Source organism: Actinoalloteichus sp. AHMU CJ021 (genome assembly GCF_002895405.1).
Lineage (GTDB): Bacteria > Actinomycetota > Actinomycetes > Mycobacteriales > Pseudonocardiaceae > Actinoalloteichus_B > Actinoalloteichus_B caeruleus.
Window position 1 is genome coordinate 980,077 of record NZ_CP025990.1, and the last position, 230,686, is coordinate 1,210,762.

Here is a 230,686-nt window from a genome sequence, read left to right on the forward strand (position 1 = left end):
CGGCAGAAGGCCATCGTGTCGGCCCTGCTCACCGTGTTCGCTCTCCTGCTGCTCCCGGCGGTGTCCCTGCTCGTCGGGGTCCTCGCCTACGGCAACGGGCCCCTGATCAGCCCCACCGGCGAATCGGTGTCGATGGGCCGGGGCGTCGTCGTGCTGCTGATGATCATCGCCTACCTGGTGCTCTTCTACACCTGGGTGGCCGGCCTCGCCCTGCTGCTCACCGTCGCCACGAACACCCCGTTGGGCGCGGTGGGCGGAGCGTTGATGGCCAGCATCCTGTCCCAGATCCTCAACCAGATCACCGCCCTGGGTGACCTGCGCCAGTTCCTCCCCACCTACTACAGCTACGACTGGTTCGACCTGCTGAGCACCGACATCAGCTGGGACGAGATGGCCAGGGGCGTCCTGACCTCGTTCGTCTACGGCACCGTGTTCGTCCTGCTGGCCATCCAGGTGTTCGACCGCAAGGACATCACCAGCTGAGGCCGCCCGCCCGCGCCGCGGAGGGCGGGCGGGCCGCACCCACCCGGTCCCCGCCACGGCTGGCATCCTGATCACGACTGGTTCCGGTCGAGGACGGGAGCGCGTGTGCGGCGGGAGATCACCACGACCTCGGGGCGGGTCCGGGGCCGTCAGGCCGCACCCGGCGTGCGGGCCCACCTCGGCATCCCCTACGCGGATCCGCCGTTCGGACCGCTCCGGTTCCGCCCGCCCCGGCCCCGACGGCCCTGGGCGGGCGTCCGGGACTGCGTCACCTTCGGCCCGGTCGCGCCCCAGTCCGCGCGACTGACCGGGCTGCCGGTCTGGGCGGCGGACGAGGAGGACATCCTCACCCTGAACGTGTGGGCACCCGCCGGATCGGGAGGTCCCTGGCCGGTGCTCACCTGGTTCCACGGCGGGGCCTACACCTTCGGTTCCAGCGCCCAGCCGGACTTCGACGGCGCACGGCTCGCCGCCACCGGCATGGTCGTGGTCACCGTCAACTACCGGCTGGGTTTCGAGGGGTTCGGTCACCTGCCCGGGACGCCGGACAACCGGGGCCTGCTGGACCAGCTCGCCGCGTTGGACTGGGTGGCCGCCAACATCGCCGAGTTCGGTGGTGACCCGGACAGGGTGACCGCCGCCGGGCAGTCGGCGGGCGCCGGTTCGGTCCTGGCGCTGGCCGCCTCGGACCGGGCCACACCGTTCCACCGCGCCATCCTGCACAGCCCGCCACAGGGCTTCCGCTCCCCCGCCGAGGCCGCCACCGTCGCCGACCGCATCGCCACGGCGGCGGGGGTGCGACCGGCGGACCTCGGCTCGGCGCCACCCGAGGCACTGGTCAGGGCCGCCGACCTCGTCGCAGGTGACCACTCGGCGGGCCGCTGGCCGGGGCGGTGGCGGCACGACCCGGTGCTGTACGGGCCGGTGGTCGACGGCGAACTCCTCCGGGCCGACCCGGCGCCGTCACTGGCCCAGGGGGCGGCCGCCGGGACACCCCTGCTGGTCACCCACACCACGGAGGAGTACTGGCTGTTCCACGCGGTGGGCGGGTTGAACCCGGTGCGCACCGAAGGCGAACTCGCGCGGTTCGCCGACGATCTGGGACTGCCGGCGGCCCTGCCCGCCGGCTACCGGCGACTGCTGCCCGACGCGACCGTCGAGGAACTCTGGTTGGCGATCTTCGGGGACCTCCGGTACGGCGAGTACGCGGCGCGGCTGGTGGAGAGCCAGGTGGCGGCCGGGGGTGCCGCCTGGCTGGCCCTGTTCGACCGCCGGCGGGACGCCAGCGGGCAACGGGTCCGGGCCTGGCACCACGCCGACGTGCCCTTCGTCTTCGGCACCCTGGACGCCCCCGGCGCGGACTTCCTGATCGGCGCGGTGGGCACCGACGAGCACCGGTTGGCGCGGCACGTCGGCGCCGCGGTCCTCCGCTTCGCCGCGCACGGGGACCCGGGCTGGACCCCGTTCCACGGCGGCACGGGCCCGGTGGAGGTCTGGGGTGGCGAGCCACGGTCCGTCCCGGCCACGGATCCGGCCCGCCGCGCACTGTGGGAGGACGTCCCGCTGGGGCCGGCCCCGGCCTGACCGGCCCACCCGCTCCCCCGGGTCGCACGGCGCGGTCAGTTCACTGGAGACCGGCCGCGTCCATGCCCCGGAGCTCCTTCTTCAGGTCGGAGATCTCGTCCCGCAGCCGGGCCGCCACCTCGAACTGGAGGTCCCGCGCGGCCTGCATCATCTGGTCGGTGAGCTGGGCGACGAGGTCGGCGAGCTCCGCCCTCGGCATCGACCGCACATCGCGGTCCTCCAGCACGCCGGCGCTGGAGGACCCGGGGCCGCCACCCCCGGGCTTCTTGCCCCGGGACGCGTTCCGACCCGAGCCACCGACCGGGACGACATCCTCGGAGTCCTCCGCCTCCGAGTGGACGCGGTCGAGGATGTCGGCGATCTTCTTGCGCAACGGCTGCGGGTCGATGCCGTGCTCCTCGTTGTAGGCGACCTGCTTCGCCCGACGCCGGTTCGTCTCGTCGATGGCCCGCCGCATCGAGTCGGTGACCGTGTCGGCGTACATGTGCACCTGTCCGGAGACGTTCCGGGCGGCCCGGCCGATCGTCTGGATCAGGCTGGTGCCCGAGCGCAGGAAGCCCTCCTTGTCCGCGTCCAGGATGGCCACCAGCGACACCTCGGGCAGGTCGAGGCCCTCCCGGAGCAGGTTGATGCCGACCAGCACGTCGAACTCACCGATCCGGAGCTGCCGCAGCAGCTCGACCCGGCGGAGCGTGTCCACCTCCGAGTGGAGGTACCGGACCCTGATCCCCAGCTCCAACAGGTAGTCGGTGAGGTCCTCCGCCATCTTCTTCGTCAGCGTCGTCACCAGCACCCGCTCGTCGGCCTCGGTGCGCAACCGGATCTCGTGCACCAGGTCGTCGATCTGGCCCTCGGTGGGCTTGACGTGCACCTCCGGATCGACCAGCCCCGTCGGGCGGATGACCTGTTCGACGAACTCGCCGCCGGTCTGCCCCATCTCGAACGGCCCCGGAGTCGCCGAGAGGTAGACGGTCTGCCCGATCCGGTCGGCGAACTCCTCCCAGTTCAACGGCCGGTTGTCCAGGGCGCTGGGCAGCCGGAACCCGTGCTCGACCAGGGTGCGTTTCCGGGAGGCGTCCCCCTCGAACATCCCCCCGATCTGGGGGACGGTGACGTGCGACTCGTCGATGATGAGCAGGAAGTCGTCCGGGAAGTAGTCGATCAGGGTGGCCGGGGCGGAGCCGGCAGGCCTGTCGTCGATGAACCGCGAGTAGTTCTCGATGCCGGAGCAGAACCCGACCTGCCGCATCATCTCGATGTCGTAGGAGGTCCGCATCCGCAGCCGCTGGGCCTCCAGCAGCTTCCCGCGCCGCTCCATCGACTCCAGCTGGGTGGCCAGCTCGGCCTCGATCTCACCGATCGCCCGTTCCATGCGGTCCGGCCCGGCCACGTAGTGGGTCGCGGGGAAGATGCGGAGTTCGTCGACCTCGCGGACCACCTCTCCGGTGAGCGGGTGCAGGTAGTGGAGCCGGTCGATCTCGTCGCCGAAGAACTCGATGCGGATGGCGAGCTCCTCGTAGGCGGGGATCACCTCCACGGTGTCCCCGCGTACCCGGAAGGTGCCCCGGTTGAAGGCCAGGTCGTTGCGGGTGTACTGCACGTCGACCAACGCCCGCAGCAGCACGTCCCGGTCGACCTCCTCGTTGAGCCGCAACGGGATCGACCTGTCGAGGTACGACTGCGGGGTCCCGAGGCCGTAGATGCACGACACCGAGGCCACCACGACGACATCCCGCCGGGTGAGCAGGCTCATCGTCGCCGAGTGGCGGAGCCGTTCGACGTCGTCGTTGATCGACGAGTCCTTCTCGATGTAGGTGTCGGTCTGCGGGACGTAGGCCTCGGGCTGGTAGTAGTCGTAGTAGCTGACGAAGTACTCGACGGCGTTCTCCGGGAAGAACCCGCGCAGCTCGTTCGCCAGCTGAGCCGCCAGGGTCTTGTTGGGCGCGAGCAGCAGCGTCGGGCGCTGGACCTTCTCGATCAGCCACGCCGCCGTGGCGGACTTGCCGGTTCCCGTGGCCCCCAGCAGGACCACGTCCTTCTCGCCCGCCCGGATGCGCCGTTCCAACTCGGCGATGGCCTGCGGCTGGTCACCCGCGGGCTCGTAGTCGCTCACGACGCGGAAGCGCCCGTCCGCGCGAGGGATGTCGCTGACCGGACGGAACGCGGAGGAGGCGGTAATCGGTGCGTGTCCCACGTCCACGAGGGTAGGCCGGAACACCGACGGGGGTGGCCCGCCGGGGGCTGGGCCGGGCGCGGCCTCCGCCACCAGGTGGGCCAACTCACCCCGTCGGCGGGTCCGGACGCGGTGGCCGCCGCCACGAGGAGGGTGGGTCTCCCCACCCCGGCCTCAGTCGGAGCAGCAGGAGCAGCTCCCGCAGCAGGAGCAGCCGTTGCCGCAGCAGGAGCAGGCCTCGCAGCAGGAGCAGCCGTTGCCGCAGCAGGAGCAGGCCTCGCAGCAGGGACCGCAGCTCTCGCACAGACCGGTCCGGGGCTGGCCGCTCCACGGGCCCGGGAACGAGTCACGGCAGCAGACCTGGCAGGTGCAGGTCATCCACAGCGCCAACCCGCATCCGGCGAGCACACCCCGGGGCACGGGAGGATTCCGCACCGGGGGGCAGCCGCACCGGCTCCCACCCCCACCACCCGACCGCTCCCCCGGCCCGCCGGGGCCACCGGTGTCGGGCGGATCGGTGGGCCCCGGTCCCTGCCCCGGGTACTCCTGGTACGGCCGGTCATGACCGTGGTCGGGAGGAAGGTGCCGGAGCCCCGGCAGGGTGGTGCGTCCCTGGTGGCCGTGGCCCTGCCCCTCGCGTCCCGCCGGGGGCCCGTCGACGTGCCCCCGGAAGGCGTGGCGCACCGAGCGGGGCAGCTGGTGGGCGAGCAGTGCGTGCGCGAGGCGGGAGTCGGTGAGGGTCACCCGGCGCAGCGCGGCGAGCAGGTCGTCGAGCGCCTCCGCGCAGAGCTCACGGGCCCGGTCCAGGCTCGTCGCGGTGGCGGTCAGCGGGTTCCACGCCCCGCTGGCGGTGTCCGACGGCAGGTCCTGGACCGCGTCCAGGAGGTGCCCCAGCCGGCCGAACATCCGGCCCGCCTCGCGCAGCGGGTCGGCGTTCCCCGGCATCCCGGCCAGCACCGCGGTGTGGGCGAAGGCCTGGGCGGTCGCCGACTCGGTCGGTGCCGTCACCACGCGGACGTCGGAGCCCGGTCGAGCGTCCCGTTCCACCTCGTCCTGGTGCGCGACGACCGCCAGCAGGGAGTCGGTGTCCAGCCGCAGGCCCCGGCCGGCGGCGGAGACCTGACGTGCCCAGCGGTCGGCCACCCGACCGGCGACCGAGCGCACCGGCCGGCGCGCGTAGTGGCCGTCGCCGTCGAGCACGTGGTCCCGGATTCGGGCGGAGGCCAGCGCGAGGGACACCGTGGCCGCCAGTCTGGCCCCCGCGCCCACCGCCACCGAGGCACCCCGGAAGCCGCGCAACGCGCAGGGCCCGGCGGCCCGTTGGGCCGCGCGCGTCCCCTCCGGTGGCAGCTGGGCGGTGAACAGGACCGACAGCAGCAGCCCGTCGTAGCTCGTCGCGACCCTCGCCAGGTGCCCGTGCGCGTCACGGAGCGCGAGGCACAGACCGCACAGGTGCCCCATCCAGGCGGTGCGCAGCGCCGGGGGCAGGGTGTGCTGGCAGGGCCGAAGAATCCCGAACACGTGTCCCTCCACGACCGTCGCGGGTCCCTCCCGCGCCGGGGAGCACAGTCCAGCGCATTTTCACCCATGCGGGGGACGCTGTAATCAAAATGCCGCCTACCCCAGCACGCCGGGGACGCCCTGTTCGCACTGACGGAGGAGGAAGGGGCCCCCACGGCCCGGGCAGGCCGGCCGGCCAGTTCATCCTGGGTGAGCACCCGACCACGCGGACGGCGAGGGCGCCTCCGCCCCCTTCCCCGGATGTGCACTATTGGTGCATGAGCGTCGAGACCACCACCGCCGCCCCGCACATCCACGCGCCCAAGATCGAGCTCTTCGACACCAGAACCATGACCAACACCGATCCGAAGGGATTCCGCCGCACCGTCGACGAGTACCGGCGCGAGGAGTTCGGTCTGTACCTCGCCAGGGAGGTGGTGGACCACCACCGCTTCCGCTACCTGGAATCGTGGCTGTTGCCGGAACACCGCATTCGGTTGAGTCGGTGGACGTGGTGGCCCGGCGAGGAGGCCGACTACGACTTCTACCTCGACGTCGCCGAGATCACCCGTTCCCCGGAGGACCCCGCGCGGTGGCGGACCCGCGACTGCTACCTCGACATCCTCGTCCGCACCGGACGCGGCGTGGAGGTGGTGGACTCCGACGAGCTCATCGCGGCCGTCCGGGCCGACCTGCTCTCCGCTGACAGCGCGGAACGCGCCATGACCGCGGCGCACCACGCCGTCGGCGGCATCGCGGCGCACGGCTACGACGTCACCGCCTGGCTCGCGTCCACCGGCGTCACGATCACCTGGCGAGAGCCAACCGACTCCGCCGACAGCTGACGAGGAATTCGTCAACCGCTGTCCGGGTCGTTCTTCCCCGCGATTCGGGAACGGAACGGAGTCACTGATCGACAATGCCGGATTCGTAACAGAAAGACGATGTTCCCCTCATCACAAAGTGGGGCGAAATGGCTACCCTCTGAGCTTGTGGGCGCCGTTGTCACACCGCAGTTGATCGATGTGGTCGACACGATCACCTCGGTCCGGAACTACCCGTCCGGAACACGTCACCATCTCACCACCTGTCGGGTCGAGCACTGGGGCTTACGCACCGAGAGCGCGACACCCGACGATCCGTTCACCAGCTCCGAGGTCAGCTGGGTCCTGCCCGCCCAGGGCATCAGGATCCAGCGCCGCCGACCCCGGTCGCGGCACGCCAGAAGCGGACCGACCCTGCTGACGGCCATCAGGGTCACCCACGACCACCGCTCCTGGCGGACCACCGACCTCCTCCTGGGGCTCGCCCTCCAGGGTCGGCGGACTCCCCGCATCGTGAACTCGGCCGAGTTCGCGGCGGCGGTGACCGGCCGCGTCCTCCGCGCGGCCGACGCCGAACTGGCGCTGCGGACCGTGCACCGCACGCTGGAGGAGATCAGCGAGTACCACCACGACCTGGGCAGCTGGCTGTTGGGACTCGGCATCACCCGGTCCCTGCCCGGGGGCTGAGCGCGTCGGGGTCGGCGGTGGGTGCGCCGTTACCGACCCCGACGACCAGCCCGGCCCGCCGGGACCAGCCGGTCCCGGGGGTCGCACACGCCCCGGTTCGAGCAACCGCCCCCGCCTGGTCCCCCGACTAGGTCCGGCCGGTCTCGTCCCCGGCCCGCCACCCCACCCGCGCGGCCCACCGGTCGGCCGCTGGCAACCGTTCCGTGAACCAGGGCTCCTTGCCGGCCGTGTACGCCGCCGCGTCGCGGTCTCGGCCGAACCTCTCGGCCGTCGCGCGCTTGAGGCTGGCGTAGTCCGCCCGCGCCGCCTCATCCGCCCGCAACCATGCCGGGAACAGCAGCGCGTACCGCCACCCCTCGGTCCCGACGACCCGCACGTGCAGGTTCACCGCGCGTCCCGGGTCCGCCGAGGTGTGCACGCGCTTGCGCCACTGGTCCGGGTCCGGGTCCCACGGCTGCGGGGCGTCGGAGTCGATGCCCTCGAAACGCGGGAACCCGGCAGCGGCGAGCGGGGCGGCCAGGGCGTCCGCCGTCGCGAGGTCCGCCACCGTCAGCTGGAGGTCGAGGACGTCCTTCGCCGGCAGGTGGGGAACGGAGGTGGAACCGACGTGGTCGACGCGCAGCGCGTCGGGCCCGGCCACGCGGCGCACCCGCTCGACGATCCGCGCGGCCTGCGCCGCCCAGTCCGGGTCGTGGTCGACCAGCACCGGGGCGGTGGCGTCCCGACCCGAGCGGACCAGTCGCACGTTGCGCTCGAAGGGGACCAGGCGGTCACGCCACAGGGCGTCCACCTCGGCCAGCAACACCCGCCGGGACGCCGTGTTGTCCAGCAGGACGTCCGCCGCCGCCCGACGGTCCTCGTCCGTCGCCTGGCTGCCGATGCGACCCCGGGCCTCGGACTCGGTCATCCCCCGGGTCCGACGCAACCGATCCACCCGGACCCGCTCGGGGGCCATCACCACCACCGCCAGGTGGTACTGGGAACTCATCCCCTTCTCGACCAGGAGCGGGATGTCGTGGACGACGACCGCGTCCGGGGGAGCGGCCTCGAACGCCGCGGCGGCCAACTCCGCCACCCGGGGGTGCAGGATCGAGTTCAAGCGGGCCCGCTCCGCCTCGTCCGAGAAGACACGCCGCGCCACCTCCGGGCGGTCCAGGGCCCCCTCCGGGGTCAGCACCCCGACGCCGAACGCGGCGACGACCTCCCGCAGCCCCTCGCTACCGGGCGCCACCACCCGCCTGGCCAGTTCGTCCGCGTCGACCACGACGGCCCCGTGCTCGGCCAGCCGCCGCGCGACGGTGGACTTCCCCGCACCGATGCCCCCGGTCAGTCCGATACGCAGCACAGCGACCCCTCCCGAAACGCGTCAGAGCCCGCACCTCGGGAGGTGCGGGCTCTGACGACCGTACTGGCTCACTCAGCGCGGATCAAAGATCCGGGCTGATCGCGCTCACGCGCCGCCGGACAGCTTCTCCCGCAGGGCGGCGAGCTGCTCGTCGCTGGCGAGCGAACCGCTGGAGTCGGTACGCGGGGTGTCGGACGAGTAGCTCTGGTCGCCGACCGGCTCCACGTCCACGCCCTCCTCGGCAGCCTTGGTGACCTGCTTCTTGTGCTGCTCGTAGCGGCGCTGGGCCTCGGCGTACTGGCCCTCCCACTCCTCGCGCTGCGAGTCGTAGCCCTCCATCCACTCCTGGGTCTCCGGGTCGAAGCCCTCGGGGTAGATGTAGTTGCCCTCGTTGTCGTACTCGGCGGCCATGCCGTACTGGGTCGGGTCGAACTCCATCTCGGGAGTGAAGCCCTCGTTGGCCTGCTTCAGCGACAGCGAGATGCGGCGACGCTCGAGGTCGATGTCGATGACCTTGACCATGACCTCGTTGCCGACCTGCACGACCTGCTCCGGCACCTCGACGTGGCGCTCGGCCAGCTCCGAGATGTGGACCAGACCCTCGATGCCCTCGTCCACCCGGACGAACGCGCCGAAGGGGACCAGCTTGGTGACCTTGCCGGGCACGATCTGGCCGATGGCGTGCGTCCTGGCGAACTGGCGCCACGGGTCTTCCTGGGTGGCCTTGAGCGACAGCGACACGCGCTCGCGCTCCATGTCCACGTCGAGCACCTCGACGGTGACCTCCTGGCCCACCTCGACGACCTCGCTCGGGTGGTCGATGTGCTTCCAGGAGAGCTCGGAGACGTGCACCAGACCGTCCACCCCGCCGAGGTCGACGAAGGCACCGAAGTTGACGATCGAGGAGACGACGCCCTTGCGGACCTGCCCCTTCTGGAGCTGGTTGAGGAACTCGCTCCGCACCTCGGACTGGGTCTGCTCCAGCCAGGCGCGCCGGGACAGGACCACGTTGTTGCGGTTCTTGTCCAGCTCGATGATCTTCGCCTCGAGCTCGCGGCTGACGTAGGGCTGGAGGTCCCGGACGCGGCGCATCTCGACGAGGGAGGCGGGGAGGAAGCCCCGGAGGCCGATGTCGAGGATCAGGCCGCCCTTGACGACCTCGATGACGGTGCCCTTGACCGGCTCGTCCTTCTCCTTGAGCGCCTCGATGGTGCCCCAGGCGCGCTCGTACTGGGCGCGCTTCTTGGACAGGATCAGCCGACCTTCTTTGTCCTCCTTCTGGAGGACAAGGGCCTCGACGTGGTCACCGACGGTGACCACCTCGGCCGGATCGACGTCGTGCTTGATCGACAGCTCGCGCGAAGGAATGACGCCTTCGGTCTTGTAGCCGATGTCGAGCAGCACCTCGTCACGATCGACCTTGACGATGGTGCCTTCAACGATGTCGCCATCGTTGAAGTACTTGATGGTTTCGTCGATGGCCGCGAGGAAGTCCTCCTCCGTCCCGATATCGTTGACGGCAACCTGCTGCTTCGACGAGTTGGCAGCCGGGACAGTGGTGGTGTCGGTGGACATTAGGTAGGTGGCTCCGGTATGGATTCGAGGTAGCGGGCGACTTGCTTCACTTGTCTGCTCTGGACGCCATCGTAGGCCTCCGCGCGACGGGCCGGTAGCTCGCCACCGATCGGTGGCACGACCCCCGCGGGCCCGGATCCACTCCGGCGTCCACGCGACTCGCGGCCCTGACGGGTGCGGAACAGTCTGACAACGCGGAGGTATCGTACGCGCCCAGGTGATCCCTGGGCAAACCCGGATGCGATCCGAAGAAGTTGATCAACGCAGGTAGACGGGTCGGTGGACGAGTGACGAACAGTCCCCAGCCGGGTGCGGGGTCGCCAGCACCCGGGACGACCGGCGACCCGAGGTTCCGGCAGGCGGAGGGCACCCTCGGCACCAGCGGGGTGTCCCGCACCACACCCGGGCCGGCCGCCGCCCGCGCCGCCAGCCGCGCGTGGTGGGACGCCGACGCCGACGACTACCAGCGCGAACACGGCGACTTCCTCGGGCTGACCGAGTTCCGGTGGGCCCCGGAGGGCGTCACCGAAGGCGACCTCGGACTCCTCGGCGAGGTGCGAGGAGCCAGCGTCCTGGAGGTCGGCTGCGGGTCCGCGAGCTGCTCCCGCTGGCTTCGGACGCGGGGCGCCCACCCGGTCGCCATGGACCTCTCCGCCGGCATGTTGCGACACGCCGCGCTGGGCGCCGCCGAGTCCGGCGTCGACGTCCCCCTGGTGCTGGCGAGCGCGGACGCGCTCCCGTTCGCCTCGGAGAGCTTCGACCTCGCGTGCTCGGCGTTCGGCGCGGTCCCGTTCGTCTCCGACCTCGACCGGTTGACCTCCGAGGTTGCCCGGGTCCTCCGGCCCGGCGGACGGTGGGTCTTCGCCGTGACTCACCCGATGCGGTGGATCTTCCCGGACGATCCCGGCCCCGCGGGCCTGACGGTCCGCCAGTCGTACTTCGACCGGACGCCCTACGTCGAGGTCGACGAGGACGGGGTGCCGACCTACGTGGAGTACCACCGGACGATCGGCGACCACGTCCGCGCCCTGGTCGGTGCGGGGCTTCGGCTCGTCGACCTGGTGGAGCCGGAGTGGCCGGCGGGGCACGACCGGGTGTGGGGGCAGTGGAGCCCGCTGCGCGGTCGGCTGTTCCCGGGCACCGCCATCTTCCGCGCGGAGAAGGCGGACGGCTGACGGTCGGCGCCGTCGGGACGGGCTGCCACGCTGGGCCGGTGCCACCCCCGAGCCGCGACAGGAACGAGCGATGACCACCACCCGCAACCTCCTCGCCGAGCAGTCGGCGCGCTTCGCCCGACTGGACCCCGTGATCCCGGCCCAGCGGGTCGCGCCCGTGGGAGAACCGGTGGTCGCCGCCCTGCCCGACGGCAGGGTGGTCGGGGGCGTGGTCGCCTTCCACCACCACCCTCCCGGCACCGTGTCCAGCCTGTGGTCGGCCCGGTACTGCCGCGAGCTGACGCCCCTGCTCGGCTCGGTGGGGGCGGAGGGACTGGCCGAACTCCTCGCCGCGGCCCGCCCGGTACTGGTGGACGGGCTGGCGGCCGAACCGGACTCGGCGGTCGAGGTGATCTGGCCCAGCCGGGACGCCGAGGCGACGCGGGTGCTGCTCGACCACGGCTTCGTGCCGCTGAGCGTGCTCGCGATCAGGACCACCGCCGCCCCGTCCCGGCCGGCACCGGTCGACGACCGGGTCCGGGTGCGCCGGGGCGGGCCCTCGGACCTGACGGAGGTCCTGGACCTGGCGATGGCGGAGTTGGAGTACTCCGCGCTGGTCGGCGGGACCGTCCTGCGCCCGGACGCCCGTGACCTGAAGGCGGAGACCCTGCGGACGAGACTGGCGGGGGACCACCCCGTCTGGCTGGCGGAGGTGGACGGACTGGTGATCGGCCTCGCCGAGGGCGCGTGGAGCCCCGTGGCGGAGGGCAGCCCGGGGTCGACCCGCCTCCCCACCGGCCTCCTCGGGTACGTCAACTGCGTGTCGGTGGCCTCCGGAGCCCGAGGGCTGGGCGTGGGTCAGCTGTTGATGGCCCGGGCGCACGAGGAGTTCGACACGGCGGGGGCGCGGGCCACCTACCTGTACTACAACCCGCCCAACCCGCTCAGCTCGGTGTTCTGGCCACGACAGGGCTACCGGCCGCTCTGGACCATCTGGGAATCCCGTCCCGCCACCGGACTGCGTCACGGCCCGTGATGACACAGCGTCACTCCGAAATCGGACAATAATAGTTACCACATGGTTATCTCACGAGAGTGACGTTTCCCCCGGATCGAGTTGACCAGCGGTGGAGACCACGGAACAGCGGCCCCCCAGTCGTCTACCCCGCCAGCCCGCGCATCCCGCGCCCGGCACGACCCCCGACGGCGCACACCCAGCGTGACCTGCGACGCGACCCCCCACCTCGCGTCCACTGGCGCCCACCGCCACCGCCGGCGGAACCGCCGAGGCGGCTGGCCGAGGGCGCGGCGCGACCGGGCCGGGGGCCGTCACCCGGGGCCGCTCCCCGCCCCTGACCCGGCCAGCCCAGTCACCGTTGCGTCGTCGGTCGCATTCCCGATGTGACATTCGGCCGCCGAACACCCCGCCGATCGGGGTAGCCAGCCATTGACTGCTCACTTCGCGCCCCTGTTCACTCCACAGTTGATTGCGCAAGCAACCTGCGGGGGCGAACCTCCCCCCGCGGGTCGGGTGGTGGTACCTCGGTCGAGGAGGAGACGAGATGGTGGACAGACGTTCGATGCTCAAGCTCGTGGCGGCGGGCGGAGTGGCCGGCGGCCTGGGGCTGGCCGGCGCGGGGAGCGCGCTCGCCGGGGGCCACCGCCCCCGACCGGGCAGTGGACGCACCGGCGACATCCTCGCCCTGGTCGAGAAGGGCAGCCACCAGCTGAGCTTCTTCGACACCGCGAGCGGCGAGCGCCAGACGACGATCGGGCTGCCCGACTACCCGCACGAGATGGTCTCCGACCGGCGCAAGCGTTACGCCTTCATCGGCCACTACGGGGTGCGGATGTCCGGCGACGAGGGCCAGGGCGGGAACTCCGTCCTCGTCGTCGACCTCCAACGGCGCCGCCTCGTGCGCACCATCAGCACGGGATCCCACAACCGCATCCACGGACTGGCCGTCGACCGCCAGGACCGGCTCTTCGTGTTGAGCGAGGGCACGAACACCCTGCTGGTCTTCGACGACCCGCTCACCGACACCCGCCCGGCCGCCGTCCTGCCGACCGGGGGCCGCAAGACCCACATGGTCGCGGTGACCCGCGACGGCGAGCGCGCCTTCGCCACCGGCCTGGAATCGAACTCGGTCTCCGTGGTCCGCCCGTGGGTCGCCTCCGTCGGGCCCCGGGTGGTGGGTGCCGGGGCGCTGCCGGAGGGCTGCTCGCTCAGCGAGGACGAGCGCACCCTCTACGTGGGTGCCCGGCAGACCCCGGCGGTGCTGGAGTTCGACACCGCCTCGATGCGGCTGCGCCGGTCCTTCCCCATCGACGGGGACCCGCTGCGGGTGTACGCGATCAGGAAGAACCGGCTGCTGATCACGGACATCCAGAACAACCAGGTCCACCTGTACACCCGGGACTACCGGCACATCGCGTCGATCACGATGCGGGGCATCCCCGCGTCGGCGATCCTCCACCCCGACGAGGACATCGCCCTGATCCCGCAGTTCGAGACGAGCACGGTGAGCACCATCGACCTGACCACGAACACCGTGATCGGCGAGTTCGACTGCGGCACGGAGCCGGACGGCTCCGTCCTGCTCGTCGGCGGAAGCCGCCGCTGAGAGAGCCGCCCAGGGGCTCGGCCCAACCCGCCGGGCCGGTCGTCACGGGCCGGCCCGGTCCGCCGCCCGCGCCGAAGGGAGTCGGCCACCGACGGCCATCGACGGCCGCCGGCACCGACCACCCGGCGGCGGGCGCGTGGCGGTCCTCCCGCCGCCCGGCGCGGTTCGGGCGCGCTGGCGCGTGCCAGGCCAGCCGCGAGCGCCCCGGAGCCGTGTCCGGCGACCGGGGCGGCGCGTGGCGGGGACGCCCGACCCCGCCACCGCGGTGAACCCGGGGTGGGAACACCGGACCGACGACACCCCCGGTCGCTCCACGCCGGTGGCTGGGGGCGGGTCAGCGCCCGGGCACCCGGCCCCGACCCGGTCACGGGGGTGGCTCGTCCCGCCGGCACGGCGGATCCTCGTCCGGCCTGGCTCCCCCGCCACCGGCCTCCACGGAGGGCCGGTACGGCGGAGGCGTTGGCGAACCACGTCCCACCGGCGGAGCCGCGCCCCGCTCGAGGACAGCGGCGGCACCGCCGTCGCGCCCGGGTGAGGGGGCCACGCCTGCGCGAACGCCCCCGGCCACGCCGCCCAGGGACGCCCCAGGGGGCGGTCGACGCCACCGACCGGGTCGGCGGTAGGGCCTGGCCCGTCGGGCACGGGGCGTCGCCCCCGGCGGCAGCGCACGGGAGCGCCCGAGGGTGGTCGGGGCACCTCCGTGATGGCGCCAGCCCACGGCCATCGCGGGGTCCCGACGCCGGACGCGCTCGCCAGCCCGGCCCCGTCCCCCGCGACCGGGCGGTTCCCGCCACCCGCTCGCTCCTCCGGCACCGCCTCGCGCCGCACCGGGTGGGGATCGACCGCACCCGGCCGGTCCCCACCCCGGCTCAGAGCTCCTCGTACCTCGCGACCTCGACGAGGTTGCCGTCCGGATCGCGGAAGTACAGCGAGATCATCGGGCCGAGCGCGCCCTGCCGCGAGACCGGCCCCTCCTCGATCCGCACGTCACAGGCCCACAGGTGGTCCTTCACCTCGGCGATGGGGGTGGTGGTGATGAGGCAGAGGTCCACCGAACCGGGCAACGGGTAGGTCGCGGACGGCCCGATCTCCTGCGAGGCGGGGTGCAGGTTGATCCGCTGCACCCCGAACGCCAGGCCCTGGCGCCCCTCCGCGTAGGTGACCGGTTGCATGCCGAGCACGTCGCGGTAGAACGCGACCGTCCGGTCCATGTCGTTGACGGTCATCACTATGTGATCGAACCGCTCCACCTTGAACAACGTGACCTCCCGGTCAGTGTGCCGCGGCGTCCCAGGAGGCGCCCACGCCGACCGAGACCTCCAGCGGCACGTCCAGTTGGTACGCACTGCCCATCTCGGCCCGGACCAGTTCCTCCACCGCTTCCCGCTCGCCCTCGGCGATCTCGAGCACGAGTTCGTCGTGCACCTGTAGCAGCATCCTCGACCGGAGTCCGGCGGCGACGAGCGCGCGGTGGACGCCGAGCATCGCGACCTTGATGATGTCGGCCGCGCTGCCCTGGATGGGAGCGTTGAGCGCCATCCGCTCCGCCATCTCCCGGCGCTGGCGGTTGTCGCTCGTCAGATCCGGCAGGTAGCGGCGGCGACCCAGCACGGTCTCGGTGTAGCCGTCCTTCCTCGCCCGCTCGACGACGGCCTGGAGGTAGTCCCTGACCGCGCCGAACCGCGCGAAGTACGCCTCCATCTGAGCCTTGGCCTCGTCGGCCGAGATGCGCAGTTGCTGAGCCAGACCGTACACCGAGAGCCCGTAGGCGAGTCCGTAGGACATCGCCTTGACCCGCCGGCGCAACTCGGCGCTCACCTCGGTCGGAGCGACGTCGAAGGCTCGGGAGGCGACGTAGGTGTGCAGGTCCTCACCCTCGCGGAACGCCGTGAGGAGACCCTCGTCACCGGAGAGGTGCGCCATGATGCGCATCTCGATCTGGCTGTAGTCGGCGGTCATCAACTCCTGGAAGCCGGAGCCGACGACGAACGCCTCCCGGATGCGCCGCCCCTCCTCGCTGCGGATGGGGATGTTCTGGAGGTTGGGCTCGGTGGACGAGAGGCGGCCGGTCGCGGCGATCGTCTGGTTGAAGGTGGTGTGGATCCGCCCGTCGTCCGCGATCGCCTTGATCAGGCCCTCGACCGTGGTGCGCAGACGGGTGGCGTCGCGGTGGGCCAGCAGGTGCGCCAGGAACGGGTGGCCGGTGGTGGCGTGCAGGTTCTGGAGCGCCTCGGCGTCGGTCGTGTAGCCCGTCTTCGTGCGCTTGGTCTTGGGCATCCCCAGTTCGTCGAACAGGACGACCTGGAGCTGCTTGGGCGAGCCGAGGTTGATCTCCTTGCCGATCTCACCGTAGGCGTCCCGCGCCGCCTGCCGCACCTTCGCGGCGAAGTCGGCCTCCAGGCCGGCGAGCCGGTCGGCGTCGACGGCGATGCCGGCGGACTCCAGCTCGGCGAGCACCGCGAGCAGCGGGAGTTCGAGCTCACCGAGCAGGGACACCCCGTCCCGGACGGGACCTCCCCCGGCCGGACCCGTCCCCTCCGCGGCTGATCCCCACCGCAGCACCGCGTCAAGGGCGTCGGCGAGCTCACCGGTGGCCCTGGCGATGACGATGGTGTCCCGAGCCACGGCTCCCTCCTCCTCGTCCGGGTCGCCGAGGAGGGAGAGCTGGGCTCCCGTCTCGGGTTCCTCCCTGCGGAGTTCGCGGCCGAGGTGCCGGAGGACGAGATCGCTGAGCTCGAAGGACCGTTGCCCGGGGCGGACCAGGTAGGCGGCGAGGGCCGTGTCGCTGGTCAGGCCCTCGAGGGTCCAGCCACGTCCCCGGAGGCCGTGCAGCGCTCCCTTGGCGTCGTGCATCGCCTTGGGGCGCGACGCGTCCGCGAGCCAGTCCGCGAGCGCCCGTTCGTCGTCCTCGGTGAGGTCCTCGGTGACCAGGTAGGCGCCCTCGCCGGTGCCGGTGGCCACGGCGAGGCCCTCCACGTCTCCGGCCCCCCTCGCCCAGGAGCCGCGTACGGCGAGGCCCACCCGGTCCCCAGGGGAGGTGTGCTCCGCGAGCCAGTCGCGGACCGCTCCCGGCTGGAGCCGGCCGCCCCGGACCTCGAACCCCTCGTCGGCCTCTGGCTCGGCGCTGGACAGGGTGTTGAACAGGCGGTCGCGGAGGACGCGGAACTCGAGGTCGTCGAAGAGGCGGTGCACAGCGTCCCTGTCCCAGGGGCGCATCGCGAGGTCGTCAGGTTCGACACCGAGGTCGACGTCCCTGGCGAGCTCGGTGAGCTGCCGGTTGAGCAGCACGGTGGCCACCCGCTCCCGCAGGTTGTCGCCAGCCTTGCCCTTCACCTCGTCGACCCGGTCGACGAGGGCGGCGAGGGAGCCGAACTCCCTGATCCACTTCGTCGCCGTCTTCTCCCCCACCCCGGGGATGCCGGGGAGGTTGTCGGAGGGATCGCCCCGGAGAGCCGCGAAGTCCGGGTACTGGGCGGGCCGCAGGCCGTACTTCTCCTCCACCGCCTCGGGGGTGAAGCGGGTCAGTTCCGACACCCCGCGCTTGGGGTAGAGCACCGTGACCTCGTCGTTGACCAGTTGCAGGGCGTCCCGGTCGCCGGTGCAGATCAGCACCCGGACCCCTTCGGCCGTCGCCTGGGTGGTCAGGGTGGCGATGATGTCGTCCGCCTCGTACCCCTCGACGGCGAGGGTGACGATGCCCAGGGCCTCGAGCACCTGCTTGATCAGGTCGACCTGGCCCTTGAAGTCGTCGGGCGTCGCGGACCGGTTCGCCTTGTACTCGGGGAAGCTCTCGGTTCGGAAGGTCTTCCTGGAGACGTCGAAGGCCACCGCGAGGTGGGTCGGCTGCTCGTCCCGCAGCAGGTTGATCAACATCGACGTGAAGCCGTAGACCGCGTTGGTGGTCTGCCCGGCACCCGTCCGGAAGTTCTCCGCGGGCAGGGCGTAGAACGCGCGGTAGGCCAGGGAGTGGCCGTCGAGCAGGAGCAGTTGGTTCGGGTGCTGGCTGGCACCGTCAGTCACAGGCACGGCCGCCGAGTCTAGGGTGCCAAGACGACACCTTTGTGCGACGTCTCGCCCAGGAGGCCCCGGTGGAGCGCAGTACGCAGTCCCGTCCGCACCAGGAAAGCTCGTCGTTGGCGCGGGACGGAGCCGCCGCGGGCCTGCCTCCGCTGGCGTTCCCCGACGAGCAGCTGATCGACCGAATGGGGATCCACATCACCCGGTGGGAGGAGGAGTCGGTGGAGGCCACCATGCCGGTGGCCGGCAACCGGCAGCCGTTCGGCCTGCTGCACGGCGGGGCCAACGCGGTGCTCGCGGAGACCCTCGGCTCCGTCGCGGCGTCCCTGTACGCCGGTCCGACCCGGCTCGCCGTGGGCCTGGAGCTCTCCTGCACCCACCACCGCGCGGTGACCGAGGGAACGGTCACCGGGGTGGCGACCCCGGTGCACCGGGGCCGGACGACCGCCACCTACGAGATCATCGTCCGGGACGAGGCCGGCCGGCGCAGCTGCACCGCCCGACTGACCTGCGTGCTCCGGGACCGGCCGGCCTGACCGGCCCGGCTGGGGCGTCCCGGCCCGCACCGACGAGCACCCGCGAACGACCAGACCGACAGGGGAGGACCTGTGGCGGAACAACGGATCTCGCTGACCAGGACGATCTCGGCGAAGCCGGAACGGATCTTCAACCTGCTCGCCGACCCCGGGCGGCACGCCCTGGTCGACGGCTCGGGCACCGTGCTCTCGGCCCGCTCCGGCGGGCCGGAGCGGCTCTCCCTGGGCAGCACCTTCGGGATGTCCATGCGCCTGGGGCTCTCGTACCGCATCACCAACACGGTGGTGGAGTTCCGGGAGAACGAACTGATCGCCTGGCGGCACGCCGGGGGCCACCGGTGGCGTTGGGAGCTACGGGACAACGGTGACGGCACGACGGACGTGACCGAGACGTTCGACTGGTCCACCTCCCGCGCCCCGAAGGCGTTGGAGTTCGCCCGCATCCCCCAGCGGAACCTGCGGGCGATCAAGGCGAGCCTGCGTCGACTGGAGGCCGTGATGACCGCCTGACGAGGTCGCCGTCCCAGCGCGGTGCCGGTGGACGCGCCGGTCAGGCGCCCGCCGGCACCGTGCACAGCAGCCGCAGGCGGTGCTCGCGCAGCACCTGCTCACCGCCGAGCCCGTCGAGACCCACGATCACGCCCATGCCCGCGACCGTCCCGCCCGCCTCGGTGACGAGCCGGGCCGCTGCGGCGAGGGTGCCCCCGGTGGCGAGGACATCGTCGACGACCAGTACGCGGTGCCCACCGACGACGGCGTCCCGCTGGATCTCCAGCACGTTCTCGCCGTACTCGAGCGAGTACCCGGCGCGGTGGACGTCGCCGGGCAACCTGCCGGGCTTGCGGGCCAGCACCAGGGGTATGCCCAAGCTGTTGGCCAGCGCCGCTCCGAGGACGAAGCCCCGTGCCTCCAGCCCGAGGACGAGGTCGACGTCCCCGCCGAAGGTCGTCCCGAACTCGTCGACGACGTCCCGGAAGAGGCCCGGGTCCGCGTAGAGCCCCCCGAGGTCCCGGAACAGGACGCCGGGCTGGGGGAAGTCGGGGTACTCGCGCAGGCTCCGCTCGACGCGGGCCGCGAGGTCGGACCCGGTCGGCGGCGGAGTGGGTTCGGCGGGCAGCATGGACACAGCGCGAAGGTACCCGACGGGTCACCCGGCCGGCGCACGAGCTGATCCGCCCGGCGCACGGGTGGGACCGCCCGGCGCGGAAAACGGGTGAGCGAGCCACCTCGCATTGTGACCCGGACAACCAGAATTGTCACGCTGCGCGCCGGAACGAATACCCCGGGTGTGGAATTTCGCGTGATTCGGGCCGCATCCGGGAACAGTGGGCGGGCGGCTCGGGTTGTGCGGTCTCGTACGCGCCGAGGATTCGCCCAGCGGATAACGCTTTGCGGATAGGGGCATAACGAAGCGGTAATGCCGTGGGTGTTTTTCCGGCTACCACGCGTAGATAGCATTCGGATCACTTCACGACGATGTGACCTCGTGCGGCACTCGACGACTGCACTATGTTGTTTCTCCGCGTGTTCGGGAAGGCCCTGGACACTGAGCAGCCAACCATTGGGAGGCGCCCACTCGTGGCCACCTCAGCAGATTCGCCACCAACGGACCAGAAGATCGAGCCCGGCGGGAAGACAGGCAAGGGGCACATCGCCCCGCGCGTCTTCTACCCCTCGGCCGCCATCATCCTGGCCTTCGTGGCCCTGACGGTGATCTTCCCGTCCCAGGCGGAGGAGATCATCGGCACGGTCCAGGGCAGCATCGTGGACGGCTTCGGCTGGTACTACGTCGCGCTCGTCTCCGGCTTCGTGGTCTTCTCCCTCTGGGTCGGTATCGGCCACTTCGGGGACATCAAGCTGGGCAAGGACGACGAGGAGCCCGAGTTCAGCCTCGCCTCCTGGCTCGCGATGCTCTTCGCGGCCGGCATGGGCATCGGGCTGGTGTTCTGGGGCGTCGCCGAACCGCTGAACCACTTCGCGTCGCCCAAACCCGGTGTGGAGGGCACGCCCGAGCAGGTCGGCCAGCAGTCGCTGGTGCAGACGTTCCTGCACTGGGGTCTGCACCCCTGGGCGATCTACGTCGTGGTGGGTCTGGCCATCGCCTACGCGGTGCACCGCAAGGGCCGCCCGGTGTCGATCCGCTGGGCGCTGGAGCCGCTGCTTGGCGACAGGGTCAAGGGGCGCTGGGGCGACGTGATCGACGTCGTCGCCGTGGTCGGCACCCTGTTCGGCGTCGCGACCTCGCTCGGCTTCGGTGTGCTCCAGGTCGCCGCCGGACTGGACTTCGTCGGCATCGACGGGGTGGCGGACAGCACGCCAGCGCTGATCCTGCTGATCGGCGGGATCACCGCGATGGCCATCTTCTCGGTGGTCAGCGGTGTCAAGAAGGGCGTCAAGTGGCTGTCGAACATCAACATGAGCATGGCCGCCATCCTCATGCTGTTCGTGCTGATCGCCGGCCCGACGCTGTTCCTGCTGCGGGAGTTCGTCCAGTCCATCGGCCTGTACCTGCAGAACCTGCTCCAGATGAGCTTCGACGTCAGCGCCATGCAGGGTGAGGAGGGCGCGGCCTGGCAGGCGGCCTGGGCCACCTTCTACTGGGGCTGGTGGATCTCCTGGGCACCCTTCGTCGGCATCTTCATCGCCCGCATCTCCCGGGGCCGCACCGTCCGCGAGTTCGTCGCCGGCGTCCTGCTGGTGCCCACGGTCATCACCTTCCTGTGGTTCACCATCTTCGGCGGCACCGGCCTCTACCGCGAACTGTTCGGTGAGGGGGGCCTGGTCGTCGACGGGGCCGTGAACACCGAGGGCGCGCTGTTCGGGGTTCTCGGTGACCTGCCCGGCGGCATGATCGTGTCCGTCTTCGCGATCGTGCTGATCGTGCTGTTCTTCGTGACTTCCTCCGACTCCGGCTCCCTCGTGGTCGACATGCTGACCTCGGGTGGCAACCCGGAGCCGCCGACCTGGAGCCGGGTGTTCTGGTCGGTGGTGGAGGGCCTGGTCGCCATCGCGCTGCTGGTGGTGGGCGGAGACAGCGGGCTCGCCGCGTTGCAGACCACGGCGATCGTCATCGCGTTCCCCTTCAGCATCATCATGATCGGGATGTGCGTGGCGACCTGGCGCCAGTTCCACGAGGAACGCGAGTCCTGGCTGCGGGCCCGGCGCAAGCGGCAGCGCGAGGAGCTCACCGAGCACATCTCGCAGACGCTGATCGAGGACGGCTACATCGAGGAGCCGGACCGCTCCGACGAGGGCGCCTCCGCCTCCTCGACCGAGCCCAAGCCGGCCAGCGGCAAGGCGTAGTCCCACCGCTCCGGTCGACGAACGGGTCGGTCCCCACCCGGGGGCCGGCCCGTTCCGGGGTTGAGGTAGGCCCGTACCCGGGTGGAGCCCGGCTGGTGGGCCGGGGAGGAACGGGATCCGCCGTCTCCACGACGATTCCGGGCCCCTTCCCCATCACTTCCGGTCGAAGTTCCCGCCACGGGCCAGGAATTGCCGGCGCCGCGGAATCCTTCGTGGACCGCGGACGGGCACCGGAGGACCAGGAGTCGGCACCGCCTCGCATTCCGGCTGATCGTCGACCGCCGGACCGGCGACGATTCCGGAAGGGCGTGCTCCCGACGGGTACCAGCGCTCGGCGGGCCCACCCGTGGTTCCCCACGGGTGACGACAACCAACGACCACCGCGAGATCAGTCGCCGCCTCGCTCCCCTGGACGGGTCATCTCCCCTCGGTTGCGGGAACCGATCAGCGCGTTCCCGACTCTCAGTAGCATGTTCCCGCGTCGTCCGGCGATTCCCCGGGACGCGGTTCGATCCACTCACGAGACGACGTCGTTCGGTGCCCTCCCCGGTGCGCGGACGGCCGGAGGTAGTCGGTGACCCACCAGGAGGACGCGGTCCGGAACCGGATCGTGGCGGGCCGGTACCAGCTGCTGGACGAACTGGGCCGAGGCGGGATGGGGATCGTCTGGCGCGCCGAGGACCGGGTGATCGGCCGCCAGGTGGCGATCAAGGAACTGCGGCTTCCCGAGGGCATCCCCCCGGAGGAGCGCGGGGTGTTCGAGGAGCGGGTGCTGCGGGAGGCCCGCACCGCTGGCCGGTTGAACGACCCGGCCGTGGTGACCGTCTACGACGTGGTCTCCGACGAGGGCATGACGATGATCGTCATGGAGCTGATCGCGGCCCCGACGCTGTCCCAGGTGGTGCAGGGGCAGGGTCCGCTCCCGCCCCACCAGGTCGTCTCGATGGGCAGGCAACTGCTCGCCGCGCTGAACACGGCCCACCAGGCCGGGGTCGTGCACCGCGACGTCAAACCCAGCAACATCATGCTGTTGCCGGACGGTCGGGTGAAGCTGACGGACTTCGGCATCGCCCAGGCGGCCGAGGACCCGAGGCTGACGACGAGCGGCACCCTGATCGGTTCGATGGCGTACATGGCGCCCGAGCGCATCCGGGACAGCGCCGCCACCCCTGGGTCCGACCTGTGGGCACTGGGCGCCACGCTCTTCTTCGCCGTCGAGGGACGTGCGCCCTTCGAACGCCCCACGACGGCGTCCACCCTGCACGCGATCATGACGGAGGTCCCCTTCCTCACCCGGTGCCAGGGCCCACTGGCCTCGGCGATCTCCGGGCTGCTCGTGGGGAACCCGGAGGGACGGCTGGGACCCCGGCAGGTGGGTGGGCTGCTCGACACGGCCGCCGGCGGGACCGGGCCGCAGGGCGGCCCCGGGCCGACACCGCACCTCCCGGCAGGACAGCCTGGGCCCTCCACCCATCCGTTCGGCCAGCACTCCGGCCCGCTGGCCCCGGCACGCCCGGGCTGGTCCTGGAAGCGGACCGGCATCTCGCTGCTGGCCGCCGGGATGGTGTTCGCCGCTGGCCTGTTCACCGACCGCTGGTTGCTGACCGAGCGGGAACCAACCCCACCGCACCCGGCGATGGACGCCCCGATGAGTTACGGCCGCGACGGCGAGATCCCGGTCTTCGACCTGACCGCGGACGAGGGGTCGTCCTGTTCGACGGGAGAACTGCGGGCCGGCCAGCAGTACGGTGAGGCCGTGGAGTGCGACACCCCGCACGATGTCGAGGTCTTCACCAGCTGGAACCTCTTCTCCTCCTACGAACGGGAGCCGGCGTTCCCCGCCTACCCTGGCGAGGACACCCTGGTCCGCATGGCCGTCGGGGCCTGCGGGCTGTACTTCGACTCCGAGCTGGTGAACCTCGGGGAGCGGCAGGACATCCGGTTCCGAGCGCTCGTTCCCACCCGGGAGTCCTGGGAGGAGAAAGTGCGGTCGGTCGCCAACGAGGATCTCACCCCCGCCGGGACCTCCCGGGTGTACTGCGTCCTCTACTCCGAGTCCGGAGAACGGCTCACCGAGCCGGCGCGGGTCCGGGAGGACTGACCCAGCACCGCGCGCGGACTCCCCCAGCCGTCCCGGTCGCACCGGGTCCCGGTGTCCGACCCAGTGCCCGCCGCCGCACACCTCCTCCCGGACGCGGGCCGGTCGCGGGCTCGGCTGTCCCTGATCATCCCCCTCCGTGCTCGGCGACCGGCGTAGGCGGTTCGTCCGGAAGGCGGCCCCGGCTCGGCCCGGATCCATCGCCCACAGGTGTGGTTCCGGCGGGAGTGGGTAACCGGCGGGAGTGAGCAACCCGGTTCGTTGAGGAGTGATGTGCCATGACGTCCTTCACCGAGACGGTCGACGTCGAGGTTCCGGTGCAGGCCGCGTACAACCAGTGGACCCAGTTCGAGAGCTTCCCGCAGTTCATGGAGGGTGTCGATCGGGTCGTGCAGGTGAACGACACCCTGACGCACTGGGAGACGTCCATCGCCGGCGCCCACCGCGAGTTCGACGCCGAGATCACCGAGCAGCACCCCGACGAGAGGGTGGCCTGGCGGGCGACCGACGGGCCGGACCAGTCCGGCGTGGTCACGTTCCACCGGATCGACGACCAGACCACGCGCGTCACCCTCCAGATGGACTACCAGCCCTCGGGGCTGGCGGAGAAGGCCGGCTCGGCGCTCGGGATGGTCGGTTCCCGGGTTCGGGGTGACCTGAACCGTTTCAAGGACTTCATCGAGCAGCGCGGCTCGGAGACCGGGGGTTGGCGTGGTGACGTGCCACGGGGGCCGCAGCGTGGTGAGGGCGGGGGTCTCGGGTGACACCCGTGGCCCACGGTGACACGATGATCAGCGGGTCCGCCGGCAGGACGGACGGCGGTCGGGCGTGCGCCCGCGGCGGGACGCCCCACCGGTCACAACCCGAACGCGACGATGAGGTAGGTACGTGAGCGCTCAGTCGCCAACACAACAGAACGGAAGCGCGGCCCTCGCCCCCCACTCGGTGGAGGTGCGGGTGGCCGCGCTGCCGCACCAGCTACCGGTGCTGCGCGGCATCGCGGGGGACATCGCGATGCGGGAGGACTTCGACCTCGACTCGATCGAGGACCTGCGGTTGGCGGTGGACGAGGTGTGCTCGACGCTGATCCGCCTCGCCGTGCCGGACGCCACGCTGGTGTGCCGGTACGACGTGGCGGAATCCGCGCTTCGGGTCGTCGCCTCGGTGGTGTCGGCCAGCTCGACGGGACCGCGTACCGACACCTTCGGGTGGCGGGTGCTGACGACGCTGACCAGTTCGATCGACAGCACCGTCGAGACGCGCGACGACGGGCTCAGTGTGGTACAGGTTGAGCTGGTGAAACAGCGAGGAACGGCGGTAGCCGAGTGACCGAGGCCCCCAACCAGCACCCGGGCTCCGACGGCAACGGCGAGCGTTACGAGCACCTGACCCCGCTGTTCCACGAGCTGGCCGCGCTCAGCCCGGACGACCCGGAGCACGCGAAACTGCGCGAGACGCTGGTGACCAGGCACCTCCCGGTGGCGAAGCACATCGCCAGGAGGTTCGGCAACCGAGGGGAGTCCCAGGAGGACCTCACCCAGGTGGCGACCCTGGGCCTGATCAAGGCCGTGGACCGGTTCGACCCCACCCACGGCGCGGACTTCCTGTCCTTCGCGGTCCCGACCATCATGGGCGAGGTCCGCCGCCACTTCCGCGACACCGGGTGGGCGGTGCGGGTGCCCCGCCGGCTCCAGGAGATGCACCTGGCGATCAGTTCGGCGACCAGCGAGCTCTCGCAGAGCCTCGGCCGGGCCCCCACCCCCCGGGAGCTCGCCGAACGGCTCGAGGTCCCGTTGGAGCAGGTCTTCGAGGGCCTGGCAGCGAGCAACGCCTACCGGAGCGCGTCGCTGGACGAGATGTTGCTCGACGACGAGACGGTCTCGCTCGGCGACTCCATCGGGCGAGAGGAACCCGAGCTGGAGATCGTGGAGTACCGCGAGACCCTGCAGCCGTTGCTCGCCCAGCTCCCGGAGCGGGACCGCCAGATCCTGCTGCTGAGGTTCTTCGGGAACCTGACGCAGACCCAGATCGCCAAGCGCATCGGTGTCTCGCAGATGCACGTCTCGCGGCTGCTCAGCCGCACCCTCGCCCGTCTGCGCGAGGCCGCGGAGTAGGTGGACGATCCCCGGGCGCGTGCCGCGCACCCGGGGTTCGCGGGTCGTCACCGCCTGGCCGGGTGGACGGGCGGGACGGGACCGGGGTGGTCAGAGCCGGTCGAGCAGCTCGGCCTTCTTCTGGCTGAACTCCTCGTCGGTCAGCAGCCCGGCCTCGTGGAGGCCGCCGAGCTTCCTGATGGCCTCCACCACGTCGTCCGCGCGGTCCGCGATCGTGGCCGTCTCCGAGACGGGGACCGCCGGCTCCGCCGGCAGGAGCTCCGCCCGTTGCCGGGCCGCGACGATCCGGGTGTGCAGCTCGGCGGCGAACAGGAGGTCCGCCACGCTGCCGTCACCGAGTCCGTAGGCGAGGGCGTAGGGGTCCTTGTCCGGCATGCCCCGCATGGCCGGGTTGTCCGGCTTGCGCGCCGAGAGCCCGGTTCCGTCGCTCAACGTGATCCGGAAGAAACCTCCCAGGGCGGTCGGCGGGGACCACTCGACCACGCTGATGTTCTCCAGCGGGACGCGCTGCGGGCCGAGCTGCTCCTTCACCGTCTCCGCCATCCACCCCCAGGTGAAGGTCAGCGTCTCACCGTCGAAGGCCACCTCCCCGTCCAAGCCCTTGATGGACCGGGGAGCGGGTGGCAGCACCACCAGGAAACCGTCGGTGGGTTCGAGGGCGCGGGGGTTGAGCGAGATGCGGTCGCGCAGCTGCGTCGCGTGGTACTGCGCCAGGTCGGGTTGCTTGCCGGGGAGGGAGAGCCGGTAGGGGTCCGCCGCCTCGGGCAACCGGCCGGCGAGGACGGGGCCGAACGCGTCAGCTCCGGGGCGCAGCCGCAGCACGAGGTCGGTGCGCCGCTTGCCCGGCTCGACGATCACACCCGACAGCGCCTCGTTCGGGACGACCAGCTCCCCCAGCGCCCTGTGCAGCGGATTGGCCCGCCGGCCACCGACGAACCGGATGCGGATGCCCTCCGCCTCGAAGACCCAGGTCGCGTTCGTTCCCGCTAACTCCAGTTCGTAGGACACCCCAACAACCCTATCCAACCGGGATGGGCCGCCGGTGGGGAACCGCCAGAGCCGGCGGGCGGAGGCACCGGTCCCGGTTCCCCCGGTGCCTCCGGCGGCCTCAGGACGCGGTCTCGGAGCGGTCGCCCGACCACAGGGTGTGGAAGTAGCCGTCGCGATCGACCCGCTGGTAGGTGTGCGCTCCGAAGTAGTCCCGCAGGCCCTGGACCAGGGCCGCCGGCAGCCGGCTGGCCCGCAGCGTGTCGTAGTAGGCCAGTCCTGAGGACAGCCCGGGAGCGGGGACACCGGCGGCGACGGCCGTCCCCACGACCCGTCGCCACGCCTGCTGGGAACGGCTGACCTGCTCGGCGAAGTAGTCGTCCGCGAGCAGGTTCAGCAGCTCGGGCCGCGTCCGGTACGCCTCGGCGATCCTGTCGAGGAAACGGGCCCGGATGATGCAGCCGCCCCGCCAGATGCGCGCGGTGCCGGCGAGGTCGACGTTCCACCCGTACTGCTCGCTCGCCGCGGAGATCATGCTGAAGCCCTGGGCGTACGCGGCGAGCTTGGCCCCGTAGAGCGCCTCCCGCAGGTCGTCGACGAACCCCGACCGGACCTCACCCGGCGGCTCGGTGGGCCCGGGGAGGGACGCGCACACCTCGCGCTGGCGCACCGCGCCGGACAGCGCACGGGCGAAGACGGCCTCGGCGATACCGGGAACCGGGTCTCCGAGTTCGAGGGCCTCCCGCACCGTCCACCGGCCGGTGCCCTTCTGCTCGGCCCGGTCGGCGACCACGTCGACGAAGGGCGCGCCGGTCTCCGGGTCGGTGTGCCCGAGCACCTCGGCGGTGATCTCGATCAGGTAGGACTCCAGGTCGCCCTGGTTCCAGGTCCGGAACACCTCGGCGATCTCGGCCGGAGCGAGCCCCGCGACGGCGCGGAGCAGGTCGTAGGACTCGGCGATCAGCTGCATGTCGGCGTACTCGATGCCGTTGTGCACCATCTTGACGAAGTGCCCGGCGCCGTCCGGCCCCACGTGCACGCAGCAGGGGGCACCGTCGACCTCGGCCGCGATGTTCTCCAGGACCGGCCCGACCTGCCGGTAGGCCTCGACGGAGCCGCCGGGCATGATGCTGGGGCCGAGCAGGGCGCCCTCCTCCCCGCCGGAGATGCCCGTGCCGACGAAGTGGAGGCCCCGTTCCCGCAGGGCCGCCTCCCGGCGCCGGGTGTCCGCGAAGTGCGCGTTCCCCCCGTCGAGGATGATGTCACCGGGTTCGAGGAGCCCGGCGAGTTCGTCGATCACCGCGTCGGTGGCGCCTCCCGCCTTCACCATGATGATCACCTGGCGCGGTCGCTGGAGGCTGTCCACCAGTTCCGCCAGGGTGCCGGCGGGCACGAACACCCCCTCGTCGCCGTGTTCGGAGACCAGCGCCTCCGTCCGGGCCGAGGTCCGGTTGTGCACGGCGACCGGGTACCCGTTGCGCGCCAGGTTGCGCGCGAGGTTGCCGCCCATCGTCGCCAGCCCGGTCACTCCGATGGCCGCGGTCCCGCGAGTGTCGTCTGCCATGCCCACCAGCCTGCACCCTCGTCCGCCCGCACGCAGCCGTGCGACCACGCCAACGGCACGTTGCGGCCGTCCCGCCCGCTGGGAGCGCGCGGGTGGGCGAAGCTCACACCCCCGAACGCACCACACCGCCAGCGGGGAAGGTTAGCCTCACCTCATGACGGAACAGACCTCGGACCACGGCGGGCGCGAGTCGCGGGCGTTCGTGCCCACCCACCGCGCCGCCCGGTACGCCAAACAACTCACCAACCACTTCGGCCACCGGGTCGACGCGGAGTGGAACGAACCGGTGGGGACGGTGCGTTTCGGCGAGGGCGGCGTCGCGGTCCTCACCGCGGAGGAGGGTGGGCTGCGCATGGTGGCCACCGCCCCCGGCGCCGACGGGCTCGCGACCGTCGAACGCGTCGTCGGCGATCATCTCGTCCGGTTCGCCACCCAGGACGAACTGCGGGTGGAGTGGGTGCGCACACCCTGACACCCGGGCCCACCCCACGACCAGGACGCCCACGACCGCGCGGGGTGACCCCGTCGAGAACACGCGGAGCGCAGGGCCCGAGCCCAGGCCCGGCGGGGACCGGTGCGGCCCGCCGCGTGCGGCGCTCCGGGAACGCGTTGGCGCGGACGGGCAGCTCCACTCGATGACTGCGACGGTGAGGGGGCCGGGCACGGTCAGGGCCTCGGCGGGGACGGTGATTGTGGTGGTGCGCCCGCCGGCAGCGCCGGGCCGACCACGTGGGGACGCCGTGGTCGGCCGCTGGCATCGGCATCGCCCAGGTGACCGTGCTGGTGTGCTGTGGCGGTGCCCCACCACGAGGAGACCTCGACGCCTGATGCTCCGACGCTGAGGACGGTCGTGAACTGGTCCAGGACGGCTTCGTAGGACCGCGTGGAGGCGGTCGGGCAGTGGGGCACGGTGGAGGGCTCGGGGAGGAGGCCATTCGATGGGCGGATCGGCCCGGCCGCCGAGAGCGACCGGCCCCTGGTCAGAGGGTGGCGAGCGCGGTGCCGGTGACGATGAGGGCCAGCTGCACGGCGACGGCGACCGTCGCCGCGCGGAGCAGGCGGTACCTGGCGACGCCGATGCGGGCGCGGACGGCGGCCTTCTCGGCGATATGCCGCACCGGATCGCTCACCGTGGCCTGCCAGCGAGCGATCGTCTCCTCCGGCGTCTCCCGCACCAGCCGTAACCAACCAACGGGCGCGGTGGTGCGCAGGCGGGGCGCGGTGATCCACAGGAGCCCCGCGTAGACGAGGACGCCGACGGCGGACGCGGCGACGAGGGTGAGGGTGGCGAGCGGCGCGGTGGGCGCGTGGTCGAGGGACAGCCAGGATGCGCCGGCGGCCGCAGCGGACAGGGCGAGGTGGGTCCTCCGCAGCTTCGCGGCACGGGTGGCGGCGTCGTACGGCGCCCGGTTGGCGTCGGCGAGTTCTTCGCGGGCCAGCCTCATCACAGCGTCGTCGGGCGTGGTGGTCATGGGGTCTCCAGTCGGGTGAGGTGGTTGATCGCCCCGGTGGGCTCGCGTCGTCAGCGGGCCCCCGTCACGTCACGAATCCGGTGAGCCGAGAGCCGCCGTGGATGGCGCGGGCGTGGTGCGCGCGTCGCACGTGGAGCGGACGAGCCTGTCGGGGCCGGGCTTCGACGTCGCTCGGGAGCTCGGGGCACGCCTCGGCGTCACGGGATCCACGGCCAGGCGGACGGAGGTGCGTGGCCCGACCCAGGGCGTCGCGGCGTGGGGTCGCTCGGTGCGGACGGCGGCGACGAGCGTCCCGCGCCAGAGGACGACCCTCCGGGACGACTCCAGCACCTGACCCCGCATCGCCGTCCCGCTGCCCCCGAGGGCCCGGGACACCAGCGACGACGATCACCCGGGTCAGGCGGGCGTCGGGTCCGGGGGCGGGTCGGATGGGGGGTGGTCGCTCCGACCCGCATGGCGGCGGAGCGACGGTCGACCGGCGGGCCACTGGACCACCTCCGGGGTCGGGGCGAGCGGTCCGAGCCGGCCGCCGAGCGCGTTACCGTACCGACTCCACCCGGCCCTTCGCGTGATCCGCCGAGTCACATCACGTCGAGGGGCCTCGACGAGGTGTTCGGGGTGGGCGCCGCGGCGCGCCATCGTCACGCGCGCCACCGGAGGGGGCGCTACCTGATCCGCGTGGCGATCGGTGGGGAGCTGACCGAGCACGCCCACATCGACACCAGGTGGGCCGAGCCGATCGCCGCCGCGGAGGCGGAGTCGGGGGCGGAGTCGGGGGCGGAGGCGGCGCCGACCTGACGGACCGCCGTGGCCAGGGTCAGCGGATGCGGATGGTGTCGTCGGTGACCCGGTTCATCACCACGGTCTCGGCGTCCTCGGGGTTCCCGCCGTCGGGGCCGCCGTCGGGCGTCGAGCCCTCCCGCTCCTGACGCTTCTTCGTGAAGTGCCGGTCGACCAGGATCAGCGCGACGACCATCCCGGCACCGAGGAGGGTGACCGGTACCACCCCCAACCAGTCGGCGTCGGGTGCCAGCATGGCGCGGTCCTCGTCCTGCCACGGCCACAGCGCCCGCAGCGCCCCGATCATCACGCCGGTCATCACGGCGAGGGTGGCCTGGTGGCGGTGCTTCAACAGGTACTGGAGCGTCTTCACGAAGACCCCGAGGCCCAGGATCGCGCCCAGCATGAAGGTCCCGACGTAGGGCAGGTCCCGGGCGTTCAACGCCTCGAGCGTCGGCTCGTAGAGCCCGAAGATCATCAGCAGGAAGGCACCGGAGAGGCCGGGCATCACCAGGCCGCAGATCGCGATCGCCGCGGCCAGTCCGACCAGCCACAGCGGGGGGGACGTCTGGGTGCCGGCGGGCAGCCCCGTGACGATCCACCCGACGGCGATCCCCAGCGGCAGCAGCGCCCAGTCCAGCGGGCGGCGGATACCGCCCATCGCGAGGATCGGGATCGCCACCGAGGCCCCGACCATCCCGATGAACAGCGCCCTGGCCCCCACCGGGTAGTCCTCGATCAGCCCGGGCACGACCCGAGCCGCGGTGAGCAGCGCGAGGACCATGCCGGCGAGGATGCCGACGACCAGCGGCACGTCGATGCGCGCCGCCTCCTCCTTGGCCCGTTGCCCGCCCCGCCCCCGGGGAAGATCGCTGGCCGCGAGCTTGACCGCGCTCATGAGGTGGCCGGCGGCGTCGATGAGGCGTTCGTAGACACCGACGACCAGCGCCACCGTCCCGCCGCTGACCCCTGGGACCACCTCCACCGTTCCGATGGCGGCACCGCGGGCGAGGTTGAGCGGGGTCTGCTTCCAGCTGTGTGCGGACACATCTGAAACGGTAACGGTTCCCTGGACACTCCAGACACCCGGTAGGACGATCATCGCGACGTCGAGCCGGTGCGGAACACCCCGAACCGGCTCGTTCGCGGGACTTTCGTCACTCCGCGTGCCGGATCACCGCGCGGAACCCGCCCACCTCCACGTCCGGGTTACTCGGCGACCCGCAGCAGCCCCTCCTGCACGACCGTGCACACGAGGTTGCCCGACCGGTCGAAGAACCGCCCGGTGGCCAGGCCCCGAGCGCCGGAGGCGCTCGGGGAGGCGCAGTCGTACAGCAGCCAGTCGTCCGCCCGGAAGGGGCGGTGGAACCACATGGCGTGATCCAGGCTGGCCCCCGCGACCTCGTCCAGGCTCCAGTACACGCCGTGGCGGGCCAGTACCGAGTCCAACAGGGTGAGGTCGGACACGTAGGCCAGCAGGCAGACGTGCAGCACCTGGTCGTCGGGCAGCTGACCGTGCGCCCGCATCCACACCCGGTTGTCGGCGGTGCGCGGTCCGGTCTCCCGCGACACCCAGGGCGGGTCGGTGACGTAGCGGATGTCGAAGGGCCGGGGAGCCTGGCCGTGGATGCCGATGCGGCCCCGGTAGGGCGCCACCCGCTCGGCGAGGGTCGGCAGCGACTCCGGCTCCGGGACGCCAGCCGGCATCTCGTCGGCGTGCTCGATCCCGTCCTCCCGGACCTGGAAGGAGGCCGACAGCGAGAAGATCGCCTTGCCGTGCTGGATGGCGACCACCCGGCGGGTGGTGAACGAGCGGCCGTCCCGGATGCGGTCCACCTCGTAGACGATCGGAACGCGGGGATCGCCGCCCCGGATGAAGTAGGCGTGCAGCGAGTGCACCCCGCGATCGGCGGGCACGGTCCTGCTGGCCGCGACGAGGGCCTGCCCGGCGACCTGGCCCCCGAAGACCCGGACGGGTGACTCGGCCGGGCTCACGCCCCGGAACAGGTTCTCCTCGATGCGCTCCAGGTCCAGCAACGCCACCACCCGGTCGAGGACGGGCTGCCCGTAGGGCACCCCGTCCGGATCGAGGGGCACCGCCCCCGCGGTGGTACCGGCGGGGTCCTCCGCCGCTGCGCGCGCCATCTCGGTCATCCACCAACCCTACGATGACGCGGGCAGCGACAAGGATTCTGAGCACACTCAGCTACCAGTGAGCCTACTCACGCATGGTCTTCCTCGCCCAGTCGGTGGACTCGAATCAGGTTCGTCGAACCGACCGTGCCGGGAGGGGAGCCGGCGACGATCACGACCAGGTCGCCCCGCTGATACCGACCGAGCGACAGCATCGCCTGGTCGACCTGCTTCACCATCCGGTCGGTCGAGTCCACCTTCGGCACCAGGAAGGTCTCGGTGCCCCAGGTCATGCTCAGCTGCCGACGCACGGCCTCCTCCGGGGTGAAGGCGAGCAGCGGGAGGTGGGTGTGCAACCGGGCCAGCCGGCGCACCGTGTCACCGGACTGGGTGAAGGCGACGAGCGCCTTGGCGTTGAGCCGCTCACCGATGTCCCGAGCCGCGTAGGAGATGACGCCCCGCTTGGTCCTGGGCACGTGCGACAGCGGCGGCACGGCGGTCGACTCGTGTTCCACCGCGCGGACGATCCTGGCCATCGTCTCGACCGTCTGGACCGGGTAGCGCCCCACGCTGGTCTCGCCCGAGAGCATCACCGCATCGGTGCCGTCGAGCACGGCGTTGGCGACGTCCGAGGTCTCCGCCCGGGTGGGCCGGGAGTTGCTGATCATCGAGTCCAGCATCTGGGTCGCCACGATGACCGGCTTGGCGTTCTCCCTGGCGATCTGGATGGCCCGCTTCTGCACGAGGGGGACCTGCTCCAACGGCAGTTCGACGCCGAGGTCCCCCCGGGCGACCATCACGCCGTCGAAGGCGAGGACGATCGCCTCCAGGTTGTCGACCGCCTCCGGCTTCTCCAGCTTGGCCACCACCGGCAGCCGGCCGGAACCGACCCGGTCCATGACCTGGTGCGCCTGGTCGATGTCGGCGGGAGACCGGACGAAGGACATCGCGATGAAGTCCACACCGAGGCTGAGGGCGAACTCCAGGTCGCGGATGTCCTTCTCGGACAGGGCCGGGACGCTCACGTTCATCCCCGGCAGCGACAGCCCCTTGTTGTCACTGACCGGGCCTCCCTCGGTGACCTCGCACACCACGTCCGAGCCCTCGATGGCCGTGACCACCAGGCCGACCTTGCCGTCGTCGACGAGGACGCGGTCACCGACCTTGGCGTCCTCGGCCAGCCCCCGGTAGGTGGTCGAGACCCGGTCGTGGGTGCCGGGCACGTCCTCGACGGTCACCCGGACCGTCTCCCCGGTGTCCCACTGCACCGGGCCGCTGGCGAACCGCCCCAGCCTGATCTTGGGTCCCTGGAGGTCGGCGAGGATGCCGACCGCGCGACCGCTCGCCTCCGCCTCCTGGCGGACCAGCTCGTAGATGCGCTTGTGGTCGGCGTGGTCGCCGTGGCTGAAGTTCATCCGCGCCACGTCCATGCCGGCGCCCACCAGCTGCCTGATCCTGTCGGGACTCGCCGTCGCCGGTCCCATCGTGCATACGATCTTCGCTCGTCTGCTCACGTCTGCGCAGCCTATCCCGCTGGTGGGCACGATTCCGCACGGCGGAAGCAGATTTGCGGGGCGTGTCGCTCGATCGGGGCGATTCGCCCGGTTGTCGCGCCGCTGTGCCTACTCCCCGCTAGGTGGATTTCCGGTGGAGCCGGGATCACCCCCCGTCCGGGGACTACGCGAGGTGTGCTGCGAACAGCGGGTCGAGGCCCCTCGGAGACCGCACCCCGGCGACCGCCGGTCGTGGCACGGGCCCGTGCCACCGACGCTGTCCGGTTCCGGCCGTCGGCGGTGGGGATGGCCGGCACGGGACGATGGACGTCCGTCCCACCCCCTTCCGGAGGTTCCACGCCGTGCGCCCGTCCGCGATCCCCTTCCCGCTGGCCGTCCTGGTCAGCCTCGTGGTGTTCCTCACGCCGGCCTCCGGCGTCCCCTCAGCGCCCCCGGGAACCGACAAGGTGGTCCACGTGGGGGTGTTCGTGCTGCTCACCGTCACGGGGCTCCTGATGGTGGCCGGGGCGCGGAGTCCTCGGCCCGCGCCGGACCGGCGGGACGCGTCCCCCACCCACCGGGGGCGCGGCCCGCGCCGCCTGCTCCTGTTCGGTCTCCTCTGCTACGCCTTCGTCGCGGAGGTCCTCCAGGGGCTGTTGCCCCTGGGGCGGAGCGCGGACTGGGCGGACGCGCTGGCCAACCTCGCCGGTATCGCGCTCGGGGCGGGGGTGTTCCTCCTGTTCGGCCCGAGGAGGCCGGCGGGTGGGGACCTGGCGGCCGCGCACCCGGCGGAGGACGGTGCCGGCGCCGACCGCGCCTGAACGACACGGATCCCGGGCGGCCCCCTCCTCGGGGGCCGCCCGGGTCGGTGTGTCAGCGCCGGTAGCGGGCCACCTCGTAGGTGGCGGCGCCGACCAGCTCCAGGGACACCCGCAACCGCTCCAGCGAGATGTTGCGGTCGATGGTGTCCTCGGGCGTGTGGTAGATGGGCTCCAGCAGCGCCGGCCCCGCCTCGCCTCGCCAGCTGAAGTTCGCCGCCGCGATGCCCCGCTCGTGGAACGGCACGTGGTCGCTCGATCCGCGCGCGGTGGGCCCGGACACGTGGGGGACGTAGCCGAGGCGGGCGGCCGCCTCGGCGACCCCCTGGGTCGTCAGGTTGTCCTCACCGTCGACTGACAGCAACCAGTAGCGGTTGGCCGGGTCGTGGCTGGTGGCCACCATGTCGTTCTGGAAGCACCCGCTGATCCTGGCCGCCTCGGCGTCGCTGAGCTGGTTGACGTAGTAGCGGGAACCGATGAGCCCCTGCTCCTCGGAGCCCCAGAGCGCGAACCGGACGGTGTGCTGAGTGGGCAGGCTGCGGAAGACCCTGGCGAGTTCCAGGCAGAGCGCGGTACCGCTGCCGTCGTCGTTGGCGCCCGGCGATCCGGGCACGCTGTCGTAGTGGGCGGTGACCATCACCACCGGCGCGGTGGCGGGAGAACCGATCGTCGCCGGCCGCTCGGCGAGGACGTTGTACGAGGTGAGGTCGGAGTGCCGGGTCAACACCGCGCGCAGCCGCACCGGGCCCGCCGCCAGCCGCTGCCGCAACCACTCGCCGTGGGCCTGGGCGAGTCCCAGCACCGGGATGGGCACCTGGTTGGCGAGGCTGGGCACGAAGCAGCCGGCCTTGCGGTCGGGCGTGGCCGAGGCCGCCACCAGCAGCACACCGGTCGCGCCCCGCTCCACGGCGGTCCGGACCTGGGCCTCCCGGTTGGCCGTGGTGTGGTCCACGAGGACCAGGCCGCCGGTGAACCCGGCGGGGTAGTCGGCCTCGGTGCCCGCACCGACGTCGACGACGCCCCCCTCGACCTCGACGTCCAGCGGTCCCTGCGCCGAGGCGCTGGTCTGCCAGCGCTCCCCGTCGGGCAGGACCACGTCGGCCAGGTACTTGTCCGCCACCGCGAAGGGCTGTTGGGTGACCTGGTAGCCGAGGTCCTCGAACAGCCGCGCGGCGTAGTTCGCGGCCCTGTGCTCGGACTCGGTGCCGCCGATCCTGGGACCGATGTCCTCGCTGAGGTGGCGGATGTGCTCGAGCGCGCGTCGGGCGTCCACCCGCGCGGCGATGGCCTTGTCCCCCGGGGTCAGGTTGGGCGCGCCCGGGGCGCCGGTCCGGTGCCGGTTGGTGGCGGCCATCGCCTGCGATGACAGCCCGACCGAGGCGAAGGCGGCGAGCGCGAGGGCTCCACCCAACAGATCACGGCGCTTGAACGCGGACATCCAGCCACTCCTTTGTCCAGGGCAGCAACGGAACACGGCGATTTCGTTCCGTAACTGATTCACCACAACGTGTGAAGCGCGCTTCGCTGATTCCGGAGATTACGTGTGGTTTCTGTGATGAACAAGTGGCAGAGATCTCGAAATGATTCCCGATCGGTGTCCTTCGCGTCCCCTGTCGGGTGATCCAGTTTGGCAGCGATCCACCTACGGGGTCCCACGGTGAACCCAGCCGGAAGACACGGCCGGAGGGCGGCCGCTTCCACCGAGGACGGGGGCGGGAACCGGATGCGCGGTCGACCACCCCGCCGCGTTCGCCCCCCGAGCCGCCGCCCGACATCGGATGACGGTTCCCGCCGGTCAGGAAGCCGGACAGGGCCAGGGACCGGGACGAAAGGCGGAACAGGGAACCCGGGCGCCGGCTCCCCCGGGCACGGTGGCCCGTCCCGGGCGCGCGGCCACCCGGACCGCACCGGCAACCCCGACCCGGCCGACCTCGGGCACGGCTCGCCTCATCCGCCCCTCCGCACGAGCCGGCACCCCAGGTGTGGCGGGAGCCGTCGGCGCGGGAACTCGCGTCGCGACCGGGTGCGCTGGCCGGAAGAGGCCGCTCGCCCCGTCCGATGCGAACGGCCGACCGCCACCCGTCCTCGGGTCACGGGGGACCTCGAACCAGCCTTGGTCACCGCGAGCGGTGCTCCCTGGTACCTCGGCGCGTCAGGGAGCCGCCGGTCGGCGTTCGGGACCGGGTGCACCCGGAGTTCGGGCCCACCAGTCCGGGAGCGACGCGTTCCGGCGCCGAAGGACCAGCACCGTCGGCACCGTTCAGCCGGACCGTCCCCGCCGTGAGCCTCCCCGCACCCGCTGCCCCGCGACCGGCCCGGACCGATCCGGTTCCGCGGTCCGCCCGGCAGGTGCCGGGGACCGCCGACCAGCGAGCGGCAAGCGCCCCCGGGTCGTCGGCCCCCACGGCGTTCGGCCGCCCACCTCGGCGGTATCTGCCCGACGGCGGCGGACCGCGACCTCGATGTCAGGAACGGGGCAACGGACCGGGACAAGTAAGGGGGACGGCTCCCGTGGGAGCCGTCCCCCTGTCGCCCCGGCCGGCGGCACGCCGTTGTGCCCCGGCCAGAAGTCGAGTGGTCCGGCGACGGACCACCGCGCCCGGTGCGGGCCGGTCAGACCACCGCGAGCGGCAGGGCCGTCGGGTGGACCGGGGCGGGCAGCTGCGAGCCGCCCGTGAGGTGGGCGTCGACGGCAGCGGCCACCGAGCGCCCCTCCGCGATCGCCCACACCACCAGCGAGGCACCCCGGTGGGCGTCACCGCAGACGAACACGCCCGGCTGGCTGGTCTGCCAGTCCGCACCACAGCCGATGCTCCCGCGCGGGGACAGGGTCAGGCCGAGACCGTCGAGCAGGGGCATCCGCTCGACCCCCTCGAAACCGATGGCGAACAGCGCGAGGTCGCAGGGGAACTCCTCGACCTCGTCACCGACCGGGACCACCTGGCGCCGGCCGTCCGCGTCGCGTCCGACCTGGACCCGGCGCAGGCGGACCGCCCGCACGTGCCCGTCCTCGTCCCCGACGAACTCCTCGACCGCGACCTCGTAACGGCGCTCGCCGCCCTCGTCGTGCGCCGGGTAGGTGCGCAGGATCAACGGCCAGGTCGGCCAGGGAGACCTGGCCTCGTCCCGCTCGCCCGGCGGCTCCGGGTACTGGTCGAGCTGGAGGACGCTCGCGGCGCCCTGCCGGTGCGCGGTCCCGAGGCAGTCGGCACCGGTGTCGCCACCGCCGATGATGACCACGTGCTTCCCGGCGGCGGTGATCACGGCCGGCCCGTCGCCCTCGCACTCGCGGTTGGCCTGCACCAGGTGCTCCATCGCCAGGTGCACCCCGGTCAGCTCCCGCCCGGGGACCTCGGCGTCACGGCCGCGCAGGGCGCCGACCGCCAGCACCACCGCGTCGTGCCGGGACCGCAGCTCATCGACGGTGAGGTCCACGCCGACCTCGCAGCCGGTCACGAACCGGGTCCCCTCGGCACGCATCTGCACGAGCCGCCGGTCGAGGACCTTCTTCTCCATCTTGAACTCGGGGATCCCGTACCGGAGCAGGCCGCCGAGCCGGTCGTCCCGTTCGTAGACGGTGACCTCGTGCCCCGCCCGGGTGAGCTGTTGGGCCGCCGCGAGCCCCGCCGGACCGGACCCGACCACGGCCACCGAGCGACCGGTGGGGGCGGTGGCCGTCACCGGCACCACGCTGCCCCGTTCCCAGCCGATGTCGGCGATGGTCTGCTCCACCCGCTTGATCGCGACGGCGCCACCCGCCCTCGGGGAGAGCGCGACGACGCAACCGGCCTCGCACGGGGCCGGGCAGAGCCGGCCGGTGAACTCCGGGAAGTTGTTCGTGGCGTGCAGGCGTTCACCCGCCTCGTCCCAGCGCCCCCGCCGCACGAGGTCGTTCCACTCCGGGATCAGGTTGCCCAGCGGGCAGCCGGCGCTGCTGGAGTGGCAGAAGGGCACGCCGCAGTCCATGCAGCGCGCCGCCTGCGTCCGCACCTGCTGCTCGCGTTCCCCGCCGTCGAGCGCCGCGTAGACCTCGTCCCAGTCGCCGAGGCGCTCGTCCACCGGTCGCTTCGCCGGCTCCTGCCTGGCGTGCTTGAGGAAACCATGCGGGTCAGCCACGGGATGCCTCCATGATCGCCTCGTCCTCGTCACGGCCCTCCGACCGCGCTATCCGCACCGCCTCCATCACCCGCTGGTAGTCGGCGGGCATCACCTTGGTGAACCCGGTGGAGCGCCGTGGCCAGTCGCCCAGCAGCGAGGAGGCCAGGCGGGACCCGGTCAGCTCGTGGTGGCGTTCCACGGTGCGGCGCAACCACCGCAGGTCCTCGGCGTCCGGGCGTTGGAGCCGCACCATGTCCTGGTTGACCCGCACCGGGTCGAGGTCGAGGACGTAGGCGATGCCCCCGGACATGCCGGCGGCCAGGTTCCGCCCTGTCGGGCCGAGCACGACGGCCCGCCCCCCGGTCATGTATTCGAAGGCGTGGTCGCCCACCCCCTCGGCCACCGCGACCGCACCGGAGTTGCGGACGCAGAACCGCTCACCGACCTGGCCGCGCAGGAAGATCTCGCCGCCGGTGGCGCCGTAGCCGATCACGTTCCCGGCGATCACCTGGTCCTCGGCGACGAACGGCGCGTCGGGGTGCGGCCGGACGACGATCCGCCCGCCCGAGAGCCCCTTGCCCACGTAGTCGTTGGCGTCGCCGACCATCTCCAGCGCGACCCCGCGCGGGAGGAACGCGCCAAGCGACTGCCCGGCGGACCCGGTGAGGGTCACCGAGATCGTGCCGTCCGGAAGCCCGTCGCTGCCGTAGCGGCGGGTCACCTCCGAGCCCAGCAGCGTGCCCACCGTCCGGTTGACGTTGCGCACCGGCAGTTCGAGGCGCACCGTGTGGGCGTCCTCCAGCGCCGCCTCGGCGAGCTGGATGAGGGTGCGGTCCAGCGCGTGCTCCAGCCCGTGGTCCTGCGCGCGGACCCGGCGGCGCACGACGCCGTAGGGGGCCGTGCCGTCCCGCACCCCGGCGGGCACGGTGAGCACCGGCGAGAGGTCCAGGCCCCGGCTCTTCCAGTGCTCGACGGCCTCGTCGGTGTCGAGCACCTCCGCGTGGCCGATCGCCTCGTCGAGGGTCCGGAAGCCGAGGGCGGCCAGGTGCTCACGCACCTCCTCGGCGACGAAGTGGAAGAAGTTCTCCACGAACTCGGGCTTGCCGGTGTACCTGCGGCGCAGCTCCGGGTTCTGGGTCGCGATGCCGACCGGGCAGGTGTCGAGGTGGCACACCCGCATCATGACGCAGCCGGCGACCACCAGCGGAGCGGTGGCGAACCCGTACTCCTCGGCCCCCAGCAACGCGGCGACGACCACGTCACGTCCGGTCTTCATCGCGCCGTCGACCTGCACGGTGATCCGGTCGCGCAGCCCGTTGAGCAGCAGCGTCTGCTGTGCCTCCGCCAGGCCGATCTCCCAGGGCGTGCCCGCGTGCTTGAGGGAGGTCAGGGCGGCGGCGCCCGTTCCCCCGTCGTGGCCGGAGATCAGCACCACGTCGGCGTGGGCCTTGGCGACCCCGGCGGCGACGGTACCCACGCCGACCTCGCTGACGAGCTTGACGTGGATCCTGGCCCGTTCGTTGGCGTTCTTCAGGTCGTGGATCAGCTGGGCGAGATCCTCGATCGAGTAGATGTCGTGGTGCGGCGGTGGGGAGATCAGGCCGACCCCCGGCGTGGAGTGCCGGGTGCGGGCGATCCACGGGTACACCTTGTACCCGGGGAGCTGCCCACCCTCCCCCGGCTTCGCGCCCTGCGCCATCTTGATCTGGATGTCGCTGGCGTTGACCAGGTACTCGCTCGTGACGCCGAACCGGCCCGAGGCGACCTGCTTGATCGCCGACCGGCGCTCCGGGTCGTACAACCGCTCGGGGTCCTCCCCGCCCTCACCGCTGTTGGACCGGCCACCCAGGCGGTTCATCGCGATCGCGAGGGTCTCGTGGGACTCCTTGGAGATGGAGCCGTAGGACATCGCGCCGGTGTTGAACCGCTTCACGATCTCCGAGGCGGGCTCGACCTCGTCGAGCGGCACCGGCGGGCGCTCCTCGGAGCGGAACCGGAACAGGCCGCGCAGCGTGCCGCCGGCCCGGCTGAGCCGGTCCACCTCCTCGGTGTACCTGCGGTACACCTCGGCCTGCCGGGTGCGGGTGGCGTGTTGGAGCAGGAACACCGTCTCCGGGGAGAACAGGTGCAGTTCGCCCTCCCGCCGGTACGCGTACTCGCCGCCCACCTCGAGCCGCCGGTGGGCCCGGTCGGTCGGGTTGTCCGGGTAGGCACGGCGGTGGCGGACGGCGACCTCCTCGGCCAGCACGTCCAGGTCGACCCCGCCGAGCCGGGACTCGGTGCCGCTGAAGTACTCCGAGACGACCTCCCGGTCCAGGCCGACCGCCTCGAAGACCTGCGCCGCCGTGTAAGCGCCGACGGTGGAGATGCCCATCTTCGACATCACCTTCAGCACGCCCTTGACCAGCGCCCTGACGTAGTTGGTGACCGCCCGGTGCGCCTCGATGCCGGTGATCTCCCCGGTGCCCACCATGTCCTCGATCGTCTCGAAGGCCAGGTAGGGGTTCACCGCGGCGGCACCGAAGCCGAGCAGCAGGGCGATGTGGTGGACCTCGCGGGCGTCGCCGGTCTCCACGACCAGGGCGACCTTGAGCCGCTCCTTGGTCCGCACCAGGTGGTGGTGGACGGCGGAGACGAGCAGCAGCGCGGGGATCGGCGCGTGGTCGTGGTCGGAGTCCCGGTCGGAGAGGACCAGGACGCGGGCCCCGGCGGCGATCGCCTCGGACGCCTCCTTCCGCACCCGCTCGACGGCGGCGGCGAGGGCCTGCCCGCCGCCGGTGACCTCGTACAGCCCGGAGAGGACGGTGCAGGAGAAGCCGGGCAGGTCGCCGTCGTCGTTGATGTGGATGAGCTTGGCGAGCTCGTCGTTGTCGATGACCGGGTGCGGCAGCACCACGTGGCGGCAGGAGGCCGGCGAGGGGTCGAGCAGGTTGTGCTCGGGTCCCATCACCCGGGCGACGGAGGTGACGACCTCCTCGCGGATGGCGTCCAACGGCGGGTTGGTCACCTGCGCGAAGTGCTGCACGAAGTAGTCGTAGAGCATCCGGGAGCGCTGCGAGAGGCCGGCGACGGGCGTGTCGGACCCCATCGAGCCGAGGGGCTCCGCGCCGGACACCGCCATCGGGGTCAGCAGCACCCGCAGCTCCTCCTCCGTGTAGCCGAAGGTGAGCTGCCGGCGGACCACCGAGTCGTGGCTCTGCACGACGTGGTCGCGGTCGGGCAGGTCGGCCAACGCCAACAACCCGGCGTGCAGCCACTCGTCGTAGGGCCGTTCCGCGGCCAGTTGGTCCTTGATCTCCCCGTCGTCGACGATCCGCCCCTCGGCGGTGTCGACGAGGAACATCCGGCCTGGCCGCAGCCTGCCCTTGGCGACCACCTGGTCGGGCGGCACGTCGAGGACACCGGTCTCGCTGGCGAGCACGACGCGGTTGTCGGTGGTGCGCCACCAGCGGGCGGGCCGGAGCCCGTTGCGGTCGAGGACCGCGCCGACGAGCGTGCCGTCGGTGAAGGTGACGCAGGCCGGCCCGTCCCACGGCTCCATCAGGCTGGCGTGGAACTGGTAGAAGGCCCGGCGCCGGGGGTCCATGGTGGCGTGGTTCTCCCACGCCTCGGGCACCATCATCATCACCGCGTGCGGCAGGCTGCGGCCGCCCAGGTGCAGCAGTTCGAGCACCTCGTCGAAGGAGGCGGAGTCGGAACCGTCCTCGGTGCAGATCGGGTAGAGACGTTCGAAGTCGCCCTCGATGATCTCCGAGGCCAGCAGGGCCTCCCGCGCGCGCATGCGGTTGCGGTTGCCGCGGATGGTGTTGATCTCGCCGTTGTGGGCGACGTAGCGGAAGGGGTGGGCCAGCGGCCAGGACGGGAAGGTGTTGGTCGAGAAGCGGCTGTGCACCAGGGCGATGGCGCTGGTCAGCCGGGCGTCCCTGAGGTCGGGGAAGAAGGCCGGCAGCTGTTCGGTGGTCAGCATTCCCTTGTAGACCAGGGTGCGCGCGGACAGGGAGGGGAAGTAGACCCCGTGCCCCTCGTCGCGGCTGATCCGCTCCACGCGTCGTCGCAGGCAGAAGGTCCGCCGGTCCAGTTCGATCCCGGCCGGGGGGTGCGCCACCTCCGTTCCCGCGACCAGCAGCATCGCGAAGTGCGGCATGCAGGAACGGGCGCTCGGTCCGACGTCGGCGCCGTCCGGGTCGACGGGGACGTCCCGCCAGCCCAGCACGCGCAGCCGTTCCTCGTCGGCGATCCGCTCCACCAGGCTGACGGCGCGTTCCCGCTCCTCCTCGTCGCTGGGGAGGAAGGCGACGCCGGCGGCGTAGGTGTGCCGGCCCCGCTCGTCGGGTGCCGGCAGTTCGAGACCGGTCACCGCGCGCAGGAACGCGTCGGGGAGCTGCACCAGGATCCCGGCGCCGTCGCCGCTGGAGGGTTCGGCGCCGGCCGCGCCCCGGTGCTCCAGGTTGGCCAGGGCGGTGAGCGCGTCGGCGACGATGCCGTGCGACGACCGTCCCTCCACGTCGGCGACCATCGCGACACCGCAGCTGTCGCGTTCGTCCTCCGGACGATAGAGCCCCGTAGCGCCGGGGGTGGTGGAGAAGATCACGGGCAGACCTCCCTCATCGTCCTACGAACTTGAATCCTCAAGTTTCAGGGGTTGGGTTCGACGGGACGACGATGGCCCGCTCCGTACACCCGGAAGATGACACGGGCGTTTCATTCATGTGGCCCTAACAGTAACCTCATCATCCCTACCGACCGCAAGAGTGAAGTTCGCCGTGTCGGGTAACGATTTCACCGGCAACAGCGATAGACGAGGTTGATACCCGCAGCGGCGCGGAGGGCTCTCGCACCCGAGAATACCTGGCCAGCCGGCTCATGCGGCGATCCCGACAACGACTCCCGCGATCCGGGCACCACCCCCGGAGCCGAGGTGAACGGATTCACCCTGCGTTCACCACCGGCCACCCACCGGTGGTAGGCGCTCTGCTCCGTTCGGCCGCCGCCGATTCACCGGATCCGTTCGAATGGTTCTGATACGGTGCCGCTGCCGGCCGACCAGGGGCCGGCGGCGTGTGTGGCAGCGAAGTCCGGTGGGAGTCCGGCGCTGTGCCACAACTGTCATGGCCCACCAGGTCGAGCCAGGCCGCCTGCCACTCCACGCGACGTCACCACTCCCGGCACAGGGGTGGAGTGTCGTCCGCACCTCCCGGTCCGGCGGGTCGGCCGCCTCCCCGCGTGTCGGCCGAACCCAAGGATCAGGTGTGAACCTCCGATCTCGTCTGGCGGCGCTGCCCGCACTGTCCCTGATCGGCGTCGCCGCCCTCGCCGGTTGCGCCAACCGGGAGGAGGCCGCCGACCCGTCGGCCGCCACCGCCACCCAGCAGCCCCCCTCCGCCCAGGACACCACCGAGGCGGGATTCCCGGTGGAGGTGACCCTGGGAGGCACCGAGCCGGTCACCATCGACGCACGTCCGAGCAGCATCGTGTCGCTGACCCCCACCGCCACCGAGATGCTGTTCGCGATCGGCGCCGGGGACGCGGTCGTCGCCGCCGACACCTACTCCGACTACCCCCCGGAGGCCCCGACCACCGACCTCGACGGGATCAGCCCCAACATCGAGGCCGTCACCGAGTACCAGCCTGACCTGGTCATCTCCTCCGGTGACTCACAGGAACTGCTGGACGCCATGGCCGCCATCGACGTCCCGGTCCTCGTCGTGGCCACCGCCGGTGACCTGGAGGACAGCTACCAGCAGCTCGTCGCCCTCGGCGAGGCCACCGGGAACCAGGAGGCCGCCGAGGTGCTCGTGGAGGACATGCGCACCGAGATCGATCGGATCGTCGCCTCGACCGAGACCCCCGAGGAACCGCTGACCTACTACCACGAGCTCGACCAGACCTTCTTCTCCATCACCTCCGGCACCTTCGCCGGCCAGGTCTACGACCTGTTCGGTCTGGAGAACATCGCCGACGCCGCGGACGGCGGCGACTACCCGCAGCTCAGCCCCGAGTTCATCCTGGAGGCCGACCCCGACCTCATCTTCCTCGCCGACACCGTGTGCTGCGGCCAGAGCGCGCAGACCGTCGCCGAGCGGCCGGGCTGGGACACCCTCTCCTCGGTGCAGGAGGACCGGATCATCGAGCTCGACGACGACCTCGCCTCCCGCTGGGGCCCCAGGGTCGTCGACTTCGCGGAGGCCGTGGGCGCCGCCGTCAGCGACGTCAGCTCGCGGACGAACTGACCGGGCGCCCCGTGCCCCTCACCGTGCGGTCCGGCCGGGACTCCCCGGCCGGACCCGCCCCCGCCGGTGCTCCCCGAGCGACCCGGCTCCGGGTTCGTCACCTCGCCCTCGCCCTCGCGCTGCTGCTCGCCGTGACGCTGCTCTCCGTCCTCCTCGGCGCCGCCGACCTCGGATGGCAGCGGGTCGTGGGGGAACTGGTGGCCCAGGTGACCGGGGGGACCTCGCCGCTCTCGGAACGGGAGGCGGCCATCCTCTGGCAGCTGCGTGTCCCCCGGGTGGTGCTCGCCTGCCTGGTGGGAGCCGCCCTCGCGGTCTCCGGCGCCGCCTTCCAGGGCGTGTTCCGCAACCCGCTGGCCGACCCGTACCTGCTGGGAGCCGCCGCCGGCGCCGGCCTGGCCGCGACCATCGTCGTCGCGGCCGCCCCGGGCACCCTGGACTGGGTGATCGGCCCGCTCCAGCTCGCGGCCTTCTGCGGTGCCCTGTCCGGAGTCGTCCTGAGCTGGGTGCTCGGACGCACCGCCGGCCACGGCACCGGCACCCTCATCCTCGCCGGCGTGGCCGTCTCGGCCTTCCTCACCGCCGGCCAGACCTTCGTGCAGCAGCTGAACACGGACTCGCTGCGGCAGATCTACTCGTGGGTGCTCGGTGGGCTGACGACCACCGGCTGGCGCGAGGTGCTGCTGGTCCTGCCCTACGTGGTGGCCGCCTCCTCGGTGCTGTGCCTGTGCGCCCGGCTCCTCGACGTCCTCGGAGTGGGCGACGAGGAGGCGACAGCCCTCGGCGTGCGCCCCGGCCGGGTGCGCCTGGCCGTGCTCCTCGCCGCGTCGCTGGCCACCGCCGCCGCCGTCTCCGCGGCCGGGCTGATCGGCTTCGTCGGCATCGTCGTCCCCCACCTGGTACGGCTCCTCGTCGCCGGCAGCTACCGGGTGGTGGTACCGCTCTCCCTGGTCGGAGGCGCGATCTTCCTCGCCGCCGCCGACATGATCGCCCGCACGGTGATGTCCCCGGCCCAGCTCCCGATCGGCGTCGTCACCGCCTTCGCCGGTGCCCCCTTCTTCGTCCTCGTCCTCCGCACCAGGGGGCGGGCGTGAGCGGGCTGCGGGCCGTCGACATCAGCGCCGGCTACCGGGGGCGACCCGTGCTGCGGGCCGTCGACGCCGAGGTGCCCGCCGGCGGATGGCTCGGGGTCGTCGGCCCCAACGGCGCGGGCAAGTCCACCCTGCTCAAGACCCTGGCCGGTCTGCTCCCCCACGAGGGCACGGTCACCGTGGACGGCACGTCCATCGACGGACTGCGCCCCCGGCAGCGGGCCCGCGTCCTCGGGTACGCGCCGCAGACACCCGAACCCCCGACCGGCCTCACCGTCACCGACTACGTGCTCCTGGGCCGGTCGCCGTACCTGCCGCCCCTGGGCCGCGAGGGACGCTCCGACCTCCGCGTCGTCGCCGAGGTCCTGGCCAGGCTCGACCTCGCCGGGATGGCGACCCGGCCACTGGCCACCCTCTCCGGCGGGGAGCGACAACGCGCCGTGCTGGCGAGGGTCCTCGCCCAACAGCCCCGGGTGCTGCTGCTCGACGAACCCACCACCGGCTTGGACGTCGGCCACGCGCAGGCACTGCTGGAACTGGTGGACCGGCTCCGCCGGGAGGACGGTGTCACGGTGGTGACCACACTGCACGACCTGACCCTGGCCGCGCAGTACGCCGACCGGCTGGTCTTCCTCGTCGACGGCGCCGTCACCGCGTCCGGCGCACCCGGCGAGGTGCTCACCCAGGCGCGGGTCGCCGAGCACTACCAGGCCTCGGTCGCCGTGCTCACCTCGGACGGCAGCCGGATCGTGGCACCGGTCCGCCATGCCGGTCCGCGCCCCGCCCCCGGCTGACCGGCGCCGGGGACCGCGCACCCGATCGCGAGCCCACCCGCGCCGCCACCACCGACGTCGTCGCGCGGGGTGGGGCGCGCCAGCCCCGGCGACCACCACACCACCCCGCACGGGCCAGGCGACCGGTGGACGAGGTGTGTGGCCGGCCACCTCCTGGGTACGTCTCCCTACATGGCACACGGCGCGAAGAACGGCGGCTCCCGCCCGAGGATCGTGATCGTCGGCGGCGGTTACGTCGGCCTGAACACCGCCCTCCGGCTGGAGTCGCGGCTGCGGCACTCCGAGGCGTCGGTGGTCGTGATCGACCAACAGCCCCACATGACCTACCAACCCTTCCTCCCCGAGGTCGCCGCGGCCTCGGTCGAACCGAGGCACGTCATCGCCCCCCTGCGTTCGATGCTGCGGCGCTGCGAGGTGATCACCGGCCGGGTCGGCGGCATCGACCACCACCGCCGCACGGTGACCGTCACCGACGGCGACGGGGCCACCGAGGAGGTCGACTACGACATCCTGGCCGTGGCGCCGGGCTCCATCAGCCGCATCCTGCCCATCCCCGGCCTCGCCGAACAGGGCATCGGCTTCAAGACCGTCAGCGAGGCCATCTACCTGCGCAACCACGTGCTGTCCCGGCTCGACGCCGCCGCGAGCGCCACCGACACCGCCCGCCGCCGGCGGCTCCTCACCTTCCTCACCGTGGGAGGCGGGTACGCGGGGATCGAGGCCCTCGCCGAGATGGAGGACATGTCCCGGCTCGCCACCCGCGACTACCCGGCGATCGACCCCGCCGAGCTGCGGTGGGTCCTCGTCGAGGCGACCGACCGCATCATGCCGGAGGTCAGCCGGCCGATGGGCGAGTACACCGTCGACCTGCTGCGGGAACGCGGCATCGAGGTGCACCTGGAGACCACCGTCAGCAGCATGGAGGACGGCCACGTCGTGTTGGGCGACGGGACCGAGTTCGACACCGACACCGTCATCTGGACCGCCGGCGTCCGCCCCGACCCGATGCTGGGGGACACCACCCTGCCGCTCGACCAGCGGGGACGCGTCCGGTGCACGGCGACCCTCCAGGTCGCGGGCGTGCCCGGCGTCTTCGCCGCCGGGGACTGCGCGGCCGTGCCCGACCTCACCAGGATCGACGAGGACCCCGACGCCACCTGTGGTCCCTCCGCCCAGCACGCCGCCCGGCAGGCCCACCGGCTGGGGGACAACATCGTCGCCACCATCCGGGGGCACCGGCCGGCCGAGTACCGGCACGCCTACATCGGTTCCGTCGCGGGGCTGGGCCTCTACCAGGGCGTCGCCGAGATCTACGGGGTGCGGCTGAAGGGCCTGCCCGCCTGGTTGGTGCACCGCGCCTACCACCTGGCCAAGATGCCCAGCATCAACCGGAAGGTGCGCATCGCCTTCGACTGGCTGCTGGCCGCCCTGTTCCGGCGCGAGGCGGTGGCCATCGGCAGCCTGCAGGACCCCCACTCGGAGTTCCGGCGGGCGGCGGACGCCGCCGGCCGCTGGCAGCGGTCCCACGTCTGAGCGACCGCGAATTCCGGCGCCTGGACGGGGCGGGGTGGACGGGTTCCGGCCGCCCCAGCCCACGTCCCCCGGAGGGGGCTCGCTCCGGGACGACCGACCGGCGGCCGCCGGGCACCCTGCCGCCGTCGGCGGCTCCCACCCAGCCGCGACGCGCGCCGGCCGAGGAGCCCGACACAGCGGCTCCTCCCGGTGGCCCGCACCGGATCCCCCGGCGACGCCCTCGGTTCCGCCGGCCCGCACCTGCCGCGCACGGTGAGCGGAGCGACAAGCCCCGACGGCCTCCAGGTCAGGCGGCCGCCGGGACCGGCGCGCTCAGAGTTCCACGGCCTTGTACAGCTCCCCGACCTCCCGGCGGGACACCCGACGGAGGGTGCCGGGCCGCTGGTCACCGAGGCGGAGTTCCCCGATCGCCGTGCGCACCAGGCGGCGCACCGGGTGGCCCACCTCCGCGAGCAGCCGGCGCACGATGTGCTTGCGGCCCTCGTGGAGCACGACCTCCACCATCACCCGGTCCGCGTAGGCGTCGACGACCCGGAAGGAGTCCGCCTTCGCCAGGCCGTCCTCCAGTTCCACCCCGGCGCGGAGTCGGCGCCCGACGTCCCGCGCCACCGGCCCCTGCACCTCCGCCCGGTAGGTCTTGAGGACCTCGAAGGACGGGTGCATCAGGCGGTGCGCCAGTTCCCCGTCGTTGGTCAGCAGCAGCAGGCCCTCCGTGTCGGCGTCGAGGCGACCGACGTGGAACAGCCGCTCCGGCCGGTCGACCACCAGGTCACCCACGCACGACCGGCCCCGGTCATCGGACATCGTGGAATGCATGCCACGGGGCTTGTTCAGCGCGAGGTGCACGAGGTCGTCCCGGACGATGACCCGCATGCCATCGACGTGGATCGACACCGTGTCGGGGTCCACCCGCCGCCCCATCTCGGTGACGACCGCCCCGTCGACGGTCACCCTGCCCTGGGCGATCAGGTCCTCGGCCGCGCGCCGGGAGGCGATACCGGCCTTGGACAGCACCTTCTGGAGCCGGATGCCCTCGGGCAGGCCGGTGGGGTCCGGTTCCCCCCGGCCGACGCGTCGGCCTCGGTCGTCCCCGACCGCGTCGGAACGGCGTGGTGCCTGGTCAGAGCTCATCGATGGAGTCCACCTCGGGTAGCAACGGAGCGATCGGCGGGAGCTGGGACAACGAGGACAGCCCGAGACGCTCCAGGAACAGCTCGGTGGTCCGGTAGAGCAGACCGCCGGTCTCCGGGTCCGTCCCGGTCTCCTCGACCAACCCCCGAGCCAACAGGGTACGGATGACGCCATCCACGTTCACCCCGCGTACCGCGGCCACCCGCGACCTGGTCACCGGCTGCCGGTAGGCGATCACGGCCAGCGTCTCCAGGGCGGCCCGGGTCAACCGGGACCGCTGCCCGTCCAGCAGGTAGCGCTCCACGTAGGGGGCGAAGACGTCCCGCGTGTAGAAGCGCCACCCCTCCCCCACCCTGCGCAGGTCGATCCCGCTGCCCTGTTCGCGGTACCGCTTGGCCAACCGGTACAGGGCGGCCCGCACCCGACCGATGGGCTGGTCGAGCGTGCTGGCGAGCAGCTGTTCACCGGCCGGGACGTCCACGACCAGCAGGAGTGCCTCCAGGGCCGCCTCCAGGTCCGCCTCCCGCCCCAGGTCGGGCCGGTCCTCGGGGTCCTCCGCCGGCCCGCCGCCCCCCGGCGGCACGTCGACCACCGCGGCGGGGGCGCCGGCCGGCCGTGCCTCGCCGGAACCCGGCCCGGCCGTCTCCTCCGATGGCATCACCCGTACTCCTCCTCCTCGCGGTTGGCCCGGTCGGCCTCGGCGGCCGCCCGCGCGTCGTCGACGTCGCCGCCGTCCCACCGCACCACCAGCTCCCCCAACGGCTCCGGCTGCTCGAAGAGGACGACGGCCTCCCGGAACAACTCCAGCAACGCCAGGAAACGCGCCACCACCTCGATCGTCGCCTCGCAGTCCTCGACCAGCTCGGAGAAGCTGGCACTGCCCCGTTCGGCGAGTCGCAGCCGCAGCAGCGCGGCGTGCTCGCGCACCGAGACCTTCGCGACGTGCAGGTGGTCCAGTGACACCGTCGGTGGCGGCTTGGGCCGGAACACGGCGGCCGCCAGCTCGGCGAACCGGTTCGCGTCCACCCCGAGCATCACCTCCGGCAGCAGCGCGGCGAACCGGTCCTCCAAGGCCACCGACCGCGGGTACCGGCGCAGGGCCCCCGCCTCCAGCTCGGCGAACAGCGCCGCCACCTGCTTGTACGCCCGGTACTGGAGCAGGCGGGCGAAGAGCAGGTCACGGGCCTCCAGCAGGGCGAGGTCGTCCTCGTCCTCGACCTCGGCCGAGGGCAGCAGACGTGCCGCCTTGAGGTCCAACAACGTGGCGGCGATGACCAGGAACTCGGTGGTCTCGTCGAGGTCCCACCCGTCACCGAGGGCGCGGATGTGCGCGATGAACTCGTCGGTCACCTCGTGCAACGCCACCTCGGTGACGTCCATCCTGTGCTGCGAGATCAACTGCAACAACAGGTCGAACGGTCCCTCGAAGTTGGTCAGCCGGACCGTGAACCGGTGCGCGGGCCTGGGGTCGCCGTCGCCGACGGCACCGGTTCCGCTCACCACCGCCACCGGCACCGCCTCGTCCCCGGCCGCGTCGCCGCCCGGCGGCGTCTCCTCCCGAACCCCCGTCGAAACCGCACCGGGAGACGGCGCCACGGCTCCGGGGTCCCCAGTCACCGGGCACCCTCCCCGCTCGGCTTGGCCGGGCCCAGGACCGCCGAGGCGACCCCCCGCGCCGGGCCGTCCCGTCGCCTCCCGGTTCGGCCGCCCCCGCCGAACGGCGGCTCCCGCCAAGCACCCACGCTGTCACCCCTCGCGGCCGACCCCGACTTCGCCCCAGTCTCCCAGCAGTACCGATGCGGACCGTGAGCCGGCCGGCCCGGTCACCGACCGGCGGGGCCGTGCGGTGGGGAGGGACGCCGGGGTCAGCGGGCGATCACCTCGCGGGCCAACGCCCGGTACGCCTTGGCGCCCGCCGAACGGGGTGCCCAGCGGGTGATCGGCTCACCGGCCACCGTCGTCTCCGGGAACCGCACGGTGCGGTTGATGACCGTGTCGAAGACGATGTCCCCGAAGGCCTCCACCACCCGGGCCATCACCTCACGGGAGTGCAGCGTCCTCGGGTCGAACATGGTGGCGAGGATCCCGGTGATCTCCAACTTCGGGTTGAGCCGTTCCCGGACCTTCTCGATGGTGTCGATGAGCAGCGCGACGCCCCGCAGGCTGAAGAACTCGCACTCGAGGGGGATCAACACCCCGTCGGCCGCCGCGAGCGCGTTCACGGTGAGCAGCCCCAACGAGGGCTGGCAGTCGACGAGGATGTAGTCGTACTCGGAGAGCACCGGCCGCAGCACTCGCGCCAGGGTCTGTTCCCGACCGACCTCGGCCACCAACTGCACCTCGGCCGCGGACAGGTCGATGTTGCTCGGCAACAGGTGCATCCCCTCGGCGGGGGTCTTCATGACCACGTCGCGAACACCGACCGCGCGCTCCATGATCACGTTGTAGATCGTCGTGTCCAGCTGGTGGGGCTGCACGCCGAGCCCCACCGACAACGCACCCTGCGGGTCGAAGTCCACGAGCAGCACCCGGCGGCCGCACTCGGCGAGCGCGGCGCCGAGGTTGATCGTCGACGTCGTCTTGCCCACCCCGCCCTTCTGGTTGCAGATCGCCAGGACGGTGGCGGGCCCGTGGCTGTCGACCAGGGGCGGTTCCGGGACGTGCCGGCGGGGACGACCGGTCGGGCCGATCTCACCCTCCAGGGTCTCCGCGGCCTCGTCCTCACCGGGGTCGACCGTGCCGGGCGCCATGCTCAGGTCGACCCTGCCGCCCCGTGGCCGTCCCACCGGCGAAGGCGACGGTGTCGACATCGTGACCTAGCTCCTCGTGTCCACGGTCGTGACCAGGCGCAGCCTATGGGCAGCCCGAAGCAGCGGCAACGCGCCTCGCCGTACCACCGGTCCTGGCCGGACCGGACGCCCCAGGCCGAGTCGGGCACCGACATCAACATACTCGGGTGGCGACAACGACAGACAGTAGCCAGACCGGGTGGAAAACGCGGTACCGATCACACCTGGCGATCACTCGGCTGGTCCCGGACACGACCGCCCGTGCCTCGCCGTCCCCGGTCAGCGGGACCGCCGGGGCCAGGCGCGCGGGGCGGGCCACCCGGACCGCCGAACCGCTCAGCCCAACGCCCGGGGGTGGGCCAGCGCGTACACCTCGCGCAGCGAGTTCACGGTGACCCGCGTGTAGATCTGCGTCGTGGTCACCGAGGCGTGCCCCAACAGCTCCTGCACCACCCGCACGTCGGCCCCGGCCAGCATGAGGTGGGTGGCGAAGGAATGCCGCAGCGTGTGCGGCGACAGGTCCGCACCGACGCCGGCGCGGTCCGCCGTGTCCCGCAGCACCTGCCACCCGCTCTGCCGGGACAACCGACCGCCCCGCGCGTTGAGGAACACGGCCGGCCCTCCCCCGCCTCGGGAGGCCAGGTCAGGGCGGCCCCGCACCCGGTAGGCCTCCACCGCGGCCAGGGCGGGACGGCCCACCGGCACGACACGCTCCCGCCCCCCCTTGCCCCGCAGCACGACGACCCGCTCCGCCACGTCCACGTCGTCGAGGTCGAGTCCCACCGCCTCCGAGATCCGCGCGCCCGTCGAGTACAGCAGCTCCACCAGCGCCCGGTCCCGCAGGCCGCGCGGGCTGTGCTCGTCACCCGCCGCCGCCACCAGGCTCAGCACGGTGTCCACCGGAAGCGCCTTCGGCAACCGCCGGGGCGTGTTCGGCGGGGACACCCCACGGGCGGGATCGAGCGGGGCGAGGCCCTCCTCGTGGCAGAAGCGGTGGAACCCGCGCACCGCCACCAGCGTCCTCGCGGCCGAGGTCACCGCGAGCCCGGGCTCGCCGCCGCTGGGCTCACGCAGCTTGGCGAGGAAACCGCTGACCTCCCCCTCCCCGACCTCGTCGAGGACCCGCACCCCCGCCGAGGCGAGCCACGAGAGGTAGCGACGCAGGTCCCGCCGGTAGGAGACGATCGTGTTCTCGGCGAAGCCGCGCTCGACCACCAGGTGGTCGAGGTAGGTGCGCGCCGCCGCCAGGAGGACATCGGCGACCTCGGGCGCCTCCTCCGCCGTCCGCGAGGGCCACCCCCGCCCCTGGCTCGGCGCCGCCGCGTCCTCGTCGGATCCGGTCACCCCGCCGCCCGGGGGCAGGGTGGTCCCGCCTCCCGACCCGCCCGTCCGTTCGGGGCTCATCCCAGCACCTCCTCGCCGGAACCGTGCGGGATCCCGTGGGCCCGCCCGACCTCCGGGCGCAGCAGCGTCCCCGCCAGCACCTGCAGACCCGCCGCCAGGGCGGGGGTCGAACGCGCCGCCTCCGCCGCGCCCCGGTCGGCCAGGGCCGCCACGTACGGCAGGGTCGCGTTCGTCAACGCCCAGGTCGAGGTGTGCGGCACCGCGCTGGGGATGTTGGGGACGCAGTAGAAGACCGAGTCCGCTGCGCGGAAGGTCGGCTGGGCGTGCGTGGTGGGACGGGACTGCTCGAAGCAGCCGCCCTGGTCGATCGAGACGTCGACGAGCACCGACCCCGGTCGCATCCGCTCCACGAGGTCCGCGCCCACCAGTCGCGGGGTGGGCGCGCCGGGGACCAACGCGGAACCGATGACGAGGTCCGCCCACAGGCAGGCCCGTTCCACCTCGTAGGCGTTGCTGGCGACGGTCCGCAACCGCCCACGGTGCACCAGGTCGAGGTAGCGCAACCGGGCCGGGTCGGAGTCCAGCACCATCACCTCCGCCTGGAGGCCGAGCGCGATGAGCGCGGCGTTCGTGCCCACCACCCCGCCACCCAGGATCGCGACCTTCCCGGCCGGGACGCCGCGGACCCCGCCCAGCAGGACCCCCCGACCGCCCTGCGCCCGTTCCAGGCAGTGGGCGCCGACCTGCGCGGCCATCCGACCGGCGACCTCGCTCATCGGTGAGAGCAGCGGCAGGGAACCATCCGCCGCCCGCACGGTCTCGTAGCCGACGGCGGTCGTACCGGCCTCCACGAGGGCGGAGGTCAGGTCGGGCTCGGCGGCCAGGTGGAGGAACGCGAACAGCGTCTGCCCCCGGCGCAGCCACGGGTACTCCGCCGGTCCGGGCGCCTTCACCTTCAACACGAGGTCCGCGCGCTCCCACACCTCCTCGGCCCCGGCGAGGACCTGGGCGCCGGCGGCGAGGTAGTCGGTGTCGGGGAATGCCGACCCCGCACCCGCGCCGGACTCGACCAGGACCTGGTGGCCCCGCCGGGTCAACTCGACGACCCCGGACGGCGCCAGCGCCACCCGGTGTTCCCCCTCCCGCAGTTCGCGAGGCACCCCGACCCGCACGCGACACCTCCCCACGTCCCGGCCGGACCCACGGGTGGTGACGGGGCCCGGCGCGACGAGGATATCGGCGGGGCGTCGATGACGGTCGGGAGACAAGCGGTCACCCCGTGCCCCACCAGCACGCCAGACGGGGGATTATGAGGTGGTGGCGACCAAGAAACCAGACAGCCTGCGTATCGGCACCCTGGAGCGTGAGGCCGCGGTGGCCGCGCTGGGCGATCACCTCGGCGCCGGTCGACTCGACCTGGAGGAGTACGAGGAGCGGATGCGTTCGGCATCCGCCGCGAAGACCCGGGGCGAACTGATCAGGCTCTTCGAGGACCTGCCCGGCCCCCTGCCGGAACCGCTGCGCGACGCGCCCCCTCCCCCGCCACCTCCGCCCCCGACCCCGGTCGTCCTCAACCCGGCACCGCCGCCCGCCAGGTTCGAGGAGGAGTTCTCCCCGAAGTCGAAGGTCGTCGCGGGGGTGCTCCAGATCGTCCCGGGGTTCGGCATCGGCCGTATCTACACCGGTCAGGTCGCGCTGGGACTCGCGCAGCTCGTGACCGTGCCGCTGTTCGGCCTGGGTGTGCTGTGGTGCTGGATCGACGGCATCATCCTGCTCGCCTACGGGGGCAGGGACCGGGAGGGCAGGCGACTGCGGGAGTGACACCGGGACGGCCGCGGGCGGGACCGGCCGGGCCAACGGCGGAACGGCCGGGCCGTCCCGTCAGCCCCGGTTCGCGACCCGCGCGGCCCACCGGGTGGGTCGGTCGCGCCACGGCGCTCCGACCGGGCGGGCAGCGGCCGCCCCGGTGCGCGCCACGTGCGCGGCCAGCACTCCCGCCACCGCCGCCGCGTTCACGACCTCCCCGGTGAACACCCGTTCGACGGCCTCGGCCAGCGGGACCCGGTGCGGGACGAGGTCAGCTTCCTCGTCCCCCGTCCCGCTCAGCCGCTCCACCTCGGACAGGCCCGTCGCGAGGTACACCCGCACCACCTCGTCGGTGAACCCGGGCGAGGCCGCGACGTCGACCAGCACCGACCACTCGCTCGCGGCCAGCCCGACCTCCTCCGCGAGTTCCCGGGCGGCGGTCAGGGCGGGCTCCTCACCGGAGACGTCGAGCAGACCGGCCGGCAGCTCCCACAGCCGCCGGCCGATCGGGTGCCGGTACTGGTGGATCATGACCACCCGGTCGTCCTCGTCGAGGGCGACGACCGCCACCGCACCCGGGTGTTCCAGGACCTCACGGCGGGCGGTGCCACCGCCGGGCATCACCACGTCGTCACGTCGCAGCGCGAGCACCGCCCCCTCGTAGAGGTCGACGCTGTCCCGCGTCTCGAACTCGTGCGTGCCGTGGGTCCTGGTCACCTGGTCATCCGCCACGATCACACCGTAGCGGTGGTCGCCTCGTCCGAGAACTCGACCGGCAGGCGCTCGGCGGCACGGTAGTCCAACGCCGCCTTCACGAACGCCGCGAAGAGCGGGTGGGGCCGCGTCGGCCGGCTCTTCAGCTCCGGATGGGCCTGCGTGCCGACGTAGAAGGGGTGCTTCTTGGCGGCCAGCTCGATGAACTCCACCAACCTGCCGTCCGGGGACGTGCCGGAGAAGACGAGACCGGCCTTGGCCAGCTTGTCCCGGTAGGCGTTGTTCACCTCGTAGCGGTGCCGGTGCCGCTCGGACGCCTCCGTCGACCCGTAGGCGGCGGCCACCAGGGACCCCTCGGTCAACGCGGCCGGGTAGGCGCCCAAGCGCATCGTCCCGCCCATGTCCCGCTCACCGGCCACCACCGCGGTCTGGTCGGCCATCGTTGAGATCACCGGGTGGGTACCGGACTCGTCGAACTCCGCGGAGTTCGCGCCGGGCAGGCCGGCGAGGTTCCTCGCCACGTCGATGACCATGCACTGGAGGCCGAGGCACAGCCCGAGCACGGGGATGCCGTGCGTCCGGGCGTGGGCGATCGCCCCCACCTTGCCCTCGATCCCCCGCACGCCGAACCCGCCGGGCACCAGCACGGCGTCCACCCCGGCCAACGCCGTCGCCGAGGCCTGCTCGTCCTGGCACTCGTCGGAGGGAACCCAGCGGATCTCGACCTTCGCGCGGTGCGCGAACCCCCCGGCCCGCAGCGCCTCGGTCACCGAGAGGTAGGCGTCCGGCAGGTCGACGTACTTGCCGACGAGGGCGACCCGCACCGTGTCCACGGGGTTGTGGACCCGGTCGAGGAGGTCACCCCACACCCGCCAGTCCACGTCCCGGAACGGCAGGCCCAACCGGCGCACCACGTAGGCGTCCAGCCCCTCGGAATGCAGCACCTTCGGGATGTCGTAGATCGACGGCGCGTCGGGCGTGGCGATGACACCGTCGGTGTCGACGTCGCACATCAGCGCGATCTTGCGCTTGAGGGACTCGGGCACCTCCCGGTCGGCCCGGCACACCAGCGCGTCCGGCTGGATGCCGATGTTGCGCAGGGCGGCCACCGAGTGCTGGGTGGGCTTGGTCTTCAGCTCACCCGACGGCGCGAGGTAGGGGATCAGCGAGACGTGCAGGAAGAAGCAGTTGTCCCGACCGACGTCGTGCCTGACCTGCCGGCAGGCCTCCAGGAACGGCTGCGACTCGATGTCCCCGACCGTGCCACCGACCTCCGTGATCACCACGTCCGGCGTCACACCGTGCTCGTCCGGCTCGGCCATGGCGGTGATCCTGGCCTTGATCTCGTCCGTGATGTGGGGGATGACCTGGACGGTGTCCCCCAGGTACTCGCCACGCCGTTCCTTGGCGATGACCCTCGAGTACACCTGACCGGTCGTGACGTTGGCGCGGCCGCTGAGGTCCCGGTCGAGGAACCGCTCGTAGTGGCCGATGTCGAGGTCGGTCTCCGCCCCGTCCTCGGTGACGAACACCTCACCGTGTTGGAACGGGTTCATCGTTCCGGGATCGACGTTGAGGTAGGGGTCCAGCTTCTGCATCGTCACCCGCAACCCGCGCGACGTGAGCAGCTGTCCAAGGCTGGAGGCGGTCAGTCCCTTCCCCAGGGAGGATGCCACGCCTCCCGTGACGAACACGTGTTTGATCGTGCGTGCTTGCAGCACCAAGGAGGCTCCCGTGATTCCCGTGCGTCTGGCCTCAGCGGCCGGATTGTCCTGACTGATGGGGGACGAACCACCGTCGACCCACGGGACCTCACCGTAACACCTCACGGAACGGGTCCTCGACACGCACGTCCGCGTTCCCCACCCGCCCCCACGCCTGGTGACGGCTCAGGTACCCGGCGCCAGCGGGGAACGACGGCCGGCGTTCCCCGCTCCCCCGAAGTGGCCCACCTCGCCCTCCCACGCGGCCCGCAGCGCCAGCACGGCCACCGCCGAGCCCTCGCCACCTCCGAGGGTGTCGACGGTGCTCACCCGGGTCCTGGTGCCCGCGTCCGTCCGCACGACCCCCACCAACCCGTCGGCGTCCGCGGAGGCGGGCGGCCCCGCCACGACCACTCCCCGCCCGACGCGGGCCAGCTCGGAGACCACCGCCCTCAGCAGTTGGGAACGCTCCCGGACCGTGCCTCCCGTCGCGTCCCCGGCCGCCGTGCCCACCCCGGCTCCGGTGAGGACCAACACCAGCTCAGCGGGAGGCACCGGCTCCGACGCCCGCAGGAAGCCCGCCTCCGCGAGCGCGGTCAGCGCGACCTCCCGTTCCACCTCCTCCGAGCGGGGTTCGCCGGTCACCGGGTCGACCACCAGCAGGGAAGCCAGCAGCGCCCCGACGAGGGAACCCGGGTCACCCCCGGCCGGCAGGCTGGCGCCGGCGGGGAGCAGCCGCCGGGCCAGCTCACGCAGCTGGTCGGCCCGCCGCCCGTCCACGAGGTCCTCGGTCATCCCGACCCCGCCGGCGACGCGACCGCCAGCCGCCTCCACGAGCGCCGCGACGGACGAGGCCTCGGCGTCCTCGACGTCCCCGGTGGTCACCAGGAGCACCGAGCGCCCGGCCAGCACGTCCCGGACCACCAGCGGCCCCACCGAGGCGCCGAACTCCTCGGCACCCCCCAACCGCTCCCGGAGCTCGGCCCGCTCCGCCTCCAACTCCGCCACGCGTTCGGCGAGCTCGGCACCCGACGACGGCGCGCCGGACGCCCTCATCCCCGAGGCACCGGCTCCCACCACGACGCCAGCGGCGAGGGCGAGCAGGACCGAGGTGGCCGTCAGCATCCGGTACCGGGACGGGCTCACGCGACGACGCCTCCCAACCACGAGAGGACCTCCCCTCCGACGGCACCGAGCTCGGCGAGGTACACCCCGGCGACCCCGCTGAGCAGCAGAGCCGCGAGCAGCACCACCACCGCCACCCCCAGCAGCGCCACCAGGGCCCAGGCGGGAACGCCCCGCCGGTGCACCGCCGCCACCGTGCGGGCGTCCACGTACTTCGCGCCCAGTTTGAGCCGGGTGACCACCATGGACGGCCGTGACTCCGTCCGCCCCCGGTCGAGGAACTCCTCCAGGCTGCCGCCGAACCCGACGGTGGTCACCACCGCGGCGCCCTGGTGGTCCACCAGCAGCAGGGCCAGGTCCTCCGGGTTGGCTCCCGAGGCGACGCCGCTGGCCTCGACCCCGAGGTCGTGGAGGCGGTCCAACGCCGGCGCGTACCCGTCGTGGTGGGCGGGGACCACCACCGGAGCGCCGCACCGCAGCGTGTCCTGGCTGATCGTGGCGGGATCACCGACGATGAGGTCGGGCGGGTACCCGGCCCGGGCGAGGAGGTCCGCCCCGCCCTCCACCCCGACCAGGCGAGGCCGGTGCTCGCGCAGGTAACCCCGCAGCGACCGCAGGTGCCCGTCCGCGTCCCCGTTCGCGGCGACCACCAGCACGTGCGCGCCGTGGAGGTCCAGGTCGAGTTCGGGGAAACCCACCCCCTCCAGGAACAGGGCACGTTCCTGGCGGAGGAACTCGACGACGTCGGCGGAGAACGCCTCCAGCTGGGCGACCATCCCGGTCCTGGCCTCCACCAGCTGGTCAGCCACCGTGTCGGCCGTCTGGCACGTCCCTCGGGCGAGTTCCCGCTCACCCTCGTAGACCGCCCCCTCGTGGACCCGGACGCGCGCACCGTCGCGGACCGCGCGCAGGACCTCGGGGCCGGCGCCGTCGACCAGGACCACCCCCGCCCGCAGCAGCCGCTCCGGTCCCAGCACCGGGAAACGACCCGAGATGGAGGGGGCCGCGTTGACCACGGCGGCCGCGTCCGCCGCCACGATGCGGTCCACCGTCCGGCGGTCGAGGTCGACGTGGTCGAGAACCACCACGTCCCCAGGGCTCAGCCGACGCAGGAGTTCCGGCTCGGGCCCGCCAACCCGCGCCGTTCCGATCACTCCCGGCAGCTCCTGTTTCCGCCGTTTCAGCAGGCCAGTGATTCTCATGGACAGATCGTGACAAAACGATCACCGTCCGACGTGAAGCCACGCCGCGTGCCCCTCGGGTGGTTGGCCAGCCTCACCCCGTGGTGTGGGCCAACCGGAACGTCTCCCGATCCCGCTCCGCGACCTCCAACAACTCCTCGGCGTGCGCGCGCCCCGTCTCGGTCGACTCCATGCCCGCCAGCATCCTGGCCAGCTCGACGACGCGTTCCCCCGGTTCCAGCCGCCTGATGCTGCTGTGCGTGATGCCGGAGCCGCTGCCCTTGTCCACGACCACGTGGCGGTCCGCGTAGGCCGCCACCTGGGCGAGGTGCGTCACCACCACCACCTGGTGGGTGACCGCGAGCCGCGCGAGCCGACGACCGATCTCCACCGCGGCCCGCCCACCGACCCCGGCGTCGACCTCGTCGAAGACGAGCGTGGGCACCGGATCCGCGTGGGCGAGCACGACCTCCAACGCCAGCATGACCCGGGAGAGCTCGCCGCCCGAAGCTCCCTTGTGGACGGGGAGTTCCGGTGCGCCGTCATGGGCCACCAACCGCAACTCCACGTCGTCCGTCCCGTCCGGCCCGGCGTGCCTCCACCGACCGTCCACGTTCAGCGCGGCCGGGTCCTCCTCGTCGCACTCCCGAGCCGCCACCGACACCACCAGCCGGGCGTGGGGCATGGCCAGCCCTCCCAGCTCGGCGGTCACGGATTCCGCCAACCGACCGGCGGCCTCGGCCCTCGCCGCGCTGAGCTCACCGGCGTGACCGGCGAGCAGCGCGGCCAGTTCCTCCCGCCTGGCCCGCAGCGCGGCCACCGCGTCGTCGGAGGTGTCGACCTCCGCCAGCCGGCGCTCCGCCTCCTCGGCCCAGTCCAGCACGCCATCCACATCGGCCGCGTACTTGCGGGTGAGCGCCTTCAACTCCGCCTGGCGAGCCAACACCGACTGGAGCCGGTCCGGGTCCGCCTCCAGGTCCTCGAGGTAGCCACCGAGCTCGGCTCCCACGTCGACCAGCAACGCGAGGGCCTCCGAGACCCTCGGCTCGAAGTCCCGCAGCCGGGGGTCGTCAACGCCTCCCAGCCGCCGCCGAGCCTCACCGAGCAGCCCCAACGCGCCCGGTTGGTCCGGGTCGCCGTCCGGGGCCCCGGACACCGCCGCCTGCGCGGCGGCCGCCGCCTCGCGGAGCTGGTCGACGTCGGCGAGGCGCTTGGCCTCCTGCTGGAGCTCCACGTCCTCGGCACGCCGGGGAGCGACCGCGTTGATCTCGGTCAGGCCGTGCCGCAGCAGTTCGGCCTCCCTGGCCAACTCCCGTGCCCGTTCCCGCCGCTCGGTCAGCTCCTCGATGACGCCCAGCCACTGGGAACGCACCTCCCGGTACCGGTCCCGGAGTTCGGTGATCCCCTCCCCGCCGAACCGGTCGAGCACGGCCCGCTGCTCGGTCGGGCGCAACAGCCGCAGCTGGTCGTTCTGCCCGTGCACCGCGAGCGTCTGCTCGGCGAGCTGCGCCAACACCCCGACCGGGACCGACCGGCCCCCCAGGTGCGCCCGCGAACGGCCGTCGGCCCCGACGGTGCGCAGCGCGATCAGGCCACCGTCCTCGTCCGGCTCGGCGCCCGCGTTCGAGGCCACGGCGGCGGCCCCGGTCCCCGCCGGCGCCAGGAACCTGCCCTCCAGCACCGCCCGGTCGGCGCCGACCCGCACCCGCGAGGCCTCCGCCCGCCCACCGCTGAGCAGGTGCAGCCCCGTCACCACCATCGTCTTCCCGGCTCCTGTCTCTCCGGTGACGACGGTCAGGCCGGGGTGCAGCTCCAGCGTGGCATCGTCGATGACCCCGAGTTTCTGGATACGCATCTCAGCCAGCACACACCGCACCCTAGCGCCGTCGGGTGATGATTGGCGTTCGTCCCGGGCCCCGCACGCCCCGCCGGCGGACGCGTCCTCCGACTTCCCGTGCCCGGCGGAACCGTTCCCAGCCCGGTGACCGGAACTCCCCGGAACGGCCAGGCCCGCCGCGTCGGGCGTGGCCGGCCCTGGCCCTGGCGGGCCGGTGGTCTCCTCCGCGTCGGCATCGCCGCGGTCGGAACGTCCCTCAGCCGCCCCTGCCCGCCGACCTCGCCCCCCGGCCAGGTCGGTCCCGGCCTCGACGGGTGGCTCAGGCTGCGGGGAGACGGGCCTGCTCGCCCGTCCGGACAGCCCCAACAGCGCCGTCCTGCCCAGGAAGACGCCAGGAGACGTGCTGCCACCGGCGGGACGGGGGTCCCCGGTCATGCCGGGGGCGGCCCGCGCCAGCCCTGCACGGGCAGGTCGAACTTGCGGATCAGCCGTTCGGAGAACCTGCCCGGTCGGAGCCGGACGAGGCCGATGGGGCACTCGCCCTCGACGACCTCCACCCGCGACCCCGGAGGCAGCTCGACGGTGCGACGACCATCACAGCACAGCACGGCGGGATGGCTGTCCGGGGTGACCTCCACCGCCACCACCGAATCCCTCGCGACGACCATCGTCTTCGCGAACAGGGCGTGCGCGTTGCTCGGCACGACCAGCATCGCCGGAACCTGGGGCCAGACCACCGGTCCACCGGCGGAGAACGCGTAGGCGGTGGAACCGGTCGGAGTCGCGCACAGCACCCCGTCACACCCGAACGCCAGCACCGGCCGCCCGTCGACCTCGATCACGGCGTCGATCACCCGCTCCGGGCTGTTCTTCTCCACGCTGGCCTCGTTGAGCGCCCACGTCTCGGTCAGGACGGCGCCGTTCCACGTCGCCCTGACGTCGATCGTCATCCGCTCCTCGACCTGGTAGTCACCGTCGATCACCGCCTGGACGGCCTCCGCGAGGTGCTCGGAGTCCGCCTCGGCGAGGAAACCCACCCGACCGAAGTTGACGCCGAGGACCGGAACCCTCGCCGGGCGGGCCAGCTCGGCCGCCCGCAACAGCGTCCCGTCCCCGCCCAGCACGAAGACGAGTTCCGTCCCCACCGCCGCGTAGGGCCCCGCCTCCACCGTGTTCGGGTACCAGGCGTGGTCGAGGTCAGGGGCCTCCTCTGCCAGCACCCGCAACCTGAAGCCCGCCTCGGTGAACCTCCTGGCCACCTCGAAGGCGGTGCGCTGGTTGTCCTCACGGCCGGTGTGCACCACCAGCAGGACCTCACGCGCGCTCACGCGGGCCCCGACCTGACCGCGTCCCAGACGAGCTCCCGCACGCGGTCCGCCTCCTCCCGGTCGTCCCGAACACCGGCCCGCCCCGCACCGCCCCCGGACTCCGGCACGTCACCACCCGGCGACGCCGCCCCCTCCCCGGTCGGGGACGCGGTGAACCACACGAAGTACTCGACGTTGCCGGAGGGACCCGGCAACGGGCTGGCGGTCACCGCCCGCGCCCGCAGGCCGAGCGGCCGGGCCGCGTCGATCACCGATCGGACCGCCTCGGCCCGCAACTCCGGGTCGCGGACGACACCACCGCTCCCCAACCGTTCGCGACCCACCTCGAACTGCGGTTTGACCATCGGCACCAGGTCGGCGCCCGGCGCGGCGCACGCCGCCAGGGCGGGCAGCACGAGCCGCAGCGAGATGAAGGACAGGTCCGCGACGACGAGACCGACGGGACCACCGATGGTCTCCGCGTCGATCCCGCGCACGTTCGTCCGGTCCAGCACGGTCACCCGTTCGTCGGTCCGCAGCCGCCACGCGAGCTGGCCGTAGCCGACGTCCACCGCGACCACCTCCCCGGCCCCCGCGCGGAGGAGGACGTCGGTGAACCCGCCCGTGGAGGCACCGGCGTCCAGGCACCGGCGGCCCGCGACCGCCAGCCCGCCGCCCTCGAATGCCTCGAGCGCGCCGAGCAACTTGTGGGCCCCCCGGGATGCCCACCCCGGGTCATCCGCCGCCTCGGACACCACCAGCGGCGCGTCAGCCGTCACCGCGGTCGCCGGTTTGGTCGCCACCGCGCCGCGCACCGTCACCCGGCCGGCGGCGACCAGCTCGGAGGCGTGGTCACGTGACCGGGCGAGACCCCGGCGGACCAGCTCGGCGTCCAACCTCGCACGTCGTGGCACTGGTTCACCTCAGAGTCGGTCGACGTCCGCGAGCGCGGCGGCCAGCGCCGCGTGCACCGCGTCGAAACGGGCGACGTGCTCCTCCGGGGGCAGCGCGTCGAGGTCGGCGAGCCCCGCCATCGCCTCATCGATCCCGCCGACGACATCGGCGGGGCGAGCGACGGCGAACAGCATCGGGCTGGGCGTGCTGTCAGAGTTCATCCCCAGCGCACTCCTGCTCCACTCTGGTGCGGACCGTTCCACCGCACCGGCGGCGGCCCCGACAACGCTACCGAATCTCCTCCGACGCGGAGGAACCGCTGGTTCCCGGCGCACACCCGTCCGCCCGGTCCAGCGGCGAACCAGCTCGGGCCGGCTCAGTCCCCGACCACGGGGACGCGGAGCGCCCGCAGCGCGGCCGCCGAGGAGTCGTCGACGGCCACCACCGCGCCCGGGTCCCCCCCGACCGGCCACCAGGCCGCGCACAGCGCCAGCAACAACCCGAGCGACGACGGCGCGTGGGCCCCGCCGGCGTGCCGGACGACCAACCGGCCTTCCGCACCCGGCTCCGCGGACCTCTCCACCACCCAGGCCCCGGCCGGGCCGTCCGCGTCGACCGGGCTCTCCCCACGCGGCAGGGCCCCGTGGGCGTGCGGCGCGTGCAGGGCCGCGAGGTCCCAGGCGACGTGGTCCGGTCGTTCCTCCTCCACGCAGGCGAGCAGATCCCGGCCGGTGCAGACCCCGCTGAGCACCAGCAGGGAGGCCAGCCCGGCGTTGCGAGCACCGGCGATGTCGGTGTCCAGGCGGTCGCCGACCACGAGGGGACGCCGGAAGCCCGCGCCGCGAACGGCCTGGTCGAACAGCGGCCGCCTCGGTTTGCCGGCCACGAGCGGCTCCGCACCGGTGGCCGTGCGCAACGCGGCGACCATCGAACCGTTCCCGGGCAGCTGACCGACGTCGGTGGGAACCGTCGGATCCAGGTTGCACGCCACCCACAGGCCGCCGCCCCGGATGACCCGGCAGGCGGCGGCGAGGTCCCGCCACCCCGTCTCCGGGGAGTGCCCCTGCACGACGGCCACGGCCGAGCCCGGATCGTCGAGCTCACCGGCGCGCACCGGCCGGAGCCCGACGGCGGACACCTCGGCGCGCAACGCCTCGGTACCCACCACCGCCACCGTGCTGCCGGGAGCGAGTCGCTCGGCGAGCACCGAGGCACCCGCCTGGGCACTGGTGCTCACCTCAGCGGGGGCCGCCGCGAAGCCCAGCTCCACGAGGTGCTCGGCCACCGCCTCCGGCGGGCGTGCCGCGTTGTTGGTGACGTACCGGAAGCGGGTGCCCCGGGCCGAGGCGGCGCGCAGCGCGTCGACCGCGCCCGGCACCGCCTCCCTGCCCTGGTAGACGGTGCCGTCCAGGTCGAGCAACAACGCGTCGTACCGGTCGAGGTAGTCGGGACCGGGGTCGCCCGCTTCCGTCATCAGTCCTCCTGGTTCGGCCGGTGCTCGGTCTCAGCCTCTCCCGCGTGGTCCCGTCCGTCCAGGTTCCCCTCGGAGGGGACCTCCGGCGACGGGGAGGCGGACCCGCCGGGAGGAACACCGCCGTCGGCTCCCGTTCCGGTGGCCTCCTCGCGGCCGGTGTCGGCGGCGCCGGCGTCCTCGGCACTCGGCGTGCCCGGCTCGTCCGCCGCCGTCCCCGCCGCACGGTCTCCGGAGGGAGAACCGCTCGCGGGGCCGGACCGCTCGGGTGCCCGGGCGGTGGTCCCTCCGGCCGGGCGCTCGGCGCGGGAGGTGGACTTCGGCAGGGGAGTCCCCTCGATCGTCCGGCCGAGTTCGGAGGCCAGTTCCACCGCACGGTCGTCGGCGTCGGTCTCGTCCTCGGAGTCGGCCTGGGCGGCGTTGATGAACCACCGCAGCGCCTCCTCCCCTCGGTCGGCCGCCAGCAGGTTGTCCGCGTAGGCGTAGAAGAGCCGAGCGCTCCACGGCTGGGGCCGCGCCGGGTCGAGGTCCGCACCCTGCAACTCCACGACCGCCGCGTCGAGCTGGCCCATGTCACGGCGGGCACCGGCCACGACGATCCGGAGTTCCACCGCCTGGTCCGCCGGCAGCTGCCGGGCCTCCGGGGTCCGCGCCAGGTCCAGGGCCCGTTCCGGCCTTCCCAGGGCGCGTTCGCAGTCGGCCATCACGGCGACGTGCCCGGGACCTCCGGCCAGCCGGCGGGCCGCGCGCAACTCCACCAACGCCTCGTTCCACTCCCCGGCGTGGTAGGCGGCCAGCCCGGCCGCCTCGCGCACCACACCCACCCGGGCCGCCTTCCGGCGGGCGAACCTGGCGTGCAGCAGTGCCCGCTCCGGATCGGAGTCGAGCAGCGCGCCGGTGGCGACGAGGTGCCTGGCGACGAGATCCGCCATCACCTTGGGCATCCCCAACAGCGAGCGCCGCACCTCGGTGTCCAGGTCACCGGCCTCCACCTCGTCCGGCAGTTCCGGCATCGGGTCCTGGGTCACCACGTCCTCGGCGGTCTCCGCCCCGTCCTCGGCACGGGGACGTCGCGGGGCGTCCCGCCGGTCGTCCCGCCCGCGATGGGGGCGGTCACCGCCCGGTCGCCCGCTCCTGCCGTCCCTCCCCTCGGCCCGGTACCCGGACTGGCGGTCGGAGGACGAGCGCTCGCCCGGGCCACGCCGGTCGTCCCGACGGGGACGCTCGTCCCGGCCCCGATCGCCGCGCGGGGCGCCCGATCCGGAACCCCGGTAGTCGTCCCGACCCCTGCGGTCGTCGTCCCGGTGACGCTCGCGGTCGCGGTAGCGCGATTCCGACGGGCGGGCCGAGGCGGCGCCACCGCGGTCCCAGCGTTCGCCTCCGCTCTGGCGTTCCCGCCTTGGCGCACCGCCCCGGTCATCCCGACGGTCACGGAAGTCCCGGCCGCCACGGCCGCCACGGTCGTCGCGGCGGTCGCGGAAGTCCCGACCGCCACGGTCATCCCGACGGTCACGGAAGTCCCGGCCGCCCTGGCGGTCACGATCGTCGCGGCGGTCACCTCGGTCGAAGGTCCGTTGCGGACGCGCGGAGCTCCGGCCGTTCCGATCCCTGGGGCGGTCATCCCGCCGGAAGTCCCGCCGGTCGCCCCGGTCCGAACCCCCCCGCTCACGGGTGCCCTCGCCGCGCGGCCCAGCCCGGAAACCCCGGTTGTCGTCGCGCCGCCACTCCCGCCGGTCATCGCCCCGCCCACCAGGCGGGCCCTGCCGCCGGGGACGGTCGTCCGACGAACGCGCGTCCCGGTCGCGGTCCCTGAAACCACCGCGACGGTCCGCGCCGCCCCGGAACCCGCCGTCGCGGTCATCACGGCGGTTCCCACCCGGCCTGTCGCCGAAGGACCGACGCGGCCGATCGCCGCCGTACCCGCCGGAGGGCCGGCGGTCGTCCCTGGAGTCGTCACGGCGGAAACCGCCGCCCTGGTTCCGGTCACCCGACCTGGGCCCACCACGCGGTCGGTCGCGGGACTCCCCGCGCTCCCAGCCACGCGATCCCCGGTCGTCGCCCCGGTCCTGTCGCCGGTCGCCACCGCCGCCGGCGAAGCGACGGTCACCGCGAGGAGGCCCGTCGTTCCGGAAGGGCCGCCCATCCGGGCCGCCCCGGCGCGGCCGGTCACCCTCGCCGGCGGGACGTCGGTCGAACCGCCCGCGACCCTCGTCCCGAGGCCGCTGGCCGCCGGAACCTCCCTGCTCCCCGGGCCGACGACGGTCACCGCGCGGGGGCTGCCCCCGGTCGCCACGACGTTCGCCGTCCCGGGAGCTCCGCTCGTTCCAGTCGCGTGAACGATCAGCGGCCCCGCCGTTCCCACCGGAACGCCGGTCGCGGGAGCGGTCCGCGCGGAACCCCCGGTCGCCTCCCTCGCCACGCTCACGGCGTGGCCGGCCCTGGCCGCCACCCCCGTTGCCGTGGCGGGGACCGGACGAACGATCGCGGTCGACGGGGCCTTCCCCTGACGTGGACACCTGTCCTCCTAGACGAACACCGATGGCTTGGTCCACCGTAACTACCCGCGCCGGGCGACCCCACCCACCTCAGCGCGCACAAAAAAGTGGGTGGAGGAGAACCGGGAGCACCCACCAGGTGCTCAACCACATTCCCCTCCACCCACCGGTGAAAGAAAGTTCGGCGGCGTCCTACTCTCCCACACCCCCACAGGTGCAGTACCATCGGCGCTGAAAGGCTTAGCTTCCGGGTTCGGAATGGGACCGGGCGTTTCCCTCTCGCTATCACCACCGAAACACTCTAACCAACACCCCACCCCAACCAACCCCAGGGCAGGGAGCCAGTTGCACTCCCAGAATCACACAGTGGATGCGTAACACCTTCGTAGACAAGCCCTCGGCCTATTAGTACCGGTCAACTCCACACGTTACCGTGCTTCCATCTCCAGCCTATCAACCCAGTCGTCTACTGGGGGCCTTACCCCAACAAAGTGGGTGGGAGACCTCATCTTGGAACAGGCTTCCCGCTTAGATGCTTTCAGCGGTTATCCCTTCCGAACGTAGCCAACCAGCCATGCACCTGGCGGTACAACTGGCACACCAGAGGTTCGTCCGTCCCGGTCCTCTCGTACTAGGGACAGCCTTCCACAAGTCTCCAACGCGCGCGGCGGATAGGGACCGAACTGTCTCACGACGTTCTAAACCCAGCTCGCGTGCCGCTTTAATGGGCGAACAGCCCAACCCTTGGGACCTACTCCAGCCCCAGGATGCGACGAGCCGACATCGAGGTGCCAAACCATGCCGTCGATATGGACTCTTGGGCAAGATCAGCCTGTTATCCCCGGGGTACCTTTTATCCGTTGAGCGACACCGCTTCCACCAGCCAGTGCCGGATCACTAGTCCCGACTTTCGTCCCTGCTCGACCCGTCAGTCTCACAGTCAAGCTCCCTTGTGCACTTACACTCAACACCTGATTGCCAACCAGGCTGAGGGAACCTTTGGGCGCCTCCGTTACCCTTTGGGAGGCAACCGCCCCAGTTAAACTACCCACCAGGCACTGTCCCTGAACCAGATCATGGTCCGAGGTTAGACACCCAGTACGACCAGAGTGGTATTTCAAGATTGACTCCACGACCACTAGCGTGACCGCTTCCCAGTCTCCCACCTATCCTACACAAGCCGAACCGAGCACCAATACCAAGCTATAGTAAAGGTCCCGGGGTCTTTCCGTCCTGCCGCGCGTAACGAGCATCTTTACTCGTAGTGCAATTTCGCCGGGCCTGTGGTTGAGACAGCGGAGAAGTCGTTACGCCATTCGTGCAGGTCGGAACTTACCCGACAAGGAATTTCGCTACCTTAGGATGGTTATAGTTACCACCGCCGTTTACTGGCGCTTAAGTTCTCAGCTTCGCCCCGAAGGACTAACCGGTCCCCTTAACGTTCCAGCACCGGGCAGGCGTCAGTCCGTATACATCGTCTTACGACTTCGCACGGACCTGTGTTTTTAATAAACAGTCGCTTCTCCCTGGTCTCTGCGGCCACACAACGCTAGCCCGCGAAGGGCTTCACGCCACACGGCCCCCCTTCTCCCGAAGTTACGGGGGCATTTTGCCGAGTTCCTTAACCACAGTTCACCCGATCGCCTTGGTATTCTCTACCTGACCACCTGTGTCGGTTTGGGGTACGGGCCGCGTAGACACTCGCTAGAGGCTTTTCTCGGCAGCATGGGATCACCCTACTTCGCCTCATTCGGCTATGCATCACGTCTCACCATTAACAGAGAAGCGGATTTGCCTACCTCTCCTGGCTACACGCTTACACCAGTACTACCACTCACTGGCGGGGCTACCCTCCTGCGTCACCCCATCACTTGGCTACTACCAGCTCAGATCCCGCGCATGGCCACCACCCCACCCGAAAGCAGGACAGCACCACGGGCGGTTAGTATCACCAGCCTCGCCAGGGACGCATCCACACGGGTACGGGAATATCAACCCGTTGTCCATCGACTACGCCTGTCGGCCTCGCCTTAGGTCCCGACTTACCCTGGGCGGAATAACCTGGCCCAGGAACCCTTGGTCATCCGGCGGCAGAGTTTCTCACTCTGCTTTCGCTACTCATGCCTGCATTCTCACTCCCACACCGTCCACACCCGCTCACGCGACTGCTTCACCCAGTGCAGGACGCTCCCCTACCCATCCACACACCTACACCCACCCCCCAAAAGGAGACAGATGGAGCTCAACATGTGAATGACACGGCTTCGGCGGTGCGCTTAAGCCCCGCTACATTATCGGCGCAGGACCACTTGACCAGTGAGCTATTACGCACTCTTTCAAGGATGGCTGCTTCTAAGCCAACCTCCTGGTTGTCTGGGCGACCCCACATCCTTTTCCACTTAGCGCACACTTAGGGGCCTTAGCCGGCGTTCTGGGCTGTTTCCCTCTCGACTACGAAGCTTATCCCCCGCAGTCTCACTGCCGCGCTCTCACACACCCGCATTCGGAGTTTGGCTGACGTCAGTAACCTTGTCGGGCCCATCGGCCATCCAGTGCTCTACCTCGGATGAGAAACACACGACGCTGCACCTAAATGCATTTCGGGGAGAACCAGCTATCACGGAGTTTGATTGGCCTTTCACCCCTACCCACAGCTCATCCCCCAGGTTTTCAACCCTGGTGGGTTCGGGCCTCCACGCGGTCTTACCCGCGCTTCACCCTGGCCATGGGTAGATCACTCCGCTTCGGGTCTAGGACACGCGACTCTGACGCCCTGTTCAGACTCGCTTTCGCTACGGCTACCCCACCCGGGTTAACCTCGCCACGTATCACTAACTCGCAGGCTCATTCTTCAAAAGGCACGCCATCACCCCACAACGGAGGCTCTGACGGATTGTAGGCACATGGTTTCAGGTACTATTTCACTCCCCTCCCGGGGTACTTTTCACCTTTCCCTCACGGTACTAGTCCGCTATCGGTCATCAGGGAGTATTTAGGCTTAGCGGGTGGTCCCGCCAGATTCACAGCAAATTCCACGAGCTCGCTGCTACTTGGGATCCCCTCCAGGAGACACAGTGCTTTCACGTACGGGAGTATCACCCTCTACGCTGACGCTTTCCAGACGTCTTCCGCTAACACCATGTTTTCTGACTCCTCGCCGAGATGGCAGCCTCGACCGGTGGGTCCCACAACCCCGCATACGCAACCCCTGCCAGGTATCACACGTACACGGTTTAGCCTCATCCGCTTTCGCTCGCCACTACTCACGGAATCACGGTTGTTTTCTCTTCCTACGGGTACTGAGATGTTTCACTTCCCCGCGTTCCCTCCACACACCCTATATATTCAGGTGTAGGTGACCAGACATGACTCTGGCCGGGTTTCCCCATTCGGAAATCCTCGGATCACAGCTTGGTTGACAGCTCCCCGAGGCCTATCGCGGCCTCCCACGTCCTTCATCGGCTCCTGATGCCCAGGCATCCACCATGTGCCCTTACTTACTTGACCACAAAGATGCTCGCATCCACTGTGTAATTCTCAAAGAACAACCGGCCACCACCCCCACACCAGCACCACCAACCCCGCACACCCACCAGGGGCACGCCAGACGGTATGGCACTCGGGGACAGCACCACCAGAAGACCCACGCACCACGCGTGTTCCCTCAGGACCCAACAGTGCACCGACCACACCACCACCCCACCACACAGCAGCTTTCCCCACCCCCACCCGAAAGCAGGAGCCGTACTCACCACCACACAGCAGAACAGCCATGCGGGTAACCAGCAGTCCACAATTCCACTGAGCAGTCACCCCCAGAACACACGCCTGAGACAGTGACCACCCCACCACCGAAGCAGTGGGATACATGCTCCTTAGAAAGGAGGTGATCCAGCCGCACCTTCCGGTACGGCTACCTTGTTACGACTTCGTCCCAATCGCCAGTCCCACCTTCGACCGCTCCCCCCACAAGGGTTGGGCCACGGGCTTCGGGTGTTACCGACTTTCATGACGTGACGGGCGGTGTGTACAAGGCCCGGGAACGTATTCACCGCAGCGTTGCTGATCTGCGATTACTAGCGACTCCGACTTCACGGGGTCGAGTTGCAGACCCCGATCCGAACTGAGACCGGCTTTAAGAGATTCGCTCCACCTTGCGATTTCGCAGCCCTCTGTACCGGCCATTGTAGCATGTGTGAAGCCCTGGACATAAGGGGCATGATGACTTGACCTCATCCCCACCTTCCTCCGAGTTGACCCCGGCAGTCTCCCATGAGTCCCCACCATTACGTGCTGGCAACATGGAACAAGGGTTGCGCTCGTTGCGGGACTTAACCCAACATCTCACGACACGAGCTGACGACAGCCATGCACCACCTGCACACTGACCTTACGGAAACCCCATCTCTGAGGCGATCCAGTGCATGTCAAACCCAGGTAAGGTTCTTCGCGTTGCATCGAATTAATCCACATGCTCCGCCGCTTGTGCGGGCCCCCGTCAATTCCTTTGAGTTTTAGCCTTGCGGCCGTACTCCCCAGGCGGGGCGCTTAATGCGTTAGCTACGGCACGGAGGACGTGGAAATCCCCCACACCTAGCGCCCACCGTTTACGGCGTGGACTACCAGGGTATCTAATCCTGTTCGCTCCCCACGCTTTCGCTCCTCAGCGTCAGTATCGGCCCAGAGACCCGCCTTCGCCACCGGTGTTCCTCCTGATATCTGCGCATTCCACCGCTACACCAGGAATTCCAGTCTCCCCTACCGAACTCAAGTCTGCCCGTATCGACTGCACGCCCACAGTTAAGCTGTAGGTTTTCACAGTCGACGCGACAAACCGCCTACGAGCTCTTTACGCCCAATAATTCCGGACAACGCTCGCACCCTACGTATTACCGCGGCTGCTGGCACGTAGTTAGCCGGTGCTTCTTCTGCGCCTACCGTCACTTTCGCTTCTTCGGCGCTGAAAGAGGTTTACAACCCGAAGGCCGTCATCCCTCACGCGGCGTCGCTGCGTCAGGCTTTCGCCCATTGCGCAATATTCCCCACTGCTGCCTCCCGTAGGAGTCTGGGCCGTATCTCAGTCCCAGTGTGGCCGGTCGCCCTCTCAGGCCGGCTACCCGTCGTCGCCTTGGTAGGCCATTACCCCACCAACAAGCTGATAGGCCGCGGGCCCATCCTGCACCGCCGGAACTTTCCACCCACCCCCATGCGGGGGAAGGTCGTATCCGGTATTAGCCCCGGTTTCCCGAGGTTATCCCAGAGTGCAGGGCAGGTTGCCCACGTGTTACTCACCCGTTCGCCGCTCGTGTACCCCGAAGGGCCTTACCGCTCGACTTGCATGTGTTAAGCACGCCGCCAGCGTTCGTCCTGAGCCAGGATCAAACTCTCCATAAAGGTTTGATTCTGTTACATTCGACGCATGACACTCACACCCACCCCGGAGGGCAGGGAATGCCACCGTCACTCAAAGGAACTCCTCTAACGAGGGTTCATATTTAGCTCTACTGGCTATTATATCGGTACACTGTTGAGTTCTCAAAGAACACACGCCACACCAGAACCCCACACCCACATCGTGGGCCCGTCGTCCTGGGACGCACTCTTCTCGTATCTGAAGCTTGTGTCCGGTAACCCCCACCACCACGTTCCCGTGATGTCCCATCCGGTGTTTCAGGGAGTTCCCGTTTTTCGCTGGAACCAGCTTAGCATTTCCGTTTCCACCGGGTCAAATCCGGGGTTTCCGTGGAAACCGCCGTTTTCTCAGCGGAACCGGAATCACCGTTGACCACCCTTCCGGGAAGGCCGTCGCTGTTTCCGTCGTGTTGTGTTGTCAACGCTACCAGACCGTGTTTCCGGTGTTTCCCGGGGGGGGTGTCGGTGTCACCGTGGTGAACCGTGCACCGTTTCCGGTGGACCGGTGTTTCTTTCCGGTCTGGCCGTTCCACCGTATCGGTCGGTGTTTCCTGGTGTCAAATCCGGTGTTCACCGGGTTTGGCCTGGTCACGACCGTTTCCGAATATCGTGGAACTGTGTTGTCAATGTGTGGTTCCGGGCAGCACCGTGTGTGCGGTGTTTTCCGGTTCCGAGTCAACGTAACCGATCTTCGTTCGTTCCGTCAACTCGGCGCTTTCGACCGGTTGGCGGTGAACTCCTGGCTTTGTTGTTGTCAATGTGGAGCCTAGTGGAGCGTACTGGGCTGCTTTTCCCTGTCGCGTTCGGGGGCCGCGTCTTGGCCTCGCCAGATCCGTGTCAGGTCCGAGCTGCTCAGTGGTGTCGCTGTTTTGCGCCTCGGAACAGTAGCACCACCACGAATCAGCCTCCGCGAGGGGGCGTCACGTGGTCCTATCTGCTGTTCGTCGGAAGTTGCCCACTCTACCACCCGAGGTGGGAGCCTGGTTCACAACTCCTACGCTCCGTCCCCCGTGGCCGCCGCTCAGCGTCCGCCACCGGAGTCCGTTCCGCGCTGACATCACTAACGTACGCCTGCCCGGCCGGGCAAGTCAAATTGCCCCACCAGCGCCAACCGGCCCGGCGAATCCGCTGGTCAACGGTTCGCCGGGGACCTGGCTCCAGGTTAGATGAGCACTTCCGCTCCCGCAGTGTGACGCTTGCCACGTCGGAGTACCAGCCAGCGCCCGTGCAACAGGTCGTCCTGGGTGGGCACCCACTCCGGGTCGGTGATCTTGGTGTTGTTCACGTAGGCCCCGCCCTCGGCGACGGCGCGCCGGGCCGCCCCCTTGCTCGGGGTGAGCTCGGCCCCGACGAGGAGGTCGACGATGCTGGGCTGGTCGGCCAGCCGGACCGATGCCGTCGGCACCTCGGCCAGGACCGAGCGCAGCGTGCTCGCCGACAGCTCGCGGAACTCACCCCGGCCAAACAGGGCCTGACTGGCCGCCACCACCTGCTCGGTGTGCTCCGCTCCGTGCACGAGAGTGGTCAGCTCCTGGGCCAACCGCCGCTGGGCGGCGCGCAGCTGGGGCTTGTCCTCGGTGAGCTGTTCGAGCTCCTCGATCTCCTCCCGACCCAGTTCGGTGAACAACCGCAGGTACCGGCCCACGTCGGCGTCCCCGGTGTTCACGAAGTACTGGTACCAGGCGTAGGGACTGGTGAGCTCGGCATCGAGCCACACGCTCCCGCCGCCGGTGGACTTGCCGAACTTCCGCCCCTCCGAGTCGGTGATGAGCGGGACCGTCAGGGCGTGGGTCGAGGCGCCCTCGACCCGGCGGATCAGGTCGACGCCGCCCACGATGTTGCCCCACTGGTCGGAGCCGCCGATCTGCAGCCGGCACCCGTGGCGCCGGTGCAGGTGGAGGTAGTCGTTCGCCTGGAGCAGCAGGTAGCTGAACTCCGTGTACGACATCCCCTCGCCGGCCAGCCGACGCTTCACCGTCTCCCTCGCCAACATCCCGTTGACCGGGAAGTGCTTGCCCAGGTCACGGAGGAACTCCAGGACGGTGAGGTCACGCGTCCACGTCAGGTTGTTCTCCACGACCGCTCCGGTGGCGCCGTCGTCGAACTCGACGAAGCGCTCCAGCTGCCCTCGGATCCGGTTCGCCCACTCGGCGACGGTGTCCGCGGCGTGCAGGGACCGTTCCCCGGCGTCCCTGGGATCGCCGATCATCCCCGTCGCGCCCCCCGCCAGCACGATCGGCCGGTGCCCGGCCCGTTGGAAGCGGCGGAGCGTCAGCAGTGGGATCAGGTGACCCGCGTGCAGGCTCGGCGCGGTGGGGTCGAAGCCGGCATAGAGGGTGAGCGGGCCCTGGGAGAGGTCCTCGCGCATGCTCGCGAGGTCGGTGGACTGCGCGATCAGGCCGCGCCAGGTCAGCTCGTCAAGGATGTGCTCGCTCACCGGACCATTGTCCCCCATCCGCCGGGCCACCCGTCCCTGGTGTTCCCGTGTCCGGGGCACACCCCGCGCGGGACGCACCCGTCGTCCGGGGCGGCGCCGCTCCCCGGAGCGCGTGACCGGCGCCGCGGCTCCGGGACCGGGCGGAACGCGCCGCGGGGGGTGACCGGTCAGTCGCGCGTCGGCGGCGGCGCGGCGATCACCCGCCGCCGCCCACCCCGGCGGTAGGGGCTGACGGCCGGGGAGCCGGCCTCCCAGAACCGCCAGGGCACCTCCATCGCGGTGGCGACGCCAACCCGGGGCCCTCGGCGCACCTGGTCCGGGGCGACGGTGTCCCCCCGCAGCAGCCGCACCGGGCTGCCCGGATCGGTCAGGTCGGTGCCGTCGTGCGACGCGGTCAGCCCCAGCGCGGTCGTCAGCCTGGCCGGCCCGCTGGCCAGGTCGGTGTCCCGACGCGACGCCGGACGTCGTGACCTGGCCAGCTCGACGCCCTCGACGACCTCGCCGCCCCGCACCAGCAGTGCGCCGGGGACCCCGTCGGTCAGGCACACGATGTTCGCGCAGAAGTGCATGCCGTACACGAAGTAGACGTACAGGTGGCCCGCGGGACCGAACATCACCTGGTTCCGACGGGTCCGGCCCCGGTAGCAGTGCGACGCCGGGTCGTCGGCCCCCCGGTAGGCCTCGACCTCCACGACGCGGACCGACACCGGCCCCTGCGGGGTCTCCGAGCGCAGCACCGAACCGAGCACCAGGGGGACCGCGTCGACCGGGTCGACGGCGAGTTCCTCCCGGGTGAACTGTTCGGGCCGTGGCCGGGCGGGGGGCGGTGTCACGAAGTCCGCACCGGTTCCGAGGACCACACGCGCTGGGTCTCCACCAGCGACGCCAGGCGGTGGCGCTGCTCACCGACCCGCGCCGGAGCGGTCCCTCCGTAGGCGTCCCGGGAGGCGATGGAGCCGGCGACGGTGAGGACCTCGCGGACCGAGGGCGTCAGTTCGGGCAGCACGGCGGCGAGTTCGGCGTCGGTGAGCTGGTCAAGACCGGCGCCCCGGGCCTCGGCCAGTCGAACGCACTCCCCGGCGGCCTCGTGCGCGACGCGGAACGGGACGCCCTGCCGGACGAGCCACTCGGCGATGTCGGTGGCGAGGGTGAACCCCGCCGGGGCCCACGCCGCCATCCGCTCGGTGTCGAAACGCATGGTGCCCAGCATCCCGGCGAGTGCCGGCAGCAGCAGGTCCAACTGCCGCACGGAGTCGAACAGGGGTTCCTTGTCCTCCTGGAGGTCCCGGTTGTAGGCCAGCGGCTGCGCCTTGAGGGTGGCGAGCAGGCCGGTCAGGTTGCCGATGAGCCGGCCGGACTTGCCCCTGGTGAGTTCGGCGACGTCCGGGTTCTTCTTCTGCGGCATGATCGAGCTGCCGGTGGCCCAGGCGTCGTCGAGCACGGCGTACCCGAACTCGGCGGTCGTCCAGACGATGACCTCCTCGGCGACGCGGGACAGGTTCACCCCGAGCATCGCCAGGACGAAGGCGGCCTCCGCCGCGAAGTCACGGGAGGCCGTGCCGTCGATCGAGTTCTCGACCGGCCCGTCGAAACCGAGTTCCAGCGCGACGGCCTCCGGGTCGAGGCCGAGCGAGGAGCCGGCGAGCGCCCCGGAGCCGTACGGGGAGAAGGCGGTCCTGGCGTCCCAGTCCCGCAGGCGGTCGACGTCGCGGACGAGGGCCTGGGCGTGGGCGAGCAGGTGGTGGGCGAGGAGCACCGGCTGGGCGTGCTGGAGGTGGGTCCGTCCCGGCAACACCGCCTCCGGGTGCGTGGCGGCCTGCGCCAGCAGGGCGTCGACGACGTCGAGGACGCCGGTGGCGATCCGTCGGGCGGCGTCCCGCAGCCACATCCGGAAGAGGGTCGCCACCTGGTCGTTGCGGGAACGCCCGGCTCGCAGCTTGCCGCCCAGCTCACGGCCCAGCCTGTCGAGCAGGCCGCGTTCGAGGGCGGTGTGGACGTCCTCGTCGTCCCTGGTGGGGGTGAACTCGCCCGAGGCGACGTCAGCGGCCAGCGTGTCCAGCCCCCGGAGCATCCGCTCCAGCTCCTCCTCGGTGAGCAGCCCGGCGCGGTGCAGCACCCTGGCGTGGGCACGGGAACCCGCGATGTCGTAGGGCGCGAGCGCCCAGTCGAAGTGGGTGGAGTCGCTCAGCGCCGCCATCGCCTCGGCTGGTCCCGAGCTGAACCGTCCACCCCACAGGCGGGCGGGCGCTGCCTTGTCGTTCGTCACCGTCGTTCTCTCACCTTGGTCGGAGGTCTGGTGGCGGGGCCGCCGCCACGTCGACGGCCCGCCCGGGAGGGGTGGACCGCCCGCTGGTCAGCAGTCTGGCAGGTCCGGTGGTGCCAGGGCGCCGCGCGGGTGCCCGGTTCGGACCAGGGACGACGGCGGGCGACGCCGGCTCCTCCCGTGGGGCCGGCGTCGCCCGCGTGTTCGCGTCAGTCCCGGCTCTGGGGCGGGGTGTCGCCCTGGAGGTCGCGCTTGGCCGCGATCTTGCTGGGCAGGCCCCACAGCTGGACGAAGCCCTTGGCCAGCGACTGGTCGAAGGCGTCGCCCTCGTCGTAGGTGGCCAGGTTGAAGTCGTACAGCGACTGCGAGCTGCGGCGACCGGTGACGGTGGCCCGGCCACCGTGCAACACCATCCGGACGTCGCCGGTGACGTGCTCCTGCGAGCTGAGCACGAAGCTGTCGAGGGCGTTCTTCAGCGGGGAGAACCAGAGGCCGTCGTAGACGAGTTCGCTCCACCGCTGGGCCACCTGGCGCTTGAAGCGGGCGAGGTCCCGTTCGAGGGTGACGTTCTCCAACTCCTCGTGGGCGGTCATCAACGCGATGGCGCCCGGCGCCTCGTAGATCTCCCGGCTCTTGATGCCCACCAGCCGGTCCTCGACCATGTCCAGCCGGCCGACGCCCTGGGCGCCGGCGCGCTGGTTCATCTCCTGGATGGCCTGGAGCATGGTGACCTTGGTGCCGTCGATGGCGATCGGGACGCCCCGCTCGAAGGTGATGACGACCTCGTCGGCCTCACGCGGCTGGGCGGGGTCGGCGGTGTACTCGTAGACGTCCTCGATGGGCGCGTTCCAGATGTCCTCGAGGAACCCGGTCTCGACGGCGCGGCCCCAGACGTTCTGGTCGATCGAGTAGGGGGACCGCTTGTTGACGTCGATGGGGAGGTCGCGCTCCTCCGCCCAGGCGATGGCCTTCTCCCGGGTCCAGGCGTAGTCCCGGACCGGGGCGATGACCTGGAGGTCGGGGGCGAGCGCGCCGATGCCGACCTCGAAGCGGACCTGGTCATTGCCCTTGCCCGTGCAGCCGTGGGCGACCGTGGTCGCCCCGTGGTACTTGGCGGCCTCGGCGAGGTGCCGGACGATCAGTGGGCGGGACAGGGCCGACACCAGGGGGTAGCGGTCCATGTAGAGCGCGCCGGCCTGTAGGGCGGGCAGGCAGTACTCGTCCGCGTACTCGTCCCGGGCGTCCGCGACGACGGCCTCGACCGCGCCGCAGGCCAGCGCCCGCTTGCGGATGCTCTCCAGGTCCTCGCCGCCCTGGCCGACGTCCACGGCCACCGCCACGACCTCCGCGCCGGTCTCCTCGGCGATCCAGCCGATGGCGACGGAGGTGTCCAGCCCACCGGAGTAGGCCAGCACAACCCGCTCAGTCATTGTTGCTCTCCAGTCACTACTGCGATCGAGGTGATCAAGTCTTGTCAGTGTCGGTTGCGCCCTGGTCGGGGCTTGAGGTCCCGATGGGGTTCGAAGCGGGTGCGGTGCCGCCTCCGCCGCGCTGGCCGCCGGCTCCCACCGCCAGCGCGTTCACCCGCCTCGCGAGGTCCGCCCCGGTGAGGGGTTCCCTGGCGACGAGAAGCACGGTGTCGTCGCCGGCGATGGTGCCGACGATGTCGTGCAGTGCGGCCCGGTCGAGCGCGCTGGCCAGGAAGTGAGCCGCCCCGGGTGGGGTGCGGATCACGGCCAGGTTGCCCGAGGAGTCCACCGAGACCAGTAGCTCACCCAGCAGGCGGGCGAGCCTGGTCGTCCCGCCCTCCACACCCCGGACCGGGCTGCCGTCCTCCGGGATGACGTACACGGCGGCCCCGCCGTCGGCGCCGCGCAGTTTCACGGCGCCGAGCTCGTCGAGATCCCGGGACAGGGTGGCCTGGGTGGTCTCGATTCCCTCGGCGGCGAGCAGCGCGGCCAGTTCGGTCTGGCTGCGCACCGCCCGTTGGGCCACCAGTTGGGCGATCCTGGCCTGCCTGGCGACCCGGGTGGCCGCGGTGGAGGAGCGGGTCATCGTGAGGTCCCCTCGGACCCACCGTCGACGGCGACGTCGCCGTCCGCCAGCAACCACCAGAGTAGTGCCTTCTGGGCGTGCAGCCTGTTCTCCGCCTCGTCCCAGACCAGGCTGTGCGGCCCGTCGAGCACCTCGTCGGTGATCTCCCAGCCCCGGTGGGCGGGCAGGCAGTGCAGGACGGCGACCCGCTCGGCCGCGCCGGCCAGCAGCGAGCCGTTGATCTGGAAGGGTCGGAAGGGGCCGACGCGGTCCTTGCCGTCGTTCTCCTGGCCCATCGACGTCCAGGTGTCGGTCACCACGACGTCGGCTCCCTCGACCGCCCGCGCCGGGTCGTGGTCCAGGCGCACCGAGCCCCCGGTGTCGGCCGCCCGCCGGTTGGCCGCCTCCAGCACCGAGGCGAGCGGGCGGAAGCCCTCGGGAGCGCCGACCCGGACGTGCATGCCGGCCGTCACGCCCGCGAGCATGAGCGAGTGCGCCATGTTGTTGGCGCCGTCCCCGAGGAAGGTGAGGGTCAGGCCGGCCAGCCGCCCGTGGTGCTCGCGGATGGTCTGGAGGTCGGCCAGGGCCTGGCAGGGGTGGAACTCGTCGGTGAGCGCGTTGACCACCGGCACGGCGGAGACCGAGGCCATCGCGTCCATCCTCGCCTGGGCGAAGGTCCGCCACACCACGGCGTCGACGTACCGGGACAGCACCCGTGAGGTGTCCTCGATCGTCTCCTCGCGGCCGAGCTGCATGGTCCGGCTGTCGACGGTGATCGGGTGGCCGCCGAGCTGCGCGATGCCGACCTCGAACGACAGCCTGGTCCTGGTGGAGTTCTTCTCGAAGATCACCGCCACCGACCGGGGGCCGGCCAGCGGCCGGGAGCCGAGGGGGTCGGCCTTGAGCCGGTCGGCGAGGTCGAGCACGGCGGTCTGCTCGTCCGGGGTCAGGTCGTCGTCGCGCAGGAAGTGCCGCGGCATCAGGGGGTCCTCTTCGCAGTGGTGTGGTCGGGGTCGGTGGGGATCCGGTGCGCGACCGCGTCCAACACGCCGGGCAGCGCGTCGAGGAAGCGGTGGGCGTCCTCGTGCGTGAGCACCAGCGGTGGGGCGAGGCGCACGCAATCCGGTTGGACCGGGTTGACCAGGTAGCCGGCCTCGGCCGCCTGGTCGGCGACCTCGGGGGCCACCGGGCGGGTGAGCCGCAACCCGAGCAGCAGGCCCACTCCCCTGGCGCCGGCGACCAGCGGGTGGTGGAGACCGTCGATCCGGCGCGCGATGTCCTTGCCGAGTTCGGCCACGTGGTCGAGCAGGCCCTCGTCGGCGATGGTGCGCAGGACCGCCAGGCCAGCGGCGCAGCACACGGGGTTGCCTCCGAAGGTGGTGCCGTGCTGGCCGGGTTCGAGCAGGTGGGCCGCCTCCCCGCTGGCGACGCAGGCGCCGAGGGGGAGACCGCCGCCGAGGCCCTTCGCGAGGGTGACGACGTCGGGGACGACGTTCTCGGCCTGGAAGGCGAACCAGCGGCCGGTGCGGCCGACCCCGGTCTGGACCTCGTCGACGACGAGCAGCGCTCCGACGGAGCGGGTGATCTCCCGGGCCGCGGTGAGGTATCCCTCCGGGGGGACCACCACGCCGCCCTCGCCCTGCACGGGTTCGAGGACGACGGCAGCGGTCCGCTCGGTGACGGCGGCGCGCAGCGCGGCCACGTCGCCGTAGGGGACGTGCCGGACCCCCGGCGGCATCGGTTCGAAGGGAGCCCGCTTGGCGGGTTGCCCGGTGAGGGCGAGCGCGCCCATCGTGCGGCCGTGGAACCCGCCCTCGGTGGCGATGATCTCGGGCCGGCCGGTGCGCCTGGCGATCTTGAACGCGGTCTCGTTGGCCTCCGCGCCCGAGTTGGTGAACAGTACCCGTCCCTCGGAGCCGAAGCCGGTGTGGTGGAGGAGGAGTTCGGCGAGGTCCAGCGCTGGTTCGGTGGCGAAGAAGTTCGAGACGTGGCCCAGGCGGGCGACCTGCTCGCTGACGGCACCGACCACGGCCGGGTGGGCGTGGCCCAGCGCGTTGACGGCGATCCCCGAGTAGAGGTCCAGGTAGCGGCGGCCCTCGGCGTCGGTGACGTGCGCGCCCCGCCCGCTGACCAGCGTGCGGCCGGGAGTGCCGTAGTTGTTCATCAGCGCGGCCCGCCACCGCTGCCGCCCCTCGCTGTTCGAGCCGTTCATGCCTGGTCTTCCTCGTCCTGTCCTCCCGAGGCACCCTCGGGTTCACCGGGCAACACCATCGTGCCGACCCCCTGCTGGGTGAAGACTTCCAGCAGCACGGAGTGGGCCAACCGGCCGTCGATCACGTGCGCGGCGGGGACGCCGCCGCGCACGGCGCGCAGGCAGGCCTCCATCTTGGGGACCATCCCGCTGGCCAGCCCCGGCAGCAGCCGCTCCAGCTCGGGCGCTGTCACCCTCGTCCGCAGCGAGGAGCGGTCGGGCCAGTCGGCGTACAGCCCCTCCACGTCGGTGAGCACGACGAGCTTGGCCGCGCGCAACGCCACGGCCAGCGCCGCCGCCGCCGTGTCGGCGTTGACGTTGTGGACGACGCCGTCGGCGTCGGGGGCGATGGTGGACACGACCGGGATGCGTCCGGCGTGCATGATGTCGAGGACGGCCTCGGGGTTGACCTCGACGACGTCGCCGACCAGGCCGATGTCCACCGGTGCCCCGTCGACCACCGCGGGGCGGCGGGCGGCGGTGAAGAGGCCGGCGTCCTCGCCGGAGATGCCGACCGCGTAGGGCCCGTGGGCGTTGACCAGTCCGACGAGTTCGCGGCCGACCTGGCCGAAGAGCACCATCCGCACCACGTCCATGGTTTCCGGCGTGGTGACGCGGAGCCCGCCCCGGAACTCCCCCGGGATGCCGAGTCGACCGAGCATCGCGCTGATCTGGGGTCCGCCGCCGTGCACGACGACCGGCCGCAGGCCCGCCAGGCGGAGGAACACCATGTCCTGGGCGAAGGCCCGTTTGAGCTCCTCGTCGACCATGGCGTTCCCGCCGTACTTCACCACGACGGTGGCGCCGTGGAACCGTTCGAGCCAGGGCAGGGCCTCGACGAGCACCGCGGCCTTGGCGGCGGCCTCCCCGAGGCGGTCACTGTCGTTCCCCGGCGTCGCGTCGGCCGGGTGCCCGGTGGCCGGTGTTCCCCCGGGGTCGGTGACGTGGCCGCTCATGAGGAGTACGCGCTGTTCTCTTCGACGTACCCGTGGGAGAGGTCGGTGGCGAGGACGAAGGTGGCGTCGTCCCCGACGTGCAGGTCGACCTCGACCAGGATTTCCGGTCCGCTCAGGTCCGCCTCGTGGCGTTCGGCGGCCTTGACCCCGCCGGCGCAGAGCAGGACACCGTTGAGCCGGATGTCCAGGCGGTTGGGGTCGACCTCGGCGTCCGCGCGACCGACCGCCATCGCGATGCGGCCCCAGTTCGGGTCGGACCCGAACAGGGCCGTTCCGACGAGGTGGTCCTCGGCGATGGTGCGGGCCACGCGTACCGCGTCGCCCTCGGTGGCGGCGCCGACGACCTCGATGCGCACCCGTTTGGTCATCCCCTCGGCGTCCGCCTGCAGCTGTGCCACCAGGTCGGCGCAGACCTCGGTGAGCGCTCCCGTGAAGGCCCCGGCGTCCGGGCTGACCCGCGAGGCCCCGGAGGCGAGCACCAACACGGTGTCGTTGGTGGAGGTGGAGCCGTCGACGTCGAGCCGGTGGAAGGTCCGGGCGACGGCCGCCCGGAGCGCGAAGTCGAGCAGCGAGGAGTCGACCACGGCGTCGGTGGTGATCACCGAGAGCATCGTGGCCATGTTGGGCGCGCACATGCCGGCGCCCTTGGCCAGGCCGCCGACCGACCAGCCGGCCGGGTGGGTGGTCGAGACCTGCTTGGGCCGGGAGTCGGTGGTCATCACGGCGGTCGCGGTGTCCAGGGCCGCCTGGTCGGAGGTGGCCAGCGCGTCGGCGGCGGCCCCCACCCCGGGGAGCACCCGGTCCATCGGCAGGCGTTCCCCAATGAGCCCGGTGGAGCAGACCGCGACCTCGCCCGCGCCGACACCCAGCGCCTCGGCGACCCGCTCGGCGGTGGCGTGGGTGTCCTGGAAGCCCTCCGGGCCGGTGCAGGCGTTGGCGCAGCCCGAGTTGAGGACGACGGCCCGGACGCGGCGTTCCTGGAGGACCTGCTGGGACCAGAGGACGGGGGCGGCCTTGACCTGGTTGGTGGTGAACACGGCGGCGGCCACGTCGGCCGGTCCGTCGTTGACCACGAGCGCCAGGTCCCGGTCGCCCGACTCCTTGATGCCGGCGGCGATCCCGGCGGCGCGGAACCCGGCGGCGGTGGTGACGCCACGCGAACGGTCCAGGGTGAGTCCGCCCGGGTTCGTTGGGGGTGGTGTGCTCATGGTGCGACTCCCACGGTCGACAGTCCGGTCGTCTCGGGAAGCCCGAGCGCGAGGTTCATGCTCTGCACGGCGCCACCGGCCGTGCCCTTGGTGAGGTTGTCGACGGCGGCGACGACGACGAGGCGGCCGGCGTCGGGGTCCACGGCGACCTGGAGCTGGACGTTGTTCGCCCCCAGGGTCCCGGCGGTGGTGGGCCAGGTGCCCTCGGGGAGCAGTTGGACGAAGGGCTCGTCCCGGTAGGCGTCCTCGAAGACCTCCCGGACGCGTCGCGGCCCCGAGGGCGCCGCCGTCAGCGGCGCGCTGCAGGTGGCGAGGATCCCCCGGGGCATCGGCGCGAGCACCGGCGTGAAGGACACCCGGACGTCGCCGTCGACGAGGCCGGTGAGGTTCTGCGCGATCTCCGGGGTGTGCCGGTGGGCCCCGCCGACGCCGTACGCGCTGGCGGACCCCATGACCTCGGCCGACAGGAGGTGGGGTTTGAGCGCGCGGCCCGCCCCCGAGGTACCGGTGACGGCGACCACGACCACGTCGGGTTCGACGAGCCCGGCGCGCAGGGCTGGGGCCAGCGCGAGGGAGACCGCGGTCGGGAAGCAGCCGGGGACGGCGACTCGTCGGGCACCTCGGAGCCGATCGCGGGCGCCGGGCAACTCGGGCAGTCCGTAGGGCCAGCTGCCCGCGTGGTCACCCCCGTACCACCGCCGCCAGGCGTCGGCGTCGGTGAGCCGGAAGTCGGCGCCGCAGTCCACGACGAGCGTCCCCTCGCCGAGCCGATCGGCGATCGCGGCCGAGTGGCCGTGGGGCAGGGCGAGGAACACCACGTCGTGATCGGCGAGCCGCTCCGGGGAGGTCTCCGCCAGGACGCGGTCCGCCAACGGCGCGAGCTGCGGGTGGTGCTCCCCCAGCCGCGATCCCGCCGAGCTGGCCGCCGTCAGCGCGCCGATCTCCACTTCGGGGTGCGCGAGCAGCAGCCGAAGCAGCTCACCACCCGCGTACCCGCTGGCTCCGGTCACGGCCACCCGAAACGTCATGTGGATGATTATGCACATTCATGCAATATCAATCAACGTCGTGGTGACCCAGCCAACTCCCCGCCCCGGGACGGCCGGGGGCGGAACGCGCTCGCCGCACCACCACGACCCGGGGCAGTCCCGACGTTCCCGCCGGCCACCACGGCGGCAGGCGAACGCCACCCATGATGCCCGCCATCCGGGGGCCGCCGCTGGCCGCCGACCGGGTGGTCGTCGCCACCAACCCGCTCCGCCGCGCCGCGCCCCCGGCGGCCGCACGTCGCCGCGCGCAGCCCGCCCGCCCGGTCAGCCGGCCGCGCCGGACGGCCCGCGCTCGCCCCACACCCCTCCCGACCGCAGCCGAACTCGGGACGTGGCCGCCCACGAAGCGCGGACGACACGTCAGGGGCCCCCGCCGACCAGGACGACACCGGGTACGCCCCCTTGTCGGCCGCACCCGCCTCTCGCACCAACCGCTGAGGGCGTCCCGGCCGGACAACCACCCTGGCGACGCCCCGGCGGCGGCAGGACCGCGCCCACCGTCGCGCCGCGACCAGGCGCGGCGCGCACCTCCCGAGCGCCCCCTGCCACTCGACTCCCAGCTGGGATCCGCCCCCGGGGCGCACGACACCGGTCCGGTGCGGGCGACCCGTCGCCTCCCGAAGGGCGGGCCAGCGAACCGGCGGCCAGAGACGCGGCGGCTGGTGCCGCGGCGGGGCACGGCCAGCGCCCGGCAGGACCTGGTGCTCGTCGATCAGCCGCCAGCGGGAGTGATCCGCACCCCCACGGTTCCGGTACGCCCTCGCCGCAGGGTGCTCAGGGTGACGACGAGCCACCCCAGCGGACCGTAGCGACGCGAGACCAGGCGACGGGCGCGGTCGCTGTCCTCGGGGCCGAGGACGACCGCCCGTCCGCCGGTTTCCGGGCCGGTCACGCGACCCCGCACGTCGCACGGGGCGAGGCGCACCGTGGGCGTGTGCCGGATGCGCTTCACCTTCCCGGAGTCGGCGACCGTCCACACGACGAGCGCGTCCCCGTCCCTGGCGAGCCACACCGGCGTGACCACCGGTTGACCGGACCGCCGGAAGGTGGTGACCGCCAGGTACCTCGCCGCGCCCAACCGGTCGAGCGCCGGGTTCCCTGGCCCGGTGCCAGCCTGACGCGGCTCCTCCACCCCACCACCGGGGTCGGGCCGGGCGCCGTCGGGGTGGTGCGACCGGCCGCTCCTCGGCACCGGGGGCCGCCCGCGACCCGTCGGCCCACCCTCCGCTCCGGTTCCACTCACCAGCCCCATCCCTTCGGTCGTCGCTCACCCGTCACCGTGGACGCGGGCCCTCGCCTCGGTCGTCGGCGACCGGCCCCGGCTCCCGGCGCGGCTCGTCACGGAGCACCCGCCACGCCACCCGCTCGCCGCGCTCGACGGCGGCGACCTGCTCGGGGGCCAGCACCCGGTCGAGTTCCGCTCGTGCCGCCCTGACGAGCACGATGAGCTTCTTCGCCACACCTCGCACCTGGCTGCCGCGTGGAGCGGGATCGACGAACACCGGGCGCGCGTCGGCGATCAGGCGCCGGTACCGGTCGTTCAGGGTGGCGTGCCGGTCCAACAGCTCCATCGCCGTCTCCAGCGGGGAGAGGTCCGGCGTCTCCTCGGTGCGCACCGCCCCAGCCTAGGCGCCCGGCACCGGGGGCGGCGTTCCCGACTCCACGGCGCGGTGGACGGGCCGACCGCGTCCGGTCCACACCGGACGCCGCCCCTCGGCCAGCCGGTGGCGGCGGAGCGGACCCGGCACGGGGCGATCGCCTCCCGGGGACGCCCGGCGGGACCGGGGCCACGGGAGGACGTCGAACGGACCACCGCCCGGAGGGCGGCCGGCCTCGAACGGAGGTACCCGCGGCGCGCTCGCCGGGGAGCCCGTTCCCCCAACAGGAGGACCGGTCGCCGGCCGGAGACGCGCGGGTCCGGCACGGCGTGTCGGACGCCGCCGGCGTGTTTGATCACAACGCGGACACAGGCTGGCTCCCGGCATGTCAGCGGCTCTAGAGTCCCCCGGTGCGCTTGTTCAGCAGACGGAGAAGGCAAGCCGGTCCCGAGGAGATGGTCCTCGGCCATCCGTACGACGACACGGTCCTGGACGCCGCCGTCGAGACCGGTTCCCTGGTCGCGGCGCGCACCGTTCTCGAGGAGTGCAGGGACGACCACGAGACCCGCGCCCTGCGCACCGACGTGCTCGGCCGGGCGTTCATCGGCCGGGCGGACGAGATCGCCGAGGCCGCCTCGGCGACCGGTGATCCGGAGCTCTGGTTACTCGCCGGCAGCGTCTACCGGCACGAGGCCTGGACCGTGCGCGGCGACGGCGTCGCCGAGGACGTGGGGCACGACAGGTACCAGATCTTCTTCGCCACCCTCCGCAAGGCCGTGGCCCCGCTGCACGAGGCCGCCGCGCAGCTCCCCGAGGACCCCTGCCCCTGGATGGTGCTGGTGTGCGTGGGCCAGGGCCTCCAGGTCGACCGCGAGCAGCAGGACGAGGTGTGGTCGGAGACGGTGCTCCGCTCGCCCACCCTCTACCCCGCGCACTGGTACCGGGTGCAGGCGCTCGCCGCGAAGTGGGGCGGCTCCCACGAGGCGAGTCTGCGCTTCGCCCGGGAGACCGTCGCCCGCGCTCCCGCCGGGCACCCCCTCACCGCCGTGCTGCCGCTCGCCCACTTCGAGGTGTACCTGCACAACCTCGAGGAGACGTTCCGCGCCAGGAGGCGCGTGGAGTACTTCCGGATCCACACCCGGTACTTCGAGGACAACGCCGGCGAACTCGTCGACGCGTCCGACAAGTGGTCCAGGGACCCGGTGCCGCACCCGCGCGCGAGGGAGGCCCACAACCTGTTCGCGGCGGCGCTCTCCCAGGCCGGGGACCTGCCCAGGACCCGCCGCCACCTGCTCGGGATGGAGGACCGGCTGCACCCAGTCCCGTGGGCCTACCTGGGCGACCCCGAGCAGGAGTACCGGCGCACCGCCTCCCGCTACCTGCTCACCTGAACACCCGCCCACCGGTCCGCTCCTGGCCGTCGGGTGGCGGGCCCGCCCGGCGAGTTCCCGTGGTCGGTGCGCGGTCGCGCCGTCTCGGGTCCTCCGCCGTCAGGGCTCACCCGCACCAGGTGCCCGCGCACTCGGCCGCCGGTGGAACGCCGAACCCGGGTGAGAGGTGGCGGCGCGGGTTCCGCTGACGCCACCCCGGGGCCCGGTACTCGCCGCCGCCCCCACGGGCCACGCCGGGCCGGTATCCGGCGGCGAGCGGACCACCCGTCCCGCCCTGGTGCGCCGTCGCTCGTCAACCGCCCACCGCGCCCGGTTCGGCGCGGGGCCACTCCCGAGCACCGCCACACCACACCACCGGCCGGTGACCCTCGCGCCGCGTCCGCGACCCGGTCTCCGCACCCCGACGACCGGCCCCCACTCCGGCTGAACCGGGAAGCACACTCCCCTCCGCCAGGGCCGGGTTCCGCCGGGCTCCGTTCCGGTCCGTTGCCGACACCGGTCGTCGCGCCGGGGCGGCACCGGGACCCGGCGCCGCTCAGGTGTCGGCCGCTACGCCGGTGTCCGACAGCGGCTGCCCCGGCCCCGCACCGTCCCCGGAAGTCCCGATGCCCGGAGCGGGTGGCGGAGCCGTGTCCGAGGCGGGAGGGCCGTCCACGGCCGGCTCACCGGAGCCGCCCGTGGCCACGACGGCTCGCGACGGAGCGGGGGGCGCCGCCTCTGCCGGCGAGGCCGGTTGATCGGTCTCGACCCCCAGCGCCGCCCCGAGTTCGCCCAGGGCGGCGACCCACCGGCCGGGGAGGTCACCATCCACGTCGGCCGCGCTGGTGTCGACCACGGTGAGGGTCCCGACGCCGCCGGTGCTGGCGAACGCGACCGAGAGGCCCAGCGCCCGGTAGGTCATCGGCAGGAGGGCGACCCGCCGGACCCCGCTCGCCCCGACACGCAGCGGTTCGACCGGGCCCCGAAGGTTCGTCACCACGCAGTGGAACGTTCGCGACCGGCAGTAGAGGTGGTGCGGGAGGCCCAGGACGAGGTTCGGCAGGAAGTCGGTGAGGCGGAGCAGGGCGGCGACGTGCCAGGCCCGGCGGGTGCTCTTGATGCGGGCGGTCAGGGCGTGGACCGTGGTGAGCAGCCGGGCCGGATCGGCCGCGTCCGCGCCACCGTCGCCCAACGGGATCCGCACCCGCACGGGCGCGAGGTGGTTGCCGAGCGGAGGGCGGTCGCCGTCGCCGGTGTCCACCGGCATCAGCAGGCTCAGTTCCGCCGGCGGACGTTCCCCCCGGACCAGCAGGTGCCGGGTCACCGCGATCGCCCAGGCGGTGAGGAACACGTCGTTCACGGTGACCCCGGCGGCCCGGGCGAGGTCGGTCAGCCACGACAGCGGGACATCCGCGAAACGCCACCGCCGGGGCGCACCGGCAGGTTCCAGCGGGGGCGCGGGATCGGTGGGGCTGAGCAGGTCCCGGCAGACGATCCCCATCCCTCGCCACGGGTTGCCGGCCCGCCGAGGGGCGGCGCGACCCGCGCTCGGGGGCGACGCCCCCTCGCCGAACACGTCCCGCAGCAGCCGGACGACGTTCACACCGTCGTGGGTGGCGTGCCGAACCCGCACGACGACGGCGAACTCGTCGTCGGCGTACCCGGTGACGAGGGAGATCCGCCACGGGTCCCGCTCGGGGACGGGCTGGGGCAGCAGATCCGCGAGCACCTCCCGGAGGCCGTCCTCTCCGGAGCCGTCCGACGGGACGAGGTGCTCGACGAGGCGTTCCACGTCGGGCGTCCGCTGCGGACGCCAGCGCGGATGCCGCACCAGACCCGACCGGCCGAGCCCCCACCGCAGGCCTGGCGTCGCACCCACCCGACCGGCGATCTCGGCGCGCAACTCGGCGACGCTCGGCGGGGTGCCCCGCACTTCCAGCACCGCGCCGACGTCGGCGTGCGCCCCGCTCCGCGGCCGGGCGTAGGCGAGGAAGGAACCGTCGAGGCCTGTGAGGCGCCCAGTCCTGGGACCGCCCAGCACCGGCGGCACGCGGTCGGTTCCTCTCGAGGGCGCCACGTCGGTTGGGTCGGGCACGGGCCACTCCACGGTCGTCGGGGCCGGAACGGGCGGACGGCGGACCGGCGACCCCGGGTGGGGTGACCGGTGCCGCCACGAGCCCCGAAATCCTACCGTGCGTGATCAACGGAGGACTATCGGGCACTCACCGTGAACACCTCGCCTGCGGCGTGAGCCCGCCGGCGAGCGCGGCACCGCGCCTCTCGCACGGGCCGACACCGCCGCGAGTGCCCTCCCCCGGACCTGAGGGGAGCCGGTGTCGGGCCCCGGGGCCGTCGCCCGGCTCCGGCCGGCGTCCCGCCCCGAGGCCCACACCTCCGTCGACCCGCGGAAGCGGGGCCGGACACCGCAGTCGGACGGCCGACCCCACCTCGGACGTCCTCAGCCCCGGAGGGTCGCGCCGAACCGGTCGGCGGCGGCGGCCACCGCGGCGTCCCGGGCCTCGGTGGCCTCCTCGACCGTCAGCGTGCGGTCGGACGCCCGCAGCCTCAACGCGAAGGCCAGGGATCGCTTGCCCGCGCCGAGCTGCTCGCCCTCGTAGACGTCGAACAGCCGGGCCTCCTCCAACAACGGCCCCGCGCCGGCGCGCACCGCCTCGGTGACCTCGGCCGCCGGGACCGAGGCGTCCACGACCAGCGCCAGGTCGAGCAGGACCGGCGGGTAGGCCGACACCCGGGGCGCCGGCCGGCGTTCGACGAGGGGAAGCGCGTCCAGGTTCAGCTCCATCGCGCAGGTCCTCGCCGGAAGGCCCAGCGCCGACACCACCTTCGGGTGCAACTCGCCCGCATGACCGACGACCTCGTCGCCCACCAACAGCTCGGCGCACCGACCCGGGTGCCACGGCGCGTACTCGGCCGACCGCACCCGCAGGGGGACCTCGGCGTGCCGTGCCACCAACCGGGCGGCCTCGACAGCGTCAGCCCACCCGGCGGCACGCCCCGAGCCCCACCACCCCGGGAGTTCCCGCTGCCCGGCGAGGACGACGGCGACGTGCACCGGCTGCTCGGGCAGCGCCGCGTGCAGCGCCCCGATCTCCTCGTCCGACGGCCGCCCGGTCGCCGCCACGGGGGGCACCGGGGGCTGCTCGTCCTTCGCGCGGAAGACCTGACCGACGTGGAACAGCGCCAGGTCCCGGCGGCCACGGGACACGTTGCGGGTGACCGCGTCCAGCAGGCCCGGCAGTACCGTCGTCGTCAGCTCGGCGCGGTCCGCCTCCAACGGGTTGAGCAGCGACATCGTCCGACGCCGCTGGTCGTCCTCGTCGAGGCCGAAGTCGTCCCACACCGAGGAGGACACGAACGGGAACGGCAGGGTCTCCACGTAGCCCGCGTGCGCGAGCGCCTTCGACACGGCGCGCTGACGCCGCTGCCCCGGTGTGAGGCCCCGACCGGCCGGCGCCGTCGGCAGCACGGAGGGAATGGTGTCGTAGCCCTCCAGCCGCAGGACCTCCTCGACCAGGTCCGCGGGTTGGACGAGGTCCGGCCGCCAGGTCGGCGGCAGCGCCGTGACCACCGCGGCGCCCTCGACGGTGCTGACCTCGATGTGGCAGCCGATCTGGCTCAGGCGCCGGGCGGTGACACCCCGTTCGTAGCGGACACCGGCGACCCGGTCCGGCAGGTCCAGGGCCATCGTGACCGCCGCCGGCCGGCGGATGGCGCCGAGATCGGTCCGCCCCCGGTGCACCGTGGCCTCCCCGTAGCGGACCAGCAGCGTCATGGCGCGCTCGAGGGCCTTGGCCGGCAGGGCGGGGTCCACGCTGCGCTCGAAACGCTTCGCGGCCTCGCTCGGCAGCTTGTGCCGCCGCACCGTCCTGGCGATGCTCGCCGGCTCCCAGCTCGCGGCCTCCAACAGCACGTCCGTGGTGTTCGGACCGATCTCCGTCGTCTCACCGCCCATGACGCCGGCCAACGAGATCGGCCCCGAGTCGTCGCAGATCACCGTGTCGTCGGGATCCAGATCCCTGGTCGTCCCGTCCAGGGTGCGCAGCTTCTCGCCCGGCTCCGCGCGCCGGACGACCAGGTCACCGCGCAGGGCGGTGGTGTCGAAGGCGTGCAGCGGCTGCCCGAGTTCGAGCATGACGTAGTTGGTGACGTCCACGGCCAGGGAGATCGACCGGATACCGGCCAACATCAGGCGCCGCCGCATCCACCACGGGGTGGGCGCGGTGGGGTCGAGACTGGTCAACCGGGTCAGCACGAAGCGCGGGGCGCGGTCCTCGTCCCGGATCGAGGTCGGCCAGGCCTCCCCGGCAGCCTCCCGGACGTCGACCTTGGCCGGATCGGCGAAGGGGGTGTCGAAGGCGCAGGACAGTTCCCTGGCCAGTCCGCGAACCGAGAAGCAGTAACCCCGGTCCGGGGTGATCGCGAGTTCGATCACCGTGTCGTCGAGGCCCAGCAGCCCGGCGGCGGGGGTACCCGGTTCGGCGGTTCCCGAGGGGAGCACGAGGATGCCGGTGTGGTCGTCGCCGAGGCCCAGCTCCTTGGCGGAGCAGATCATGCCGTCGCTGGTCCGACCGTAGGTGCGGCGCGCGGAGATCTCGAAGCCGCCGGGCAGCACGGTGCCGGGCAGCGCGACGACGACGAGGTCGCCCTCCCGGAAGTTGGTGGCGCCGCAGACGATCTCCCGCAGGTCTGGCCGCCCGACGGCGTCCTCGCCCGAGTTCCCGTCCGGCTCGTCGGCCTCCTGGCCCTGGTCGGGGGACGCCGGCACGGTTCCGACCTCGACCCGGCAGTGCCGGATCGGCTTCTTGAACCCGGTCAGCTCCTCGATCTCGGCGACCCGTCCGATCACGAGGGGACCGGTGACCGGCTCCAGGGACGTGACGTCCTCCACTTCGAGGCCGACCCGGACGAAGGCGTCGGCCAGCTGCTCCGGAGTGGTGTCCTCCGGCAACTCCAGGTGCTGGGCAAGCCAGGAAACCGGGATACGCACGCGCTAGTGCCTTTCTGCGAAGAGGCGGTTGGTGACTCGCGGCCGAGCGCTCAGCCCTGGACGCCGAAGGGGAGGGTGAACCGGACGTCACCCTCGACCATGTCCCGCATGTCGGGCAGGCCGTTCCGGAACTGGAGGGTGCGCTCCAGGCCCATGCCGAACGCGAAACCGGAGTAGACGTCCGGGTCGACACCGCAGGCACGCAGCACGTTCGGGTTCACCATGCCGCAGCCGCCCCACTCGACCCAGCCGGCCCCGCCCTTCTTCTCCGGGAACCACACGTCGACCTCGGCGGAGGGCTCGGTGAAGGGGAAGAACGACGGTCGCAGCCGCGTCCGGGAGTCGGGACCGAACACGCCGCGCGCGAAGGCGTCCAGCGTCCCCTTGAGGTGGGCCATCGTGATGCCCCTGTCGACGGCCAGGCCCTCGACCTGGTGGAAGACCGGGGTGTGCGTGGCGTCCAGCTCGTCGGTCCGGTAGGTCCGGCCGGGGCAGACGACGTAGACGGGAAGCTCGCGGTCCAGCAGCGAGCGCACCTGCACCGGTGAGGTGTGCGTGCGCAGCACGAGGTCGGAGCCTTCCGGGGCGACGTGGAAGGTGTCCTGCATGGTGCGGGCCGGGTGGTCCTTGCCGAAGTTCAACGCGTCGAAGTTGAACCACTCGGTCTCCAGCTCGGGCCCCTCGGCGACCTCGTAGCCCATGCCGACGAAGACGTCGGCGACCGTCTCGGACAGGGCCGTGATCGGGTGCCGCGCTCCCGGGGCCACCTGGTCCCAGGGCAGCGAGACGTCGACGGTCTCCTCCCGCAGGACGCGCTCGTCCCGCTCGGCCTCCACGACGGTCAGCCGCTCCTGGAACAGCGCCTCGATCCTCGTCCGCGCCTCGTTGACCCGCTTGCCCGCCTCCGACCGGGCGGCGGGGGGCAGGGCGCCGATCTCCCGACGCGCCGTCAGCAGCGGGGAGCGATCACCCAGGTGCGCCGGCTTGATCGCCCGGAGTTCGTCGAGGTCACCGGCAGCAGCGAACTCGGACGCCGCGTCCTCCACCGCGCGTGCCAGGGTCTCCGGCGCGAGTGCGGCGACCTCCTTGGGGTCGTAGCTGTCGTTGGCTCCGGACATGGCCGCGGTTGACTCCCGGGTCGCAGGGGTGCTGAACAGTCCGATCCTAAGCCGTCGGTTCACCCCCTCGTCGACCGCATTACGGACCGCGCTCACCGGTGCCCGAACCCGCACCCCGAGTGACATCTGGTTCCGGGAGCCGCGATCAGGAGCGCGGACGCGCGTGCACCCCTGATGTCCGCCGGGCATCCCAGGCCGACACGCGACCGCGGTCGGCGGTCAGCGTTGAGCCACGAGTCGGCGGGCAGGCCGTCTCCGAATTCTCGCCCAGCCACGCGACGGGGAGCGACCGCGTTTTTCGCGAAAGGACTACCCGGAAGGGGGATAGCGGGGAGTAACGAGCTGAACCATCATTCCTGGGATATTTCCCCGCGAATCCCCCAGGTGTTGAGATGACCGATTCGCTCCAGACACGACCGACGGCGACCACCTTCGACCTGGAGAAACTCCTGGGCGAAGCCTGGGCGGGCCGCCTGCGGATACCGCACTTCCAGCGGGAGTTCCGCTGGGACCGGCAGGACGTCATCCGCCTCTTCGACAGCATCGTTCGCGGGTACCCGGTGGGCAGCCTGCTCCTGTGGTCCCGGCCCGCGGCTTCGCAGCTGCTCAAACTCGGCCAACTGGAGATCGAAGCACCGGCCACCAACGAGGCCCTGTGGGTCGTCGACGGCCAACAACGCCTGACAAGCCTGGCCAACGTGCTGCATCCGGACGGTGCCAACGACCCACGATTCCGAATCGCCTACGACCTCCGGGCCAGAGAATTCTCGCTGCGCCCTCACAGCCAGGACCCCTGGGTCGTCCCGCTTCCGGTCATCTTCGACCTCCAGAGACTCCTCCGCTGGTTCGCGGAGCATCCGGAACTCACCGAGCACCTCGACGAGGCCACCTCCCTCGCCAGGAAAATCCGGCAATTCAGCGTGCCGGCCTACCTGGTGAAACACGACGAGGTAGCCGTCCTCCAGGACATTTTCGATCGGATGAACAACTACGGGAAGCGACTGCGACGAGCCGAGGTGTTCTCCGCGCTGTACGCGGGCGACGAGAACTCCCACGAAAGCAACCTGACCATCGATGGAATCGCCAACGCCATCAGTGGAGGGCTCGGTTTCGGGCTCCTGGACAGCAACACGGTCCTGCAGGGAGTACTCGCCAGAAGAGGCCCTGATGTCGCACGTGATCTCCGGGTCGAGTTCAGCAACCACGAGCGCCGGGGCGTGTTCGACTTCCGGGGAGAGGATCGCGACACCGCCTTCGCCGCCGGGGCCCGGGCGCTGGAGCGAGCCGTCGTCTTCCTCCGGGAAGAGGTCGGGGTCCCGCACGTGAGCCTGCTCGCCTACCGCTACCTCCTCGTAGTCATGACCCGTTTCTTCGCGCACCATCCGGAACCATCACGACGGTCGCGCGTCCTGCTGGCCCGGTGGTATTGGCGGGAGGCCGTTCGTGGTCCGCTCACTGGGCGGGGCAGCGTGATGAGCACGGTCCGCGCGTTGTGCGCGAAGGTCCGGTCCGACGACGAGGCCGCGTCGGTGTCGGCGCTGGTCGACGCCGCGGATACTCCCCCCGGCGGCTTGCGGGCGCCGACGCTGACCAGGTTCAGGACGAACTCGGCGGAGACGAAGATCCTGCTGAGCGCTTGGTGGTCTATCGGACCCCGTTCTCCGATCACCGGCCAACGGTATGGGCACTCCCAGCTGTCCTCGTTCCTCGGGGACAGCCCCACCGCGGCGTCGGCCTCACCCCAAGTGGTCCCGCGGCGGAGCCTGAAAGAGGAGCACCAGGACTGGGCCGCCAACAGGGTTCTCCTGCCGGACGAGGCGGTACCCGTCAACGAACTCGACAGTTGCCTGGCCGTGCGGCCACGGGAGGTCACGCCGGACACCTGGCGCCTCGTCCTCAGGTCCCACGGCCTGACGAACGAGACCGAACGACTTCTCCTCGAGGAGAGGTGGGACGACTTCATCGAGTCCCGGACCGAGGTGCTCCAGGACGATGCCGCGAGGTTCGTGGCCGAGAGGTGCGCGTGGGACTCGGAGGCGCCCGAGGACTGACGCCCGGCGACGTCAGGACGGATCGACGACCTGGCCGGCCCGGAGGAGGGCGACGGCCCGGGTACCGACGCGGAGCGACCCGGCGGGGCGGGGACCGGCCAGCGGGACCTTCCGACCTCGGGTGGCCACGACGAGCACCGTCTCCGCCGGGACGACCGAGGCGACCGCGCCCAGCATGCCCGCCGTGCCACCCGAGGCGGCCGGGCCGAGCCAGTCGGTGCGCTCCCCGTAGGGGACGTCGGTGACCACGATGTCGGGCGGACCATCCCGGAAGCGGTCGGCCACGGCGGGCGCCGGATCGAAGGCATCAGCCGCCAGGACCGTCACCGGTACGTCCCCGCCCTCGGCGAGACGGGCCCGCAGCCGCAGCGCGGTGTCGGCCGTCTCCCGGTAACCGGGTTTGCCGTGCCGCTCGGCGAGGGCCCGCAGCTCGGCCGCGCGGGCGGTCAGGCCCCGGTCGCTCAGCAGAGCGAGGTTCGCCCGGGCCAGGGACAGCGCGCGCTCGTCCAAGTCGGAGGCCACCACGGCGGAGAGGTCAGCTCGGTGCAGGAGGCCGAGCACGGTCAACAGGTAACCACTGCCGCAGCACGGGTCCCACACCGTCACCGGTCCGGACCGACCCCGCAGGGCCACCGCCCGTTGGAACACCTCGGAGGCCAGGCGCACCGGGAACGCCGGTAGCCCCGGTGCCGACCGGAGCACGGCCCCGCTGGCGAGGTCCTGGTAGTTCTCGCGGGTCACCGCGTGCTGGTAGCCCACGGCCGGTCTCCTCCCACCTCGAGGTTCGGCGTGCGGTCGTCCTGGTGGGAGCCGTCACCTCGGAACGCGGCGGGTGGCACGCCCCGGCCGCCCGAGGCGCGGGCCTGGGCGGGCACCGCCCAACTCCCGCCGCCGGCCCGGCCGGCCGACGCCCCCGGGGCGTCCGAGGGCCGGGGTGGGCGTCCGCGGCCCCTCACCGTGCTCACCGTGCTCGCGGTGCCCGTGCCCGCTGCCGCGCGGCCTCGTAGAGCGCGACGCTGCCCGCGTTGGCGGCGTTCAACGAGCTGGCCGCACCGGTGATCGGGATGCGGACCAGCACGTCGCAGGCCTCCCGCCACGCCGCGCTGAGGCCGGTGGTCTCGTTGCCCACGAGCAGCAACGTCGGACCGGTGAGGTCGTACTCGTCGATGTCCACCGTGCCGTGCTCGTCGGTGCCGACGACGGCGAGCGGCAGCCCGGTGTCCCGCGACGATCCGACCCACCTGGCTACCTCGCGGTGGCTGGGCGATCGGACGACGGGCAGGGAGAACAGCGATCCGGTGCTGCCGCGCACCGACCGGGGGTCGTAGGCGTCGGCGGAGTGCCCGGTGGTGATGAGACCGGAGGCGCCGAAGGCATCGGCCGACCGCACCAGGGCACCGATGTTGCCCGGGGTGGAGGGGCGGTCGAAGACCACACCGAGGAAGTCCGGCCCGGTGACCAGGCGGTCGAGGTCGTCGGGGCGCTGTTCGACGACCGCCACCAGCTCGGGGGTCTCCTCGGCTTTCTCACCGAGTTCGCGGAGCAGGTCCGGGGCCATCGCGACACGCTCCGCGTCGACGCTCCCCAGCAGCTCGCTGGCCCAGCGGGAGAGCCGTCGCTCGTGGTCGAACAGCAGGCTGCGCACCCGCCAGCCGTGCTCGACCGCGAGGGAGATCGGGCGAACGCCCTGCACGACGAACTCGCCGGCCCGTTGCCGCTTGGTGCGGTTGGTGAGCAGGGCCTGCCACTGCTGGAAGCGTGCGTTGCGGGTGGTGATCCGCAGCGGTTTCGCCATCTCGCCTCTCCGTGCGACGCCCCCTGCCGGGGCGGAAGGGATGTCGGTGGCCCCAGGGGGCTGGTGCTCCGGGGGCCGGGCGGCCGGGACGACGGGTCAGGGACGCGGCGCCCGTTGCTCCCTGGCCGTGGCGTAGAGGCAGACCGCGGCGGCCGTGCCCAGGTTCAGGCTCTCCGCCGCCCCGTACAGGGGGACGCGGACGGTGGTGTCCACCGAGGCGAGGACCTCGGCTGGCACCCCGTGGGCCTCGCTGCCGAAGACCCACGCCGTCGGTCGCCGGAGGGTGGTGGCGACCTCCTCGTCGTGGAGGTCGGCGTCGCCCTTCCCGTCGGCGGCGACCAGTCGCAGGCCCGCCGCCCGGCAGGCGCTCGTCACGGCGTCGAGATCGCGGGACCGAGCGACCGGCAGGTGGAACAGGCTTCCGGTGGACGCCCGGACGCACTTGCCGTTGTGCGGGTCGACGGTGTCGCCCGCGAAGACGACCGCGTCGGCACCGGCGGCGTCGGCCACCCGGAGGACCGTGCCGGCGTTGCCCGGGTCCGCGATACCGGCGAGCACGGCGACCAGCCTCGGCTGACCGTTCAGCGCGGCTCGGAGCGGAACCTCCACCAGGTCGCAGACCGCCACGATCCCCTGGGGGGTGACCGTCTCGGACAGACCGTCGGCCGCGCGCTCGGTCAGCGGGCTCACCGGGACCCCGGCGACGTGGGCCGAGGCCACCAGCTCGGGATTGCGCCCAGAGGCCGGGTCGGTGACGAAGAGCTCGTGCACCCGGCCCCCGCCGTCGGCGGCCCACCGGAGCGCCTCGCGGACCGCCTGCGCGCCCTCGGCCAGGAAACGGCCGGCCCGCTCCCGGCCGGTCCTCCTGGTCAGCCGCCTCGCGGCGACGACCCGGGGCGTTCGTTCCGTGTACCGGATCGAAGCGTCCCCGGGTCGTGGTCCGATGTCACCCGTCTGGCGGGCGCCGGTGTCCCTGCCGGTCAGGCGGCTTCCTCGGCTGCCGGGGTGGCGGGCAGGTTGGCCTTGGCGACCTCGACCAGCGCGGTGAAGGCGGCCGGGTCGCTCACGGCGAGCTCGGCCAGGATCTTCCGGTCTACCTGGACATCGGCGAGCTTCAGGCCCTGGATCAGCCGGTTGTAGGTCAGGCCGTTCTGACGAGCGGCCGCGTTGATCCGGGTGATCCACAGCTTGCGGAAGTCGCCCTTGCGCGCCCGCCGGTCCCGGTAGGCGTAGTTGAGCGAGTGGAGCACCTGCTCCTTGGCCTTGCGGTACAGCCGGGACCGCTGGCCGCGGTAACCGCTGGCCAGTTCGAGAGTCGTGCGGCGCTTCTTTTGGGCGTTGACCGCCCGCTTGACGCGTGCCACGGTTCCGTCCTGTCGATCTCTCGGAGCGGCATGACGCCACTCCTGGGGGTCTGGGTCAGTGCTGGTTGCGGTGCCGCGCCGTCCCGTCCGCCGCCCGAGGCGGGGTCAGGTGGCGCGGAGCACGCCGGTCCGTCTCAGAGACCGAGGAGCTTCTTCACCTTGGGCACGTCGTTCTTGGCGACGACGGCGGTGCCCTCCAACCGGCGGGTGAGCCGGGTCTCCTTGCGCTCCAGGAGGTGGCGGCGGCCAGCGCGCTCGCGGCGCAGCTTGCCGGTACCGGTCACCCGGAAACGCTTCGATGCACCGCTGTGCGTCTTCTGCTTCGGCATGTCCGTCCTCAATCGTTCGTCCCACCCGGGTGACCGAGCGGGTCAGCGGCGATCCGGCAGCCCGGGGGCTGCCGGACCACGCTGGGCGTGCCGGCGCGCTCGGTTACTCCGAGTCGCCCTTCGCACGCGTCGGCTTGGCGTTCTTGTGCGGGGCCAGCACCATGATCATGTTGCGGCCGTCCTGCTTCGGAGTCGCCTCCACGAAGCCCAGCTCGGCCACGTCGTCCGCCAACCTCTGCAACAGTCGGAAACCCAACTCGGGCCGGGACTGCTCACGACCGCGGAACATGATGGTCACCTTGACCTTGTTCCCCTGTCCGAGGAACCGGGCCACGTGACCCTTCTTGGTCGCGTAGTCGTGCGGGTCGATCTTCGGCCGGAGCTTCTGCTCCTTGATCACGGTGAGCTGCTGGTTGCGACGCGACTCGCGTGCCTTCTGCGCGCTCTCGTACTTGAACTTGCCGTAGTCCATGAGCTTGCAGACCGGCGGGCGTGCCTGCGGTGCGACCTCGACGAGGTCGAGATCCGACTCACCAGCCAGGCGGAGGGCGTCCTCGATGCGGACGATCCCGACCTGCTCGCCGTTGGGTCCGACCAACCGGACCTCCGGCACGCGGATGCGGTCGTTGATGCGCGGGTCGGCGCTGATGGGGCCTCCTCGGTTCGTGCTCTTCGTACGTCTGCGGCCGGGGCCGATGGCCGCACCGTGAACGCCAGAAAGCCCCGGTGCTCACACACTCGGGGCCCGCGTTCCGACCGGTCCGCGCACGCACGGCGCACGCTCCCGCGTCCGACGCGGGAAGCCGGATCCCGTGCGGACGTGACGTCCGACGGCGATCCGGGGACCGGACCCGTCCACCTCGCGGCGATCCGGGTGGGAGCGGTGCTCCACTTGCCGCCCCCGCTGACGCGGAGGCTGGTCGCACGTGTCAGGGTACCAGCCGTGAACGAGCACCAGCCAGCAGACTCGGACGCCGAGCAGGACGTCCGCGAACTCTCCACGATCCCCAGCGTCGAGGTCATCAGCCGCGCCGCCGTCATGCTGATGTCCGCCGCCGCCGAACGGCTCGGGCTGGCCGACGAGGACCCGGAGCGGAGCGAGCTGCGGGACCTCGACGAGGCCCGCCGCCTCATCACCGCGCTGGCCGGGCTCGTCACCTCCTCGGTCGAGTACCTGGGCCCGCACGCCGCGTCCATGCGCGACGGGCTCCAGGCCCTGCAGAAGGCGTTCCGCGAGACGTCCCCTCACCCGGACGCGCCCGGAGCGGGCCCCGGGGAGAAGTACACCGGGCCGGTGCGCTGACCGGCTCCTCGTCGAGGGGGCGCTCGGCGCGCCCCCGCCTCGGGTGCCGCGTCACCCGGGTGGCGAGACGACGGGGGGTCGGAGTGGCCGGCCGCCACCACGGCCGGCCACCCGCGCCTCAGACGCCGGCCGGTTCGCGGACGTCGAGGACCTGCCGCAGGAACGTCGCCGTGTGGCTGTCGGGGTTCACGGCCACCTCCTCCGGGGTGCCCTGCGCCACCACCGTGCCACCACCGGAACCCCCTTCGGGCCCCATGTCGACGATCCAGTCCGAGGTCTTGATGACGTCGAGGTTGTGCTCGATGACGATCACCGTGTTCCCCTTGTCGACCAGTCCGTTGACCACCCCGAGGAGCTTGCGGATGTCCTCGAAGTGCAGACCGGTCGTCGGTTCGTCGAGCACGTAGACGGTTCGCCCGGTCGACCGCTTCTGGAGCTCGCTCGCCAGCTTGACGCGCTGCGCCTCGCCGCCGGAGAGGGTGGGGGCCGGCTGGCCCAGCCGCACGTAGCCGAGCCCCACGTCGACAAGGGTGCTCAGGTGCCGGTGGATCGCCTTGATGGGTTCGAAGAAGTCGGCGGCCTCCTCGATGGGCATGTCGAGGACCTCGGCGATGGTCCTGCCCTTGTAGTGCACCTCCAGCGTCTCCCGGTTGTACCGGGCGCCCCGGCAGACCTCGCAGGGCACGTAGACGTCGGGCAGGAAGTTCATCTCGATCTTGATCGTGCCGTCACCGGCGCACGCCTCGCAGCGGCCGCCCTTCACGTTGAACGAGAAGCGGCCCGGCTGGTAGCCCCGGACCTTCGCCTCGGTGGTGGCGGCGAACAGCTTCCGGATGTGGTCGAAGACGCCGGTGTAGGTGGCCGGGTTGGACCTCGGCGTCCGCCCGATCGGGGACTGGTCGACCTGGACCAGCTTGTCGACCTGGTCGAGCCCGTTGACGCGGGTGTGCCGCCCCGGAACCATCCGGGCGCCGTTGAGGCGGTTGGCCAGCACCCTCGCGAGGATGTCGTTCACCAGGGTGGACTTGCCCGATCCGGACACCCCGGTGACCGACACCAGCGCCCCGAGGGGGAACGAGACGTCGATCCCCCGCAGGTTGTGCTCCCTGGCGCCGACCACGGTCAACTTCCGCCGCCGGTCGATCCGGCGCCGCTCGGTCGGCACCGCGATGGTGTGCCGACCGGCCAGGTAGTCACCCGTGAGGGAGGCGGTGTTCTCCAGCAGCTCCTCGTACCTGCCGGAGTGCACCACCCGGCCGCCGCGCTCCCCGGCCCCGGGCCCGACGTCCACGACCCAGTCGGCGTTGCGGATGGTGTCCTCGTCGTGCTCCACCACGATCAGCGTGTTGCCGAGGTCCCGCAGCCGGGTCAGCGTGTCGATCAGGCGGTGGTTGTCCCGCTGGTGCAGGCCGATGGAGGGCTCGTCCAGGACGTAGAGCACCCCGACCAACCCCGAACCGATCTGGGTGGCCAGCCGGATGCGCTGCGCCTCCCCGCCGGAGAGGGTGCCGGCGGCCCGGTCGAGTGAGAGGTAGTCCAAGCCGACGTCGAGCAGGAAGCCGAGGCGGGCCGCGATCTCCTTGAGCACCCGACCCGCGATCATCTCCTCCCGGGGCCCGAGGGTGAGCCCGGCGAGGAAACGGGTGGACTCGGCCACGCTCAGGGCGCACACCTCGGCGATCGACTTCTCGCCGAACTCCGCGTTGTCGAGGGTCACGGCGAGGATCTCGGGCTTGAGCCTCGACCCCTTGCACGCGGGGCAGGGCACCTCCCGCATGTAGCCCTCGTACTTCTCCCTGGCCGCGTCCGACTCGGTCTGCTCCAGTCGACGCTCCAGGAACGGGATCACGCCCTCGAAGGCCGCGTAGTAGGACCGTTGCCTGCCGTACCGGTTGCGGTAGCGCACGTGGACCTGCTCGTCCACGCCGTGCAGCACCGCCTTCTGGACCTTGGCCGGCAACCGCCGCCACGGGACGTCCATCCGGAAGCCGACGGTCTCCGAGAGCGACTCGAGCAGGCGGGTGAAGTACTCGGCGCTCTGCCCGGTGGACCAGGGGGCGATCGCGCCGTCGACCAGCGACCGCTCCTCGTCGGGGACCACCAGTTCCGGGTCGACCTCCTTGCGGACGCCGATGCCGGTGCACGTCGGGCAGGCCCCGTAGGGCGCGTTGAAGGAGAAGGAACGGGGTTCGAGGTCATCCACGGCAAGGGCGTGCCCGTTGGGGCAGGCCATCCGCTCCGAGAACCGGCGCTCCCGGTCCGGGTCGTGCGCCGGGCGGTCGACGAAGTCCAGCACCACGAGCCCGTCGGCCAGGCGCAGGGCGGTCTCCACCGAGTCGGTGAGCCGCTGCTTCGCGGTGGGCTTCACCGACAGCCGGTCGATGACGACCTCGATGTCGTGCTTCTCCTGCTTCTTCAACGTCGGCGGGTCGGTCAGCGAGTGCACGACCCCGTCGACGCGGACCCGGGAGTAACCCTGGGTGGGCAGCTCCGCGAACAGGTCGACGTACTCGCCCTTGCGGCCCCGGACGACGGGCGCGAGCACCTGGAACCGGGTGCCCTCCTCCAGGTCGAGCACCTGGTCCACGATCTGCTGCGGCGTCTGCCGGCTGATCGTCGCACCGCAGGTCGGGCAGTGCGGCTTGCCGGCGCGCGCGTAGAGCAGCCGGAGGTAGTCGTAGACCTCGGTGATGGTGCCGACCGTGGAACGGGGGTTCCGGCTCGTGGACTTCTGGTCGATGGACACCGCGGGGGAGAGGCCCTCGATGAAGTCCACGTCCGGCTTGTCCATCTGCCCCAGGAACTGGCGGGCGTAGGCGGACAGTGACTCCACGTAGCGCCGCTGGCCCTCGGCGAAGATCGTGTCGAAGGCCAGGCTGGACTTGCCCGAGCCGGACAACCCGGTGAACACGATGAGGCTGTCCCTCGGCAGGTCGAGGTCGACGCCCTTCAGATTGTGCTCGCGAGCGCCGCGGACGACGAGGCGATCGGCCACGCTGTGGTCCCTTCACCTGATGATGGATGTGAGAACCGCCGGCCGTCCTCGAGAACGGGTACGGCGATGTCCTGAGTTCGTGTCGTCTGCCCGTGTCCCTCGGCATCGTCGAGCACGATCGGCCCGGCGGCCCCGACCGCGTCGCTGGGCGACCGGTCCGGCCTGGCTGGACCCAGGCAGGGGGCAGACCCGCCCATGCTAGGCGCGGCCACCGACAGAACCCGCCGGAGCGAGCCCGACCCCCGCGGCCCACCTCGGGAAGCGGTCACACATGGTGATCACGTCGGACCCCAACGAGGCGTCGCCCGCCGGCGTCGACCCCGGCCAGCCGGGCCCCCTCGTCGGACGATACTCCTGCTGGCGTCCACCACGCCGCGAGACGACGGTCACGGTCCGTCACCCAATTGGGCGATCTACCCCCTGTTCGTGTGAGGCCACGCCCCCCGCAGCGGGTCTAGGCTGGTCCCCACAAGCGGGCACCAACCCCGGTAGGGGGCGAGATGAACGCATCCTCCTCGGCTCCGGCCGCCGGCTACTGGACGGTGACGGCGGCGCAGACGGGCGACGACCAGGCCAGCGCCGCCCGCCGCGCGGCGGCGGGTCGGGCGTTGTTGGCCGAAGCGGACCGCGCCCTGCTGCGCACCGTCATGGACCTCGACGACGCGGCGGTGGCCGGTCCCAGTCGGGTTCCGGGGTGGACGAGGGCACACGTGCTCACGCACCTGTCCCGGCAGGCGGACGCCGCCTCCAACCTCCTGCTCTGGGCCAGGACCGGCGTCGAGCACACCCCCTACCCGAGCCTGGACGACCGCGACGCCGACATCGTCGAGGGGGCCGACCGCTCCTGGCGGCTCCTGGTCGAGGATGTCCTGGCCTCCAGCCAGCGGTTCGCCCACGCGGTGGCGAACCTGCCCCCGGAGGCGTGGGCGGTGCGGCTCACCGATGACGACGACCAGCCGCTCCCCGCCGAGGAGGTGCCCTGGCTGCGGTTGTGCGAGGTGTGGATCCACCTCGTCGACCTCGACTCGGGCCTGGACTTCCCGGACGTCCCCGAGGCGACGTCGGTCGCGCTGGTGGAACACGTGATGCGCCGCCTCACCCACCACCGGGACACGGAACCGCTGGTCGTCGTGGCCGGGCTGCCGGACGGCTCCCGGCACCGCTGGCACGTCCCGGGCCGGGAGGACCTGCCCGCGCAGGAGGTCTGGGGGCCCCTGCCCGAGATGCTCGCCTGGCTGGCGGGCCGGTCGGAGGGCCGAGGCCTCACCGGGCGGCTGCCGGCGCTGCCCTCCTGGTTCTGAGCGCTCACGCCCACCTGCCCGGCCCCCGCTCGCGCTGGCACGAGGAGCGGTGGTCCGCGCTGCGCGGCCATCGGCGACGTCGCGCCCTCGTCCCGGTGCGCTCCCCCCTCGGAACCCCGACGCTCGGGACCCGCTCCGCCTGGCGCCCTGCCCGAGAACGATCACGGCGGGTCAGGGCCGGCGGGCACCCGCGGTGCGTCGGGGAGGCCCGTGCGGCCGAGGGATCACACCGGGTCCAGGCGGGCCCTGAGCAGGCAGAACTCGTTGCCCTCCGGATCGGCCAGGACATGCCACGGCTCCTCGCCGGTCTGGCCGACATCAGCCGGACGGGCACCGAGCCCCAGCAGCCGTTCGAGCTCGGCGTCCTGGTCGCGGTCGGTGGCGTTGACGTCGATGTGCAGCCGGGCCTTCCCCGGCTCCGGCTCGTCCCGGCGGCTGAGGATGATCGTCGGCTGCGGACCGCCGAAACCCTCGCGCGGCCCGATCTCCACCATGTCGCCGTCCTCGCGGTCGAGCACGACGAAGTCCAGGACCTCGCACCAGAACCGCGCCAGCAGCTCGGGATCGCGGCAACCGAGGACGATCTCGCTGATACGACACGCCATGGCGGGACCTGCTCTCGAGACGGGGGTCGGAGGGGCCGCGTTGGGTGCGTGGCTCCCCGAGGCGGGATGATCTCGCGCCGACCGTAACAACCCGACCCGGCGCCGGCGAGAGGATTTCGAGCCCCTTCCCGGTCACAGCGCCGGCCGGGCCTCGACGTCCCAGGGCACGACCCGAGCCGGCCCCGGCCGGTGTGAGCCGTCCTCGACCACGCCCGGGCCCTGGTCGACGCGGCGCTCCTCGCGGCCGCGGTCGGCGGGTCGGCCGGGATCAGCCCCGGTCCGACCCAGGGCCAGCCAGTCGCTGCCCCACCGACTCCGCCCGCCCCGCGCCCTCGTCGGCCCGTCGCGACCCAGCTCCGTCCCGCTGGGTGACGGCGGATTCCACCAGGTCGTCAACCGACCGGGTGGGCTCACCCCGCCCCGGTCGCTCGTGCTCGCCACCGAGCCCGTTGCCCGGGTGGTCCGTTCGGGAGCCCTCGGCCTCGGCGCGCCCGCCGGACGCGGGGGCCTCGGCCGCCGGCACCGGGGCGGGACCGGAGGAACCCCGCCAGGAGCGCAGCAGTTCGGGCAACCGGCGGGTCAGCCAGCGGTGCGCGGGACGTTCCACGAGCTTGGTCAGGAGCCAACCCAGCAGGATGGCCTGGGCCACCACCGCGGCCAGCCGCACCCAGGAGCTGGTGACACCGCTGGTCAGCAGCACGCTGGACAGCAGGTAGCCGACCTCCTGGTTGAGCAGGTAGACGCCGAAGGAGATGCCGCCGATCCAGCGGATGGGCCTGGCGAAGGTCATCAGGACGGGGTTGTCCCAGTCCGGGCCGCCGGCCGCCAGGGAGATCAACACCAGCAGCACACCGAAGGCGACGGTGGACGCCAGGTCCGCCGAGTGCGCCTCGTGGGCGACCAACAGCACGCCCAGCAGCGCCGTCAGGTGCCAGCCACCCAACCGGCGACGGCTCCAGAACCAGATCGCGGCGCCAGCCGCGAACAGGTGCGCCCGGTGGAGGCCGAGACCGTCGAAGAGCAACCGGAACCACTGCGGGCTGTCCGGCGTGTAGAGGAGGCGCAACCCGAGGGGGACGAGCACGACGGCCCAGATGAGGGCCGGCGCGTGCCAGGTGTTCCACCGCCCCCGGGGCCAGAGGAGCGCCGCGGCGGTGAAGGCCATCAGCTGCACGGGCAGCGTCCAGTAGGCGCCGTCGACGTAGTGCACCGACGGCAGCCACGACTGGAGGAGCAGCAGGTTGCCGGCCACGTCCCACGGCGTGGGGACGTACCAGTCGGCCGGCGCGAGCGCGGCGAAGGCCGCCCAGGTGAACAGCACCGCGACCACGTAGGCCGGCAACAGCCGGGCGACCCGGTTCCACCACCACCGCGGGGTGTTGCCCCTGCGCACCGTCTCGCAGACGAAGAACGCCGAGATCGTCAGCAGCGTGGCCGCGCCGATCTGCAACGAGAACCGGAAGGGCGGGTCGCCCAACTCCGGGTGGTTGATGGTGACCTGGTGGGTCGCGTGTTGGAACACCACCGCGAGCACGGCGATGACCCGCAGCACATCCCAACTGATGCGGCGCGGCGACCTGGTCGTCTTCACTCCGGTGTACTGCACGGGCCCCCTGGGGTCGGGGCGGCCGACGGGCACGGGTGGCGCCCCGGCTGCCGTGGAACGGAACGGATGCGGCGACGGGCTGTGACGGTCACCGCTCACACCGAGTTAACGGTACGGACCGAGGATGATCCTTTCCAGGAAGACAGCCGGGCATGTGCGGCGTCTCTCGGTGCGCCGGCCACGCGCTGTGACCGATCCCGCGACGTGGCCGCGCCGCCAGCCGGGAATACGCCGGTGGTTAGGCTTGGCTTCGTGGAGCGCTCAGAGGACTACACGGGTCACGTCGAACCGGGGGGCGCCGAGTCCGTGCGCACCCTCGCCGCCCTGGTCATCACCAAGGTGTCGGTGGGCCCGATGGACAACAACGCCTACCTGCTCCGGTGCCGGGAGAGCGGTGACGCCGTCCTGATCGACGCGGCCGACGACCCGGAGCGGCTCTCCGACCTCATCGGCCACGACGACGACCGGGCACGGCTGCGCACCATCGTCACCACCCACCGGCACCGCGACCACTGGCGGGCGCTGGGAGCGGTGGCCGGGGCCTACGGCGTCGACACCGCCGTGCACCCGGAGGACGCCGCTGACCTGCCGGTGCCGCCCGACGTCCTGTTGGAGCACGGGGACACCCTGCCCGTCGGCCGGTGTGAGCTGGAGGTCATCCACCTCCGAGGCCACACGCCCGGATCGATCGCCCTGCTCTACCGCGACCCCGAGGGGCACCCGCACCTGTTCACCGGCGACTCCCTCTTCCCGGGCGGGGTCGGCAAGACGCAGTCGCCCGCCGACTTCCGGTCCCTGATCACCGACGTCGAACAGCGGATCTTCGACGTACTGCCGGACGACACCTGGGTGTACCCGGGGCACGGGGACGACACCACCCTCGGCGCGGAACGCCCCAAACTCGGGGAGTGGAGGGAACGGGGCTGGTGAGTCCGGCCCGCCTCCTGCCAGCCCGGTAGCGGGCCGCGTGGCCCGCGACCGAATTCGGGACGTGCGAACCGGATCACGAGGTGCGTCGTCGGGGTCACCGGCCGACCGAGCTCCACGAGCGCGGTCCTCGGCGCGGGTTCCGCCGCTCCGCGCGACGGGGATGACGGCCGCGAGACCGGGTACTCCCTGGCCATGACGTCTGATGCGCCGAGGAGGCCACGACCCGCCGCGACGGTGACGCCGTGCGTGGACGGGCCGTTGCTGCTCAGGGGTGACTACGAGTTGCTCACCCCCGAGGGGGAACGGATCGAACCCGGCAGGCGGACGGTGGCGTTGTGCCGGTGTGGGCGGTCGGCGATCAAGCCGTTCTGCGACGGCACCCACGACTCGACCCGGTTCCGCGCCTCGGGGGACCGCGAACGGCCGCCGGGTCGGTGACCGGCGGCCGAGCCCGCCGCGTGCTCGACCCCAACTCCCCCTGACGGGCCAGCGGCCCGCCGTCTGACGGGTTCGTGCCCGGGGCGGGCGCGGCGCGCTGGTCACGGTTCTGGCCACCGGCTGGGTGGGGCCGCGAACGGCGCGGCCGGGAGTCTGGCGCGCTCCACGGGCCGGGCGCCTCGTGCGCCCCGTCAGCCGGGAAGGGGCGCGTCCCGGCCGTGGCCTCCCGGTCCGCCGCTGGGCGAGCGGCTCACGACGGGATCTGCTGGTCAGCCAGCGGTCGCTCCGCCGGGCGCCCCGGTGCGGGCCCGGGGTCAGGGGTGGACGGCGACCGGTGCGTACGGACCCACACCCGAGGCCGAGCGCAGCGTCGGGACGCCCTGCCGCCACCGGCTGAGGGCGAACTCGCCGAACTCCGCCTCCAGCCGCAGGTAGCAGGCGGCGCCGAAGAGGATGTCCCCAGCGGCGTCCGGCCGGGCGAGGGCGTGGCTCCCGCACAGGTCGTTCGCCGCGACCTGCTCGTGCACGGCGTCCGCCTCCACGTGCTCGTCGAAGTACTCGACCGCCTCCGGCGAGCCGCCCAGCCTGCGCAGGCCGCCCCCGATCCGGCGGTTCGGCAGGGTCGAGGTCATCTCGAACGCGGCGAGGTGGCCGAGGGTGGCGCCGAGCCAGCGCCGGTGGAGGCCGAACAGGTGCATCAGGTTGCTCGCCGCGAGCATCACGGCGGGCGCCTCGTCGACGTAAGCGCCGTAGGCGTCGGACAGGCCCAGTTCACGCATCGTGACCCTGAACAGCTCGGCGTGGATCCGCTCGGGGTGCCCCCCGCCGTACTCGTCCGCCTGGATCTCCACCAGGGCACCCTTGGTGCGGCCGTCCAGGCGCGGCAGGGCCCAACTGTGCGGGTCCGCCTCCTTCAGGTGGTAGACCGACCGGTGGATGAGGAACTCGCGGAACTGCTCGAGGGTGGCCTCCCGCTGGAGGAAGCTGGCCAGCGGTGGGCCGTCGGAGTCGGCGATCAGCTGGCGGAGGGCGGCGGGGACGTCCCTGGGGGCGGGGGGCTCCGAGAAGGGGGCGAAGGGGAGCAGGGCGGTTTCCCAGTCCCGTTCGACTCCCGCGCGCCACCCCAGCAGTGCGGGGTTCCACTCCCATCCGTCGTCCACGTCCTCGAAGCCCCGGTAGTGGAGCTCGTAGCAGACCCACAACGCGAGCTGGAGGTCGTCGTCGTGCCACGGTTCGTCGGTGGCGGCGCCCCGTGGGGGGAGGGAGACCCGCTCGGCGGGGGACTGGCGCAGAACCTCGATGACCGCGGCGCTCAGTGGTCCCCTGGCTGGGGGAAGGCGCATGTCTCCTCCTGGCGTTCCCGGGCGTCCCCTCGCTCGCTCCCACGCGCGGCGGGAACGGGGAGGGGCGCGTCGTCGTCGAACGGGCCCTTCCGCCGCTCGGGGTACCCGGGCGGCGGCGCCCCAACCCGACCCGGGACGGGATGACCCGGGCTGGTGCGGGTCTGCCCTTCCTGGCTGGCGCGGTTGAGGCGGGAGGGCTCGGGTATCCCACACCCGGCCAGCAGCGCAAGGGCGGTCGAGCGGCGTGGTCGCCCCCGAGGAGGTCGTCGCGATGAGAGCGGTTCAGTACACGGAGATCGGTGCTCCCCCGGTGGTGGTCGACGTCCCGACGCCCGAGCCCGGGCCCGGGGAGGTGCTGCTGCGGGTCACCGCCGCCGGCGTGTGCCATTCGGACATCACCGTCATGGACTGGTCGGCCAGCGAGTACCCCTACCCGCTCCCGTTGACCCTGGGCCATGAGGGCGCCGGGGTGGTGGCGGCGGTCGGACCGGGCGTGGAGTGGGTGACCGAAGGCGAGTCCTGCGTGGTGTACGGCCCGTGGGGGTGCGGCACCTGCCGGAAGTGCACGGTCGGGAAGGAGAACTACTGCCTGCGCGCGGACCGGTTGGGCATCCGACCTCCTGGTCTCGGCGCGCCCGGCGCGCTGGCCGAGTACCTGTTGGTGGACGATCCCCGGCACCTGGTCCCGATCGGGGACCTCGATCCGGTGCGCGCGGTGCCGCTGACCGATGCCGGCCTCACCCCGTACCACGCCATCGCGCGGTCGGCGTCGAAGCTGGTGCCCGGGAGCACGGCGGTGGTGATCGGGGCCGGTGGTCTGGGGCACCTGGGCATCCAGATCCTGCGCGCCACGACGTCCGCGCGGGTGGTGGCGCTCGACGTCAGTGAGGAGAAGATGGCACTCGCCCGCGAGGTGGGGGCGCACGTGGTCTTCCCTTCCGACCAGCGGGCGCCGGAGGCGGTGCGCGAACTGACCGGGGGCGGCGCCGACGTGGTGCTCGACTTCGTCGGTCTGCCCGCGACCGCCGCGATCGCCGCCGCCTGCGCCGGCGTGGAGAGCGACGTGGTGCTCGTCGGTGTGGAGGGCGGGTCCGTGGAGGTGGGGTTCGGGACCCTGCCGTTCGAGACGACGGTCACCGCGCCGTACTGGGGCAGTCGGGGGGAGCTGCTGGAGGTGCTGGACCTCGCGCGGTCGGGTCAGGTTGAGGCCGAGGTCGAACGGTACGGGTTGGAGGAGGCGCCGGCCGTGTACGAGCGGCTGCGGGCTCGGCGCATCCGGGGTCGAGGGGTGATCGTGCCGGGTGGGTGACGTGGCCGGGCCGGCGTCGGGGTCCGTTGGTGGGTTACCGCTGGTCGAGTGCGTGGTGCACCCAGACGTTCGGCTCGACGTAAACGGCGAGGTCCCAGTCGAGGTTGACGTCGACTGGGACGAGGGCTCCCGGCACCTCGACACTCCCGGTGCTGTCGAACGGCAACGCGGTCCACTCACGCCACTGCTGGAGGTTGCCCGCGATCGTCATGGAGGCGGGGCAGGTTCGGAGCAGTCGTCCTCCCGCTCGTGCGTGCACGCGTAGCCACGGGTCGGTGGGCAGGCCATCGTCCCTCGTCTCCCTGGCGTACTCGTCCATCGCCATGTGCGGCCGAAGGTGCTTGTGGGTGGGCCGAACGGGCGCTACCAGGTCGTGGAAACCGAGCCGCCGGCAGTTGTCCGCGAGCATCGCCAGCAGGCGGGGGGCCAGCCCCCTGCCCTGCGCGTCCGTGCGGATCGAGATCTCGAGGGCGCTGACGGAGTTCGGGGTGATGCCCTCCCGGTCCTGGAGGAACGCGGTGCTGAGGACCCAGTCCCACCCGCCGGGGAGCAGTTCCTCCGGGTCCTTCCCCTTCCAGTGGAAGGGAACGCTGAGCACCTTGGCGACCGGGTCGTCCCCGTCGAACACGATGAAGAGGAACTCCGGGAACCGGTCGACAGCCAGGTCCACGAAGGTGGTGACCGGGTCGTAGTCGATGAACGTCGGCCACCCGCTGTCCAGTTTCCACAACACCGACTCGAGCTCGGGCCGTTCGGCCAGGGTCACCGCACGCAGGTTCATCCCGCGAGGATGCGGACAGCGACCCGGCCCTGTCCACCGAATTGTTGGTGACGCCGCACGGCACGCCGTCCGATGGTCCCCTGGGCGCGCGGTGGGCGAGACCGGGTGGGTGGGAGGCTCCGAGCTGGAGCGAGCGGAACCATCCCGGTCGGCGGCCGCTCACCGACTCGTGCCGGTCCGCCACGCCTCGGGGTGGCCGCCGGTCGGGGACGCGCGGTGGCGGCGCTGCCGGAGTTCGGTCACCGCGAGGACCAGTGCGGCCAGGACGAAGGCGACCGCGCACAGCATCGCCACGGACAGCGCGACCGGCCATCCGCCCCGCGCCGTGCCCACGGCGCCGTGCAGGGCGGCCGAGAGCACCGCCGTCCCGATGGCGGTGCCGATGCGCTGCCCGGTCTGGAGCACTCCCCCGGCAACCCCGGCGAGGGTGCCGGGGACGCATTCGAGGGTGAGCGTGGTGTTGGGTGAGATCACCGCACCTCCCCCGATGCCGGCCACCAGCAGGGGACCCGCCATCGCCAGTGCCAGGTGGTCGGTGGGGGCGAGCGGGGCGATCAGGGCGACGGCGCCGAGGCCGAGCGCGACCAGGACCAGGCCCGTCACGGTGAGGCGGCGCCCCCAGGTGGGCACGAGTCGGCCCGCCACCACGGCGGTCACGGCCGAGCCGAGGGCGAAGGGGGTGACGGCGAGCCCCGACTCCAGCGCCGAGTAGCCGAGGCCGGTCTGGAAGAAGACCGCCAGCACCAGCCAGATGCCGCTGAAGCCGCAGAAGTACACGGTGGCCAGGGCGACGCCGGTGGCGTAGCCGGGGGTTCCGGTGAACAGCCGGAGGTCCAGCAGCGGGAGCCGGCCGGCGGCGGCGACCCGCCGCTCCCACCGGAGGAAGAGCAGGAGGGCGAGAGCCGAGACGGCGAAGAGCCACCAGAGGCGGGCCAGGCCGCCGTCCTCGGCCTGGACCAGCGGCAGGAGGAACGTGAACACCGCGACGCCGAGCAGCGCGGCGCCGACGAGGTCGAGCCGCCGTCCCACCGCGCCGCGGCCGGTGTGCCTCGGCAGCAGGCGCAGCGCGGCCACCAGCGTGAGCAGGGCGATGGGCACGTTGACGTAGAACACCCAGCGCCATCCGGTGTCGGCGCCGAAGAGACCGATGATGACCCCGCCGAGGACAGGTCCCACCGCGGTGGAGATCCCCACGGTCGCCCCGAACATCCCGAAGGCCCGACCGCGTTCCGGTCCCCGGAAGAGGTCCTGGATGAGGCCCGTGTTCTGCGGGGTCAGCAGTCCGGCGGCGGCTCCCTGGAGGAGTCGGGCCGCGACGAGCACGGCGATGTGGTGCGCCGCGCCCGCGAGGGCGCTCGTGACCGCGAAGGCGCTGATGGCGATGAGGAACATCCGCCGGCGTCCGACGGCGTCGCCGAGCCGGCCGCCCGCGACGAGGGTGAGGCCGAAGGTGAGGGCGTACCCGGAGACGACCCACTGGACGTCGGCCGGGGAGGCCGCCAACCCCCGTTGGATGGAGGGCAGGGCGACGTTGACGATGCTGACGTCGAGCAGCCCCATGAAGCCCGCGCCGAGGGTGATGCCCAGTGCTCGCCAGCGTCGGGGGTCGGGCTCGTCGGTGCCGCCGGTGCGGCTCGGCTCTGGTCGCACCCTTCGGAACTACCCCGGCCGGGGACGCACCTACCCCGGGGCCGGTCGGCCCCGCCCTGCCGTGGTGCGCTCCGATCCCGGAGCAGCGGGCGCGGGGAGGCCGGTGGCCGGTGGGCGGGGCGAGACGGGGCGCCGTCCGGCCCCGGCCCCGCCGTGCGGCTCGGTCGGCCCCGCCAGCCCCCCAGTCGCACCGCGGGCGGGCGTCCACTGGACCGTTCGGACGATCGGGTGAGCAGAACGCACGACGGCGGACGGCCCAGCGCCGAGCGGTGTCGTCGACGACCGACGAACCCGAGATCTTGTAGGTTTCTCACAAACATGCTGACATCGCCAGTCGAGCATTGATCGCCCCAGAAGGCCGGGGTACGCTTTCGTTGCTTCCGGGAGCATTTCGAGGAATAACGGCGGAAAAGAACGCGGAATAGTGCGCGAACGCCGTTCCACACGTCAGTCACATTACTCGCAACCCAGATCCAAGTTGTTTCACTGAGGAGGATCAGTGGTGTCCGAGAATACGACGAACCGTCGAAGATTCCTGGGGGCGGCCGGTCTCGCGGCCGTCGCCACGGCCGGACTGGCGCTCGTCCCCGCCACCGCGATCGCCGTGGACCGGGGTGCCGCCGCCACGGCGGACCCGTCCACCGGCGAACCCCTCGACGCCGGGGTCGACTGCGACAGGGAGTACCAGCCGTGACGACTTTCGTGAGCCGCTCGGGCTGGGGTGCCCGGGCCTGGACGAACAGATCCACCAACATCACCCCGCAGAACGGCGGCGTGGCCGTGCACTACGTCGGTGCCGGCTCGGTGGCCAGGCAGGACCACGCCGACTGCGCCGCCCAGGTGCGCGGTATCCAGAACCAGCACATGGACGGGAACGGGTGGGCCGACATCGCCTACACGTACCTGGTGTGCGTGCACGACCACGTTTTCACGGGTCGGGGGACGAACACCCGCACCGCCGCCAACGGATCGAATTCGGGAAACCAGGACTGGTACGCGGTCTGCGCGTTGATCGGTTCCTCGGACTCGGTTCCCACGGCACTCGTGAATGGGATCAGGTCGGCGATCGAGACGCTGCGGGCGACCGGGAACGCGGCGAACGGCATCACCGGCCACCGGGACCACGTCGCGACGTCGTGCCCGGGCGAGATCCTCTACGGAATGGTCGGCGACGGTTCGCTCGACCCGGGCGGAGGCGGCGGTGGGCCGGGCAACCCGCCGGGCTGGCCCGGGGTGTACTTCAGGTATCCGCCGATCACCCGACACGCCAGCGTGTCCACCTGGCAGGGGCGGATGAGCGAACGCGGGTGGTCGATCACGGTGGACGGGGCCTACGGCCAGGCGTCCAAGGACGTCTGCCTCGCCTTCCAGCGGGAGAAGGGGTTGACCGCCGACGGCGTCGTCGGTCCCGCGACCTGGAACGCGGCGTGGACCGCGCCGCTCTGATCGCCAGCGGCCCCCCGAGGGGGTGAGCCGACGGTCCCGGCCCGGGCACCACCAGCCACTCAGCCTTTCGGGTGACATCAGCCGGTCGCTCTCGCCGGGCACGGGCGGAACGGGGTATCGATCACGTGGCGCGTCCCGCGCGGGGCGCGTCACGACCACGTTCCGTCAACAGGGACTCCCCGCCGTCGCCACGCGGGAGCACCGGAAGGGCGTTCGATGCCGAAACCGCCACTGCCCCAGCACCTCGTCGACTTCCTCGAGAAACCGCAACCGGCCGTGATGGCCACCGTGCGCCCGGAGGGTGGCCCCGTCTCGGTGGCCACCTGGTACCTGTGGGAGAAGGGCCGGGTGTTGCTCAACATGGACGCCGGCCGCAGTAGGCTGCGCCACCTCCGCGCCGATCCGGCGGTCTCGCTCACCGTGCTCGACAGCGAGAGCTGGTACCGGCACGTCAGCCTGCGTGGCCGCGTCGTCGAGCTGGTGGACGACCCGACCCTGGCCGACATCGACCGGCTCTCCCGGCACTACGGCGGGGACGCCTATCCGGTTCGGGACCGGGCGCGGGTCAGCGCGTGGATGGAGATCGACCACTGGCACGCGTGGAACGTCGAGTGAGGGACGATGTCCCGGGCCTCCTCCCGCTGTCACACGCCGTGAACGAACTCGGCAGGTAATTTCCGGTCGGGTGTTCGCGATCGGGGGATTTCACCGATAGGTTCCCTGAGGTGACTTCCGACAACGGCGCATGGCAGTTACCGGGGCACCTCGCCACGGGAGTGGAGGCGCCGACCCCGGCGGCCCCGGTCGACATGGACGAGGCGGAGGAGTTCCTGCGCCTCTTCCACGGGGAGAACCCCGACGCCGGTCCCGTCGAACCCCGGATCCGGTGGGTGCGGACGGAGATCGAACTCACCGGCTCCTACCACCACACCTCGGCGGAACTGGCGTTCGGCGCCCGCGTCGCCTGGCGCAACAGCGCCCGCTGCATCGGGCGGCTGTACTGGCGCAGCCTCCGCGTTCGGGACATGCGTTCGGTCCACCGGGCGGCGGACATCGCCGAGCAGTGCGTACGCCACCTCCACACCGCCTACAACGGCGGGCGGCTCCGGCCCGTCATGACGGTCTTCGCGCCCGACCGCCCGGACTCGCCCGCGCCGCTCATCTGGAACGAGCAGCTCGTGCGGTACGCGGGGTACCGGCTCTCCGACGGCTCCGTGCTGGGAGATCCCCGGTACGTGGACTTCACCACCTCGTTGATCGAACGCGGGTGGCGCCCACCGGAGCCGAAGGGCCCGTTCGACGTGCTCCCACTGCTGGTGGAGACCCCCGGGGAGGGGCCGGTGCTCGCGCCCGTCCCCCGGGACGCGGTGGCGGAGGTACCGCTGAGCCACCCCGAGCTGCCCTGGTTCGCCGAACTCGGACTGCGGTGGCACGCCGTCCCCGCGATCAGCAACATGCGGATGTCGATCGGAGGCGTCTCCTACCCCACCGCACCGTTCAACGGCTGGTACATGGGCACCGAGATCGGGGCCCGCAACCTCGCCGACCACGACCGCTACGACGTGCTCCCCGAGGTGGCCGAGCGGTTGGGCCTGGACACCGGCGGTGAGCGGACGCTGTGGCGCGACCGCGCGCTGGTCGAGGTCAACCGGGCCGTCCTCCACTCGTTCGAGCGGCACGGCGTCACGATCACCGACCACCACACCGAGTCCCGCCGCTTCCTCAAGCACGTGGAGAAGGAGGAGAAGGCGGGACGCCGATGCCCCGCCGACTGGAGCTGGATCGTGCCCCCCATGTCGGGCGCGCTCACCCCGGTCTTCCACCGCTACTACGACACCGACCACCTGCGACCGGAGTTCGTGGTCGACGACGCGGCCTCGGAGCGTGGGCTGCGGGGCACCGGACCCGGGTGCCCGGTGACCGGCCAGCGGTCCGCCGAGGACGGGGTGGCCCCGCCCCTGCTGTGGCAGTACCTGGGCTCCCGCCCACCCAGCGTGGCCGAGGCGCCCTGAGCAGCCCTGAGGCGCCCAGGCGGGGCGGTCGGACGGCGTTCCGGCCGGCCGCCCTCGTTCCGCTGTCAGGCACGTCCGACGAGCAGGTCCCGCACGATCTCCCGCACCGTCGCCGGCGGTCGCGGCAGCAGGCCAGCGAGGTGCGGGGAGACGACGCCGAGCGCCTGGGAGGGCAGCAGGGCCAGCAGCCGCGCCAGCGCCTGCGCCGGGCCCGGCGGCAGCTCCTCCTCGGCCAGCAGCGCGAGGACGTCCGCCACCTCGCCGTGGCGGTGCGCCACGCTCCGCCCGGCGACGGCACCGATCTCGGTGGCGACGTCGTCCATGGTGAACGCGGACGCGCCGGTGAGTTCCCCGACGACCCGGTGCTCCGGGCACTGGGCGGCCACCACGACGGCCGCCTCCGCGTAGTCCCGGCGGCTTCCTGCCGCCAGTCGCCCGGCCGCCGCCGGCGTGACCAGTTCGCCCGTCACCGAGGCCCGCCGGATGAGCGGTGCCAGCACGTCGGCCGCGATCCCGAGCCGAAGGACCGTGTGGGCCAGTGGGCTGGCGTCGAGGCGTTCCTCCACGGCCGCGTGGAAACGCAGCGGCGACAGCGGCGCACCGGCCACGCTCAGGTAGACCACGTGGCGGACCCCGGCCGCGAGGGCCGCGTCCACCACGGCCGTCAGGACGCCGGCGCCGCCGTCGTCGTCCGACGTCTCCCCGGCCGGGGGCACCAGGAGCACGGTGTCGGCTCCCTCCAGCTCCCGGGCGGAAGCCCGTTCCGGGGCCAGCGCGGCGGAGGCCGCGTCGTACCGGTCGCGGTCGAGAGCCAGGTCCACGGCGGTGGCGAGCCGCCCTGGCGCGGCGACGAGTTGGATCACGGGTCCTCCCCAGGGGTTCGCCGGTGCGCCCGGCGCGGGTGCCGTCCTGGCGTCCGGGCGAGGTCGCGGGCGGGCGAGCCGGCCCGCTGGCGGGCTCGGTGTCAGCCGGTGGGTCCCTCGCCGTCGGCGGTGCCCTCGCGCCCGCCACCGCGCCGCCCGAGCCAGCGTTCGAGCAGGGTCATCAGCAGCGGCAGAGCGCTGAGCACCACCATCAGCCGGACCAGGTGCATGCCGGCGACCACCGAACTGTCGCCGCCGAGGCTGGTCACCGTGGCCACCAGCTCGCCGACGCCGCCCGGCACCATACCGAACATCGAGACGAGGATGTCCACCCCGAACACCACGTTGAGCAGCAGACCGAGCCCGACCCCGACCCCGATGATGACCAGGACGGCAACGAGACCGGGCACGAGGACGGTGCGGAACACCGAGAACACGTCCTTGCCCAGCTGTGAACCGACCGTGGTACCGATGACGACCTGGGCGGCGATCTCGATGCCCCGGGGGATCTGCGCGGGTTCCCCGGTGAGGGTGTGGAAGGCCGCCGCTCCGATGATGGCGCCGATGAGCGGCCACAGCGGGATGCGCAGCAGCTTGGCCAGGCCGGCGCCGGCCGCGCCGCAGACCACGAGCGCGAGCACGGTCATGAGGGCACTCCCAGGACGAGGATGAGCAGCGGCAGCACGCCGAGCACGACGATCAACACCCGGACGAGGTGGATGGCGACGACGACCCCCACCTTCGCCCCGACCTCCTGCGCGGCGGCCACCATCTCGCCGAACCCGCCGGGGGCGCAGGCGAACAGGGCTGTCCGGACGTCGAGGCCGAAGCCCCGCGACAGCAGCAGGGCGAGCCCGACGTCCACGAGGAGGAGGACGAGGACCCCGATGGCCGCCGGTAGCAGGACACCCAGCAGCGCGCTCAGGCTCTCCGCGTCGACCCGCGCGCCGACCACGCAGCCGAGCAGCACCAGCCCGACCACCCGGACCGACCGCGTGACCTGCCTGCCCGGCCATCGCGCGTTCACCATGGCGCTGCCGAGCACCGCGCCGAACAGCGCGCCCGCCGGGACGTTCAACAACACGAGCAGGGCCGCGCCGGCGGCTCCACCCACCAGGAACCGCGCGGACTCCGCGAGCCTGCGTGCCCTTCCCCGACCGCCGGTGCCGTCGGCACCCGTGTCCTCGTCCGCCCCGGCCACCCCGGCACCACCCCTTCGAGTTGGAGGCCGGCCCCAGCGCCGACCGATGGTTAGTCAGCCGAAAGAGTGTCACGGCAATCACCTGGCATCCGGGGTGAGGGCGGTGAGATGGAACACCCCGAAACGCAGGGTCACCGGTCGCGCGCCCACCGCTGACCAGCGCATCCGGAGTGTCCGAATTGCTACCCTCGAGGAGGCGGTCGCTCCGGCGGGCCGCCGGGCGGCGACAGCCATGAAGGAGTTCACGTGACCGACCCGGATCTGGCATCCGTGGCCAGCGCGGTGGCTCACCGGGCCACGGGTGGGCTGACGGACGGCGGCCAGAGTGCCGTGACCGCCCTGGCCCGGCTGGTCAGGGCTCGCTTCGGCGACGACGACCGGGCGACCGGGTCGTTGGACGCGGCGGCCGCCGATCCCGAGGACGAGGGGCGGATCGCGGACCTCGCTTCCGCGCTCGCCAGGACGGTCGCCGCCGATCCCGGGTTCGACGCGATGCTGCGGGAACTGTGGTCCCAGGCCCAGGAGGAAGGAACCGCCTCGCCCGGCGGCGGGGCCGCCAGGCCGCCCACCGGCTGAGGAGCCCGGAGGCCGGCGCGCGGCGCGGGGGCCAGTGGCCCGGCGGACGGACACCGAGCGTGCTCGTCCCCGGGCTGGCGGTGAGCGGGCCGGCGCTCGAGCGTAGGCTGCTGCCCTCTCGGGGCGACCGGCGGACCGCCCGGCAGCCGTCGCGCGAACGACCGCCCGTTCGGGGGATGCCGGGGTACCGGGTCCTTCCCCCACAGGCGGGAATGTCGGTGACGAGCTGGTATCGAGCCGGCGACGCGCGGGGTGGAGCCGCTACGGTTCGTCCTGATCACATCCGCGTCCGCCGCCCGCCGGGAGCGTGCCCGAGCACCGGGCGCGGTGCTCGACGGGAGCGTGGCCGGCGCCGTCCACGACATCCCAGTGGGACGACCCCGTGGTGGGGTCGTGGAGGAAGTCGGAGGAGGACAGCATGGTCACCGCGCGTTGGGATCTCACCGACGGTGATCCACCAGAGGTGTGGATCTGGGTCGAGGACGAACACGGCGTGCCCGACGAGGCGCCCAGCAGGGTGCAGTGGATCACGCAGTCGGCGCAGTGGGGCTCCCAGGAGGGCTCCACGCGCTGAACGCGGGCCACGGGGGAGGCGAACGCGGGAGGCCGCCGGGGTTCACGCCTCCCGGCGACAGGGCTCGTCTCGGGCGAGTCCCACCACCGCACCGCGAGGGGCGGTGGCAGCCGGTTCCGGCACCCCGCCCGGTCAGCTCGCGGAGATGACGACGTCGGGTGCCTCGCCGCGCTGGATCTCGGAGGTGACGTCGGCCAACTGGGCGGGGCCGATCTCCGCACCGGCGACGCGGCGCCACACCTCCCGGACCGCCTGCTCGACCTCCAGGGCGTCCCGTCCCCGGTACCTGGCCGAGAGCCCGGCCAACTCGGTGCGCAACCGGAGGCGCACCACCAGAGCGCTGTCGGTGGCGACCCTCGGCGCGGCGTGTGGATCCAGCGTGACTCTCATCTGAACCTCACACCCCTTGTCTCATGGGCACATCTGGTGTCGAACAAACAGTACATCACTACATCTAGTGCACGACGGTCTGGTTCGCCAGCCGTGCGCCGCTCCGACCACCCGATGGGCGGACCGCCTCGCACGGTGGCCACCGCGCCGCCCACCGTGGAACTCCTCCCATCATGGCCCGACCCCTGGGCGCGCACCAGCACGCGAACATGACCAACAGGTGACACCTCGGGTACCGCACGTGACGAGGCGGGTCACCGATCCGCCTGACGAGAACCCCCACCGGCACCGTGCCGCCCGCACCGCCCGGCCCAGTGCGCGCTCAACCGGACGAGCGAATTAAGGTAGCCTCACCTAAGACCGACGCTCCGCGTCACAGCGTGAGGACGATCATGCCGACCGACCTGGCTGGACCCGTGCGAGGGCTGCTCGACGCCTGCGCACCGCTCACCTTCGCCCCGCTGCCCGCGTTCGGGAGCGCGCCGACTCCCGGCCCGGACGATGCCCCGGAGCCCGCGCGCCGCTGGTTCAGCGCGGAGGAGTTCGCGGCGGGCGAGGTCCGCGCGGTCTTCGACGCGCTGCGCGCGGACGGGAACCTCCCCCCGCAGGTGCAGCCGGCGGCGATGCGGTACATGCGGTCCCTGTTCCGCGAACTCGTGTTCGTGGTCTCGGCGGGGGTGTACCTGACCGGGCGGGCCGTCGAACTCCGGCCGGACGGGGTGTGGTTCCCGGTCCTCGCCGACGGGGCGACGGGGACCCCCCTGGTGGCCGCGCCACGGGTGGCGGTGCTGCCCGGCGGTGCGCCGGCCGGCCACCCGGACGTCGCGGCCGTCGTGCCCGACGAGGACGCGCTCGACCGGTTCGCCGCCGCCGGGCTCGTCGCCACCTGCGGCCCGGTGATCGAGGACCTGGCCAGGCACACCCGGGTCGGCGTCCGCACCCTGTGGGGTTACGTGATCGACTGCCTGCACTTCTACATGCTCAACCCGGCCCGCCGGCTGGGCAGGGACATGACGGGGGCGTGGGCACGGGCCAGCCGGCTCGCCGCCGCCGTGATCGAGGCGGGAGCGCCCCGCCGCGCCATGCCCAGGATGATCGACTTCCCCCCGACCGTGTGCGAGGGGCTCTGGGCGGTCCGTGGCACCTGCTGCTTCGACTACAAGGCCGACGCCGACCACGGCTACTGCGTGACCTGCCCCCTCGAACGTGACGAGCTCCGCCGACCGAGGCTGGCCGTCGCCTTCGGCTCCTGATCGGGCGAATCGCCGGCAGGGGCTCCCGCGCCCGTGCGCCGTCACGACATCCCACCGCGCTTCCCGCTCCACCTCAGCCCCTCGGCCCGTCCGCACCCGCCGACGGCGCGGGGCCGTTCACCACACCGACCACCGGAGGTCCTCCCGTGCCCACGACACGCACCGCTCCCCCGTTCGCGCCCCACCGGATCCGGCCGAGAACGGCGTGGGGGCAGCTGTCCCGCCGGGGCTTCCTCGGCGGTGTCGGGGCCGCCGGCCTGGTGTGGGGGGTGAGCGCCTGCGGGGCCTCCTCGTCCCCGGCCGAGGGCGACGACGGCGCCGGGGGCACCCGTCGGGTCGACCACCCGCTCGGGAGCACCGACATACCGCTCTCGCCCCAACGGGTGATCACCCTGGACACGGTGACGGCCCTGCAGGTCGCGCTCGAGCACGACGCGCCCCTCGTGGCCTCCGCCACCCTCGACGGGGACGTCGCCGTCCCCGAGTACCTGCCCGGCGGCGACCGGGACTTCGAGCACCTGGGCTTCAACCAGGTGAACCTGGAGGTCATCTCCCAGCTCCGGCCCGACCTCGTGATCGGCAACATCGCGTCCCTTGAGGAGCACTACGCGACCCTCTCCGAGCTGACGGCCGTCGTCGCCTACGAGAACTCGCGGGACGGCGTGGAGTGGCGGCGGAGCTGCCGCGCGGTCGCGGACCTGCTCGGGCACGCCGAGGCCCAGGAGGAGAGGGTGCGCGAGTACGAGGACCGCGCCGCCCGGGTCGCCCTCGACCACGCCGACGTGCTCGGGACGACGAGGATCGCGCTGCTGCGCTTCACCACGGACGAACTGCGCATCGTCACCGACTCGGTGATCTTCTCGTCCCAGGTGTTGACCGACTGCGGCGTCCGCAGGACCGAGTCGAGCACCGGGGCGGAGGGGGAGACCTACACGTCGGTCTCCCTGGAACAGGTCTCCCGGCTGGACGACGCGGACGCCATCATCTACTTCGGTGGCGGCGGGGCGTTCGAGGGCGGCCAGGTCAGCACGACCTTCACCACCTACACGGAGAGCACCCTGTGGGAACGGCTGCCGGCGGTGCGCGCCGGCAACGTCTTCGAGGTGCCGCGGACGACCTGGTGGGACGGCGCCAGCACCTCGGCCGCCCACCGGGTCATCGACGACCTGGTGGACGTGCTCGAGCGCCTCGCCTGAGGCGCGGCCGGTGCCCCGGCCGGCCGAGCTGGACCGGCTCGCCGCCGGGTGGGGCGGCCCGGTCAGCGCCGGCCGCCCCGCCGCCCCTCCCGCCGCCACCGCCAGGCCAGCAGCCAGGTCAGGTAGACGCCGCCGAGCGCGCCGGTCGCCAGTCCGACCGGGAGTTCGACGGGCGCGAAGACCCAGCGGACCGCCAGGTCGCCGCCCGTCAGCAGCAACGCCCCGACCAGCCCCGCCGTCAGCACCGAGGGCCCGGAGGACCGCGTGACCAGCCGGGCCAGGTGCGGAGCGGCGAGCGCGACGAAGGCCACCGGCCCGGCGACCGCCACGGCGGTCGCGGCGAGCACCACGGCCACCGCCAAGAGCGCGCGCCGGGTCGCCTCCACCGGGACCCCCAGCCCCTTGCTCGTGTCGTCGCCCATCTCGACCAGGCTCATCCGCCGCGACAGCGCGGCCGCCACCGGGACGAGCAGCACGGCCGCGACCGCGACGATGGCCACCTGGTCCCAGGTGCGGCCGTTGAGGCTCCCGGTGAGCCACACGGCGGCGCGGTGGGCGTCGTCGAGCTCGGCCCGGATGAGCAGGTAGGAGTTGACGGAGGCCAGGATCGCGGCCACCCCGATACCCACGAGGACGATCCGGGCGCCGCTCGCCCCACCCCGGTGGGCGAGCAGGTACACCGTGAGGGCCGTCGTCACGCCACCGAGCACCGCGCCACCGGCGACGGCGAGCGCGGTGCCGCCGACGAGCGTGATGTGCAGGATCCCCCCGGTCGCCGCTCCCGTGGTGAAGCCCAGCACGTCCGGGCTGCCCAGCGGGTTGCGGGTGAGGGACTGCACCACGGCCCCGCTGACCCCGAGCGCGAGGCCCACCAGCACGGCCGCCAGCACCCGGGGCAGCCGCAAGGTCAGGATGACGAACTCCGCGCCCGCCGGTCCCGGCGCGCCTCCCAGCACACGCACCACCTCGGCCAGGCCGTAGCCGGCCTCGCCGTAGCCGAGCGAGGCGAGCGCCGCGAGGACCACCGCACCGGCCAGCACGGCACCGACCAGCACGTTCCGTGCGACCACCCGCACGGCGAACCGCCCGCTCGGACTGGCCAGCACCGTTCCGGTCAGGTCGGGTCGGTCGGCACGGCGGGGGGCCGAGGTGGCCGGGGTCCTGGTGCTCACAGGCGGGGCATCCTCCGGTGTCGGACCAGCGCGATGAAGAAGGGCGCGCCCACGACGGTCACCACGAGGCCGACCTGGAGCTCGCCGTGCGGCAGCACCACCCGTCCCAGCACGTCGGCGACGAGCACCAGGGCGGCGCCCAGCAGGCCGGCTCCCGGCAGTGACCACCGGTGGTCACTGCCGAGGAGCGATCGGGCGATGTGCGGCACGACCAACCCCACGAAGGCGATCGGTCCGGCGGCGGCCGTCGCGGCCCCGCTGAGCAGCAGCACGGCCAGGGCGACGACGGCCCGGGTGGCCCCCGCCCTGGAGCCGAGTGCCCGGCTGACGTCGTCGCCGAGGACCAGGGTGTTGAGCGACGACGCCACCGCGAGCGCGAGGACGAGCCCCACGAGCAGGAACGGGATCATCGTGCGGACGACCGCCGGGTCCCGGCCGGCGAGGTCACCGACCGCCCAGAACCGGAACTCGTCGAAGGCGTCGGGCCGCAGCAGGACCAGGGACTGGGTGGCGGCGGTGAGGGCGGCGCCGATCGCGGTGCCCGCCAGCGCGAGCCGGACCGGACTGGCTCCGGCGGTGCCGATGGCGTAGACGAGGACGGCGGTCACCCCCGCCCCCAGGAAGGCGAACCACACGTAGGAGGAGTAGTCGCGCAGCCCGAGCAGCACGACGGCGCCGGCGACCCCCGCGGCCGCGCCAGCGTTGACGCCGAGGATGCCGGGATCGGCCAGCGGGTTGCGGGTGAGCGACTGCATCAACGCGCCCGCGATCCCCAGGGCGGCGCCGACGGACGCGGCGAGCAGGGTCCGGGGTACGCGGAGTTCGTGGACGATCACCCTGGCCCGCCCGCCGTCGTCGACGAACAACGCCAGGAACACCTCGCGGGCGGCGAGCGCCTCCGACCCGACGGCGAGGCTGGCCAACACGGCGAGGAGCACCACGGCGGTCGGGATCACGACCGCTCGCGACCACGAGCGGCGGGCACGGCTCCGGGGCGTCGCCGGGTTCCTCGACACCGTCACCGCCGTCCCGGCCCTGTCCGCCGGTGTTCCGCGCCGCGCACCCGATCCTCCCGTCCGCCCCGGGGGCTCGCGAGAACATCCACCGGGAACGCTGAGGGAAGGCTAACCTCACTACGCAGGGTGGTCGGCGGCCGCCCGGGCTCGACTCGGCGACCCCCTGCCCCGCCACCGACGGTATGAGCGCACCGGCACCGGGTAGCCCCCTGGTGCCACGTGTTCGTCAGGGCCACCGGCCCTCGGGAGGGGACCATGACCGAGCGGAGCGATCAGCCGGCACCGCCGGACCAGCGGTCCAGGCTGCTGGCCATCTACCTGAACGACCACCTCGCCGGGGCGACCGCCGCCGTGGAGCTGGCCCGGCGGCTGGCGAAGGCCGAGGTGTCCTCCCCCGACGGACCGGAACTGGACCGGCTGGCCGACGAGATGGCGGAGGACCGCGCTCGGTTGGCGGACGCCATGCGACTGCTGGACGTGGAGGTCGCGCACTACAAGACCTGGGCGCTGTGGGCCGCCGAGAAGGCGGGCCGGTTGAAGCTCAACGGGCAGCTGCGCGGGCGCTCGCCGTTGAGCACGGTGGTGGAACTGGAAGGTCTGCTGCTGGTGGTGACGTCCCTGGCGAGCGCGTGGCGGACGTTGCGCGCGGTGGCCGAGGACGCGGGTCCGGCCGGGGCGGGGCCCGGGACGGAGCGACTCGACGCGCTGCTGCGGCGGTCGCTGGACCAGGCGGCGCGGCTGGAGCGGCTGCGCGAGGCCGCGGTCACCCGGGTGTTCGGCACGGCCGCGGCCCAGGAACGGCGGCGGTAGGCGCGGCCGGCACCGTTCCCGCCCCCCGGGACGGGCGCGGGAATGCGGTGGGCTCCCCGGGGCGTTGTCCCGGGGCACCGCCCGACGGGTCCGTGAGTGGCCCGGGCGTCCCGCCCGCCTCCGGGTGACGCGGCGACGTCCCGCGATCACGGCGGGTGGCGCCGCCGGGAGGCGTCGCTCACAGCCGCCACCCACCCCCCGCCCGGTCTGCTGTGGTGGACCCGAACTCGGGTGCCCCGCAGGTCGGGGACGCCCGTCGTGCCGCCTGGAAGGAGCCGCATGACCGACCGCGCCGACACGGCCTCCGAACACCCGCGACGCACCGGCCCGACCACGGACCCCACCGAGGTGGAACGCCTGCTCCGGCAGGGCCCGTTCCACGAGTGGCTGGGGCTCCGGGTGCTGTCGGTGGGCGAGGACCGGATCGAGTTGGCCTTCGCCTGGCGGCCCGAGTGGGTCGCCGACCCGGACGCCGGCTACACGCACGGCGGCATCCTGGCCACCATCGTCGACCTCACGGCCGACTGGGCGCTGGTGTCCCGCCTCGGGCGGGGCGTCCCGACCGTGGACATGCGGGTGGACTACCACCGGGCGGCGTCGCGGGGCGAGGACCTCACCGCCGTCGGCGAGGTGGTCCGCTTCGGCAGGACCTTGGCCGTGGCGGAGGCCCGCGTGCACGACGGCCAAGGGCGGCTTGTCGCCAGTGGACGCGGCCTCTACCACACCGCGAGCGCCAGCTCCTGACGAGCGGGACCGACGCCGCTCGAGGGGACGGCCGAAGGCGGCCGGCACCCGTGAGCGGCGTCATAGAAAGTTGTTGGATCAAGCATCTCGTGGCTAGTGTCGTTGGTGGTCACGAGTGCCAGCGCCAAGCCCCGGCTCGCTGGCTGGCAACCCTCCGCCGCGGTGGGGTGCCCCGGGTGAGCGACCAGGTCACCCGAGCAGTCGTGGCAAGTGCGGACCAGGGCGGAAGCGCCCGGCCAGTGGAGGAACGGATGAAGCACTCGGACCCGCGGGCGATCGCCGCCGCGACGGTCGGGGACCTCCTCTACGGCCGCATCTACGTGGACTTCGGTCTCGTCTGCAGCTCCCTGAGGTAGAGCCGCCACCGACGGACCCCGTCGGTGGCGTCTCCCGGGCCGTCACGGCGCCGGGAGGCGATGGTGCACCCAGCTGACCCCGACGGCCGCCCTGGAGCCCCACCATGTCCGGTGACAACGCCACCCCGTTCGCTCTTCGACTGCCCTCCCCGCTGCCCGGGCCCGTGGTGCTCGACCACCTCGTGCTCGCGGTCGCCGACCTGCCCTCCGCCACCGAGTACCTCCGGTCGCTGGGCTTCGACGCCCGGCCCGGCGGCCGGCACCCGGGGCACGGCACCGAGAACGCCCTGGTCGTGCTCGACGGGCAGTACCTGGAGCTGATCTCCGTCACCGATCCGGAGGAGGCCTCCGCGAGCGACCTGGGTCGGAGCACGGTCCGCGCGTTGTCCCGCGACGGCGGCGGCTGGGTCGGGTACGCGCTGCGGCTGCCCCCCAACACCCCCGTGGACGGTGGGTCGCTGGCCGCCCCGGAGCGCGCGGAGCCGCACCGGCTGTCGATGAGCCGCACCACCCCGGGCGGTGAGCGGGTGTCCTGGGAGCTGTTCTTCCCCGAGCGTGTCGGGATGGACGGCCCCTACCCGTTCCTCATCCGGTGGGACGGAGCCTCACCCACCAGCGGCGAACCACCCGAGCACCCCAACGCGGTGCACGGCGTCGGCGAGCTGACCATCGGCATGCCGGGACCGGGCTCGGCCCCGGCCCGCTGGTACGCCGACTCGCTGCCCCGGTTGACGGGGGCACCGGCCCACACCGTCGAGGACGCCTCGGCGCACCGGAGCGTTGGACTCGCCTCGGTCGAGCTGACCAGCACCGACCTCGGCAGGACTCGGCGGGCGCTGGCCTCGGCCGGTGCGGCGTGGCGGGCCGTCGAGGCCGACCCGGCCTCCCCCGCCGTCCTGCTCACCCTCCCACCGGCCCTCTTCGGCGAGCACACCCGGTTGACGATCCGCCAGCCGGCGCCGTCCCGGGACCGCTGACCCCGGCCCGGGCACCCGACCACCCACCACGCCCCTCCGGCGTGACGCCCTTCGAGAGGTTCCAGATGACGATGCGACCACAGCGCCACCCCCGTTCGGGCCGTGCCCGGCTGGGTATCGCCGGCGTTCTCGCGACGGCCCTGCTCGCGGCGGCCTGCGGCGGCGGGGACACGGCCGGGGACGGCGACGGCCCGACCTCCCTGTCGGTGGCCACCATCCCCACCCCGGACGCCGCCTCCATCTACCTCGCCGAGGAACAGGGCTTCTTCGAGGAGGAGGACCTGGACGTCGACATCACGTTGGCGGACAGCGGCGGGGCGATCATCCCCGGCGTCGTCCGAGGCGACTACCAGTTCGGGCACTCCAACACCGTGTCGCTGGCCGTCGCCGCCGGCGAGGGGCTGCCGCTCCAGGCCGTCACCAACACCACCGGGACGGGGAGCGACCCGGACCAGGACATCTCCCGGATCCTGGTGGCCGGTGACAGCCCCATCCAGGACGCGGCGGACCTGGCGGGCACGACGATCGCGGTCAACGGGCTGAACAACATCGGCGAGGTGACGATCAAGGCCGCGTTGGAGAACAGGGGTGTGGACGTCTCCGGCCTCGACTTCGTCGAGATGCCCTACCCGGACATGAACGCGGCCCTGTTCGCCGGCGAGGTCGACGCCATCTGGCAGCTGGAACCGCACCTGAGCCTGGCAGAGGAGGACGGCGCCCGCCCGGTGCTGTCCAACTTCGTGGAGGCCACGCCCGACGCCCAACTGGGCTACCTGGTGACGAACCGGCAGTACGCCGCCGAGAACACCGAGGTCATCGAGAGGTTCTCCCGGGCGATGGACCGGGCCAAGGAGTTCGCCACCGACAACCCGGACGAGACGAGGCGGGTCCTGACCGAAAGCCTCGGCATCCCGGCCGAACAGGCCCAGGACATGCTGCTCCCGGTGTTCCAGCCGGGCATGGACGTGGACTCGCTGCGCACCTACCTGGAGCTGACCGAGCGGTACGGGCTGATCAGTGAGCAGCCCAACGCCGACGATTTGGTGGCCCCGGGCGCCAACACCTCGGAAACGGGCCGATGACACCACCCACGACCACCACCCGCCCCGAGCACGCGGGCCCCGGCACCCGCGACGGGCGGTCGGGACGACCCCGGCTGCCCGGCGCGGCGCTGCCCGCGGTGACGGTGCTCGGCGTGCTCCTGCTCGCCGAGCTGGTCTCGCGGCTCGGAGTGCTGCCCACGCGCTACTTCCCACCGGCCAGCGAGATGTTCGTCGCCCTCGCCGGGCAGGTCGTCGACCCCTCGTTCTGGGTGTCGGTCGGCCAGACGCTCCAGGGCTGGGGCGCCGGGCTGGGCATCGCCGTGTTGTTGGCGGTGCCGGTGGGGCTGGCGCTGGGGACGGTTCCCCTGCTGTACACGGCGGTCCGGCCGATCGTGGAGTTCCTCCGGCCGATCCCGTCGGTGGCCCTGATCCCGCTCGTCGTGCTCGCGATCGGCACGGGCGCGGCCAGCAAGGTGTTCCTCGCGGCCTTCGCGGCCTTCTGGCAGCTGCTGATCCCGGTGATCTACGGCGTCCGCGACACCGATCCGGTGGCCCGGGACACCGGGCGGGCGTTCCGGCTGGGCCGGTTCGGCGTGCTGCGGTGGATCGTGCTGCCGGCGGCGGTGCCCTACCTGGCCACGGGCCTGCGGATCGCGTCGGCGACGGCGTTGATCCTGGCGGTCACGGCGGAACTCGTCATCGGCGTCCCCGGGCTGGGCGGCGCGATCAACCTCGCTCGCTCCGCGGGCGCCCCCGACCGCATGTACGCGCTCATCATCGCCACCGGCCTGCTCGGCTGGGGCCTGAACGCGGCGTTCCGCGCCGTGGAGCGCCGGGTGCTGCACTGGCATCCCTCCCACCGGGAGGCCGTCGCGTGACCGGCCGGTGGGTGCGGGTGCTACTGCCCGTGGTGACGACGGCGGCGGTGCTGGCCGCGTGGTGGTTCGGCTCGCTGGGCACCGAGTCCTACTACTTCCCGTCGCTGCGGGACATCATGGACCGCTTCGTCGAGGTGTGGCTGTTCGACCGGTTCGTCACCGACGCCGTGCCCAGCCTGTGGCGGCTGGGCGCCGGTTTCGGCATCGCGGTCGTCGCCGGGGTGGGGCTGGGCCTGCTGCTGGGGCTGTCCGCGTCGTGGCGGCGCGCCACGGAGCCGATCGTGGAGTTCCTGCGCGCGATCCCGGCGACCGCCCTGTTGCCGTTCGCGCTGCTGGTCTTCGGCATCGGCGACCTGATGAAGGTCGCGATCATCGCGTTGGTGTGCCTGTGGCCGGTGTTGCTCAACACCATCGACGGGGTGCGCGGCCTGGACCACACGTTGGCGGACACCGCCCGGATGTACCAGGTCAGCGGGGCCAGGAGGCTGCTGTCGGTGGTCCTGCCCTCGGCGGCCCCGCAGATCATGGCCGGTGCCAGGACCAGCCTGTCGCTGGCCCTGATCCTGATGGTCACCAGCGAGATGGTGGCGAGCACCAGCGGCATCGGCTTCTTCGTGCTCGACGCCCAGCGCGGCTTCCGCATCCTCGACATGTGGACGGGCATCATCCTGCTCGGCGTGCTGGGCTACCTGGTCAACCTGGTGTTCACCCTGGTCGAGCGGCGGCTGCTGCGGTGGCACGCCGGCGCCCGTGCCGACACCGCCTCGGCCCGCTGAGGCCACGGCGGAGGAAGGGAGTTTCTCGTGCTCGAACTGCGTTCGGTGAGCAAAACCTACGGCTCGGGTGCCGGGGCGACACCGGCCATCGGCGAGGTCAGCCTCACCGTCCGACCCGGTGAGTTCCTGACCGTGGTGGGCCCCTCCGGCTGCGGGAAGACCACGCTGCTGAAGTGCATGACGGGACTGCTGCGCCCCACCTCGGGCGAGGTCCTGTTGGACGGCCGGCCGGTGACGGGACCACCGGCGGACATGGCCCTCGTGTTCCAGGAGTACGGCCGGTCCCTGATGCCGTGGTCGACCGTCCGGAAGAACATCATGCTGCCGCTGCGGGCCCGGCGGGTCCCCAGGGCCGAGCGCGAGCGTCGCGCCGACGAGGCCCTGGCCGAGGTGGGGTTGGCCGGCTTCGGCGACCACTACCCCTGGCAGCTGTCCGGCGGTATGCAGCAGCGGGTGGCGATCGCCCGGGCGCTGGCCTACCGGCCGAAGATCCTGGTGATGGACGAGCCGTTCGCCTCGGTCGACGCCCAGACCAGGGCCGACCTGGAGGACCTCGTCCTCCGGATCCGGGAGGCGCACGACATCACCATCGTGTTCGTCACCCACGACATCGACGAGTCGGTGTACCTGAGCGACCGGATCGCGGTGCTGGGCCCCTCCCCCACCTCGGTGCGGGAGCTGGTCGAGGTCGACCTGCCCTCGCCACGCGACCAGGTCGCCACCAAGCGGCTCGCCGAGTTCGGGGAGCTGCGGACGCACGTGTACCGGCGCATCCGCCGGGACGAGGCGGGTAGCCCCCCGGGAGTGGCGTCGACAGCGGCGCCCGCGCCGGGATCCGCCGGGGAGGACGCGGAGCGGGTCGGCTCCGCCTCCTGAGATGAGGGGCGGGCCCGCCGCGTGGCGGACCCGCACCAGACCTGTTGAATATCGCACGACGAGGAACGGAGAACGTCGGATGAAGGCGGCTTTGATCGTGGACCGGGGTGGCCCGGAGTGCCGGGTCGTGCGGGAGCACCCGGCCCCGGAGCCCGGCCCGGGTGAGGCGCTGATCCGCGTCCGCGCCTGCGGCCTGAACCACCTGGACGTCTTCGTCCGCAACGGCACGGCGGGCGGGCAGCTGCCGTTGCCGCACATCTCGGGTGGGGACATCGCCGGCGAGGTCGCCGGTTACGGCCCGGACACCACCGGTCCGGCCGAGGGCACCCGCGTGCTGGTCGACCCGCTGGTGCACGGCAAGGCGTTGGGCGAGGACCTGCCCGGCGGCCTCGCCGAGTACGCGGTGGTCCCGGCGGCGAACCTGCTCCCGCTGCCCGACGGGGTGAGCTTCGAGCAGGCCGCGGCGCTGCCGATCGCCTACGGCACCGCCCAACGGATGATCGTGACCAGGGCGAAGCTCCAGCCGGGGGAGACGGTCGCCGTGCTGGGCGCCGCCGGTGGCGTGGGCACCGGCGTGGTGCTGATCGCCAAGGCGATCGGCGCTCGGGTGATCGCCTGCGCCAGTTCGCGGGAGAAGCTGGACCGGCTCGCCGAGCTGGGGGCGGACGTGCTGATCAACTCCCGCGAGGAGGACTTCAGCGCCCGCATCTGGCGGGAGACCGGCAAGCGCGGGGTCGACGTGATGGTCGACTACACGGGGGCGGACACCTGGGCCGGTTCGATCCGCGCCACCCGTCCCGGTGGTCGCGTGGTGACCTGCGGCGCGACCAGCGGGTACGAGGTCAGCCAGTTCCAGCCCTACGTGTGGGTCCGCGAACTGGACATCCTGGGCAGCAACGCGTGGAGCAGGGCCGACCTCCAGGGCCTGCTGGACTCCGTGGCCGCCGGGACCCTGGACCCCGTCATCGACTCGGTCCTGCCGTTGGACCGGGTGTCCGAGGCGGAGCGGCTGCTGGAGGAACGGCTCGTCTTCGGCAAGGTCATCGTCACGCCGTGACCCACGGGCGGACAGGTCCTGGTTCACCGGTCCCGGCCACTCGGTCGGTCACCACTCCTGGGGAGGGAGGTGCGGCGCCCCGCCCGGCGGCGGGCGCGCCGACCACGCGATGAAGGGCACACGGGACACCGGTGACCCCCGGGCCGCGCTGAGCGGGCGGCCGGCCGCCGTCGAGCACAACCTCGGTTGGCGCCTGATGTCGGACGCCGTGCTGTCGACGCCGGACGCGGTGGCCGTCGAGCAGGGCGAGACGAGTCTCACCTACCGCGAGTTCGACCGGCGGGTACGGCGAACGCAGGACCTGCTCGCCCGGCTCGGCGTCGTCCGGGCGAGCCGGGTCGCGCTGTTGTTCCACAACGACCACCGCTACCTGGAGACCTTGTTCGCCGCGATCCGACTCGGCGCGGTGGCGGTGCCGCTGAACACGCGGGCCGGTGCGCCCGCGCTAGCGCACGTCATCGCCGACTCGGAACCGCTGGTGGTCGTGGCCCAGGACACGCTGGTGGACCGGGCCGCGGAGCTCGTGGCGGAGAGCGGCGCCGGCGCCACCACCGGCCGGCCCCTGCTCGTCGGGTCGCACGGCACCGACGGCTGGTCGGTCCGGGAGCTGGCCGATCCGCCGGCGCCCGCCGACCTCGGGTTGGGCGTCGGGGACGGCGACGGCCTGGTCGCCGCCGGCTACCTCGGCGCGGACGAGACGGTGACGACCCTGACGATGGCCGAGTTGGACGACGGGGTGAACCCCGTCGCGGTGGGGCCGGACGAGGTGTGCATGCAGCCCTACACCTCGGGGTCGACGGGTCGCCCGAAGGGGTGCCTGCTGACCCACGGCGGGCAGCTGTGGAACGCCAGGGCGAACCGGGACTTCTGGCGGTTGGGCCCCGACCAGAAGGGGCTGATCACCGCCCCCCTGTACCACAAGAACGCGATGATCTGCGTGGTCAAGCCGGCGCTGCTGTCGGGCGCGACGATGGTGGTCAACACCGACCCCGACCCCCGCAGCATCCCCGCCGAGGTGGAACGGCACCGCTGCACCTACACCACCGGTGTTCCCGCCACCTACGAGATGCTGCTGGCCAGCGGCTCCCACCTCGGCCGGGACCTGAGCTCACTCCGGTTCGTGGTCTGCGGGTCGGCACCGTTGAGCGAGGAGTTCAGCCGCCGGATCACCGCGGGGCTCGGGGTGCCCGTCGTCGAGGCCTACGGTCTGACCGAGGGCGGCCCGCAGGTGCTGGCGACGCCGAGGGACGCGATCCGCACCGGCAGCGCGGGGATTCCCGTGCCGGGAGCCGAGGTGCGGTTGGTGGGGGTGCCGGGCAGGGACGGGGCCGGCACCGACGCCGGCACGGACTTCATGGTGCGCACGGGTGAGGTCGGGGAGATCTGGGTCCGCAGCCCGGGCGTGGCCCTCGGCTACCACCGGCTGCCGGAGGTGACCGCCAGCCGCATCACCCCGGACGGGTGGTTGCGGACCGGTGACCTCGCCTGGCGGGACGTGGACGGCTACCACTACGTGGTGGGGCGCCGGGACGAGATGATGCAGGTGGGGGGCGAGAACGTGTACCCCACCGAGGTGGAGCGGCTGGTGCTCGCGCTGCCCGAGGTCACCCAGGTCGCGGTGGTGCCCGTCCCGCATCCGGTGAAGGGCCAGGTCCCGGTGGCGTTCGTGCGCGCGGAGGGCATCACGGAGGAGGAGATCCGCCGGCACACCCTGGAACGCGGCGCGCCCTACGCCCATCCCCGCCGGGTCTGGTTCCTGGACGCGCTGCCGCTGGGGGCCACCGGCAAGGTGGACCGGGCGGCGCTGGTGCGGATGGCCGAGGAACGGTACGCGCCACCCACCGCGTGACCGGCCGACAGCCCCGGGGACGGGCCGGGGATGTCACCCCGGGTCGCGGGAGTGCCGGTCGCCGGGCGGGGTACCCGTGTGGCTGGACCGAGCACGCGTGCCGGGAGGGCAGTCGCCATGACCTTCGTGACCGTCGCCGAGGAGAACAGCACCACCGTCGACCTCTACTACGAGGACCACGGTCCGGAGGACGGGAAGCCGGTGGTGCTCATCCACGGGTACCCGTTGGACAGCCAGTCCTGGGAGAAACAGGTCCCTCCGCTGCTGGCTGCCGGGCACCGGGTCATCGCCTACGACCGGCGGGGCTTCGGCAGGTCGAGCAAGCCGACCTCGGGGTGCGACTACGACACCTTCGCGGCCGACCTGAACGGCTTGCTGCACGTCCTCGGCCTCCGCGAGGTGACCCTGGTGGGCTTCTCGATGGGCAGCGGTGAGGTGGCCAGGTACCTGGGCAGCTACGGGTCCGAGCGCGTGGCCCGTGCCGCGTTCCTCTCGGGGCTGCCGCCGTTCCTGCTCAGGACGCCGGAGAACCCGGACGGGGTGGACCAGTCCGTCTTCGACGGCATCCGGGAGGGCGCCGTCCGGGACCGCTACGCGCACTTCGCCGAGTTCTACCAGAACTTCTACAACGTCGACGAGAACCGGGGTCATCGGGTCAGCGACGAGGTGTTGCGGGCCAACTGGGTCACGGCGACCCAGGCTTCGCCCTACTCCTCGGTCGAGGCCATCGACACCTGGGTGACGGACTTCCGCTCGGACATCCCCAGCGTCGACGTGCCGGCGCTGATCGTGCACGGGACGGCGGACCGGGTGCTGCCCATCGACGCCACCGCGCGCCCCTTCCACTCGCTGCTGCCCCGGGCGCGCTACGTCGAGGTGGAGGGCGCCCCGCACGGCCTGCTGTGGACGCACGCGGCCGAGGTGAACGCCGCGTTGCTCGACTTCCTGCGGGCGTGACGGCCGCCGCCGCGTGGGGCATCCGGCCTGCGGGGCGGGCGGGGGGCGGGGTCGCGGCCGGCGGGACCGTTCCCCCGCGCCGGCGGGGACCGCCGCCTCCGAGCGCCGACCGGAATGGGAGGGAACACCCGCCCGACCGCCGGTCCGCCTCCCGCACCGGGGGCACCGCGCGGGCGGTCGTCGGCACGGCCCCCGGAGCACCCCGGGGGCCGGCCGCGGTGCGCGCCTGTCAGAGCCTCCCGGACTTCATCGCGCCCACCAGAGCGGCGAAGCTGTCGCGGTCCACGACGAGAACGCCGCCCGAACGGTTCTTGGTGTCCCGGATACCGACGACCCCGGGGCCGTTGGCGACTTCGACGCAGTCGGACTGCCCGCCGCTCCGCCGGGACTTGCGCCAGTCACTCCAGCCCGGCGCCAGCGGGGTCCGGGGTGGCACGGTGTGGTGCATGCTCCATCCTTTCGATCAGTTCGCCGATCAGTATTCGCGAATCCGAGGGACTGACCGCCGACTGCTGGAGACTAGCGGCCCAGGAGCGGAACTCGTCCACTTCGGCTTGGTCGTCCTGACCGTCGAGAAACACTCCGGAGTTCCCGTGTTCGAGGTGCACGACGGGAGCCGCTTTGGGAAATTCGAGCACCACGAAAGATCCTTCGAGCAGTGCGGTGTATCCAGCGCCCACGGGAACCACCTGAACGGTGATGTTGGGAAACTCGGACATCCGAACGAGATGGCGGAGTTGACCCGCCAGCACTTCGGTTCCCCCTACTGGCCGGTGAAGGATGGCCTCGTCGATGAGGGCGGTGAACTGGAGAGAACCGTCGGTGAGAACGCGCTGCCGGCTGAGCCTGAGATGGACGCGGAACTCCCTTTCACTCGGTGGATGACCGTAGGCGGCCATGATCGAGCGAATGTAGTCCTCTGTTTGGAGTAACCCTGGCATCAGAAGGGCGGAGACCGAGGTGGCCGACACCGCGGTGCGCTCGAATTCGATCATCGCCGTCACCTGAGCCGGAAGTCCGGGAACGCCGACCGCGAGCCATCGGGGTTGTTGGGCGTCGCGGGCCATCTGAATCAGCCGATCGCGATTCGACCCCGTCACCCCGAGCACGGTCAGGATGGAGGCGACCTCTTCCGGAGAGGCCAGCCTCTTGCCCGTTTCCGTCTGGCTGATGGTGGGCTGCGACAAGCCGACGGCCTCGCCCACCGCCTTCGCGGTCAACCGTGCCGCGGCACGGAGCTGGCGCAGTTCGGCGCCCAGCGCCCGCGCCTGTGCTCGATAGGGGGTGCTTGCCATGTCGATCACCCTAAAGAGGGGCGCCACCGGCACCAATACGCCCGTTCAGGGAGTTGCTCGTATTGTCAATACGCGAAAGTATTGGCAATACGCTCGTCTCTCGACCTTCGGAGGGGACCGCGGTCGGCCCGTGTCCCGGGCGCGCGGGCAGGGAGCCGACTCCGCGTCCGCCCGTGGTGCGTCGAGCCCTGCCCGCCCGGGACCCCGGGGGCGGAGGGACGGGCGACGGGCACGAGCACCGGGGCTCCGGGCGCGTCCCGCGAAGCCGAGACCTCCCAGTGGACGGAGCAGCCAGGAATGACGACCCTCGACCTCTCGCCCGCCCCCGCCCACATCAGGCACCAGTGGTACCACCGCGTCCTCGGCTGGGACCTGGACCGGCAACAGTGCTCGACCGCCCAGGTGGAGCTGGACGAGTACCGGACGGTGGTGATCGTCCGCCTCGCCTCCACCACCCTGGGCACCATCGGCGTCTCCCGCGACACCGCGCGGGCGATCGCGGCGGCGATCAGGTCCCGGGACACCGAGCACTTCGCGGTCCTCCGCCAGCACGGGGACTCGTGCCTGCTCGCGCTCTCCCCAGCCCGGCATGGCGACGGGGTGATCGTGCACCTGGTCGGGCAGCGGGCTCCCGACTGGCGGATCGGTTTCGACTCGGCCGCCGCGTCATCCCTCGCCGAACTGCTGACGGCGGGGGCGGAGATCATCCGGGAACGCCTGCCCTGAGGTCACCGGGGCGGATGACGCGGCCCCGCGTCGGTCCGCGCCAGCGGGCACGGCCCGCGCTCGACGCGGCCCGGGTCGGCGGAGGCCGACCGGGCCCACGCACCGGCGGGTGCCGCCGGGGAGAACCGGGCGGCACCACCCGTTCCCGCCGTGCCCCTGACCCGCGTGCTCGCGTTAGGGGTGGACTCCCACGCCCCCCGCATCGCCGGGGCCGGAACGGAGGCGCTCCCCCGGACCGTCCCTCGCCCCAGGGGCGCGCCGACGAACCCACTCCGGCGGACGTGCTCACGGGCGGGGGCGACGCGGTAGCCCCGTCAGTCGGTGGCGGTCGCGCGTTCCCCCGCCGGGTCGCCGACGGCCGCCCGCCCCTCGACGCCGATCGCCGGACCCAGGTAGCGGACCAGCATCGCCTTGATCTCGGTGAGGAGTTCCCGGCGCCTCGCCTCGTCCGCGCCGAGGAGCATCGGCATCATGGTGCGCACCGTGCCCACCGTCATCGTCGCCAGCAGCTCGCGCCGCTCCCTGGTGAGCTCGGGGCACCGGTCGCCGAAGAAGCCCGCGATCCGCTCCACCGTGCCCTGCTGGAGCCCCGCGGCGACGGCGGCGAGCTGGTCGGGGAGCGCGGAACCGTAGAACAGGGGCCAGAAGGCGGGCTGGGAGACCTTGAAGGCGAGGACCGCGTCGAGCAGGCCGTCCACCAGTTCGGGCAGCGGACGCCCGGCCGACTCCGGCGTCGTCCTGGCGGCCCAGAACTCCCGGAGGCGTTCGCCGTAGCGCACGGCCAGCTCCTCGACCACCTGGTCCTTGTTCCGGAAGAACTGGTACAGGGTGCCGGGTGAGACCCCGGCCCTGGCGGCGATCGCGTTGGTCGTCGCCTCCGCGTAGCCGACCTCGGAGATGACCTCCTCGGCCGCGTCGAGGATGGCGGCCATCCGCGCCAGCCCCCTGGCCTGCCGGCGCACCCCGCCGGCCTCGGCCCGGCCCGCCGTCCCGGCGCCGCGCTCGGCCCCCGCGTCACCGGCCGGCCGGGCGGCTCGATCCCGTGGCATGTCCCTCCTCGCGCACGACGACTTGCAAACACGAGTGATCGCTTGTAATTTGCGTCCACCCCCACAAATACGAGTCTTGATTCGCATTCGTGGTCTGCTTCCAGCCTAACCGGAGGACCGAAGCCCGTGCCCCACCACGACGGCGGCGGCCGTTCAGCCGAGCCCGCCACCCCACTCCGCACCGAGGCGGCTCCCGACGCGCACCGAGGACCACGCCCGTCCTCCACCACCGGGTTCCAGCGGGGAGGTCGCCGGTGAGCACCGCGCTCGACACCCCCGCTCCCCGCCGTCACCCGACGGATCCCGCACCTGGCCCGCTCCACCGGTTGGGACGGTGGCTCGCCCACCACCGGCGCCGGGTGCTGTGGGCGAGCCTCGCGTTGACCGTGCTCAGCGGCGTGCTCGGCGCCACCGCCGTCGGGTCCTTCGCCCTGTCGAGGTTCGAGGCCCCCGGCTCGGAGTCCGACCAGGCCGGCCGGGTGCTGGCCGAGCGCTTCGACACCGGCAGCCCCGACCTCATCCTGCTGGTCACCCCCGAGTCCGGGGACGTCTCCACCGCCGAGATGCGGGAGTACGGCCTGGACCTGACCGGCGAACTCGCCGACCACGACGGCGTCGCCGAGGCCTACTCCTACTGGACCCGAGGCGGGGCGAACACCCTGGCCAGCCGCAACGGGCGGCACGCGCTCGTGGTCGCCCGGATCCCCGGGGACGCCGACCACGTGCGTTCCACCGTGCTCCCCGGGCTCACCGAACGCTTCGACCGTGACGACGACCTGGCCTCCGTCCGCATCGGCGGCGGGGAACAGGTGTTCCGCGACGCGGGCGCCGAGGCCAGGTCGGACTTCGTCCGCGCCGAACTCATCATCTTCCCGCTCGTCTTCGTGCTGCTCGTACTGGTGCTGCGCAGCGCGCTGGTGGCGCTGCTGCCCCTGGCCGTCGGGGTGCTGGCCATGCTGGTGGCCCTGTCGCTCCTACGGATTCCGCTGCTGTTCAGCGAGGTCTCCACCTTCGCCCTGAACCTCACCCTCGCGATGGGGCTCGGCCTGGGCGTCGACTACGGGCTGATCGTGATCCACCGCTTCCGCGAGGAGCTGGGCGCCGGGGCCTCCGTCTCCGAGGCGACGGCGCGGACGCTGGACACGGCGGGCCGGACGGTCGTGTTCAGCGGGGTGACCGTCGCGGCCTCGCTGGTGGTCCTGCTGGTCCTGCCCTTCGACTTCCTCCGGTCCTTCGCCTACGCGGGCGTCGCGATCGTCGCCGGCGGGCTGGTCGGCGCCCTCGTCGTGCTGCCGGCGGTGCTCGCCTCCCTCGGGCACCGGGTCGCCGGACGGGCGAGGACGGCACCGGCCCCGGTCGGCCCCGAGGCCGCCCTGCCCGGAACCGCCGGCCGCTGGTACCGGGCGGCGACCGCGGTCATGCGGCGACCGGTGCTCTTCGGCGGCGTGGCCGTCGTCGCGCTCCTCGCCCTGGGCGCCCCCGCGCTCGGCCTCCGGTTCGGCCTCCCCGACGATCGGATCCTGCCCCCGGAGACCGGGAGCCGGCAGGTCCAGGAGGTGGTGCGCTCGGAGTTCGCCGCCGAGGAGGTCGACGCGCTCCAGGTCGTGCTGCCCGACGCCGGCCCGCTGGCCGCCGGGGGACCGGAACTCGCCGACTACGCGGCGCGCCTGTCCGAGGTGCCCGGGGTGGCCAGGGTCGATTCCCTCGCCGGCTCCCACGAGGACGGCCAGTTGGTGGCCACCGACCAGGCCGAGCCGGAACGCTTCGCCGGCGAGGACGCCACCTGGTTGTCGGCGGTACCCGACCTGGAGGGGCTGGAGGAGGACGCGACCGGGCTGGTCGAGCGGGTTCGCGACGTGCCCGCCCCCTCGGAGGTGCTGGTCGGCGGCTACCCGGCCGAACTCGCCGACTACCGGTCCACCGTGGTCGAGCGGCTTCCGCTCGTGCTCGCGCTGATCCTGCTGGTCACCTTCGCGATCCTGTTCCTGATGACCGGCAGCCTGCTGCTCCCGGTGAAGGCGACGGTGCTGAACCTGCTGAGCCTGTCGGTGATGTTCGGTGCCCTGGTGTGGGTGTTCCAGGAGGGCAACCTGGCCGGGGCGCTCGGGTTCACCGCCACCGGTTCGCTGGAACCGAGCATCCCGATCCTGATGTTCTGCGTGGCCTACGGGCTGTCGATGGACTACGAGGTGTTCATGCTGTCCCGGATCAAGGAGGAGTACGACCGCACCGGGGACAACGACGCGGCCGTTGCGGTGGGCATGCAGCGCAGCGCCCCGCTGATCACCGCCGCCGGGTTGATCCTCGCCGCGTCCTTCGCCGCCTACGCCTCGGCCGGCGTGATGTACATCCAGATGCTGGGGGTGGGGGTCGCCGTCGCGATCCTGGTGGACACCACCCTGATCCGGGCGGTGCTGGTCCCGGCGTTCATGCGACTGGCGGGCCGGGCCAACTGGTGGGCGCCCGCGCCGCTGCGGCGGCTGCACGACCGGATCGGGCTGCGCGAGTCGGTCTGACCCGGCAGCAGGTGCCGGGGGTCGGTCGTCACGGCCGACCGGCCCCCGAGCCGCTCAGCTGGCTTCCGCGCCCGCCTCCGGGCTCACCAACGATCGCCGCAGCCGACCGCTGGCCGAGTCCATGTGCGCCCGCATCGCCGCGCCGGCCGCCTCCGGGTCGCGGGACCGGATGGCCTCGAAGACGGCGGTGTGCTCGGCGAGGGTGGTGGCGGTGGTGCCGTCGGCCCGCACCGCGCGGGCCACCCACACCTGGAGCAGGGACCGCACGCTGTGCAGGATGTCGCTGAGGACGGAGTTCCTGGCGATCTCGGCGGTCTCGAGGTGGAAGGCCACGTCGGCCTCGACGAAGGTGGGCACGTCGTCGACGGCCTCCTCCATCCGCCGCAGGTGCTTCTCCAGGCGGTCGATGTCCTCGTCCAACGCCCTGGTGGCGGCCAGCTGGGCGGTGATGACCTCCAGGAACTGGCGCACCTCCACCAGGTCGTGGGTCCGGGGCTGACCGAGCATCAACCCCCAGTTGATGGTCTGGGGCAACAGGTCGGAGGTCGTCTGCCGCACGTAGGAACCGGACCCCGGCTTGATCTCGATGATCCCGAGGATGTCCAGCGCGGAGAGGGCACCGCGCACGGTGGACCGCCCGACGTCGAGGGCCTCGGCCAACACCCGCTCGGAGGGCAACCGGGTTCCGGGCGCGAGGCGGCCTTCGGCGAGCTGGTCCAGCAGCCGCTTCGCGACCTCGCTGACGGTGGACTCGCGGGCCACCGGCCGCAGCAGCTCCTCGAACCGTGGCTGCGTCGTCTCGGGCGTCATGGCCGGCCCCGTCCTGACCGGGCGGGTCGGCGGGGGAGCAGCGTGGTGGTGACGGCGTCGATCACACCACTCACGTCCTTCCTGAATCGGTCGCGGAGCGGATCGCTCCGAGGTCGGTGGCGAGTGCCTTCTGGTAGATCCACAGGTCACCGCCGTACGCGAGCAGCCGGAAACCGCGCTCGACGAGGTCGGTGGCCTGGGGAACGCTGGTGGGCATGAAACCGGCGAGCTTGCCGTGGTCGGCGGCGGCCGAGGCGACCCGGTCGAGTGCCGCCAGGTAGTCGGGGTGGTCGAACCGCCCGGGGATCCCCATCGAGTTCGTCAGGTCGAAGTGACCCACCCACAGCACGTCCAGGCCGTCGACGGCGGCGATCCGCTCGACCTCCTCCAACCCGGCCACGGTCTCGATCTGCGCGATCACGACGGTGTCGTCGTTCGCCCTGGCGATCGTGTCGAGGAAGTCGCCGGCGACGTAGTCGTCGTGCGCGATGCCGAAGGCCGCGCCCCGCACACCGCGCGGCGGGTAGGCCGACCAGGCCACCAGGCGGCGCGCCGCCTCCTCGGACTCCACCATCGGCGCCATCACCCCCCGCGCGCCGAGGTCGAGCGCGCGGCTCACCGCGCTGCGGTCCTCGGCGGAGGGCACCCGGACCCAGGCGGGGATCCCGGCCGGGCGGGTCGTGGCCAGCAGGCGGCCGATGGTCTCCCAGCCCCAGCCGGTGTGCTCGGCGTCGAAGACGACGAACTCCGCGCCCGCGCCAGCGGCGAGGCGACCGATGCCGTTGGAGTCGAACTCGAAGACGAAGGTGCCCAAGGCCACCTGCCCGGCCCGCGCCCTGTCGATCACGTCGAGGGTCATGAGCGGGCCACCTTAGCTCCGTCGTTGGGCTGGTCAGCGGGTCGTGCCGTGCGGCGCGGCCCAGCAAACCACCGCTCGCCCGGAAGGGCAACCAACCAGTTGACCGGTCGCCGCCGGGAACCGGCGAAAGTGACGTGACTCACCGTCACGGCCTACTAAACCGATCCGGTGAAAATTCAAGGTGGTCAACCGGTGACCAATTTCCGAAGAAGGGCTAACGTGTGCTCAGCCGTTCCGCGCTGCTGCGTCTAGCCCGGATGGGGGATCAGCAGCGGGCAGAGTTCACCGCCGAACGTGGGAGTTCGGTGAATCCGAGGAGTCAGCGTGGACACCGCCTCAACCGCGTCCGTCGAGCGCTCGGCGATCCGCAAGGTCGCCGTCCGACTCGTGCCGTTCGTCGCCCTGATGTTCTTCATCAACTACCTGGACCGGACGGCGATCTCCTTCGCCGGGCCCAACGGGATGAACGACGACCTGGCCCTGACAGCGGCCCAGTTCGGCTTCGCCTCCGGCGTCTTCTTCATCGGCTACATCGTGTTGGAGGTCCCGAGCAACATCGCCCTGCACAAGGTGGGCGCGCGGCGCTGGCTCGCCCGCATCATGATCAGCTGGGGCGTCGTCGCGCTGCTGTTCACCTGGGTGCAGAACGCCGAGCAGCTGTACGTGCTGCGGTTCCTGCTCGGTGTCGCCGAGGCGGGCTTCTTCCCCGGCGCGATCCTCTTCCTGAGCCTCTGGGTGCCGACCAAGCACCGCGGCAAGATCCTCGCCCTGTTCTACCTGGCCCAGCCGCTGACCACGGTCATCGGCGCGCCGCTGGCCGGAGCGCTCATCGAGCAGCACGGCGTGTTCTTCGGCCTGGAGGGCTGGCGCTTCATGTTCCTCTGCGTCGCGCTGCCCGCCGTCATCGTCGGCGTGATCACCTGGTTCTACCTGCCCGACCGGCCGGCCGACGCGAAGTGGCTGACCAAGGAGGAGCAGACGTGGCTGACCACCGCCCTCGACAAGGAAGCGAAGGCCAAGTCCGCCGGTGGTGACGGCCAGGGCCACAGCATGAAGGCGGCGTTCACCAACGGCCGGGTGTGGGTGCTGGCCGTCATCTACTTCGGCTTCATCTACGGCCTCTACGCCCTGGCGTTCTTCCTGCCCACCATCATCAGCGGGTTCGAGGAGCAGTTCGGCACGACCTTCGACGTCTTCCAGCGGGGCCTGATCACCGCGATCCCCTACCTGCCGGCGGCCGTCGTCCTCTACCTGTGGTCGCGGGACGCCACCAGGAGGGGCGTCCAGACCTGGCACATCGCGGTCCCCGCCGTCGTCGGTGGTCTGAGCATCCCGCTGGCGTTGTTCATGAACTCCCCGGCCGCCACCGTCGCGGTGATCACCGTCACCGCCTGCGCGATCTTCGCGGCGCTGCCGAACTTCTGGACCGTGCCCTCCCGGTTCCTCACCGGGGCGGCCGCGGCCGCCGGCATCGCGCTGATCAACACCCTGGGCAACATCGCGGGCTTCGCCGCCAGCTACGTGACCGGTTTCCTCAACGACCTCACCGGCTCGTACGTGGTCCCCATGTTCGTGGTCGGCGGGCTGATGGTGCTCTCCGGCGTGCTGATGGTGGCCCTGAGCAGGCGGGGCGCCGTGGACCCCGTGGTCGACGGGACCGTGGACGACGACGCCCCCACCTCGACCCGCGCCGGCGGGCACTGACCGACCCGAGCCGGGCGGGGCCGGCCACCGCCCGCCCGCCTCTCGTTCCCCGCGGTCCGGAGGCCGCCAGCAGATGACTCGACTGTTCAACGACCCGTCCGACTTCGCCGAGGAGTCCCTGGAGGGCTTCGTGGCCGCCCACCGCCGTTGGGTGCGCCGCGTCCCCGGCGGCGTCATCCGCGCCACCCCCCGGGTCCCGGGGAACGTGGCCGTCGTCGTCGGTGGCGGCTCCGGCCACTACCCGGCCTTCGCCGGCCTGGTGGGACAGGGCATGGCGCACGGCGCCGCCGTGGGCAACGTCTTCGCCTCCCCGTCCGCCCAGCAGGTGCACGCCGTGGCCAGGGCCGCCGACAGCGGCGGCGGGGTGCTGCTGTCCTTCGGCAACTACGCCGGGGACGTCCTGCACTTCGGCCAGGCCAGGCAGCGGCTGCTCGACGAGGGCATTCCCTGCGAGGCGGTACCGGTCACCGATGACGTCTCCAGCGCCCCGGCACGGGACCGGGACCGCCGACGTGGCGTCGCCGGCGACCTCGCCGTGTTCAAGGTCGCCTCGGCCGCGGCCGACGCCGGCCTCCCCCTCGCGGAGGTGGCCCGGCTGGCGCGGCTGGCCAACGACCGCACGCGGTCCTTCGGGGTGGCCTTCGACGGCTGCACCCTGCCCGGCTCCACCGAACCGCTGTTCACGGTTCCCGCCGGCCGGATGGCCGTCGGACTGGGCATCCACGGGGAACCGGGTATCGGCGAGCAGCCGATGCCGACCGCCGACGAGCTCGCCGAACTGTTCGTCTCCACCCTGCTCGCCGAACTCCCCCCAGGCGTCGACACCCCCAGGGGACAGCGCGTCGGCGTCATCCTCTCCGGCCTGGGTTCGGTGAAGTACGAGGAGCTGTTCGTCGTCTACCGGCGGGTCGCCCAGCTGCTCGACCGGGCCGGCCTGGAGGTCGTCGACCCGGAGGTCGGCGAACTCGTCACCAGCTTCGACATGGCCGGAGCCTCCCTCACCCTGTTCTGGTTGACCGACGAGCTGGAACCGCTGTGGACGGCCCCGGCCGACAGCCCCGCCCACCGCAAGGGCTCGGTGCCCAGGGTCGAGGGCGCGGACGACGACGAGATCCCCGACCTGGCCCAGGACGTCGTCCCGCCCGCCAGCGAGGAGTCCCGGGCCTCGGCCCGCACCGCGCTGGCCGCCCTGGCCGCCGTGCGGGACACCGTCGAGGAACACGCCGAGGAGTTGGGGCGCATCGACGCGGTGGCCGGTGACGGGGACCACGGCATCGGGATGCGCCGGGGAGCGGCCGGTGGCCTGCGGGCGGCGGAGGAGGCCGCCGCGAGGGACGCGGGGGCCGGGACGCTGCTGGCCAGGGCGGCCGACGCCTGGGCCGACGAGGCCGGCGGCACCTCCGGCGCATTGTGGGGCGTGGCCCTGCGGTCGCTGGCCGCCGTGGTCGGCGACGAGCAGCGGCCCTCCGCGCAGGCGGTCGCCGCCGGGGTCCGCGCCGCGTCGGAGGACGTCATGCGCCTGGGCGGGGCGGTCGTCGGTGACAAGACGATGGTCGACGTCCTGGTGCCCTTCGCCGAGGCCCTGTCCAGCCGGGTCGAGGCCGGGGACGCCCTCGGTGCCGCGTGGGAGGCCGCCGCCGAGGCGGCCGGACGGGCGGCCGAGGGCACGGCCGACCTGGTCCCCCGGATGGGCCGGGCCCGGCCGCTGGCCGAACGCAGCGTGGGCACGCCCGACGCGGGCGCGGTGTCACTGGCCCTGATCGTGCGGGCCGTCCGCGACGTGCTCCCCGACTAGAGCCACCAGACGAGCCCGAGGGGCAGGAAGGAGACGCTGATGAGCGACAGGCTGCGGATCGTCGTCGGTTCCGACGACGCCGGCTACGAGTACAAGGAAGCGCTGCGGAAGGACCTGGAGGCCAACGACCTCGTCGCCTCCGTGCGGGACGTCGGCGTGGACGCCGACAGCCACACCCCCTACCCGAGCGTGGCGATCGCCGCCGCCGAACTGGTGGCCGCCGGGGAGGCCGACCGGGCCCTGCTGGTCTGCGGCACCGGGCTGGGCGTCGCGATCGCCGCGAACAAGGTGAAGGGCGTGCGGGCCGTGACCGCGCACGACAGCTTCTCCGTGGAACGGTCCGTGCTCAGCAACGACGCGCAGATCCTCACCTTCGGCCAACGGGTCGTCGGCCTGGAACTGGCGCGGCGACTGGCCAGGGAGTGGCTGACCTACCGCTTCGACCAGTCGTCCGCCTCGGCGGCGAAGGTCGCGGTGATCGGCGACTACGAGAACACCGGGACGGCCTGAGTGGACGCCAGCGCGGTCACGGTCGGGGTGAGCCTGAAGATGTACTTCGGGCAGGCCAGGACCCTGGACTGGAGCCGTCGGGTCGCCGACCTCGCCCGCACCCACCAGGCCGTGACCAGCGGCCTCGTCGAGATGTTCGCGCTGCCCGCCACCCCGCTGATCCCGCCCGTGCTGGCGGCCTTCGCCGGCACCGGGGTCGGCGTGGGCGCGCAGGACCTGTCCTGGGCCGACTCCGGCGCCTACACCGGCGAGACCAGCGGGACCTTGTTGCGGGAACTGGGCTGCCGCTACGCCGAGGTCGGACACGCCGAACGGCGGCGCCTGTTCGGCGAGGACGACCAGGTCGTCGCCGCCAAGACCGCCGCCGCCCTGCGCAACGGCCTGACCCCCGTGCTGTGCGTCGGGGAACCCGACCGGGTCTCCCCCGCCGAGGCCGCCCGCCGCTGCGTCACCGAACTGGGCGGGCTGCTCGCCGCCGCCGACCAGGACGGCGCACCGGGCCGGGTGGTGGTGGCCTACGAACCGCACTGGGCGATCGGAGCCCCCGAACCCGCCTCCACCGACCACATCGCGACGGTGTGCGCCGCCCTGCGCGAACGGCTCGCCGAGGACGCCGGCCGGGCCGGCAGCCGGGTGATCTACGGCGGCAGCGCCGGCCCCGGTCTGCTCACCGACCTCGGCACCGAGGTCGGCGGGCTGTTCCTCGGCCGCTTCGCCCACGACCCCGACGCCGTCGCCGCGATCCTCGACGAGGCCCTGGCCCTGCACGGCGCGGGGGCACGGGCCCGATGAGCACCAGCACGGCCCCGCCCGTGGAAAGGAGCACGCGATGGCGGTGGGACTGAGCACCTACGCCTACTTCTGGCGGCTGTCCGAGGCCGCGCCCACGCCGGTCACCCTCGCCGAGGCGGTGGCGGAGACCAGGGAACTGGGCGGCGACGTCTTCCAGATCTGCGACCACCCCCCGGTCGAGGGGCTGTCCCCCGGGCAGCTCACCGAGCTCCGCCGGGTCGCCGACGACCTCGGCGTCCGACTCGAACTGGGCACCCGGGGAGTGCGGCCGGAACACCTGCTGCGGTACCTGGACATCGCCGAGGCCCTCGGAGCGACCTTCGTGCGGTCCATGCTGAACACCGCCGACCACCGGCCGACCGTCGAGGAGGCGGTGGCCGCGCTGGGCTCCGCGCTCCCGGCCTTCGAGGAACGCGGCGTCACCCTCGGCCTGGAGACCTACGAACAGGTCTCGACAACCGACCTGCTGCGGGTGGTGAACGCGGTGGACAACCCCCGGCTGGGGGTGTGCCTGGACCCGGCCAACAGCGTCGCCCGCCTCGAACAGCCCACCGACGTCGTCGACCGCACCGCCGACCGGGTGGTGAACATCCACGTCAAGGACTTCACCTTCACCCGGTCACCGGGCTGGGTCGGTTTCTCCCTCACCGGCTGCCCGCTCGGCACCGGTCTCCTCGACTACCACCACATGATCGGCCGGGTCCGACCCGCCGAGAAGAACATCAACCAGATCGTCGAGCACTGGCTGCCGTGGCAGGGCACCTTCGAGGAGACGGCCCGGCTGGAGGACCAGTGGACGCGGCACAACATCGAATTCCTGAGGAGCGAGTGATGGCTACCGAGCAGCTGACCGTCGCGGTCATCGGCGCCGCCGGCAAGATGGGCCTGCGGGTCTCGGCGAACCTGGAGCGGAGCGACTTCCGCGTCCTCTACAGCGAGAACTCCCCGGCCGGGCGGGAACTGCTGGCCGGCAAGGGCCGCGAGGTCATCGACGGCGTCGACGCCGCGAAGGAGAGCGACGTCGTCATCCTGGCCGTGCCCGACATCGTCCTGGGCACGGTGTCCGAAGCGCTGGTGCCGGTGATGCGCCCTGGCGCGATCCTGCTGACCCTCGACCCGGCCGCCGCCTACGCCAAACTGCTGGCCCAGCGGGACGACCTGCACTACGCCGTGGCCCACCCCTGCCACCCCTCGGTGTTCCTGGAGCGCACCACCAAGGAGGAGTGGGCGGACACCTTCGGCGGCATCGCCGCCCCGCAGGAGGTCGTCGCGGCCATCGAGTCCGACGACACCGAACGTCGGGACGTCGCCGAGACGGTCATCCGCACCATGTACGCCCCGGTCGTGGACGTGCACTGGGTGACGGTGAAGCAGCTGGCCGTCCTCGAACCCACCCTGGTCGAGACCATCGCCTGCATGATCGGCTCCCTGCTCAAGGAGGCGTTGGAGGAGACGGTCACCACCGTCGGCGTCCCGGAGCCCGCCGCCAAGGCGATGCTCTACGGCCACACCCAGGTGGCGTTGGCGAACACCCTCAAGGGATCGAACCCGTTCTCCGAGGCCTGCCTGATCGCGATGGACTACGGCCGGGAGACCATCATCAAGGACGACTGGAAGAAGGTCTTCCAGGACGACGAGCTGGACAAGGTCATCGCCAGGATGCTGCGGATCAAGCAGATCAACCGCTGAGCCAGGCCCCCGCGCTCACCACGGGTCGACCGCTGCCCCCGGGTAGTCGATCGACGCGGCCAGCCGCCGTCCTCGGGGAGCCCCCGCGTCACCGCGGGGGCTCCACCGCGTCGTCAGGTCACCCGTTGTCCGGCAGGAGCACCGGCTGGTCCACCACCCACAGCCACGTCCCGTCCTCCTGGCGACGCGCGACCTCCACCGCCATCTCACCGGTGGTCAGCGTCGAGACCGTGAGCGCCAGATCCCCGCTCACCAGCGCGGGGTGTTGCCGGCCCGGCTCGAGCTCCGGGGCGGCCGCGACGAACCGCTCGTACACCTCGCGGATCTCCGCGTGCCCCTTCGAGACGTTGCCCGGTGGGAACGCCAGCACGGCATCCGGCTCGTACAACGCCACCAACCCGTCGACGTCCCCCACGTTGCCGCGCTCGATGAAGTACCTGCCCAGGTCGTTCGGTTCGGTGGCCACTGCCCTGCTTGTCATGGGAACAGCCTCGCAGCGAAACACGACACCTCCTGTCGTGCTTTCCAGTAGGTTTCCCGGGTGCGCGCCGACCGGTTGGTATCGCTGGTGCTGTTGCTGCGGCAACACGGCCGGCTGTCCGCGTCCGCGCTGGCCCGGGAACTCGAGGTGTCCACCCGCACCGTGCTGCGCGACGTCGAGGCGCTGTCCACCGCCGGGGTCCCGATCTACGCCGAACGCGGCCGGCACGGCGGTTTCGCCCTGCTGCCCGGTTTCCGGACCGAACTCACCGGGCTGAACCACGACGAGGCGCTCGCCCTGCTGGTCGTCGGATCGCGGCGCGGCGCGCAGGCCTTCGGCCTCGGGCCGGCGCTCGCCTCGGCGATGCGCAAGGTGGTCGACGCGCTCCCCGAGGGTTCCCGGGCCAGCGCGGCCGGCGCGGTCCAACGGCTGCTCGTCGACCCGGAGACCGATCTCCTCGAACGCCGGCTCGTCGCCGAGGAGGTGGTGCCCACCCCGGTGGTGGCCGAGGTCCGGCGGGCGGTGTTCGCCGGGAGCAGGCTGCGCATCCACTACGCGGCGGCGGAGCAGCCCCCGGCGTGGCGCACGGTGGACCCGATCGGCCTGGTCACCGCCCGGGACCAGGTGTACCTGCTGGCCACCAGGTCCGGCGCGGACCGCACCTACCGGCTGTCCCGGGTCCTGGCCGCCGAGGCGCTCCCCGAACCGGCGCGGCGACCGGACCGGGTCGACCTGGCCGGGGTCTGGCGGGAACGCGGCAGGCGGTTCCGCGCCGGCGGGCAGCAGATCACCGTGCTGGTACGGGTGGACCCGGCGCGGCGCGCCGAGTTGGTGGGCACCGCGGTGGCCGTCCACTCCGAGGACACCGGCCCGGACGGCTGGCCTCGACTGGAGGTGTCCTTCCAGGACGCCAGGCACGCCGAGTGGGCGTTGTGGCGGCTCGCCGCCGACGCGGAAGCCCTGGAGCCCCAGTGGTTGCGGACCTCCCTGCGCGACCGGGCCGCCACCCTCGCCGCCCGCTACGCCACGCCGTCCTGAGCACTGCCGGCCGCGTCACCCGGACGTGGCCAACCCCCGCCGGTCAGCTCGAACGCCCCCACGACACCCGCCGACCACGACCCGGCGCCAGCGCATGGCGGAGCACGGCCCTTCCACCGGGCGACGCCGGCCCACCCGCCCTACCGTGGGCTCGGCGGCGCACAGCGGCGGAGGTGGGGTGGCGGATGGAAGCCGAGATCAGGCTGCGAGTCGACGGCACCACGCACACGCTGCGGGTGGACACCCGCACGTCCCTGCTGGACGCGCTCCGCGACCGGCTCGGGAACACCTCCCCCAAGAAGGGCTGCGACCACGGGCAGTGCGGTTCGTGCACCGTCCTGCTGGACGGCCGGCGGATCACCAGCTGTCTCGCCCTGGCGGTCTCGCACGACGGCGCCGAGGTCACCACCGCCGACGGCCTCGCCCCCGGCGACACGCTCCACCCCGTGCAGCGGGCCTTCCTCGACCAGGACGCCTTCCAGTGCGGCTACTGCACCCCCGGCCAGGTCTGCTCCGTCGTCGGCATGCTCGCCGAGGCCACGGACGGCCGTGCCAGCCACGTCACCGGCGAACTCACCGGCCCCGTCCAACTGACCGACGAGGAGATCCGGGAACGGCTCAGCGGGAACCTCTGCCGCTGCGGCGCCTACGTCAACATCGTCGCCGCCGTGCGCCAGACCCTGGCGGAGGAGGCTCCGTGATCCCCTTCGACTACCACCGGGCCACCGACGTCGAGGACGCCGTGCGCACCGCCACGTCCCGACCGGACGCCACCTACCTGGCCGGCGGCACCAACCTCGTCGACCACCTCCGGCTGGGCATCACCTCCCCCAGCCTGCTCGTCGACGTGTCCCGGCTCCCGTTCGACGACATCGACCCGCTGCCCGACGGCGGCGTCCGGGTGGGAGCCGGGGTCCGCAACAGCGACCTCGCCGCGCACCCCACCATCCGCCGCGACTACCCGATGCTGGCCGCCGCCCTCCTCGCCGGCGCGTCCTGGCAGCTGCGCAACCTCGCCACCACCGGAGGCAACCTGCTCCAGCGCACCCGCTGCGCCTACTTCCAGAACCCGGCGACCCCGTGCAACAAACGGGAACCGGGCTCCGGCTGTTCGGCGCTGGCCGGCTGGCAACGCCACCACGCCATCCTCGGCGCCTCCGAACACTGCGTCGCCGTCCACCCCTCGGACATGGCGGTGCCACTGGCCGCGCTGGACGCCACCGTCCGGCTCACCGGCGCCCACGGGGATCGGGGAGTCCCCCTCACCGCCTTCCACCGGCTCCCCGGCGACGAACCGCGGCGGGACACCGTCCTCGAACACGGCGAACTCATCACCGCCGTCGACCTGCCCCGGTTGCCGCCCACCACCCGGTCGGCCTACCGCAAGGTCCGCGACCGGGCCTCCTACGCGTTCGCGCTGGTCTCCGTCGCCGCCGCGCTGACGGTCACCGACGGCGTCGTCCGGGACGTGCGCATCGCCCTCGGCGGCGTGGCCCACAAACCGTGGCGGGCCACCCGCGCCGAGGAAACCCTCCGGGGCGCCGACGCACGGCCGGCGTCGTTCCGGGCCGCCGCCGAGGCCGAACTCGCCGAGGCCGAACCACTCCCGGGATCCGCGTTCAAGACGACGATGGCCCGCGAGGCGCTGGTCTCCGTGCTGACCGGCCTCGCCGAGGAGGGAGCGCGATGACCGGCACGCCCCCGCCGGCCCCCGCCGAGTCGGGGCGGCCCCGGGAACGGCTCGACGGCCCGGCGAAGGTGGCCGGCCGGGCCCCCTACGCCTACGAACAGCCTGTCGAGGACCCGCTGTTCCTGTTCCCGGTGCGGTCGACGATCGCCCGGGGCCGGGTGCGGTGGGTCGACACCGAGGAGGCGGAGGCCGTGCCCGGGGTGGTGGCGGTCCTCACCCACCTCAACGCGCCCCGGTTGGCTTCCCGAGACGACCTGGAACTGTGGGTGTTGCAGGACGACGAGGTGCGCCACCACGGCCAGTTCGTCGGGGCCGTCATCGCCGGGACGCCCGAGGTGGCCAGGCACGCGGCGAGCCTCGTGAAGGTCGAGTACCAGCGGGAATGGCACGACGTGGTGCTCCGCGCCGACCACCCGGAGCGCTACCGACCCGACCACGTCAACCCGAGCTTCGACACCGACACCTCGCACGGCGACGTCGACGGGGCGCTCGCCGACGCGGCCGCCACCGTCGACCAGACCTACCGGACACCCGTCCAGCACCACGTGCCGATGGAGCCGCACACCACCGTCGTCCGCTGGCCCGGCGCCGCCGACCTCGGCGCGGTCGCCATGTACGACTCCAACCAGGGGGTGTCCCCCATCCGGAAGGTCCTCGCCCCACTGCTCGACCTGGACCCCGAGCAGTTGTGGATCCACTCGCCGCACGTGGGTGGCGCGTTCGGCTCCAAGGCCTCCCCGAAGGCCCACCACGTGCTCACCGCGCTCGCCGCCCGCCTCGTCCCCGGACGCCCGGTGAAGTGCGCGCTCACCCGGCAGCAGATGTTCGGCAACGCCGGGCACCGCACCCCCACCATTCAACGGGTGCGGTTGGGCGCCGACCGGCGGGGACGGCTGACGGCCATCGCCCACGACGTCGTCGAACACACCGCGCGGTTCAAGGAGTTCGCGGAGCAGACCGCCGTCGCCACCCGCACCATGTACGCCGCCGAGCACCGCCGGACCACCCACCGCCTCGTCCCGCTCGACGTCCCGGCACCGGTGATCATGCGCGCACCCGGGGAGGCGCCGGGCATGTTCGCCCTGGAGTCCGCGATGGACGAACTGGCCGTCGCGTTGGGCATGGACCCCGTGGAACTGCGGATTCGCAACGAACCCGACGCCGACCCGGAGAGCGGACTGCCCTTCTCCACCCGCCACCTGGCGCGGTGCCTGCGGGAGGGCGCCACCCGGTTCGGCTGGGCCGACCGCCCGCCCGCCGGGCAGGGCCGCCGGGACGGCGACTGGCTGGTGGGTGTCGGGATGGCCGCCTCGACCTACCCGCTGTTCCCCCAGCAGGGGTCCAGGGCGCGGATCCGCGCCCTGCCCGACGGCCGCCGGCAGGTGGAGATCGCCGCCTCCGACCTGGGCACCGGAACCTGGACCGCGTTGACCCAGATCGCGGCCGACGCGCTCAGGGTGCCGGCGGAGGCCGTCGACCTGGTCATCGGGGACAGCGCGCTGCCCGCGACCGTCGGCGCCGGCGGTTCGTCGGGGTTGAGCATCTGGGGCACCACCGTCGTCGCCGCCGCGCGGGCCTTCCGGGACCGGCACGGCGACGACCCGCCCGCCGGGGCGGAGGTGGTGGGGGAACTGCCGGAGAACACCGCCGTCGGCCGGTACGCGTTGCACGCCTTCGGCGCCCAGTTCGCGGAGGTGCGGGTCGACGCGGTCACCGGCGAGATCAGGGTTCCCCGGATGGTGGGGGTCTTCGACGTCGGACGGGTCATCAACCCGCGCACCGCCCGCTCCCAACTCATGGGCGGCATGACCATGGGGCTGTCCATGGCCCTGCACGAGGAGAGCGTGGTGGACCCCCGGTTCGGGCACGTGGTGAACGGCGACTACGCCGGCTACCACATCCCCACCAACGCCGACGTCGGCGACATCGACGTCAGCTGGCTGGACGAGCCCGACCCCCTGTACAACCCGATGGGCAGCAAGGGGATCGGCGAGATCGGCATCGTCGGCACCGCCGCCGCCATCGCCAACGCCGTGTGGCACGCGACCGGGGTGCGGGTCCGGGACGTGCCCATCACCCCAGACCGCCTGCTCGGCCGCCACCGGTAGCCGCGCCGGGATCGAGCGCCCGCCCCCTGAGCGGGGCCCGGTGGTCGCGCGACCACCGGCCTACCCGTCGGACCGCCCCACGCGACGCGGACGGATCGAGGACCTCATCCGGTCCCCTGGATCCCCGGCCGGACCACGCCAGGGCGCAGCCGCCGCCCACCAACGGCACCCCAGCTCGCCGGTGGACGACGTCCTCGACACGTCCGGGCGACGCTGATCAGCGCCCTCCCCGGAACCGCTCAGAGCACCCGGGCCAGGGACGCCAACGACACGAACGGGTCGCTGCCCACCGGAATGAGCACCGTGCTCGTCACCCCCGCCTCGTGCAGCACGTCCACCCGCCGCCTCGCCTGGTCGGGGGTCCCCACCACGGCCAGCTGCCGCACCCACTCCGCCGGCAGTCGCCGGGCGAACTCGGCGCCGTCCGCGCACCCGTCGCGCAGGGCGACCACCTCGTCGGCGAAGGGCAGCGGCGCCAGGTGGGGCCGCCAGTCGGGTTCGCCGAGGGGCGCCAGGGCGGGGCGGACCGCCGCCACCGCCGCACCCCCGTCGTCGTGGACCACGGCCAGGTTGTAGCCCACCAGCCGGTGGGGGCCGTGCGAGGCGATGCTGCCGAGCGCCGTGCGCGCGTACTCGGGGGACACCGGTTCGGCCAGGACAGTCCCCTCGGCGACCCTCCCGGCCACCGCGAGCGAACGCGGCCCTCGGACCCCGGCGAGCACCGGCGGCGGAACGGCGGGAGGCGTCTCCAACCGGACGCCGTCCAGCCGCACGTGCCGACCAGCCACGTCGACCCGTTCCCCGCGCAGCAGGGCCCGCAGGGCGACCGTGTACTCCTCCAACAGGGTGAGCGGGCTCGCCGGCCACGCCCCGACCTGCCGCATCCAGTCCGGCATGCCGTGACCGACGCCGATGTCGACCCGCCCCGGGAACAACTCCGCCAGCGTCGCCGCCTCCATCGCCGCGAACGCGACGCCGCGGGCACCGACCGGCAGGACCCCGATCCCCACCCGGATGCGGTCGGTCGCGGCGAGCACCGCCCCGGCCTGAGCGAAGCCACCCCGGAAACCGAGGTCCTCGACCACCCACAACTCGCCGAAGCCGAACCGCTCGGCCTCCCTCGCGAAGTCGAGGACCCGGCCGGCTGGCAGGTCGCGGGGCAGCAGCACCCCGGTGGCACGGTCGTCCACGATCATCACCGCTCCTCGATCGCGCCGGGCACCCCGCCCGACATGCTGGTCACCCGGTCCGCGTTCCGGCCGAGGCGTGCCCGACACCGTCATCGTCCTCCGCTGGCGGCCGGGTGGCGCCCGCGGCGAACAGGGCGCAGACCACCAGGACCAGCACGACGATCATCGCGTCCCGCAGGCCGACGTGGTCACCGAGGAAACCCAGCAGCGGCGGGCCGACGAGGAAGGCGACGTACCCGGCGGTGGCCACGGCGCTGACCCGGGCGGTGGCGTCTCCCCCGCCGTCGCCCGCCGCCGAGATCGCCAGCGGGAACCCGAGCGACACCCCCAGGCCCCACACGACCACCGCGCAGGCGGCCACCACCGGGTTGTCGACGAACACCACCGTGGCCAGCCCCACCGCACCGAGGCTGGCGCTGGCCCGCACCACCGCCACCCGGCCGAAGCGCCGAACGACCACCGAACCGCAGAACCTGCCGACGGTCATCGCCGCGACGAACCCCGTGTAGACCAGCGACCCGGACGTCGGGTCGAAGCCGTGCCCGTCGACCATCAGCAGCGGCAACCAGTCGTTCGCGGCGCCCTCCGCGAGGGCGATGGCCAGGGCGACGACGCCGATCAGCAGGATGCGGGAGTCCCGCCACACCTCCCGCTGGCGGCGCGACGCGGCCAGCACGCCCCGGGTGGCCGCCGGTGGACGCTGGCCGAACCCGGCGGGCACCGCGCGCACGGCCAGGACGGCGGCGGTGGCGCACAGCCCGGCCACCCCCGCCAGGTGCACGGCGACGGGGAAGTCGACCGCCGTGAACCAGATCCCGAGGAGCGCGCCGGCGACCGTGCCGAGGCTGAAGGTGCCGTGCAGGGTGGGCAGCAGCGGCCTGCCCTGGAGGCGTTCGACCTCGGCGCCGTCGATGTTCACCGCGATCTCGCCGGCACCCATCCCGAGGCCGAACAGCAGCAGCCCGAGGAAGGCCACCACGGCGGAGGCGAGGAACGCGGCCAGCCCGATGACCGCCAGGCCGGCGATCATGAGCATCATGCTCACCGCCGCGACTCGGCGGGTGCCGTACCGGCGGACGAAGGTGGCGGCCGAGATCACCCCGGTCATCGAGCCGATGGAGAGACCGAACAGCACGAGGCCCATCTGCCCGGTGGTGGCGTCCAGCTGGTCGCGGATAGCGGGCGTCCGGGTCACCCAGGAGGCGAGGGAGATCCCGGGTATCGCGAACAGCACCAGCAACGCGAACCGCCGCCGGGCCGTCTCCCGGTGCTCGGGGGGCACGACGGTCCCCTGCTCGTCAGCAGCCATGACAGCGAGTGCACCTCTCGGTTCCACGGGGCGGGTTCCGGCGGGCGGAGTTCCCAGGACGACACGGGAGTGTACGGTCGTACACACACGCGGTGTACGAGTGTACGCACGAAGCCGTGGACGTGGAGCGGACCTCGGTGACCACAAGCGGTCAGCCCGTTACCCACCGTCCCCGGACAGTGCGATAGGGGCACACCCCGCCGGACCAGCGCGTCGACCGGACGCCGCCGGCCAGACGCGGGCACCAGCGCGGGGACCGCCCCCTCAGCGGACGCGCCGTCCCGCCCCTCCTGCTCCGTGCGGGCTCACCTGGTCCACCGAACGCCCGGACCTCCTGGTTCACTGCGGTCGCGCACCGGCTCCGCCCCTCGCCCGGGTCCGCGGGCCCAGACCTGGATGGCCGGCCCCGCACGGGCTCGCCGAGGGCGCGCGGCCACGTCCGGGAAGAGGGCGCGGCCACGTCCGGGAAAATGCTGCGCCAGGACCGAGGACACCTCGACCGGCGGGAATGGCCCAGGCGGCCGCCGCCAGGGGAGACCACAGGACGATCGGGCCCGCACACCGGGCCGGGGACGGGTGGAGCCATGACGACCAGACGTGTGGACCCCGAACGCCGCGACCGCATCATCACCGCTGCCCTGGACCTCATCGCCGAGGAAGGCGTCGCGGGGACCTCCCACCGCAAGGTCGCCCGGGCGGCGGACGTGCCCCTCGGGTCCATGACCTACCACTTCACCGGCATGGACGAACTGCTCCGCGAGGCCTTCAGCAGGTTCGCGGGCGCCGTCAGCGCGCGGATGGACCACCGGTTGGGCCGGGCCCGCGACCGCGAGGAGGCCAAGGCAGCCATCGCCGACATCATCCACCACCACATCTTCGACACCGCCCGGAACCTCGTCCTGACCCACGAGCTGTACACCCTCGCGGCCCGGAAACCCGCCTTCCGCTCGATCACCCACGACTGGATGCGGCGCACCCGCCACGCCCTCGAACGGCACTTCGACCCCGACACCGCCCGCCAGCTCGACAGCCTCATCGAGGGACTGACCATCCAACACGCCCTGGGCACCGAACCCCTGGAACGAGCGTTCACCGTCGACGCCATCGAACGCATCAGCGGAGGGTCCACTCCCAGCCCCCCTGGTTCTTGAGCGCCCCACCGAATCCGCCCTGGTCACGCCACCGCCCTGGTCCGCCACCGCCCTGGTCCGCCACGCGACAGCGCCCTCGTCGCGCCACGCGACAGCGCCCTGGTCGTCAACCGGGGCGAGATCGCGCTCCGCGTCATCCGCAGCTGCCGGGAACTGGGCATCCGCACCGTCGTGGCCCACTCGACGGCGGACGACGACCCGCCCGCCACGCGGGCCGCCGACGCGTGTGGGTGCGGAACGGACCAGGTCCCGCCCCGCCTCAACCCGGGCCGCGCCACCTACCGTCGCACCACCAACCCGCTGGCGCCCAGCACCACCGCTCGACCCGGTCGACAGCACCCTGAAGCCACGCCCGCCGACCGCCGCCGCGCCTGCGCCCTGCGCGCTCGCCCCCACGTCGCCCGGCCCCCGCGTGGACCTCGCGGTCGCCAACTCCCCCGCTCGGTCCGCAGGACCTCGCCCCCGCAGGCCCTCCCCGCCACGTCGCCGAGCTCCCGCATCGCCCGCGCCTAACGTGCCCCTTCGCGCGGCCGCCGGAAGCCACCGCGTGGCCGGCTCTGCCCCTCGCCCCACCTCCGGCAATCGAAGACGGTGGGCGGAGCGGCACGGTGGGCGAAGCGACGCCGGTCCGAAACCGCCAGTGACCTGGGCGGCGCACACGACCCCGCGACCGCCCCCGGCTCGACTAGGCTCCCGTCGATGAGACGGAAGGCCAGGTCACCGCTGCCGCAGCGCAACGGGTTGGACGCGGCGCGGCTGCGGCTGCCAGCGGACGGCCCGTGGGCGACCCTGCGCGAACACCTCGTCGACCGCCTGCCCCGAGTCGCCCCCGAACGCATCGACGCCCTCTTCCGGGAGGGAGGCTTCGTCGACCACTCCGGGCCGCTCGCCCCGGACAGCCCCTTCGTCCCCCACGCGGTGCTGTGGTTCCACCGCGACCTGCCGGAGGAGGTGCCCGTCCCCTTCGAGATCGGGATCGTGCACCAGGACGAGGACCTGCTGGTGGTCGACAAGCCGCACTTCCTGGCCTCCATCCCCCGGGGCAGGCACATCCTGCAGACCGCGCTCGTGCGCCTCCGCGACGAACTCGACCTGCCCGACCTGGTGCCCGCGCACCGCCTGGACCGGGTGACCGCCGGCCTGCTCATGTTCGTCGTCCGCCCCGAACTCCGGGGGGCGTACCAGACCCTCTTCCGCGACCGCGTGGTGCACAAGGAATACCAGGCCGTCGCGCCGCACGACCCGGCCGTGGAACTGCCCAGGACCGTGCGCTCGCGGATCGTGAAGGAACGCGGCGTCATCACCGCTCAGGAAGTGCCGGGCGCCCCGAACAGCGAGACCCGGATCGAACTCGTCGAGCACCGCGACGGCCTGGGCCGGTACCGGCTGCTCCCGAGCACCGGCCGCACCCACCAACTACGCCTCCACCTCGCCGGGCTTGGCCTGCCCATCCTCGGTGACGACTTCTACCCGATGCTCACCGAGAAACCACTGGACGACTTCACCCGACCACTCCAACTGCTGGCCAAGGCGTTGTCCTTCACCGATCCCGTGACAGGTCGACCACGCCGTTTCGAAAGCCGCCTCACGCTCGGAGCCTGGGACGACTACGAAACCTGGTCCGGGGGCCGACACGACCCGCGCCCCACCTCGTCGGCGAGCCACCCATGAAAGCGGTCTGGATGCTGACCCTTCGGCGCCTCCGCCTACCACTCCCACTCTCCGCGATACCGTGTCTCCGCACCGTGCGCACCGCCTCAGCTCCACCGCCCGGCGGGTCTTCCTCCGCGTGCGAGTCAGCTTCGAGAAGGCCTCGTACGACAGCGAGAAAACGCAGCGGACGACCGCTGGGATGCTCCGACCCACGGGTGAGGAGCAGCCGCAGGTCCGAGTACGATTTGCAGCGAACCCCCCGGGTCTGATGTCAAACCTCGGGTTCGCTGCAAAACAGCCACGAAAAACGCCTCGCGGACAGCCTCCACCTGCGCCTTTACTCTCGGGTCCTCATCGCCCCTAAGAGGGGTCACAACTCCTCCAGCAGCGCGACGACGTCGACGACCTTCGCGTCCTCATCGCCCCTAAGAGGGGTCACAACCCGAGAGGGAGGCCAAGGACGCCGAGAACGCCGCGAGTCCTCATCGCCCCTAAGAGGGGTCACAACATGTTGAACTTGGGGCGCGGCTTGTCCAGGGCCGAGTCCTCATCGCCCCTAAGAGGGGTCACAACTCCACAGGAGAACGTGCCCCAGCGCGGAGTCGGGGGGTCCTCATCGCCCCTAAGAGGGGTCACAACACGAGCACGGCCACCTCAACGTGACCCGGGGGGGACCGTCCTCATCGCCCCTAAGAGGGGTCACAACACCGGGACACCGGGGACGCCTGCGACGCCGACGGGGTCCTCATCGCCCCTAAGAGGGGTCACAACTCGTTGGTGAACGACCAGCTCCGGAGCGTCTCCGGGGTCCTCATCGCCCCTAAGAGGGGTCACAACGGCTCGTACCCGGCGATCCGTTCGACCGGGTACCCGGTCCTCATCGCCCCTAAGAGGGGTCACAACCCGCAACCGAGATCGATTGGTGCCGGCCGCTTGCCGGTCCTCATCGCCCCTAAAAGGGGTCACAACGTGCCGGCCAGGCGCAGCAGCGCCGGCAGGTCCCATGTCCTCATCGCCCCTAAGAAGGGTCACGACGTGCCTCGGCGTGGAGGCGTCACCACGGGGTACCGCCCAGGCTCGCTGGCCCGCTGTCGACGACGATCAGCTTGTCACCCAGGAAGCCGTCCACGTCTGGGCCCAGCCACGACTCGCCTGGTCGAGCACGGTGGAACCTGAAGGTTCCGTTCGTGCTGTTCGCTCCCACGATGCAGCGCACCGCGACGGGCTCGGGCAGCGCACGGACAAGCCGCACGACCTCCAGGGCGAAGCCCAACCCGTGCCGCGACATCCGCACCTGGTCCGCCTCGCTGATCACCGGCTCGCCGTCCTCCAGGCATCCGACATCGACGGGAACCACGTCATCCAGGTGGATCTCGTTCGTCGCGCACTCCCATGCGGTCAGATCCTCGGTAGCGGCGTGGGGTGCGTGAGCACGGGTCGCGCGTCGGGCGAAGACCAGGGCCGGGCCGGCCCGCACGATGCCCTCGTCCAGCACCTCGCGCAGCTCGGGAGCCAACTCCGCCACTGGGGTCGCGCCCGCCAGGCCTCCCGGCTCCAGGGCGCGGACCGCCACCTCGTTCATCCGGATGTTGAGCACGGAGCAGAGCCTGCCAGGGACACGCCGAAGGACGCACGCGAAGACCGGCCTGCTGCTGACCGGCACCGGATGCGCGCGATGACCTTCCCCCTCCCCGTGGGCCACGCCTGGGTCGCCTACGCGCCAGGACGTCGAAGCCGGAAGGGGACGGCCTCCTTCGAGGGAGCCATCCGCTGTCGCGCCAGGCCTGGTCCCGCTCGTTCCAGCCAGGTCCCGAACGCCATCGCCGACCGTCCTTCGACGATGGCGAGCGGGCACCGGACCGGTGACCGGGTGCGGTCGATGACGATGGTGACGTCCGCGTCGCCGCTTCGCGTGTGCCGACGGCGGTGTTCGTCGACCCCTGAGAACCGCCACCCCGTCGCGGCGAGCCGAGGCCTCGATCAGGATTAGCCTGCCCTCCTGCGGTGGCATGGCGTCGGCGGCGGTGTGCCAGAACCCCCAACTCCCGACGACGCGGTCAGGGGCGGGTGCTGACGGGCGACCCGGACCAGTGCCCAGGCCAGGCCTCCGGGGAGCGCGCTTCGCCCACTGGGACCGGCGGACCGTGGTCACGGGTGGTGGGGCGCCACCCGAAGGACGGGTGCGCGTGCCGCGTGTGACGGTGTCTCGCGGGGCACCGAAGGGCCGCATCACCGCCACCTGGCGAACGTCGACGTTCATCCCGACCTCGATGCCGCGTGCGACGGTCCTACCGAGCGATGTTCGGCAGCGGGGGCGTCAGGTGAGCAGGCGACGGCGGTAGCCCTCGGCGACCGCCGAGGCGCGATCACGAACGCCGAGTTTGTCGTAGATGTGTTGCAGGTGGGTCTTGATGCTCGCTTCGCCGATGAACAGGGCCGTGGCGGCCTCCCGATTCGAACTGCCGTTCGCGACCAACTGGAGTACCTCCCTCTCCCGGTCGGTCAGGGTGCCCCGGCCGGGCCTCCGAACCTGGCCCATGAGGTGGTGGGTCACCGACGGCGCGAGCACCGGCTCGCCGCGCGCTGCCGCACGGACGGCGCGCGTCAGTTCGTCGGGCAGCGCGTCCTTCAGGAGGTATCCGGTGGCGCCCGCCTCGATCGCCGGCAGCACGTCGCTCTCGCTGTCGAAGGTGGTCAGGATCAGCACGCGGGTGTTCGGGGACCGCTCCCGCAGGGCGGCGGTCGCGGCGACGCCGTCCATGCCCGGCATTCGGAGGTCCATGAGCACCACGTCCGCTGCCAGCCGCTCCGCACGTTCGATGCCCTCGGCGCCGTCCCCGGCCTCACCGACCACGAGGATGTCCTCGGCGTCCGCGAAGGTGTCGCGAAGACCGCCCCTCACGATCGGGTGGTCGTCGACGACTACCAGACGAATCATCCGTCGGTCTCCCCCTTCGCTCCCGTGCCGCCGGGGGCGATCGCCGGCACGCGCGCACTGACGGATGTCCCTTCACCCGGTGCGCTCTGCACCTCCACGTGACCGCCGACCCCTCTGATGCGCTGGCGCATGCTCGTCAGTCCGAAGCCGGTGCCGACCCCGTTCGTGAAGCCTCGTCCATCATCCCGGACGTCCAGCAGCACCTCGGTGCCCGTGTATGACAGGGTGACACCGACACGCGAGGCCTCCGCGTGCTTGGCCACGTTGGTCAGTGACTCCTGCGCGACCCGGAAGAGCGACACCTCGATCGCCGGGCTCAGTGGCTCTCGGGTGCCGGTGACCTCCACCTGTGTCCTGATCCCCTGGTCCTCCGACCATCGCTCGGTCAGGGTGCGGAGCGCGTCGGGGAGGTGCGCTCGCCCGAGTTCCTGGGGGGCGAGTGCCCGCACGGACCGTCTGGCCTCGGTCAGGCTGTCGCGCGCGAGCCGCAGTGCGCGCGCGACGTGCTCCTCCGCCTCGCCCGGCGCACGCGCGGAACGCTCCGCCGCCTGGAGCTGCGTGATGATGCCGGCGAGCCCCTGGGCCAGCGTGTCGTGGATCTCGCCGGCCAGTCGCTGCCGCTCGTCCTGCGCCCCGGATTCACGGGCCTGGGCGACGAGTTGCGCGTGGAGCCCGGCGTTCTCGTGCAGTGCCGCTTCGAGGCGCTCGACGAGTTCCTCCCGCCTGCGTTCCTCGGGTTCGGTGTGCGCCGTCAGCAGGATGCCCACCCCGATCGCCGCCGTCTGCACGGCGACGATCAGGATGAACTCCGCGAGCACGTCGGGGGCCGGGTGAGCCCATACGCGCATGACCGAGCCGTTGAGGGCAACGGAGGTGGCCAGGACTCCGAGCACCCCCAACGGCCACGGCCTGAGCAGGTAGGCGTGGAAGAAGCCCGCGATGATGAAGACGAGGAAGATGTCGGAGTACGTCATGAGGGTGACGCACGACGCCAGCAGCCCGACGAGGTAGATGCCCGCCGACGTGGGCCGCAGCGTCCTCCTCCTGATGGGCAGGGTGTGACCGAACAGCACCCACAGCACCGAGATCGCGACCAGCCCGAGGACGGCCGGACCGTCGGGCCAGAAGGGTTCACCGGAGGTGGGGAGCACCCACGAGAAGTGGATCGCGGTCGAGATCGCCAGCAGCAGCCACGGGCTGACCAACTGCAGGAGGTCCCAGACCCGGAGCTGCTCCGCTTTCCAGGCCAACCGGGAGCGGTTCGCGATCGCCGCCTCTTGGCTGATGGCGGACTCGTGCGCCGCGAAGTTCAGCCGCTCACCCGTGCCGGCGTCCCTCGTCATCGACATCTACTCCCAGCGGAAGAGCTTGGCGGCGACCGCGCTCGCGGTCACCGCGATACCCGCCATCACGGCGATCTGCGGCCAGAAGGGCTGCCCACCAGCTGTGGCGGTGATCTGGCCCGCTTCGGCGGACCACGCCGCGGTGAGGGCCTGCAGCCCCGGCGGTATGAACTCTCCGACCTCGCGCAGCACGTCGGGCATGACGACACGGGGCAGGAAGGCTCCCCCGAAGAACATCAGCGCGACGAACAGGAGGGTACCGAGCTGGTTCGCGGCACTGCTCGTTCGGACCACCGCGGCGGACACCATGCCGAGCCCGAGCAGCGCCGCGTAGCCGACGACGAAGGCGACGACGAACTCCAGGGGTCGTTCGGGCGGTGCGATGTCCAGTACCGCCCACGCGAGGAAGGTCATGAGCGCCGCGGAAACGACCACGGAGGAGAGCGCGACGATCATCTGCGCGAGCAGGACTCCCCTCGGATGCGCGGGAGTGGTCGACAGCCTGCGGAGGATGCCGCGCTCCCGGTACGTCGCTGTCACCGCTGGGACGTGCTGCACGGCGATCATCACCATCCCGAACACCAGTGCGGTCGGCGCCCAGATGTCGATGTCCCGGAGCCCGCCGGTTTCCGGCGACGGCTCCCTGAGCGCCGGGATGGCACCCAGGCCGAGCAGCAGTCCCGTCGGGAACAGCACACCGAAGATGACGGTGGCGGAATCTCGGAGGAAGAGCTTCCCCTCGACCTTGACCATCTTCAGGAGGGCACGCATCAGCCGACCCTCCTCGTGGAGTTCCCCGGGGACTCGGGAGCGCGTCCGGTGAAGGCCACGAACGCATCGTCGAGGTTGCGCTGGTCGACGCGGAGATCCTCGGCCACGACCCGCGCCCTGGCGAGGGCCCCGGCGACGCTGCTCAGGAGCTGCCCCCTGCCGGTGACCAGCCAGCGGCCCTCGGTGATCTCGACATCGGTCACGTCGGGAAGATCGGTCAGAACACTCCTGTCCAGCGGTTGGGACACGCGGAACCGGACCTGCCGCGCCCCGCTCGACCGCGCGATCAGCCCAGCCGGTGTGTCCACCGCGGCGACCCGGCCACCGTTGATGACGGCGATCCGGTCGCTGAGGCGTTCCGCCTCATCCATGAAGTGCGTGACGAGGAGGATCGTGACGCCCGTGTCGCGAACCCGCTCGATGAGGCTCCAGGTGTCGCGTCTCGCCTGCGGGTCCAGTCCCGTCGTGAGCTCGTCCAGAATCGCGACTTCCGGGTTGCCGACCAGGGCGAGCGCGATCGAAAGCCGCTGCTTCTGCCCGCCGGAGAGGGCTTTGTACTGGGTGTCGCGCTTCTCGGTGAGCCCGAGGAGCTCCATGAGCTCGCGCCAGTCGGCGGGGTTCCGGTAGAAGGAGCTGTGGAGCTCGAGGGCTTCGGCGACCTTGATCGCGTCCGGGAAGCTGCTCTCCTGGAGTTGCACGCCGAGTCGCTCACGCACCTCCGCCCGGTCCTTGGTCGGATCGAGCCCCAGCACGGAGAGCGAGCCGGAGTCGGGCGTTCGCAGGCCGGCGATGCTCTCGACGGTCGTCGTCTTGCCGGCGCCGTTGGGCCCGATGATGCCGAAGATCTCCCCCTTCTCGACAGTGAAGGAGACGTCGTCGACGGCGACGTGCTGCCCGTAGCGCTTGTGCAGGTTCCGTACTTCCAGTGCGGTCACACCGCGAAGTCTCGGGCGCGCCTCGCCTCGCCACATCGACCGTGGCGTCCGCGCTCGGGTTGATTCGTGCCTCCACCGTTCGGTGGATCCACGGCGACCCGCGGAGGGCCCGAAGCCCTGGTGGTCGTCGCGTGACCTGGCACCGCGACCCGCTGCCGGCCTGGAGAACGGAGGTGGAACCGAATGATCGACCTCCTACGCCGGACTCACTTCTCAGATGAACTCAACGTCGGTCGCGGCGTGGTCGTTCCCGCGCACGCGGGGCTGTTCCAGGGGGAGGAATGACGCCAGAGGTGATCGTGCCGTCGTCCCCGCGCACGCGGGGCTGTTCCGGAAGCCTGATCCTTGTACCGTACTGGATTTGTTGGAGGCCCTGCACCCCAGGAAGGATGAGGAGCATGGGTTCCGCGAAGAAATACCCCCAGGAGTTGCGGCGACGCGCGGTGGAGATGGTCCGGGAACTGGAGGGGCAGTGGGGACCCGGACGTGGAGCCATCGCCCGGGTAGCCGACCAACTCGGAGTGCACCCCGAGGCCCTGCGGTACTGGGTCCGCAGCGGTGAACCCAGCACCGACACCGGCTCGGCGGACTCCACGAATACCGGGGAGTCGGACCGGGACCGGATCGCACGGCTGGAACGGGAAAACGCCGAACTCCGCCGATCCAACGAAATCCTCAAGGCTGCCTCGGCTTTTTTCGCCCGGGAGATGGACCCCCGCCCACCGAGCTGACCGAGTTCGTCGACCACCACCGGGACCGGTTCCCCGTGGAAGTATCCTGCCGCACAGTAGGGCTGAGCGTGTCCACCTACTACGCGATTCGCAACCGACGGACGAACCCCTCCGCCCGGCACCGCCGCGACCGGGAACTCGTTGCGGTGATCCGCCGGATTTGGGAGGACTCGCACCGGCTCTACGGGGCACGCAAGGTCTGGGCGGCACTGCACCGCCAAGGCGTGACCGTGGGCCGCTGCACCGTGGAACGGCTGATGCGGTCCGAGGCCATGACCGGGCTGGTCACCCGGTCCCGCCGGCCGCGGTCGATGCTGCCCGGGCAGGTCGAGGGCCAGCCCGGTGACCTGGTCGAGCGGGTGTTCCGGGCACCGAGGCCGAACCAGTTGTGGGTCACGGATCTGACCTACGTTCGGCTCGGGGAGAGTCGGTTCGTGTATTCGGCGTTGGTCGTGGACGCGTTCTCGCGGGCGATTGTGGGGTGGCAGGTGTCGGATACCGCTGATACGTCGCTGGCGTTGGATGCGTTGGATATGGCGCTGTGGGCGCGGAGGAGTCGTCTGTCTCCTGGTTTGGTGGCTCATTCCGACCGGGGGGTGCAGTACACGGCGTTGCGTTACAGTCAGCGGTTGAGCCGGTCGGGGATCGCGCGGTCGATTGGGCGGCGAGGTGATTCCTACGATAATGCGCCGGCGGAGTCGGTCTACGCGTTGTACAAGAAGGAGCTGATTTACCGGAAAGGCCCGTGGAAGGGGGTTGCGGACGTCCGCGCTGCTACTGCCGAGTGGATTCACTGGTACAACCACCACAGGCTGCACAGTTGGTGTGGGAATAGGCCACCGCTGGAATACGAGCAACGAAACCGGCGACAGGCCATGGCAGCAGACGGGAGGGAACGCCACTGATCCATTGCCGAGAGTGTCAATCGAGTGCGATCCCGGGTCTTGGTGGTGGCGCAGGGAGGTCGCCGGTTCAGGATCCAACGGCGGCCCTGCCGCCGCGTTCGGCCACATCGACGGTGTGGCGCAGCAACAGCGCCGTAGTCACCGGGCCGACGCCGCCCGGCACGGGTGACAGCGCGGCTGCTTTGCCAGTGACACCAGGATCGACGTCGCCCACCAATCCACCCTCTGGTGTCGGATTGGTGCCGACGTCCACGACGACCGCAACGGGGCCGATGTGATCCGCGGTGATCAGGCGGGCGCGACCCACAGCCGCGACGACGACGTCGCCACGGCTGGTCACCTCGGCGAGACCGTGGGTGCGCGAGTGGGCGATGGTTACAGTGGAGTGTCGGTCGAGCAACAGGTGCGCGAGCGGCTTGCCCACCACAGTGGATCGGCCCACGACCACGGCGTGCTTGCCGTGCAGGTCGATGCCGTGGTGATCCAGCAGCTCCACGACGGCCTGCGCCGTTGCCGGAGCGAACGCGCGGAGCCCGGTGGCGAGCCGCCCGAATGACTCGGGGTTCGCGCCGTCGACGTCCTTCTCCGGGGCGATGGCTACGGAGACCCGCTCCGAACGGACCCCGTCAGGCAACGGGGTCTGGAGGATGATGCCGTGGACACCGGGATCGTCGCCCAGCTTGACGAGCATGCTCCGGATGTCGCTCTCCGTCGCTGTCACCCCGAGTTCCTCGACCCGTCCGGCGATTCCCACGGCGGCCGCCGCCTTCGTGATGGATCGGACGTACCAGGCGCTCGCCTCGTCATCAGTGGCGGTGACGATCGCAAGTCCCACTTGGACACCTCGGGCAGTGAGCGCCTGAACCCGTTCCGCAGTGTCCTTTTTGATCTGTGCGGCGAGTACCTTACCCGAAAGGACGGTCGTCACTTCGAGATCCCTTCCAGCACAGCGGAGGTCACGCGCTCGGCCCGCTTGGTGATGACCTGGACTCGTGCGGCCTGGGCGGCCAGCTCGGTCCGGGTCGGCTCGTCCTTGATACCCGCCCGGTTGATCTCGATGTTGACCCGTGCCGTGACGGCGGCGGCCCTGGCCGCTTCGGCCGCGCAGGCGATGTCGGTGACGACGTTCCGGTTCCCGATGGGTAGCAGCCCCTCGGCGAGCCCGACAATGCGGTCGGTCAACTCGACCACCTCGACCGGCGGCGCGGCCGAGGCGACCAGTGCCCGCTCAATCGCCTGTCGTCTTTCGACCTCCTGAGGCTCCGTTCCGCGGGGAAGGGCGTAGGCATGGCCGACCGCCTCGAACGCGGCGGCATCGCGCGCGGCGACAGCCAGCGCGGCTTCGCGCACGTCATCGGACTCGGCAACGATTCGCCCAATCGTGTCGGCATGCTCGGCGTACTTCGCGCCATCGCTGTAGCGGCCGACCATTCCGACGAGCGCAGCGGCCTGCGCCGCATGCAAGGCCGAACTCGCGCCACCGCCTGGCGTCGGCGTCCGCGCCGCCAACTCGTCCAGGAATGCGCCAATCGCGCTCCGGTGCATGAAAATCCTCTCAACCAGAACTGTGCCACTCCAGATCCTAGTACTACAACGGGCGGGATCAAGGGCGGGGGTCGAGGTTACCGGCACATCCTGTGGAAGCACCGCGGCGACTTCGAGCGAATGGCGGTTGGTACCAACCCGAACTGGCGTGACGTCGCGTACATCGCGATGGATTCCATCGCCAAGGACCCGGACGTCTGGCGGAACGCAAGCGGCGGCGAGAACTGTCGATCGCGACTCATCTACTTGATCAACAAGAGCACCGGCCAGGTGGTGCGCACACAGATCGTCAAGTAGATCTCCGTGTTCAGGGGCGCGAACACAAACGACATCATCACTGCCTACTCGTCGTCCACCCAGTGCTAGTCTGACGGGATGGGCAGCTCGCACATCAGCCCTGAGATGGCGTTGATTCGCCACCTCAGGGCTCGTGGCTTTACTATTCAAGAAGGACGAAAGCCCGGCGACTATGTTGTCACCGCGCACGACGACAATGAACTTGACCTCCGGCCGCGCTTGAGCCTGCCCGGCGACTTGGTCGTCGAGTACCTTGAGACAATGAACCGCACCTTGGGCGCTACTCCGCCAGGGGTGGACGCCCTGCCGCTCGTGGAGGTGCACCTCGAAGAGGAATTGTCTACCGCAGGTGCCGACGGCCGCAACCATGCTACGGCGGTTGGTGTTCGACGTGGAGTGGACGGTCGCGCGGAGTGGTTTGCGCGCCATGCCGACCTGGAAGACTTTTGGCGGCGCGGTGGTCCATCGGAAGATCTTGAGTGGCGAGCCAATCCTCCGAAGTAGGCGTGTCGGACCTCCTGGGAATCAGAGGTGATACAGCTTGTTGAAGTTTCTCGGCCGCTCCGATGACCAAGTCAAGATCCGGGGAGTTCGGATCGAGCCGGAAGAGATCGCCACGGTTCTGGTTGACCACGAAGCCGTCGACCAGGCTGTGGTGATGGCCCAGGAAGACCGGCTGGTCGCCTATGTCGTGCCGGATACCACGAGCGCTGGCAGAACACACGAGTTTCTCACCCGTTCGCAGTCCGGTGAGTTGGACGGCTTGCCGTCCCGTGAACTGCCGAACGGAATGATCGTTCTGGGCCGCAACAACGCGGAAATCGACTTTCTCCACCAGGAGATCTTCGAACGTCGTGAGTATTTGCGGCACGGCGTGACGCTTCCGCGGGATGCTGTCGTTTTCGACATCGGCGCGCACATCGGTCTCTTCTCGCTCTTCGTCGCACAGAACGCGCCGGACGCGACGATCTACGCGTTCGAGCCGATCCCGGACCTCAGGCGCGAATTCGCGCTCAACATGTCTGTCAACGGGGTTGAGGCGCACGTCTTTGAGTGCGGTGTCGGCGCGGAGCCCGGCACCGCGTCGTTCACCTTTTACCCCCAGTTGTCCATGCTGTCCGGTCGGTTCGGTGATGAGTCTGACGAGCGTGCGGTGGTCGAGGCCTATGCCCTGCGCAACGCGGGCGAGGGCGTCGTCGGCGCGATCGCTGAACTTGTGACCGAACGACTGCGTGACCGACACGATGTCGTCTGTTCGGTGCGCACCGTCTCCGACATCATTGATGAGCATCGGGTTGAGCAGATCGACCTGCTGAAAGTGGACGCGGAGATGAGCGAGGCCGAGGTGCTGCGGGGCATCAGGCCGGAGCACTGGTCACGGATCCGGCAGGTCGTCGCCGAAGTGCATGACCGCGATGGTCGGTTGGACATGGTTACGGAATGATTGCGCGCCAATGGATTTACCGTCCACGTCGAGACTTCGGATCCGCTGATACACAGTGGACTTATCAACGTCACCGCGACCAACAATCCGCGCACCGCAACTGCGCCTGCGGCGTCACGCGGCCACGGGCCAGGAACCCAGGCATTGAGGACCGAACTTCGAACGGCATTGAGCGCGCTGTTGCCGGATTACCTGGTGCCCAACGACTTCGTCTTCCTGGCGTCGCTGCCGGTCTCGCAGAACGGCAAACTGGACCGCAAGGCGCTTCCCGCGCCTGTCCGCATCTCGTCGGGATCTCGGCGGGATCTCGGCGGGCGCCGTCGAATCCGGTGGAGGAGTTTCTGTGCGGCCTGTTCGCCGAGGCGGTCGGGCTCGACCACGTCGGTGTGGACGACGACTTCTTCGACATCGGTGGGCATTCCCTGCTCGCGGCACGCTTGGTGAGCTCGATCAAGGCGTCCTTCGGTGTGGAGCTCTCGATCAGTCGCCTCTTCCAGGCGCCGACAGTCGCGCAGATGAGCGATCTGTTCAACACCGGTGAGGTGTCGAACAACGAGGACGTGCTGTTGCCGATCCGAGCGAACGGTGATCGACCGCCCATCTTCTTCGTCCATCCCGGCATCGGGTTGAGTTGGTGTTATGCCGGATTCGCCCGCTGGCTGCGCGGTCCCGCGATCTACGGGCTGCAAGCGAGGGCGGTGTCGGATGCCGACCTGCTCGCGCCGACGTTGACGGACATGGCGCTGGACTACCTCAGCCGACTCCGCGAGGTTCAGCCGGCAGGCCCGTACCGCTTGGCGGGCTGGTCGTTCGGTGGCAACGTGGCCCACACGATCGCAGCGATGCTCGGTGAAGCCGGAGAACAGATTGACCTGCTGGCGTTGATCGACTGCTATCCGTACGCTGGCGGAGAACCAGGCTCGACCGCTGAGGAGCCAGCACCAGACCTCGAAACGGTACGCCGTCTGCACCTCGACGGCACGGCGTTGTCCCAGGTGGATGATGGACGGGCGGCCGAGTTGGCCACCGTTCTCGGGCACAACACGCGCCTCGCCGTGAAGCACGACCCACCCCTGTTCGACGGGGACGTGCTGTTCTTCAGCGCTACCGGTGATCGTGACATTCCCGAGCTCAAACCCACGGCATGGCGACGTTTCGTCACGGGTTCTTTGCACCTGCACGTCATTGCCGCACAGCACCACGAGATGTTGCGGCCAGAGCCGTTGGGTCGAATAGCCGAGGTGTTTGCCGAGAAGATCGAGAGGACGAGTCGTGACCGAGACGTTCGGCAGTCCCGACGGGGAGTTCCCAATGCCGGTGAATGACGGATTGTAGCACTTCGATCTGTCCGATCGCGTTCGCGACGTGCGGACATCGAGGTGGCGCAATCGCTTAGTAGGCGGAGTCAACCGCGTGCTTGCGCGGTACGGCGCTGAGCGTTAACCAGCGCGATCAGCGCGGAGTTCGTCTGTTTTGACAGCCCAACCGAAGGAACTTTTACAGTGTCCACGAAGGAATCTGGCGGCGCCAAGGTGAAGCTGGGTCGTCGCTTCAACAGGCTCTTTGCCGCTACTCTCGTATCGTCCATCGGTACCGGCATGTATGCCGCCGCGTTGCCCCTGCTGGCTCTGCAGAGCACCAGCAGTCCGTTGGCGTTGAGCGCCGTCGTCATGGCGGCCGAGATTCCCTGGGTGCTGCTCTCGCTGCACGCCGGTGTCGTGGTGGACCGGCTGGACCGCCGGCGGGTGATGGTGTGGGCGGACCTGGGCAGGTTCGCCGTCTTGGTCGTTCTCGCGGCGCTGATTCTGACCGCGCAGGTGCACCTGGTGTGGCTGGTGCTCGCGGCGTTCCTGCTGGGTGTCGGCCAGGTCTTCTTCGACATCGCCGCCCAGTCGGCGATTCCCCACTTGGTGTCCCGGGATCCGCGAAGCCTGGCAACGGCGAACGGGCGGATCGCCATGGCGGACAGCAACGGTGAAGACTTCGTGGGGCCTCCCGTCGGCTCCGCGCTGTTCGGCGTGTGGAACGTCCTGCCGTTCGCCAGCAACGCTCTCTCGTTCGTCGCCAGCGGTCTGTTGATCTTCTCGATCGGGGCGGACGCCAAGTCGAAGGAGAAGCCCGAAGCGCCACGCAAGAGCGTGCGGAGCGACATCGTCGAGGGCATCCGGTGGTTGTTCGGGAACCGGACCCTGCGGGCTCTGGCCACGGTGTCCTGCCTCGGCAACGTCGCCGCCACCGCTCAGTTCGCGATGCTTGCGCTGCTGGCCAAGGAGGTTCTCGAACTTCCCGATTTCGGCTTCGGTCTGTTGCTGACGGCCACTGCGGTTGGCGCGACGGTCGGGGGACTGGCCGCCGGGGCCGCTAGCAAGCGATTCGGCCCCGGTACGGTAATGCTCGTGGGCAAATCCGGCGTGGGCGCGGCCATTCTGGTTCTAGGACTTGTCGGCAATTCGTGGGTTGCGGCCGCGATGATGACGGTGACCGGTGCGCTGATGACTGCGGAGAAAGTTGTGGTGAGCACATTGCGTCAGCAGATCGTGCCCGATGATCTCTTGGGGAGGGTGCTTTCTTCGAGCAGGCTGGTGGTGATGACCGGAGGTCCGATCGGAGCGATGCTCGGCGGCGTTCTCGCGACCGTTTTCGCCGTCCAGGTCTCGTACATCGTTTCCGGTGTTTTCCTGATCCTGGTGGCATTGGCCTTCTATCCCGTGCTGAACAACCGCGCCCTGGTGAGCGCCACGGAGAATTCGGCCTGATGAGCGCGAGGATTTCGCGTCCGCACGGGGAGGCGCCGCTCCGCGCACTAAGGCTCGTGATATGTCGCCATACAACATGGGGGGATGATTTGTCGTGATCACCTGCGGAATCAAGGCATCGCATGACGGTGCGGTCGCGGTCGTCGAGGACGGCCGCCTCCGGTTCAGCGTCGAAACCGAGAAGCTGGGCAACGGAGAGCGCTACAGCTCTCTCGCCAGCCTCCAGCAGGTGACGGACATCCTGGCCGGGGAAGGTCTGGCGCCAGCCGACGTCGACCAGTTCGTCGTCGACGGCTGGTACACGCAAGACGCCAACGGCGCGCACGTCGTCTCGATCGGCACTGGCGAGAAGTCGGTGCAGCTCGCCGTCGCGCCCTACGTGGAGGGTCCCGGCGCCGCAGGACCTCTGCAGCGGCACACCTTCACCGGTCTCGAACTCGCGGGCGCGAGCGGTGGCTACGCGGGCTTCACCCATGTGGCCAACCACCTGCTCGGCGTCTACTGCACGAGCCCGTTCGCCGCGCCGTGAGAACGCGCTGGCCCTCGTGTGGGACGGCGGGATCATGCCGCGGTTGTACGAGGTGCACGCCGCGACCCGTGAAGTGACGCTGGTGTCCGCTCTCCTACCGGTCATGGGCAACACCTTCGCGGACTTTTCCGCTGCGTTCGAGCCGTTTGCCGCCGACACCAGCGGCCTCTCGCCGGATCAGGCGGAACGCCACCACTTGTCAATCGCAGGGAAGGCGATGGCGTACGCGGCGCTGGGCACGGCCGAACCGACGGCGTTCCCGCTGCTGGACGACCTCATCGCCGAGTTCCCCAAGGTGGACAACGACAACGGGCTCGTGCTGGGCGCGAAGGTCGCGTCGAACCGGAACGAGATCATGCCGGGGATGTCCAACGCGGACATTATCGCCACGTTCCAGGACTACCTGGGCAACCGGCTGCTGCAACGGCTCACTAGGCTGGTGGAGCGCAGGTTCCCGGGTCGGCGCCTCAACCTGGTCCTCGGCGGTGGCTGCGCGCTCAACATCAAATGGAACACGCTGATCCGCGCCAGTGGACTGTTCGAGGACGTGTTCGTTCCGCCGTTCCCGAGCGACGCCGGAGCGGCCATCGGCACGGCGGTCTGCGAGATGTTCCGGCGCGGCACGCCAGCGCTGGAGTGGGAAGTCTACAGTGGACCTACCCTGACCGCTGGCGGCGCACCGAAGGGGTGGCAGGTCCAGCGGTGTGACGAGCGACAGCTGGCTCTCCTGATGCACATCGAGAACGAACCGGTGGTCGTGCTGTCGGGCCGTGCCGAACTGGGGCCGCGCGCACTGGGCAACCGAAGCATTCTTGCCCCCGCCACCGATCCCGCGATGAGGGCCCGGCTCAACGCGATCAAGAATCGTGCCGACTACCGGCCGGTGGCGCCGATCTGCCTGGTGGACCGTGCGAAGGAGGTCTTCGTTCCCGGTACACCGGACCCGTTCATGATATTCGAGCACCGGATGCGGCCGGGATGGGCCGCCGCGTCCCCGCCGTCGTTCACCTCGACGGCACGGCCAGGCTGCAGACCCTCGACGCGCACAGCGATCCCGCCGCGTCCCTCATCCTGGCGGCATATGCGGAGATCAGCGGTGTGCCCGTGCTGTGCAACACGAGCGCAAATTTCGAAGGACGCGGATTTTTCCCCGACGTTGCTTCGGCCGCCCGGTGGGGAAAGACACGCTACATCTGGTCGGACGGCCTGCTCTACACCAATCCGGCCATCGGGTGAACATCATGGATCTCGCAGCATCGATCAATGAGACCGGCACGACGTTGCCGGAGTTGTTCCAGGCCCAGGTAGCGCGCTCCCCTGAAAGGACGGCGGTGGAGTTCGAGGACGTCCCGCTGAGCTACGCGGAGCTGAACGCGCGCGCCAACCGGTTGGCACACCGGCTGATCGCCCACGGCGCCGGACCGGAGCAGGTCGTGGCGCTGGCGGTGCCCCGGTCGGAGGATCTAGTGGTGGCGCTGCTGGCGGTGCTGAAATCAGGGGCGGCCTACCTGCCGATCGATCCGTCCTATCCGGCCGATCGGATCGCGTTCATGCTGGCCGACACCTCGTGCCGGATCGTGCTGGTCACCCCCGAGACCATCGGTGTGCTGCCGGAGTTGAAGTGTCCGCACCTGCTTCTGGACTCGGTGGCCAACGGGCAGTGGCCGTCCACCGATCCCGTCGACCAGGATCGCCTTGCTCCCCTGCACCAGGACCACCCTGCGTACACGTCGGGCTCCACCGGGAGGCCGAAAAGGGGTGGTGCTGCCATGCGGTGTCCTGGTGAACCTGGTGTTGTGGCACGGCTCCGTATCGCCGACCGGCCTGCGGGTCCGGACCGCGCAGTTCTCCGCAATCAGCTTCGACGCCTCGGCCACGGAGATCCTGTCGACGCTACACCGTGGCGGGTGCCTGGTCATGCCCGACGAGCAGACACGGCGCAGCCCGGAGCGGTTCGTGCGCTGGCTCGAGGACAACCGGGTCAGCGAACTGCACGCGCCCAACGCGATGGTCGACGCGGTGTGTGAAGCCGCCGCCGAGGAAGGGCTCAGGCTGCCCACCCTCGTCGAGATCGCGCAGGCCGGCGAGGCGTTCGTGCTGTCCGACCGGATCGCCGTCGTGGCCGCGAGGGCAGCGGGGTTCCGCACGGCGTTGATTCGGCGCGGCCCATGGGGGCACCTGTGGGCTGACGATCCGCTGGTACGTCGCGATGCGGAGTGGGTGATTGACTCGATCCATGACCTGCCAGGTCTGCTGTTTTCACGGTGAGCGGCTGGTGATTGGCGGATCAACGAGCGTGGGCCCACGCCGCGAGGTCGAGCAGGCCAGTACTGGGCGCGTTGTGAGTGCGCAGCAATGTTGACAGGGACTGACGGACCTGCGGGTGGGTGCGAACGTGTTCGGGCGCGGCCTGCCGAGCGGTCTGAAGGCACACGTAAGCGTCATCGTGGTAACCGAGGTCGAGCTGGGCACCGGCTAGATCGATAAAATAATGGGAGCGGCGCTCGGCGGGGAGCTCGTCGGGCGGATGCCAGGACGCCGCACGTTCGATACCCAGTGGATCTCGTAGCTCAACGGCGACCGCGAGTTCGTGTATGCGCAGGGAAGCCGGCCCGAACGCGGTGCCCAGGTAGAAACCATGCCTGGTCGTCTGACCTGGTCACTGCGGTGATGCGTTCCTCCAACCGGATGAACGGTGTCAGCGGTGGGAGCGTGAATTCGGTCGGTGTCGGCATCGAATGCAGCAAGCGCAGTGCACCGGCCACTTCGGTGGGTGTGCCGTGCCGATGAGGGGGAAGTTCCTGCCAGAAGGTCACTGCGCGTCCTGCGGCCGGAATCGGCTGGTCGACGTCGGCTACGAGGCGGACTGCGGGAACGCCCTGCTGCTCTGCCCAACGGGCGACCTGGACTTCCTTCGCTGCTGCGCTGAACTGTCCTGGTCGAGTCACGCGGACCACGACACGGTGGGGCAGGCGGAAGATCGCGTTTTCTCCGAGACGAATGGGCTCGGCTCCGTGCGGATCGAGTCCTACGCGAGTGCAGGCTTCGGCCATCGCCGCTCGCGGGTCGCTCGCGGGCGTCATGTCGAGGCCGGGAGGATCAGCGTGGTGATGCGCTGCCGGAGCCCAGTGACTTCCGGGACCGTTGGATGCCGTGCCGCGTAACGCCACAGCTCCCGAAGGTCGTCACCGGCACGCCGCGAGCGGATGGCGGCAGCCCCGTCGAGTGCTTCTCTTCCCATCGCAGTGGCTTCGGTGGGATCGCCGTTCGCCATCGTCAGCGAGGCGAGCTTGATCTGAGAGATCACTCGTGATCGGGCGGCCGCGTCGGTGTGTTCGGCGGCTGCGGTGGTGAGTCGTGCCGTCGCTTCCACCACGGGGCTGCCCCGCACGGCGAGGCGACCGCAGGCACCATCCGGGTCGATGCGCGATTCCGGGCCCTGCACGAGATCGGCGGTCAGGTGGAGTTGGGCCGCCGAAGACACCTGCGTCGGTGCGCCTCGTGCATCTGCCGCCGTTCCTGCGTGACTCCCTTCGCACCCACCGCAGCGAAAAGGACCACGAGCATGTCTTCACCGGCGCCGACGGAGGCTTGCTGCGCAGGTCGAACTTCCGCGACCGGTTCTGGGTCCCCGCCGTCGCAGGGCTTCCTCGACGTGGATGGGCGCCACTGCTGCCCGGATTCCACTTCCATGATCTGCGCCACACGCACAAGACGTGGCTCATCGAGGACACCGTCCCCGAGGTCCTGCAACACAAGCGGCTCGGACATCGGATGCGCGGCGTCGCAGGCACCTACTCCCATGTGACACAGGACATGATCGACCGGATGCTCGACGGACTCCAACGACGATGGGAGCGATCCACCGTGAGCACTACCGAGACCGACTCCCCAGAACACATACCGAGATGAGAATCACGTCATGATCGGTTGCTCCCACATTGCTCCCACAACGCAGAAAACCCCGCCGACGAAGATCGTCGGTGGGGCTTCTGACCACCATGTATAACTGGTGGGCGATACTGGGATTGAACCAGTGACCTCTACCGTGTCAAGGTAGCGCTCTCCCACTGAGCTAATCGCCCGAGGCGGAGGCGGGAATCGAACCCGCGTACAGGGCTTTGCAGGCCCTTGCCTAAACCACTCGGCCACTCCGCCGAATCCCGGCTCGCACCGAGACGTCGGCCTCGTTACGGCCGCTCAGAGCGGACGACGGGACTCGAACCCGCGACCCTCACCTTGGCAAGGTGATGCGCTACCAACTGCGCTACGTCCGCAGAAGCAAGGCGGTGAACCCCTGGGCTTGGATCCTCCCGGGGAGTCCCTGCCTCGCTGTCGTGATGAGAACTCTAGCGGACCCCGTCCTGGTGGATCAAACGGGGGGTCCCCAAACACGCATGGTCGGCCGTTTCCGCTGGTCAGGACCGGTCGTGAGGGAGCAGTCGCGCCAGCGCGTCGTCGACGTTGACCCAGAGGTTCTCGTTGCCGGGCATCACGACGTCGTAGGTCTGGTCCAGGAAGTCGGCGAGCTCCTGCGCCGAAGCCTCGAACATGGCATGCCCCGAGGGGGAGCTCAGCTCGATGACGACGACCTCGGGGTTGTCCATCGCGGGCCGCAGCCGGACGTCGCCGTCACCGACCTCGGCGATGAGTCCGTCGGCGAGCAGGTCGCGGGCGAAGACCCACTCGACACTGCCGCCCCGCCCCGTCTGGAACGCGGCGACGATGGCGTAGGGGTCGCGGGTGTCGTACCGGAGCTCCACGTGCACCGGCACGGCCGGTGTGCGGGGGGCCAGCAGATCGAAAACCGCCTTCGAGCAGAGCGTCACGTGATCGTTGCGCATTGTTGTTACCCTCTCCTGTTCACTACTGGTCTGAAACGACCGACCACAACAGTTGTGACGCGTAGAGACCCGAAAATGCTCGCATTGGGCCGAGACATCACCCGTACGGGTCAGAACTAATTCGTTGGGCGACCGACCAGCTGCGCTCCGTGCCCAGAATCCGAGGAGTCCCTCCTGGCCGTCCACCTCCGCCCGGGAGGAGCGGGCAGTCATCTCGCTGCGTGACGCAACTGGCCCTGGACGCACGGTGAGTGCCACGGCGAGCCACTTCCACTCTTGTCACATGCCGCCATCGTCCGTCCTGAGCAAACCAGAGCGCAGCCGCGCCGGCCATCATCACATTGCGGGAAAAAGCACAGGGTGAGCCGTCGCCGGGAGCTCTCGCGCGCCCCCGACCACCCGCCCGGAGCGGCGACGCGGGAGGCGACCCACCTCGGCACGGGAGACGCGGGTGCCAGGAGGCGGGTGGCCGCCCACCAGGCGTTCCCGTTCCATGATCCGGCCGCGACCCCCCGGGCGAAGACCGCCGAACAGGTGGTGTAGTGTTCTTCTCGTCGCCGGGGAGCCCCGGAGGCACCGGAGCCGGCCGAGCAAGCGGAAGTGATTCCGCCCTCGACCAGGAACCACGGGCGATTAGCTCAGGGGGAGAGCGCTTCGTTCACACCGAAGAGGTCACTGGTTCGATCCCAGTATCGCCCACCCAACGCAACGGCCCTACCCGATAGATTCGGGTAGGGCCGTTGTCGTTTTCCCAGGTGCCCCCTGGTCGCGCCAGACCGGGCTCGTGTGCCCGTCGCCACCCCTCGTGAGCGGTCGTGCCGTGACGCTGCCGGGCCGGAGCCGGCCCCCTCATCCGCCGCCCTCCACCGTCCTTCCGCGTGGTTGGCGCCCGGACCAGCGTCGAGGCGCCCCGGACGTCGAACGGACGGTGGTGGCGACGACGGCGGTGCCGTCCTCGGTCAGTCCCCCGCGTACCTGATGTTCGGCCGGGGCGGCGGCGCCATGTCCGCGCCGAGGAAGTAGTCGAGGTGGTGGGACTGCGGGTAGCCCTTGAGCGTCATCCCGTTTCGGTAGGCGGGGTTGTGGGCGAGCGTGTAGATCCTGGTGTCCGTCGGCTGGTCCGTGGTGAAGATGATGAGTTCGTCGTACTCGGCGTTGGTGTGAACGACCTCCTCACGCCAGTCGCCCAGGATGTCGCCCACGAAGGCCGGGTTCGGTCCGCTGGCGTTGACCGCGCCGTGCCGCCAGGTGGTGACCAGCCTTCGAAGGCTGTTGCTCGGTCTCGGGTCGTTGGGCTCCCACTTCTCGATCTTGCCGTCGTTGAGCAGCTCCATCGTCAGATCGCCGTCCCACCACAGGCCGAGGTGCGGCCACGGCGCCAGCGAGGTGTCTGGTTCGGTGAGGGTGTTGGTGGGCGCGTTGTACAGGCCGGAGAACGACCAAACCTCCATGCCGGGGTGGTTGGGGTCGATGTCGCCCGCCATGCCGCGGCCGACGTCGCTGACGCCCTCCTCGACGTGCTGCCACAGCATGGTGCCGTCGCTGGCGTCGTAGTAGTACTCGCGCAGGCCACCGGGGTGGTCCTGCTGCACCCCGTACCCCTGGAGGCCCGGGCGGGTCGGGTCCATCTTGGCGATGTGGAAGCGGTCGCCGTGGACGATGCCCTGCTCCCCCAGGCTGTAGCGGAGGGTTCCGTCCCCGTTGAGCACGAAGCCGATCTCGGCGATCTCGTCCCTGCCGTCGCCGTCGACGTCGACGATGCGGGTGTTGTGGCCGTCGGGGGCGTTCTGGTCGCCGCGCAGCCACGTCCACTGCCGCGTCAGGTCGCGGCCGTCGAAGTTCCAGGCGGCCATCATCAGGTTGAAGCCGCCGTCGCCGACGCGGTTCTTCATGTAGGAGACGACGCTCGGCGTGACGCCGTCGAGGTGGCCGACGCCGAGGCGCGCGTACATCGGCCCGTCGGACAGGTAGTCCGTGGGGACGGCGGCGGTGGCCCGGGACGCGCCGGTCATACCGTCGAGGATGGCGATGAACTGGTGGTCGTCGTGGTCGTGGGTGAAGGTCTCCCCGTCTCCGAAGGTGACCCCGTTGGCGATGCGCACGGCGACCTCCGCGTGCCCGTCGCCGTCGAGGTCCTGGACGGTGACCCCGTCCCAGTGGCCCACGTTGAGGGTGGACGAGCCTCCTTCGATGTTGTTCTGGTCCATGCTGTTCGGCCCCATGTCGACCTCCCAGAGGAACTCCCCGTCGTTGCGGTAGGCCTCGAGCTTCTGGGGTGCGGTCTGCCGGTCGAGCACGTAGTCGTACTCGCCGTCACCGTCGAGGTCACCGACCCAGACGAACTTGACGGGGCCTCCGGGTCGCAACGGGACGCGGACGACGGGTTCGACGGGGTTGTCCGCGGGCAGGGTGAAGGAGCCGCTCGGATCCTGTTCGGTGTCGTCGAGCACCGGACGCACCCGGTAGCTGTTGGGCTGGTCGAGGTCGGCGGTCGAGTCGACGAAGTTGGTCCCGCCCGTGAGGACCTCGGAGTTCAGCCGCTCGTACGGCCCGCCGGAGGCGGAGCGGTACACGTGGAAGCCGATGTCGTCCGGGTCGAGTCCGAGGAGCCGCCAGGTGACGAGGACGTCGGAGCCGCTGGAACGCACCGCCACGACACCGCGGTCGAGGCGCTCCATCACGCGCGGCGTCGAGATCGCCGGCTCGCCCGGTGGGTCGTCACCGCCGTGGGGCGGGTTGGTCACCAGGGTGGCGCTGGCGGTCAGTACCAGCGCGCTGATCGTCGCGGCTCGGCGGCGGGGACGCGTGACTGCCATGAAGTCCTCCCTGACTTCCGATGGTCATGCGGTGCTGTGTGCGGATGGTGCGGCGCTGGCGGGACCGGCGGGGTGGACCCGGACGGCGGGCGGCGCGGGGGCGGGGTGGGGTGGGCGGTGGCGTGGCGGATCCCGGAACACGCTCAGGGCCTCGTACCGGGTTCCGGGGACGCGGCGGGCGTGTGGGCTCGCGTTCCCGTGCTCACGGGGGCGGGCCCTCCCGGCCGCCGGGTGCCCGGGGAACGTCACGGGCGGGCCGACGGGGTCACCAGGGGGCGAGGTCGCTGCGGGCGGACGGCGCTCCGCCGCTGTGCGCGCGGTTCGGTGGGCCGGAGTGGCCGACGGGGGTCCGAGGATGTCGGGCGGCCGTCACCTACGCCCTCCCCACCACGGCCGTTTCCCGGTAGCGGACCGACTCCATGTATACGGTTACATAAGGATGGGAGCACGGTGCCGCCGGTGCCGTCAAGGGAGCGGGCGCCGGCATCCTGGGGTGGCCGCGTCGTTCCCCCTGGGCGGGTGGCGCGGGTTCTCCCTCCGATCCACGCTGTGGGCGCGGCGGTGATTTGACACCAGTGCGCCAGCCCGGAACCATCGCGTGTAATCGTTTTACCAGCACGTTTCAGCGTGACGAGGAGGTACGGATGGGCCGGCGCGCGGCGTCCGACAGCGGGGGACGGCGGCCGACGACGATCAGGGATGTGGCCGCCCGCGCCGGGGTGTCCGTCGCCACGGTGTCCCGCATCCTCTCCGGGACGTACCCGGGAGCCGCCGCGACCCGGGGCAAGGTGCTCCGCGCGGTGCGCGAACTCGACTACGTGGCCAACGCGAACGCGCGGGGGCTCGCCGGCGCCCGCAGCCGCAGCGTCGCGATCATCGTCAACTCCGTGATCTCCCCGCACTACGCCCACGTGGCGCAGGGGGTCCAGACGCAGGCGGCGATCGAGGGCAAACTGTGCATCGTCGGCACCACCGGCGGCGATCCCGAGCGCGAACTGGCCACGGTCCAGTTGATGCGCGAGGAGCACGCCGAGTGCGTGATCCTGGTCGGGAACGTGATCGCCGACGACGCCTACCGCGAGCGCATGGCGAACTACGCCCGCGCCCTGGCGGCGGCCGGCTCGCAGCTGGTGCTGTGCGGCCGACCCGCGTTGGGTTCCGACGTCCCCGCACTCGTCGTCGAGTACGACAACAGCGGCGGCGCCTATGCCATCACCAGCCACCTGCTGTCGCTGGGGCACCGGCGCATCCTGTTCCTCGGCCGCCGCGACAGCTACACCACCCCGGAAAGCCGGGTCGCCGGCTACCGGGCGGCCCTGGCCGACCACCGTGTCCCCCACGACCCCGGGTTGGAGGTCGAGGGCCGGATGGAACGGGACGAGGGCTACCGGATGATCCGGGATCGGCTCGCCGCCGGGCCGCGCGACTTCACCGCCGTCTTCGCCGGGAACGACCTCATCGCGGCGGGCGCCCGCCAGGCGTTGCGGGCGCACGAGCTCCGCGTCCCCGAGGACGTCTCCCTGGTGGGCTTCGACGACCTGCCGCCGTCGGCGGACATCGACCTCACCACGGTGCACGTGCCGCACGAGGAGCTGGGACGCACTGCCGTGCGGATGGCCCTGGGTCGCCCCCGGGATTCCACGGCGGCGGTCCCCGGCGTGATGCTCGGGACGCACATCGTCGTCCGCGACTCGGTTCGGCCGCTCGTCCGCGAGGAGCCCCGGGTGGGGTGACGGTGGGCCCGGGACGCCCGGTCGAGGAGGTACCCGTCGCGGGTCCGTCCCGCTCTCCCGGTGTTCCCGCACCACGCCCGCCCGGGGCACACCCCGCACCACGGCCGGGCGAGGCGGGGCGCCGCCGACGATCGGTTCGGGGCTGGCGGTGGTCCCGGCGGGCGTGGGCCGGGAGCGGATCACGCCCGGTGCCCGTGCCCGGTGGTCGCGCCAGGCCGTCGCGTTCTCGACCGTGCCGTCGACATCCGCCCATCCCGTCGCACCGGTCAACGGCGGTGCGCCCCGGACGCGGGTCACCTACAGCCGGGGGTGCTCGCCGGGCGGCTCCTCGAAGAGGTCCCCGTACCGGTCGAGCCGGTCCGGGATCATGCCGTGGGTGAAGACCAGGTCCTCCGGCGCGGCGCAGCTCTCCACCTCGTCCCAGGTGACCGGGGTGGACACGGTGGCCTGGGCGCGGGCGCGGAGCGAGTAGGGCGCCACCGTCGTCTTGGCCGGGTTGTTCTGGCTCCAGTCGATGAGCACCCGGCCCACCCGCCTGGCCTTGGTCATCGTCGACACCACGGCCTCCGGATGGCGCTGGGCCAGCCGATCGGCGAGTTCCCTCGCGTACCGGGAGGTCCGGTCCGCCTCGGCCACGGTGACCGGCACGTAGAGCTGGAGCCCCTTCGACCCGCTGGTCTTGGGCCGGGGGGCGAGCCCGTCCGCCTCCAGTTCGACGCGGAGGAGTTCCGCCACCCGGCAGCACTCGACGACCGTCGCGGGCGGGCCGGGGTCGAGGTCGAAAACGAGCAGGTCGGGGGTGTCGCGCGCCCCGTCGGGGGTGACCCGCCACTGGGGGACGTGCAGTTCGAGGGCGGCCAGGTTGGCGAGCCACACCAGGGTCGGTACCTCGTCCACCAGGACGAACTCCGTCGTCTCCGCTCCCTTGCTGCTGCCCGGGGTGGGGATCTCGACGGTGGGCACCCAGTCCGGGGCCGACCGGGAGGCGTTCTTCTCGAAGAACGACTGCCCGTCGACGCCGTCCGGGTAGCGGCGCAGCGTCACCGGTCGTCCCCGGAGGTGCCCGAGCAGGACGGGTGCGACCCGGGCGTAGTAGTCGATGACGTCCCGTTTGCTCACCCCCGCCTCGGGGTAGAGGATCTTGCCGAGGTTCGTCAGGCGGAGGCGGCGGTCGCCGACGACGACGCTGACCCGGTCCTCAGGCACCCTCGGTCACCTCCGCTGGCCGTTTGTCGTCCCGGAGTCCGCGCCAGCGGGGGGCCCGGAGCCGCCCGTCCCGCGTCCACTCCTGGAACAGCACCTCACCGACCAGGCGGGGTTCGACCCAGAGGGCGGACCGGGCCCGCTGGGCCGGCACCGGTCCGACGAAGGGGGACTTCGCGCTGGCCAGCTCGCGCAGCGTGCCGGTGAGGCTCCTCAGTTCGGCTTCGGAGAAGCCGCTGCCGACCGATCCGACGAAGCGGAGCCCGTCGGGGCCGGGGAGGCCGAGCAACAGCGATCCCAGCACCCCGCTCCGCCGGCCCTCCCCCGGACGCCAGCCGCCGACCACCACCTCCTGGGTGCGCACGTCCTTGATCTTGGTCCAGGCCGGTGAGCGCCGGCCCGGCCGGTACGGGGAGTCTCGGTGCTTGGCGACGATGCCCTCGAACCCCCGTTCCCTGCTCACCTGGAGGACGGCGGCGCCCCCTCCGGAGAAGGACGGGGGTGTCTGCCAGTGGGGTCCGCGCGGGGCGAGCTCGTCGAGCAGCGCCCGCCGCCGCGTGTAGGGCAGGTCGAAGAGGTTCCGGCCGTCGAGGTGGAGGAGGTCGAAGACGAGGAGGGTGGCGGGGTGTTCCTCGGCGAGGCGCCTGGTCCTGGCCTGCCCGGTGACGTGGAGCCGACGTTGGAGCAGCGCGAAACTCGGGCGTCCCTGGTCGAGCACGACGATCTCGCCGTCGAGCAGCACCTGGGTGGAGCCGAGCTGCTCCCCGAGCCCCCGCAGCTCGGGGTAGGTGGCGGTGACGTCCTCGCCTCGACGGTTGCGCAACCGGAGCCGACCGCCCTCCACCTCGGCGAGGGCCCGGGCGCCGTCCCACTTGAACTCGTAGCACCACTGGTCGTCCTCGGAGGTGCTGGGCAGGGTGCCGGCGGTGGCCAGCATCGGCGCCACGTCGTCGGGCACCGGGACCCGGTCGGGGTCCTGGGGCGGGTCGCTCCGTCGCACCATCCAGTCGCCGCCTCGACCGAAGAAGACGTAGCGCCCCGTCACCCGGTCGCCGTGCAGCACCACGTCGACCTCGTGGTCGGTCCACTTCCGGGTCTCGTAGGTGCCCCTGTCCCAGATCAGCACCTCACCGGCCCCGTACTCCCCCTTCGGGATGCGGCCCTCGAAGTCCGCGTAGTCGAGCGGGTGGTCCTCGGTGCGCACGGCGAGTCGGACGGTGCCGGGTTCGGCGGGCAAGCCCTTGGGCACCGCCCAGGAGACGAGCACCCCGTTCCGTTCGAGCCGGACATCCCAGTGCAGGCGTCGGGCGTGGTGTTCCTGCACGACGAACACGTCGTCCGCGCCGTGCGGGAGGGGGCCGTGGTCGGGGACGGGCTCGGGCGTCCGTCTCGGGTCCCGCCGACGCCGGTACTCGTCCAGGTCGGCCATGCTCAGGCGCTGCTCTTCCTACCGCCGGTGCGACGGGTGGAGCCGGACCGGGTGGTCTTCTCGTCCTGCTCCTTCTCCGCCTTCTTCTTCCCACCCCCGCCGCTGCGCCCCCGGGAGGTCCGGCGGTCCTGGTCCCCGGTGCCGTCCCGGGAGGTCCTCGCCTGCTCGACGCTGCGTTCCAGCGCGGTCATGAGGTCGATGACCTCGCCCTCCCGTTCGGGTTCCGGTCGTTCGGGTATCTCGGCGCCCTCGGCCTTGGCGCTGATCAGTTCCCCGAGCGCCTCCCGGTAGTCGTCGGAGAACTGGTCGGGTTCGAAGTCCCCGGCCATGCTCTGCACGAGGGAGGACGCCATCTGGAGTTCCTGGGGCCGGATCTCGACGTCCTGGGACAGGAAGGAGAACTCCGGTTTCCGGACCTCGTCCGGCCAGAGCATGGTGTGCAGGACCAGGACGTCGTTCCTGGCGCGCAGCATCGCCAGGGTCTCCCGCTGGCGGAGGGTGATCTTGACCACGGCGAGCAGGTCGGCCTCCTCCAGGGCGCGGCGCAGCAGCACGTACGGCCGGACCGCCGCCTTGTCGGGTTCGAGGTAGTAGCTCTTCTGGAAGAAGATCGGGTCCACCTCGGCGGCGGGCACGAACTCGAGGACCTCGATGGCGTGCTCGGTCTTGATCGGCAGCGACTCGAAGTCCTCGGGCCCGAGCATCACCATCCGGCCGTCCTCGAACTCGTACCCCTTCGCGATGTCCTCGTTGCCGACCTGCTTGCCGCAGACCGAGCACACCCGCTGGTACCGGATCCGCCCGCCGTCCTCCCGGTGCACCTGGTGGAACCGGAAGTCGTGTTCCTCGGTCGCCCGGTACAGCCGGACGGCGACCGTCACCAGCCCGAAGGACACGGCTCCACGCCACAGCGACCTCATGGGGTCTGCCTACCCGAGGCTGGAGCCCCCAACCACCCGAGGTCACCCACATCGGCGGATTCCCACCGGAGGCAGCGGTCGGGCCGGTCGTCGAAGCCACCGGTCCCTCCTGGACCCGGCGGTGTCCGCCCTCGGCATCCGTTACCACCAACCTGCCGGAAATGTGCTGATCAGAGAGGGTCTCGACGATGCGCCGGCAGCCCGGTGCGGTGCGCTCGGCAGGTGTATATTCCCTGCTTCGTGTGCGGCTGTCGGGTCCGAGCGCCCCTGCTTCCCGCTTCCCCGGTTCGTCGGGCCGGCAGGAGGCCGACCCGACTCGCTGCCGTGGTCGTGGAGCACGTGGTCGTCGTGGTCGGGCATGACGGCGACCTCACCCCCTCCCCGGTGGACTGAGCACCGTGAGTCTGTTCGAGGGCGAACTGCGCCCGCGGAAGCGGCCGCGAGGTCGCTCCATGGCCACGACCAAGTGGTGGCAGTACCCGGCCCGGCTGTTGGTCCTCGTCTTCGCCGCTGCCGTGCTCGTCGGCACGGTGCTGCTCGCGTTGCCCCTCGCCACCGAGGGACCGGCCTCCGCTCCGCTGCTCACTGCACTGTTCACCGCCACCTCCGCGGTGTGCGTCACCGGGTTGATCATCGTCGACACCCCGGTCTACTGGTCCACCTTCGGTGAGGTGGTGCTCATCGGGCTCGTGCAACTGGGCGGGCTCGGGATCATGACCCTGGCGTCCGTTCTCGCCCTGGTCGTGTCCCGCCGGCTGGGACTCCGGATGCAGCTCTCGGCCCAGGCCGAGACCGGCACGCTGAACCTGGGTGATGTGCGCGCGCTCGTGGGTGGCGTGATCCGTACGAGCCTGCTGTTCGAGGCCGTGACGGCGGTCATCCTGGTCACCCGCTTCCTCGTCGGGTACGACGAACCCTGGTCACAGGCCTTGCGGCTGGGTCTGTTCCATGCGGTGGCCGCCTTCAACAACGCGGGTTTCGCGCTGTTCAGCGACAACCTGGAGAGCTTCTCGGGGGATCCGTGGATCGTGCTTCCGGTGGTGGTGGCCGCGACCGCGGGTGGGCTCGGGTTCCCCGTACTGCTGGAGCTGTGGCGCAGGATGCGCACCCCCCGCCGCTGGTCGCTGCATGTGAAGGTGACGCTGATCACCAGCGGCGCGCTCGCCGTCCTCGGAACGCTCATGGTGACGACCTTCGAGTGGTCCAACCCAGCCACCCTGGGTTTGATGGGGGTGCCCGAGAAGCTGATGAACGGCTTCTTCCACGGCATGATGCCCAGGAGTGCCGGGTTCAACACCGTCGCGGTCGGCGAGATGGAGCAGGCGACCCTGCTCGGCACCTCGGCGCTGATGTTCATCGGCGGAGGCAGTGCGGGCACGGCGGGAGGGATCAAGGTGACGACCTTCGCCGTCCTGCTCTTCGTGCTGTTGGCGGAGGTGCGGGGCCACCCCAGCACGCACGTGGCAGGCCGCCGGGTCCCCCTCGACGTCCAGCGACAGGCCCTCGCCGTCGCGCTGATCGGGGTGGCCGTCGTGATCCTGTCCACCGTCTACCTGCTGCTCATCAGCTCGTTCCCGTTGGAGAAGGCGCTCTTCGAGGTCACGTCGGCGTTCGGCGTCGTGGGCCTGTCCACGGGCATCACGGGTGACCTCCCCCCCACGGGCCAGGCACTGCTGGTCCTGCTCATGTTCGCCGGACGACTCGGTCCCATCACCCTCGCCGCCGCGCTGGCCCTTCGTGAGAAGACGCGGCGGTACGAACTCCCGGAGGAGCGACCCATCATTGGCTAGGAAACGTCAACGCAGGAAGCCCCCCTCGGGGCACCGCGTCCTGGTGATCGGTCTTGGCCGCTTCGGCGGCTCGCTGGCGCTCGAGCTCGCCAACCGGGGGTGGGAGGTGCTCGGGCTGGACAACGACGCCCGGGTGGTCCAGGACTTCCGCCAGCAACTCACGCACACCATGGTCGTCGACTCGACCGACGTCGAGGCCCTCCGGCAGGTGGGGGCCCAGGAGCACCGCCGAGCGGTGGTGGGCATCGGCACCGACCTGGAGGCGAGCATCCTCACCACCTCGCTGCTGGTGGACCTGGGCGTGCCCAACATCTGGGCCAAGGCCATCAACCGGCAGCACGGGCGGATCCTGGAGCAGATCGGCGCCCACCACGTGGTCCTGCCGGAACACGACATGGGTGAGCGGGTCGCGCACCTGGTGACGGGCCGGATGTTGGACTTCATCGAGTTCGAGGACGACTTCGCGCTGGCGAAGACCGTCGCCCCCGCCGAGGCCACCGACCTGCCGCTGGGCGAGTCGAGGCTCCGGGCGAAGTACGGCGTCACCGTCGTGTCCATCAAACGGGAGGGGGCCGACTTCACGTACGCGACGGCGGACACGGTGATCAGGCGGGATGACGTGCTGATCGTGGCTGGACGGACCAACGACGTGGAACGGTTCTCCGAGCTGGTGTGACGGTCGGCGGCCCGCCGCCGACCGGGCCGCTCAGGATCGCACGAGCCGGGCGATCGCCTCGCTGGCCTCGCGCACCTTCTCGTCGGCGACCTCCCCGCCCTCGGTCAGCGCCTCGCTGACGCAGTGCCGGAGGTGGTCGTCGAGGAGGCCGAGGGACACGGCCTGGAGCGCCTTCGTCGCGGCGGCGATCTGGGTGAGGACGTCGATGCAGTAGCTGTCGTTCTCGATCATCCGGGAGAGACCCCGCACCTGGCCCTCGACGCGGCGCAGCCGCTTGAGGTAACTGTCCTTGTCCGGCGTGTAACCGTGCATCGGGGCTCCTCGCGTCGTCCGGTCCCTCCCGACGACGTTACCCCCACCGGGTAGCGTTCCGGGCCGCTCGACCGGGGGCGGCTGACGTCGTCAGCCGCTGCCCGTCACCTCGGTGCCGCGGGTGGGAGCCGGGAGCTCGACGTCGTGCTCCCGGGGATGGCCACCGCCAGGGGGTGGGCTCAGCCGTCGGAGGGCCGGTAGTCCTCGTCCAGGGGTTCGGACCTCAGCTGCTCGGCGACGTCGGCGGGGTTCGCCTGTTCCGCCCGGTCGGCGATGTGCTCGGCGTCCCCGCTCGTCTCCTCCTCGTCGGGAGCCGCGGCTCGCTCCTGTTCCACGGCGTCCGGTTGCGGGACCGCCCGGTCCTCGTCGTGGCTGGACATGGTCAGCCTCCCGTCGACTGGGGCTCCAGCGCACGTTCGCTGGTCCCGCTCTCCGCCCTGGTCTCCGCGCGGAGCCGGTTCAACAGCTCGCGGCGCTCGCCCTCGGCCAGGCCGCCCCAGACCCCGTACCGTTCACCGCTCGCCAACGCGTGCGCGCGGCAGCGGAGCATCACCGGGCAGGTCTCGCAGATGCGCTTGGCGCGCTCCTCGCGGATCGTCCGGGCCGCTCCGCGCTCCCCCTCCGAGAAGAAGAAGACGGAGGGGTCGATGTCCCGGCAGGCCGCCTCGAGTTGCCAGTCCCAGAGTTCCGTCACAGGCTGTGGTAGGCGCTTGGTGCTCGTCATGCTCAGCTCCCCGCAGTTGTCCCAGGTCCGTAGTTCGCTGTTCGGCGGCCCGTGCCGACCCGCGCTACTTCGTCCTTACCCACCCGAGGCGAAAACATGCATGTGATCCACAGGAGCTTTTCGGGTTCGGTCGGGGGGTCCAGGGGCACCACCGGTCGGGACCGCCACCGGCGGGCGCACCCGGTTCGGCTGGCCGTGGCCCCGAACCTGACGGGGCCGTGACCACGTCGGGGGGCGGCGGTGGCCGTGGGCGCCACCGGCCGCGTTCCCCGGGGCGGCGAGTGGACACCGTGAGCGCGTCCCTCCCGAGGGGTCTCGTCGTGACCGCCGCGCTCAGCTGGCGCCTGCTCGTCATCGCGGGTGCCGGCTACCTCGTCCTCCACCTGGTCGCCGCCCTCTCCACGGTGGTGGTCCCGACCGCGCTGGCCGTGCTGCTGTCGGCGCTGTTGGCTCCGGTGGTGGGCTGGCTGGTCCGGCACCGGGTCGCGCGCGGTCTCGCCACGGCGATCGCGATCCTGGGTGGTCTCGCCGTCCTCACGCTCCTGCTGACCTTCGTGATCGGGGCGCTCGTCTCGGGTGCCGGCGAACTCGCCGGGCAGTTGGCAGACGCGGTGGGTTCCGTCGAGACCTGGCTGGTCGAGGGGCCGTTGCCGCTGGGCGACGACGTGGTCAGCGACCTGTCCGACCGGTTGAGCCGGTGGCTCTCCGAGCACCAGGCGCGGCTGGCCTCCTGGGCGGTGACGGTCGCCGGCGGTGTCGGCGCGGTCCTGACCGGGGCCGTCCTCACGCTGTTCGTCCTGGTCTTCTTCCTCCGCGACGGTGAGCGCATCTGGCGTTTCGTCCTGCTGGCCGTTCCCGCGCGGTACCGGCCGAGGACCGACGACGCGGGTCGGCAGGCGTTCCGCCAGCTGGGCCGCTACATCCGCGCCACCGCCGCGGTCTCCTTGATCGACGCGGTGGGGATCGGCCTGGGCCTACTGGTCCTGGGCGTGCCCCTGGCCCTCCCCCTGTCGATGCTGGTGTTCGTCGGGGGTTTCGTCCCGCTGATCGGGGCCTTCCTGTCCGGCGCGGTCGCCGTGCTGGTGGCCCTGGCCTCGAACGGCTTGCTGACCGCGGTGCTGGTGCTGGGCGTGGTGCTGGCCGTGCAGCAGCTGGAGGGCAACGTCCTCCAGCCACTGCTGATGGGCCGGATGGTCCGGTTGCACCCGCTCGCGGTGGCGCTGGCCATCGCCGTCGGCGTGATCCAGGCCGGTGTCATCGGCGCGTTGCTCGCGGTCCCCCTGCTCACGACGCTGCGGACGATGGTGGTCGTGCTCGCGCGGTCGGCGGCGGAACCTCCCGGCCCCGTGGCATCGGGAGGGGGGACGACCGAGGGCGAAGCGCCGTGAGGTGCGGGCTGGCGTGCCGGTGGCGTCGGGGCCGAGGGGCGCCCCATCCCGCGAACCGGGTGTTTCCCCTCTCCCTGGCCCGCCCACGGTCACGCCTGGGATGGCTCGTCGGGCCGTCAGTGCGGGCGGCGGCCGAGGGGCCTGGTCGGGGACGTCCCGTCCGCTCCCGTGCCTCGGGGCCCCGCCACCGCCCGAACCGGTGGCTGGTGGGACCCGCTACACGGGTCGACCCCTCCGCCTGGACACTCCACCCGATGTGCTCCTCGACGGACGGCACGTGACGCGCGGCGGGCTCTGCCGGCGACGTCGGTCCGTCTCGTTCCCCGTGCGCCCGGGGCCGACCGGGGGACGCGGGTCCGCGCCGCCGGCGCCGGGGGTGCCAGCTCAGCCGGTGGCGGAGCTGAACTGGGGAAGCGAGACGGTGGGGCGGGTGGGGTCGGCGGCGGGCTGGGCTGGGGCCTCCTGGGCCGGGGCCGGCTGGCTCAGGGCGAGTTCCTGCGCGGAGGCCTCCGCCGCGGCGGCCAGCTCGGCACGCCTGGCTTCCTCCTCGGCCTCCCGGACGGCACGCTGGTGGGCCCGGCCCCGTTCGGCGACCTCCCGGATGCGTTGGGTCGCCTCGCGCTGATCAGCCCGACGTTTGTTGCGCGCGACCCGGTCCTTCTTGACCGTGCGGTCGTTGCGCTGGGTGACCGTCCGGGCGCGCTCCACGTAGGGTCGAAAGACTTCCCGCAAGTGGCTCGCGTTGCGATCCGAGAGGTCGATTTCGTAGTTGACCCCGTCCAAGGCGAACTGCACGGTGGACTGCGCAGGCGCTCCGTCGAGGTCATCAACCAGTTCGACGCAGACACGCTCGGCCATGATCACCTAGTCTTTCCGTGTACAACTCGGGCACCGCAGAGCCGCGGCGGCACCCTGATTCTAACGGAATCGTCACCGGAAGCCGAAACCCCTCCCCGGCCGACAAGCCTTGCGGCAAGATGCACGGCCCCCCTTACCAAGGGCCATCCGGGCGCACGCGCAAAGCGCTTCCCACGCAACGGCGAAGAGACACGCCATCAGCATCATGTTTATGATTGCCGCAGTGGGATACCGTATGCCAACCGCGGGCATCGGGAAACAGCGGAATTAGGGAGTGCAACATGGCCCAGAAGGTCACGGTCCAACTGCTCGATGACATCGACGGCTCAGTGGCCGAGCAGACCGTTAAGTTCGGACTGGACGGGGTGGAGTTCGAGATCGACCTGTCCAATGGGAACGCGGACAAACTGCGGGAAACGCTGACGCCCTTTGTGGACAACGCCCGCCGAACGGGGGGCCGCAAGCGCGGTGGTCGGACCGCCAGGGCGACCGGTGCGCAGCCGGCCCCGAGCCAGGCCTCGGACCGGGAGCGCAACCAGGCCATCCGGGAGTGGGCGCGGGAGCAGGGCCTGAAGGTGTCCGACCGCGGCCGCATCCCCGCCGAGGTCATCGAGGCGTACGACAAGCGCGGCTGATCCGCGCTGGCCGTGGTAGGCCCAGCGCGAGACAAGCAGTCCCGGCACGATCGACGCGACAGCGCGAATGTGCCGGGATACGCGTATATGGGGCGGACGTCACAGCGCCGTTAACCAGGGTCCCCGGGGGAGCACCCCGGGGACCCGACCCCGGGTTCACCTCTGTTAATGCGCCCACGGGAGTAATCCCGCGCTCACCGAGGAGAACGGAAAATCAACGACACGCCCACGCCGGTCCCGGCAAACGAGCCACCGGGACGTGACGTGGCTCTCCGCTTAAGGGCTCGCGGACCACCCGACCGACTAGCCACCGATACCGGATCGATGATCCCGACTACTGCCCGCTACTACGAGCGGGCTCGTGACGACGTTTCGCGGGCGACACCACCCGCGCCGGCTGACCCTCCAATCGTCGGCACGACATTGGGTCACCACCGGTCACCTGGTGACGGTAGCGGCCCTTCCCCGACTTTCCCGGACGCTCCGCATTCGGCGAAACACGTTTGGTTGCCGTGGCGAGCGGACGTCGCCCTCCCACCCACACGCCCATCTCACTCGCGACCGACGGGGACCATCGGTCGTGACCTCACGACGGAGGTTCCTCCGTCCCGACGATTCCTCAATGCGCGCGGAGACGACCGGCCATCCCGGTCAGCCCGCCACCGGGCGCCGCCACCGAATCCCTGCTCCTGAGTTCGGCTGGCATGCGCACGACGGCCCCGGGGGCCGTCCGCCGCGCCCCGGTCGCGATCCGCCCCGCCGTGACCGCGCCGCTCCGCAACGGCAGTCGCACGGTGGTGAGCTCGGGCACCACGTCCACGGCGACGGGCAGGTCGTCGAACCCCGCCACCGAGACGTCCTCCGGTACCCGGACCCCGCACGCGCGGAAGGACGCGATGACCCCGGAGGCGGTGAGATCGTTCCCGGCCACCACCGCCGTGCAGTCCACGCCCGCGCGCACCAGCTCGCGGCCGGCCTCCAGACCCGCGGCCCGGGAGAACCCGCTCCTGATCCAGAGGCAGCTGTCGGGATCGATCCCGGCCTCGGTCAACGCCTGCCTGGCACCGGCGACCCGCGCGCTGCTCGTGGTGTGGTGGGGCGGGCCGGTGAGGTAGGCGATCCGGCGGTGCCCGGCGGCGAGCAGCAGTCGGGTGAGGGCGGCGGCGCCACCGTCGTTGTCGAACACCACGCTGGCCGCCTCGCTGTCGGGCGGTGCCTCCCGTCCGCAGAAGACGACGCGGGTCCCCCGGGAAACGCTCTGCCGCACCAGGTCGGCGGTCCGCCGACGGTGCCCGTCGTCCTCCGGTCCGCCCCCGGTGACGACGATGGCCCTGGCGCGCTGCCGGAGCAGCAGCTCCATGTACCTGAGTTCGTCGTCGGCCGAGCCGGCGGTGTGGCAGATCATCGTCAGCAGGTCCGCCTCGGCGGCCTCCCGTTGGATCCCGCTGGCGAGCACCCCGAAGAAGGGGTCGGACACGTCGTTGACCAGGACGCCGAGCACCTCCGACGTGGCGGCGGCGAGAGCCCGGGCCGGCCCGTTGACCACGTAGTTCAGTTCCCGGAGCGCCTCGGTCACCCGCCGTCGGGTCGCCTCGGCGACCGGGTAGTTGCCGTTGAGCACCCGGGAGACCGTCGCGCTGGACACACCCGCCCTGGCCGCGACATCGGCCAACGTTGCCGCCACCCTGCACGCCTCCGATCGGTCCTGACCCGTCCCCCTCGGGACCGGGTCCTGGATAGCACGCGGGAACGGGCCGTCGTGCGGGGCGGCACCGTCTCCCGCACGCCGTACTGTCCGTCGCTGGCCCCCCGCGCGGCGCGGCCCCGGCCGATCTCGGCCAGGAGTGCGGGCACCTCCTTGACCACCCCGTGCCCGCCACCTAGCTTTCGAGGCTCAGTAAGCGCTTTCTACGAACCGGAGCTGACCCCGTGGCACTCACGCTGCCGACAGACGCCGGCGATCTCGTCCAGTACACCCCTCGACCGACCGCGCCGCGTTCGGCCAAGGGCGCTCCCCCGAGCAGCCGAGTGCTCTACGCCGCGGCGCACGTCGTGGCTGACCCGCTCGCGGACAACACCCCGGGTGTCCCGGCACGCCCCGACTGGGGCGCCACCATGGCGTTCCGCCACCACCTGTGGGAGCACGGCGTCGGGGTCGCCGACGCCATGGACACCGCGCAGCGGGGGATGGGCCTGGACTGGCCGACGGCGGCCGAGCTCATCCGCCGCAGCGGCGCGGAGGCCCGGTCGGTCGGTGGGGCGCTCGGCGTGGGTGTGGGCACCGACCAGCTCGGTCCCGGTGACCACGGCATCCCGGAGATCATCGCGGCCTACGAGGAGCAGGCCGAGGTCGCCGTGGCCGCCGGGGCCACCGTGATCCTGATGGCCAGCCGCGCCCTGGCCAGCGCGGCCACCGGACCCGAGGACTACCAGCGGGTGTACGACCACCTGTTGGGACAGTTGCCCGAGCCGGCGATCCTGCACTGGCTCGGACCGATGTTCGACCCCCAGCTGCTGGGTTACTGGGGCTCCCGCGACCTCGACACCGCGACAGACACCTTCACCTCGATCATCGAGGCCAACAGCGCGAAGGTCGACGGCATCAAGGTGTCGCTGCTGGACGCGGACCGGGAGGTGGCGCTCCGGCGGCGGCTCCCGACGGGCGTCCGCTGCTACACCGGCGACGACTTCCACTACCCGGAGCTGATCAGGGGTGACGACCGGGGGTACAGCCACGCCCTGCTCGGCATCTTCGACGCCATCGCGCCGGCTGCGGTCGCGGCGGTCCGGGCGCTGGACTCCGGGGACGAGGAGACCTTCGACCGGCTGTTGGACCCCACCGTTCCGCTGTCCCGGCACATCTTCCAGACACCCACGTACTACTACAAGACGGGCATCGTCTTCCTCGCGTGGCTGTCCGGGCACCAGGACCACTTCCGCATGGTGGGCGGCCTGGAGAGCGCTCGGTCCGTCCCCCATCTGGCCAGGCTGTTCGTCCTCGCCGACGAAGCCGGCCTCCTCCCCGACCCCGACCTCGCCGAGCGCCGCATGCGCCTGTTCCTCGAACTGTCCGGAGTGGCCCAGTGACCAGCACCGACGCCGCTCCCCTCGCGGGAGCCGACCTGTCCCGGTTGAGCCTGAACCAGGCGACGATCAAGTACGCGGACCTGGAGACCGTGGTGGCCGAATGCGTGCGCGCCGGGGTGCCCGGCGTAGGCCTGTGGCGGGAGCCGGTCGCCGAGTACGGGCTGGCCAGGTCGGCGGACCTGGTCAGGAAGGCCGGCCTCGAGGTCACCTCGCTCTGCCGGGGTGGCTTCTTCACCTCGGCGGACCCCGGGGAGCGGGCCGCCGCCCTGGAGGACAACCGCCGCGCGGTCGACGAGTGCGCCGAGCTGGGGACCTCGGTGCTCGTGCTGGTGTCCGGTGGTCTGCCCGCCGGGAGCACCGACGTGGACGGCGCCCGGGAACGGGTGGCCGACGCGCTCGGGGAGCTCGGCCCCTACGCCCAGGAACGCGGGGTCCGGCTCGCGGTGGAACCGCTGCACCCCATGTTCTGCTCGGACCGCTGCGTGGTCTCGACGCTGGACCAGGCGGTCGACCTGGCGAGCCGCTTCCCCGTCGAACAGGTCGGGGTGGTGGTCGACGCCTACCACGTCTGGTGGGACCCCAACGTCTACCAGGCCATCGAGCGGGCCGGCGAGCGGATCGCGTCCTACCAGGTCTGCGACTGGGTGACGCCGCTCCCGGCCGACGTCCTGCTGGGCAGGGGCATGATGGGTGACGGCTGCGTGGAGCTCGCGCGGTTGCGCGAGGCCGTGGAACGCGCCGGGTACGACGGCCCCATCGAGGTCGAGATCTTCAACCAGGGGCTCTGGGACGCCGCGCCCCGCGAGGTGGTGGACCTGACCGTGGAGCGCTACCGGCGCCACGTCTGGTAGTCAATCGAACCCCGTCCGTGATCCCCGTCGGGAAGATCGGTAGTACCGTGGCGGCGAGTCGGCCGTGAGGGCGCGACCGGACTGGATTGCCGAGGCACACGATGGCACTGCGGGCGGGGGACCTCGTCCCCGACTTCGAGTTGACCGACCAGCACGGCGAGACGCTCTCGTTGGGTGACCTGCTCACCAGGGGTCCCGTCGTGCTCTTCTTCTACCCCGCCGCCTTCACCACCGGGTGCACCGCCGAGAGCTGCCACTTCCGGGACCTCGCCTCGGAGTTCGGCGAGCTGGGGGCGCGGCCGGTGGGTGTGAGCGGCGACGCGGTCGAGCGGCAGCGGGAGTTCGACGAGGCGAACTCCCTGGGTTTCCCGCTGCTCTCCGACCCCGCCGGCACCGTCGCCGCCCAGTTCGGGGTCCGGCGGATCGGTCCCCTCCCGATGAAGCGGCACACCTTCGTCATCGGGACCGACCGCCGGCTCCTGCACGTGACGCGCAGCGAGTTCCGGATGGAGATCCACGCGGACGAGGCGCTCGCCGCGTTGCGCGCGTCGTCCTGAGCGGACCCGCGCCAGCGCGGAACCGGCCGCGGTCGTCCCCAGCCCCTACAGTCGGTGCCATGTCACTCACCCTGGGATCGGGTCCCTTCGCGCGACCGTTGGCCGGGCACCTGAACTTCGACCTGGAGGCCGCCGCGCCGGCGCACGTCCTGTACCTGCACGAGGTGGACCGCCGCGTTCGCGGCGAGGTGGCGGGCGAGACGGTGGTGGACACCGTCGGGGCGCGGATGCTGCACGAGACGGGCCTGCTCCCCCAGTGGTACCTCCCGCTGTCCGACGTCAGCGGAGAGCTCGTGGACAGCGACCACCGGACGCACTGCCCCTTCAAGGGCGACGCCCGGTACTGGCACCTCCGGGTGGGTGACCGGGTGCTGGAGAACGTCGTGTGGTCCTACCCGGACCCGGTGCGGGGCTCCCCGGACCTGTCCGGGCTCGGCGCCTTCTACTTCGAGCGCCTGGACGCGTGGTTCGAGGAGGACGAGCGGGTGTTCGCGCATCCGAGGGACCCCTTCCACCGCGTCGACACCCGCCGCTCGAGTCGGCTCGTCCGGGTCTGGGCGGGGTCCCTGCTGATCGCCGAGACCCGGCGTCCGGTGGCCCTGTTCGAGACGGGGCTGCCCGTCCGGTGGTACGTCCCCCGGGAGGACGTGGCGAGCGAGTTCCTGGTGCCGGCGGAGCGGGTGACGATGTGCCCGTACAAGGGACGCGCGGGGTACTTCGACCTCGAGGCACCTGAGGTCAGCGGCGCCGAGGTGGCCTGGACCTACCCCCTGCCGCTGGCCGAGGCGGCGGCGGTCGCCGGCTACCTGTGCTTCGCCGGCCCCCGGGTGCGCGTCGAGGTGGGGTGAGGCGGTCCGCCGGGAACGGGGTTCCCGGCGGACGCTCCACTCAGGAGGCGGCGACCGAGGACACCGCGCCGTTGAGCACCGGCAGGTATCCGTTGGCGTGGCCGTTGGCGTTGGGGTGGTAGGACTCGGTCAACGGGAGCATCGGGCCGTTGATCCACGCGCCGGAGGCGCAGTAGCCACGTCCCTGGAAGGCGGGCCGCGCGTCGGCGAAGGTGAAGCCGGCCGCACCGGCGTGGGTGTTGGTCACGTCGGCCAGCAGGTCCGCGGTCTCGTTCAGCAGCGTGCGGCGTTCGTTGGACACCAGGCAGGTGCCCGCCGAGAACAGGTGCGGGTAGCCGATCACGACGACCTCGGCATTGGGGGCCGAGGAACTGATCGCGGCGTAGGTGGCGTCGAGGCGGGCGGGGAGTTCGTCGGCGATGAAGGCCTGGGCGCCGGCGACCGCGTCCGCGCAGCCCTGGGAAGTTCCGATCGTGCAGGTCGTGATGACGCTGGCGAAGCCGGCGTCGTTGCCGCCGATGGAGACGCTGACGAGGTCGGTCGAGGGGTCGAGCGCGCCGATCTGGTTGGCGAGCAGGTCGTCGGTGGTGGCTCCGGAACACGCGGCGAAGGTGAGGCTCGCGGCGTTCTCGCTCGCCCAGAGCTCCGGGTAGGCCAGCGGCGACCGCTGGCAGTTCCCGCTGTCGGGGTCGTACTGGCCGATTCCGGTACCGGAGACGTAGGAGTCGCCGAGCGCGACGTAGGCGAGGTCCTGTTGGGCGACGGCGGCGGGGGCGACGGAGACGGCGGTGGCGACGGCGAGCGCCGCGCCGGCCAGGGTGGTCAGGAGACGAGCACGCACGGATACCTCCCGATCATGGGCAACGTGGCTCATCCTTAACACGGTCGTTCTCAACGTGAAACTTTTCGCCGAGGCAACCAGCCGGTCGGACGATCGCCGGTCACCGTGCGTGCGCACCTGGGCCGCTCCGCTCGCCCACTCACCCGCCGGAAACGTTTCGCCGTATTCATGGTCGAATTCGCAACGAATCGTCATAATGAGCATGGTTTGCCGCATGATCCGGCCGGGTATTGCCCCCTAGCCTTGAGGTATGGCTGTCACGACCGACCACGCTCACGCGACGACGCGGAGCACCTCCGAGGCGATCGCGCTCGACGAGCGGTGGAGCACGCACAACTACCACCCGCTTCCGGTGGTCATCGCGCACGGTGAGGGCGCATGGGTGACCGACGTGGAGGGGCGCCGCTACCTGGACTTCCTCGCCGGCTACTCCGCGCTGAACTTCGGCCACCGCCACCCGGACCTGGTGTCGGCCGCGGTCGAGCAGCTCGGTCGGGTCACCCTGACCAGCAGGGCGTTCCACCACGACCAGCTCGGGCCCTTCTGCGCCGAGCTCGCCGAGCTGACCGGCACCGAGCTGGTGTTGCCCATGAACTCGGGCGCGGAGGCCGTCGAGTCGGCCATCAAGGTCGCCAGGAAGTGGGCGTACCAGGTCAAGGGCGTGCCGGCTGACACCGCGGAGATCGTGGTCGCCGGCTCGAACTTCCACGGCCGGACGACGACCATCGTGTCCTTCTCGACCGACGAGGTCGCCCGAGCGGACTTCGGACCGTTCACCCCGGGTTTCGTCGTGACACCTTACGGCGACGCCGCGGCGGTGGAACGCGCGATCACCCCTCGGACCGCCGCCGTCCTAGTAGAACCCATCCAGGGCGAGTCGGGAGTGGTGGTCCCGCCTCCGGACTACCTGCGGACCCTGCGGCGCGTCTGCGACGAGCACGGGGTGCTGCTGGTGATCGACGAGATCCAGTCCGGGCTGGCCAGGACCGGGGAGTTGCTGGCGTCCGCGCACGACGGGGTCCGCGCCGACCTGTACACGCTGGGGAAGGCGTTGGGCGGCGGGCTGTTGCCGCTGTCGGCCGTCGTGGGGAGCCGGGACGTCCTCGGCGTGCTCCGACCCGGTGAGCACGGCTCGACCTTCGGCGGGAACCCGTTGGCCTGCGCCGTCGGCAGGGCGGTGATCCGGCTGCTGTCCACCGGTGAGTTCCAGCGCCGCGCCGTCGAGCTGGGCGGACGGCTGCACTCCCGCCTCGGGGAGCTGGTGGGTCACGGCGTCACCGAGGTGCGGGGTCGCGGCCTGTGGGCCGGCGTGGAGATCGCGCCGGGGGGCCCGGCTGGGCGTCAGGTGTCGGAGGAACTGGCCCGTCGCGGGGTGCTCTGCAAGGAGACCCAGTCGACGACGCTGCGCATCGCGCCGCCACTGGTGATCAGCGAGGCCGAGCTGGACCGCGGCGTCGAGGCCATCGGGGAGGTGCTCGGGAGCCGCTGAGCTCCCGTCAGCCGGCGGCGCCCTGCCCGCTCTCGGCCGGGCGAGTGGCGCCCTTCCTGGCCAAGGCGGTCAGGCGGCTGATCGCCCGCAGGTACTTCTTGCGGTACCCGCCGCGCACCATGTCGGCGCCGAAGAGCTCCGCGACCGAGGATCCCGACACGACCACCGGGATGTCGCGGTCGTAGAGGCGGTCGGCGAACGCGACGAAGCGCAACGCCACGTCCTGGTCGGGTAACGGGCGGACACCGCGCAGGTGGACGGCGCTCACGCCGTCCACCAGCCGCCCGTACCGCGACGGGTGCAGTCGGGCCAGGTGGGCGCACAGCTCCTCGAAACCGTCGAGGGTGGCGTCGGGATCGGCCTCCGCGCGCCGGGCGAGTTCGTCGTCGTCCACCGGCTCGGGAGCCTCCGGCAGGCCCCGGTGCCGGTAGTCGGGGCCGTCGACCCGCACCACCTCGAAGCGACTCGCCATCGCGTGGATCTCGCGGAGGAAGTCGTCCGCCGCGAAACGCCCCTCCCCCAACCGGTCGGGCAAGGTGTTGGAGGTCGCGGCGACGAACACCCCGGCGGACATCAGCTCGGACAGCAGCCTGGTCACCAGCATGGTGTCGCCCGGATCGTCCAGCTCGAACTCGTCGATCGCCAGCAGTCGGTGATCCGAGAGCCTGCGCACGGTCTCGGCGAAGCCCAACGCCCCGACCAGGTGAGTGAGCTCGACGAAGGTGCCGAAGACCCGGGGCGCCGGTACCTCGTGCCAGGTCGCGGCGAGCAGGTGGGTCTTGCCGACACCGAACCCGCCGTCGAGGTAGATCCCCCTCGGCCCCGGGTCGGGGCGCCGGCTCCCGAACAGCGACCACCGGGACCGACGCCGTCCCCCGGCGACCCGGGCGGCGAAGTCGCGGCACCGCCGCAACGCCTCGGCCTGGCTCGGTTCGTCGGGGTTGGGGAGGTAGGTGTCGTACCGCACCGAGTCGAACTGCGGAGGCGGGCTCATCGCAGCGATCAACTCGTCCGCGCCGACCTGCGGTGTCCGATCGGTCAGGCAGGTGCCGGGCATGGCCACCAGCCTAACGTGGTGGGATGAGCCGGTGCGCAGGCTCTTCCCGCCGCCCGCCGAGGGCCTCCCCGAGCTTCCCGAGGACGAGGTGGAACGGCTACACGCGTATCCGCCGACCCTCGAACGGCCCTGGGTCCGGACGAACATGGTGGCCAGTCTCGACGGGGCCATCAGCCTGGACGGGGCGTCCGGTGGGCTGTCCGGTCCCGCCGACCGCCGGATGCTCTCCCTGTTCCGCGACCTCGCCGACGTCGTGCTCGTCGGGTTGGGCACGGCGCTGGCCGAGGGCTACCGGGGTATCACCGCCACCGAGAGGCGAACGGCCCGCCGAGCGAGGTGGGGGCTGGCCGGCGTCCCGCCGCTCGCCGTCGTGACCAATTCCTGTGACGTACCGCCCGGTGCGCCCCTCCTCACCGATGTCGTGGCCAGGACCATCGTCGTGACCTGCGCCGCCGCGCCGGAGGAACGCCGCCGCCGGGCCGAGGACGACGGAGCGGAGGTGGTGCTCGCCGGTGACGCGCGGGTGGACCCTCGGATCCTCGTCGCGGAACTGGGCCGCCGTGGCCTGCGTCGGGTGTGCTGCGAAGGGGGCCCTCAGCTCCTCGGAGCGCTCATCGAGGACGAACTGGTGGACGAGTTCTGCCTCACGGTGTCCCCGGTTCTCGCCGGCGGCGCCACCGGCCGGGCGGCGCTCGGGTCACACCCGCCGGTCCGGCGGGACATGACCCTGCTGTCGACCTTGGAGGAGGACGGCATGCTCTTCCTCCGGTACGGCAGGCGGGCGTAGTGGAACGCCTGGTCGGGCACGGGGACCGCGAGCTCGTGGAGGCCGCCGTCGGCGGCGCGGACGGCGCGTTCGACGAGCTGGTCCGACGTCACACCCCCCGGCTCTACCGGGTGGCGCTGCGCATCGTCGGTGACCGCGCGGACGCCGAGGACGTCGTCCAGGACGCCTGGATCTCGGCCTGGCGCGCCCTGCCCCGCTACCGGGGCGACGCCGAACCGTCGACCTGGCTGTACCGGGTGGTCACCAACGCCGCTCTCGGTCGGTTGCGCCGGCGTCGACGGATGCCGGAGCAGCCGATGACCGACGCGGCCGCGGCCATCCTGGACACGATGCCCGCGCCCGGCGGTGGCCCCGAGGCGGGAGTGCTGCGGCAGGAACGTGGCGACCAGGTCCAGCGGGCGATCGCCACGCTCGACTCCTCCCAGCGCGTCCCGCTGGTGCTTCGGGAGTTCGAGGGACTCGACTACGAGGAGATCGCCGCCATCCTCGGCGTCGGGGTCCCTGCCCTCCGCGCCCGGTTGCACCGGGCCAGGGTGGTACTGCTCGGGAGACTCAGGGAGGTCCAGTGAACCTCGACCGGTCGGGAGACGACCAGGTCCTGGCGTGCGGCACGCCGGTCGGTTCCCTGCTCGCGCTGGTGGCCGACCGCGCCGCGCGGCGCCCGGACGCGGACTCGTCGACGCTGGCGCGCCACGTGTCCGGCTGCGCCGGCTGCCAGCGGCGGCTCCGGGAGCTCGCGTCGGGGTGGGAACCGGTGCGGCGGGAGGCGGCCGGGGAGGTCGCCGTCCCACCGAACCTCGTCGAGGAGGCCCTCCGCGGCCTGGCCACGGTGCGGCAACGGGAGACCTCCGTCGAGGTGGTCGAAGCCGGCGGGAGCATCCGGGTGTCCCGGGGCGCCCTCGTCCTGCTGGTCAGGCAGGAGGTGGCCGACTTCGCGGCCGGCACCTCGACGGTGGGCCGCCCGACGGTGCGGGTGTCGGCGGACGGGGTCACCGTGGAGGTCGCCGCACGGTACGGGGTCCGCGTCCCGCTGGCGGCCGACGCGCTGCGCCGGCACCTCGTCGCCAGCCTGGACGAGCACTTCGGAACGGCCGCGCCGGCGGTCCGGGTCCTGGTCACGGACGTCCTGGAGCCCTGAGGCTCACTCCTTAGGGGGGTTTGACGGCACAAGGTGCCAGCTGCCGGCATCAGGGTGGGTAACGCCATCGAACGGCGCGGGAGCGTTTCCGCTCGCGCCCGTGGTACCCGGTCTGACAGGGAAGAAGGTTGCCCCCATGACGCAGAGCAGGACCAGCAAGGAGACCACCGGAACCGACAGCGGCCAGCCACCGAGCCCCCGGGCCTCCTCCACGGCGGTCCGCACCGCCGACGAGACCACCGAGGGCAAGACGACCATCTCCAGCGCCGTCGTCCAGAAGGTCGCGGGGATCGCCGCCAGGGAGATCGGCGGCGTCTACGCGATGGGTGGCGGGGTGTCGAGGGCGTTCGGGGCGCTGAAGGAGCGGATCCCCGGCGGCGGCACGTCCGCGGCGACGGGGGTGCAGGTGGAGGTCGGGGAGAAGCAGGCCGCGATCGACCTGGACCTCATCGTCGAGTACGGCGTCTCGATCGTGGACCTGGCGCGCGCGGTGCGCCGCAACGTGATCTCCTCGGTGGAGCGGATGACCGGCCTGGACGTGATCGAGGTCAACATCGCGGTCAACGACATCCAACTCCCCGACCAGGACCAGCAGGAACCCTCCACCCCCCGGGTCGAGTGAGCACGGGACGCGCCGGCCCGGTCGGGAGCCTCGAACCGGGAGGGCGTGGTCCGAGGGGCACCGGTGATCCCGGTGCCGACGGTCACCGGATCGGAGCGGTGACCTCGGGAGACACCGGACCGGGGGCGTGAACCCATGCAGCCAACACCAGCCAGGCACGAGCACGACGACACTCGCGGCCGCGCGGAGCGGTTGCGCCAGGAGGTGCTGTCCCACCCGGCGGTGGAACGGTTGGACGAGAGCCGGACCTCCGCCGTCGACACCCTCCTGCCCGGCGCCCGGATACGCGGGGTGGCCGTGGGAGAGGCGGGTGAACCGGTCGCCATCGCCGTGGTCCTGCGGTTCGGAGCCTCGATCCCGCAGGTGGTCCGGGAGTTGCGTTCCCTGGCCCGGACCGTGGTGGGGGACGTGCCGGTGGACGTCACCGTCGCCGACGTCGTGGTCTCGACGGAACCACCCGCGCCGCGCGTCGCCAGCGGGAGGTGACCGTGCCCGAACGGTCAACGCCTCGGTCCGCTGACTGGCGGGCCGCACGACGAGCGTTCGTCCGCGCGCACCACCCCGACGCCGGTGGTGACCCGGCGGCCTTCTCCGCCGGACTCCCGCCCCGGCTCGACGGCACCGACCCGCGTTCCCACCCACCCGTGGTGGTCACCGCGTTCCGCCACCGGTCGTTCCCGGTCCGGTGCGGACGGTGCCTCCGCCGGTGGTGGTGGCGACGCCACCACGCCAGGGTGCGGTGACCTCCACCAGGCGCCCGCAGCGCGGAGCGGCGACCGAAGCGCCGCACCGAAGTCGACCAGCAAGGAGACCCGCATGAGTGCCACCCAAACCGGCCTGTTGGCCGGCCTGATCCTCGGCGCCGCCGGCGCCATCGGCGGTTTCGCCGCCTTCCTCGCCGCCCTGGTCGTCGGGTTGATCGGTCTCGTGATCGGCCGGGTCCTCGACGGTGAACTCGACCTCGGCGGCATGTTCGAACGCGGCCGGGGGCGGGACCGGTGACGCCGGGCGCGCACCGACTCGACCGGGCGAACCCAAGGCGGCCCACCGGATCCGAGGGGGCCGGACCCGGGGTTGAGGACCGCCCCTCGCGGGTCGAGCGCACGCCGCCCGACGACGCCGGGGAACGCGGGACCCTCACCATCAAGGACCAGGTGCTCCGCAAGGTGGCGCGCCAGGCCGTCGGGGAGTCGCCCACCGTGCTCCCCTCGGGCGGGGGCGGGCACGGGGGCGCCAAGGTCCGGATCACCGACCCGGGGGACGGGCTCCACCTGCGGCTCGACGTCGCCCTCCGCTACCCGTGCCGGGTGCGGTCAGCGGTGGCGGAGATCCGGGAACGGGTGCGCGCGGGACTGCTCCGGGCCACCGGCAGGGAGACGCGAACGGTGGACGTCAGGATCGTCGCCCTGCGGGGCGTGTCCCCGGCACGGGTGGAGTAGACATGCGCGCACTGATCCGGATCCTCACCACCCTCATCGGGGTCGCCGTCGCGGTCGTCGGCGCCCTGACCGTCATCGAGGTGTTGTGGGCGTGGTGGCGGCCGGCCTCCGCGCCGCTGTGGATCCCCTGGCCCCAGTGGCTGGACCAGGCCTCCACCCTCACCTGGCAGGGCACGGGCCCACGCGTCACCGCGGCCCTGGTCGCACTCGCCGGTCTGCTCCTGGTCCTGCTCTCGGCCGCCGCCCGGCGACACCACCTCGCCCTGCACGACCCCGCACCGGACGTCACGGTGACGACGTCGTCCCGTTCCCTGGCCCGCGTGGTGGGCCACCGCGTGCGGGCCGAGACCGGGGTGCGCTCGGCCTCCGTCACCGCCACCCGGGCGCACGTCACGGTCCGAGTGGCCGCCGCCCCGACCGACGGCGACGACACCCTGCGCGCGCGGCTGCTGGAGATCGTGCGGGACCTGGTGGACGACCTGCCCCTGCGGGAGAAGCCGCGCGTCACCGTCACCATCGACTCCTCCCGGGAACGCCGGGAACGCCACCCCGAGCCGTCGGGGTCACGTCCGGCGGCGCCCGGGCTGCGGCCGGGGTCCTGACGGCGAACACCCGCCCCCCATCCCATCGCGAGGAGTTGTCATGAGCAGGAGTTCCCACGCCGCCGTCGCCCGGCCCGCCACCACGGAACGCACCGTGACGGCGGTCGTGGGCACCCTCGCCCTGCTGGCCGGGCTCCTCGCGCTCGTCGTGGGGGCCGGCTGGCTGGGCGCCGACCGCGCCACCCGACCGGTGGCCGACCCGGTCGCGGTCGACTGGCTCGGCGGCTCCGGGGTCCTGGGTCGGTTGCTCGCCGTCCTGCTCGGGCTCGTCCTCCTGGTGCTCGGCGTGCGCTGGGCGCTGCGGGCGTCGCGCCCGGAGCACCACCCGGACGTGGAATTCGACGACGCGGAGGGCGAGCTCCGGGTGTCGGCCCGCGCGGTGACGGAGGCGGTCCAGGACGACGCGCGGGGGATCGACGGGGTGTCCAGGGCTCGGGTGACCCTCGTGGGCAGCCAGGAGCGGCCGGCCTTGCGGCTCCTGCTGGCCCTGCGCCGGGGCACCGACATCCGCATGGTGTGGAGCGCGCTGGAGAACCGGGTACTCGCCCGGGCCAGGGATGCGCTCGGGCTGGAACGGCTGCCGGCGGCGGTCCACCTGGAACTGGACGCGGCGGAGCGGCACCGGGTCCGCTGAGGTCCCGGCAGCGGTCGCCGGGTAGAGCCACCAGGACGGGCGCGCGGCGCATCGGAGGACCGGCGGACCCCACCTCGCTCCCGCTGCTGACGTGGTGGCGGCCGTCCGCCCCAGGGGCAGGGGCAGGGCCGGGTCCGCGCGCACCACCGCGCGGCCCCAGGCGGCCAGCCGGGCCGGGTGACGGGCGGCCGCAGGGCACGGGGCGACATGCGGGACGGAGCCGCCGGTCCCACGATGGGGACATGGCGCTCCCGCTGGCTCCTCCCGTCGCTCCCATGCTCGCCAGGCCGGTCGCCGATCTGCCCGCCGGGGACTACCTCTTCGAACCCAAGTGGGACGGCTTCCGCTGCCTGGTGTTCCGGGACGGCGAGGACGTCGTCCTCCAGTCCCGCACCGGCAAGTCGTTGGACCGGTACTTCCCGGAGGTGGTGCGGGAGGTCCGCGATCGGCTCCCGGCCGGGGCCGTCGTCGACGGGGAGCTCGTGGTCGCGGTCGGCGACCGGCTGGACTTCGACGCGATGTCGGAACGCATCCACCCCGCCGAGTCCCGGGTTCGGGCACTGGCGGAACGGACGCCGGCCACCTTCGTCGCCTTCGACCTGCTCGCCGACGCGAACGGGCTCCTGGTGGACGAACCGTTCGAGGCCCGCCGGGCCGCGCTGGAACGGATGGTGCCCGCCTCGACCGGCGGGGTGCGCCTCACCCCGGTCACCCGGGACAGGGGGACGGCGCGGCGGTGGTTCGAGCTCTTCGAGGGAGCCGGTCTGGACGGGGTGATCGCCAAGGCCGCGACCGACCGGTACCAGCCCGGTCAGCGCGTCATGCTCAAGGTCAAGCACCAGCGCACCGCCGACTGCGTGGTGGGGGGACTGCGCTGGCACAAGGGAACCGAACCGGGGACGGCGGTGGGCTCCCTGCTCCTCGGCCTGTACGACGAACACGCTGTGCTGCACCACGTCGGGGTGTGCGCGACGTTCACCGCCGCGCGTCGACGCGCGCTGGCGACCGAGCTGATGCCGCTGGCAGTCGAGCCCTCCGACCACCCGTGGTCGTCGGAGGCGGGCGAGGGCCGCCGGGTGCCCGGCCAGATCAGCCGGTGGCGATCCACCGAGCAGCCGTGGCAGCCGCTCCGGCCGGAGCGGGTCGTCGAGGTGGGCTACGACCACCTGGAGGGGGCGCACCCGGCTCGGTTCCGGCACACCACGAGCTTCCTGCGCTGGCGGCCCGACCGGGACCCGGTGACCTGCGGGTACGACCAGTTGGATGAACCCGTGCGGTTCGACCTGGCCTCGGTGCTCCGGGGGGAGGTTCGTGGCTCCCCCTGACCTCGGCCGCCGCGCGGGCACCGGTCGAGGACATCCGGGTGTCGCCTCGGGACCGCTCACCGCCCTGTTACCCGGTCGCTGGGAGCGTCTTGCGTAGTCTCTGCGTCAACCGGGACGTGGTCGGGCACGGGATGCCCGACCACCCGAGCCCGGCGACCAGCGGAGGACGGTTCCGATCGGGGGAGGACACGTGCCGCGCACCCGAAGCCACGCGGTGGGTCTGGCGCTGACGCTCGCGGCCGTCGTGGCGGCGACCTCGTGTTCGGCGGGTGCGTCCACGCCACCCCCGGTGGCGGTGGCCGCCGACCCGGACCGCTCGGTGACCGTCGAACCCGGGACCGACCCCGTACCGCTGCCCCCGCTGGAGGAGCCGGGCGCCCACACCATCCACTGGGCCGACTGCACCCAGCACACTCGGCAACGGCTCGGGCTGCCCCAGGAAGCGGAGACCAGGTCCTACGAGTGCGGTAGCGTGACGGGACCCCTGGACTCACCGGAGCAACCGAACTTCGGCACCGCCACGACCCACGTCCTGCGCGTGGGTACCGGTGCCGTCCCCCTCGTCGTGCTCAACGACGTCGGCGGGGCGCCGGGCTCGTTGTACGCGGCGCGCCTGGCCGAGGCGCTGCCGGCCGAGCTGTTGGAGACCTTCTCGCTCATCGGCGTCGACCGGCGCGGCACGGGCATGTCCGACCCGATCAGCTGCGTCAGGGGCGACGACCGGGAGAACATGGTCGGGTTCGACCCCGCCGTCACCGACGTGGCCGGCCAGGACTCCCTGCACTCCTCCTCGTCGTCGGCCGCGAAGGAGTGCACCTGGTTGCTCGAGTACCGGGCACGGGCCTTCGACCCGGCGCGGACCGCCGGTGACCTGGAGGTCCTCCGGTTGGAGCTGGGGATGTCCCGGATCAACGCGATCGCACGGGGGGACGGGTCGGAGGTGCTGGTCTCCTACGCCCAGCGGTTCCCCGACCACGTCGGGCGCGTGGTCCTGGACGGGGTCCCGGACCTGAGCTCGGACGCCCTGGCCCGGGCCGAGGAGCGGGCGGCCACGGCGGAACGCGCGTTCGAGGCGTTCACCTCGTCGTGCGCGGCGCGGGCGGACTGCCCGCTCGGTCCCGACCCGGGCGGTGCGGTGGCGGAACTGGCGGAAGTGCTGCGCCGGGAGCCGCTGTTGACCTCCGACGCGATGATCACTCCCGGGACCCTGACCCGGGTGCTCCTCGACGGGCTCGCGGTGCCGGAGGAGTGGCCCGAGGTGGCCGAGGCGGTCGCGGCCGCCCGGGACGGGGACGGAGTGCCGCTGGGCACCCGGCTGCGGGACACGTTGTGGGAGGGTCCGCTGGACCCGCCCAGGTTCGATGCCTCGTTGGTGACCAGGTGCAATGCCTCCGCGCTGCGCCTACCGCCGAACCAGGTGGCCGAGCTCAGCGAGGAGTGGCACGCCGACTACCCGACCTTCGGCGGGCTGTTCGCCCAGGAACTGCTGCACTGCACCGCCTGGCCGGTGCCGTACCAGGGGACCGAGGGCGACACGGTTCGGGGCGCGCCGCCGGTGATGGTGGTCAGCACGGCGACGGACCCGGTGACCCCGGGCCCGGCGACCCGTCGGATGGCCGGGCGGTTCGACAGCGCGGTCCTGGTCGACTGGCAGGGCACCGGCCACGGCGGGCTGGCGCGGTCGTCCTGCGTGACCGACGCCGCCGTCTCCTTCCTGGTGGACGGCGAGGCACCGGAGAACGACGTCGTGTGCCCACCGTGAGGTGGGCACATCCAACGCCGTGCTGACCGGGTGAACGGGCTCAGCAGCCCGCGCAGCAGCCGCAGCCGGGGCCGGTGCACCCGGAACAGCAGCTGCAACCACCCTGGCTGGGCGCGTGGCTGGTCGTGATCTCCATGTCAGCCTCCTAACGGGAACGCGAAAATGCCACCTCGTCGATCGTCGCCGGGCTCGCACCCCGTCGGGGACCGCTGCTCGGATGAACCGAGGAGGTCATTTTCGCGCCGGCGGTCATACCCAACGTAGTCGCCTGAACCGTTTCGGTGATGACCTGGACCGGTCCCCGTCAGGCCTCCCGATCGGCGGTTCCTCGCCCCCTCGCGCGGGAGGGCTGCACCCGCGCCGGTTCCCCCGGCATCTTGGGGTGGTCGGGTGGATAGGGCAGGTCGCCCAGGCCGTGGTCACGTTCGTCCCTGTCCGCCAGTTCGAGGAGGGTCTCGAGTCGGCTCGGGTGGGAGCGCAGGTCGGCGTGGGGGTCGCCGCGCCGGGCCACCAGGCCGGGCACGGTGCGGGTGGTCAGGTCCCGGGGGTCGACCTCGCCGAGCTCGTCCCACTTCACCGGGGTCGACACCGTCGCCGTCGGGCTGGCCCGTACCGAGTAGGCGGCGACGATCGTGCGGTCGCGGGCGGCCTGGTTGTAGTCGACGAACACCCGCCGCCCCCGCTCCTCCTTCCACCACGCCGTGGTGAGCAGCTCCGGTTCGCGGCGGGCGAGTTCCCTGGCGAGGGCGATCACGGCTCGCCGCACGGTCACGAACTCCCACTCCGGCTCGATGGGGACCAGGACGTGCAGGCCTCGGCCACCGGAGGTCTTGACGAAGCCCGGGTACCCCAGCTCGGCGAGCAGCTCCCGGGTGAGCTCGGCCGCCCTGACGGCGTCGGCGAACCCCGTTCCGGGTTGGGGATCCAGGTCCACCCGCAGCTGGTCCGGCTGCTCGACCCGGTCGCGGCGCACGGGCCAGGGGTGGAGCTCGATGGCCCCGAGGTTGGCCACCCATGCGAGCACGGCGACCTCGGTCGGGCAGATCTCGTCGGCGCTGCGACCACTGGGGAAGCGGATGCGGACGGTGTCGACCCAGTCGGGGGCGCCTCGGGGCACGCGTTTCTGGAAGAACGACTCGCCGTCGACGCCCGAGGGGAACCGGCGCAGGGTGGTGGGCCGGTGGTGGACGGCGCGCAGCACGGCATCACCCAGCGCCAGGTAGAACTCGACGAGGTCGAGCTTGGTCACTCCGACCTCGGGAAACAGCACCCGGTCCGGGTTGGTCACCCGAACCGTCCGCTCACCGACCGCCAGTTCACGAGCCTCGGTCGCCATGTGGTCCACCGTACGAGGAGTTGGCCCGCCCGGCCGGGCACGACGGCCCGTCCGCCCCGCCATCGCCGAACGGGTGGCCAGGTGGCCGCCACTCGCTACCGTGGACGTATGCGCGACACCTGGTTCGGTGCCGAGGACCCCGACGAGGGACGTGACGTGCCAGGCAACGGCACGGACCGCCTCCGGGACGAACTCGTGGGGCTCGACCCGGACGACCCCGAGGTCAGGGCTTTCGCCGAGCACCTCGACCGCATGTCCCGACCGGGTCCGACGATGACGGTGGAGGGGTCGCTCCGGGCTGTCACCGAGTTCACCGACTCGGCGAACAGGGCGCGAGGTGGACGGCGGGCCCTCGCGGTGGCCCTGGTGTGGCTGATGTTGCTGTTCTTCGCGCTCGCCGCGTGGACCCTGCTCGGGTTCCTGCTCGGCGGCGGGGCGTGACAGGGGTCTCCGCCCTCCGACCAGCGTCCGCTTGCCCGTGCGACTAGCGTTAGGGGCATGGAACCGGTGGTCGGTGCGACCCCTCGGGTCGTGAAGTCCGAGCGGGAGTGGCGCGAGGAACTGGGTCCGGTCGAGTACGCGGTACTGCGACAGGCCGGAACCGAGCCCCCCTGGAGCGGGGAGTACGTCGAGACGAAGGCCACGGGCGTGTACGAGTGCCGCGCCTGCGGAGCCGAGCTCTTCCGCAGCTCGACCAAGTTCGACTCCCACTGCGGGTGGCCGTCGTTCTTCTCCCCGATGGCGGGCGATCGGGTCATCCTGCGCGAGGACCGCAAGCACGGGATGCTCCGCACCGAGGTCCTGTGCGCCTCCTGCCACAGCCACCTCGGGCACGTCTTCGAGGGCGAGGGGTACGACACGCCCACCGACCAGCGGTACTGCATCAACAGCATCTCGCTGCGCCTGGTCGAGGACGAGTAGCCGGGCCCGCCGGCGCACCCAACATCACAACATGGCCACACCGGGCAACGGTGGTCCCCCCACCAGTCGTCCTACGGCCATGGTTGGGATTCTCCGCTCGGCCTTCGTGGTGCTCGGGGCCACGGTCCTCGCCGGCTGCGCCTCCACCGCCCCCGCGACGGGGGCCCTCTCGTGCGCGCGGACCGAGGCGGCCCCCGGGGTGGAACTGCGGATCAACCCGCCCCTGGGAGCCAGGGTCGCGGCCGCCGAACTGGACGTGTGCTGGCAGGACTACTGCACCTCCGAGTCCGTACGACTCGTGCGGAGCGCGACCACGTCCACAGACTGCGCTCCTCCCGGCCGCCCGACCGACACCCCGGAAGCCCGTCACGAACCGCCTTCGCCCGTGCCGGCCGACGCGTCCCCGCCCGGTCATGGCGCCGAGACCACCCCGCGCTTCTCGTGGCAGGCACCCGAACCCCCCGTCCTGTCCGAGGGCGAGGTCACCGCGGGTGGGCGGCTCGACGCGCTCACCGACTGCGAGGACCCGCGCGCACGGACGGAGCTCACCGGGTTCGTCCCGATCCCCGAGCTGTCGGCAGTGCCGACCGAGGTGAGCGTCCTACTGGCCGAGAACGGGGGTGGCGTGCTGCTCAACGAGACGATCGAGCTGACCCCGTGGGACCTGGCCGAGGACGGGCAGTGCCAGGACAGCGGGGCGAGGGCGGTGCTGCGGGTCGACGGCGGGGGCCGGTTCTTCGCCGAGTGAGGACCCGACCCCGCCGCGAGGTCAGGGAAGCGCGGCCACCAGGTCACCGACCGGCACCCGGGTCCCGGTGTAGAAGGGGGTCTCCTCGCGCACGTGCCGCCGCGCCTCCGTCCCCCGGAGGTGGCGCATCAGGTCGAGGATCCGGTGCAGTTCGTCGGCCTCGAAGGCGAGCATCCACTCGTAGTCGCCCAATGCGAAGGAGGCGACGGTGTTGGCCCGCACATCAGGGTAGTCGCGTGCTTCCTTGCCGTGGTCGGCGAGCATCCGGCGCCGGTCGGCGTCGGGGAGCAGGTACCACTCGTAGGAGCGGACGAAGGGGTAGACGCAGACGAATCGGCGCGGCTCCTCCCCGGCGAGGAACGCCGGGATGTGGCTCTTGTTGAACTCCGCCGGCCGGTGCAGCGCGACGTTGCTCCACACCGGCTCCGAGGCCCGCCCCAGCGCGGTCCGCCGCAGACCGGTGTAGGCCGCCTGGAGGGTCTCCACCTCCTCGGCGTGCCACCAGATCATGTAGTCGGCGTCGGCGCGGAGGCCCGCGACGTCGTACACACCGCGCACCTCGACGCCCCGGGCCCCCAGGGACTCCAGGTAGTCGTGGGCCTCGGTGGCCGCGTCCGCGCGGTCCTCGGGCAGGCTCCCGCCCCGCACTCGGAACACCGACCACATCGTGTACCGGATCGTGGAGTTCAGTTCGTGGTAGTCAAGCCGCGACATGGCTACATCCTCGCACCGGCTGGCCGGGCGGCCCGCAGCTGGTCGAGGTCGTCCAGCACCTTGTCGGCCGCCGCGTTCCCGCTGGCCACACAGGCGGGGACCCCCACCCCGCCCAGGGCCGCGCCCGCCGCCGCGATCCCCACGACGGGGTCGAGCCCCGAGGTGATCCGCGCTACGCGGTCCAGGTGACCGACCCCGTACTGCGGCAGCGCCCCACCCCAGCGCACGACAGCGGTGTCCAGGGGACGCACCGGGGTGCCGAGGAGCTCGGTCAGGTCCGCGAGCACGCCCCGCGTGATCTCCTCGTCGCCCCGCCGCAGGGCGGAGGCCTCCCCGAACCGGCCCACCGAGCCGCGCACCAGCACCGGAGCGTCCCCGCCACCGGCGAGGTGCGGCCACTTGCGGCTCGAGTAGGTGAAGGCCTTGGCCGTGAACGGAGTGCCGTCGTCGTGGCGCTCCCCCGCCGCCACGAGGACGCCGCTGCTGTCGGGGAGCACGGTGCCCGGCGGCAGTGCCAGCCCCACCACGACCGACGAGGCCAGCTCGACCTCCCGGTACGCCGCGGCCGCCCCAGGCGCGACGTCGGCCAGCAGCCGGGCCGCGGCGGGGGCGGGAACGGCGAGGACGACCAGGTCCACCGAGAGCGACTCGGGGCGGGCGGCGGAGCCGATCTCCAGGCGCCACCCGTTCGTGGCGGGTTCGACGGCGCGGACCGGGAGGCCGAGGCGGAGGTCTGCGGCCGAGGATTCGAGCAACAGCTCGGGCAGGGTGGCAAGGCCCTCCCGCAGGGTCGCGAACACCGGAGGGCGGGACCGGCCCTCCGCGACGGGTGGTGGCATCAGGTGGCTGACGGCCGCCAACAGCGTGCTGGGTTCCTCATCGAGGCGGGAGGCCAGCCCCGGCATCGTGGCCCGCAGGCCCAGGTCGTCGGCGCGGCCCGCGTACACGCCCCCGAGCAGGGGATCCACCAGCCGGTCGACCACCTCGTCACCGAGCCGCTCCCGGACGAGACGGCCGAGGGAGACGTCCCGGCCCCCGAGGTCGACGGGAGGCTGGTCGGCCTCCGATGCCACCACCTCGACCGACGCCGGGGACAGCACGTCCCGCACGGCCTGGGGGGTTTCCGGGAGGCCCTGGAAGGTGCGGCGGGGCAGCGGAACCGTGCGCCCGCCAGCGCGCACCGTGGGGGCGGCCCCCGAAGGGTGGACGAGGTCGACGTCCACGTCGAGTTCGCCCAGCAGGTCGGCGATCTCGGGACGCCGGGCCAGGTACGCCTCGGCGCCCAGGTCGTACCGGACGCCACCCACCGGCACCGCCCGCAGCTTGCCCCCGACCGCGCGTCCCTGGTCGATCACGGTGATCCGGGCGTCGGGGCCGAGGCGCTTCCGCAGCCGGTGGGCGGCCGTAAGCCCCGCGACTCCGCCTCCGACGACGGCGACGCGGGGCGACGCGGACGAGTGGGTCACGGTCGACGCGTCCCGCCGGGAGTGGCACCCTCCACGGTCATGCCCCCGGGTCGCGGCGGGTGGTCTCGTGCACGTGGTCGACCACCCGGGTCAGCACGCCGGGATCGGTGTCCGGCAGGACGCCGTGCCCCAGGTTGAAGATGTGCCCCGCGGCGGCCCGGCCCTCGGTGATCACCCGATCGGTCTCCCGCAGCGCCACCTCCTCGCCGGCGAACAGCACGGCTGGGTCGAGGTTGCCCTGGACCACCGGGAGCGGGGCGTCCGGGTCGGCCAGCCGCAGCCGGCGCACCGCCTCGTCCAGCGGGAGGCGCCAGTCCACGCCGACGACGTCGGCGCCGGCCTGCCGCATCGATCCCAGCAGTTCACCGGTCCCCACCCCGAAGTGGATTCGGGGAACGCCCATGCCGGCCAGGCCAGCCAGCACCCTGCTGCTGTGCGGGAGCACGAACTCGCGGTACTCGCGCACCGAGAGGGCACCGGCCCAGGAGTCGAAGAGCTGCACGGCGTCCACCCCGGCTGCCACCTGCTCCCGGAGGAACAGCAGGGTCAGGTCCGCGAGGTGGGCCAGCAGCGCGTGCCAGGTGCCGGGGTCGCCGTGCATCATCGCCTTGGTCCGCTCGTGGTTGCGGCTCGGGCCGCCCTCCACGAGGTAGGAGGCGAGGGTGAACGGGGCACCGGCGAAACCGATGAGCGGTGTCCGCCCGAGTTCGCCGAGCAGCATCCGCACCGTCTCCGCCACGGGCGCGATCTGGTCCGGGTCGAGGCGCGGCAGCCGGGACACCGCGGCGGCGTCCCGTACGGGCTCGGCGATCACCGGTCCGGTACCGGGGACGATGTCCAGGTCGACGCCGGCCGCCGCCAGGGGGACGACGATGTCGCTGAACAGGATCGCCGCGTCCACCTGGTGCCTGCGCACCGGCTGGAGCGTGATCTCGCAGGCCATGTCCGGTGTCAGGCACGCCTGGAGCATCGGAACGCCCGCCCGCAGTTCGCGGTACTCGGGCAGCGACCTGCCGGCCTGACGCATGAACCACACGGGCGTGTGATCGGGAACCCCGCCGGAGGCCGCGACCAGCAAAGGGCTCTGGGTGAGGTCCCGACGCGTCGAGACCGTGGAGGGATTCGTCATGGCACCCCCATCGTCCCATGCGTCCGCCACGCCCGGCACCGGCCCTCGATGGGTGCCGGGCTCCGAACGGGACGTCGTGTCGGACTGCCCGCGAGATTCTCGGCGCGCCTGCGGGATTCCGTCGCCGGATGCACCTACAGTCGCCAGCCGTGACCGGGATGGCGGGTGTACCCGAGGTGTTCCGGCTGGCGGTGACCACGCTGCGGTCGGTGAGGCCACGGCCCGAGTTGACCTTCGAGGAAGTGCGCCCGCCCCAGCGGCTGGCCCCGTGGGCGTACGCGCTGACGGCGGAGGTCACGGGACCGACCGGCGAGTTCGCCACCGGCCGACTGATCGTGCTGCACGATCCGGAGAAGAGCGGCGGTTGGGGCGGTGAGCTCCGGCTCGTCGTGTACCTGCAGGCGGAGCTGGACCCCGAGTTCGCCGCCGATCCACTGCTGACCGAGGTCGGGTGGTCCTGGCTGACCGAGGCCCTGGAGGTCCGAGGGGCCGACTTCTCCGCGTTGGGGGGGACCGTGACGGTCACGTCCTCCGTCCGTTTCGGGGACATCTCCGGGCCCACCCGTTCCCACGAACTGGAGTTGCGGGGGTCGTGGACGGCGGGCAGCGGCGATCTCGCCCCGCACGGCGACGCCCTGTGCGGGTTGCTCGCCAGCGCGGTGGGCCTGCCGCCGGTGGGGGTGACCACGCTCGGCCCGCGCCGGGGTGACACGCACGCCTGATCGGCGCGCGGCGGCGGGCGCGGTGGCGCCCCAGCCCGTCGTGCCGTCGCGCCACCGGGGTGGGGCACTCGTGGTTGGTCGACTCGGGCGCCGGCGTTCGACGCGCTTCGGCGGGGTCGGCCCCGAGCGACCCGCGGGGACTGGTTGGTCGAGGGCACCCCGCTCGAGCGGAAAAGTGGGCGGGATCTCAGAATGGAACCCGGCGGGACACCGGCCCGCCGTGATCGTCCCCGGATTCCCGGTGGTGGCCGCGCCCCGACGGGCTGCGCTGTTCGGTGGTGCCGAGGCACCACCATCCGCTGGCGCCAGGTCCACCTATCGCACGATCAAAAAGGGAATGTCGCCCCACGGGCCGCTCGCGTTAGCCAACACTCGCATCGTCACCCGAACGTGTTATCAGTTCCTGGCCAGGTGACAACCCAATCGGGATAGATCCCGCCTCGATCGTCCCGCTGGGACAGTTTGCCGGCTACGCTGCCCGAGTCGACACCACTTTCGGTCGATCAGTGGCGCGGCTGATTGGTCGAGAGTCCCGGTGCCGGTCGGGGGGCACGACCGACTCCAGGGAGGTAGTGACGTGGCTGCCGTCGGCTTAGGTCAGGCCGTTCGAACCACGCCAGCCGGCGCGTTGCCGGCCAACATGGTCCCGCACCCGCGGGAAGAGCTGTTCTCGGTACTGGTGGTGGACGACCATCCGCTGCTTCGGGAGGCGATCGCCGCCCGGTTGCAGCAGATGGGCGCCGGCACCGTGCACGAGGCGGCGTCGCTGGCCGAAGCCAGAGCTCGTGCTCTGGCCACCGGACCATGCGACCTTGCGATCCTCGATCTCGGGCTCCCGGACGGGAGTGGCATCGACCTGGTCACGGAACTCCGTGGCCACGGTTGGCCCCGGATCGTGGTCCTGGCATCCTCCGACGACCCGTACGCGGTACGGGCGGCCTTCCAGGCGGGCGCTCAGGCGTACCTGCTGAAGTCCGCCTCGCCGATGGTCGTCACCGACGGGGTTCGCCGGGTCCTCGACGGCGGGGTGTACGCCGACCCGAGTGTGGCGCCCGTCCTCGCAGCGGGCACCAGGGTTCCGGGCACCGACAACACGCCTCGCGAGTTGTCCGCCCGTGAGGTCGAGGTGTTGCAGCTGGTCGCTGACGGCCGATCCAACAAGGAGATCGGCGAGGCGCTCAACCTGTCCGCCCTCACGGTCAAGAGCCACCTGTCACGCATCGGCCGCAAACTCGGTACCGGTGATCGTGCGCAGATGGTGGCGCTGGCCATGCGGGCGGGCGTGATCCGCTAGTGGAGTGGGGATGGCACGAACCCGTGCCATCCCCACCTTCCAGCAGTGCCTGTGGGATCCGGGGACGGGGGAGGCACGTAGGGTCATCGCCCGTGGACGCTCAACCAGCCAACCCGGATGAGGTCGGACCCGGCGACCGCGGCGGTGAGAACCGGAAACACGCTCAGGGCACGGACGAGAACGCGGCGGTACCGCTGCGCCGCCCGGCCGACGGCGTGCCTCCTGTTGTCGTCGACCGCAACGCGCTCCAGCTCGTCGCCACCGCGATGGCCGGTGCCACCGGCCCGGTGGCCGTCGACACCGAACGCGCCTCGGGCTACCGGTACTCCAATCGCGCCTACCTGGTCCAGCTCCGTCGCGAGGGCGCGGGGACGGCGCTGATCGACCCGATCCCCGTCGCCGACGCGCTTGGCCCGCTCAGGGAGGCGCTCACCGGGCCGGAATGGGTCTTACACGCCGCCTCGCAGGACCTGCCGTGCCTCGCGGAGTTGGAACTGCGGCCGACGTCGTTGTTCGACACCGAACTCGCCGGCCGGCTCGCCGGCTTCCCCCGCGTGTCGCTCGCGGCGCTCGTGCGGCAGCAGCTCGGGTACGAGCTGGAGAAGGGACACGGCGCGGCCGACTGGTCACGTCGTCCCCTGCCCGCGGACTGGCTGAACTACGCCGCCCTCGACGTGGAACTGCTGGTGCCGTTGCGGGACTCCCTGGAGGAGGAACTCCGCCGGCAGGGGAAGCTCGACTGGGCGTTGCAGGAGTTCGAGTGGGTCCGCACGGCCCCACCTCCCCCGCCCCGCGCACAGCCCTGGCGCCGGACCTCGGGCATCCACCGGGTGCACGCCCCCAGGCAGCTCGCGGCCGTTCGCGAGCTGTGGCTGGCCCGGGACGCCGTCGCCGAGTCGCGGGACATCGCCCCCGGTCGGGTCCTGCCGGACAAGGCCGTGATCGAGGCCGCGCAGGCTGCTCCGAAGACCGAACGCGAGCTGTTGGCGCTGCCGGTATTCCGGGGCCGGGCTCAGCGGCGGCGGGCGCACACCTGGCTGGCGGCCCTGCGGGCGGCGGCCGAGCTGCCGACGGATGAGCTCCCCAGCCCGGCGCAGCCCTCGGACGGCCCGCCACCCCCGAACCGGTGGGCGGACCGGGACCCGGAGGCCGCGGCACGGCTCTCCGCCGCCAGGGCCGTGCTGACCGAGACCGCCGAGCGGCTGCGGCTGCCGGTCGAGAACCTCATCCAACCCGATCTCGTCCGCCGGACGTGCTGGACGCCCCCGGAGCAGCTGGACGTCCAGGCGGTGAGCGCGGCGCTGCGGGCGGGCAACGCCCGCGAATGGCAGGTGGAACTCACGGCGTCCCATCTCACCGAGGCGCTGCGGGTCACCGCCTGACAGCGGATCACTCGAGCAGGGCCGCGGCGTGCTGGAGCGCCGCGGCCAGCCGGGCGGCGGTGTCCCCCGGGTAGGCCAACCGCGCCGGGGTGGCCTGGTGGCCGTTGAGCCGCAACACGGCCAGGGGGGCCTGCCGTCGGAGCGCGCGGTGCACCACCAGGGAGCGTGGTCGGGCGTCGGCGGTGACGCCGTCCACCTGGCCCAGCGGTCCCACTCCGCGCGCTCCGGGGAGGAAGGCGTTGCCGATGGTCAGGGCGGCCGTCTCCGCCGCGCGGGTGGTCACCTTGAGCGTCCCGCGCCCGGGGCTGTCCCCCAGCACCAGGAGGACCCGCCACTGCCGCCGGTCGACCGTGACCACGGTGAACGATGGAGTCCCGGTCACCAGGTCGTCGCCGGGCACCGCGACGGCCCAACGGTTGTCGAGCAGGATCACCCTGTCTGTCCTTTCCGGAACGCGGGCTGATGTCGGGCGGCGTGTGCCGCCACCCTGATCGCGTTGCGGGGTCGCCACACTACGGCACGGCGCGGGGAGGCCCCGCGATGGGAGCGCTCCAACGACCCGCCCGACTCCGCTTCCCGATCTTTTCGCCGCCCACCCTGGCGTTTGGGTTACTGACGGGTAGCATCGCGGTCAGCGGGCGCGGAGCAGCGCGCCCAGGCCCACTCAGCGAGGAGAAGGAGCACGCCGTGGCCGACGCCGTTGCAGCGCGTGCGCTTCGGAACGTGGTCTTCGTCGACGGTGTGAGGACACCGTTCGGCAAGGCCGGCCCGAAGGGCATCTACGCCGAGACCCGCGCGGACGACCTGGTCGTCAAGACGCTCAGGGAACTCCTCCGGCGACATCCCCAACTGCCGCCCGAGCGGGTCGGTGAGGTCGCCATCGCCGCGACGACCCAGATCGGGGACCAGGGACTGACCATCGGCAGGACGGCGGCACTGCTGGCCGGGCTGCCCCGTTCGGTGCCCGGATTCGCCATCGACCGTATGTGCGCCGGAGCGATGACGGCCGTGACCTCGGTGGCCGGCGGCATCGCCTTCGGCGCCTACGACGTCGCGCTGGCCGGCGGTGTGGAGCACATGGGCCGGCACCCGATGGGCGAGGGCGTTGATCCCAACCCCCGATTCCTCGCGGACAAGCTCGTGGACCCCTCCGCGCTGGTCATGGGCCAGACGGCGGAGAACCTGCACGACCGGTTCCCCCACCTGGACAAGGGTCGGGTCGACGCCTACGCGGCGACCAGCCAGGAGCGCTTCGCCGAGGCGGTCAAGACCGGTCGGATCAGCGCCGACCTCGTCCCGGTGGCCACCAGGTCCGCCGAGCTCGGCTGGGGGCTGGCGACCGAGGACGAGCCGCCCCGCCCCGGCACCACCGTCGAGGCCCTCGCCGCGCTGAAGACCCCCTTCCGCCCGCACGGCCGGGTCACCGCCGGCAACTCCGCCGGGCTGAACGACGGGGCCACCGCCGCGCTGATCGCCGGCGAGGACACGGCCACCGAACTCGGGCTGCCGGTGGGGATGCGGCTGGTCGGCTACTCCTTCGCCGGTGTCGACCCGGAGGTGATGGGAGTCGGGCCGGTACCCGCCACCGAGCAGGCGCTGGCCAGGGCTGGCCTGACGATCGACGACATCGGCCTGTTCGAGATCAACGAGGCCTTCGCCGTCCAGGTCCTGGCCTTCCTCGACCACTTCGGCATCGCCGACGACGACCCCAGGGTCAACCCGTGGGGCGGCGCGATCGCGTGCGGCCACCCCCTCGCCGCCTCGGGCGTCCGGCTGATGACCCAGCTCAGCCGCCACTTCGCCGAACGCCCCGAGGTCCGCTACGGGATCACCACCATGTGCATCGGCATCGGCATGGGCGGCACGGTCATCTGGGAGAACCCGCACTGGGACGGTCGGGAACGGAACGGGGACGCGAAGTGAGTGACACGACGGGCGGGGTCACCGCCGAGGACATGCGGAACGCGATGCCGGACGAGGTCGTGACCAGGTCGGTGACCAGGCTCGTCCGCGTGCCCGGCGTCGAACGACCGATCGCCCTGGTGACCCTGGACAACGGGCACGACCACACGCGCCCCTCCACCCTCGGCCCCCAGGGGCTGCTCAGCCTGGACGCGGCGCTCGACGAGGCCTTCGCCGCGGAGCCCGCCGCGATCGCGGTGACCGGCAAGCCCTTCGTCTTCGCGGTCGGCGCGGACCTCTCCGGCGTCACCCGGCTGACCTCGGCCGAGCAGGCCCGGTGGATCGCCCACACGGGGCACGCGGTCTTCCGCCGCCTCACCGAGTCCACCATCCCGACCTTCGCCTTCGTCAACGGGGCGGCGCTCGGCGGCGGCCTGGAACTCGCGCTCTCCTGCCACTACCGCACGGTCGCGGCGAACGCGGCGATGCTCGCCCTGCCCGAGACCTTCCTGGGGCTGTTCCCCGGGTGGGGCGGCACCCAACTGCTGCCCAACCTGATCGGGCCGGACGCGGCGGTCACGGTCATCCTGGAGAACGCCCTCAACCAGAACCGCCGGCTCAGCCCCGCCAAGGCCGCGGCGCTCGGCGTCGTCGACGTGGTGCTGGACTCCGCCGACTACCTGGAGCAGTCCCTGCGGTGGGCGGCCGGGGTGCTCGAGGGGCGGATTCGGCCCGAACGTCCGGAGATCGACCGGGACCAGGCCTGGACCGCCGCCCTCGACCGGGGGCGGGCCTTCGTCGCGGCCAAGACGCAGGGAGCGGCGCCTGGCGCGACGAAGGCGTTGGAACTCCTCGAACTGGCCCGCCACGCCACCCTGGACGAGGGGTACGCGGCCGAGACCGAGGGCCTCACCGAGCTGCTCATGTCCGACGAGCTGCGGGCGGGCCTGTACGCGTTCGACCTGACGCAGAAGCGCGCTCGGCGCCCCGCCGGCGCCCCGGACAAGTCACTCGCTCGTCCCGTCACCAAGGTGGGGGTGGTCGGCGCCGGGCTCATGGCGAGCCAGCTCGCGCTGCTCTTCGTCCGCCGCCTGCGGGTTCCCGTAGTACTCACCGACGTCGACCAGGAACGGCTCGACCGGGGCGTCGGCTACGTGCACGCCGAGGTGGACAAGCTGTTGTCGAAGGGGCGCGTCTCGCCGGACGAGGCGAACCGGCTCCGAGCCCTGGTCACGGGTTCGCTGGACAAGGCCGCCTTCGCCGACGCCGACTTCGTCATCGAGGCCGTCTTCGAGGACCTGTCGCTGAAGCGGCGTGTGTTCGCCGAGCTGGAGGAGCACGTCTCCCCGGAGGCGGTGCTCGCCACGAACACCTCGTCGCTGTCCATCACGGACATGGCCGCGGAACTGCGACACCCGGAGCGGGTCGTGGGCTTCCACTTCTTCAACCCGGTCGCGGTCCTCCCGCTGCTGGAGGTCGTGCGCGGGCAGCACACCGACGACGCCACCGTCGCCACCGCCCTGCGCACGGGCAAGGAGCTGAAGAAGTCCTGCGTGCTCGTCGCCGACGCGCCTGCCTTCGTCGTGAACCGACTGCTCACCCGGTTCCTCGGCGAGGTGATCGGCGCGATCGACGAGGGCACCCCCTTCGAGGTCGCCGACCGCGCGCTCCAACCGCTCGGGCTGCCCATGAGCCCGCTGATCCTGCTCCAGCTGGTCGGGCCAGCCGTCGCCTCGCACGTCGCGCAGACCCTGCACGACGCCTTCCCGGACCGGTTCGGGGTCAGCGAGAACCTGCGCCGGTTCGTGGCGGCCGGCAAGACCGCGGTGTGGACCTGGGACGAGCGGAACGTGCAGCGGCTCGACCCGGAGGTGGCGGAGCTCTGGCACCAGGGTGACGCGCCGCTCACCGAGGAGGAGCTGCGGGAGCGCGCGCTGGCCGCGCTCGCCGAGGAGGCCCGCGTCATGCTGGAGGAGAAGGTCGTCGCGGAGCCGGCGGACATCGACCTGTGCATGATCCTCGGCGCCGGCTGGCCGTTCTGGCTGGGTGGGATCACCCCGTACCTCGACCGCACCGGCGTGGCGGAGCGGGTCAACGGGGAACGCTTCCTCCCGAGGGGCGTCGCGTCCCCGGCGGCCGGCTGAGAACTCCGGTCGACAACTCCGGTGGGGTCGGCGGGGAACCGTCGGCCCCACCGGGACACCGGGTCCGTGTCCCGCCGCCCCCTCGGGCTCAGGGCGCGGCGGGGAACTCCACCGTCACGGTGAGGCCACCGCCGTCCACCGGCTCCACCTCGACACGACCGCCGTGGGCGGCCGCCGCCGACCGGACGATCGAGAGGCCGAGGCCGGCGCCGAAGTGGGAGGTCCTGCCGCCGCCCCTGCTGAAGGGCTCGAGCAGCTGCGCCGCCCGTTCCGGCGGGACCACCGGCCCCGACGAGGACACCACCAGCCGCGAACCCGACTGGTCCCCGCTCGTGCGCACGCTGATCCAGCCCCCCTCCACGTTGTGCCGCACCGCGTTCTCGACCAGGTTCCCGGCGATCCGCTCGACCAGGGCCGGGTCTCCGGTCACCAGGCCGGGCTCCGTGTCGAAGGTGACGGAGAGCTTCCGGTCGGCGGCCTCGGCGCGCACCGCGCGCCACGCGCTCTCCACCATGGTGGCGAGGTCCACCGGCTCCCGGGCGTTGAGCCCCGTGGCGTCGGTGCGGGCCAGCAACAGCAACGCGGTGACGAGGTGCTCCGCCCGTCGTGTGGCGTCCCGCACCACGTCGGCCATCCTGCGGAGCTCCGCCACGTCCGCGTCCGGATCGGCCAGGGTGACGTCCAGCTCGGTGCGGATCACCGCCAGCGGCGTGCGCAGCTCGTGGCTCGCGTTGGCGACGAACCGGCGCTGGGCCTCGAAGGCGGCCTGGAGCCGGTCGAGCATCTCGTCGAAGGTGTCAGCGAGTTCCGCCACCTCGTCGCGCGCGCCCACGAACTCGATGCGCTCCTCCAGCGATTCGGCGGACAGCCGACGAGCCGTGCCGGTGACCCTGTGCAACGGGGCCAACACCCGCCCGGTGAGGGACCAGGCGAGCAGGAAGGCCGCCGCGATGACGCACAGGTAGGCCAGCAGCCCCACCTCCAGGACCCGGTCCCTCGCCTGGTCGTGCAGCAGCGTCGTCAGTTCGGTCGCCTCGACCTCGACGCCGTCGACCCGGACCCGCATACCGCGCGGCAACCGGGGCGAGTCGGCGAGGGCCTGCCCGATCTGCATCCAGCCCAACCACAGGAGCAGCGCGCTCACGACGGCGACGAGCCCGGTCGCGAGCAGGGTGATGCGGACCCGGAGGCCGAGACCTCGACGGCCGGGGCGGTGGTCAGCGTTCAGTGTTCGCACCCGCGACGCTGTCGGTCTCCGGTTCCACGACTCCCGCGGTCGGCACCCGGTACCCGGACCCGACGACGGTCTCCACCACCGCCGGTTCCCCGAGCTTCTTCCGCAGGGTCATGACGGTCACCCGCACGGTGGTGGTGAACGGGTCCGCGTTCTCGTCCCACACGCGCTCCAGCAGCTCCTCGCTGCTGACGACCGAACCACCGGCGGAGAGCAGCACCTCCAGGACGCCGAACTCCTTGCGGGTCAGGTCGACCTGTTCACCGTTGCGGGTGACGGTGCGGGAGGCTGGATCGAGCACCAGCTGCTCGGCCGTGAGCCGGGGCGGCACCGGGGGCGTGGACCGCCGGCCCAACGCGCGGATCCTGGCGACCAGCTCGGGGAAGGCGAAGGGCTTCGCCAGGTAGTCGTCCGCGCCCAGCGACAGGCCCTCGACCCGGTCCTCCACCTCGCCGCTCGCCGTGAGCATCATGACCCGCGTCAGTGCCCCAGACCGGAGGATCTCCCGGCACAACTCGTCGCCGGACAGCCCCGGAAGATCGCGGTCGAGCACCACGACGTCGTATCTGGTGATCGACGCCTTCTCGTGCCCCGACTCACCGTCATAGGCGATGTCAACGGCCATGCCCTCTCGGCGCAGACCCCGGGCGATCGCGTCTGCCAGGGGCTGCTCGTCCTCTACGACCAGTATGCGCACGTCACCAACCGTCCCACACGAACCTGAGAGCGGGCTGGGCTTTCCCGGCCCGCGGCAGCGTCACCGATGTCACTTCCGCTCGCTGTCCCGCACCCGCTGCGGGTCCGCGACGTCGACCTCGGGCGAGTCACTCGCCTCACCCAGGATCCCGGCGGCCCACTCGGTGATCCGGCGCGCGACGTCCTGGTCGGTGAGCCCGAGCTCGGCGAGCACCTCTCCCCGGGAACCGTGGTCGAGGAACCGTTGGGGCACGCCGATGTCGCGGAGGGGGACATCGACCTCCGCGTCCCGCAGCGCCGCCGCCAGCGCCCAGCCGACGCCTCCGTGCCGGCCACCGTCCTCGACCGTGACGACCATCCGGTGGTCCGCCGCGAGCGCCACCAGTTCCTCGGGTACTGGCACGACCCACCTCGGATCCACCACGGTGACCCCGATTCCCTGGTCGGCCAGTCGGTGCGCGGCGCGGACGGCCAGTTCGGCGAAGCTACCGACGCCGACCAGGAGGACGTCCGCCTCGGTGTCCTCCCGGAGGACGTCCACCGGGCCGACGCGCCGGACGGCCTCGATCCGGTCGCCGACGTCGCCCTTGGCGAACCGGATCACCCCGGGCCCGTCGGTGATCCGCACCGCCTCCCGCAGCGCCTCACGGAGGGTGTCGGCGTCCCGGGGGGCGGCGACCCGGATGCCCGGCACCACACCGAGGATCGACAGGTCCCACACGCCGTTGTGGCTCGCGCCGTCCGAGCCGGTGATCCCGGCGCGGTCGAGCACGACCGTCACCGGCTGCCGGTGCAGCGCGACGTCCATCAGCAGCTGGTCGAAGGCGCGGTTGAGGAACGTCGCGTACACCGCCACCACGGGGTGCATGCCCGCCATCGCCAGACCGGCGGCCGAGGTCAGCGCGTGCTGTTCGGCGATACCGACGTCGAAGCACCGCTTCGGGTAGGCCGAGGCGAACCTGTCCAGGCCGGTCGGCCCGAGCATCGCGGCGGTGATCGCGACGAGGTCCTGGCGCTCCGCCCCGATCCGCACGAGCTCGTCGGAGAACACCGAGGTCCAGCTCGTCCCGCCGGAGGCCGTGGCCGGTTCCCCGGTGACCGGGTCGATCACACCCGTGGAGTGCATCTGGTCGGCCGTGTCGTTCTCGGCCGGGGCGAAGCCCGTGCCCTTCCTGGTGACCGCGTGCACGATGACCGGGCCACCGAACGCCTTGGCCCGGCGGAGGGCGGCGTCGAGGGCGCCCAGGTCGTGTCCGTCCACCGGCCCGAAGTACTTCAGCCCGAGGTCCTCGAACATGGCCTGCGGGCTGATGGCGTCCTTGAGCCCGCGTTTCGCCGCGTGCAGACCCGCGTAGATCGGACGGCCGACCATGGGGATGCTCTGGAGGGTGCGCTTCCCGCTCTCCAGGGCGCGTTCGTAGCCGGGCCGCAGGCGCAGCGACGCCAGGTGGTCCGCGAGGCCGCCGATGGTGGGCGAGTAGGACCGGCCGTTGTCGTTGACCACGATCACGAGCGGGCGGTTGCCGTCGCCGGCGATGTTGTTCAACGCCTCCCAGCACATTCCACCGGTCAGCGCGCCGTCACCGACCACGGCCACGACGTGCCGGCGGGCGCCCTGGAGCTGGTAGGCCTTGGCGAGCCCGTCGGCGTAGGAGAGCGCGGTCGAGGCGTGGCTGTTCTCCACCAGGTCGTGTTCGCTCTCGGCCCGCGACGGGTAGCCGGACAGCCCGTCCCGCTTCCTCAGCCGGTCGAACCCTCCCTGACGACCCGTGATGATCTTGTGCACGTAGGCCTGGTGCCCGGTGTCGAAGACGACGGGGTCGTGGGGTGAGTCGAAGACGCGGTGGACGGCGAGGGTCAGCTCCACGACCCCGAGGTTGGGCCCCAGGTGCCCGCCGGTCCGCGAGACCTTCTCGATGAGGAAGGAGCGGATCTCCTCGGCCAGTCGCTGGAGCTCACCCAGCTCCATTCTCCTCAGATCAGCCGGGCTGTGCACGGACTCGAGCAGGGTCACCACTCCACCTCAATTCAGTGCCGTTCGCCAGCCCCGTCCAGGTACGAGGGCGTACTCCCACGGACAGGGTGCGGCCGGTCAACTACGTCGCGCCAGTCTACGGACGGGTAACCCGAGGGCACCGTCCCGGTCGCTGCGGGGTGTGAGCCTGGCGTGACGGCGCCTCACCGGAGTGGGTAGAGGGCCGGGACAGACTCGAGCGCGTTCCCCCCAATGAACTTACCCAGCGTGAAGGGAATCACTCCTCGGGGCTAACAGCCGGCGTCGTGGTGGCGGTATCCCCGTTCCCGTCCGCCTGCTCGAAGAGTGCCACGCACTCCACATGGTGCGTCATCGGGAAGGCGTCGAACGCACGCAGTTCGGCCAACCGGTACCCCTGCTCCCTCAGTAGCCCGACGTCCCGGGCGAAGGCAGCCGGGTCGCAGGCCACGTGCACGACCCTTGCCGGGCGGGCTGCGCCGATCTGGCTGATCACCTCACGACCGGCGCCCTTGCGGGGCGGGTCCAGCACGACCACGTCGGGAGCGCCGCCACCGAGGCCCCGGGCGAGCACCCGCTCCACCCGCCCCGTCACGAAGCTCACCTGGGGGAGGTCCGCGAGCTCCCGCTCGCCGTCGGCGACGGCGCGGGGAGCTGACTCCACGACGACCACCGCTCCCCCGGTGCCGACCTGCTCGGCGAGCACCGAGGCGAACAGACCCGCTCCCCCGTAGAGGTCCCAGGCCGTC

202 protein-coding genes, 4 tRNA genes, 3 rRNA genes, 2 pseudogenes, 1 CRISPR repeat array and 1 riboswitch (2 of these 213 running past the window's edge) are annotated in these 230,686 nt (G+C 71.9%); of the genes and pseudogenes, 102 read left to right on the top strand and 109 right to left on the bottom strand.

The features are described from left to right. Positions 1-483: the 3' portion of an ABC transporter permease subunit gene (locus C1701_RS03720; protein WP_026418939.1), read on the top strand. It extends 480 nt beyond the left edge of the window; 483 of the gene's 963 nt are visible here — the last part of the coding sequence; the start codon falls outside the window, past its left edge; the stop codon is at positions 481-483. A gap of 105 nt (positions 484-588) precedes the next feature. Continuing rightward, on the top strand, positions 589-2,067 hold the full coding sequence (locus tag C1701_RS03725) for a carboxylesterase/lipase family protein (protein ID WP_103055549.1): 1,479 nt from the start codon (positions 589-591) through the stop codon (positions 2,065-2,067). Between the two features lie 40 nt (positions 2,068-2,107). On the opposite strand, the gene uvrB is transcribed toward C1701_RS03725, so the two are convergent. Both uvrB and C1701_RS03740 read right to left on the bottom strand, forming a co-directional pair. Beyond that, positions 2,108-4,261: an excinuclease ABC subunit UvrB gene (uvrB, locus tag C1701_RS03730; RefSeq protein ID WP_211256599.1), complete on the bottom strand. Its 2,154-nt coding sequence runs from the start codon at positions 4,259-4,261 to the stop codon at positions 2,108-2,110. A gap of 153 nt (positions 4,262-4,414) precedes the next feature. After that, the gene (locus C1701_RS03740) at positions 4,415-5,761 is read right to left on the bottom strand and encodes a DUF5685 family protein (RefSeq protein ID WP_030227796.1); all 1,347 of its coding nucleotides are present in this window, start codon (positions 5,759-5,761) and stop codon (positions 4,415-4,417) included. A gap of 257 nt (positions 5,762-6,018) precedes the next feature. On the opposite strand from C1701_RS03740, the gene C1701_RS03745 reads away from it, so the two are divergent. Continuing rightward, a complete protein-coding gene (locus C1701_RS03745) occupies positions 6,019-6,585 on the top strand; it encodes a DUF402 domain-containing protein (protein ID WP_026418942.1) in 567 nt (188 codons plus the stop codon). A 147-nt stretch (positions 6,586-6,732) separates the two neighbouring features. Then, positions 6,733-7,251 carry a hypothetical protein gene (locus tag C1701_RS03750; protein ID WP_026418943.1) on the top strand — a complete coding sequence of 173 codons (519 nt, stop codon included), beginning with the start codon at positions 6,733-6,735 and terminating at the stop codon, positions 7,249-7,251. Positions 7,252-7,378: 127 nt separating this feature from the next. On the opposite strand, the gene coaE is transcribed toward C1701_RS03750, so the two are convergent. Together coaE and rpsA are read right to left on the bottom strand one after the other, a co-directional pair. Continuing rightward, the gene (gene coaE / locus C1701_RS03755) at positions 7,379-8,596 is read right to left on the bottom strand and encodes a dephospho-CoA kinase (RefSeq protein ID WP_026418944.1); all 1,218 of its coding nucleotides are present in this window, start codon (positions 8,594-8,596) and stop codon (positions 7,379-7,381) included. A gap of 105 nt (positions 8,597-8,701) precedes the next feature. Then, positions 8,702-10,171, bottom strand: a complete 1,470-nt coding sequence (rpsA, locus tag C1701_RS03760; RefSeq protein WP_026418945.1) for a 30S ribosomal protein S1 — start codon at positions 10,169-10,171, stop codon at positions 8,702-8,704. Between the two features lie 287 nt (positions 10,172-10,458). On the opposite strand from rpsA, the gene C1701_RS03765 reads away from it, so the two are divergent. From C1701_RS03765 to C1701_RS03775, 3 genes are all read left to right on the top strand, one after another. After that, positions 10,459-11,346 carry a class I SAM-dependent methyltransferase gene (locus C1701_RS03765; protein ID WP_103055550.1) on the top strand — a complete coding sequence of 296 codons (888 nt, stop codon included), beginning with the start codon at positions 10,459-10,461 and terminating at the stop codon, positions 11,344-11,346. 70 nt (positions 11,347-11,416) lie between these two features. Then, positions 11,417-12,361 (top strand): GNAT family N-acetyltransferase, encoded by a 945-nt coding sequence (locus C1701_RS03770; protein WP_026418947.1) that lies wholly within the window; start codon positions 11,417-11,419, stop codon positions 12,359-12,361. A gap of 526 nt (positions 12,362-12,887) precedes the next feature. Then, positions 12,888-13,949, top strand: coding sequence for a YncE family protein (locus C1701_RS03775; protein WP_026418948.1), 1,062 nt, complete (start codon positions 12,888-12,890; stop codon positions 13,947-13,949). Between the two features lie 869 nt (positions 13,950-14,818). Here the strand turns inward: C1701_RS03775 and C1701_RS03780 are convergent. Beyond that, on the bottom strand, positions 14,819-15,175 hold the full coding sequence (locus tag C1701_RS03780; protein ID WP_030105787.1) for a VOC family protein: 357 nt from the start codon (positions 15,173-15,175) through the stop codon (positions 14,819-14,821). Positions 15,176-15,221: 46 nt separating this feature from the next. After that, positions 15,222-17,975, bottom strand: a complete 2,754-nt coding sequence (gene polA / locus C1701_RS03785; protein ID WP_051313967.1) for a DNA polymerase I — start codon at positions 17,973-17,975, stop codon at positions 15,222-15,224. A gap of 62 nt (positions 17,976-18,037) precedes the next feature. On the opposite strand from polA, the gene C1701_RS03790 reads away from it, so the two are divergent. Next, positions 18,038-18,502 carry a hotdog fold thioesterase gene (locus C1701_RS03790; protein ID WP_026418952.1) on the top strand — a complete coding sequence of 155 codons (465 nt, stop codon included), beginning with the start codon at positions 18,038-18,040 and terminating at the stop codon, positions 18,500-18,502. Between the two features lie 72 nt (positions 18,503-18,574). Next, on the top strand, positions 18,575-19,012 hold the full coding sequence (locus C1701_RS03795) for an SRPBCC family protein (RefSeq protein WP_026418953.1): 438 nt from the start codon (positions 18,575-18,577) through the stop codon (positions 19,010-19,012). A gap of 40 nt (positions 19,013-19,052) precedes the next feature. Here C1701_RS03795 and C1701_RS03800 read toward each other — a convergent pair whose 3' ends face one another. Next, positions 19,053-19,622, bottom strand: a complete 570-nt coding sequence (locus C1701_RS03800; protein WP_030105792.1) for an adenine phosphoribosyltransferase — start codon at positions 19,620-19,622, stop codon at positions 19,053-19,055. Between the two features lie 458 nt (positions 19,623-20,080). Between C1701_RS03800 and C1701_RS03805 the strand changes: the two genes are divergently transcribed. The 5 genes from C1701_RS03805 (at position 20,081) to C1701_RS03825 (ending at position 26,017) form a co-directional block, all read left to right on the top strand. Further along, entirely contained in the window at positions 20,081-21,805 is a 1,725-nt protein-coding gene (locus C1701_RS03805) for a BCCT family transporter (protein WP_051313969.1), read from the top strand. Between the two features lie 574 nt (positions 21,806-22,379). Next, a complete protein-coding gene (locus tag C1701_RS03810; protein ID WP_337662125.1) occupies positions 22,380-23,906 on the top strand; it encodes a serine/threonine-protein kinase in 1,527 nt (508 codons plus the stop codon). Positions 23,907-24,181: 275 nt separating this feature from the next. Continuing rightward, positions 24,182-24,667, top strand: a complete 486-nt coding sequence (locus tag C1701_RS03815) for an SRPBCC family protein (protein WP_030105794.1) — start codon at positions 24,182-24,184, stop codon at positions 24,665-24,667. Positions 24,668-24,791: 124 nt separating this feature from the next. Next, positions 24,792-25,232, top strand: a complete 441-nt coding sequence (locus tag C1701_RS03820) for an anti-sigma factor (RefSeq protein ID WP_030227802.1) — start codon at positions 24,792-24,794, stop codon at positions 25,230-25,232. Continuing rightward, complete coding sequence (locus C1701_RS03825) at positions 25,229-26,017, top strand: RNA polymerase sigma factor SigF (protein WP_026418958.1); 789 nt, start codon at positions 25,229-25,231, stop codon at positions 26,015-26,017. Before C1701_RS03820 ends, C1701_RS03825 begins: the two co-directional genes overlap by 4 nt. Before the next feature lie 90 nt (positions 26,018-26,107). Here C1701_RS03825 and C1701_RS03830 read toward each other — a convergent pair whose 3' ends face one another. Next, the gene (locus C1701_RS03830; RefSeq protein ID WP_337662126.1) at positions 26,108-27,025 is read right to left on the bottom strand and encodes a DUF4429 domain-containing protein; all 918 of its coding nucleotides are present in this window, start codon (positions 27,023-27,025) and stop codon (positions 26,108-26,110) included. A 100-nt stretch (positions 27,026-27,125) separates the two neighbouring features. Next, positions 27,126-28,568: an NADP-dependent phosphogluconate dehydrogenase gene (gndA, locus tag C1701_RS03835; RefSeq protein ID WP_103056959.1), complete on the bottom strand. Its 1,443-nt coding sequence runs from the start codon at positions 28,566-28,568 to the stop codon at positions 27,126-27,128. A gap of 154 nt (positions 28,569-28,722) precedes the next feature. On the opposite strand from gndA, the gene C1701_RS03840 reads away from it, so the two are divergent. Then, positions 28,723-29,040: a DUF2218 domain-containing protein gene (locus C1701_RS03840; RefSeq protein ID WP_030105798.1), complete on the top strand. Its 318-nt coding sequence runs from the start codon at positions 28,723-28,725 to the stop codon at positions 29,038-29,040. Positions 29,041-29,548: 508 nt separating this feature from the next. Here the strand turns inward: C1701_RS03840 and C1701_RS03845 are convergent. The 4 genes from C1701_RS03845 to pyk form a co-directional block, all read right to left on the bottom strand. Beyond that, positions 29,549-30,040 (bottom strand): hypothetical protein, encoded by a 492-nt coding sequence (locus C1701_RS03845; RefSeq protein ID WP_026418962.1) that lies wholly within the window; start codon positions 30,038-30,040, stop codon positions 29,549-29,551. Positions 30,041-30,857: 817 nt separating this feature from the next. Continuing rightward, positions 30,858-31,868: a DUF368 domain-containing protein gene (locus C1701_RS03860; protein WP_016700747.1), complete on the bottom strand. Its 1,011-nt coding sequence runs from the start codon at positions 31,866-31,868 to the stop codon at positions 30,858-30,860. Positions 31,869-32,029: 161 nt separating this feature from the next. Continuing rightward, a complete protein-coding gene (gene tesB, locus C1701_RS03865) occupies positions 32,030-32,974 on the bottom strand; it encodes an acyl-CoA thioesterase II (RefSeq protein WP_016700748.1) in 945 nt (314 codons plus the stop codon). A 68-nt stretch (positions 32,975-33,042) separates the two neighbouring features. Further along, on the bottom strand, positions 33,043-34,467 hold the full coding sequence (gene pyk, locus C1701_RS03870) for a pyruvate kinase (RefSeq protein WP_026418965.1): 1,425 nt from the start codon (positions 34,465-34,467) through the stop codon (positions 33,043-33,045). 341 nt (positions 34,468-34,808) lie between these two features. Between pyk and C1701_RS03875 the strand changes: the two genes are divergently transcribed. Beyond that, a complete protein-coding gene (locus C1701_RS03875) occupies positions 34,809-35,267 on the top strand; it encodes a VanZ family protein (RefSeq protein WP_337662127.1) in 459 nt (152 codons plus the stop codon). 52 nt (positions 35,268-35,319) lie between these two features. Here C1701_RS03875 and C1701_RS03880 read toward each other — a convergent pair whose 3' ends face one another. The 3 genes from C1701_RS03880 to gltB all read right to left on the bottom strand — a co-directional run bounded on the left by C1701_RS03880 (position 35,320) and on the right by gltB (position 43,953). After that, entirely contained in the window at positions 35,320-36,702 is a 1,383-nt protein-coding gene (locus tag C1701_RS03880; RefSeq protein WP_103055553.1) for a M28 family metallopeptidase, read from the bottom strand. Between the two features lie 1,175 nt (positions 36,703-37,877). Continuing rightward, positions 37,878-39,380 (bottom strand): glutamate synthase subunit beta, encoded by a 1,503-nt coding sequence (locus tag C1701_RS03885; protein ID WP_103055554.1) that lies wholly within the window; start codon positions 39,378-39,380, stop codon positions 37,878-37,880. Further along, a complete protein-coding gene (gltB, locus tag C1701_RS03890) occupies positions 39,373-43,953 on the bottom strand; it encodes a glutamate synthase large subunit (RefSeq protein ID WP_103055555.1) in 4,581 nt (1,526 codons plus the stop codon). Before gltB ends, C1701_RS03885 begins: the two co-directional genes overlap by 8 nt. Positions 43,954-44,611: 658 nt before the next feature. Between gltB and C1701_RS03895 the strand changes: the two genes are divergently transcribed. From C1701_RS03895 to C1701_RS03915, 4 genes are all read left to right on the top strand, one after another. Next, the gene (locus tag C1701_RS03895) at positions 44,612-45,592 is read left to right on the top strand and encodes an ABC transporter substrate-binding protein (protein ID WP_103055556.1); all 981 of its coding nucleotides are present in this window, start codon (positions 44,612-44,614) and stop codon (positions 45,590-45,592) included. A gap of 23 nt (positions 45,593-45,615) precedes the next feature. After that, positions 45,616-46,683, top strand: coding sequence for a FecCD family ABC transporter permease (locus C1701_RS03900; RefSeq protein WP_103056960.1), 1,068 nt, complete (start codon positions 45,616-45,618; stop codon positions 46,681-46,683). Next, positions 46,680-47,474 carry an ABC transporter ATP-binding protein gene (locus C1701_RS03905; protein WP_103055557.1) on the top strand — a complete coding sequence of 265 codons (795 nt, stop codon included), beginning with the start codon at positions 46,680-46,682 and terminating at the stop codon, positions 47,472-47,474. Before C1701_RS03900 ends, C1701_RS03905 begins: the two co-directional genes overlap by 4 nt. Before the next feature lie 171 nt (positions 47,475-47,645). Further along, positions 47,646-49,007 (top strand): NAD(P)/FAD-dependent oxidoreductase, encoded by a 1,362-nt coding sequence (locus C1701_RS03915; RefSeq protein ID WP_103055559.1) that lies wholly within the window; start codon positions 47,646-47,648, stop codon positions 49,005-49,007. A gap of 312 nt (positions 49,008-49,319) precedes the next feature. Here the strand turns inward: C1701_RS03915 and C1701_RS03920 are convergent, their stop codons facing one another. The 6 genes from C1701_RS03920 to ald all read right to left on the bottom strand — a co-directional run bounded on the left by C1701_RS03920 (position 49,320) and on the right by ald (position 55,443). Beyond that, positions 49,320-50,138 carry a pseudouridine synthase gene (locus C1701_RS03920; protein WP_337662129.1) on the bottom strand — a complete coding sequence of 273 codons (819 nt, stop codon included), beginning with the start codon at positions 50,136-50,138 and terminating at the stop codon, positions 49,320-49,322. Beyond that, positions 50,128-50,796, bottom strand: a complete 669-nt coding sequence (gene scpB, locus C1701_RS03925; protein WP_443098143.1) for an SMC-Scp complex subunit ScpB — start codon at positions 50,794-50,796, stop codon at positions 50,128-50,130. The genes C1701_RS03920 and scpB overlap by 11 nt, the downstream gene beginning before the upstream one ends. Further along, positions 50,796-51,638: a segregation and condensation protein A gene (locus tag C1701_RS03930; RefSeq protein ID WP_418153766.1), complete on the bottom strand. Its 843-nt coding sequence runs from the start codon at positions 51,636-51,638 to the stop codon at positions 50,796-50,798. The genes scpB and C1701_RS03930 overlap by 1 nt, the downstream gene beginning before the upstream one ends. Positions 51,639-52,003: 365 nt before the next feature. After that, positions 52,004-52,888 carry a ParA family protein gene (locus C1701_RS03935; protein WP_245588818.1) on the bottom strand — a complete coding sequence of 295 codons (885 nt, stop codon included), beginning with the start codon at positions 52,886-52,888 and terminating at the stop codon, positions 52,004-52,006. 375 nt (positions 52,889-53,263) lie between these two features. After that, complete coding sequence (locus C1701_RS03940) at positions 53,264-54,331, bottom strand: site-specific tyrosine recombinase XerD (RefSeq protein WP_103055561.1); 1,068 nt, start codon at positions 54,329-54,331, stop codon at positions 53,264-53,266. Then, positions 54,328-55,443 (bottom strand): alanine dehydrogenase, encoded by a 1,116-nt coding sequence (ald, locus tag C1701_RS03945; protein ID WP_026418978.1) that lies wholly within the window; start codon positions 55,441-55,443, stop codon positions 54,328-54,330. Before ald ends, C1701_RS03940 begins: the two co-directional genes overlap by 4 nt. A gap of 145 nt (positions 55,444-55,588) precedes the next feature. On the opposite strand from ald, the gene C1701_RS03950 reads away from it, so the two are divergent. Further along, on the top strand, positions 55,589-56,092 hold the full coding sequence (locus tag C1701_RS03950; protein WP_337662130.1) for a DUF1707 domain-containing protein: 504 nt from the start codon (positions 55,589-55,591) through the stop codon (positions 56,090-56,092). 60 nt (positions 56,093-56,152) lie between these two features. Here C1701_RS03950 and C1701_RS03955 read toward each other — a convergent pair whose 3' ends face one another. From C1701_RS03955 to C1701_RS04080, 25 genes are all read right to left on the bottom strand, one after another. Further along, positions 56,153-56,809: an NUDIX domain-containing protein gene (locus C1701_RS03955; protein ID WP_248784494.1), complete on the bottom strand. Its 657-nt coding sequence runs from the start codon at positions 56,807-56,809 to the stop codon at positions 56,153-56,155. Positions 56,810-56,811: 2 nt separating this feature from the next. Then, positions 56,812-58,515, bottom strand: coding sequence for a CTP synthase (locus C1701_RS03960; protein ID WP_026418981.1), 1,704 nt, complete (start codon positions 58,513-58,515; stop codon positions 56,812-56,814). A 165-nt stretch (positions 58,516-58,680) separates the two neighbouring features. Next, on the bottom strand, positions 58,681-59,640 hold the full coding sequence (locus tag C1701_RS03965) for a copper transporter (RefSeq protein ID WP_103055562.1): 960 nt from the start codon (positions 59,638-59,640) through the stop codon (positions 58,681-58,683). Beyond that, entirely contained in the window at positions 59,637-60,821 is a 1,185-nt protein-coding gene (gene steA, locus C1701_RS03970; RefSeq protein ID WP_026418983.1) for a putative cytokinetic ring protein SteA, read from the bottom strand. The genes C1701_RS03965 and steA overlap by 4 nt, the downstream gene beginning before the upstream one ends. Before the next feature lie 73 nt (positions 60,822-60,894). Further along, the gene (gene recN / locus C1701_RS03975; RefSeq protein WP_030105818.1) at positions 60,895-62,655 is read right to left on the bottom strand and encodes a DNA repair protein RecN; all 1,761 of its coding nucleotides are present in this window, start codon (positions 62,653-62,655) and stop codon (positions 60,895-60,897) included. 413 nt (positions 62,656-63,068) lie between these two features. Continuing rightward, a complete protein-coding gene (locus C1701_RS03980) occupies positions 63,069-63,965 on the bottom strand; it encodes an NAD kinase (protein ID WP_026418985.1) in 897 nt (298 codons plus the stop codon). After that, positions 63,962-64,858 carry a TlyA family RNA methyltransferase gene (locus tag C1701_RS03985; protein WP_026418986.1) on the bottom strand — a complete coding sequence of 299 codons (897 nt, stop codon included), beginning with the start codon at positions 64,856-64,858 and terminating at the stop codon, positions 63,962-63,964. The genes C1701_RS03980 and C1701_RS03985 overlap by 4 nt, the downstream gene beginning before the upstream one ends. 9 nt (positions 64,859-64,867) lie before the next feature. Beyond that, complete coding sequence (locus tag C1701_RS03990) at positions 64,868-65,059, bottom strand: hypothetical protein (RefSeq protein ID WP_035274753.1); 192 nt, start codon at positions 65,057-65,059, stop codon at positions 64,868-64,870. A gap of 155 nt (positions 65,060-65,214) precedes the next feature. Further along, entirely contained in the window at positions 65,215-66,312 is a 1,098-nt protein-coding gene (locus C1701_RS03995) for an HAD-IIA family hydrolase (RefSeq protein ID WP_026418987.1), read from the bottom strand. Next, positions 66,312-67,337: a tetratricopeptide repeat protein gene (locus tag C1701_RS27105; RefSeq protein ID WP_211237530.1), complete on the bottom strand. Its 1,026-nt coding sequence runs from the start codon at positions 67,335-67,337 to the stop codon at positions 66,312-66,314. Before C1701_RS27105 ends, C1701_RS03995 begins: the two co-directional genes overlap by 1 nt. A gap of 1,646 nt (positions 67,338-68,983) precedes the next feature. Next, positions 68,984-69,100: ribosomal RNA gene (gene rrf / locus C1701_RS04010) — 5S ribosomal RNA — on the bottom strand. Between the two features lie 89 nt (positions 69,101-69,189). Beyond that, positions 69,190-72,311, bottom strand: a 23S ribosomal RNA gene (locus C1701_RS04015). Positions 72,312-72,683: 372 nt separating this feature from the next. Then, positions 72,684-74,198: ribosomal RNA gene (locus C1701_RS04020) — 16S ribosomal RNA — on the bottom strand. The 16S, 23S and 5S rRNA genes sit together here, the layout of an rRNA operon. Positions 74,199-75,378: 1,180 nt before the next feature. After that, positions 75,379-76,653: a tyrosine--tRNA ligase gene (gene tyrS / locus C1701_RS04025; RefSeq protein ID WP_026418458.1), complete on the bottom strand. Its 1,275-nt coding sequence runs from the start codon at positions 76,651-76,653 to the stop codon at positions 75,379-75,381. 167 nt (positions 76,654-76,820) lie between these two features. Continuing rightward, a complete protein-coding gene (locus C1701_RS04030) occupies positions 76,821-77,513 on the bottom strand; it encodes a DNA-3-methyladenine glycosylase (protein ID WP_337662131.1) in 693 nt (230 codons plus the stop codon). Continuing rightward, positions 77,483-78,850, bottom strand: a complete 1,368-nt coding sequence (gene argH, locus C1701_RS04035; RefSeq protein ID WP_245588758.1) for an argininosuccinate lyase — start codon at positions 78,848-78,850, stop codon at positions 77,483-77,485. Before argH ends, C1701_RS04030 begins: the two co-directional genes overlap by 31 nt. Positions 78,851-79,125: 275 nt before the next feature. Then, on the bottom strand, positions 79,126-80,346 hold the full coding sequence (locus C1701_RS04040; protein WP_035275508.1) for an argininosuccinate synthase: 1,221 nt from the start codon (positions 80,344-80,346) through the stop codon (positions 79,126-79,128). Between the two features lie 34 nt (positions 80,347-80,380). Beyond that, entirely contained in the window at positions 80,381-80,971 is a 591-nt protein-coding gene (locus tag C1701_RS04045) for an arginine repressor (protein WP_035275506.1), read from the bottom strand. Next, entirely contained in the window at positions 80,968-81,930 is a 963-nt protein-coding gene (argF, locus tag C1701_RS04050) for an ornithine carbamoyltransferase (protein WP_051313830.1), read from the bottom strand. Before argF ends, C1701_RS04045 begins: the two co-directional genes overlap by 4 nt. Then, complete coding sequence (locus C1701_RS04055; RefSeq protein ID WP_030225763.1) at positions 81,930-83,162, bottom strand: acetylornithine transaminase; 1,233 nt, start codon at positions 83,160-83,162, stop codon at positions 81,930-81,932. The genes argF and C1701_RS04055 overlap by 1 nt, the downstream gene beginning before the upstream one ends. Further along, positions 83,159-84,157: an acetylglutamate kinase gene (gene argB, locus C1701_RS04060; RefSeq protein ID WP_026418454.1), complete on the bottom strand. Its 999-nt coding sequence runs from the start codon at positions 84,155-84,157 to the stop codon at positions 83,159-83,161. The genes C1701_RS04055 and argB overlap by 4 nt, the downstream gene beginning before the upstream one ends. Continuing rightward, positions 84,154-85,365, bottom strand: a complete 1,212-nt coding sequence (gene argJ / locus C1701_RS04065; protein WP_103055565.1) for a bifunctional glutamate N-acetyltransferase/amino-acid acetyltransferase ArgJ — start codon at positions 85,363-85,365, stop codon at positions 84,154-84,156. Before argJ ends, argB begins: the two co-directional genes overlap by 4 nt. Further along, positions 85,362-86,393 carry an N-acetyl-gamma-glutamyl-phosphate reductase gene (gene argC / locus C1701_RS04070; RefSeq protein WP_030106539.1) on the bottom strand — a complete coding sequence of 344 codons (1,032 nt, stop codon included), beginning with the start codon at positions 86,391-86,393 and terminating at the stop codon, positions 85,362-85,364. Before argC ends, argJ begins: the two co-directional genes overlap by 4 nt. A 733-nt stretch (positions 86,394-87,126) precedes the next feature. Beyond that, positions 87,127-87,657, bottom strand: coding sequence for a PPOX class F420-dependent oxidoreductase (locus tag C1701_RS04075; protein ID WP_245588754.1), 531 nt, complete (start codon positions 87,655-87,657; stop codon positions 87,127-87,129). Between the two features lie 31 nt (positions 87,658-87,688). Further along, on the bottom strand, positions 87,689-88,030 hold the full coding sequence (locus C1701_RS04080; protein WP_103055566.1) for a hypothetical protein: 342 nt from the start codon (positions 88,028-88,030) through the stop codon (positions 87,689-87,691). 392 nt (positions 88,031-88,422) lie between these two features. Here C1701_RS04080 and C1701_RS04085 point away from each other — a divergent pair, with 392 nt between their 5' ends. After that, positions 88,423-89,403 carry a hypothetical protein gene (locus C1701_RS04085; protein ID WP_245588753.1) on the top strand — a complete coding sequence of 327 codons (981 nt, stop codon included), beginning with the start codon at positions 88,423-88,425 and terminating at the stop codon, positions 89,401-89,403. Between the two features lie 535 nt (positions 89,404-89,938). Here C1701_RS04085 and C1701_RS04090 read toward each other — a convergent pair. The 3 genes from C1701_RS04090 to pheS all read right to left on the bottom strand — a co-directional run bounded on the left by C1701_RS04090 (position 89,939) and on the right by pheS (position 95,508). Further along, positions 89,939-91,432 (bottom strand): wax ester/triacylglycerol synthase domain-containing protein, encoded by a 1,494-nt coding sequence (locus C1701_RS04090; protein WP_337662132.1) that lies wholly within the window; start codon positions 91,430-91,432, stop codon positions 89,939-89,941. 408 nt (positions 91,433-91,840) lie between these two features. After that, positions 91,841-94,390, bottom strand: coding sequence for a phenylalanine--tRNA ligase subunit beta (pheT, locus tag C1701_RS04095; RefSeq protein ID WP_026418448.1), 2,550 nt, complete (start codon positions 94,388-94,390; stop codon positions 91,841-91,843). A 50-nt stretch (positions 94,391-94,440) separates the two neighbouring features. Continuing rightward, positions 94,441-95,508, bottom strand: coding sequence for a phenylalanine--tRNA ligase subunit alpha (pheS, locus tag C1701_RS04100; RefSeq protein WP_026418447.1), 1,068 nt, complete (start codon positions 95,506-95,508; stop codon positions 94,441-94,443). 392 nt (positions 95,509-95,900) lie between these two features. Here pheS and C1701_RS04105 point away from each other — a divergent pair, with 392 nt between their 5' ends. Beyond that, the gene (locus tag C1701_RS04105) at positions 95,901-97,559 is read left to right on the top strand and encodes a DUF262 domain-containing protein (protein WP_103055568.1); all 1,659 of its coding nucleotides are present in this window, start codon (positions 95,901-95,903) and stop codon (positions 97,557-97,559) included. Positions 97,560-97,571: 12 nt separating this feature from the next. Here the strand turns inward: C1701_RS04105 and C1701_RS04110 are convergent, their stop codons facing one another. The 6 genes from C1701_RS04110 to infC all read right to left on the bottom strand — a co-directional run bounded on the left by C1701_RS04110 (position 97,572) and on the right by infC (position 101,744). Then, positions 97,572-98,318, bottom strand: a complete 747-nt coding sequence (locus C1701_RS04110; protein WP_103055569.1) for an rRNA methyltransferase — start codon at positions 98,316-98,318, stop codon at positions 97,572-97,574. A 202-nt stretch (positions 98,319-98,520) separates the two neighbouring features. Further along, a complete protein-coding gene (locus C1701_RS04115; RefSeq protein WP_026418445.1) occupies positions 98,521-99,354 on the bottom strand; it encodes a TrmH family RNA methyltransferase in 834 nt (277 codons plus the stop codon). Between the two features lie 96 nt (positions 99,355-99,450). Further along, positions 99,451-100,272, bottom strand: a complete 822-nt coding sequence (locus tag C1701_RS04120; RefSeq protein ID WP_081715370.1) for a TrmH family RNA methyltransferase — start codon at positions 100,270-100,272, stop codon at positions 99,451-99,453. A gap of 62 nt (positions 100,273-100,334) precedes the next feature. Beyond that, on the bottom strand, positions 100,335-100,718 hold the full coding sequence (gene rplT / locus C1701_RS04125; protein WP_016700250.1) for a 50S ribosomal protein L20: 384 nt from the start codon (positions 100,716-100,718) through the stop codon (positions 100,335-100,337). 134 nt (positions 100,719-100,852) lie between these two features. Beyond that, complete coding sequence (gene rpmI / locus C1701_RS04130; RefSeq protein ID WP_026418443.1) at positions 100,853-101,047, bottom strand: 50S ribosomal protein L35; 195 nt, start codon at positions 101,045-101,047, stop codon at positions 100,853-100,855. Positions 101,048-101,150: 103 nt separating this feature from the next. Next, positions 101,151-101,744: a translation initiation factor IF-3 gene (infC, locus tag C1701_RS04135; protein WP_081715358.1), complete on the bottom strand. Its 594-nt coding sequence runs from the start codon at positions 101,742-101,744 to the stop codon at positions 101,151-101,153. Between the two features lie 246 nt (positions 101,745-101,990). Between infC and C1701_RS04140 the strand changes: the two genes are divergently transcribed. Next, the gene (locus C1701_RS04140; protein WP_051313845.1) at positions 101,991-102,350 is read left to right on the top strand and encodes a DUF1844 domain-containing protein; all 360 of its coding nucleotides are present in this window, start codon (positions 101,991-101,993) and stop codon (positions 102,348-102,350) included. A gap of 118 nt (positions 102,351-102,468) precedes the next feature. On the opposite strand, the gene uvrA is transcribed toward C1701_RS04140, so the two are convergent. Continuing rightward, positions 102,469-105,345: an excinuclease ABC subunit UvrA gene (uvrA, locus tag C1701_RS04145; protein ID WP_026418441.1), complete on the bottom strand. Its 2,877-nt coding sequence runs from the start codon at positions 105,343-105,345 to the stop codon at positions 102,469-102,471. A gap of 500 nt (positions 105,346-105,845) precedes the next feature. Here uvrA and C1701_RS04150 point away from each other — a divergent pair, with 500 nt between their 5' ends. Beyond that, positions 105,846-106,646: a maleylpyruvate isomerase family mycothiol-dependent enzyme gene (locus C1701_RS04150; RefSeq protein ID WP_051712811.1), complete on the top strand. Its 801-nt coding sequence runs from the start codon at positions 105,846-105,848 to the stop codon at positions 106,644-106,646. A 224-nt stretch (positions 106,647-106,870) separates the two neighbouring features. On the opposite strand, the gene C1701_RS04155 is transcribed toward C1701_RS04150, so the two are convergent. Together C1701_RS04155 and C1701_RS04160 are read right to left on the bottom strand one after the other, a co-directional pair. Next, on the bottom strand, positions 106,871-107,251 hold the full coding sequence (locus C1701_RS04155; protein ID WP_026418440.1) for a VOC family protein: 381 nt from the start codon (positions 107,249-107,251) through the stop codon (positions 106,871-106,873). A 268-nt stretch (positions 107,252-107,519) separates the two neighbouring features. Next, complete coding sequence (locus C1701_RS04160; RefSeq protein WP_337662133.1) at positions 107,520-108,842, bottom strand: acyltransferase family protein; 1,323 nt, start codon at positions 108,840-108,842, stop codon at positions 107,520-107,522. Positions 108,843-109,109: 267 nt separating this feature from the next. On the opposite strand from C1701_RS04160, the gene C1701_RS04165 reads away from it, so the two are divergent. Next, on the top strand, positions 109,110-109,787 hold the full coding sequence (locus tag C1701_RS04165; protein ID WP_026418439.1) for an MBL fold metallo-hydrolase: 678 nt from the start codon (positions 109,110-109,112) through the stop codon (positions 109,785-109,787). Between the two features lie 192 nt (positions 109,788-109,979). Next, positions 109,980-110,225 (top strand): CDGSH iron-sulfur domain-containing protein, encoded by a 246-nt coding sequence (locus tag C1701_RS04170; protein ID WP_030106531.1) that lies wholly within the window; start codon positions 109,980-109,982, stop codon positions 110,223-110,225. Positions 110,226-110,539: 314 nt separating this feature from the next. On the opposite strand, the gene C1701_RS04175 is transcribed toward C1701_RS04170, so the two are convergent. Continuing rightward, positions 110,540-111,568: an iron-containing redox enzyme family protein gene (locus tag C1701_RS04175; RefSeq protein ID WP_103055571.1), complete on the bottom strand. Its 1,029-nt coding sequence runs from the start codon at positions 111,566-111,568 to the stop codon at positions 110,540-110,542. Between the two features lie 271 nt (positions 111,569-111,839). Here C1701_RS04175 and C1701_RS04180 point away from each other — a divergent pair, with 271 nt between their 5' ends. After that, positions 111,840-112,877: an NAD(P)-dependent alcohol dehydrogenase gene (locus tag C1701_RS04180; protein ID WP_026418436.1), complete on the top strand. Its 1,038-nt coding sequence runs from the start codon at positions 111,840-111,842 to the stop codon at positions 112,875-112,877. Positions 112,878-112,911: 34 nt separating this feature from the next. Here the strand turns inward: C1701_RS04180 and C1701_RS04185 are convergent, their stop codons facing one another. Both C1701_RS04185 and C1701_RS04190 read right to left on the bottom strand, forming a co-directional pair. Beyond that, positions 112,912-113,658, bottom strand: a complete 747-nt coding sequence (locus tag C1701_RS04185; RefSeq protein WP_103055572.1) for an N-acetyltransferase — start codon at positions 113,656-113,658, stop codon at positions 112,912-112,914. Between the two features lie 159 nt (positions 113,659-113,817). Further along, a complete protein-coding gene (locus tag C1701_RS04190; protein WP_030225746.1) occupies positions 113,818-115,308 on the bottom strand; it encodes an MFS transporter in 1,491 nt (496 codons plus the stop codon). 502 nt (positions 115,309-115,810) lie between these two features. Here C1701_RS04190 and C1701_RS04195 point away from each other — a divergent pair. The 4 genes from C1701_RS04195 (at position 115,811) to C1701_RS04210 (ending at position 118,766) form a co-directional block, all read left to right on the top strand. Beyond that, positions 115,811-116,002: a twin-arginine translocation signal domain-containing protein gene (locus C1701_RS04195; RefSeq protein ID WP_155886091.1), complete on the top strand. Its 192-nt coding sequence runs from the start codon at positions 115,811-115,813 to the stop codon at positions 116,000-116,002. Beyond that, on the top strand, positions 115,999-116,754 hold the full coding sequence (locus C1701_RS04200) for a peptidoglycan recognition protein family protein (RefSeq protein ID WP_026418433.1): 756 nt from the start codon (positions 115,999-116,001) through the stop codon (positions 116,752-116,754). The genes C1701_RS04195 and C1701_RS04200 overlap by 4 nt, the downstream gene beginning before the upstream one ends. A 216-nt stretch (positions 116,755-116,970) precedes the next feature. Continuing rightward, entirely contained in the window at positions 116,971-117,369 is a 399-nt protein-coding gene (locus C1701_RS04205) for a PPOX class F420-dependent oxidoreductase (protein ID WP_026418432.1), read from the top strand. A 194-nt stretch (positions 117,370-117,563) separates the two neighbouring features. Next, positions 117,564-118,766 (top strand): nitric oxide synthase oxygenase, encoded by a 1,203-nt coding sequence (locus C1701_RS04210; RefSeq protein ID WP_081715356.1) that lies wholly within the window; start codon positions 117,564-117,566, stop codon positions 118,764-118,766. A gap of 65 nt (positions 118,767-118,831) precedes the next feature. Here C1701_RS04210 and C1701_RS04215 read toward each other — a convergent pair whose 3' ends face one another. The 3 genes from C1701_RS04215 to C1701_RS27115 form a co-directional block, all read right to left on the bottom strand. Continuing rightward, complete coding sequence (locus tag C1701_RS04215; protein ID WP_103055573.1) at positions 118,832-119,629, bottom strand: hypothetical protein; 798 nt, start codon at positions 119,627-119,629, stop codon at positions 118,832-118,834. A gap of 101 nt (positions 119,630-119,730) precedes the next feature. Then, the gene (locus C1701_RS27110; RefSeq protein ID WP_337662134.1) at positions 119,731-120,276 is read right to left on the bottom strand and encodes an AbrB family transcriptional regulator; all 546 of its coding nucleotides are present in this window, start codon (positions 120,274-120,276) and stop codon (positions 119,731-119,733) included. Further along, the gene (locus tag C1701_RS27115) at positions 120,273-120,830 is read right to left on the bottom strand and encodes an AbrB family transcriptional regulator (protein ID WP_016700496.1); all 558 of its coding nucleotides are present in this window, start codon (positions 120,828-120,830) and stop codon (positions 120,273-120,275) included. Before C1701_RS27115 ends, C1701_RS27110 begins: the two co-directional genes overlap by 4 nt. A gap of 246 nt (positions 120,831-121,076) precedes the next feature. Here C1701_RS27115 and C1701_RS04225 point away from each other — a divergent pair, with 246 nt between their 5' ends. Continuing rightward, complete coding sequence (locus tag C1701_RS04225) at positions 121,077-121,406, top strand: hypothetical protein (protein WP_051313822.1); 330 nt, start codon at positions 121,077-121,079, stop codon at positions 121,404-121,406. Positions 121,407-121,824: 418 nt separating this feature from the next. Then, on the top strand, positions 121,825-121,980 hold the full coding sequence (locus C1701_RS27120) for a hypothetical protein (protein WP_155886090.1): 156 nt from the start codon (positions 121,825-121,827) through the stop codon (positions 121,978-121,980). Between the two features lie 132 nt (positions 121,981-122,112). Here C1701_RS27120 and C1701_RS04230 read toward each other — a convergent pair whose 3' ends face one another. Further along, positions 122,113-122,370: a hypothetical protein gene (locus C1701_RS04230; protein ID WP_026418431.1), complete on the bottom strand. Its 258-nt coding sequence runs from the start codon at positions 122,368-122,370 to the stop codon at positions 122,113-122,115. A 392-nt stretch (positions 122,371-122,762) separates the two neighbouring features. Between C1701_RS04230 and C1701_RS04235 the strand changes: the two genes are divergently transcribed. Next, the gene (locus C1701_RS04235) at positions 122,763-123,623 is read left to right on the top strand and encodes a (2Fe-2S)-binding protein (RefSeq protein ID WP_026418430.1); all 861 of its coding nucleotides are present in this window, start codon (positions 122,763-122,765) and stop codon (positions 123,621-123,623) included. A 146-nt stretch (positions 123,624-123,769) separates the two neighbouring features. Beyond that, the gene (locus tag C1701_RS04240) at positions 123,770-124,819 is read left to right on the top strand and encodes an ABC transporter substrate-binding protein (RefSeq protein WP_337662135.1); all 1,050 of its coding nucleotides are present in this window, start codon (positions 123,770-123,772) and stop codon (positions 124,817-124,819) included. 62 nt (positions 124,820-124,881) lie between these two features. Here the strand turns inward: C1701_RS04240 and C1701_RS04245 are convergent, their stop codons facing one another. Then, positions 124,882-125,991 (bottom strand): FecCD family ABC transporter permease, encoded by a 1,110-nt coding sequence (locus tag C1701_RS04245; RefSeq protein ID WP_103055575.1) that lies wholly within the window; start codon positions 125,989-125,991, stop codon positions 124,882-124,884. After that, positions 125,988-126,947: a FecCD family ABC transporter permease gene (locus tag C1701_RS04250; RefSeq protein ID WP_337662136.1), complete on the bottom strand. Its 960-nt coding sequence runs from the start codon at positions 126,945-126,947 to the stop codon at positions 125,988-125,990. The genes C1701_RS04245 and C1701_RS04250 overlap by 4 nt, the downstream gene beginning before the upstream one ends. Positions 126,948-127,262: 315 nt before the next feature. On the opposite strand from C1701_RS04250, the gene C1701_RS04255 reads away from it, so the two are divergent. From C1701_RS04255 to C1701_RS04300, 10 genes are all read left to right on the top strand, one after another. After that, a complete protein-coding gene (locus tag C1701_RS04255; protein ID WP_103056966.1) occupies positions 127,263-127,817 on the top strand; it encodes a hypothetical protein in 555 nt (184 codons plus the stop codon). Positions 127,818-128,096: 279 nt separating this feature from the next. Continuing rightward, positions 128,097-128,561, top strand: a complete 465-nt coding sequence (locus C1701_RS04260) for a PaaI family thioesterase (protein ID WP_211237500.1) — start codon at positions 128,097-128,099, stop codon at positions 128,559-128,561. Between the two features lie 107 nt (positions 128,562-128,668). Beyond that, positions 128,669-128,780: riboswitch (SAM riboswitch) on the top strand. A gap of 241 nt (positions 128,781-129,021) precedes the next feature. Next, positions 129,022-129,894: a VOC family protein gene (locus C1701_RS04265; RefSeq protein ID WP_051712809.1), complete on the top strand. Its 873-nt coding sequence runs from the start codon at positions 129,022-129,024 to the stop codon at positions 129,892-129,894. Positions 129,895-129,959: 65 nt separating this feature from the next. Next, positions 129,960-130,976, top strand: a complete 1,017-nt coding sequence (locus C1701_RS04270) for an ABC transporter substrate-binding protein (protein WP_051313820.1) — start codon at positions 129,960-129,962, stop codon at positions 130,974-130,976. Further along, positions 130,973-131,815 (top strand): ABC transporter permease, encoded by an 843-nt coding sequence (locus C1701_RS04275; protein WP_026418424.1) that lies wholly within the window; start codon positions 130,973-130,975, stop codon positions 131,813-131,815. The genes C1701_RS04270 and C1701_RS04275 overlap by 4 nt, the downstream gene beginning before the upstream one ends. After that, positions 131,812-132,591, top strand: a complete 780-nt coding sequence (locus C1701_RS04280) for an ABC transporter permease (RefSeq protein ID WP_026418423.1) — start codon at positions 131,812-131,814, stop codon at positions 132,589-132,591. The genes C1701_RS04275 and C1701_RS04280 overlap by 4 nt, the downstream gene beginning before the upstream one ends. Before the next feature lie 27 nt (positions 132,592-132,618). Then, positions 132,619-133,467, top strand: coding sequence for an ABC transporter ATP-binding protein (locus tag C1701_RS04285; RefSeq protein WP_026418422.1), 849 nt, complete (start codon positions 132,619-132,621; stop codon positions 133,465-133,467). Between the two features lie 79 nt (positions 133,468-133,546). Then, entirely contained in the window at positions 133,547-134,524 is a 978-nt protein-coding gene (locus C1701_RS04290) for a zinc-binding dehydrogenase (protein WP_026418421.1), read from the top strand. Between the two features lie 109 nt (positions 134,525-134,633). Further along, positions 134,634-136,373, top strand: a complete 1,740-nt coding sequence (locus C1701_RS04295) for a class I adenylate-forming enzyme family protein (protein ID WP_103055577.1) — start codon at positions 134,634-134,636, stop codon at positions 136,371-136,373. A gap of 117 nt (positions 136,374-136,490) precedes the next feature. Then, positions 136,491-137,330, top strand: a complete 840-nt coding sequence (locus C1701_RS04300) for an alpha/beta fold hydrolase (protein WP_026418419.1) — start codon at positions 136,491-136,493, stop codon at positions 137,328-137,330. Between the two features lie 229 nt (positions 137,331-137,559). Here the strand turns inward: C1701_RS04300 and C1701_RS04305 are convergent, their stop codons facing one another. After that, entirely contained in the window at positions 137,560-137,778 is a 219-nt protein-coding gene (locus C1701_RS04305) for a DUF397 domain-containing protein (protein ID WP_016699724.1), read from the bottom strand. Continuing rightward, positions 137,729-138,625, bottom strand: a complete 897-nt coding sequence (locus C1701_RS04310; protein WP_155886089.1) for a helix-turn-helix domain-containing protein — start codon at positions 138,623-138,625, stop codon at positions 137,729-137,731. The genes C1701_RS04305 and C1701_RS04310 overlap by 50 nt, the downstream gene beginning before the upstream one ends. Before the next feature lie 297 nt (positions 138,626-138,922). Here C1701_RS04310 and C1701_RS04315 point away from each other — a divergent pair, with 297 nt between their 5' ends. Further along, positions 138,923-139,351, top strand: a complete 429-nt coding sequence (locus C1701_RS04315) for a hypothetical protein (protein WP_030106509.1) — start codon at positions 138,923-138,925, stop codon at positions 139,349-139,351. Positions 139,352-139,665: 314 nt separating this feature from the next. Here the strand turns inward: C1701_RS04315 and C1701_RS04320 are convergent, their stop codons facing one another. Further along, positions 139,666-140,400, bottom strand: a complete 735-nt coding sequence (locus tag C1701_RS04320) for a TetR/AcrR family transcriptional regulator (protein ID WP_016699721.1) — start codon at positions 140,398-140,400, stop codon at positions 139,666-139,668. 254 nt (positions 140,401-140,654) lie between these two features. On the opposite strand from C1701_RS04320, the gene C1701_RS04325 reads away from it, so the two are divergent. Then, the gene (locus tag C1701_RS04325; protein ID WP_337662137.1) at positions 140,655-142,916 is read left to right on the top strand and encodes an MMPL family transporter; all 2,262 of its coding nucleotides are present in this window, start codon (positions 140,655-140,657) and stop codon (positions 142,914-142,916) included. A 54-nt stretch (positions 142,917-142,970) separates the two neighbouring features. On the opposite strand, the gene C1701_RS04330 is transcribed toward C1701_RS04325, so the two are convergent. Further along, positions 142,971-143,726 (bottom strand): FadR/GntR family transcriptional regulator, encoded by a 756-nt coding sequence (locus tag C1701_RS04330; RefSeq protein ID WP_016699719.1) that lies wholly within the window; start codon positions 143,724-143,726, stop codon positions 142,971-142,973. 70 nt (positions 143,727-143,796) lie between these two features. Then, positions 143,797-144,585 (bottom strand): HpcH/HpaI aldolase family protein, encoded by a 789-nt coding sequence (locus C1701_RS04335; RefSeq protein ID WP_016699718.1) that lies wholly within the window; start codon positions 144,583-144,585, stop codon positions 143,797-143,799. 324 nt (positions 144,586-144,909) lie between these two features. On the opposite strand from C1701_RS04335, the gene C1701_RS04340 reads away from it, so the two are divergent. The 6 genes from C1701_RS04340 to C1701_RS04365 all read left to right on the top strand — a co-directional run bounded on the left by C1701_RS04340 (position 144,910) and on the right by C1701_RS04365 (position 151,075). After that, positions 144,910-146,289 carry an MFS transporter gene (locus C1701_RS04340; protein ID WP_103055578.1) on the top strand — a complete coding sequence of 460 codons (1,380 nt, stop codon included), beginning with the start codon at positions 144,910-144,912 and terminating at the stop codon, positions 146,287-146,289. Between the two features lie 73 nt (positions 146,290-146,362). Further along, on the top strand, positions 146,363-148,084 hold the full coding sequence (locus C1701_RS04345) for a dihydroxyacetone kinase family protein (RefSeq protein WP_103055579.1): 1,722 nt from the start codon (positions 146,363-146,365) through the stop codon (positions 148,082-148,084). Positions 148,085-148,123: 39 nt separating this feature from the next. After that, positions 148,124-148,594: a ribose-5-phosphate isomerase gene (locus C1701_RS04350; RefSeq protein ID WP_026418416.1), complete on the top strand. Its 471-nt coding sequence runs from the start codon at positions 148,124-148,126 to the stop codon at positions 148,592-148,594. After that, positions 148,595-149,386, top strand: coding sequence for a triose-phosphate isomerase family protein (locus C1701_RS04355; protein ID WP_103055580.1), 792 nt, complete (start codon positions 148,595-148,597; stop codon positions 149,384-149,386). Positions 149,387-149,423: 37 nt separating this feature from the next. Continuing rightward, on the top strand, positions 149,424-150,218 hold the full coding sequence (locus tag C1701_RS04360; RefSeq protein WP_103055581.1) for a sugar phosphate isomerase/epimerase family protein: 795 nt from the start codon (positions 149,424-149,426) through the stop codon (positions 150,216-150,218). Further along, positions 150,218-151,075: a phosphogluconate dehydrogenase C-terminal domain-containing protein gene (locus C1701_RS04365; RefSeq protein ID WP_026418413.1), complete on the top strand. Its 858-nt coding sequence runs from the start codon at positions 150,218-150,220 to the stop codon at positions 151,073-151,075. The genes C1701_RS04360 and C1701_RS04365 overlap by 1 nt, the downstream gene beginning before the upstream one ends. A 118-nt stretch (positions 151,076-151,193) precedes the next feature. On the opposite strand, the gene C1701_RS04370 is transcribed toward C1701_RS04365, so the two are convergent. Then, on the bottom strand, positions 151,194-151,541 hold the full coding sequence (locus tag C1701_RS04370; RefSeq protein ID WP_103055582.1) for a YybH family protein: 348 nt from the start codon (positions 151,539-151,541) through the stop codon (positions 151,194-151,196). Between the two features lie 75 nt (positions 151,542-151,616). Between C1701_RS04370 and C1701_RS04375 the strand changes: the two genes are divergently transcribed. The 4 genes from C1701_RS04375 (at position 151,617) to C1701_RS04390 (ending at position 156,392) form a co-directional block, all read left to right on the top strand. Continuing rightward, positions 151,617-152,594, top strand: a complete 978-nt coding sequence (locus C1701_RS04375; protein ID WP_103055583.1) for a helix-turn-helix transcriptional regulator — start codon at positions 151,617-151,619, stop codon at positions 152,592-152,594. A 185-nt stretch (positions 152,595-152,779) separates the two neighbouring features. Then, positions 152,780-153,295, top strand: coding sequence for a (2Fe-2S)-binding protein (locus tag C1701_RS04380; RefSeq protein WP_030106499.1), 516 nt, complete (start codon positions 152,780-152,782; stop codon positions 153,293-153,295). Continuing rightward, positions 153,292-154,284 (top strand): FAD binding domain-containing protein, encoded by a 993-nt coding sequence (locus tag C1701_RS04385; RefSeq protein WP_026418409.1) that lies wholly within the window; start codon positions 153,292-153,294, stop codon positions 154,282-154,284. The genes C1701_RS04380 and C1701_RS04385 overlap by 4 nt, the downstream gene beginning before the upstream one ends. Continuing rightward, positions 154,281-156,392, top strand: coding sequence for a xanthine dehydrogenase family protein molybdopterin-binding subunit (locus tag C1701_RS04390; RefSeq protein WP_103055584.1), 2,112 nt, complete (start codon positions 154,281-154,283; stop codon positions 156,390-156,392). The genes C1701_RS04385 and C1701_RS04390 overlap by 4 nt, the downstream gene beginning before the upstream one ends. A gap of 239 nt (positions 156,393-156,631) precedes the next feature. Here C1701_RS04390 and C1701_RS04395 read toward each other — a convergent pair whose 3' ends face one another. Further along, positions 156,632-157,588 (bottom strand): LLM class flavin-dependent oxidoreductase, encoded by a 957-nt coding sequence (locus C1701_RS04395; RefSeq protein ID WP_030225725.1) that lies wholly within the window; start codon positions 157,586-157,588, stop codon positions 156,632-156,634. A 43-nt stretch (positions 157,589-157,631) separates the two neighbouring features. Next, positions 157,632-158,891: an MFS transporter gene (locus tag C1701_RS04400; protein WP_103055585.1), complete on the bottom strand. Its 1,260-nt coding sequence runs from the start codon at positions 158,889-158,891 to the stop codon at positions 157,632-157,634. Positions 158,892-159,475: 584 nt separating this feature from the next. Here C1701_RS04400 and C1701_RS04405 point away from each other — a divergent pair. Beyond that, positions 159,476-160,042 (top strand): TetR/AcrR family transcriptional regulator, encoded by a 567-nt coding sequence (locus C1701_RS04405; RefSeq protein ID WP_026418406.1) that lies wholly within the window; start codon positions 159,476-159,478, stop codon positions 160,040-160,042. Between the two features lie 23 nt (positions 160,043-160,065). Here C1701_RS04405 and C1701_RS28080 read toward each other — a convergent pair whose 3' ends face one another. After that, positions 160,066-160,203, bottom strand: coding sequence for a hypothetical protein (locus C1701_RS28080; RefSeq protein WP_443098144.1), 138 nt, complete (start codon positions 160,201-160,203; stop codon positions 160,066-160,068). Between C1701_RS28080 and C1701_RS28085 the strand changes: the two genes are divergently transcribed. Next, entirely contained in the window at positions 160,196-160,555 is a 360-nt protein-coding gene (locus C1701_RS28085; RefSeq protein WP_443098155.1) for a hypothetical protein, read from the top strand. The two genes, C1701_RS28080 and C1701_RS28085, sit on opposite strands and share 8 nt — an antisense overlap. 186 nt (positions 160,556-160,741) lie before the next feature. Further along, positions 160,742-161,713 (top strand): RluA family pseudouridine synthase, encoded by a 972-nt coding sequence (locus C1701_RS04415; protein WP_103055587.1) that lies wholly within the window; start codon positions 160,742-160,744, stop codon positions 161,711-161,713. A 329-nt stretch (positions 161,714-162,042) separates the two neighbouring features. Beyond that, positions 162,043-162,730: a CRISPR direct-repeat array (repeat unit 30 nt; unit sequence GTCCTCATCGCCCCTAAGAGGGGTCACAAC). A 19-nt stretch (positions 162,731-162,749) separates the two neighbouring features. Here C1701_RS04415 and C1701_RS04420 read toward each other — a convergent pair. The 5 genes from C1701_RS04420 to C1701_RS04440 all read right to left on the bottom strand — a co-directional run bounded on the left by C1701_RS04420 (position 162,750) and on the right by C1701_RS04440 (position 167,682). Further along, entirely contained in the window at positions 162,750-163,292 is a 543-nt protein-coding gene (locus C1701_RS04420; RefSeq protein WP_245588749.1) for a hypothetical protein, read from the bottom strand. Between the two features lie 720 nt (positions 163,293-164,012). Beyond that, the gene (locus C1701_RS04425) at positions 164,013-164,633 is read right to left on the bottom strand and encodes a response regulator (RefSeq protein ID WP_026418394.1); all 621 of its coding nucleotides are present in this window, start codon (positions 164,631-164,633) and stop codon (positions 164,013-164,015) included. After that, on the bottom strand, positions 164,630-165,976 hold the full coding sequence (locus C1701_RS04430; RefSeq protein WP_103056968.1) for a sensor histidine kinase: 1,347 nt from the start codon (positions 165,974-165,976) through the stop codon (positions 164,630-164,632). The genes C1701_RS04425 and C1701_RS04430 overlap by 4 nt, the downstream gene beginning before the upstream one ends. 6 nt (positions 165,977-165,982) lie before the next feature. Beyond that, positions 165,983-166,747 (bottom strand): ABC transporter permease, encoded by a 765-nt coding sequence (locus C1701_RS04435; RefSeq protein WP_337662138.1) that lies wholly within the window; start codon positions 166,745-166,747, stop codon positions 165,983-165,985. Continuing rightward, a complete protein-coding gene (locus C1701_RS04440) occupies positions 166,747-167,682 on the bottom strand; it encodes an ABC transporter ATP-binding protein (protein ID WP_035275487.1) in 936 nt (311 codons plus the stop codon). Before C1701_RS04440 ends, C1701_RS04435 begins: the two co-directional genes overlap by 1 nt. A 398-nt stretch (positions 167,683-168,080) precedes the next feature. Between C1701_RS04440 and C1701_RS04445 the strand changes: the two genes are divergently transcribed. Beyond that, positions 168,081-168,413 (top strand): transposase, encoded by a 333-nt coding sequence (locus tag C1701_RS04445; RefSeq protein ID WP_337662139.1) that lies wholly within the window; start codon positions 168,081-168,083, stop codon positions 168,411-168,413. A gap of 35 nt (positions 168,414-168,448) precedes the next feature. Continuing rightward, positions 168,449-169,318 carry an IS3 family transposase gene (locus C1701_RS04450; RefSeq protein WP_103055589.1) on the top strand — a complete coding sequence of 290 codons (870 nt, stop codon included), beginning with the start codon at positions 168,449-168,451 and terminating at the stop codon, positions 169,316-169,318. Between the two features lie 67 nt (positions 169,319-169,385). Here C1701_RS04450 and C1701_RS04455 read toward each other — a convergent pair whose 3' ends face one another. Both C1701_RS04455 and C1701_RS04460 read right to left on the bottom strand, forming a co-directional pair. After that, positions 169,386-170,246: a bifunctional 5,10-methylenetetrahydrofolate dehydrogenase/5,10-methenyltetrahydrofolate cyclohydrolase gene (locus tag C1701_RS04455; protein WP_103055590.1), complete on the bottom strand. Its 861-nt coding sequence runs from the start codon at positions 170,244-170,246 to the stop codon at positions 169,386-169,388. Beyond that, the gene (locus tag C1701_RS04460) at positions 170,243-170,863 is read right to left on the bottom strand and encodes a cyclodeaminase/cyclohydrolase family protein (RefSeq protein ID WP_103055591.1); all 621 of its coding nucleotides are present in this window, start codon (positions 170,861-170,863) and stop codon (positions 170,243-170,245) included. The genes C1701_RS04455 and C1701_RS04460 overlap by 4 nt, the downstream gene beginning before the upstream one ends. 375 nt (positions 170,864-171,238) lie before the next feature. On the opposite strand from C1701_RS04460, the gene C1701_RS27130 reads away from it, so the two are divergent. From C1701_RS27130 to C1701_RS27140, 8 genes and pseudogenes are all read left to right on the top strand, one after another. Continuing rightward, positions 171,239-171,664 carry a hypothetical protein gene (locus C1701_RS27130; RefSeq protein ID WP_337662140.1) on the top strand — a complete coding sequence of 142 codons (426 nt, stop codon included), beginning with the start codon at positions 171,239-171,241 and terminating at the stop codon, positions 171,662-171,664. Between the two features lie 37 nt (positions 171,665-171,701). Continuing rightward, positions 171,702-172,604 carry an FkbM family methyltransferase gene (locus C1701_RS04465; protein ID WP_337662141.1) on the top strand — a complete coding sequence of 301 codons (903 nt, stop codon included), beginning with the start codon at positions 171,702-171,704 and terminating at the stop codon, positions 172,602-172,604. Between the two features lie 329 nt (positions 172,605-172,933). Then, a complete protein-coding gene (locus C1701_RS04470; protein WP_337662142.1) occupies positions 172,934-173,929 on the top strand; it encodes a thioesterase domain-containing protein in 996 nt (331 codons plus the stop codon). A gap of 177 nt (positions 173,930-174,106) precedes the next feature. After that, positions 174,107-175,360 (top strand): MFS transporter, encoded by a 1,254-nt coding sequence (locus C1701_RS04475; protein ID WP_337662143.1) that lies wholly within the window; start codon positions 174,107-174,109, stop codon positions 175,358-175,360. Positions 175,361-175,454: 94 nt separating this feature from the next. Further along, the gene (locus C1701_RS27135) at positions 175,455-175,889 is read left to right on the top strand and encodes a carbamoyltransferase N-terminal domain-containing protein (protein WP_337662144.1); all 435 of its coding nucleotides are present in this window, start codon (positions 175,455-175,457) and stop codon (positions 175,887-175,889) included. 34 nt (positions 175,890-175,923) lie between these two features. Continuing rightward, positions 175,924-177,125: pseudogene (locus tag C1701_RS04480) on the top strand (carbamoyltransferase C-terminal domain-containing protein). Between the two features lie 5 nt (positions 177,126-177,130). Then, a pseudogene (locus C1701_RS28090) lies at positions 177,131-177,577 on the top strand (AMP-binding protein); the annotation flags it as partial. Positions 177,578-177,671: 94 nt separating this feature from the next. Then, positions 177,672-178,157: an AMP-binding protein gene (locus C1701_RS27140; RefSeq protein WP_337662145.1), complete on the top strand. Its 486-nt coding sequence runs from the start codon at positions 177,672-177,674 to the stop codon at positions 178,155-178,157. A gap of 811 nt (positions 178,158-178,968) precedes the next feature. Here the strand turns inward: C1701_RS27140 and C1701_RS27145 are convergent. Continuing rightward, complete coding sequence (locus tag C1701_RS27145) at positions 178,969-179,373, bottom strand: hypothetical protein (protein ID WP_337662146.1); 405 nt, start codon at positions 179,371-179,373, stop codon at positions 178,969-178,971. An 8-nt stretch (positions 179,374-179,381) separates the two neighbouring features. Between C1701_RS27145 and C1701_RS04500 the strand changes: the two genes are divergently transcribed. Continuing rightward, on the top strand, positions 179,382-179,801 hold the full coding sequence (locus C1701_RS04500; RefSeq protein WP_337662147.1) for a tyrosine-type recombinase/integrase: 420 nt from the start codon (positions 179,382-179,384) through the stop codon (positions 179,799-179,801). 98 nt (positions 179,802-179,899) lie between these two features. Here C1701_RS04500 and C1701_RS04505 read toward each other — a convergent pair. From C1701_RS04505 to C1701_RS04520, 4 genes are all read right to left on the bottom strand, one after another. Further along, positions 179,900-179,974: transfer RNA gene (locus C1701_RS04505), tRNA-Val, on the bottom strand. A gap of 1 nt (position 179,975) precedes the next feature. After that, positions 179,976-180,047 (bottom strand) — tRNA-Cys (locus tag C1701_RS04510). Positions 180,048-180,093: 46 nt separating this feature from the next. Further along, positions 180,094-180,166, bottom strand: a tRNA-Gly gene (locus tag C1701_RS04515). 141 nt (positions 180,167-180,307) lie between these two features. Then, positions 180,308-180,733 (bottom strand): SsgA family sporulation/cell division regulator, encoded by a 426-nt coding sequence (locus tag C1701_RS04520; RefSeq protein ID WP_016699318.1) that lies wholly within the window; start codon positions 180,731-180,733, stop codon positions 180,308-180,310. A 627-nt stretch (positions 180,734-181,360) separates the two neighbouring features. Between C1701_RS04520 and C1701_RS04530 the strand changes: the two genes are divergently transcribed. Beyond that, a tRNA-Val gene (locus tag C1701_RS04530) sits at positions 181,361-181,432 on the top strand. Between the two features lie 260 nt (positions 181,433-181,692). On the opposite strand, the gene C1701_RS04535 is transcribed toward C1701_RS04530, so the two are convergent. Further along, positions 181,693-183,549: a rhamnogalacturonan lyase family protein gene (locus C1701_RS04535; RefSeq protein ID WP_051313814.1), complete on the bottom strand. Its 1,857-nt coding sequence runs from the start codon at positions 183,547-183,549 to the stop codon at positions 181,693-181,695. 644 nt (positions 183,550-184,193) lie between these two features. On the opposite strand from C1701_RS04535, the gene C1701_RS04540 reads away from it, so the two are divergent. Then, entirely contained in the window at positions 184,194-185,282 is a 1,089-nt protein-coding gene (locus C1701_RS04540; protein WP_103055597.1) for a LacI family DNA-binding transcriptional regulator, read from the top strand. Positions 185,283-185,579: 297 nt separating this feature from the next. On the opposite strand, the gene ligD (C1701_RS04545) is transcribed toward C1701_RS04540, so the two are convergent. Genes ligD (C1701_RS04545) through ku form a run of 3 tightly spaced genes read right to left on the bottom strand, consistent with a single transcriptional unit; the run spans position 185,580 to position 188,834 of the window. Continuing rightward, a complete protein-coding gene (gene ligD, locus C1701_RS04545; RefSeq protein ID WP_026418385.1) occupies positions 185,580-186,488 on the bottom strand; it encodes a non-homologous end-joining DNA ligase in 909 nt (302 codons plus the stop codon). Beyond that, positions 186,481-187,914 carry a non-homologous end-joining DNA ligase gene (gene ligD, locus C1701_RS04550; protein WP_103055598.1) on the bottom strand — a complete coding sequence of 478 codons (1,434 nt, stop codon included), beginning with the start codon at positions 187,912-187,914 and terminating at the stop codon, positions 186,481-186,483. Before ligD (C1701_RS04550) ends, ligD (C1701_RS04545) begins: the two co-directional genes overlap by 8 nt. A 2-nt stretch (positions 187,915-187,916) precedes the next feature. Beyond that, positions 187,917-188,834: a non-homologous end joining protein Ku gene (gene ku / locus C1701_RS04555; RefSeq protein WP_026418383.1), complete on the bottom strand. Its 918-nt coding sequence runs from the start codon at positions 188,832-188,834 to the stop codon at positions 187,917-187,919. A 452-nt stretch (positions 188,835-189,286) separates the two neighbouring features. Here ku and C1701_RS04560 point away from each other — a divergent pair, with 452 nt between their 5' ends. After that, on the top strand, positions 189,287-190,624 hold the full coding sequence (locus tag C1701_RS04560) for a TrkH family potassium uptake protein (protein WP_103055599.1): 1,338 nt from the start codon (positions 189,287-189,289) through the stop codon (positions 190,622-190,624). Next, positions 190,617-191,300, top strand: a complete 684-nt coding sequence (locus C1701_RS04565) for a potassium channel family protein (RefSeq protein WP_211237498.1) — start codon at positions 190,617-190,619, stop codon at positions 191,298-191,300. Before C1701_RS04560 ends, C1701_RS04565 begins: the two co-directional genes overlap by 8 nt. Positions 191,301-191,330: 30 nt before the next feature. Here C1701_RS04565 and C1701_RS04570 read toward each other — a convergent pair whose 3' ends face one another. From C1701_RS04570 to C1701_RS04580, 3 genes are all read right to left on the bottom strand, one after another. After that, entirely contained in the window at positions 191,331-191,612 is a 282-nt protein-coding gene (locus C1701_RS04570) for a metal-sensitive transcriptional regulator (RefSeq protein ID WP_016697159.1), read from the bottom strand. Positions 191,613-191,791: 179 nt separating this feature from the next. Continuing rightward, on the bottom strand, positions 191,792-191,992 hold the full coding sequence (locus tag C1701_RS04575) for a hypothetical protein (protein ID WP_026418380.1): 201 nt from the start codon (positions 191,990-191,992) through the stop codon (positions 191,792-191,794). A gap of 2 nt (positions 191,993-191,994) precedes the next feature. Next, a complete protein-coding gene (locus tag C1701_RS04580) occupies positions 191,995-192,336 on the bottom strand; it encodes a WhiB family transcriptional regulator (RefSeq protein WP_026418379.1) in 342 nt (113 codons plus the stop codon). 290 nt (positions 192,337-192,626) lie between these two features. Here C1701_RS04580 and C1701_RS04585 point away from each other — a divergent pair, with 290 nt between their 5' ends. Next, a complete protein-coding gene (locus C1701_RS04585) occupies positions 192,627-193,724 on the top strand; it encodes an AI-2E family transporter (RefSeq protein ID WP_245588748.1) in 1,098 nt (365 codons plus the stop codon). A gap of 384 nt (positions 193,725-194,108) precedes the next feature. Here C1701_RS04585 and C1701_RS04590 read toward each other — a convergent pair whose 3' ends face one another. Further along, positions 194,109-194,582, bottom strand: coding sequence for a histone-like nucleoid-structuring protein Lsr2 (locus C1701_RS04590; RefSeq protein ID WP_035291867.1), 474 nt, complete (start codon positions 194,580-194,582; stop codon positions 194,109-194,111). A 281-nt stretch (positions 194,583-194,863) separates the two neighbouring features. Between C1701_RS04590 and C1701_RS04595 the strand changes: the two genes are divergently transcribed. Next, complete coding sequence (locus C1701_RS04595) at positions 194,864-195,217, top strand: histone-like nucleoid-structuring protein Lsr2 (protein ID WP_026418376.1); 354 nt, start codon at positions 194,864-194,866, stop codon at positions 195,215-195,217. Positions 195,218-195,836: 619 nt separating this feature from the next. Here C1701_RS04595 and C1701_RS04600 read toward each other — a convergent pair. Beyond that, complete coding sequence (locus C1701_RS04600; protein ID WP_026418375.1) at positions 195,837-196,901, bottom strand: LacI family DNA-binding transcriptional regulator; 1,065 nt, start codon at positions 196,899-196,901, stop codon at positions 195,837-195,839. A 245-nt stretch (positions 196,902-197,146) separates the two neighbouring features. Here C1701_RS04600 and C1701_RS04605 point away from each other — a divergent pair, with 245 nt between their 5' ends. The 4 genes from C1701_RS04605 (at position 197,147) to C1701_RS04620 (ending at position 200,560) form a co-directional block, all read left to right on the top strand. Then, positions 197,147-198,304 (top strand): dihydrodipicolinate synthase family protein, encoded by a 1,158-nt coding sequence (locus tag C1701_RS04605; protein WP_026418374.1) that lies wholly within the window; start codon positions 197,147-197,149, stop codon positions 198,302-198,304. Next, positions 198,301-199,155 carry a sugar phosphate isomerase/epimerase family protein gene (locus C1701_RS04610; RefSeq protein WP_211237497.1) on the top strand — a complete coding sequence of 285 codons (855 nt, stop codon included), beginning with the start codon at positions 198,301-198,303 and terminating at the stop codon, positions 199,153-199,155. Before C1701_RS04605 ends, C1701_RS04610 begins: the two co-directional genes overlap by 4 nt. Positions 199,156-199,256: 101 nt before the next feature. Further along, complete coding sequence (locus C1701_RS04615) at positions 199,257-199,712, top strand: peroxiredoxin (RefSeq protein ID WP_030103956.1); 456 nt, start codon at positions 199,257-199,259, stop codon at positions 199,710-199,712. Positions 199,713-199,771: 59 nt separating this feature from the next. Beyond that, positions 199,772-200,560, top strand: a complete 789-nt coding sequence (locus C1701_RS04620) for a DUF427 domain-containing protein (protein ID WP_030225683.1) — start codon at positions 199,772-199,774, stop codon at positions 200,558-200,560. A 40-nt stretch (positions 200,561-200,600) separates the two neighbouring features. Here C1701_RS04620 and C1701_RS04625 read toward each other — a convergent pair whose 3' ends face one another. Then, the gene (locus C1701_RS04625; RefSeq protein WP_103055600.1) at positions 200,601-201,401 is read right to left on the bottom strand and encodes an SGNH/GDSL hydrolase family protein; all 801 of its coding nucleotides are present in this window, start codon (positions 201,399-201,401) and stop codon (positions 200,601-200,603) included. Positions 201,402-201,651: 250 nt separating this feature from the next. Here C1701_RS04625 and rocD point away from each other — a divergent pair, with 250 nt between their 5' ends. Next, on the top strand, positions 201,652-202,890 hold the full coding sequence (gene rocD / locus C1701_RS04630) for an ornithine--oxo-acid transaminase (RefSeq protein ID WP_026418369.1): 1,239 nt from the start codon (positions 201,652-201,654) through the stop codon (positions 202,888-202,890). Between the two features lie 7 nt (positions 202,891-202,897). On the opposite strand, the gene zapE is transcribed toward rocD, so the two are convergent. Then, on the bottom strand, positions 202,898-203,947 hold the full coding sequence (zapE, locus tag C1701_RS04635; protein WP_103056971.1) for a cell division protein ZapE: 1,050 nt from the start codon (positions 203,945-203,947) through the stop codon (positions 202,898-202,900). Here zapE and C1701_RS04640 point away from each other — a divergent pair. The 11 genes from C1701_RS04640 (at position 203,946) to C1701_RS04695 (ending at position 212,256) form a co-directional block, all read left to right on the top strand. Further along, positions 203,946-204,734 carry a pyrimidine reductase family protein gene (locus C1701_RS04640; RefSeq protein ID WP_248783739.1) on the top strand — a complete coding sequence of 263 codons (789 nt, stop codon included), beginning with the start codon at positions 203,946-203,948 and terminating at the stop codon, positions 204,732-204,734. The two genes, zapE and C1701_RS04640, sit on opposite strands and share 2 nt — an antisense overlap. Then, complete coding sequence (locus C1701_RS04645) at positions 204,734-205,303, top strand: RNA polymerase sigma factor (protein ID WP_026418366.1); 570 nt, start codon at positions 204,734-204,736, stop codon at positions 205,301-205,303. Before C1701_RS04640 ends, C1701_RS04645 begins: the two co-directional genes overlap by 1 nt. Continuing rightward, complete coding sequence (locus C1701_RS27150) at positions 205,300-205,872, top strand: hypothetical protein (RefSeq protein WP_337662148.1); 573 nt, start codon at positions 205,300-205,302, stop codon at positions 205,870-205,872. Before C1701_RS04645 ends, C1701_RS27150 begins: the two co-directional genes overlap by 4 nt. A gap of 136 nt (positions 205,873-206,008) precedes the next feature. Then, a complete protein-coding gene (locus tag C1701_RS04655; RefSeq protein WP_026418364.1) occupies positions 206,009-206,494 on the top strand; it encodes an Asp23/Gls24 family envelope stress response protein in 486 nt (161 codons plus the stop codon). 135 nt (positions 206,495-206,629) lie between these two features. After that, a complete protein-coding gene (locus tag C1701_RS04660; RefSeq protein ID WP_026418363.1) occupies positions 206,630-206,980 on the top strand; it encodes a hypothetical protein in 351 nt (116 codons plus the stop codon). A 330-nt stretch (positions 206,981-207,310) separates the two neighbouring features. Continuing rightward, positions 207,311-207,496, top strand: a complete 186-nt coding sequence (locus C1701_RS04670; protein ID WP_016697177.1) for a hypothetical protein — start codon at positions 207,311-207,313, stop codon at positions 207,494-207,496. Further along, complete coding sequence (locus C1701_RS04675; RefSeq protein WP_103055601.1) at positions 207,493-207,933, top strand: Asp23/Gls24 family envelope stress response protein; 441 nt, start codon at positions 207,493-207,495, stop codon at positions 207,931-207,933. Before C1701_RS04670 ends, C1701_RS04675 begins: the two co-directional genes overlap by 4 nt. 2 nt (positions 207,934-207,935) lie before the next feature. Next, positions 207,936-208,535, top strand: a complete 600-nt coding sequence (locus C1701_RS04680) for a DUF6286 domain-containing protein (protein ID WP_337662149.1) — start codon at positions 207,936-207,938, stop codon at positions 208,533-208,535. Between the two features lie 40 nt (positions 208,536-208,575). Next, positions 208,576-209,169 (top strand): hypothetical protein, encoded by a 594-nt coding sequence (locus C1701_RS04685; protein WP_026418362.1) that lies wholly within the window; start codon positions 208,576-208,578, stop codon positions 209,167-209,169. Between the two features lie 242 nt (positions 209,170-209,411). Continuing rightward, a complete protein-coding gene (locus tag C1701_RS04690; RefSeq protein WP_026418361.1) occupies positions 209,412-210,494 on the top strand; it encodes an ATP-dependent DNA ligase in 1,083 nt (360 codons plus the stop codon). A gap of 190 nt (positions 210,495-210,684) precedes the next feature. Then, a complete protein-coding gene (locus tag C1701_RS04695; protein ID WP_026418360.1) occupies positions 210,685-212,256 on the top strand; it encodes an alpha/beta hydrolase in 1,572 nt (523 codons plus the stop codon). 304 nt (positions 212,257-212,560) lie between these two features. Here C1701_RS04695 and ligD (C1701_RS04700) read toward each other — a convergent pair whose 3' ends face one another. Then, the gene (ligD, locus tag C1701_RS04700; RefSeq protein WP_030103945.1) at positions 212,561-213,592 is read right to left on the bottom strand and encodes a non-homologous end-joining DNA ligase; all 1,032 of its coding nucleotides are present in this window, start codon (positions 213,590-213,592) and stop codon (positions 212,561-212,563) included. A gap of 108 nt (positions 213,593-213,700) precedes the next feature. Between ligD (C1701_RS04700) and C1701_RS04705 the strand changes: the two genes are divergently transcribed. The 3 genes from C1701_RS04705 (at position 213,701) to C1701_RS04715 (ending at position 215,261) form a co-directional block, all read left to right on the top strand. After that, complete coding sequence (locus C1701_RS04705) at positions 213,701-214,033, top strand: hypothetical protein (protein WP_081715350.1); 333 nt, start codon at positions 213,701-213,703, stop codon at positions 214,031-214,033. 57 nt (positions 214,034-214,090) lie between these two features. Next, positions 214,091-214,513, top strand: coding sequence for a peptide-methionine (R)-S-oxide reductase MsrB (gene msrB / locus C1701_RS04710; protein ID WP_026418357.1), 423 nt, complete (start codon positions 214,091-214,093; stop codon positions 214,511-214,513). A gap of 79 nt (positions 214,514-214,592) precedes the next feature. Further along, a complete protein-coding gene (locus tag C1701_RS04715; RefSeq protein WP_026418356.1) occupies positions 214,593-215,261 on the top strand; it encodes a hypothetical protein in 669 nt (222 codons plus the stop codon). A 21-nt stretch (positions 215,262-215,282) separates the two neighbouring features. Here C1701_RS04715 and hemQ read toward each other — a convergent pair whose 3' ends face one another. From hemQ to hemE, 3 genes are read right to left on the bottom strand one after another with little or no spacing between them, the layout of a single operon-like run. Then, positions 215,283-215,975 (bottom strand): hydrogen peroxide-dependent heme synthase, encoded by a 693-nt coding sequence (gene hemQ, locus C1701_RS04720; RefSeq protein WP_103055602.1) that lies wholly within the window; start codon positions 215,973-215,975, stop codon positions 215,283-215,285. A gap of 2 nt (positions 215,976-215,977) precedes the next feature. Continuing rightward, positions 215,978-217,441, bottom strand: coding sequence for a protoporphyrinogen oxidase (hemG, locus tag C1701_RS04725; RefSeq protein WP_103055603.1), 1,464 nt, complete (start codon positions 217,439-217,441; stop codon positions 215,978-215,980). Between the two features lie 37 nt (positions 217,442-217,478). Further along, the gene (hemE, locus tag C1701_RS04730) at positions 217,479-218,570 is read right to left on the bottom strand and encodes a uroporphyrinogen decarboxylase (protein ID WP_026418353.1); all 1,092 of its coding nucleotides are present in this window, start codon (positions 218,568-218,570) and stop codon (positions 217,479-217,481) included. A 149-nt stretch (positions 218,571-218,719) separates the two neighbouring features. Between hemE and C1701_RS04735 the strand changes: the two genes are divergently transcribed. From C1701_RS04735 to C1701_RS04745, 3 genes are all read left to right on the top strand, one after another. Beyond that, the gene (locus C1701_RS04735; protein WP_026418352.1) at positions 218,720-219,292 is read left to right on the top strand and encodes a DUF3000 domain-containing protein; all 573 of its coding nucleotides are present in this window, start codon (positions 218,720-218,722) and stop codon (positions 219,290-219,292) included. A gap of 577 nt (positions 219,293-219,869) precedes the next feature. Next, a complete protein-coding gene (locus C1701_RS04740) occupies positions 219,870-220,586 on the top strand; it encodes a response regulator (protein ID WP_035272912.1) in 717 nt (238 codons plus the stop codon). Between the two features lie 92 nt (positions 220,587-220,678). After that, positions 220,679-221,968 (top strand): ribonuclease D, encoded by a 1,290-nt coding sequence (locus tag C1701_RS04745; protein WP_103055605.1) that lies wholly within the window; start codon positions 220,679-220,681, stop codon positions 221,966-221,968. Positions 221,969-221,975: 7 nt separating this feature from the next. Here the strand turns inward: C1701_RS04745 and C1701_RS04750 are convergent, their stop codons facing one another. Beyond that, positions 221,976-222,401, bottom strand: coding sequence for a hypothetical protein (locus tag C1701_RS04750; protein ID WP_026418350.1), 426 nt, complete (start codon positions 222,399-222,401; stop codon positions 221,976-221,978). A 254-nt stretch (positions 222,402-222,655) separates the two neighbouring features. Here C1701_RS04750 and C1701_RS04755 point away from each other — a divergent pair, with 254 nt between their 5' ends. Then, complete coding sequence (locus C1701_RS04755) at positions 222,656-223,891, top strand: thiolase family protein (RefSeq protein WP_026418349.1); 1,236 nt, start codon at positions 222,656-222,658, stop codon at positions 223,889-223,891. Positions 223,892-223,923: 32 nt separating this feature from the next. Further along, positions 223,924-226,014: a 3-hydroxyacyl-CoA dehydrogenase NAD-binding domain-containing protein gene (locus C1701_RS04760; RefSeq protein WP_026418348.1), complete on the top strand. Its 2,091-nt coding sequence runs from the start codon at positions 223,924-223,926 to the stop codon at positions 226,012-226,014. Positions 226,015-226,102: 88 nt separating this feature from the next. On the opposite strand, the gene C1701_RS04765 is transcribed toward C1701_RS04760, so the two are convergent. The 4 genes from C1701_RS04765 to C1701_RS04780 form a co-directional block, all read right to left on the bottom strand. Then, positions 226,103-227,251, bottom strand: coding sequence for a sensor histidine kinase (locus tag C1701_RS04765; protein WP_026418347.1), 1,149 nt, complete (start codon positions 227,249-227,251; stop codon positions 226,103-226,105). Beyond that, positions 227,232-227,945, bottom strand: coding sequence for a response regulator transcription factor (locus C1701_RS04770; RefSeq protein ID WP_035273061.1), 714 nt, complete (start codon positions 227,943-227,945; stop codon positions 227,232-227,234). The genes C1701_RS04765 and C1701_RS04770 overlap by 20 nt, the downstream gene beginning before the upstream one ends. A 69-nt stretch (positions 227,946-228,014) precedes the next feature. Continuing rightward, entirely contained in the window at positions 228,015-229,958 is a 1,944-nt protein-coding gene (gene dxs, locus C1701_RS04775; RefSeq protein ID WP_026418346.1) for a 1-deoxy-D-xylulose-5-phosphate synthase, read from the bottom strand. A gap of 238 nt (positions 229,959-230,196) precedes the next feature. Next, positions 230,197-230,686, bottom strand: the 3' end of a protein-coding gene (locus C1701_RS04780) for a class I SAM-dependent RNA methyltransferase (RefSeq protein WP_051313810.1). 791 nt of this gene lie beyond the right edge of the window; the window shows 490 of its 1,281 coding nt (coding positions 792-1,281); the start codon falls outside the window, past its right edge — the gene reads right to left on this strand; it ends in the stop codon at positions 230,197-230,199.

Bases quoted from the DNA above. Each gene is read 5' to 3' on its own strand.
- C1701_RS03775 (WP_026418948.1), top strand. From the start codon at position 12,888: ATGGTGGACAGACGTTCGATGCTCAAGCTCGTGGCGGCGGGCGGAGTG.
- C1701_RS04205 (WP_026418432.1), top strand. From the start codon at position 116,971: ATGCCGAAACCGCCACTGCCCCAGCACCTCGTCGACTTCCTCGAGAAA.
- rpsA (WP_026418945.1), bottom strand. From the start codon at position 10,171: ATGTCCACCGACACCACCACTGTCCCGGCTGCCAACTCGTCGAAGCAG.
- C1701_RS04335 (WP_016699718.1), bottom strand. From the start codon at position 144,585: ATGACCCTCGACGTGATCGACAGGGCGCGGGCCGGGCAGGTGGCCTTG.
- C1701_RS04170 (WP_030106531.1), top strand. From the start codon at position 109,980: ATGACGTCTGATGCGCCGAGGAGGCCACGACCCGCCGCGACGGTGACG.
- C1701_RS04400 (WP_103055585.1), bottom strand. From the start codon at position 158,891: ATGGCTGCTGACGAGCAGGGGACCGTCGTGCCCCCCGAGCACCGGGAG.
- C1701_RS04560 (WP_103055599.1), top strand. From the start codon at position 189,287: ATGGCCACGACCAAGTGGTGGCAGTACCCGGCCCGGCTGTTGGTCCTC.
- C1701_RS04155 (WP_026418440.1), bottom strand. From the start codon at position 107,251: ATGGCGTGTCGTATCAGCGAGATCGTCCTCGGTTGCCGCGATCCCGAG.
- C1701_RS04185 (WP_103055572.1), bottom strand. From the start codon at position 113,658: ATGAACCTGCGTGCGGTGACCCTGGCCGAACGGCCCGAGCTCGAGTCG.
- C1701_RS03995 (WP_026418987.1), bottom strand. From the start codon at position 66,312: ATGACGGAAGCGGGCGACCCCGGTCCCGACTACCTCGACCGGTACGAC.
- C1701_RS04045 (WP_035275506.1), bottom strand. From the start codon at position 80,971: ATGACCCGCTCCTCCACCGCGGCCACCCGGGTCGCCAGGCAGGCCAGG.
- C1701_RS04295 (WP_103055577.1), top strand. From the start codon at position 134,634: ATGAAGGGCACACGGGACACCGGTGACCCCCGGGCCGCGCTGAGCGGG.
- C1701_RS04595 (WP_026418376.1), top strand. From the start codon at position 194,864: ATGGCCCAGAAGGTCACGGTCCAACTGCTCGATGACATCGACGGCTCA.
- C1701_RS03800 (WP_030105792.1), bottom strand. From the start codon at position 19,622: ATGCTGCCCGCCGAACCCACTCCGCCGCCGACCGGGTCCGACCTCGCG.
- C1701_RS04575 (WP_026418380.1), bottom strand. From the start codon at position 191,992: ATGTCCAGCCACGACGAGGACCGGGCGGTCCCGCAACCGGACGCCGTG.
- C1701_RS04395 (WP_030225725.1), bottom strand. From the start codon at position 157,588: ATGATCGTGGACGACCGTGCCACCGGGGTGCTGCTGCCCCGCGACCTG.
- argJ (WP_103055565.1), bottom strand. From the start codon at position 85,365: ATGAGCACACCACCCCCAACGAACCCGGGCGGACTCACCCTGGACCGT.
- recN (WP_030105818.1), bottom strand. From the start codon at position 62,655: ATGCGTATCCAGAAACTCGGGGTCATCGACGATGCCACGCTGGAGCTG.
- C1701_RS04300 (WP_026418419.1), top strand. From the start codon at position 136,491: ATGACCTTCGTGACCGTCGCCGAGGAGAACAGCACCACCGTCGACCTC.
- C1701_RS04580 (WP_026418379.1), bottom strand. From the start codon at position 192,336: ATGACGAGCACCAAGCGCCTACCACAGCCTGTGACGGAACTCTGGGAC.
- rocD (WP_026418369.1), top strand. From the start codon at position 201,652: ATGGCTGTCACGACCGACCACGCTCACGCGACGACGCGGAGCACCTCC.
- C1701_RS04405 (WP_026418406.1), top strand. From the start codon at position 159,476: ATGACGACCAGACGTGTGGACCCCGAACGCCGCGACCGCATCATCACC.
- C1701_RS04685 (WP_026418362.1), top strand. From the start codon at position 208,576: ATGAGCAGGAGTTCCCACGCCGCCGTCGCCCGGCCCGCCACCACGGAA.
- ligD (WP_103055598.1), bottom strand. From the start codon at position 187,914: ATGGCCGACCTGGACGAGTACCGGCGTCGGCGGGACCCGAGACGGACG.
- C1701_RS03745 (WP_026418942.1), top strand. From the start codon at position 6,019: ATGAGCGTCGAGACCACCACCGCCGCCCCGCACATCCACGCGCCCAAG.
- C1701_RS04620 (WP_030225683.1), top strand. From the start codon at position 199,772: ATGTCACTCACCCTGGGATCGGGTCCCTTCGCGCGACCGTTGGCCGGG.
- C1701_RS04305 (WP_016699724.1), bottom strand. From the start codon at position 137,778: ATGCACCACACCGTGCCACCCCGGACCCCGCTGGCGCCGGGCTGGAGT.
- C1701_RS03940 (WP_103055561.1), bottom strand. From the start codon at position 54,331: ATGAGCCCCGAACGGACGGGCGGGTCGGGAGGCGGGACCACCCTGCCC.
- zapE (WP_103056971.1), bottom strand. From the start codon at position 203,947: ATGCCCGGCACCTGCCTGACCGATCGGACACCGCAGGTCGGCGCGGAC.
- C1701_RS03840 (WP_030105798.1), top strand. From the start codon at position 28,723: ATGACGGAACAGACCTCGGACCACGGCGGGCGCGAGTCGCGGGCGTTC.
- C1701_RS03770 (WP_026418947.1), top strand. From the start codon at position 11,417: ATGACCACCACCCGCAACCTCCTCGCCGAGCAGTCGGCGCGCTTCGCC.
- C1701_RS28080 (WP_443098144.1), bottom strand. From the start codon at position 160,203: ATGCCCAGTTCCCGGCAGCTGCGGATGACGCGGAGCGCGATCTCGCCC.
- hemE (WP_026418353.1), bottom strand. From the start codon at position 218,570: ATGACGAATCCCTCCACGGTCTCGACGCGTCGGGACCTCACCCAGAGC.
- C1701_RS03935 (WP_245588818.1), bottom strand. From the start codon at position 52,888: ATGGCGCCCGGCACGGTCGACCCCGGTGAGGACGAGGCCGCGGAGACC.
- C1701_RS03845 (WP_026418962.1), bottom strand. From the start codon at position 30,040: ATGACCACCACGCCCGACGACGCTGTGATGAGGCTGGCCCGCGAAGAA.
- C1701_RS04115 (WP_026418445.1), bottom strand. From the start codon at position 99,354: ATGGCGAAACCGCTGCGGATCACCACCCGCAACGCACGCTTCCAGCAG.
- C1701_RS03920 (WP_337662129.1), bottom strand. From the start codon at position 50,138: ATGAGCTCTGACCAGGCACCACGCCGTTCCGACGCGGTCGGGGACGAC.
- C1701_RS04150 (WP_051712811.1), top strand. From the start codon at position 105,846: ATGAACGCATCCTCCTCGGCTCCGGCCGCCGGCTACTGGACGGTGACG.
- C1701_RS04175 (WP_103055571.1), bottom strand. From the start codon at position 111,568: ATGCGCCTTCCCCCAGCCAGGGGACCACTGAGCGCCGCGGTCATCGAG.
- msrB (WP_026418357.1), top strand. From the start codon at position 214,091: ATGGAACCGGTGGTCGGTGCGACCCCTCGGGTCGTGAAGTCCGAGCGG.
- argF (WP_051313830.1), bottom strand. From the start codon at position 81,930: ATGCCGCGGCACTTCCTGCGCGACGACGACCTGACCCCGGACGAGCAG.
- C1701_RS04715 (WP_026418356.1), top strand. From the start codon at position 214,593: ATGGTTGGGATTCTCCGCTCGGCCTTCGTGGTGCTCGGGGCCACGGTC.
- ligD (WP_030103945.1), bottom strand. From the start codon at position 213,592: ATGGCGACCGAGGCTCGTGAACTGGCGGTCGGTGAGCGGACGGTTCGG.
- C1701_RS04615 (WP_030103956.1), top strand. From the start codon at position 199,257: ATGGCACTGCGGGCGGGGGACCTCGTCCCCGACTTCGAGTTGACCGAC.
- C1701_RS04345 (WP_103055579.1), top strand. From the start codon at position 146,363: ATGACTCGACTGTTCAACGACCCGTCCGACTTCGCCGAGGAGTCCCTG.
- C1701_RS04235 (WP_026418430.1), top strand. From the start codon at position 122,763: ATGCCGACCGACCTGGCTGGACCCGTGCGAGGGCTGCTCGACGCCTGC.
- C1701_RS04415 (WP_103055587.1), top strand. From the start codon at position 160,742: ATGAGACGGAAGGCCAGGTCACCGCTGCCGCAGCGCAACGGGTTGGAC.
- gndA (WP_103056959.1), bottom strand. From the start codon at position 28,568: ATGGCAGACGACACTCGCGGGACCGCGGCCATCGGAGTGACCGGGCTG.
- C1701_RS04255 (WP_103056966.1), top strand. From the start codon at position 127,263: ATGACCGAGCGGAGCGATCAGCCGGCACCGCCGGACCAGCGGTCCAGG.
- C1701_RS04270 (WP_051313820.1), top strand. From the start codon at position 129,960: ATGACGATGCGACCACAGCGCCACCCCCGTTCGGGCCGTGCCCGGCTG.
- C1701_RS04690 (WP_026418361.1), top strand. From the start codon at position 209,412: ATGGCGCTCCCGCTGGCTCCTCCCGTCGCTCCCATGCTCGCCAGGCCG.
- C1701_RS03815 (WP_030105794.1), top strand. From the start codon at position 24,182: ATGACGTCCTTCACCGAGACGGTCGACGTCGAGGTTCCGGTGCAGGCC.
- C1701_RS04760 (WP_026418348.1), top strand. From the start codon at position 223,924: ATGCGGAACGCGATGCCGGACGAGGTCGTGACCAGGTCGGTGACCAGG.
- C1701_RS03990 (WP_035274753.1), bottom strand. From the start codon at position 65,059: ATGAACTCTGACAGCACGCCCAGCCCGATGCTGTTCGCCGTCGCTCGC.
- C1701_RS04365 (WP_026418413.1), top strand. From the start codon at position 150,218: ATGGCTACCGAGCAGCTGACCGTCGCGGTCATCGGCGCCGCCGGCAAG.
- C1701_RS04705 (WP_081715350.1), top strand. From the start codon at position 213,701: ATGCGCGACACCTGGTTCGGTGCCGAGGACCCCGACGAGGGACGTGAC.
- pheS (WP_026418447.1), bottom strand. From the start codon at position 95,508: ATGTCCGGAGCCAACGACAGCTACGACCCCAAGGAGGTCGCCGCACTC.
- C1701_RS04360 (WP_103055581.1), top strand. From the start codon at position 149,424: ATGGCGGTGGGACTGAGCACCTACGCCTACTTCTGGCGGCTGTCCGAG.
- C1701_RS04040 (WP_035275508.1), bottom strand. From the start codon at position 80,346: ATGACTGAGCGGGTTGTGCTGGCCTACTCCGGTGGGCTGGACACCTCC.
- C1701_RS04275 (WP_026418424.1), top strand. From the start codon at position 130,973: ATGACACCACCCACGACCACCACCCGCCCCGAGCACGCGGGCCCCGGC.
- C1701_RS27120 (WP_155886090.1), top strand. From the start codon at position 121,825: ATGGTCACCGCGCGTTGGGATCTCACCGACGGTGATCCACCAGAGGTG.
- C1701_RS04350 (WP_026418416.1), top strand. From the start codon at position 148,124: ATGAGCGACAGGCTGCGGATCGTCGTCGGTTCCGACGACGCCGGCTAC.
- C1701_RS04425 (WP_026418394.1), bottom strand. From the start codon at position 164,633: ATGATTCGTCTGGTAGTCGTCGACGACCACCCGATCGTGAGGGGCGGT.
- hemQ (WP_103055602.1), bottom strand. From the start codon at position 215,975: ATGTCGCGGCTTGACTACCACGAACTGAACTCCACGATCCGGTACACG.
- C1701_RS04445 (WP_337662139.1), top strand. From the start codon at position 168,081: ATGGGTTCCGCGAAGAAATACCCCCAGGAGTTGCGGCGACGCGCGGTG.
- C1701_RS04380 (WP_030106499.1), top strand. From the start codon at position 152,780: ATGGAAGCCGAGATCAGGCTGCGAGTCGACGGCACCACGCACACGCTG.
- C1701_RS04290 (WP_026418421.1), top strand. From the start codon at position 133,547: ATGAAGGCGGCTTTGATCGTGGACCGGGGTGGCCCGGAGTGCCGGGTC.
- C1701_RS04055 (WP_030225763.1), bottom strand. From the start codon at position 83,162: ATGAACGGCTCGAACAGCGAGGGGCGGCAGCGGTGGCGGGCCGCGCTG.
- C1701_RS04435 (WP_337662138.1), bottom strand. From the start codon at position 166,747: ATGCGTGCCCTCCTGAAGATGGTCAAGGTCGAGGGGAAGCTCTTCCTC.
- C1701_RS04590 (WP_035291867.1), bottom strand. From the start codon at position 194,582: ATGGCCGAGCGTGTCTGCGTCGAACTGGTTGATGACCTCGACGGAGCG.
- C1701_RS04540 (WP_103055597.1), top strand. From the start codon at position 184,194: ATGGGCCGGCGCGCGGCGTCCGACAGCGGGGGACGGCGGCCGACGACG.
- argB (WP_026418454.1), bottom strand. From the start codon at position 84,157: ATGAGCGGCCACGTCACCGACCCCGGGGGAACACCGGCCACCGGGCAC.
- C1701_RS04655 (WP_026418364.1), top strand. From the start codon at position 206,009: ATGACGCAGAGCAGGACCAGCAAGGAGACCACCGGAACCGACAGCGGC.
- scpB (WP_443098143.1), bottom strand. From the start codon at position 50,796: ATGCCATCGGAGGAGACGGCCGGGCCGGGTTCCGGCGAGGCACGGCCG.
- C1701_RS04265 (WP_051712809.1), top strand. From the start codon at position 129,022: ATGTCCGGTGACAACGCCACCCCGTTCGCTCTTCGACTGCCCTCCCCG.
- C1701_RS04180 (WP_026418436.1), top strand. From the start codon at position 111,840: ATGAGAGCGGTTCAGTACACGGAGATCGGTGCTCCCCCGGTGGTGGTC.
- C1701_RS04660 (WP_026418363.1), top strand. From the start codon at position 206,630: ATGCAGCCAACACCAGCCAGGCACGAGCACGACGACACTCGCGGCCGC.
- C1701_RS04430 (WP_103056968.1), bottom strand. From the start codon at position 165,976: ATGACGAGGGACGCCGGCACGGGTGAGCGGCTGAACTTCGCGGCGCAC.
- C1701_RS27130 (WP_337662140.1), top strand. From the start codon at position 171,239: ATGGGCAGCTCGCACATCAGCCCTGAGATGGCGTTGATTCGCCACCTC.
- C1701_RS03780 (WP_030105787.1), bottom strand. From the start codon at position 15,175: ATGACCGTCAACGACATGGACCGGACGGTCGCGTTCTACCGCGACGTG.
- C1701_RS04460 (WP_103055591.1), bottom strand. From the start codon at position 170,863: ATGCACCGGAGCGCGATTGGCGCATTCCTGGACGAGTTGGCGGCGCGG.
- C1701_RS04670 (WP_016697177.1), top strand. From the start codon at position 207,311: ATGAGTGCCACCCAAACCGGCCTGTTGGCCGGCCTGATCCTCGGCGCC.
- C1701_RS04680 (WP_337662149.1), top strand. From the start codon at position 207,936: ATGCGCGCACTGATCCGGATCCTCACCACCCTCATCGGGGTCGCCGTC.
- C1701_RS04230 (WP_026418431.1), bottom strand. From the start codon at position 122,370: ATGAGAGTCACGCTGGATCCACACGCCGCGCCGAGGGTCGCCACCGAC.
- C1701_RS04640 (WP_248783739.1), top strand. From the start codon at position 203,946: ATGGCCACCAGCCTAACGTGGTGGGATGAGCCGGTGCGCAGGCTCTTC.
- steA (WP_026418983.1), bottom strand. From the start codon at position 60,821: ATGAGAATCACTGGCCTGCTGAAACGGCGGAAACAGGAGCTGCCGGGA.
- ku (WP_026418383.1), bottom strand. From the start codon at position 188,834: ATGAGGTCGCTGTGGCGTGGAGCCGTGTCCTTCGGGCTGGTGACGGTC.
- C1701_RS04315 (WP_030106509.1), top strand. From the start codon at position 138,923: ATGACGACCCTCGACCTCTCGCCCGCCCCCGCCCACATCAGGCACCAG.
- C1701_RS27110 (WP_337662134.1), bottom strand. From the start codon at position 120,276: ATGACCGTGCTCGCGCTCGTGGTCTGCGGCGCGGCCGGCGCCGGCCTG.
- C1701_RS03915 (WP_103055559.1), top strand. From the start codon at position 47,646: ATGGCACACGGCGCGAAGAACGGCGGCTCCCGCCCGAGGATCGTGATC.
- C1701_RS03880 (WP_103055553.1), bottom strand. From the start codon at position 36,702: ATGTCCGCGTTCAAGCGCCGTGATCTGTTGGGTGGAGCCCTCGCGCTC.
- C1701_RS04330 (WP_016699719.1), bottom strand. From the start codon at position 143,726: ATGACGCCCGAGACGACGCAGCCACGGTTCGAGGAGCTGCTGCGGCCG.
- argH (WP_245588758.1), bottom strand. From the start codon at position 78,850: ATGGCGGCGCTGAGCGACTCCACCCACTTCGACTGGGCGCTCGCGCCC.
- C1701_RS04320 (WP_016699721.1), bottom strand. From the start codon at position 140,400: ATGCCACGGGATCGAGCCGCCCGGCCGGCCGGTGACGCGGGGGCCGAG.
- C1701_RS04210 (WP_081715356.1), top strand. From the start codon at position 117,564: ATGGACGAGGCGGAGGAGTTCCTGCGCCTCTTCCACGGGGAGAACCCC.
- C1701_RS04260 (WP_211237500.1), top strand. From the start codon at position 128,097: ATGACCGACCGCGCCGACACGGCCTCCGAACACCCGCGACGCACCGGC.
- C1701_RS04535 (WP_051313814.1), bottom strand. From the start codon at position 183,549: ATGGCAGTCACGCGTCCCCGCCGCCGAGCCGCGACGATCAGCGCGCTG.
- C1701_RS04520 (WP_016699318.1), bottom strand. From the start codon at position 180,733: ATGCGCAACGATCACGTGACGCTCTGCTCGAAGGCGGTTTTCGATCTG.
- C1701_RS04570 (WP_016697159.1), bottom strand. From the start codon at position 191,612: ATGCACGGTTACACGCCGGACAAGGACAGTTACCTCAAGCGGCTGCGC.
- C1701_RS04310 (WP_155886089.1), bottom strand. From the start codon at position 138,625: ATGGCAAGCACCCCCTATCGAGCACAGGCGCGGGCGCTGGGCGCCGAA.
- C1701_RS04390 (WP_103055584.1), top strand. From the start codon at position 154,281: ATGACCGGCACGCCCCCGCCGGCCCCCGCCGAGTCGGGGCGGCCCCGG.
- rpmI (WP_026418443.1), bottom strand. From the start codon at position 101,047: ATGCCGAAGCAGAAGACGCACAGCGGTGCATCGAAGCGTTTCCGGGTG.
- C1701_RS04105 (WP_103055568.1), top strand. From the start codon at position 95,901: ATGACCGATTCGCTCCAGACACGACCGACGGCGACCACCTTCGACCTG.
- argC (WP_030106539.1), bottom strand. From the start codon at position 86,393: ATGACGTTTCGGGTGGCCGTGACCGGAGCCAGCGGGTACGCGGGTGGT.
- tesB (WP_016700748.1), bottom strand. From the start codon at position 32,974: ATGACCGAGATGGCGCGCGCAGCGGCGGAGGACCCCGCCGGTACCACC.